223 protein-coding genes and 1 riboswitch (2 of these 224 running past the window's edge) are annotated in these 223,530 nt (G+C 61.4%); of the genes, 120 read left to right on the top strand and 103 right to left on the bottom strand.

The window, feature by feature from the left end:
* Positions 1-347 carry the 3' portion of an iron-responsive transcriptional regulator RirA gene (rirA, locus tag GVK95_RS03770; protein WP_159946676.1) on the top strand. 157 nt of this gene lie to the left of the window's left edge, so the window shows 347 of its 504 coding nt (coding positions 158-504); the start codon falls outside the window, past its left edge; the stop codon is at positions 345-347.
* An 85-nt stretch (positions 348-432) separates the two neighbouring features.
* Here rirA and GVK95_RS03775 read toward each other — a convergent pair whose 3' ends face one another.
* The gene (locus tag GVK95_RS03775) at positions 433-918 is read right to left on the bottom strand and encodes a hypothetical protein (RefSeq protein ID WP_159946678.1); all 486 of its coding nucleotides are present in this window, start codon (positions 916-918) and stop codon (positions 433-435) included.
* A 253-nt stretch (positions 919-1,171) separates the two neighbouring features.
* Between GVK95_RS03775 and GVK95_RS03780 the strand changes: the two genes are divergently transcribed.
* Positions 1,172-2,329, top strand: a complete 1,158-nt coding sequence (locus tag GVK95_RS03780; RefSeq protein ID WP_159946680.1) for a patatin-like phospholipase family protein — start codon at positions 1,172-1,174, stop codon at positions 2,327-2,329.
* Positions 2,330-2,428: 99 nt separating this feature from the next.
* Here the strand turns inward: GVK95_RS03780 and GVK95_RS03785 are convergent, their stop codons facing one another.
* A complete protein-coding gene (locus GVK95_RS03785) occupies positions 2,429-3,376 on the bottom strand; it encodes a hydrogen peroxide-inducible genes activator (RefSeq protein WP_159946682.1) in 948 nt (315 codons plus the stop codon).
* A gap of 98 nt (positions 3,377-3,474) precedes the next feature.
* Between GVK95_RS03785 and katG the strand changes: the two genes are divergently transcribed.
* The 3 genes from katG (at position 3,475) to GVK95_RS03800 (ending at position 6,542) form a co-directional block, all read left to right on the top strand.
* Positions 3,475-5,646: a catalase/peroxidase HPI gene (gene katG, locus GVK95_RS03790; RefSeq protein WP_159946684.1), complete on the top strand. Its 2,172-nt coding sequence runs from the start codon at positions 3,475-3,477 to the stop codon at positions 5,644-5,646.
* Between the two features lie 80 nt (positions 5,647-5,726).
* Positions 5,727-5,876, top strand: a complete 150-nt coding sequence (locus tag GVK95_RS03795; RefSeq protein ID WP_159946686.1) for a hypothetical protein — start codon at positions 5,727-5,729, stop codon at positions 5,874-5,876.
* Between the two features lie 39 nt (positions 5,877-5,915).
* Positions 5,916-6,542: a TetR/AcrR family transcriptional regulator gene (locus tag GVK95_RS03800; protein ID WP_244618632.1), complete on the top strand. Its 627-nt coding sequence runs from the start codon at positions 5,916-5,918 to the stop codon at positions 6,540-6,542.
* Positions 6,543-6,556: 14 nt separating this feature from the next.
* On the opposite strand, the gene GVK95_RS03805 is transcribed toward GVK95_RS03800, so the two are convergent.
* Complete coding sequence (locus GVK95_RS03805) at positions 6,557-7,510, bottom strand: LysR substrate-binding domain-containing protein (protein WP_159946690.1); 954 nt, start codon at positions 7,508-7,510, stop codon at positions 6,557-6,559.
* A gap of 198 nt (positions 7,511-7,708) precedes the next feature.
* On the opposite strand from GVK95_RS03805, the gene GVK95_RS03810 reads away from it, so the two are divergent.
* The gene (locus GVK95_RS03810; protein ID WP_159946692.1) at positions 7,709-8,008 is read left to right on the top strand and encodes a DUF1127 domain-containing protein; all 300 of its coding nucleotides are present in this window, start codon (positions 7,709-7,711) and stop codon (positions 8,006-8,008) included.
* Between the two features lie 145 nt (positions 8,009-8,153).
* On the opposite strand, the gene GVK95_RS03815 is transcribed toward GVK95_RS03810, so the two are convergent.
* From GVK95_RS03815 to GVK95_RS03850, 8 genes are all read right to left on the bottom strand, one after another.
* Positions 8,154-9,047 carry a DUF937 domain-containing protein gene (locus tag GVK95_RS03815; RefSeq protein WP_159946694.1) on the bottom strand — a complete coding sequence of 298 codons (894 nt, stop codon included), beginning with the start codon at positions 9,045-9,047 and terminating at the stop codon, positions 8,154-8,156.
* 135 nt (positions 9,048-9,182) lie between these two features.
* A complete protein-coding gene (locus tag GVK95_RS03820; RefSeq protein WP_159946696.1) occupies positions 9,183-10,556 on the bottom strand; it encodes a glutamate--cysteine ligase in 1,374 nt (457 codons plus the stop codon).
* A gap of 154 nt (positions 10,557-10,710) precedes the next feature.
* Positions 10,711-11,448 (bottom strand): 16S rRNA (uracil(1498)-N(3))-methyltransferase, encoded by a 738-nt coding sequence (locus tag GVK95_RS03825; RefSeq protein ID WP_159946698.1) that lies wholly within the window; start codon positions 11,446-11,448, stop codon positions 10,711-10,713.
* Between the two features lie 9 nt (positions 11,449-11,457).
* Positions 11,458-12,999 (bottom strand): inorganic phosphate transporter, encoded by a 1,542-nt coding sequence (locus GVK95_RS03830; protein WP_159946700.1) that lies wholly within the window; start codon positions 12,997-12,999, stop codon positions 11,458-11,460.
* A 165-nt stretch (positions 13,000-13,164) separates the two neighbouring features.
* Positions 13,165-13,674 (bottom strand): NUDIX hydrolase, encoded by a 510-nt coding sequence (locus GVK95_RS03835; RefSeq protein WP_200844195.1) that lies wholly within the window; start codon positions 13,672-13,674, stop codon positions 13,165-13,167.
* Between the two features lie 214 nt (positions 13,675-13,888).
* On the bottom strand, positions 13,889-14,629 hold the full coding sequence (locus tag GVK95_RS03840; RefSeq protein ID WP_244618633.1) for an HAD-IIB family hydrolase: 741 nt from the start codon (positions 14,627-14,629) through the stop codon (positions 13,889-13,891).
* Complete coding sequence (locus GVK95_RS03845) at positions 14,626-15,963, bottom strand: glycosyltransferase family 1 protein (RefSeq protein WP_159946706.1); 1,338 nt, start codon at positions 15,961-15,963, stop codon at positions 14,626-14,628. The genes GVK95_RS03840 and GVK95_RS03845 overlap by 4 nt, the downstream gene beginning before the upstream one ends.
* A 221-nt stretch (positions 15,964-16,184) precedes the next feature.
* Entirely contained in the window at positions 16,185-17,024 is an 840-nt protein-coding gene (locus GVK95_RS03850; protein ID WP_159946708.1) for a FadR/GntR family transcriptional regulator, read from the bottom strand.
* A 180-nt stretch (positions 17,025-17,204) separates the two neighbouring features.
* On the opposite strand from GVK95_RS03850, the gene GVK95_RS03855 reads away from it, so the two are divergent.
* The gene (locus GVK95_RS03855) at positions 17,205-18,476 is read left to right on the top strand and encodes a DUF3422 family protein (protein WP_159946710.1); all 1,272 of its coding nucleotides are present in this window, start codon (positions 17,205-17,207) and stop codon (positions 18,474-18,476) included.
* 24 nt (positions 18,477-18,500) lie between these two features.
* Here GVK95_RS03855 and GVK95_RS03860 read toward each other — a convergent pair whose 3' ends face one another.
* Positions 18,501-19,397, bottom strand: a complete 897-nt coding sequence (locus tag GVK95_RS03860) for a DMT family transporter (protein ID WP_159946712.1) — start codon at positions 19,395-19,397, stop codon at positions 18,501-18,503.
* 211 nt (positions 19,398-19,608) lie between these two features.
* On the opposite strand from GVK95_RS03860, the gene GVK95_RS03865 reads away from it, so the two are divergent.
* Positions 19,609-21,018 carry a DUF6880 family protein gene (locus GVK95_RS03865; protein WP_159946714.1) on the top strand — a complete coding sequence of 470 codons (1,410 nt, stop codon included), beginning with the start codon at positions 19,609-19,611 and terminating at the stop codon, positions 21,016-21,018.
* A gap of 42 nt (positions 21,019-21,060) precedes the next feature.
* On the opposite strand, the gene GVK95_RS03870 is transcribed toward GVK95_RS03865, so the two are convergent.
* Positions 21,061-21,957, bottom strand: a complete 897-nt coding sequence (locus tag GVK95_RS03870; RefSeq protein ID WP_159946716.1) for a LysR family transcriptional regulator — start codon at positions 21,955-21,957, stop codon at positions 21,061-21,063.
* Positions 21,958-22,109: 152 nt separating this feature from the next.
* Between GVK95_RS03870 and GVK95_RS03875 the strand changes: the two genes are divergently transcribed.
* The 5 genes from GVK95_RS03875 (at position 22,110) to GVK95_RS03895 (ending at position 27,329) form a co-directional block, all read left to right on the top strand.
* A complete protein-coding gene (locus GVK95_RS03875; RefSeq protein ID WP_159946718.1) occupies positions 22,110-23,543 on the top strand; it encodes an FAD-linked oxidase C-terminal domain-containing protein in 1,434 nt (477 codons plus the stop codon).
* A gap of 289 nt (positions 23,544-23,832) precedes the next feature.
* Complete coding sequence (gene glcE, locus GVK95_RS03880; protein WP_159946720.1) at positions 23,833-25,041, top strand: glycolate oxidase subunit GlcE; 1,209 nt, start codon at positions 23,833-23,835, stop codon at positions 25,039-25,041.
* Positions 25,038-25,418, top strand: coding sequence for a DUF4870 domain-containing protein (locus GVK95_RS03885; protein WP_159946722.1), 381 nt, complete (start codon positions 25,038-25,040; stop codon positions 25,416-25,418). The genes glcE and GVK95_RS03885 overlap by 4 nt, the downstream gene beginning before the upstream one ends.
* Positions 25,419-25,480: 62 nt before the next feature.
* On the top strand, positions 25,481-26,785 hold the full coding sequence (glcF, locus tag GVK95_RS03890) for a glycolate oxidase subunit GlcF (RefSeq protein WP_159946724.1): 1,305 nt from the start codon (positions 25,481-25,483) through the stop codon (positions 26,783-26,785).
* Positions 26,786-26,858: 73 nt separating this feature from the next.
* Positions 26,859-27,329, top strand: a complete 471-nt coding sequence (locus GVK95_RS03895) for a hypothetical protein (RefSeq protein WP_159946726.1) — start codon at positions 26,859-26,861, stop codon at positions 27,327-27,329.
* 51 nt (positions 27,330-27,380) lie between these two features.
* On the opposite strand, the gene GVK95_RS03900 is transcribed toward GVK95_RS03895, so the two are convergent.
* Entirely contained in the window at positions 27,381-28,064 is a 684-nt protein-coding gene (locus tag GVK95_RS03900) for a L,D-transpeptidase (protein ID WP_159946728.1), read from the bottom strand.
* 101 nt (positions 28,065-28,165) lie between these two features.
* Positions 28,166-28,978 carry a L,D-transpeptidase gene (locus GVK95_RS03905; protein WP_159946730.1) on the bottom strand — a complete coding sequence of 271 codons (813 nt, stop codon included), beginning with the start codon at positions 28,976-28,978 and terminating at the stop codon, positions 28,166-28,168.
* Between the two features lie 228 nt (positions 28,979-29,206).
* Here GVK95_RS03905 and GVK95_RS03910 point away from each other — a divergent pair, with 228 nt between their 5' ends.
* On the top strand, positions 29,207-29,842 hold the full coding sequence (locus tag GVK95_RS03910) for a DNA-3-methyladenine glycosylase I (protein WP_159946732.1): 636 nt from the start codon (positions 29,207-29,209) through the stop codon (positions 29,840-29,842).
* A gap of 3 nt (positions 29,843-29,845) precedes the next feature.
* Here the strand turns inward: GVK95_RS03910 and GVK95_RS03915 are convergent, their stop codons facing one another.
* From GVK95_RS03915 to GVK95_RS03945, 7 genes are all read right to left on the bottom strand, one after another.
* The gene (locus GVK95_RS03915; protein ID WP_159946734.1) at positions 29,846-30,511 is read right to left on the bottom strand and encodes a DNA-3-methyladenine glycosylase I; all 666 of its coding nucleotides are present in this window, start codon (positions 30,509-30,511) and stop codon (positions 29,846-29,848) included.
* A gap of 8 nt (positions 30,512-30,519) precedes the next feature.
* Positions 30,520-31,227, bottom strand: a complete 708-nt coding sequence (locus tag GVK95_RS03920; protein WP_159946736.1) for an HAD family hydrolase — start codon at positions 31,225-31,227, stop codon at positions 30,520-30,522.
* Between the two features lie 115 nt (positions 31,228-31,342).
* Positions 31,343-31,711, bottom strand: coding sequence for a DUF305 domain-containing protein (locus tag GVK95_RS03925; protein WP_159946738.1), 369 nt, complete (start codon positions 31,709-31,711; stop codon positions 31,343-31,345).
* A 70-nt stretch (positions 31,712-31,781) separates the two neighbouring features.
* On the bottom strand, positions 31,782-32,150 hold the full coding sequence (locus GVK95_RS03930; protein WP_159946740.1) for a hypothetical protein: 369 nt from the start codon (positions 32,148-32,150) through the stop codon (positions 31,782-31,784).
* A gap of 44 nt (positions 32,151-32,194) precedes the next feature.
* Positions 32,195-32,989 carry a hypothetical protein gene (locus GVK95_RS03935; RefSeq protein ID WP_159946742.1) on the bottom strand — a complete coding sequence of 265 codons (795 nt, stop codon included), beginning with the start codon at positions 32,987-32,989 and terminating at the stop codon, positions 32,195-32,197.
* Between the two features lie 3 nt (positions 32,990-32,992).
* Positions 32,993-33,262 carry a type II toxin-antitoxin system RelE/ParE family toxin gene (locus GVK95_RS03940; protein WP_159946744.1) on the bottom strand — a complete coding sequence of 90 codons (270 nt, stop codon included), beginning with the start codon at positions 33,260-33,262 and terminating at the stop codon, positions 32,993-32,995.
* Entirely contained in the window at positions 33,246-33,479 is a 234-nt protein-coding gene (locus tag GVK95_RS03945) for a DUF6290 family protein (RefSeq protein ID WP_159946746.1), read from the bottom strand. Before GVK95_RS03945 ends, GVK95_RS03940 begins: the two co-directional genes overlap by 17 nt.
* Before the next feature lie 131 nt (positions 33,480-33,610).
* Between GVK95_RS03945 and hisS the strand changes: the two genes are divergently transcribed.
* The 3 genes from hisS to hisG all read left to right on the top strand — a co-directional run bounded on the left by hisS (position 33,611) and on the right by hisG (position 37,258).
* Positions 33,611-35,176 (top strand): histidine--tRNA ligase, encoded by a 1,566-nt coding sequence (gene hisS, locus GVK95_RS03950; RefSeq protein WP_159946748.1) that lies wholly within the window; start codon positions 33,611-33,613, stop codon positions 35,174-35,176.
* 205 nt (positions 35,177-35,381) lie between these two features.
* Complete coding sequence (locus GVK95_RS03955; RefSeq protein ID WP_159946750.1) at positions 35,382-36,566, top strand: ATP phosphoribosyltransferase regulatory subunit; 1,185 nt, start codon at positions 35,382-35,384, stop codon at positions 36,564-36,566.
* Positions 36,563-37,258, top strand: a complete 696-nt coding sequence (hisG, locus tag GVK95_RS03960; protein ID WP_159946752.1) for an ATP phosphoribosyltransferase — start codon at positions 36,563-36,565, stop codon at positions 37,256-37,258. Before GVK95_RS03955 ends, hisG begins: the two co-directional genes overlap by 4 nt.
* Positions 37,259-37,561: 303 nt before the next feature.
* On the opposite strand, the gene GVK95_RS03965 is transcribed toward hisG, so the two are convergent.
* The 4 genes from GVK95_RS03965 to groES form a co-directional block, all read right to left on the bottom strand.
* Entirely contained in the window at positions 37,562-38,008 is a 447-nt protein-coding gene (locus GVK95_RS03965; protein ID WP_159946754.1) for a DoxX family protein, read from the bottom strand.
* A 250-nt stretch (positions 38,009-38,258) separates the two neighbouring features.
* Positions 38,259-38,693 carry a hypothetical protein gene (locus GVK95_RS03970; protein ID WP_159946756.1) on the bottom strand — a complete coding sequence of 145 codons (435 nt, stop codon included), beginning with the start codon at positions 38,691-38,693 and terminating at the stop codon, positions 38,259-38,261.
* Positions 38,694-39,585: 892 nt separating this feature from the next.
* Complete coding sequence (gene groL / locus GVK95_RS03975; RefSeq protein WP_159946758.1) at positions 39,586-41,226, bottom strand: chaperonin GroEL; 1,641 nt, start codon at positions 41,224-41,226, stop codon at positions 39,586-39,588.
* Positions 41,227-41,290: 64 nt separating this feature from the next.
* Positions 41,291-41,587, bottom strand: coding sequence for a co-chaperone GroES (groES, locus tag GVK95_RS03980; RefSeq protein WP_007597533.1), 297 nt, complete (start codon positions 41,585-41,587; stop codon positions 41,291-41,293).
* 395 nt (positions 41,588-41,982) lie between these two features.
* On the opposite strand from groES, the gene chrA reads away from it, so the two are divergent.
* The 3 genes from chrA to GVK95_RS03995 all read left to right on the top strand — a co-directional run bounded on the left by chrA (position 41,983) and on the right by GVK95_RS03995 (position 45,261).
* Positions 41,983-43,311: a chromate efflux transporter gene (gene chrA / locus GVK95_RS03985; RefSeq protein WP_159946760.1), complete on the top strand. Its 1,329-nt coding sequence runs from the start codon at positions 41,983-41,985 to the stop codon at positions 43,309-43,311.
* A 105-nt stretch (positions 43,312-43,416) separates the two neighbouring features.
* Positions 43,417-44,268 carry a TIGR01459 family HAD-type hydrolase gene (locus GVK95_RS03990; protein WP_159946762.1) on the top strand — a complete coding sequence of 284 codons (852 nt, stop codon included), beginning with the start codon at positions 43,417-43,419 and terminating at the stop codon, positions 44,266-44,268.
* Positions 44,269-44,280: 12 nt separating this feature from the next.
* Positions 44,281-45,261 (top strand): bifunctional riboflavin kinase/FAD synthetase, encoded by a 981-nt coding sequence (locus tag GVK95_RS03995; RefSeq protein WP_159946764.1) that lies wholly within the window; start codon positions 44,281-44,283, stop codon positions 45,259-45,261.
* Between the two features lie 3 nt (positions 45,262-45,264).
* On the opposite strand, the gene GVK95_RS04000 is transcribed toward GVK95_RS03995, so the two are convergent.
* Both GVK95_RS04000 and GVK95_RS04005 read right to left on the bottom strand, forming a co-directional pair.
* Positions 45,265-45,855, bottom strand: a complete 591-nt coding sequence (locus tag GVK95_RS04000) for an RES family NAD+ phosphorylase (RefSeq protein ID WP_159946766.1) — start codon at positions 45,853-45,855, stop codon at positions 45,265-45,267.
* Positions 45,856-45,857: 2 nt separating this feature from the next.
* Entirely contained in the window at positions 45,858-46,268 is a 411-nt protein-coding gene (locus tag GVK95_RS04005) for an antitoxin Xre/MbcA/ParS toxin-binding domain-containing protein (RefSeq protein WP_159946768.1), read from the bottom strand.
* Positions 46,269-46,576: 308 nt separating this feature from the next.
* Between GVK95_RS04005 and ileS the strand changes: the two genes are divergently transcribed.
* From ileS to GVK95_RS04020, 3 genes are all read left to right on the top strand, one after another.
* Positions 46,577-49,552 (top strand): isoleucine--tRNA ligase, encoded by a 2,976-nt coding sequence (gene ileS, locus GVK95_RS04010; RefSeq protein WP_159946770.1) that lies wholly within the window; start codon positions 46,577-46,579, stop codon positions 49,550-49,552.
* 137 nt (positions 49,553-49,689) lie between these two features.
* Positions 49,690-50,319 carry a hypothetical protein gene (locus GVK95_RS04015; RefSeq protein WP_159946772.1) on the top strand — a complete coding sequence of 210 codons (630 nt, stop codon included), beginning with the start codon at positions 49,690-49,692 and terminating at the stop codon, positions 50,317-50,319.
* Positions 50,320-50,403: 84 nt separating this feature from the next.
* Entirely contained in the window at positions 50,404-50,883 is a 480-nt protein-coding gene (locus GVK95_RS04020) for a GNAT family N-acetyltransferase (protein WP_159946774.1), read from the top strand.
* A gap of 6 nt (positions 50,884-50,889) precedes the next feature.
* On the opposite strand, the gene GVK95_RS04025 is transcribed toward GVK95_RS04020, so the two are convergent.
* Positions 50,890-51,345, bottom strand: a complete 456-nt coding sequence (locus tag GVK95_RS04025) for a nucleoside deaminase (protein WP_159946776.1) — start codon at positions 51,343-51,345, stop codon at positions 50,890-50,892.
* 69 nt (positions 51,346-51,414) lie between these two features.
* Here GVK95_RS04025 and GVK95_RS04030 point away from each other — a divergent pair, with 69 nt between their 5' ends.
* Genes GVK95_RS04030 through GVK95_RS04040 form a run of 3 tightly spaced genes read left to right on the top strand, consistent with a single transcriptional unit; the run spans position 51,415 to position 54,935 of the window.
* On the top strand, positions 51,415-53,466 hold the full coding sequence (locus tag GVK95_RS04030) for a pseudouridine synthase (RefSeq protein ID WP_159946778.1): 2,052 nt from the start codon (positions 51,415-51,417) through the stop codon (positions 53,464-53,466).
* Positions 53,467-53,472: 6 nt separating this feature from the next.
* Positions 53,473-54,033, top strand: coding sequence for a 16S rRNA (guanine(966)-N(2))-methyltransferase RsmD (gene rsmD, locus GVK95_RS04035; RefSeq protein WP_159946780.1), 561 nt, complete (start codon positions 53,473-53,475; stop codon positions 54,031-54,033).
* Positions 54,034-54,056: 23 nt separating this feature from the next.
* Positions 54,057-54,935 (top strand): patatin-like phospholipase family protein, encoded by an 879-nt coding sequence (locus GVK95_RS04040; protein ID WP_159946782.1) that lies wholly within the window; start codon positions 54,057-54,059, stop codon positions 54,933-54,935.
* Positions 54,936-54,970: 35 nt separating this feature from the next.
* On the opposite strand, the gene GVK95_RS04045 is transcribed toward GVK95_RS04040, so the two are convergent.
* Positions 54,971-56,800: a monovalent cation:proton antiporter-2 (CPA2) family protein gene (locus GVK95_RS04045; protein ID WP_159946784.1), complete on the bottom strand. Its 1,830-nt coding sequence runs from the start codon at positions 56,798-56,800 to the stop codon at positions 54,971-54,973.
* A gap of 87 nt (positions 56,801-56,887) precedes the next feature.
* Here GVK95_RS04045 and GVK95_RS04050 point away from each other — a divergent pair, with 87 nt between their 5' ends.
* From GVK95_RS04050 to lpxK, 6 genes are all read left to right on the top strand, one after another.
* Positions 56,888-58,234, top strand: a complete 1,347-nt coding sequence (locus tag GVK95_RS04050) for a TldD/PmbA family protein (protein ID WP_159946786.1) — start codon at positions 56,888-56,890, stop codon at positions 58,232-58,234.
* Positions 58,221-59,063 (top strand): 3'(2'),5'-bisphosphate nucleotidase CysQ, encoded by an 843-nt coding sequence (locus GVK95_RS04055; protein WP_159946788.1) that lies wholly within the window; start codon positions 58,221-58,223, stop codon positions 59,061-59,063. Before GVK95_RS04050 ends, GVK95_RS04055 begins: the two co-directional genes overlap by 14 nt.
* 63 nt (positions 59,064-59,126) lie before the next feature.
* Positions 59,127-59,360, top strand: a complete 234-nt coding sequence (locus tag GVK95_RS04060) for a DUF4170 domain-containing protein (RefSeq protein ID WP_159947462.1) — start codon at positions 59,127-59,129, stop codon at positions 59,358-59,360.
* Between the two features lie 165 nt (positions 59,361-59,525).
* On the top strand, positions 59,526-60,851 hold the full coding sequence (gene waaA, locus GVK95_RS04065; protein WP_159946790.1) for a lipid IV(A) 3-deoxy-D-manno-octulosonic acid transferase: 1,326 nt from the start codon (positions 59,526-59,528) through the stop codon (positions 60,849-60,851).
* A 28-nt stretch (positions 60,852-60,879) separates the two neighbouring features.
* Positions 60,880-61,587, top strand: a complete 708-nt coding sequence (locus GVK95_RS04070; protein WP_159946792.1) for an HAD family hydrolase — start codon at positions 60,880-60,882, stop codon at positions 61,585-61,587.
* A 129-nt stretch (positions 61,588-61,716) separates the two neighbouring features.
* Positions 61,717-62,751, top strand: coding sequence for a tetraacyldisaccharide 4'-kinase (gene lpxK, locus GVK95_RS04075; RefSeq protein WP_159946794.1), 1,035 nt, complete (start codon positions 61,717-61,719; stop codon positions 62,749-62,751).
* Between the two features lie 3 nt (positions 62,752-62,754).
* Here the strand turns inward: lpxK and GVK95_RS04080 are convergent, their stop codons facing one another.
* Both GVK95_RS04080 and mutL read right to left on the bottom strand, forming a co-directional pair.
* Entirely contained in the window at positions 62,755-62,985 is a 231-nt protein-coding gene (locus GVK95_RS04080; protein ID WP_159946796.1) for a DUF2093 domain-containing protein, read from the bottom strand.
* Positions 62,986-63,128: 143 nt separating this feature from the next.
* Entirely contained in the window at positions 63,129-64,964 is a 1,836-nt protein-coding gene (gene mutL, locus GVK95_RS04085; RefSeq protein WP_159947464.1) for a DNA mismatch repair endonuclease MutL, read from the bottom strand.
* Between the two features lie 285 nt (positions 64,965-65,249).
* Between mutL and GVK95_RS04090 the strand changes: the two genes are divergently transcribed.
* Entirely contained in the window at positions 65,250-66,935 is a 1,686-nt protein-coding gene (locus tag GVK95_RS04090; RefSeq protein ID WP_159946798.1) for a response regulator, read from the top strand.
* A 123-nt stretch (positions 66,936-67,058) separates the two neighbouring features.
* A complete protein-coding gene (locus tag GVK95_RS04095) occupies positions 67,059-68,420 on the top strand; it encodes an EAL domain-containing protein (protein ID WP_159946800.1) in 1,362 nt (453 codons plus the stop codon).
* A 17-nt stretch (positions 68,421-68,437) separates the two neighbouring features.
* Here GVK95_RS04095 and GVK95_RS04100 read toward each other — a convergent pair whose 3' ends face one another.
* Positions 68,438-69,340, bottom strand: a complete 903-nt coding sequence (locus GVK95_RS04100; protein ID WP_159946802.1) for a LysR substrate-binding domain-containing protein — start codon at positions 69,338-69,340, stop codon at positions 68,438-68,440.
* Between the two features lie 89 nt (positions 69,341-69,429).
* Between GVK95_RS04100 and GVK95_RS04105 the strand changes: the two genes are divergently transcribed.
* Positions 69,430-70,971 (top strand): trimethylamine methyltransferase family protein, encoded by a 1,542-nt coding sequence (locus GVK95_RS04105; RefSeq protein WP_159946804.1) that lies wholly within the window; start codon positions 69,430-69,432, stop codon positions 70,969-70,971.
* A gap of 32 nt (positions 70,972-71,003) precedes the next feature.
* A complete protein-coding gene (locus GVK95_RS04110) occupies positions 71,004-73,046 on the top strand; it encodes an NADH:flavin oxidoreductase (protein WP_159946806.1) in 2,043 nt (680 codons plus the stop codon).
* A 66-nt stretch (positions 73,047-73,112) separates the two neighbouring features.
* On the opposite strand, the gene GVK95_RS04115 is transcribed toward GVK95_RS04110, so the two are convergent.
* On the bottom strand, positions 73,113-73,730 hold the full coding sequence (locus GVK95_RS04115; RefSeq protein ID WP_159946808.1) for a PRC-barrel domain-containing protein: 618 nt from the start codon (positions 73,728-73,730) through the stop codon (positions 73,113-73,115).
* Positions 73,731-73,947: 217 nt separating this feature from the next.
* A complete protein-coding gene (locus GVK95_RS04120; RefSeq protein ID WP_159946810.1) occupies positions 73,948-74,838 on the bottom strand; it encodes an SMP-30/gluconolactonase/LRE family protein in 891 nt (296 codons plus the stop codon).
* Between the two features lie 375 nt (positions 74,839-75,213).
* Between GVK95_RS04120 and GVK95_RS04125 the strand changes: the two genes are divergently transcribed.
* The 10 genes from GVK95_RS04125 to GVK95_RS04170 all read left to right on the top strand — a co-directional run bounded on the left by GVK95_RS04125 (position 75,214) and on the right by GVK95_RS04170 (position 85,064).
* The gene (locus GVK95_RS04125; RefSeq protein ID WP_159946812.1) at positions 75,214-75,951 is read left to right on the top strand and encodes an autoinducer binding domain-containing protein; all 738 of its coding nucleotides are present in this window, start codon (positions 75,214-75,216) and stop codon (positions 75,949-75,951) included.
* A gap of 420 nt (positions 75,952-76,371) precedes the next feature.
* Positions 76,372-77,556 (top strand): iron-sulfur cluster carrier protein ApbC, encoded by a 1,185-nt coding sequence (gene apbC / locus GVK95_RS04130; protein ID WP_159946814.1) that lies wholly within the window; start codon positions 76,372-76,374, stop codon positions 77,554-77,556.
* 268 nt (positions 77,557-77,824) lie between these two features.
* Positions 77,825-78,766: a magnesium transporter CorA family protein gene (locus GVK95_RS04135; RefSeq protein ID WP_244618662.1), complete on the top strand. Its 942-nt coding sequence runs from the start codon at positions 77,825-77,827 to the stop codon at positions 78,764-78,766.
* A 15-nt stretch (positions 78,767-78,781) separates the two neighbouring features.
* Positions 78,782-80,683: a potassium transporter Kup gene (locus tag GVK95_RS04140; protein WP_159946816.1), complete on the top strand. Its 1,902-nt coding sequence runs from the start codon at positions 78,782-78,784 to the stop codon at positions 80,681-80,683.
* Positions 80,684-80,848: 165 nt separating this feature from the next.
* Complete coding sequence (locus GVK95_RS04145) at positions 80,849-82,030, top strand: cell wall hydrolase (RefSeq protein ID WP_159946817.1); 1,182 nt, start codon at positions 80,849-80,851, stop codon at positions 82,028-82,030.
* 401 nt (positions 82,031-82,431) lie between these two features.
* A complete protein-coding gene (locus tag GVK95_RS04150) occupies positions 82,432-82,794 on the top strand; it encodes an AtpZ/AtpI family protein (protein WP_159946818.1) in 363 nt (120 codons plus the stop codon).
* A 58-nt stretch (positions 82,795-82,852) separates the two neighbouring features.
* Positions 82,853-83,605: a F0F1 ATP synthase subunit A gene (locus GVK95_RS04155; RefSeq protein WP_159946819.1), complete on the top strand. Its 753-nt coding sequence runs from the start codon at positions 82,853-82,855 to the stop codon at positions 83,603-83,605.
* A gap of 68 nt (positions 83,606-83,673) precedes the next feature.
* Positions 83,674-83,901, top strand: a complete 228-nt coding sequence (locus GVK95_RS04160) for a F0F1 ATP synthase subunit C (protein ID WP_110789738.1) — start codon at positions 83,674-83,676, stop codon at positions 83,899-83,901.
* Between the two features lie 81 nt (positions 83,902-83,982).
* Positions 83,983-84,573 (top strand): F0F1 ATP synthase subunit B, encoded by a 591-nt coding sequence (locus GVK95_RS04165; protein ID WP_159946820.1) that lies wholly within the window; start codon positions 83,983-83,985, stop codon positions 84,571-84,573.
* A 5-nt stretch (positions 84,574-84,578) separates the two neighbouring features.
* Complete coding sequence (locus GVK95_RS04170) at positions 84,579-85,064, top strand: F0F1 ATP synthase subunit B (protein WP_159946821.1); 486 nt, start codon at positions 84,579-84,581, stop codon at positions 85,062-85,064.
* Positions 85,065-85,199: 135 nt separating this feature from the next.
* Here the strand turns inward: GVK95_RS04170 and GVK95_RS04175 are convergent, their stop codons facing one another.
* Positions 85,200-85,868, bottom strand: coding sequence for a ribonuclease HII (locus tag GVK95_RS04175; RefSeq protein WP_159946822.1), 669 nt, complete (start codon positions 85,866-85,868; stop codon positions 85,200-85,202).
* A 242-nt stretch (positions 85,869-86,110) separates the two neighbouring features.
* Entirely contained in the window at positions 86,111-87,268 is a 1,158-nt protein-coding gene (locus tag GVK95_RS04180; protein WP_159946823.1) for a PA0069 family radical SAM protein, read from the bottom strand.
* Positions 87,269-87,411: 143 nt separating this feature from the next.
* Here GVK95_RS04180 and GVK95_RS04185 point away from each other — a divergent pair, with 143 nt between their 5' ends.
* Entirely contained in the window at positions 87,412-87,933 is a 522-nt protein-coding gene (locus tag GVK95_RS04185) for a hypothetical protein (RefSeq protein WP_007597658.1), read from the top strand.
* Positions 87,934-87,949: 16 nt separating this feature from the next.
* On the opposite strand, the gene moaB is transcribed toward GVK95_RS04185, so the two are convergent.
* The 4 genes from moaB to GVK95_RS04205 form a co-directional block, all read right to left on the bottom strand.
* A complete protein-coding gene (gene moaB, locus GVK95_RS04190) occupies positions 87,950-88,495 on the bottom strand; it encodes a molybdenum cofactor biosynthesis protein B (protein WP_159946825.1) in 546 nt (181 codons plus the stop codon).
* A complete protein-coding gene (locus GVK95_RS04195; RefSeq protein ID WP_159946827.1) occupies positions 88,492-89,421 on the bottom strand; it encodes a 4-(cytidine 5'-diphospho)-2-C-methyl-D-erythritol kinase in 930 nt (309 codons plus the stop codon). Before GVK95_RS04195 ends, moaB begins: the two co-directional genes overlap by 4 nt.
* A gap of 4 nt (positions 89,422-89,425) precedes the next feature.
* Entirely contained in the window at positions 89,426-91,237 is a 1,812-nt protein-coding gene (locus GVK95_RS04200) for a tetratricopeptide repeat protein (protein WP_159946829.1), read from the bottom strand.
* A 135-nt stretch (positions 91,238-91,372) separates the two neighbouring features.
* A complete protein-coding gene (locus tag GVK95_RS04205) occupies positions 91,373-92,389 on the bottom strand; it encodes a polyprenyl synthetase family protein (RefSeq protein ID WP_159946831.1) in 1,017 nt (338 codons plus the stop codon).
* Between the two features lie 106 nt (positions 92,390-92,495).
* Here GVK95_RS04205 and GVK95_RS04210 point away from each other — a divergent pair, with 106 nt between their 5' ends.
* The 7 genes from GVK95_RS04210 to GVK95_RS04240 all read left to right on the top strand — a co-directional run bounded on the left by GVK95_RS04210 (position 92,496) and on the right by GVK95_RS04240 (position 97,759).
* Positions 92,496-92,726 carry a DUF2007 domain-containing protein gene (locus tag GVK95_RS04210; protein ID WP_159946833.1) on the top strand — a complete coding sequence of 77 codons (231 nt, stop codon included), beginning with the start codon at positions 92,496-92,498 and terminating at the stop codon, positions 92,724-92,726.
* Positions 92,727-92,732: 6 nt separating this feature from the next.
* Positions 92,733-93,518: a methyltransferase gene (locus tag GVK95_RS04215; RefSeq protein ID WP_159946835.1), complete on the top strand. Its 786-nt coding sequence runs from the start codon at positions 92,733-92,735 to the stop codon at positions 93,516-93,518.
* A 95-nt stretch (positions 93,519-93,613) separates the two neighbouring features.
* A complete protein-coding gene (locus tag GVK95_RS04220; RefSeq protein WP_159946837.1) occupies positions 93,614-94,477 on the top strand; it encodes a S49 family peptidase in 864 nt (287 codons plus the stop codon).
* A 41-nt stretch (positions 94,478-94,518) separates the two neighbouring features.
* The gene (locus tag GVK95_RS04225) at positions 94,519-94,710 is read left to right on the top strand and encodes a hypothetical protein (protein WP_159946839.1); all 192 of its coding nucleotides are present in this window, start codon (positions 94,519-94,521) and stop codon (positions 94,708-94,710) included.
* 53 nt (positions 94,711-94,763) lie between these two features.
* The gene (locus tag GVK95_RS04230; RefSeq protein WP_159946841.1) at positions 94,764-95,417 is read left to right on the top strand and encodes a class I SAM-dependent methyltransferase; all 654 of its coding nucleotides are present in this window, start codon (positions 94,764-94,766) and stop codon (positions 95,415-95,417) included.
* Positions 95,418-95,708: 291 nt separating this feature from the next.
* Entirely contained in the window at positions 95,709-96,692 is a 984-nt protein-coding gene (locus GVK95_RS04235) for a PAS domain-containing sensor histidine kinase (RefSeq protein WP_159946843.1), read from the top strand.
* Positions 96,693-96,802: 110 nt separating this feature from the next.
* The gene (locus GVK95_RS04240; protein ID WP_200844196.1) at positions 96,803-97,759 is read left to right on the top strand and encodes a glycine--tRNA ligase subunit alpha; all 957 of its coding nucleotides are present in this window, start codon (positions 96,803-96,805) and stop codon (positions 97,757-97,759) included.
* Between the two features lie 23 nt (positions 97,760-97,782).
* Here GVK95_RS04240 and GVK95_RS04245 read toward each other — a convergent pair whose 3' ends face one another.
* Positions 97,783-98,088, bottom strand: a complete 306-nt coding sequence (locus GVK95_RS04245; RefSeq protein ID WP_244618634.1) for an addiction module antidote protein — start codon at positions 98,086-98,088, stop codon at positions 97,783-97,785.
* Entirely contained in the window at positions 98,085-98,375 is a 291-nt protein-coding gene (locus GVK95_RS04250; protein ID WP_159946845.1) for a type II toxin-antitoxin system RelE/ParE family toxin, read from the bottom strand. The genes GVK95_RS04245 and GVK95_RS04250 overlap by 4 nt, the downstream gene beginning before the upstream one ends.
* A 125-nt stretch (positions 98,376-98,500) precedes the next feature.
* Here GVK95_RS04250 and GVK95_RS04255 point away from each other — a divergent pair, with 125 nt between their 5' ends.
* The 9 genes from GVK95_RS04255 to GVK95_RS04295 all read left to right on the top strand — a co-directional run bounded on the left by GVK95_RS04255 (position 98,501) and on the right by GVK95_RS04295 (position 106,495).
* Positions 98,501-99,052: a LemA family protein gene (locus GVK95_RS04255; protein ID WP_159946847.1), complete on the top strand. Its 552-nt coding sequence runs from the start codon at positions 98,501-98,503 to the stop codon at positions 99,050-99,052.
* A gap of 33 nt (positions 99,053-99,085) precedes the next feature.
* Positions 99,086-100,351, top strand: a complete 1,266-nt coding sequence (locus tag GVK95_RS04260; protein ID WP_159947470.1) for a 3-phosphoshikimate 1-carboxyvinyltransferase — start codon at positions 99,086-99,088, stop codon at positions 100,349-100,351.
* A gap of 5 nt (positions 100,352-100,356) precedes the next feature.
* Positions 100,357-102,285 (top strand): DUF2207 domain-containing protein, encoded by a 1,929-nt coding sequence (locus GVK95_RS04265; protein ID WP_159946849.1) that lies wholly within the window; start codon positions 100,357-100,359, stop codon positions 102,283-102,285.
* A gap of 222 nt (positions 102,286-102,507) precedes the next feature.
* Positions 102,508-104,661 carry a glycine--tRNA ligase subunit beta gene (glyS, locus tag GVK95_RS04270; RefSeq protein WP_159946851.1) on the top strand — a complete coding sequence of 718 codons (2,154 nt, stop codon included), beginning with the start codon at positions 102,508-102,510 and terminating at the stop codon, positions 104,659-104,661.
* A gap of 81 nt (positions 104,662-104,742) precedes the next feature.
* Positions 104,743-105,063: a type II toxin-antitoxin system RelE/ParE family toxin gene (locus tag GVK95_RS04275; protein WP_159946853.1), complete on the top strand. Its 321-nt coding sequence runs from the start codon at positions 104,743-104,745 to the stop codon at positions 105,061-105,063.
* A 1-nt stretch (position 105,064) separates the two neighbouring features.
* Positions 105,065-105,379 carry a transcriptional regulator gene (locus GVK95_RS04280; RefSeq protein WP_159946855.1) on the top strand — a complete coding sequence of 105 codons (315 nt, stop codon included), beginning with the start codon at positions 105,065-105,067 and terminating at the stop codon, positions 105,377-105,379.
* 78 nt (positions 105,380-105,457) lie between these two features.
* Complete coding sequence (locus tag GVK95_RS04285; RefSeq protein ID WP_159946857.1) at positions 105,458-105,700, top strand: type II toxin-antitoxin system ParD family antitoxin; 243 nt, start codon at positions 105,458-105,460, stop codon at positions 105,698-105,700.
* On the top strand, positions 105,697-105,993 hold the full coding sequence (locus tag GVK95_RS04290) for a type II toxin-antitoxin system RelE/ParE family toxin (RefSeq protein WP_159946859.1): 297 nt from the start codon (positions 105,697-105,699) through the stop codon (positions 105,991-105,993). Before GVK95_RS04285 ends, GVK95_RS04290 begins: the two co-directional genes overlap by 4 nt.
* Positions 105,986-106,495 (top strand): DUF523 domain-containing protein, encoded by a 510-nt coding sequence (locus tag GVK95_RS04295; protein ID WP_159946861.1) that lies wholly within the window; start codon positions 105,986-105,988, stop codon positions 106,493-106,495. Before GVK95_RS04290 ends, GVK95_RS04295 begins: the two co-directional genes overlap by 8 nt.
* A 56-nt stretch (positions 106,496-106,551) precedes the next feature.
* On the opposite strand, the gene GVK95_RS04300 is transcribed toward GVK95_RS04295, so the two are convergent.
* The 3 genes from GVK95_RS04300 to purD all read right to left on the bottom strand — a co-directional run bounded on the left by GVK95_RS04300 (position 106,552) and on the right by purD (position 110,552).
* Positions 106,552-108,378 (bottom strand): methyl-accepting chemotaxis protein, encoded by a 1,827-nt coding sequence (locus tag GVK95_RS04300; protein WP_159946863.1) that lies wholly within the window; start codon positions 108,376-108,378, stop codon positions 106,552-106,554.
* Positions 108,379-108,696: 318 nt separating this feature from the next.
* Complete coding sequence (locus GVK95_RS04305) at positions 108,697-109,155, bottom strand: plant virulence effector HPE1-like domain-containing protein (protein WP_159946865.1); 459 nt, start codon at positions 109,153-109,155, stop codon at positions 108,697-108,699.
* A gap of 125 nt (positions 109,156-109,280) precedes the next feature.
* Entirely contained in the window at positions 109,281-110,552 is a 1,272-nt protein-coding gene (purD, locus tag GVK95_RS04310) for a phosphoribosylamine--glycine ligase (RefSeq protein WP_159946867.1), read from the bottom strand.
* Between the two features lie 148 nt (positions 110,553-110,700).
* On the opposite strand from purD, the gene GVK95_RS04315 reads away from it, so the two are divergent.
* From GVK95_RS04315 to GVK95_RS04325, 3 genes are all read left to right on the top strand, one after another.
* A complete protein-coding gene (locus tag GVK95_RS04315; protein ID WP_159946869.1) occupies positions 110,701-110,895 on the top strand; it encodes a type II toxin-antitoxin system HicA family toxin in 195 nt (64 codons plus the stop codon).
* Positions 110,880-111,311 (top strand): type II toxin-antitoxin system HicB family antitoxin, encoded by a 432-nt coding sequence (locus tag GVK95_RS04320; protein WP_159946871.1) that lies wholly within the window; start codon positions 110,880-110,882, stop codon positions 111,309-111,311. The genes GVK95_RS04315 and GVK95_RS04320 overlap by 16 nt, the downstream gene beginning before the upstream one ends.
* A gap of 67 nt (positions 111,312-111,378) precedes the next feature.
* Positions 111,379-113,697, top strand: a complete 2,319-nt coding sequence (locus GVK95_RS04325) for a Tex family protein (protein ID WP_159946873.1) — start codon at positions 111,379-111,381, stop codon at positions 113,695-113,697.
* Positions 113,698-113,811: 114 nt separating this feature from the next.
* Here GVK95_RS04325 and GVK95_RS04330 read toward each other — a convergent pair whose 3' ends face one another.
* Complete coding sequence (locus tag GVK95_RS04330; RefSeq protein ID WP_159946875.1) at positions 113,812-114,141, bottom strand: TraR/DksA C4-type zinc finger protein; 330 nt, start codon at positions 114,139-114,141, stop codon at positions 113,812-113,814.
* A 46-nt stretch (positions 114,142-114,187) separates the two neighbouring features.
* Complete coding sequence (locus GVK95_RS04335) at positions 114,188-114,598, bottom strand: universal stress protein (protein ID WP_159946877.1); 411 nt, start codon at positions 114,596-114,598, stop codon at positions 114,188-114,190.
* A gap of 228 nt (positions 114,599-114,826) precedes the next feature.
* Between GVK95_RS04335 and GVK95_RS04340 the strand changes: the two genes are divergently transcribed.
* Together GVK95_RS04340 and GVK95_RS04345 are read left to right on the top strand one after the other, a co-directional pair.
* A complete protein-coding gene (locus GVK95_RS04340) occupies positions 114,827-115,702 on the top strand; it encodes a VOC family protein (RefSeq protein ID WP_159946879.1) in 876 nt (291 codons plus the stop codon).
* 70 nt (positions 115,703-115,772) lie between these two features.
* The gene (locus GVK95_RS04345) at positions 115,773-116,939 is read left to right on the top strand and encodes an AI-2E family transporter (RefSeq protein ID WP_159946881.1); all 1,167 of its coding nucleotides are present in this window, start codon (positions 115,773-115,775) and stop codon (positions 116,937-116,939) included.
* Positions 116,940-116,947: 8 nt separating this feature from the next.
* Here the strand turns inward: GVK95_RS04345 and GVK95_RS04350 are convergent, their stop codons facing one another.
* A complete protein-coding gene (locus tag GVK95_RS04350) occupies positions 116,948-118,873 on the bottom strand; it encodes an EAL domain-containing protein (protein ID WP_159946883.1) in 1,926 nt (641 codons plus the stop codon).
* 240 nt (positions 118,874-119,113) lie between these two features.
* On the opposite strand from GVK95_RS04350, the gene GVK95_RS04355 reads away from it, so the two are divergent.
* A complete protein-coding gene (locus tag GVK95_RS04355) occupies positions 119,114-119,956 on the top strand; it encodes a metallophosphoesterase (protein WP_159946885.1) in 843 nt (280 codons plus the stop codon).
* Here the strand turns inward: GVK95_RS04355 and GVK95_RS04360 are convergent.
* Entirely contained in the window at positions 119,953-120,657 is a 705-nt protein-coding gene (locus tag GVK95_RS04360) for a YafY family protein (protein ID WP_159946887.1), read from the bottom strand. The two genes, GVK95_RS04355 and GVK95_RS04360, sit on opposite strands and share 4 nt — an antisense overlap.
* Before the next feature lie 121 nt (positions 120,658-120,778).
* Between GVK95_RS04360 and GVK95_RS04365 the strand changes: the two genes are divergently transcribed.
* From GVK95_RS04365 to GVK95_RS04380, 4 genes are all read left to right on the top strand, one after another.
* Positions 120,779-121,408: a LysE family translocator gene (locus GVK95_RS04365; protein WP_159946889.1), complete on the top strand. Its 630-nt coding sequence runs from the start codon at positions 120,779-120,781 to the stop codon at positions 121,406-121,408.
* A gap of 185 nt (positions 121,409-121,593) precedes the next feature.
* Positions 121,594-122,037 (top strand): cytochrome c, encoded by a 444-nt coding sequence (locus tag GVK95_RS04370; protein WP_159946891.1) that lies wholly within the window; start codon positions 121,594-121,596, stop codon positions 122,035-122,037.
* 87 nt (positions 122,038-122,124) lie between these two features.
* Positions 122,125-123,042, top strand: coding sequence for a cytochrome c (locus tag GVK95_RS04375; protein WP_159946893.1), 918 nt, complete (start codon positions 122,125-122,127; stop codon positions 123,040-123,042).
* Positions 123,043-123,165: 123 nt separating this feature from the next.
* The gene (locus GVK95_RS04380) at positions 123,166-123,390 is read left to right on the top strand and encodes a hypothetical protein (RefSeq protein WP_159946895.1); all 225 of its coding nucleotides are present in this window, start codon (positions 123,166-123,168) and stop codon (positions 123,388-123,390) included.
* A 48-nt stretch (positions 123,391-123,438) separates the two neighbouring features.
* On the opposite strand, the gene GVK95_RS04385 is transcribed toward GVK95_RS04380, so the two are convergent.
* The 7 genes from GVK95_RS04385 to GVK95_RS04415 form a co-directional block, all read right to left on the bottom strand.
* Complete coding sequence (locus GVK95_RS04385; RefSeq protein ID WP_159946897.1) at positions 123,439-123,975, bottom strand: hypothetical protein; 537 nt, start codon at positions 123,973-123,975, stop codon at positions 123,439-123,441.
* 215 nt (positions 123,976-124,190) lie between these two features.
* Positions 124,191-124,751 (bottom strand): hypothetical protein, encoded by a 561-nt coding sequence (locus GVK95_RS04390; protein WP_159946899.1) that lies wholly within the window; start codon positions 124,749-124,751, stop codon positions 124,191-124,193.
* A gap of 230 nt (positions 124,752-124,981) precedes the next feature.
* On the bottom strand, positions 124,982-125,509 hold the full coding sequence (locus GVK95_RS04395; protein ID WP_159946901.1) for an Hsp20/alpha crystallin family protein: 528 nt from the start codon (positions 125,507-125,509) through the stop codon (positions 124,982-124,984).
* Positions 125,510-125,735: 226 nt separating this feature from the next.
* The gene (locus tag GVK95_RS04400) at positions 125,736-126,320 is read right to left on the bottom strand and encodes a type 1 glutamine amidotransferase family protein (protein WP_159946903.1); all 585 of its coding nucleotides are present in this window, start codon (positions 126,318-126,320) and stop codon (positions 125,736-125,738) included.
* A 33-nt stretch (positions 126,321-126,353) separates the two neighbouring features.
* Positions 126,354-126,842: a GNAT family N-acetyltransferase gene (locus GVK95_RS04405; protein WP_159946905.1), complete on the bottom strand. Its 489-nt coding sequence runs from the start codon at positions 126,840-126,842 to the stop codon at positions 126,354-126,356.
* A 211-nt stretch (positions 126,843-127,053) separates the two neighbouring features.
* On the bottom strand, positions 127,054-127,512 hold the full coding sequence (locus GVK95_RS04410) for a cupin domain-containing protein (RefSeq protein ID WP_159946907.1): 459 nt from the start codon (positions 127,510-127,512) through the stop codon (positions 127,054-127,056).
* Between the two features lie 21 nt (positions 127,513-127,533).
* Positions 127,534-127,947, bottom strand: coding sequence for a helix-turn-helix domain-containing protein (locus GVK95_RS04415; RefSeq protein WP_007604759.1), 414 nt, complete (start codon positions 127,945-127,947; stop codon positions 127,534-127,536).
* Between the two features lie 81 nt (positions 127,948-128,028).
* On the opposite strand from GVK95_RS04415, the gene GVK95_RS04420 reads away from it, so the two are divergent.
* Positions 128,029-128,760, top strand: coding sequence for a cation diffusion facilitator family transporter (locus tag GVK95_RS04420; protein WP_159946909.1), 732 nt, complete (start codon positions 128,029-128,031; stop codon positions 128,758-128,760).
* A 76-nt stretch (positions 128,761-128,836) separates the two neighbouring features.
* Here GVK95_RS04420 and GVK95_RS04425 read toward each other — a convergent pair whose 3' ends face one another.
* The 3 genes from GVK95_RS04425 to GVK95_RS04435 form a co-directional block, all read right to left on the bottom strand.
* On the bottom strand, positions 128,837-129,154 hold the full coding sequence (locus GVK95_RS04425; RefSeq protein WP_113140489.1) for a hypothetical protein: 318 nt from the start codon (positions 129,152-129,154) through the stop codon (positions 128,837-128,839).
* Between the two features lie 218 nt (positions 129,155-129,372).
* Entirely contained in the window at positions 129,373-131,481 is a 2,109-nt protein-coding gene (locus GVK95_RS04430) for a S9 family peptidase (RefSeq protein WP_159946911.1), read from the bottom strand.
* Positions 131,482-131,587: 106 nt separating this feature from the next.
* Positions 131,588-132,475 carry a branched-chain amino acid aminotransferase gene (locus GVK95_RS04435; protein ID WP_159946913.1) on the bottom strand — a complete coding sequence of 296 codons (888 nt, stop codon included), beginning with the start codon at positions 132,473-132,475 and terminating at the stop codon, positions 131,588-131,590.
* A gap of 327 nt (positions 132,476-132,802) precedes the next feature.
* Here GVK95_RS04435 and GVK95_RS04440 point away from each other — a divergent pair, with 327 nt between their 5' ends.
* Complete coding sequence (locus GVK95_RS04440; RefSeq protein ID WP_159946915.1) at positions 132,803-133,600, top strand: MipA/OmpV family protein; 798 nt, start codon at positions 132,803-132,805, stop codon at positions 133,598-133,600.
* Between the two features lie 98 nt (positions 133,601-133,698).
* Positions 133,699-134,652: a 4-hydroxybenzoate octaprenyltransferase gene (ubiA, locus tag GVK95_RS04445; RefSeq protein ID WP_159946917.1), complete on the top strand. Its 954-nt coding sequence runs from the start codon at positions 133,699-133,701 to the stop codon at positions 134,650-134,652.
* A gap of 147 nt (positions 134,653-134,799) precedes the next feature.
* On the opposite strand, the gene GVK95_RS04450 is transcribed toward ubiA, so the two are convergent.
* Positions 134,800-135,366 carry a DUF6101 family protein gene (locus tag GVK95_RS04450; protein WP_159946919.1) on the bottom strand — a complete coding sequence of 189 codons (567 nt, stop codon included), beginning with the start codon at positions 135,364-135,366 and terminating at the stop codon, positions 134,800-134,802.
* A gap of 395 nt (positions 135,367-135,761) precedes the next feature.
* On the opposite strand from GVK95_RS04450, the gene GVK95_RS04455 reads away from it, so the two are divergent.
* The 4 genes from GVK95_RS04455 to modC all read left to right on the top strand — a co-directional run bounded on the left by GVK95_RS04455 (position 135,762) and on the right by modC (position 140,743).
* The gene (locus tag GVK95_RS04455) at positions 135,762-137,948 is read left to right on the top strand and encodes a DUF1217 domain-containing protein (RefSeq protein ID WP_159946921.1); all 2,187 of its coding nucleotides are present in this window, start codon (positions 135,762-135,764) and stop codon (positions 137,946-137,948) included.
* 155 nt (positions 137,949-138,103) lie between these two features.
* Positions 138,104-138,892 (top strand): molybdate ABC transporter substrate-binding protein, encoded by a 789-nt coding sequence (gene modA / locus GVK95_RS04460; protein WP_159947472.1) that lies wholly within the window; start codon positions 138,104-138,106, stop codon positions 138,890-138,892.
* Between the two features lie 73 nt (positions 138,893-138,965).
* On the top strand, positions 138,966-139,658 hold the full coding sequence (gene modB, locus GVK95_RS04465) for a molybdate ABC transporter permease subunit (protein ID WP_159946923.1): 693 nt from the start codon (positions 138,966-138,968) through the stop codon (positions 139,656-139,658).
* Positions 139,658-140,743, top strand: coding sequence for a molybdenum ABC transporter ATP-binding protein (gene modC / locus GVK95_RS04470; protein ID WP_159946925.1), 1,086 nt, complete (start codon positions 139,658-139,660; stop codon positions 140,741-140,743). The genes modB and modC overlap by 1 nt, the downstream gene beginning before the upstream one ends.
* A 1-nt stretch (position 140,744) precedes the next feature.
* On the opposite strand, the gene GVK95_RS04475 is transcribed toward modC, so the two are convergent.
* The 3 genes from GVK95_RS04475 to GVK95_RS04485 are packed head-to-tail and all read right to left on the bottom strand — an operon-like array spanning position 140,745 to position 143,553.
* Entirely contained in the window at positions 140,745-141,131 is a 387-nt protein-coding gene (locus tag GVK95_RS04475) for a LysR family transcriptional regulator (protein WP_159946927.1), read from the bottom strand.
* A gap of 2 nt (positions 141,132-141,133) precedes the next feature.
* Entirely contained in the window at positions 141,134-142,561 is a 1,428-nt protein-coding gene (locus GVK95_RS04480) for an FAD-binding oxidoreductase (protein ID WP_159946929.1), read from the bottom strand.
* Positions 142,558-143,553, bottom strand: a complete 996-nt coding sequence (locus GVK95_RS04485; RefSeq protein ID WP_159946931.1) for an L-threonylcarbamoyladenylate synthase — start codon at positions 143,551-143,553, stop codon at positions 142,558-142,560. The genes GVK95_RS04480 and GVK95_RS04485 overlap by 4 nt, the downstream gene beginning before the upstream one ends.
* A gap of 222 nt (positions 143,554-143,775) precedes the next feature.
* On the opposite strand from GVK95_RS04485, the gene GVK95_RS04490 reads away from it, so the two are divergent.
* Positions 143,776-144,855, top strand: coding sequence for a GGDEF domain-containing protein (locus GVK95_RS04490; RefSeq protein WP_159946941.1), 1,080 nt, complete (start codon positions 143,776-143,778; stop codon positions 144,853-144,855).
* 19 nt (positions 144,856-144,874) lie between these two features.
* Here the strand turns inward: GVK95_RS04490 and GVK95_RS04495 are convergent, their stop codons facing one another.
* Complete coding sequence (locus GVK95_RS04495) at positions 144,875-145,480, bottom strand: DUF6656 family protein (RefSeq protein WP_159946943.1); 606 nt, start codon at positions 145,478-145,480, stop codon at positions 144,875-144,877.
* 359 nt (positions 145,481-145,839) lie between these two features.
* Positions 145,840-146,043: riboswitch (cobalamin riboswitch) on the top strand.
* A gap of 98 nt (positions 146,044-146,141) precedes the next feature.
* Between GVK95_RS04495 and GVK95_RS04500 the strand changes: the two genes are divergently transcribed.
* The 3 genes from GVK95_RS04500 to GVK95_RS04510 all read left to right on the top strand — a co-directional run bounded on the left by GVK95_RS04500 (position 146,142) and on the right by GVK95_RS04510 (position 149,205).
* A complete protein-coding gene (locus GVK95_RS04500) occupies positions 146,142-147,386 on the top strand; it encodes an aromatic ring-hydroxylating dioxygenase subunit alpha (RefSeq protein ID WP_159946945.1) in 1,245 nt (414 codons plus the stop codon).
* A 1-nt stretch (position 147,387) separates the two neighbouring features.
* Entirely contained in the window at positions 147,388-148,473 is a 1,086-nt protein-coding gene (locus tag GVK95_RS04505) for a hybrid-cluster NAD(P)-dependent oxidoreductase (RefSeq protein WP_159946947.1), read from the top strand.
* A gap of 291 nt (positions 148,474-148,764) precedes the next feature.
* Positions 148,765-149,205: a BA14K family protein gene (locus GVK95_RS04510; RefSeq protein ID WP_159946949.1), complete on the top strand. Its 441-nt coding sequence runs from the start codon at positions 148,765-148,767 to the stop codon at positions 149,203-149,205.
* 110 nt (positions 149,206-149,315) lie between these two features.
* On the opposite strand, the gene GVK95_RS04515 is transcribed toward GVK95_RS04510, so the two are convergent.
* A complete protein-coding gene (locus GVK95_RS04515) occupies positions 149,316-150,311 on the bottom strand; it encodes a CorA family divalent cation transporter (protein WP_159946951.1) in 996 nt (331 codons plus the stop codon).
* Positions 150,312-150,405: 94 nt separating this feature from the next.
* Positions 150,406-152,316 carry a PhoX family phosphatase gene (locus GVK95_RS04520; protein WP_159946953.1) on the bottom strand — a complete coding sequence of 637 codons (1,911 nt, stop codon included), beginning with the start codon at positions 152,314-152,316 and terminating at the stop codon, positions 150,406-150,408.
* Positions 152,317-152,651: 335 nt separating this feature from the next.
* On the opposite strand from GVK95_RS04520, the gene GVK95_RS04525 reads away from it, so the two are divergent.
* The 4 genes from GVK95_RS04525 (at position 152,652) to GVK95_RS04540 (ending at position 158,231) form a co-directional block, all read left to right on the top strand.
* Entirely contained in the window at positions 152,652-154,442 is a 1,791-nt protein-coding gene (locus GVK95_RS04525) for an acyl-CoA dehydrogenase (protein ID WP_159946955.1), read from the top strand.
* Positions 154,443-154,634: 192 nt separating this feature from the next.
* Complete coding sequence (locus GVK95_RS04530) at positions 154,635-155,393, top strand: crotonase/enoyl-CoA hydratase family protein (RefSeq protein WP_159946957.1); 759 nt, start codon at positions 154,635-154,637, stop codon at positions 155,391-155,393.
* Between the two features lie 229 nt (positions 155,394-155,622).
* Positions 155,623-157,716: a methyl-accepting chemotaxis protein gene (locus tag GVK95_RS04535; protein ID WP_159946959.1), complete on the top strand. Its 2,094-nt coding sequence runs from the start codon at positions 155,623-155,625 to the stop codon at positions 157,714-157,716.
* Between the two features lie 200 nt (positions 157,717-157,916).
* The gene (locus tag GVK95_RS04540) at positions 157,917-158,231 is read left to right on the top strand and encodes a hypothetical protein (RefSeq protein WP_159946961.1); all 315 of its coding nucleotides are present in this window, start codon (positions 157,917-157,919) and stop codon (positions 158,229-158,231) included.
* Positions 158,232-158,241: 10 nt separating this feature from the next.
* Here the strand turns inward: GVK95_RS04540 and GVK95_RS04545 are convergent, their stop codons facing one another.
* From GVK95_RS04545 to GVK95_RS04555, 3 genes are all read right to left on the bottom strand, one after another.
* On the bottom strand, positions 158,242-159,822 hold the full coding sequence (locus GVK95_RS04545; protein WP_159946963.1) for a heme peroxidase family protein: 1,581 nt from the start codon (positions 159,820-159,822) through the stop codon (positions 158,242-158,244).
* 174 nt (positions 159,823-159,996) lie between these two features.
* Positions 159,997-161,247, bottom strand: a complete 1,251-nt coding sequence (locus GVK95_RS04550; RefSeq protein ID WP_159946965.1) for a class I SAM-dependent RNA methyltransferase — start codon at positions 161,245-161,247, stop codon at positions 159,997-159,999.
* On the bottom strand, positions 161,244-162,083 hold the full coding sequence (locus GVK95_RS04555; RefSeq protein WP_159946967.1) for a TlyA family RNA methyltransferase: 840 nt from the start codon (positions 162,081-162,083) through the stop codon (positions 161,244-161,246). Before GVK95_RS04555 ends, GVK95_RS04550 begins: the two co-directional genes overlap by 4 nt.
* Before the next feature lie 557 nt (positions 162,084-162,640).
* On the opposite strand from GVK95_RS04555, the gene GVK95_RS04560 reads away from it, so the two are divergent.
* From GVK95_RS04560 to GVK95_RS04570, 3 genes are all read left to right on the top strand, one after another.
* Positions 162,641-164,560, top strand: coding sequence for a methyl-accepting chemotaxis protein (locus GVK95_RS04560; RefSeq protein ID WP_159946969.1), 1,920 nt, complete (start codon positions 162,641-162,643; stop codon positions 164,558-164,560).
* A gap of 400 nt (positions 164,561-164,960) precedes the next feature.
* Complete coding sequence (locus GVK95_RS04565) at positions 164,961-166,943, top strand: methyl-accepting chemotaxis protein (RefSeq protein WP_159946971.1); 1,983 nt, start codon at positions 164,961-164,963, stop codon at positions 166,941-166,943.
* Positions 166,944-167,114: 171 nt separating this feature from the next.
* Entirely contained in the window at positions 167,115-168,974 is a 1,860-nt protein-coding gene (locus GVK95_RS04570; protein ID WP_159946973.1) for a methyl-accepting chemotaxis protein, read from the top strand.
* A gap of 81 nt (positions 168,975-169,055) precedes the next feature.
* On the opposite strand, the gene GVK95_RS04575 is transcribed toward GVK95_RS04570, so the two are convergent.
* The 3 genes from GVK95_RS04575 to GVK95_RS04585 all read right to left on the bottom strand — a co-directional run bounded on the left by GVK95_RS04575 (position 169,056) and on the right by GVK95_RS04585 (position 170,454).
* Complete coding sequence (locus GVK95_RS04575; RefSeq protein ID WP_159946975.1) at positions 169,056-169,313, bottom strand: DUF2188 domain-containing protein; 258 nt, start codon at positions 169,311-169,313, stop codon at positions 169,056-169,058.
* Positions 169,314-169,356: 43 nt separating this feature from the next.
* Positions 169,357-169,698 carry a hypothetical protein gene (locus GVK95_RS04580; protein ID WP_159946977.1) on the bottom strand — a complete coding sequence of 114 codons (342 nt, stop codon included), beginning with the start codon at positions 169,696-169,698 and terminating at the stop codon, positions 169,357-169,359.
* 153 nt (positions 169,699-169,851) lie between these two features.
* Positions 169,852-170,454, bottom strand: a complete 603-nt coding sequence (locus GVK95_RS04585) for a superoxide dismutase (protein ID WP_159946979.1) — start codon at positions 170,452-170,454, stop codon at positions 169,852-169,854.
* Between the two features lie 194 nt (positions 170,455-170,648).
* Between GVK95_RS04585 and GVK95_RS04590 the strand changes: the two genes are divergently transcribed.
* Positions 170,649-170,966, top strand: coding sequence for a hypothetical protein (locus GVK95_RS04590; protein WP_159946981.1), 318 nt, complete (start codon positions 170,649-170,651; stop codon positions 170,964-170,966).
* A 12-nt stretch (positions 170,967-170,978) separates the two neighbouring features.
* Here GVK95_RS04590 and GVK95_RS04595 read toward each other — a convergent pair whose 3' ends face one another.
* From GVK95_RS04595 to GVK95_RS04610, 4 genes are all read right to left on the bottom strand, one after another.
* Positions 170,979-171,320, bottom strand: a complete 342-nt coding sequence (locus GVK95_RS04595; RefSeq protein WP_159946983.1) for a YkgJ family cysteine cluster protein — start codon at positions 171,318-171,320, stop codon at positions 170,979-170,981.
* Positions 171,321-171,330: 10 nt separating this feature from the next.
* The gene (locus GVK95_RS04600) at positions 171,331-172,503 is read right to left on the bottom strand and encodes an MFS transporter (protein WP_159946985.1); all 1,173 of its coding nucleotides are present in this window, start codon (positions 172,501-172,503) and stop codon (positions 171,331-171,333) included.
* Between the two features lie 114 nt (positions 172,504-172,617).
* The gene (gene dxs, locus GVK95_RS04605) at positions 172,618-174,537 is read right to left on the bottom strand and encodes a 1-deoxy-D-xylulose-5-phosphate synthase (protein ID WP_159946987.1); all 1,920 of its coding nucleotides are present in this window, start codon (positions 174,535-174,537) and stop codon (positions 172,618-172,620) included.
* A gap of 91 nt (positions 174,538-174,628) precedes the next feature.
* Positions 174,629-175,555 carry a pirin family protein gene (locus GVK95_RS04610; protein ID WP_159946989.1) on the bottom strand — a complete coding sequence of 309 codons (927 nt, stop codon included), beginning with the start codon at positions 175,553-175,555 and terminating at the stop codon, positions 174,629-174,631.
* 163 nt (positions 175,556-175,718) lie between these two features.
* On the opposite strand from GVK95_RS04610, the gene GVK95_RS04615 reads away from it, so the two are divergent.
* Positions 175,719-176,009 (top strand): DUF6516 family protein, encoded by a 291-nt coding sequence (locus GVK95_RS04615; RefSeq protein ID WP_159947474.1) that lies wholly within the window; start codon positions 175,719-175,721, stop codon positions 176,007-176,009.
* Positions 176,006-176,359, top strand: coding sequence for a hypothetical protein (locus tag GVK95_RS04620; RefSeq protein WP_159946991.1), 354 nt, complete (start codon positions 176,006-176,008; stop codon positions 176,357-176,359). Before GVK95_RS04615 ends, GVK95_RS04620 begins: the two co-directional genes overlap by 4 nt.
* 39 nt (positions 176,360-176,398) lie before the next feature.
* Here the strand turns inward: GVK95_RS04620 and GVK95_RS04625 are convergent, their stop codons facing one another.
* Together GVK95_RS04625 and GVK95_RS04630 are read right to left on the bottom strand one after the other, a co-directional pair.
* Positions 176,399-176,653 (bottom strand): exodeoxyribonuclease VII small subunit, encoded by a 255-nt coding sequence (locus tag GVK95_RS04625; protein WP_007605460.1) that lies wholly within the window; start codon positions 176,651-176,653, stop codon positions 176,399-176,401.
* Positions 176,654-176,655: 2 nt separating this feature from the next.
* Positions 176,656-177,591: a histone deacetylase family protein gene (locus GVK95_RS04630; protein ID WP_159946993.1), complete on the bottom strand. Its 936-nt coding sequence runs from the start codon at positions 177,589-177,591 to the stop codon at positions 176,656-176,658.
* A gap of 190 nt (positions 177,592-177,781) precedes the next feature.
* Between GVK95_RS04630 and GVK95_RS04635 the strand changes: the two genes are divergently transcribed.
* Positions 177,782-178,183, top strand: a complete 402-nt coding sequence (locus tag GVK95_RS04635) for a thioesterase family protein (protein WP_159946995.1) — start codon at positions 177,782-177,784, stop codon at positions 178,181-178,183.
* A gap of 4 nt (positions 178,184-178,187) precedes the next feature.
* Here GVK95_RS04635 and GVK95_RS04640 read toward each other — a convergent pair whose 3' ends face one another.
* The 5 genes from GVK95_RS04640 to GVK95_RS04660 all read right to left on the bottom strand — a co-directional run bounded on the left by GVK95_RS04640 (position 178,188) and on the right by GVK95_RS04660 (position 181,559).
* Positions 178,188-179,075: an aminoglycoside phosphotransferase family protein gene (locus tag GVK95_RS04640; protein ID WP_159946997.1), complete on the bottom strand. Its 888-nt coding sequence runs from the start codon at positions 179,073-179,075 to the stop codon at positions 178,188-178,190.
* Positions 179,076-179,126: 51 nt separating this feature from the next.
* Positions 179,127-179,690, bottom strand: coding sequence for a biotin transporter BioY (locus tag GVK95_RS04645; RefSeq protein ID WP_159946999.1), 564 nt, complete (start codon positions 179,688-179,690; stop codon positions 179,127-179,129).
* Between the two features lie 29 nt (positions 179,691-179,719).
* Positions 179,720-180,322 (bottom strand): energy-coupling factor transporter transmembrane protein EcfT, encoded by a 603-nt coding sequence (locus tag GVK95_RS04650; RefSeq protein ID WP_159947001.1) that lies wholly within the window; start codon positions 180,320-180,322, stop codon positions 179,720-179,722.
* The gene (locus GVK95_RS04655; protein ID WP_159947003.1) at positions 180,319-180,999 is read right to left on the bottom strand and encodes an ABC transporter ATP-binding protein; all 681 of its coding nucleotides are present in this window, start codon (positions 180,997-180,999) and stop codon (positions 180,319-180,321) included. Before GVK95_RS04655 ends, GVK95_RS04650 begins: the two co-directional genes overlap by 4 nt.
* 242 nt (positions 181,000-181,241) lie before the next feature.
* Positions 181,242-181,559 carry a hypothetical protein gene (locus GVK95_RS04660; protein WP_159947005.1) on the bottom strand — a complete coding sequence of 106 codons (318 nt, stop codon included), beginning with the start codon at positions 181,557-181,559 and terminating at the stop codon, positions 181,242-181,244.
* A gap of 212 nt (positions 181,560-181,771) precedes the next feature.
* On the opposite strand from GVK95_RS04660, the gene GVK95_RS04665 reads away from it, so the two are divergent.
* From GVK95_RS04665 to GVK95_RS04680, 4 genes are all read left to right on the top strand, one after another.
* Positions 181,772-182,959: a winged helix-turn-helix domain-containing protein gene (locus GVK95_RS04665; RefSeq protein ID WP_159947007.1), complete on the top strand. Its 1,188-nt coding sequence runs from the start codon at positions 181,772-181,774 to the stop codon at positions 182,957-182,959.
* A gap of 69 nt (positions 182,960-183,028) precedes the next feature.
* On the top strand, positions 183,029-183,457 hold the full coding sequence (locus GVK95_RS04670) for a GNAT family N-acetyltransferase (protein ID WP_159947009.1): 429 nt from the start codon (positions 183,029-183,031) through the stop codon (positions 183,455-183,457).
* A gap of 60 nt (positions 183,458-183,517) precedes the next feature.
* Positions 183,518-183,952 (top strand): antitoxin Xre-like helix-turn-helix domain-containing protein, encoded by a 435-nt coding sequence (locus GVK95_RS04675; RefSeq protein ID WP_159947011.1) that lies wholly within the window; start codon positions 183,518-183,520, stop codon positions 183,950-183,952.
* The gene (locus GVK95_RS04680; RefSeq protein WP_159947013.1) at positions 183,953-184,663 is read left to right on the top strand and encodes an RES family NAD+ phosphorylase; all 711 of its coding nucleotides are present in this window, start codon (positions 183,953-183,955) and stop codon (positions 184,661-184,663) included.
* A 37-nt stretch (positions 184,664-184,700) separates the two neighbouring features.
* Here the strand turns inward: GVK95_RS04680 and ribB are convergent, their stop codons facing one another.
* The 3 genes from ribB to GVK95_RS04695 all read right to left on the bottom strand — a co-directional run bounded on the left by ribB (position 184,701) and on the right by GVK95_RS04695 (position 190,221).
* The gene (gene ribB / locus GVK95_RS04685) at positions 184,701-185,801 is read right to left on the bottom strand and encodes a 3,4-dihydroxy-2-butanone-4-phosphate synthase (RefSeq protein ID WP_007605446.1); all 1,101 of its coding nucleotides are present in this window, start codon (positions 185,799-185,801) and stop codon (positions 184,701-184,703) included.
* Positions 185,802-185,810: 9 nt separating this feature from the next.
* Positions 185,811-186,905, bottom strand: a complete 1,095-nt coding sequence (gene aroC / locus GVK95_RS04690) for a chorismate synthase (protein ID WP_159947015.1) — start codon at positions 186,903-186,905, stop codon at positions 185,811-185,813.
* A 229-nt stretch (positions 186,906-187,134) separates the two neighbouring features.
* Complete coding sequence (locus GVK95_RS04695) at positions 187,135-190,221, bottom strand: GGDEF and EAL domain-containing protein (RefSeq protein ID WP_159947017.1); 3,087 nt, start codon at positions 190,219-190,221, stop codon at positions 187,135-187,137.
* Between the two features lie 312 nt (positions 190,222-190,533).
* Between GVK95_RS04695 and GVK95_RS04700 the strand changes: the two genes are divergently transcribed.
* On the top strand, positions 190,534-190,794 hold the full coding sequence (locus GVK95_RS04700; protein WP_007605441.1) for a DUF1344 domain-containing protein: 261 nt from the start codon (positions 190,534-190,536) through the stop codon (positions 190,792-190,794).
* 75 nt (positions 190,795-190,869) lie between these two features.
* On the opposite strand, the gene GVK95_RS04705 is transcribed toward GVK95_RS04700, so the two are convergent.
* The 4 genes from GVK95_RS04705 to GVK95_RS04720 form a co-directional block, all read right to left on the bottom strand.
* The gene (locus GVK95_RS04705; RefSeq protein WP_200844197.1) at positions 190,870-191,460 is read right to left on the bottom strand and encodes a histidine phosphatase family protein; all 591 of its coding nucleotides are present in this window, start codon (positions 191,458-191,460) and stop codon (positions 190,870-190,872) included.
* Positions 191,461-191,479: 19 nt separating this feature from the next.
* Positions 191,480-192,298: an enoyl-ACP reductase FabI gene (fabI, locus tag GVK95_RS04710; protein ID WP_159947019.1), complete on the bottom strand. Its 819-nt coding sequence runs from the start codon at positions 192,296-192,298 to the stop codon at positions 191,480-191,482.
* A 322-nt stretch (positions 192,299-192,620) separates the two neighbouring features.
* Positions 192,621-193,979, bottom strand: coding sequence for a DnaJ domain-containing protein (locus tag GVK95_RS04715; RefSeq protein WP_159947021.1), 1,359 nt, complete (start codon positions 193,977-193,979; stop codon positions 192,621-192,623).
* Between the two features lie 217 nt (positions 193,980-194,196).
* Positions 194,197-194,655: an RT0821/Lpp0805 family surface protein gene (locus GVK95_RS04720; protein WP_159947022.1), complete on the bottom strand. Its 459-nt coding sequence runs from the start codon at positions 194,653-194,655 to the stop codon at positions 194,197-194,199.
* Between the two features lie 65 nt (positions 194,656-194,720).
* Between GVK95_RS04720 and pdxH the strand changes: the two genes are divergently transcribed.
* The gene (pdxH, locus tag GVK95_RS04725) at positions 194,721-195,341 is read left to right on the top strand and encodes a pyridoxamine 5'-phosphate oxidase (protein WP_159947023.1); all 621 of its coding nucleotides are present in this window, start codon (positions 194,721-194,723) and stop codon (positions 195,339-195,341) included.
* Between the two features lie 27 nt (positions 195,342-195,368).
* Here pdxH and GVK95_RS04730 read toward each other — a convergent pair whose 3' ends face one another.
* Complete coding sequence (locus GVK95_RS04730; protein ID WP_159947024.1) at positions 195,369-196,427, bottom strand: polysaccharide deacetylase family protein; 1,059 nt, start codon at positions 196,425-196,427, stop codon at positions 195,369-195,371.
* Positions 196,428-196,753: 326 nt separating this feature from the next.
* On the opposite strand from GVK95_RS04730, the gene GVK95_RS04735 reads away from it, so the two are divergent.
* Positions 196,754-198,088 (top strand): serine hydrolase, encoded by a 1,335-nt coding sequence (locus tag GVK95_RS04735; RefSeq protein WP_159947025.1) that lies wholly within the window; start codon positions 196,754-196,756, stop codon positions 198,086-198,088.
* On the opposite strand, the gene GVK95_RS04740 is transcribed toward GVK95_RS04735, so the two are convergent.
* The 5 genes from GVK95_RS04740 to GVK95_RS04760 form a co-directional block, all read right to left on the bottom strand.
* Entirely contained in the window at positions 198,089-198,520 is a 432-nt protein-coding gene (locus tag GVK95_RS04740; protein ID WP_244618635.1) for a type II toxin-antitoxin system RelE/ParE family toxin, read from the bottom strand.
* Positions 198,441-198,692: a hypothetical protein gene (locus GVK95_RS04745; protein WP_159947026.1), complete on the bottom strand. Its 252-nt coding sequence runs from the start codon at positions 198,690-198,692 to the stop codon at positions 198,441-198,443. The genes GVK95_RS04740 and GVK95_RS04745 overlap by 80 nt, the downstream gene beginning before the upstream one ends.
* An 88-nt stretch (positions 198,693-198,780) precedes the next feature.
* Positions 198,781-199,449 carry an HAD family phosphatase gene (locus GVK95_RS04750; protein ID WP_159947027.1) on the bottom strand — a complete coding sequence of 223 codons (669 nt, stop codon included), beginning with the start codon at positions 199,447-199,449 and terminating at the stop codon, positions 198,781-198,783.
* A gap of 103 nt (positions 199,450-199,552) precedes the next feature.
* Positions 199,553-200,968 (bottom strand): metalloprotease TldD, encoded by a 1,416-nt coding sequence (tldD, locus tag GVK95_RS04755; protein WP_159947028.1) that lies wholly within the window; start codon positions 200,966-200,968, stop codon positions 199,553-199,555.
* Positions 200,969-201,092: 124 nt separating this feature from the next.
* Positions 201,093-201,557 (bottom strand): invasion associated locus B family protein, encoded by a 465-nt coding sequence (locus tag GVK95_RS04760; RefSeq protein WP_085995836.1) that lies wholly within the window; start codon positions 201,555-201,557, stop codon positions 201,093-201,095.
* A gap of 393 nt (positions 201,558-201,950) precedes the next feature.
* On the opposite strand from GVK95_RS04760, the gene coxB reads away from it, so the two are divergent.
* The 11 genes from coxB (at position 201,951) to GVK95_RS04815 (ending at position 211,884) form a co-directional block, all read left to right on the top strand.
* Positions 201,951-202,835: a cytochrome c oxidase subunit II gene (gene coxB, locus GVK95_RS04765; RefSeq protein ID WP_159947030.1), complete on the top strand. Its 885-nt coding sequence runs from the start codon at positions 201,951-201,953 to the stop codon at positions 202,833-202,835.
* A 15-nt stretch (positions 202,836-202,850) separates the two neighbouring features.
* The gene (gene ctaD, locus GVK95_RS04770; protein WP_159947032.1) at positions 202,851-204,530 is read left to right on the top strand and encodes a cytochrome c oxidase subunit I; all 1,680 of its coding nucleotides are present in this window, start codon (positions 202,851-202,853) and stop codon (positions 204,528-204,530) included.
* Between the two features lie 90 nt (positions 204,531-204,620).
* Complete coding sequence (locus GVK95_RS04775) at positions 204,621-205,577, top strand: heme o synthase (protein WP_159947034.1); 957 nt, start codon at positions 204,621-204,623, stop codon at positions 205,575-205,577.
* Complete coding sequence (locus GVK95_RS04780) at positions 205,577-205,714, top strand: hypothetical protein (RefSeq protein ID WP_159947036.1); 138 nt, start codon at positions 205,577-205,579, stop codon at positions 205,712-205,714. The genes GVK95_RS04775 and GVK95_RS04780 overlap by 1 nt, the downstream gene beginning before the upstream one ends.
* Positions 205,715-205,738: 24 nt before the next feature.
* Positions 205,739-206,335, top strand: a complete 597-nt coding sequence (locus tag GVK95_RS04785) for a cytochrome c oxidase assembly protein (RefSeq protein ID WP_244618665.1) — start codon at positions 205,739-205,741, stop codon at positions 206,333-206,335.
* Positions 206,336-206,392: 57 nt separating this feature from the next.
* Positions 206,393-207,271: a cytochrome c oxidase subunit 3 gene (locus tag GVK95_RS04790; protein WP_159947040.1), complete on the top strand. Its 879-nt coding sequence runs from the start codon at positions 206,393-206,395 to the stop codon at positions 207,269-207,271.
* A 153-nt stretch (positions 207,272-207,424) separates the two neighbouring features.
* A complete protein-coding gene (locus GVK95_RS04795; RefSeq protein WP_159947042.1) occupies positions 207,425-207,808 on the top strand; it encodes a DUF983 domain-containing protein in 384 nt (127 codons plus the stop codon).
* Positions 207,777-208,586, top strand: a complete 810-nt coding sequence (locus GVK95_RS04800; protein WP_200844198.1) for an SURF1 family protein — start codon at positions 207,777-207,779, stop codon at positions 208,584-208,586. The genes GVK95_RS04795 and GVK95_RS04800 overlap by 32 nt, the downstream gene beginning before the upstream one ends.
* Before the next feature lie 69 nt (positions 208,587-208,655).
* Positions 208,656-209,021, top strand: coding sequence for a DUF1304 domain-containing protein (locus tag GVK95_RS04805; protein WP_159947046.1), 366 nt, complete (start codon positions 208,656-208,658; stop codon positions 209,019-209,021).
* Positions 209,022-209,026: 5 nt separating this feature from the next.
* The gene (gene ispH / locus GVK95_RS04810; RefSeq protein WP_159947048.1) at positions 209,027-210,031 is read left to right on the top strand and encodes a 4-hydroxy-3-methylbut-2-enyl diphosphate reductase; all 1,005 of its coding nucleotides are present in this window, start codon (positions 209,027-209,029) and stop codon (positions 210,029-210,031) included.
* A gap of 326 nt (positions 210,032-210,357) precedes the next feature.
* A complete protein-coding gene (locus tag GVK95_RS04815) occupies positions 210,358-211,884 on the top strand; it encodes an ABC-F family ATP-binding cassette domain-containing protein (protein WP_159947050.1) in 1,527 nt (508 codons plus the stop codon).
* An 84-nt stretch (positions 211,885-211,968) separates the two neighbouring features.
* Here the strand turns inward: GVK95_RS04815 and GVK95_RS04820 are convergent, their stop codons facing one another.
* Positions 211,969-212,868, bottom strand: coding sequence for an SDR family oxidoreductase (locus GVK95_RS04820; protein ID WP_159947052.1), 900 nt, complete (start codon positions 212,866-212,868; stop codon positions 211,969-211,971).
* A 125-nt stretch (positions 212,869-212,993) separates the two neighbouring features.
* On the opposite strand from GVK95_RS04820, the gene GVK95_RS04825 reads away from it, so the two are divergent.
* The 4 genes from GVK95_RS04825 to GVK95_RS04840 all read left to right on the top strand — a co-directional run bounded on the left by GVK95_RS04825 (position 212,994) and on the right by GVK95_RS04840 (position 215,926).
* Complete coding sequence (locus GVK95_RS04825; protein ID WP_159947054.1) at positions 212,994-213,968, top strand: AraC family transcriptional regulator; 975 nt, start codon at positions 212,994-212,996, stop codon at positions 213,966-213,968.
* A gap of 119 nt (positions 213,969-214,087) precedes the next feature.
* On the top strand, positions 214,088-215,053 hold the full coding sequence (locus GVK95_RS04830) for a homoserine kinase (protein ID WP_159947056.1): 966 nt from the start codon (positions 214,088-214,090) through the stop codon (positions 215,051-215,053).
* Positions 215,050-215,517, top strand: a complete 468-nt coding sequence (gene rnhA / locus GVK95_RS04835) for a ribonuclease HI (RefSeq protein ID WP_159947058.1) — start codon at positions 215,050-215,052, stop codon at positions 215,515-215,517. The genes GVK95_RS04830 and rnhA overlap by 4 nt, the downstream gene beginning before the upstream one ends.
* Positions 215,518-215,617: 100 nt before the next feature.
* The gene (locus GVK95_RS04840) at positions 215,618-215,926 is read left to right on the top strand and encodes a Dabb family protein (protein ID WP_159947060.1); all 309 of its coding nucleotides are present in this window, start codon (positions 215,618-215,620) and stop codon (positions 215,924-215,926) included.
* Between the two features lie 36 nt (positions 215,927-215,962).
* Here the strand turns inward: GVK95_RS04840 and GVK95_RS04845 are convergent, their stop codons facing one another.
* Positions 215,963-216,556 carry a TetR/AcrR family transcriptional regulator gene (locus GVK95_RS04845; RefSeq protein ID WP_244618637.1) on the bottom strand — a complete coding sequence of 198 codons (594 nt, stop codon included), beginning with the start codon at positions 216,554-216,556 and terminating at the stop codon, positions 215,963-215,965.
* 183 nt (positions 216,557-216,739) lie between these two features.
* On the opposite strand from GVK95_RS04845, the gene GVK95_RS04850 reads away from it, so the two are divergent.
* The gene (locus GVK95_RS04850; RefSeq protein WP_159947064.1) at positions 216,740-217,348 is read left to right on the top strand and encodes a hypothetical protein; all 609 of its coding nucleotides are present in this window, start codon (positions 216,740-216,742) and stop codon (positions 217,346-217,348) included.
* A 70-nt stretch (positions 217,349-217,418) separates the two neighbouring features.
* Here GVK95_RS04850 and GVK95_RS04855 read toward each other — a convergent pair whose 3' ends face one another.
* Both GVK95_RS04855 and GVK95_RS04860 read right to left on the bottom strand, forming a co-directional pair.
* Complete coding sequence (locus GVK95_RS04855; RefSeq protein ID WP_159947066.1) at positions 217,419-217,904, bottom strand: peroxiredoxin; 486 nt, start codon at positions 217,902-217,904, stop codon at positions 217,419-217,421.
* A gap of 76 nt (positions 217,905-217,980) precedes the next feature.
* Positions 217,981-218,847, bottom strand: coding sequence for a protein-disulfide reductase DsbD domain-containing protein (locus GVK95_RS04860; protein WP_159947068.1), 867 nt, complete (start codon positions 218,845-218,847; stop codon positions 217,981-217,983).
* A 163-nt stretch (positions 218,848-219,010) separates the two neighbouring features.
* On the opposite strand from GVK95_RS04860, the gene GVK95_RS04865 reads away from it, so the two are divergent.
* Both GVK95_RS04865 and GVK95_RS04870 read left to right on the top strand, forming a co-directional pair.
* Positions 219,011-219,616 (top strand): YqgE/AlgH family protein, encoded by a 606-nt coding sequence (locus GVK95_RS04865; protein ID WP_159947070.1) that lies wholly within the window; start codon positions 219,011-219,013, stop codon positions 219,614-219,616.
* A 103-nt stretch (positions 219,617-219,719) separates the two neighbouring features.
* Positions 219,720-220,355: a LysE family translocator gene (locus GVK95_RS04870; RefSeq protein WP_159947072.1), complete on the top strand. Its 636-nt coding sequence runs from the start codon at positions 219,720-219,722 to the stop codon at positions 220,353-220,355.
* A gap of 26 nt (positions 220,356-220,381) precedes the next feature.
* On the opposite strand, the gene GVK95_RS04875 is transcribed toward GVK95_RS04870, so the two are convergent.
* Both GVK95_RS04875 and GVK95_RS04880 read right to left on the bottom strand, forming a co-directional pair.
* A complete protein-coding gene (locus GVK95_RS04875) occupies positions 220,382-223,300 on the bottom strand; it encodes an EAL domain-containing protein (RefSeq protein WP_200844199.1) in 2,919 nt (972 codons plus the stop codon).
* Positions 223,297-223,530 carry the end of a GNAT family protein gene (locus GVK95_RS04880; RefSeq protein ID WP_159947074.1) on the bottom strand. It continues 378 nt past the right edge of the window, so the window shows 234 of its 612 coding nt (coding positions 379-612); the start codon falls outside the window, past its right edge — the gene reads right to left on this strand; it ends in the stop codon at positions 223,297-223,299. The genes GVK95_RS04875 and GVK95_RS04880 overlap by 4 nt, the downstream gene beginning before the upstream one ends.

Below are 223,530 nucleotides of genomic sequence, written 5' to 3' on the forward strand. Positions count from 1 at the left end.
TTGTGGAAACTGTGCGCGGCCGCAACGGTGGCGTGCGCCTCGGTCGGGCTGCCGACAAGATCACCCTGTTCGACGTCGTGCGTGTCACCGAAGACAGCTTTGCGATGGCCGAATGCTTCGAAGACGATGGTGATGTGGATTGTCCGCTGATCGACAGCTGTGGCCTGAATTCGGCCCTGCGCAAGGCTCTGAATGCCTTCTTCGATGTGCTGTCACAATACACGATCGACGACCTCGTCAAGACGCGTCCGCAGATCAACTTCCTGCTCGGGCTGAATGAATTTTCGCCGAAGGGCATTGCGGCCACTGCCGCCGCAGCAGCAGCGCTGACTGCGCCTGCCGCCTGAAGATTGGCGCCTGACGATTGGCGACAACTTGCCATCCTGGTGAACAGACCTGATCCTGCAGACCCGCTGTCACCAGCGGGTCTTTTTATTCGGCCGCCTGGATCGTGATGATCCTGGCTTCGGTCTCGTTGCAGCCGTCATCGAGGCAGATGGCATTCATCCAGACTTCGCCATTTCCGAACATGACGCCGTCGCCGTTGACGAACAGGCTGCCGTAGTCCTGGTTGACGATGACCTCGGTGATCTCCGGGGTGAATATATCGTAGTAAAGCGGCTCGAGATCTTCCGCCTGACGAAGCGTCTTGCGTCGACCGTTGATCGTCACGGTGATCGGGTAATCGATGAAAGCCGAGACCGCGATCGAATCTTCATTGGCGATCCGCGCCTGCAGGTCGGCAATCGTGCTTTTGAAGAGATCGGCATTGCCGAGCAGATTTTCGATCTGCTGGTCCACCTCGGCTTCGTCTGCGAACGCCGGCGCAATCGACAGCGCTGTAGACATGACGAAGGCAAGCAGCGTCCGGGTTAGGATAGTCCGGGAACCAGTTCCCGATTGCAGTTGAAGGCGCATGTTATCCCCAGTGACACAGAAGTTGCGCGAGCTTAGGAGTTCGAGCGCAATTTAGCCAAGCCTTTGTTTGCAGTGTCGAACCTCTTTTGGGAAGGCTTCTCCCGGTTCTGCATCCCGGCGTGACGATCGTGTCCAGTTTCCTGCATTGTTTTGGTAAGTTCGAATTGGAAATGCTGCCTTGCGCGGATGGCACTGGTCTGCCCCCGGATGGTCCCTATATATGTTGCATTGCAACAACGTATATCGAGCTCCCATGTCCGAGACCGCCGGCAATACCGTTCGCAATTTCGACAGCAATCACATTTTCGTTTTTCAAGGCGGCGGGGCACTTGGCGCCTATCAGGCAGGCGCCTATGAGGCGCTCCACAAGCATGAGGTAGAGCCGGACTGGCTCGCCGGCATTTCCATTGGTGCCATCAATTCCGCCATCATCGCCGGCAGCCCGCGCGACAGGCGCATCGACAATCTTCGCGCCTTCTGGGACATGGTCTCCTCCAGCCCGGTTTTTGCCTTCGGCGACCAGGACAGCAGCCTGCGCCGGGTGAACAACGATATTGCCGCAATGACCGGCACCCTTTTCGGCATACCGGGTTTCTTTTCGCCGCGTCTCTACACCCCGTTTCAGCTTGCCGCCAATCCCGCAGCCCTGATCAGCTATTATGATACCGACCCGCTAATGAAGACGCTCGACAGTCTGATTGATTTTGATCTGCTGAACGATGGCTCGACCCGGCTGAGCCTGGGTGCCGTCGATGTCCAGTCAGGCAATTTTGCCTATTTCGACAACCGCAAGACCAAGCTCGACGCCCGCCATATCGCCGCATCGGGCGCGCTGCCGCCGGGATTTGCCCCGATCGAGATCGATGGGCACTTCTATTGGGACGGCGGCCTGGTGTCCAACACGCCGTTGCAGCATGTCCTGTCGGTCAACGAGGCGGATTGTGATCTCGAGATCTTTCAGGTCGACCTGTTCAGCGCCCGTGGCGCCATGCCGAGGGATCAGTTCGAAGTGGAAAGCCGGGTCAAGGAGATCCGCTATTCAAGCCGTACCCGCATGAACACCGACGACTTTGCCAGAAAGCAGATGGTCCGCCGTGCTGCCAAGCGGCTGCTGGAAAAACTCCCGCCGGAATTGCTCGATGACGAAGACGCAAAGATCCTGCGCTCCATCGGCCAGGAATACGATGTCACGATCGTGCATCTGATCCATCGCCGCGCCGCCTATGCCACCCACGCGATGGATGTCGAGTTCTCCCGCCGCTCGATCAACGAGCACTGGCAGGCGGGCTTCGACGATGTCACCTACACGCTCAACCATTCCAAGTGGCGCAACCGCGGCCGGCCGAAGGACGGCATCCAGATCTTCGACCTGGCGCGCGAACGTCACGGCAAGCGGGCGGTCGCGTCATAGAGCAATTCCTGCAAAAGTGGGAACCGGTTTTGCGTCCGCAATTGCGTAAAAACTAAAGAGACAGAGCAGTGAAGGCGACCCGTTTTCGCCGGTAACCCTCTAGGATGCAATTGGCCGCACCCGCGCGGTGCCGCCATCCCGCAACCCCTGTTTCGAAGGCTCCCGTCGGCTGGCGATGATGGCATGCGCCAGCGCCTCCATGTCGGCACGGCGCGGATTGGAGCGGCGCCAGACCAGTCCGATCTCGCGGGCCGGCTGCGGTTCGGCAAACGGCACGATCCGCAAATGGTTGCGACTGGTCTCGGTCTCGACGGCCATTTCAGGGATCAGCGTCATGCCCATGTCATGCGAGACCATCTGTAGCAGCGTCGCCATGGAGGTCGCGCCGAAATTGATCAGGCTGCGCCGGTTGGCCGCCTTGCACACGGCCAGCGCCTGGTCGCGCAGGCAATGGCCCTCTTCAAGCAGCAGCAAGCGTTCCGGGTCCACCTGCGTTTCGGTGAGCGGTGACAGCAATACGTCGCTGTCGTTTTCGGCCATCGCCATGAAGAAGCGATCGGTGAACAGGTGTATCTCGACAAAATTGTCGGCTTCAATCGGCAGCGCTGCGATCATCGCGTCGATCCGCCCTTCGGCAAGATCGGCCGACAGACGGTCAGTCACCGCCTCCTTGAGTTCCAGCTCGATCAGCGGATGCATGCGCCGCAGATAGGGCACCACCTGCGGCACCAGATAGGGCGCGACCGTCGGGATGATGCCGAGCCTCAGCAGGCCCTCGAGCGTGCCGCTGTTTTGCCGGGCTGCCTGTTCCAGTCGGTCTACCGAAGAAAGCACCGCTCTTGCATGCGCCAGAAGCTCGGCTCCTTTGGCTGTCAGAAGGGTCGATCCGCGCGTGCGCTCGATCAGCTTGACCCCAAGATGGCGCTCCAGTTCCATGATCTGTGTCGACAGCGCGGGCTGGCTGACATGGACCATTTCAGCGGCGCGGCCGAAATGCAGGGTGGTGGCGAGGGCCTCGAAATAGCGCAACTGACGAATGGTAATCATGATAGGATTATCTTATCGAAGATACCATCAAATACAATTGGGAATTATGGACCAATTGCGAGATTGTGCCCCACGACAAGCAATAACAGGAGGCCAATATGAACGAACATACAAAACCAACCGGCAAATGTCCGGTCATGCATGGCGGCAACACCGCCATGGGCAAGTCTGTGATGGAATGGTGGCCGAATGCGCTGAACCTCGACATCCTGCACCAGCACGACGCCAAGACCAACCCGCTGGGTCCGAGCTTCAACTATCGCGAAGAGCTGAAGAAGCTCGACGTTGAGGCGCTGAAGGCTGACCTGCGTGCGCTGATGCTCGACAGCCAGGAATGGTGGCCGGCGGACTGGGGTTCCTATGTCGGCATGATGGCGCGCGTCACCTGGCATGCTGCAGGCTCTTACCGCGTCACCGACGGCCGTGGCGGCGCCAACACCGGCAACCAGCGCTTTGCGCCGCTGAACTCCTGGCCGGACAACGTCAACACCGACAAGGGCCGCCGCCTGTTGTGGCCGATCAAGAAGAAGTACGGCAACAAGATCTCCTGGGCCGACCTGATCGCACTCGCCGGCACCATGGCCTATGACGTCGCCGGGCTGAAGACCTTCGGCTTCGCCTTCGGCCGCGAAGACATCTGGCATCCGGAAAAGGACACTTTCTGGGGCGACGAGAAGGAATGGCTCGCGCCGAGCGACGGCCGCTATGGCGATGTCACCAAGCCGGAAACGCTGGCCAATCCGCTGGCCGCCGTGCAGATGGGTCTGATCTACGTCAACCCGGAAGGCGTTAACGGCAAGTCCGACCCGCTGGCAACGGCTGCCCAGATGCGCGAAACCTTTGCCCGCATGGGCATGGATGACGAGGAAACCGTCGCGCTGACCGCCGGTGGCCACACGATCGGCAAATGCCACGGCAATGGCAGTGCGGCCAATCTCAGCGCAGATCCGGAAGCTGCAGGCCCTGAATCCCAGGGGCTCGGCTGGATGAACACCACCGGCCGTGGCATCGGCCGCGACACAGTCGTATCCGGCCTTGAAGGCGCCTGGACCAGCGAGCCGACCAAGTGGGACAACGGCTTCTTCAAGATGCTGTTCGGCCATGAATGGCATCTGGTCACCAGCCCCGCCGGCGCACACCAGTGGGAGCCGATCTCGATCGCCGAACAGGACCGCCCGGTTGACGTCGAGGATCCGTCGATCCGCAACAACCCGATGATGACCGATGCCGACATGGCGCTCCGGGTCGACCCGATCTACCGCGAGATCTCGCTGAAGTTCAAGGATGACCAGGACCACTTCTCGGACGTCTTCGCCCGCGCCTGGTTCAAGCTGACCCATCGCGACGTCGGCCCGAAGTCCCGCTATTTCGGCCCGGACGTTCCGGCCGAAGACCTGATCTGGCAGGATCCGATCCCGGCCGGCCGCACCGACTATGACGTCGTCGCGGTCAAGGCCAAGATCATCAACAGTGGTCTGTCCACTGGCGAGATGGTGGCGACCGCCTGGGATAGCGCCCGCACCTTCCGTGGCTCCGACAAGCGCGGCGGTGCCAATGGTGCCCGCATTCGCCTGGCCCCGCAGAAGGACTGGGAAGGCAATGAGCCTGTGCGCCTCGCCAAGGTTCTGGCGGCGCTCGAAGGCATTGCGGCCGAAACCGGCGCAAGCCTTGCCGACGTTATCGTTCTGGCCGGCAATGTCGGTGTCGAGCTGGCGGCAAAGGCTGCAGGCTTCGAGGTCAGCGTTCCCTTCGCACCGGGCCGTGGCGATGCGACCGCCGAGCAGACCGATGTGGATGGTTTCGCCGTACTCGAGCCGGTCGCCGATGGTTTCCGCAACTGGCAGAAGGCCGACTATGTCGTCAGCCCGGAAGAGCTGTTGCTTGACCGCGCCCAGCTGCTCGGGCTTACCGCTCCGGAACTGACCGTTCTCATCGGCGGCATGCGTGTCATCGGCACCAACTACGGCGGCACGGCACACGGCGTGTTCACCGACCGGGTTGGCGCTCTGACCACCGACTTCTTCGATACCCTGACGGACATGGCCTATACCTGGGTTCCGACCGGCAGCAACAGCTATGAGATCCGCGACCGCAAGACCGGAGCGACCAAGTACACGGCCACCCGCGCCGATCTCGTACTCGGTTCGAACTCGATCCTGCGCTCATACGCCGAAGTGTATGCCCAGGACGACAACAAGGAAAAGTTCGTGGCAGACTTCGTCGCGGCCTGGACCAAGGTAATGAACGCAGACCGCTTCGACCTGGTATGATTGTCCGCCCGGCGCTTGCCGCCTTCTTTCGAGAAGGCTCAGGCGCCGGGCGTACCCCAGGTTGTTAATTCGAGAATGTCATGATGGCCGAACACACTCGGCCAGACGATGTCAAAAAAGGTCAGTGCCCGCCAGCGCTGACCTTTTTTGTGTTTGCCTTTGCAATTGTCGATGTCGCATTGGTTGCGTTAACCTTTTGGGCAGGTGCGTTGCTTATTGGCTTACTATGAGTTTAAAGGGAGCCGGTGGGTACACCGGTTGGAATGTCGATGATCGACCACAATGAAAAATCGCGCATCCGTTTGCGCAAGAAGCCCCAGCAGGAACGCAGCATCCAGCGGCTGGAAGCCATCATGGCCGCAAGTATCCGCCTGTTGACGGAAAAGGGCATATCGGGCCTGACCATGAGCGAGATTGCTGTGCAGGCAGGCATACCCATCGGTTCGCTCTACCAGTTCTTCCCGGAAAAGGCGGCGATCATCCGGGCGCTGCATGATAATTTTAGCAAGTCGATCAGCGACACCACTACCACGGTGTTCCGTGGCGTGAAGACCCGCGAGGAGGCATGCGATCGTGCCGTCGTCGCGCTCGCAAAATTCCATGAGATGTTCACCAGGGAACCGGTCTACCTATCGATGTGGTCGGCCACATTGGCTGACCCTGATCTGAAGCAATTGGTCGCGTCCAACCATGATGTACTGATCACGGCCTTTCTTGCCGATCTCGGAGATCTGGTGCCAGCCGAGGATCAGGAGCGCATGCGCGCCAGCCTGAAGTTGCAGATCCTCTCCAGCGGAGAAGTCATTCGCTTCATTGCCGGACTGCCGGAAGAACAGGCGCAGCTTCATCTTGGCCAGTGGCAGAAATTCGTCAAGGCGACGCTTTTTGCCGTCTAACCACTGCTAAGCGCTTACCAGCCGGGAATCATGTTGCCGGCTCTCAGCCGCGGGTAAAAGCGTGAATAGGCCTTGGATTCTCCATCCAGGTCATCCTCCACTTGCGCCGGCGTGATGTTGTCGAGGCATGCCGTGATGTGGTCGGTGATGGCATTCAGCAGCGAGGTTGACAGGCCGGGGCGCTTCATCAGGCCGATCTGCACCGGTGGCAGCGGCGGGAAGCCGTCATTGGCCGTCAGCACTTTCATGCCTGTCCGCAATGCGGATTCCGGCAGGATCGACACGGCCATGCCGGCAAGCACGGCGGCTGCAACCACGGTCGACGACCAGCTTGTGAACAGGATCTGGTACTCGCGACCGTCCGCATCCAGCGCTGAACAGGCCAACTGCCGCCACTGGCAATCGCGACGTCCAACGGCGAGAGGCACAGGCGCGTCTTCCCGCAGCGGGTGATTGGCGGAGCCAACCCAGCACAGGGGTTCCGTGCGCACCACGTCCGACTGCCGCAGCAATGGATTATGTGTGACCAGCGCAATGTCGAGTTCGCCCTTGGCCATTTTCTCGGCGAGATCGACAGAAGGTTCGCAGACGATATAAAGCTCGACATTCGGATGCGTCTTGGCAAAGCGCCCGATGATCTCCGGCATGTAGCGGTCGGCATAGTCGTCCGGCGTGCCGATGCGCAGCGTGCCCTCAAGCCGGTTGTCGTCGAAGGCGGCAATCGCCTCGCTGTTCAGCCGGATGATCCGGCGCGCGTAGTTGAGCAGCTTGTCGCCATCGACCGACAGCCTGTTGCCGCGGCCATCCTTGATGAAAAGCTGCTTGCCGACACGCTCTTCCAGACGGCGCATCTGCATCGAGACGGCGGACTGGGTCTTGAACACGCGGCCGGCCGCTTTGGTGAAGCTGCCGGTATCGACAATGGCGATGAAGGTCTGAAGCTGATCGATATCGAGGGGTGCCGACATGACAAGAGCATCCATAAGTGTTGTTGATGCTTATCATTAGAAACATTCGTTGGACTGATCAATATCCTTTCGACATTCTCGGTCTTGCAAATCGCATTGACCGAAATCGGTCGCTCAGTTTCAACCCCCAACCTCATGACCTTTCCGCGCCTGCGGCAAGGACACTTTTCCTCGTGCCAAATCGGAAGGATGATTGCCATGCGCACGACTGATCGGATCCTCGACCTCGACCTTGCCACCCCACGGCCGACGCTTGCCGCGCGTCTTTCGACATGGCTGGCGAATGTGCGATCCCTTCGCTCTGCTCTGCGCAATCACCGTGCAGCGAACCGCCTGATTGAACTGGATGACAGGCTTCTGAATGACCTCGGCCTCAGCCGTGTCGACATCCACGAAGTCCTCAATCTGGTCAGCTACGCGGACGATCCTTCGCCGCATCTGAAGCGCGTTGCGCGTCGCCGGTCCGAGAATTCGTTGCGCGGGGTGCGCGCCGAGTGACATTTCCCATCCCCGCAGGGTGATAGCCAATAGCCCTGCATTTTGCCCGGTCCTGAACGAGTTCAGGCCGGGCTTTTTTTGTTCTGTGCGTTGGATCCGGGCGGCAAGTCTGCACGGCAAGTCTGCACGGCAAGCAGGCTAGAAATTACGTCTTTTTCTCCGGCGGTGCATCGGTCTCGCCCTTGCTGGCAGTCAGATAGCTGTCGAAGATCTGCTCCATGCTCTTCTGGTAGCTCTTCTGCACTTCAAGGCCGCTGTCGAACATCGAGTTCATCATGGCGGTGAAACCGGCCTGGTCGTCGCCTGCGGCGGGTTTGGAACCCTCCTTGGCCGGCTGGGCGGCAGTTTCCGCCGGCTTGCCACCGGCTGCAGCGCCGTAAGCTGTCGTCATGTCTTGAAAGGCCTTGGCGAACGGATTGTCGAAGAAGGGATTGCCGGCACCCGCCGCGGCTTCCGGCTTTTTCGCCCCGCCCATCATCTCCTGGAATGCCTTGGTGAACGGGTTGTCGAAGATATTGGCTGGCGGTTGCGGCTTTGGCTGCATGCCGGTGCTTTCCAGCCATTGCTGCATCATCTTGTTCATCGGCGAATTCGCAAAGGCGTCTACGCCGGGAAACTGGCCGGTGGTCTGCTTGAACAGGCCGCCCATGATGGTGTCGGCCATAGCCGGCATCATCTGCTTGAGCACGTCCTGGCCGATGCCGGTGAGTTGGGCCGCCTGCGCGGCAATCGCGCGCGACACCTCCTTCGAGCCGAACAGCTGCTGCAGCACCTGATTGCCGTCGGCGACACCCTGCGGCGTGAACGCCGAGCTCATGTCCTCGAAATACTTCGCGTAATTTCCAGACGTCATCGCCGAGATCAGGGTGGAGAAATCATAGGGATTGCTGGCGCTGCGCTTGAATCCCGATGCAAATGCAGGTGTGAGTGCCGCCATGGCTTTGGCGGCCTGCTCCTGGGCAAGACCGAACTGTCGGGCCATGGCATCCATCGCCGTCCCGTTCTGCGCCTGAAGCATCATGTCGAACAGTGGCAGCATGGACGTTTTCTCCCCGGATACGTGTAGTTGGCTCTTGGCACTATAACCGGAAAAAACACTGCGCAAACCGGTTTTTACCGGTTTCGCCAACGCAGTCATGACTTGCAGACAGGAGGGCCGTGGCGCGCCCTTCGATCAATACTGGTATTCTTCGAAAACCGGGTCGATCCGGCCGTTCCAGCGGCCGTTGTAGAGCGACAGCAAGTCGTCAGCCAGGGTCGTGCCCTTGGCGATCACTTCATCCAGCGGGCCGAGGAACACACTCTCGTCCTGGCCTTCGCCATTGAGACGCGCGCGCGACTTCAGGCCCTGCCGTGACAGTTCGACAACGTCACGCGCCACGTCCATCAGCGGCCTGCCTGCGACGGTTGCCTTCAGGCCCTGTGCCGGAACGGTGTCGCGCATCTGAACCACGTCCTCGACAGTCCAGCCGGCCGTCAGTTCGTCGGCTGCTGCAAGCGCTGCGTCATCATAGAGCAGGCCGACCCAGAAGGCCGGCAGCGCGCAGATCCGCCGCCATGGACCGCCGTCGGCGCCGCGCATTTCCAGGAAGCGCTTGAGGCGGACATCGGGGAACAGCGTCGAGAGGTGGTTGGTCCAGTCGCCGAGTGTCGGCTCCCATTCCGCGACTTCGCCCTTGAGCGCGCCATCCATGAACTGGCGGAAGGTGACGTGGGTGCAATCGTGATAGCGCCCGTCGCGCACGATGAAATACATCGGCGCTTCGATCGCCCAGCGCACATAGTCGCCGAAACAGAAATCCTTCGAGAAGGTGAAAGGCAGGACACCGGCGCGCTGGTTGTCGGTGTCGCGCCAGATATCGCCGCGCCACGAGACCAGTCCGTTCGGCTTGCTTTCGGTAAACGGCGAAGATGCAAACAGCGCCGTCGCCAGCGATTGCAGCTTCATCGATACGCGCATCTTCTGGCGCATGTCGGCTTCCGACGAAAAGTCGAGGTTCACCTGGATCGTGCAGGTCCGGTACATCATGTCGAGACCCTTGCTGCCGACCTTCGGCATGTAGCGGGTCATGATGTCGTAGCGCTGCTTCGGCATGCGCGGCGTTTCGGCCAGCGTCCATTTCGGGCTGCCGCCAAGGCCGAGGAAGCGGATTCCCATCGGCTCGGCGACATCGCGCAGCACGGCCAGATGATGGTTCGATTCCTTGCATGTCTGGTGCAGGGTTTCGACCGGCGCGCCGGAAAGCTCGAACTGGCCGCCGGGTTCGATCGAGATTGCGCCCATTCCGGACTGTTCGCCGAGACCGATGATGTTCTCGCCGTCCATGATCGGATCCCAGCCGAGCTTTGCCTGCATGCCCTTCAGCAGCGCGGAAATGCTGGCATCGCCGAAATAGGGAACCGGGCTGTTGTCAGCGCGGAAGAAAGCGAACTTTTCGTGCTCGGTGCCGATCCGGAACGCCTCTTTCGGCTTGCTGCCGTCAGCCATGTAAGCGGCCATGTCGTCAATGGAGCCCAGGGGCGTATCGTCGGTCGTGTCACGAGCCATGAAGGTAACCTTGTTGGGCTTTGTCGCAAGGGCGCTCAGGCCCACAGAGACAGGTGATTGGACCGGAAATTTGCTGCGTGCAAGTGAAAAACTCTCAAGGCCTGCTCAAAAAAGAGAAACGGCGTGCTCTTGAAATTGACGTTTGCGAGCCCGCCTACCGCCAGTCCCCGATCGCCGCCTGCACCACGGCCATGGCAGCGACCGCTGCCGTGTCGGCGCGCAGGATCCGCGGTCCCAGCGGAATGGCGGTGACAAAGGGCAGGGAGCGCAGCAACTGGCGTTCCTCGTCCGAAAACCCGCCCTCGGGTCCGACCAGCAGCGCCAGCGAACGCTCGGTGATGGCGGCAAGCGCTGGAAGCGGGTTTTGCGTGCTGGCATCCTCGTCGCAATAGATGATCCGTCGCTCGGACGGCCAGCGCTCGAGCATGTCTTTCAGCTTCACCGGTTGGCCGACGGTCGGAATGGCGAGGACGCCGCATTGCTCCGCCGCCTCGACGGCATTGGCCTGCAGCCGCTCGATATTGCCGATCTTGCCCTGCACATGCTGGGTGATCACCGGCTGCAGCATGCCGGCCCCCATCTCGACGGCCTTCTGGATCAGGTAATCCATCCGGCCGACCTTCAGCGGTGCAAACAGGAAGTGCAGGTCGCAATCGGCAGGCTGTGGCCGTGTCTCTTCGACGGGCGTCAGCAGGATGCGCTTGCGTGTTGGAAAACTGACCGTCGCACGCCATTCGCCATCGCGGCCATTGAAGACCAGTACATCCGTGCCTTCTTCGAAGCGCAGCACATTGGCCAAGTAGTTGAACTGCTCGGGCGTTGCCTCGAAGCCGGTTTCAGCCGCAAGTGACGCGGTGACATACAGTCTCTGCATCCGGTAGTTGGCGCGCATCAAAAACCCTCAGATTTGGCCGAAAATCAGCGAAATGGCGCCGTAGAGCAGTGCGGCCAGACCGGCTGAACACGGCACTGTCACGCTCCAGGCGGCGATCATGGTGATGAAATACGAACGGCGAACCAGACGGCGGCGACCGACTTCGTCCGGATCGCGTTCGGCAATCTGTTCATCCTCGGCTTCCCAATGGCCGAATTTCTCCCGCAGATATGCGATGCGGCGCTTCGAGTTGCGGATATACCATTCGCGGTACAGGCCGACGCCGAACACGGCACCGATGGCGATATGGGTCGAACTGACCGGCAAGCCGAGCGACGAGGCCAGAATGACGGTCACTGCTGCCGACAGCGCGACGCAATAGGCCCGCACCGGGTTGAGCTTGGTGATCTGCGTGCCGACGAGGCGGATCAGGCGCGGACCGTAGAGCAGCAGGCCGACGGCAATGCCGAAGGCGCCGATCAGCGTCACCCAGGTCGGCGTCCCCATGCGCGCCATGGCGGTATCTTCGCCGATCGCCTGGAAAATCGCCACCACCGGGCCGATGGCATTGGCAACGTCATTGGCGCCGTGGGCAAAGGAGAGTAGGGCGGCGGAAATCACCAGCGGCAGGCGAAACAGCTTGCGCAGCGACTGATTGCGGTTCTCAAGCCCTTCCGCCTGACGGCGGACCAGGGGAATGGCGACGAGCCAGCAGCCAAGACCGACGCAGAAGCCCGCGATCACCGAGTCAAAGCGCCGGAGTTCGAATACCTGGCCGATGCCCTTGACGGTCAGGTAGAGCGTGAACGCGCCGGCCATCAGGCCAACAAGGACCGGAACCCAGCGTTTGGCAGCGCCGATCTTGTCGATCCGGTAGAGGATGAATTCCTTGATGAAAGCGAGAAACAGGGCTGCCAGTCCGCCACCCAGGAGTGGCGATATGATCCAGCTTGCCGTGATGCCGGCGAGCGCCCCCCAGTTCACCGAGTTCATCCCGGCAGCTGCAATGCCGGCACCCATGACCGCGCCAACGATGGAATGTGTCGTCGAGACCGGTGCGTTCAGCCATGTGGACAGGTTGATCCACAGAGCTGCGGCCAGTAGCGCGACAAGCATGGCGGTTGCGAAGTCTTGTGGATTGCCGACGGCTTCAGGAGCCAGGATGCCACGGGAAATCGTCATCACCACCGTGTCGCCGGCAATCACGGCGCCGGCGATTTCGAAGACGGCAGCCATCGCGAGTGCTGCACCGATCGAGATCGCCCGTGCGCCCACCGCAGCGCCGACGTTGTTGGTCACGTCATTGGCGCCGATATTCATCGCCATGTAGCCGCCGAGAACGGCAGCGGCGACCATGATCACGGCTCCGGGACGATCGCTGACATAGATGCCGGCCAGGGCCATGACCAGAACCAGAAAGACCAGGCCAAGGCCGAAGGGTAGCACGCGCCGCGACAGATGCTGGACTGCCTCCTCGGCATAGGTGATCTTGTCGAGATCCTTGTCCAACGTCGGCTTGGACAGTTTGGACTGCGCTCTGGGTGGCGGTTTCAGGTCGGGTTTGGTCATGTGCTGCTTTCCTTCGGATGGAATGACCCGATGTCTTGCCATCCGAGGCATTGGGGTATGATGCGGGGCCGCGCGTCGTCTATCGACGACGCAGGCGCGCATGTGATCTCCTTGCGTAAGCGCAAAAAGCCGGAGGTTCAATAAGGCGGAGAATGTTGTTCTGGCCTATTCTGCGGCGTTGATCCGGCTGCGCGCCGCACCCCGGTTGATCATGTTCTGCTCAAACGTATGCAACAGGATCTTCAGTTCCGGTTCCTGCACGCGCGATGACGCTTCCTGGCAGTTCACCCATTCCATCCGGCGCATGCCCTTTTCCGGAAAATCCTCAAGCATGTCCTTGACCTGAAGTGCATGAACCTGGACCCGGCACAGGATCTTCAGCCCACCATCCATGCGCTTGTGGTAGGTATAGAAGCCGATCGGCTCCTTGCATGCCTTGCCCTTGACGCCAGCCTCCTCGTAGGCCTCGCGTTCGGCAACGGCATGGGCCTTCTTGCCTTCCATCGGCCAGCCCTTCGGGATCACCCAGCGGCCGGTGTCGCGGCTGGTCATCAGCAGAACTTCGAGATCACCGTTCTTCTTGCGCAGCCGATAGCATATCGCGGCGAACTGCTGCCTGAGCGGTCGGCGGAACATGAGCTTCAGATCGGATGCCATACGGCGCAAAATAGCCAAAAACCCTATACCTTAACTTTCTAATATGAATTAGACACGATAACGCGACAAGATGAAGACGTGGCAGCAAAAGCAACAGGTCAATACACAGATTCGTTCTGCTAACAGCTGCAGACCAGACGAGGTCACCGTCAAGCGACATGTCATGGCGCAATGGACTAAGTTTGGTTGTTTGCATGCAAGCCCAGCCAGACGTTGTCGCAGACCGGCGCGGTCAAAGCACCTGCCAATGGCGCAAGCCTTCGATCACGCCGGCGGCGCAGCGACCTTGTGTCAGGACGATATCCTGATTGGCCTTCGCGAGGCTTGCGAGTTCGCCAAGCGCATTACCCGGCATGATGCCGCGCACGGACGGCAACTCGAACATGGCGCGATCATTGCCAGTATCGCCGGCAACGACGACCTCGTCCAGTCCGATCGAGAGCCTTTGGCAAAGCCAGGTCAAAGCCTGCCCCTTGTCGGCCAAAGCAGGGATAATGTCGAGATCGCGGTTGCTTGAATAGACCACCCGCGCCGAATGACCTGCACTCAACAACAGTTGTTCCAGCTCCACCAGCATCTCGGTCGTCGCATCGTGCAGGAACCAGCTCGATTTCAGCCCATGCTGGAAACGCTCCGGCTGGCGGCTGATCGTATCGAGGCCTGAAAACAACGCTTCGATCTGCTCGGTATCGAAGTCGCGACCAAGGGCACCGGTATAGTGCGGCGCAAGCGTTTCGTCCTGTGCCGCATGCATCATGGTGCCGACGCCGCCGATGATGAAGTCTGCGGTTGGCAGCCCTTCTTCCGCGGTGAATTCGATGATGTCATCGACCAGGCGCCCGCTGTTATAGACGAGCAGCGGGCGGCTCTGTGGGTCGAGCGCGTCCCACAGCCTGGCAAATTCCAGCGTCGACCGGCAGTCGCCGGCAAGTGTCCCGTCAAGATCGGATGAAAAAAGCCGGATCGGTTTCAATCGCCGTCGTTCCATGGTTCAGCCCAGTCACTTTCTTCCAATGCTTGTGCCACGGGCCGACCCTCGACCAGCGCCACCAGCTGCTGGGCAATGCCCGTCCAGGTGAACAGGCTGCGTGCCTTGTGTGCGCCCATGCGCGACAGGCGGTCATAGAGTCGCGGATGCTTGAACGGCTTCATCATCGTGATGCCGAGATCCTCCTTATCGAAGGGATCGGCAAACAGCGCATGGCGTCCATAACTCACGGCGCGGAACAGCCCGCCATGCACGGTAATCACCGTCGGCGTTCCGCTCGCCATCGCCTCGATCGCGGTCATGCCGAACGGCTCGTAGCGGCTCGACAGCACGAACATGTCGGCCGCCCGGTAATAATCCGGCAGATCGTCGTCGGCGATGAAGCCGGAAAAGTCGACACGGTCTTCCAGTCCGTATTGCTTGACCTTGGCATGCAGCTCATCGAGGATCTTCTGTTCCTGCGGATCAAGGTTCTCGCCGCCGAGTGCCAGATAGAGCCGCGCATCGGGAATGCGGCTCGCCATGACGGAAAACCCGTCGATCAACAGGTCATAACCCTTGTTGGTCGCCAGCCGGCCTAGCGCCAGCACCACCGTGCCCTCGAAACCGAGCCGGTTGCGAACCATTTGCCGCGACGCGTTGGAGACCGGATAGAAGCGGTTGTCGTCATAGCCAGGCGGGATCATGTGCACCCGGTTGCGGGCCACGCCGTAGTCCTGCGTCAGCATGTCGAGCTGGATCGGCGTCGTCGCCACGACCAGCTGGCAGCTGCGATAGACGATCAATTCGTGCTGGATGCGTTCCTTGAAGTTGAATTCGGTCTCGAACTTGTCGGCCCGCTCCGGATAGTCGGTCTCCATCTGCCGCTTCTTCCACATGCCGAGCGAATGCGGCGTGTGAATGTGCGGAACGCCCAATGCCTCCGACAGGCGCTGGCCGGCAACGCCGGCGTCCCAGTAGTGGCTGTTGATGAACAGATAGGACAGCCCCTCGCGCTTGATGTAGCGTAGCGCCTTCTCGTTCCATTCGTTCAGATGGCGATGGAGATATTCCTTCGGAATGAAATCGCGGCCGCCGCAGGGGATGCGCACCACGCGCACATTATCGTCGACAACGTCGATTTCCGGCTGATCCTCGAAGCGGCGTGTGTAGATGTCCACCTGATGGCCGAGCTGCGCGAGCTTCTTGGCCAGTTCCAGAACATAGACCACCTGTCCGCCGGTATCGGCTGCGCCAAGGGGTGGGTGAGCGGCCACATAGCCATGGGTGGAAACCAGCGCGATACGCGGCGTCTCCTGCGGGTCGATATGTTTTGTCATGGTCCCCACTTGAAAATCTGTTCGTATGAAGCGGATAGACAACGCGCATCATACGCAAAAGTTCCAAGTTGTGAGATTAAAATTTCAGAAAATGGCGCTTGCGTCTGAATTTTATGGGTTAAGATGCTGAAATGAGCAACAAAAAACTCATGTCGGTTTGGCTGCTGACAGCGGCAAACCGGTTGCCCGCCAACTCATAGGCCTTGGCATCTGACGGAGGATCAATCGTTTTCCGGCTTGGGCAGAACACCGGTGCGCTGGCTGCGGCCGGACGTGGGCTGGCCCTCGCGGCGGATCATGCGCAGCTTCGAAACCCGGCTCCACTCGTCCGACCGTGCCGTCTCGGCTGCCGCCTGCATGACGAAGTCGATATGCGCCTGCGCCGCCTGCTTGGCCAGGGCTGCATCGCCGGCAAGAATGGCGTCATGGATGGCGATATGTTGCTCGAGAAGCCGTTCGCGGGCATTGGCCAGCGAGAAAACGGCCCGGCGGTTGAAGAGGATGCCTTCGGACAGCAGCCGGTAGCAGGCGCGCATCGTGTGCAGCAGGATGACGTTGTGCGCCGCTTCGCCAATCGCGTTGTGGAATTCGACATCGGCGGCAAGCTCACCTTCGGGTTGGCCGATCTGATGGGCCCGGCGCATGTCGTCGATGATCCGCGACAACAGCGCCTTGTCGGCCTCTGTCGCCCGTCTGGCGGCAAGCTCCGCCGTCAGCCCTTCCAGTTCACGCCGGTATTCCAGATAGTCGCGGGTCGCCCGCGCATGCCGCGAGATCAGGTCGGTGATCGGCTTGGAAAACACCTGGCCGATGATATCGGCAACGAAGGTGCCGCCACCGTGGTGACTGACCAGCAGGCCGCGCGCTTCCAGTTCTTTCAGCGCCTCGCGCAGGATCGGCCGGGAGACGTCGAGCGATTGCGCAAGGTCGCGCTCGCCGGGCAGCCTGTCGCCATCGCGCAGCACGCCGTCGAGGATCAACAATTCCAGCTGGTGCACCACTTCGTCGGCTGTGCGGCTATGGCTTACCCCGGCGAACAGCCCGTCATCCTTGTCGCTCATCCGCGTCTCCTTTTGCGCGTTTTATCAAGCGGCGGCGCAATTGGTCAAATTATCGATCCACTTTGTTCGTGGCGGAAACGCGACACTTGTCCATTGCTTGCGGGCGCTGTGACGATTGGGCCTTTGCCGGATGTCCCTCCCGCTGCTACGTCTTGGGATGACGCAAGGGGAGACGGATGAGTGGCGAAGGGTGATTTTGCATTTCCGCTGGCTCCGGACCGGGCCTTGGCGCTCGGCGAGATCCATGCGCGTCCCTATGCGCTGGTCAAATCCGGCCGGGTGATCTTCCAGCTCGCTTTCATGACGGATGGTGGCGCGCTCGTGCATCATGCCGCGATCGCCGAACTGTCACGCGGGCGCGGCATCGCGCCACCGGAACGCCAGGCCCGCCATCACCAGCTGGCCTGGGGGCAGGGCACGCTGCGCTGGGAGCGTCACACCGAATTTTCCACCTGGTTCTGGGATGGTCCGGTGCCGGAAAAATTCGGTGGCGACGTCTCGATCCATCCTTTCGGCGATGGCTTTACCGCGCCGGGTCCGCTGATTTCCGGCATAAGACTGGAACTGCGCCCGGACGGCCCGGAAATCGCCGAAGCCAAGGCGGCGTTCGATCCCGCCAGCCTCTGTTACAGCGAGCTGAAGAACGGCCAGGCGGCGGTGCTGACCGACTTTCGCCAGGACGGAAATGGTCTCACCCAGATCCTCGTCATCGATCGCGGTATGACCGAAGCCGGCCGCGGCGCGCTGGTGCAGCGCCTGCTCGACATCGAGACCTATCGCACGACGGCCATGCTCGGCCTGCCGCTTGCTCAGACGCTGTCGCCGGAAATCCGCCGCATCGAGGATGGCCTGACCGCCGTGACCCAGCGCATGAAAGCCCATGCACGCGAAGAATCCGACGAGATGCTGGCCGAGATCACCCGCCTTGCCGCCGAACTCGAGGCCAATGCCGCGCTCAGCCTCTATCGCTTCGGCGCCAGCCGCGCCTATGACGGCATCGTGCGCGAGCGCATCAAGACACTCGACGAGACGCCGGTGCCGGGTCACGAGACGCTTGGCTCCTTCCTGGAACGACGTCTGGCGCCCGCCATGCGCACCTGCCAGTCGATCGAGGAACGCCAGGCCAACCTGTCGCGCAAGCTGTCGCGGGCCACGGGACTGGTGCGATCCTGGATCGATGTCGAACTGGAGCGGCAGAATTCCGATCTGCTGACCACGATGAACCGCCGCGCAGAGATGCAATTGCGCCTGCAGCAGACGGTCGAAGGCCTCTCGGTTGCCGCCATTTCCTATTATGTCGTCGGCCTGATCGGCTATGCGGCAAAGGCCATCAGCCACGACATCCTGCCGGTCGATCCGGCGGTGATCACCGGCGTGTCCGTACCGTTTGCAGTCCTCGGTGTCTGGTGGGTGGTGCGGCGGATCAGGAAGAGCCACGAAGACGGGCATTGAAAGCCTGTCTCTGCGCCCAGCCCGTCAAAGGCTGATCAGCGCTGTTCCGATCACCGCCAGGGCTGCGCCGATCCAGGCCGTGGCGGCAGGAGGCTTTCCGGTGCGCACCCACAGCATCGGCAGGATGACGACCGGCGTCATCGACGACAGAGTCGAGACGATGCCGACATTGCCTTGTGCCAGCGCCGCCATCAGCAGCGACATGCCAAGCCCTGTGCCGAAAAACGAGGCCGCGACGCCAAGTCCGAGATGGCGCCAAGCGAAACTCTGCCGGTCCTTCAGGGCCGCGATTGGCAGCAGTGCAATGACGATGAAGAACAGGGCAGCGAGGCCGGAACGGATGGCCATCGCCGTGAACGGCTCGACGCCCGCCGCCATGGCCGGGCGGGCACACAGGCTGCCCAGTGCCTGGCCAAGCGCCGTGATGATTCCGAGCACCACGCCGCGCCATGGCACGTTTCCCCCGGGCTTCACGGGATGTTTTGCGTGGATCCCCGGCTTTCCCGGCAGTCCGACAGCGAGCACGATCCCGGCCAGCACCAGCGCCACCCCGCCACTCTGTCTGAGACTGATCGTTTCACCGAGCACAAGATAGCCGAGCAGAAGTGCAAAGGGCGAGGTCAGCGAAAACAGCAGGGCCGTTACCCGCGCGCCGGCGGCATAGATCGCCGCAAAATAGGTCGTGCTGGCGATCATGATGCCAAACAGGCTGGAGGCGGCGAGATAACCGACATGCCATGCCTCGACATGGCGCCAGCCGCCGAGAATAACCGATACCGTGCCGGTCATGATCACGGCCGCTGTCATCTGCCACAGTGCCAGGCGGAAAAGTCCGACCTTGCCGTTCAACTCGTTGATCAGCATGCCGCTCATGGCAATGCAGGTGGCAGCGCCAAGCGCGAGAAGTTCGGACAGGAACATGGGAAACCGACTGGCAAGGGTGTGTGCGTTGGCTGCTCTCTAGCAGGCGCCTCAGGGATTGGCCACCGGGCGGACCGATATTCGCCAAGCTTGAAACGGGCCAGATCGGCTGGTTTCGGTTCGATGGCATCGCGAAGACGAAAATTACTTGCCCGTCCTTGCCGGGCAGCCGATATAGGTGGCAACAGCAGGAATGATGTAAGCGGACTATATGGCAAGGCAGATACGCGCAAAACTCGACAAGAAGGGCCTGTCCGGCCTTGGTCTCGACAAGCTGGTCGAGATCCTGCTTGAGGAGGCGACGGCCAACAAGGCGCTGAAGGCGCGGCTGCTGACGGCACTGGCCGGCGAGACCGGCCCGCACGAAATGGCCCGCCTGCTCGACAAGCGCCTCGATGCTTATGATCAGGCGACGACTCGTATCAACAATGCCCGCGCCAAGGATATGGCGGTCGAATTCGCCGGTCTGTCGCGCAACATCCTCTCCGAGCTCGGCGCTGCCGACCCGGCCGGCGCTGCCGAGCGCATCCTGCGGTTTCTCGCGCTGCGCTTCCCGATCTCGGCGCGGCTAGTGTCGGACAATGCCCGGCTGTGGAAGGTGTTCGACGATACCGAGATCGCAGCCGCCGAATTGATCGCAACGATCGCGCCGGAAGAACAGGTGCTGCTGGTGCCGCAGATCGAAAAGCTGCGGCTGCGCGATCGCTACGGCGAACACACCGGCTTCCTCTCGACGCTCACCGGCGTTCTCGGCAAGCCGGCTGCCGACACCTGGAAGGCGCTGCTGAACGAAGTCCTGCCCAAGGAACCCCTGAAACTCGGGGCGCTGGATCTCCTGCAGGCGCTTGCCCTGCATCAGGGCGACCTCGACACATTGCTGAAGCTCGAAAACACCAAGCCGGAAAACCGTCGCGACACGCTGGCCATGGCCGCACTCCTGCATGCCGCCGGCCGTTTTCAGGACGCACTGGAATGGGTACAGCAACGCCCGAGCGGCCTGCGGCTTTTGCCGTTCAGGGGTGAGCTTGTCTCGGTCGGTCCGGAATACGGCGCCCGCGAACGCCGCTTGCTCGAGGCGGAAATCCTCGAACGGCTGAAGCGCCGCGAGGATGCCCAGGCTCTGCGTTGGCGCGAGTTTTCCGAGACCTTCGATCCAACTGTCCTCAAGCTTTATCTGTCCAAGCTCGATGATTTCGCCGAATTCGACGAGATCGATCGGGCCTTTGCCGTGGTCGAGAATGCCAGCGACATCTACGCCGCGCTGGAGTTCTTCGTCACCTGGCCCAAGCTCGATCGTGCGGCCGCCCATGTGTTGCGCCACGATGATCGCTGGGAAGGCCGCTATTTCGAGGATCTGGCGCCGGCGGCGGAAGCCTTGGCAGATCAGCAGCCGCTGGCGGCAACGGTCCTCTATCGCACGCTGATATCAGATATCCTGCGCCGCGGCATCGGTATCGCCTATCCGAATGCCGCCCGCTACCTTGTCGAGCTTGGCCGGATCGCGCCGCATCTGCCGGACGATGCAAGGCTCAAGGATCACGAGGATTTCGTCGACGACCTGCGCCGCAACCATCCGAAGAAACATGGCTTCTGGAGTGCGGTTCCGGGGATCTGGCCGTAGGCCGGACGGCTGTTGGTGTGTGCCTTCTTGGTAGGCGAATGCTTACCGATCCCAGTAGGGGTGCGGTCCGTAGAGCTCTGCCACGTAGTCGATGAACAGCCGCACCTTGGCCGGCAGGAACTGCCGGCTCGGATAGACCGCCGACAGCGCCACGTTGCGCGAGCTTTCATAAGTCGGCAGCACCTGCACCAGTTTTCCGGACTTGAGTTCCAGGCCTATATCCCAGGTCGAGCGCAGGGCGATGCCGAGCCCGGCGATCACCGCCTCGCGGATCACCTCGCTCGAATTGGTGGTCAGCATGCCTTCCGGGCGCAGCGTCACGGGGCCGGTCGGCCCCTCGAGCCGCCAGGCTTCGTGATTGTGCGCCGGCAGGCAGCGATGGCGTTTGAGATCTTCCAGCGCCGCCGGTTCGCCATGCGCGGCGAGATAGTCCGGCGAGGCGCAGAGAACACGGCGCACCGGCGCGAGCTTGCGTGCCACCAGCGAACTGTCGTTCAGCTCGGCAATGCGGATCGCCAGGTCGAATCCGCTGCCGACAATGTCGGTGAACTCGTCGGAGAGCACCAGATTGATTTCCAGATCGGGATGCGTCTGCATGAAGGGCTTCAGGTGCGGCGCGATATGCATGCGGCCGAACGACGTCGGCGCCGAGATCTTCAGCGTGCCATTGACCTCCGAGGAACGGCCGGAAGCAAAGGCCTCCGCCTCTTCCAGCCCGCCAAGGATCGTCAGGACCCGCTGGTGAAACCCCTGGCCCGCCTCCGTCAAGGAAATCTGCCGCGTCGTGCGCTGCAGGAGCCGGGTGCCGAGCTTGTCCTCCAGCCGCTTGATGCGTTTCGACACCACGGCGGGCGACAGGCCCAGATCGCGCGCGGCTGTGGACATGCTTCCCGCCGCAATCACGCGAACGAAGACTTCAAGGTCGCCAAGATTGGTCATGAATGAATGCTACTTTTTCCTGATTTGTCATAAGTGCATAGCATTTGCTGTATGGCATTCAAAGTGGTAAGAAATTTATACCAGTTGATCGGATTGACTGTGGTTGAGCATCCGGTCGTCCCCGTCTAGGGTGAGAGGAAGGGGGAGAACAGATGTCCGAAGCCATCGCCTTTTTGCCGCCGCAGGCCGCCATCCTGTCGCGTCGCGCCGAAATCCTCGCCGATCTCGCCGAGCTTGTGCCCGCCGGACGATTGGTGCATGAGCCCAACGCGCTTGTGCCCTTCGAGACCGATGGCTTCATCGCCTATCGCCGCCGACCTCTCGCGGTCGTCCTGCCGGAAACCACGGCCCAGGTCGCAGCCGTGATGAAATACTGTCATCGCTATACCATACCGGTCGTTCCGCGCGGCGCAGGCACTTCGCTGTCCGGCGGCGCGATCCCGCAGGAGGATGCGGTGGTGCTCGGCCTGTCGGCCATGAGCCGCATCCTCGACATCGACTTTGCCAACCGCACGGCGACCGTGCAGGCCGGCGTCACCAATCTCAACATTTCCGAAGCCGTCGGTGCCGATGGCTTCTTTTATGCGCCCGATCCGAGTTCGCAGCTTGCCTGCACCATCGGCGGCAATATCGCGATGAATTCCGGCGGCGCCCACTGTCTGAAATACGGCGTCACCACCAATAACCTGCTCGGCGTCAAACTGGTGCTGGTCGATGGCACGGTGATCGATCTCGGTGGCAAACATCTCGATGCAGAAGGTTATGACCTGCTCGGCCTCATCTGCGGCTCGGAGGGCCAGCTCGGCATTGTCACCGAAGCGACCGTGCGCCTGCTCGCCAAGCCCGAAGGCGCGCGCCCGGTGCTGTTCGGCTTCGACAGCGCGGAAGCTGCCGGCACCTGCGTCGCCGATGTCATCGGCGCCGGCATCGTGCCGGTCGCGATCGAATTCATGGACAAGCCGGCGATCGAGATCTGCGAGGCCTTTGCCAAGGCCGGTTATCCGCTCGATGTCGAAGCGCTGCTGATCGTCGAGGTCGAAGGTTCGGAAGCGGAGATGGATGCGATGCTGGCCTCCATCGTCGAGATCGCCAGGCGCCACGGCGTCAAGACGGTGCGTGAATGCCAATCCGCCACCGAAGCCGCGTTGATCTGGAAAGGCCGCAAATCCGCCTTCGGCGCCACCGGTCGCATCGCCGACTACATCTGCATGGACGGCACTGTGCCGCTCAGCCAGCTCGCCTATGTGCTGCGCAAGACCTCAGAGATCATCGCGCATTACGGCCTGCGCGTCGCCAATGTCTTTCATGCCGGTGACGGCAACATGCACCCGCTGATCCTCTACAATATCAACGACCCCGAGGATGCCGCCAAGGCCGAAGCCGCAGGCATGGAAATCCTGAAACTCTGCGTCGATGCCGGCGGCTGCTTGACCGGCGAACATGGTGTCGGCATCGAGAAGCGCGACCTGATGCGCCATCAGTTTGCCGAGGTTGATCTCGCCCAGCAGATGGCGGTGCGCGCCGCGTTTGACGCGGCCTGGATCCTCAATCCCTCCAAGGTCTTTCCGCTGGAGGGCAGGTCGTGATGGTGGCTTCGATGGTGCACCCCTCTCTGCCCTGCCGGGCATCTCCCCCACAAGGGGGGAGATCGATAGAACCGCCTCCCGGCACCCTGCGACCAGAAGATAATGTCGCCCCGTCAGTTGTACCTGCCGACAAAGCTGCTGTGTTCTCCTTCGGATCAGATTGGCGAAGGTTCCGCGTCTTGCCGATCTCCCTCCTTGTGGGGGAGATGCCCGGCAGGGCAGAGGGGGGTATTCACACCCGCGAGGCCCGAAAGCCAATCACACGTCGCTTTGCTCGAAAGCCCATGCCATGCTGACCCCGACAACCGAAACCGAAGCGGCCGACATTGTCCGCGACCATGCCGGACATGGTCAGCCACTGCGGATATCCGGTGGCGGCACCCGTGCCGGCTTCGGCAATCCGGTGACGGGCGCAGTATCCCTGAGCGCCACCAATCTTACCGGCATCACCGCCTACAACCCTGCGGAAATGGTGATTACCGCCCGTGCCGGCACGCCGGTCGCCGAGATCGAGGCAGCACTGGCGGAAAACGGCCAGGGCATGGCCTTCGAGCCGATTGACCATCGCGGTTTGATGGGGACCGCTGGTGAGCCGACGCTCGGCGGCCTGTTTGCCAGCAATGCCTCCGGCCCGCGCCGCTTCACTTTGGGTGCTGCCCGCGACCATCTGCTCGGCGTGCGTTTCGTCAATGGACGCGGCGAGGTCATCAAGGCAGGCGGCAAGGTAATGAAAAATGTCACCGGGCTCGATCTGGTCAAGCTTCTCGCCGGCTCCCATGGTACGTTGGGTTTTCTTACCGAAGTCACCTTCAAGGTGCTGCCGACACCGAAGACGGCTGTGACCATCGTTCTGTCCGGTCTCGAAGACGAGGCCGCTGTCCGGGCCATGGCGGCGGCCATGGCACTGCCGGTCGAAGTCTCGGGTGCCGCGCATCTTCCCGAAAGTGTGGCCGGCCGCTTCATCGGCGGCGTTCTGCCGGAAGGGGCTGCCACCGTGCTACGGCTGGAAGGGCTCGCCGCCTCCGTTGCCGTACGCGCCGAGACACTGCTGGCTGCCATGGCAGCCCATGGTCCGGTCTCGAGGCTGCCGGTCGAACAGACGACGACACTCTGGCACGAGATCCGCGATGTTGCTCCTTACGCCGATGGATCGCAGCGCCCGCTCTGGCGGGTGTCCATGCCGCCTTCGGAGGGCTGGAAACTGGTCGCCGGTCTTCGCCTGCGCGCCGGCATCGATGCCTTCTACGACTGGCAGGGTGGCCTGATCTGGATGCACATGGAGGCGGACCCGGAAGCCGAGATCCTGCGCCATGGTATCCGCACGCTCGGCGGCGGTCATGCGACGCTGATGCGGGCGCCGGATGCCGTTCGTGCCGTCACGCCGGCCTTCGAGCCGCAATCGCCGGCGGTCGCCTTGCTTTCACAGCGCATCAGGGCAAAATTCGATCCGCACGGGATCTTCAATCCCGGTTTGATGGCGCCAGGAGCTTCGCTATGACCGACCCGAATTCGCAAGTGCCGACCCCTTCATCGACAGAGAGCTGGTTCACGCCGGGCCGGCTGAACGCCCAACTGGTCTACGGCCTCTATCTCGTCAGCTTTGTCGTCGGCATCAGCGGCATCATCGGCCTGGTGATCGCCTATATGAACCGCGGCAAGGGGCCTGCCTGGGTCGACACGCATTATACCTGGGCTATCCGCACCTTCTGGATCGGTCTCCTTTATGCGCTGGTCTCTTCCATTCTGACGATCTTCTTCTTCGGCCTGATCCTGCTGTTTGCCACCGCGATCTGGATCGTCGTGCGCTGCGTCATCGGCCTGCAGAAGGTTTCGGCAAACCAGCCGATCGAACGACCCGACAGTTGGTGGGTCTAATCAGCAAGTAAGGAGAGCGGCGATCCGGGTTCACTCGGAGACCGCTCTTTCGGAGGATCGACGTGCAGACCAATTTCACCGCCGAGCAGCTTGCCGATCCGCATATTGCGGAGGCGGAATCGATCCTGCGCAAATGCGTGCATTGCGGTTTCTGCACGGCGACCTGTCCGACCTATGTCACGCTCGGCAACGAACTCGACAGCCCGCGCGGCCGCATCTACCTGATCAAGGACATGCTGGAAAACGGCCGCGCCGCCGACAAGGAGATCGTCACCCATATCGACCGCTGTCTGTCCTGCCTAGCCTGCACCACGACCTGTCCGTCGGGTGTCGACTACATGCACCTGGTCGACCATGCCCGCATCCATATCGAAAAGACCTACAGGCGACCGCTGGTGAATCGCCTGACGCGCGGTATCCTGGCCATGGTCCTGCCGTATCCGGGCCGCTTCCGACTGGCGCTGAAGCTCGCCGGTCTCGGCCGTCCCCTGGCTGGTCTGTTTGATCGCGTTCCGTCGCTGAAGCCGTTCGCCGCCATGCTGCGGCTTGCGCCTGCGTCCGTGCCGGCGCCATCGCCCTTGGCACAACCGGCAAGGCATCCGCCGTTGACCCATCGCCGTGGCCGCGTCGCCATCCTGACCGGCTGCGCCCAGCCAGTACTCGATCCCGGCATCAATGCAGCCGCCATCCGTCTTCTGACCCGGCTCGGCGTCGAAGTGGTTGTTCCGCAAGGGGAGGGCTGCTGCGGTGCGCTGGTGCATCACATGGGACGCGAAGAACAGGCGCTTGCCTCGGCCCGCCGCAATGTCGATGTCTGGTGTCGCGAGATCGAGGCCGGCGGGCTGGATGCCATCATCATCACCACATCCGGCTGTGGCACCACGATCAAGGATTATGGCCACATGCTGCGCCTCGATCCGGCCTATGCCGAAAAGGCGGCGAAGATTTCGGCCCTGGCGAAAGACGTCACAGAGTATCTTGCCAGCCTCGACCTGCCGGCTTGCGAACCGAAGGGCCTGACCGTTGCCTATCATTCGGCCTGCTCGCTGCAGCATGGCCAGAAGGTGACAATGGCGCCGAAGCAACTGCTGAAGGCGGCTGGCTTCACGGTAAAGGACCCGCCCGAAGGCCATCTTTGCTGCGGCTCGGCTGGCACCTACAACATCATGCAGCCCGATATTTCCGCCAGGCTGAAGGCCCGCAAGGTCAGGAACATTGAATCGACGAAGCCGGACCTGATCGCAGCCGGCAATATCGGTTGTATGACCCAGATCGGCTCGGCCACCGGCATTCCGATCGTGCACACGGTCGAACTGCTCGACTGGGCCTATGGTGGCGAAAAACCGAGCGCTCTCGACGTCCGTTAGCCGGCTCGGGCGTAAATTATTAAGTGCTTGCTGTTATGCTGAGCTTGGGACGGTGTAGTCCCAAGGAGGAAGCATGTTAAAATTGGTGGCCTCTCTCGCCTTGGCGGTCCTGGTCGCGGTTTCGGGTCCGGCATATGCCGCTGGGCGTATCTATTGCGCCACGTCGGACGCGGTGTTGAACATGTCGCTGGAAAGCGGCTTCAGCAAGAAAGATCCAAAGAAGCTGGTGCATTTTCGCGGCATTGCCGCGGTAAAGGGGCCGGACGCGCCGCCCGAGCTTGGCCGGTTCGAGATCAATTCCGACATGCTGCAGCAATATTGGATGGACGGAAAGGAAATGCGCTTCCAGATCCGCGCCTTCCTTCCGGCGAAAAAACCGACCGCCCAGATCGAGCTTTCTGTCCTGACCCAGCGTGGTTCGGATCAGGAGCAAAGCTTCAAAGGCAGCTATGCCCTGAAGGTTGCCCGGTTGACCGGAGACACAAAAGCCCCGCGCGAAACGATCGTTTCACACGAGGCTCCCATTTTCTGCACCATCAAGTGACGCTGCCGCTGCCGGCGTGATGTGTCGTCACCACGCTGGCTGCCTGCCAATTCAGCCGCCGAAAACGGTGCGCAGGAAATCGATGCCGCGGTCTTCGAAGCTGACATCACCCTGACGATTGCCGGGGCCGACGACGATGACCTTGGAACCGATCGAGGCACGTTCGTACAGGTGCTCGACATCCTTGTTCATCATGCGGATGCAGCCGGACGACATGTTGAGACCGATGGTCCAGGGCTGGTTGGTGCCGTGGATGCGGAAGATGGTGTCGCGACCGCCCTTGTAGAGATACATGGCGCGCGCGCCGAGCGGATTGTCCACGCCACCTTCCTGCACGATCGGCAGGATATGGCCCTTGGCCGCCTCGCGCTGGCGCATTTCGGCCGGCGGACGCCAGCTCGGCCATTCTTCCTTGCGGCCGATCTTCACCACGCCCGACCAGCCAAAACCTTCGCGGCCGACGCCCACGCCGTAGCGCAGTGCGCGGTTCTTGCCCTCGACGAGATAGAGGAACTTGTTGTTGGTATCGATGATGATCGTGCCCGGCTGTTCGTTGGTCTGCAGCCGCACGGCACGACGCTTGAATTTTTCCGGAACCTGCTTCGGCTGCGCCACCAGCGTCACGTCGCTGGTCGTCTCGATACGGTTCAGGCTGATTGCCTCGGCCGGCAAGGGCAGGGCGAATGCGACCGCAAGTAATGCGGCAGCGGCACGAAGTCGAATGCTGGTCTGCATGGATAGTCCCCCGAAAAACAATAGGAGGAGAGCCTAGCCGACTCCCCTCCCAAAGCAAGTGCTAACTGATCTGCTGGCTGCATCCCTGCCGCCTGTGTGTTTTACATCACGATAACCTTGGTGCCGACATTCACCCGTTCATAGAGATCGGTCACGTCTTCGTTTCGCATGCGGATGCAGCCGGAGGACACCCCGTTGCCGATCGTCCAGGGCGCATTGGTGCCGTGGATCCGGTAGAGGGTGGAGCCGAGATACATGGCGCGCGCACCAAGCGGATTTTCCGGCCCGCCTTCCATCGAGGCCGGCAGATAGTGGCCCTTGGCGGCTTCGCGCTTGATCATTTCCTGTGGCGGATGCCAGGACGGCCATTCGGCCTTGCGTGTCACCTTGTGCGTTCCAGCCCATTCGAAGCCCGGCTTGCCGACGCCGACGCCGTAGCGCTTGGCCTGGCCACCATCCATCACGAGGTAGAGGAAGCGGTTGTTGGTATCGATGACGATCGTGCCCGGCTTGTGCTCGGTCTCGTAGGCGACCATCTGCGGCAGGAAGATCGGGTCGATCTGGGTCTTGACCGGCTTGTTCGGGCGCATGGCCGCCTGCTGCACCACGGGCTGCCGCGAAACGGCGCCCGGCTGGTCGAACAGGGTGCGGCGCTGCTGGCGTAGCTGTCGCTGCTGCACTGGGCGCTGCTGCTGCAGGACCTGGCGTTGATAGACGGGTGTAGCCCGGCGCTGGGCCGGCGCGACCACCCGCTGCCGCTGCTGTGGCACGCCACCCAGCTGCATCACCCATGGGGCCGACAGGTCGGGACTGACGATGACCGGCGGACGGTTCTGGTAACGCTCGCTGGCGGCAACCGGGAATGCCAGCGGCAGGCTGGCAATGAGCGCCAGCAGGATCATTCTTTTCGACATCGGACAACTCGCTACATGGGACCGAAAACAACAGAAGGCGGCATCAGTGCATGCGCCTTGCTGACGCGGATCGTGCCAGCCCGAACCCCGCCAATTGGTAAACAGGCGTTCATGAAAATGCATTCGGCGGCGTAAACCTTTCGTCAGGGTTAGCGCCGCGTTTGGAAACTTCGTGAACAAATGGTAAACGCCGGAGACGACGCACCGGTGGCAAGGGAGAAGGCTGACATGACAACGGACGAGGCAGGATTGATCACCGGCGAGGACGGGCTCGCCCGCTGCTTCTGGCATGGCGGACTGGACGATTACCGCCGTTATCATGATGAGGAATGGGGCAATCCGGTCACCGACGATATCCGGCTGTTTGAAAAGATCTGCCTCGAAGGCTTCCAGTCGGGCCTGTCCTGGCTGACCATCCTGCGCAAGCGCGACAATTTCCGCGCAGCCTTCGCCGGTTTCGATTTCCACCAGGTCGCCCTGTTCGGCGACGACGATATTGCCCGGTGCCTGGCCGACGCCGGCATCATCCGCCATCGCGGCAAGATCGTCTCGACGATCAACAATGCCCGCCATGCGATCGACCTGAAGGCCGAGTTCGGCTCGCTGGCCCGCTATTTCTGGAGCTTCGAGCCGGATCAGTGCGAGCGTCCCGCCCGCATGGATTATGCGACGCTGAGGGCCAACCCGACCTCGCCGACCTCGATACGCTTGTCCAAGGATCTGAAGAAACGCGGCTGGAGTTTTGTCGGGCCGACCACCGTCTATGCCTTCATGCAGGCCATGGGTCTGGTCAATGATCATATCGAAGGCTGCTGCTGCCGGGAGACAATCGAGCAGAAGCGGCTGGTTTTCGTGCGTCCGTAACGGCTAGTCGATGCTCATCGCCAATACGCGGCTGATCTCCGTCAGGGAGCGGCCGGACTGTTCGCGCCAGCGGTTGAAGGCTGCCTGCACCGCGGCCCTGTCCTTGGCCGATGTCGGAGCCTTGGCAACCACGCCCTCGGCGATCAGCCGGTTGACGACGCTTCGCGACAGAATGAAACTGTCGATGCCGCAAAAGCGCAGGAAATACTGCCCGGTATTGCCGCCCAGTCGGGTGCCGCGTTTCTGCAGCAGGTCGAGAAGACCGATATAGTTGTCCGCCGGCCAGTCGGCAAAGAAGGCGCCGGCGCTGCCATGTTCGCGAGCGATCTCCGACAGGAAGGCGGCGTTCTGCTGCACGGCCCTGATCTTCGGCCCATGCCGGACGATCCGCGTATCGGAGACCAGCCGTTCGAAATCCTCGTCATGCAGCATGGCGCAGCTTCCGATGTCGAAACCGTCGAAGGCGGCCTCGAAGCCCGGCCACATGGCATCCACGACCTTCCAGTTGAAGCCGGACTGGAAGATGCAACGGGTCATCGTCGCCAGGAAGCGGTCGTCGGGCGTCGCGGCAATCTCGGCAAGCGGTTTTGGGTGCTGAAGCCCGTCCATCACCTCGGCCTCGCCCCGGCGATCGACGGCAAGCGACCAGATGTCCTCGAAAGTTCGCATCGGCGCTCCTACTGTCCCAGCGTTTCGATCAGAGACGGAACGTCGCCCAGATGCGCGATCTCGCGAAAACGCGGTGCCTCGGTCGGCCGGTCGACATGCTCGAGCACCCAGGTCAGTTCATGCGGCACGAACACGCCCCAGGCGCCAGCGGCAATCGCCGGCACGATGTCTGATTTAAGCGAGTTTCCAATCATCACCGACCGTTCCGGTCCCTCGCCATGTTTGCCAAAAATCCGTCGATAGGTGGTCGCCGACTTGTCGGAAACGATCTCGACGGCGTCGAAATAATCGCCGAGCCCCGACTGCGCCAGTTTGCGTTCCTGGTCGAAAAGGTCGCCCTTGGTGATCAGCACGAGGAAATAGTGGCCCGAAAGCGCCTCCAGTGCCGCGCGTGCATGCGGCAGGCATTCGACCGGGTGGCTGAGAAGTTCGCGGCCGATCGACAGGATTTCGCCGATCACCGTGCCCGGCACCCGGCCCTCGGTGATCTCCAGCGCGGTTTCCACCATCGACAGGGTAAAGCCCTTGATGCCGAAACCATAGTGGGAAAGGTTGCGTTTCTCGGCCTCCAGCAGCCGTTCCGAAACGCGGTCGCCTTCGGCAAACTCCGACAGAAGGCTCTGAAAATGCGCTTCCGTCAGCTTGTAGTATTGCTCGTTCTGCCAAAGCGTATCGTCGGCGTCGAAGCCGACGACGGTGATCGGACGAATGGACATCGCGCCCTCCGGGATGTGAATGCGCCAGAGATTAGCCTGCCACTTCGGCAAAGCAATGGCGCTTTGCCGCGCCATTGCGATTGTTCAAGGCTGTTTCACTCTTTCACGGCGTGGACTACTGGCCGTGCTTCGACAGCCAGTCCTTCATCATGGCAATCTCGCCTTCCTGCGCCTGGATCACCTCTTCGGCCAGCTTGCGGATGTCCGCATCCTTGCCGTATTCCAGGACGATCCGGGCCATGTCGATTGCGCCCTGGTGATGCGGGATCATGCCGCGGACGAAGTCGACATCGGCATCGCCGGTCAGCGGCGCTGCCATGTCGGCATGCATCTTGTCATTGGCCGCCTGGAAGGCCTTCGACGACGGGCCGTCATCGCCCATCGGCATCATATGGTCCTGATGCATCGTGTGGTCCTGGGCGATGGCAAACGTGGAAGTGAGAGCGAGCGTCAGTGACGCCGCAACGATGATTGTCTTCAGCATGGTTTTTCCCTTTTCTCAGACGGGATGATCGAATGGTGGTCTGGCGGTCAAGCCGCCACAACAGCATTGATCAGGCCCGGGGAGGGGGCACCTGGGGGGCAAGCACGAGTGAGAGAAGACGTGGCGAAAGCTGCGGCGCTTCTGCGGCCCGCGCCGACTTTCCGGCATCGGCAAAAGCGATTTGCGGCACCAGCGTCACGCAGGCGGCGCAATGTCCACCCGGCAGCATCTTTGCTCCACCGGCTTTGCCCACCGGCGTGGAGGCGGTGGCGGCATGTGGACAGTCCGGATCTGCCGTCATGGCCGACATTTCGTGTTGGCCGGGATTGTCCGCCATCCCGATCCCCATACCCATACCCATGGCAATCGCGCCGGAGATCGGCATCGCACCATAGGCCAGGGCTGCAATCAGCAGCATGAGACGGATGAACCTGTTCATGGCTGACAAGGTAAGCGCGATTGGGCCAAAAGCAAGGCACGCCTTCAGCGACATGTGCGCGCAATCACCCGGTGCACCACCTGATGGTCGGCGCTTTGCTCGCCGAACGGCACAACAGGCCAGTCCCATTCCGAGGCCAAGTCCAAGTGAGAGCCCCAGCGCGCATCGGGGGCGGGTACCTCGACACCATGCAGCAGATCCACGGTTTCCTGGCCCCGGCCGGCCCGGTCGATCACGCTGTAGGCGACATCCGTCAACAGGCATGTCGTTGCTGCGATATCGCGTAGACCGTGCAGATGCGCCGAGATCAGCGTCTTCAGCGCATCGCCCGGCATCGTCCCGGCCGAGATCGTCTCCAGCCGCTTCTTCGCGCCGATCCCGATCTGCGACAGCAGATTGGCCGAAACGACGAAATCGAGATAGGGCACCTGGCGCAGGAAGGAGAGCGGATCGGGTTTCTGCCCCATGGCCAAGGAATCGAAGCCGGAAAGATCACGCTCGATCAGCCGGATGTTTTTCAGGCCCTTCAGTGCAATCCAGGCTCTTGTGCTGGCCAGATGCACGAGATCGACCAGCACCACGGTGTCGAAGCGCTTCGCAAGCTCGACGATCGGCACGTCGCGCAACAGTCCTGACCCGAGCACCACGGCTGTCCGCTGCTGCCGCAATCCGTCGCATGCCGCGACGATAGCCGCCTTGCTGCGCGCCTCATGCTCCGCCCACTGTCGCGCGCAGCGATGAGCCCGCGACCAGAGATTGACGGACGAGCGCAGATAGGGCCGATGCGCCGGCATCGTCAGCGGCCAGCTTGCCGCATAGTTCAACGCTTCGAGGATCATGCTCTACCGGTAGATCTGGCTGCGATGGCCGATCTCGACGACGAGTACGACCAGTTTGTGATCCTGGATATCGCAGATGATCCGGTAGTCGCCAACCTTGTAACGCCAGAGATGTTCGAACCGGGAGCCTTGAAGCGCATCGCCGAGCTGGCGGGGATTGTCCAGGAACAGCACACGCTTCTCCAAATAGCTGAGAATGCGCGCGGCCTCTCTGGGGGCGAACTTTGCAAGTTGCTTGCGCGCCTTGTCGTCGATTTCAAGCGTCCAGACCAAGGGAGCTCACGACCTCTTCAAGAGTGTAGGTCTTGTCATCGCCACGCTCGCGAGCCTCCATGACGGCTTCTGCACGTTTCAGGAAGTATGTATCTTCGAGGCGCTGCTCCAGGGCCTCCAGAATGTAGGCGTTCAGGGACATGCCTGCTTCAGTCGCATATTCCAGTGCGAGCCGCTGCATTTCTGCAGGCATCTCCAATAGCACGCGTTCGCTCATGTGCCCGATCCTCGGTTTCGTGCCGCAATATACCATCGCGAACCACTCTTCGCCACCCTTCGCCCTTGCCGCCAAATGCTTGATCCTCTAAGACACCGGCACATTTTGAAACGAAAAATCCGGTTGTGATCATGAGCGAAAAGAACAAGAAGCCGCAGAAACTCAAGGCCCGCCTGCCGCGCGGCTTCGTTGATCGCGAGGCCGGCGACATCCGCGCCGCCAACCAGATGATGGAGACCATTCGCGAGGTCTATGAGCGCTACGGCTTCGACCCGATCGAGACGCCGCTGTTCGAATATACCGACGCGCTCGGCAAGTTCCTGCCCGACAGCGACCGCCCGAATGAGGGTGTCTTTTCGCTGCAGGACGACGACAAGCAGTGGATGTCGCTGCGCTACGACCTGACGGCGCCGATGGCGCGGCATGTGGCGGAAAACTTCAACGAGATCCAGCTGCCCTTCCGCACCTACCGCGCCGGTTATGTCTTCCGCAACGAGAAGCCGGGTCCGGGCCGTTTCCGCCAGTTCATGCAGTTCGATGCCGACACCGTCGGCGCGCCGGGCGTCCAGTCCGATGCCGAAATGTGCATGATGATGGCCGACACGCTGGAAGCACTGGGCATCAAGCGCGGCGACTATGTGATCCGGGTCAACAACCGCAAGGTTTTGGACGGTGTGATGGAGGCCATCGGCCTTGGCGGCGAGGAGAATGCGGGACGGCGTCTCGGCGTGCTGAGGGCCCTAGACAAATTCGACAAGTTCGGCCCTGAAGGCGTAAAGCTTTTGCTCGGCGAAGGTCGCAAGGACGAATCTGGCGATTTCACCAAGGGTGCCGGGCTTTCTGATGAGTTCGCTGATAAACTCGTAAGCCTGTTGATGAGCCAAATGGGCAGTCTGAGCCAGACATTCGCACTCATACGCGACAGCTTTGGCAGCAATTCTGCTCTGGACGCTGGTCTTGATGAACTGAGTGTTATGGCGAACCTGCTGGCTGCAGCCAATTATTCCACGGAGACTTCGCAATATCGGTCTGAAGCCACGGATGAGCAGATGCGGATCATCGTCGACCCCTCCGTCGTTCGCGGTCTCGAATATTACACCGGCCCCGTCTACGAAGCCGAACTGACCTTCGACGTCACCAACGAAAAGGGCGAAAAGGTCGTCTTCGGCTCGGTCGGCGGCGGCGGGCGTTATGATGGCCTCGTCTCGCGCTTCATGGGCCAGCCTGTCCCGGCCACCGGCTTCTCCATCGGCGTCTCGCGCCTGATGACGGCCTTGAAGAACCTCGGCAAGCTCGGCCAGGACGACGTTCTGGGTCCGGTCCTCGTCACCGTTATGGACGGCGATGTCGAAAGCATGGGCCGCTACCAGCGCTTTACGCAGGCTCTGCGGGCCGAGGGCATCCGCGCCGAAATGTACCAGGGCAACTGGAAGAAGTTCGGCAACCAGCTGAAATATGCCGACCGCCGTGGCGCCCCCATTGCCATCATCCAGGGCGGCGACGAGCGCGCTCAGGGCGTCGTGCAGATCAAGGACCTGATCGAGGGAAAACGCCTGTCCGGGGAAATCACCGACAATGCCGAATGGCGCGAAGCCCGCGTCGCGCAGGATGTGGTGCCGGAGGCCGAGCTGGTGGCCAAGGTCAAGGAGATCCTGGCCGCCCAGGCGGAAGATCGTCTCCGGGCGAAGGGTGTCTAATGTCTGAACGGGTGGCTTTTCCCCTCCCCAACCCTCCCCACAAGGGGGAGGGGGCAGGTCGGCGCATATCGCCCGAGGTGTGGTTTGCCTCATTGGTGCGTTTGGCTGTTGAGACCGGCGACAGCCCCGAGTCTTCTCCCCCCTTGTGGGGGAGATGGGCGGCAGCCCAGAGGGGGTCTTCTCCCACCACCGCAGGAGCCATGCCATGCCCCTGATCGACATGCCAGATTTCGCCGGCACGCTGCTGGACGAATTTACCGCCCGCGCCACCACCCGCGTCGATACGCCGGTGATCCAGCCGGCCGCACCGTTTCTCGATATGGCCGGCGAGGACCTGCGCCGGCGCATCTTCCTCACCGAGAACGAGCGCGGCGAGAGCCTGTGCCTGCGGCCGGAATTCACCATTCCCGTCTGCCTGCGCCATATCGAGACCGCGACCGGCACGCCGAAGCGTTACGCCTATCTCGGCGAGGTTTTCCGCCAGCGCCGGGAAGGCGCGCAGGAATTCTACCAGGCTGGCATCGAGGATCTTGGCAATACCGGCGTGGCCGCTGCCGATGCCCGTGCCGTTGCCGACAGCGTCCAGATCCTGACGCGCCTGCTGCCCGGCAAGCCACTATCGGTGATGCTCGGCGACCAGTCTGTGTTCGAGGCGGTGGTGAAGGCGCTCGGCCTGCCGGCAGGCTGGCAGAAACGGCTGATCCAGGCTTTCGGCAACCCGGCCCAGATCGACCAGTTGCTGCGCCGCCTGGCGACACCGTCGCCGGTGCCAGGCCTTGATCCGAAGGTATCCGACCTGCTGTCGCTCGGTGACGAGCAAGCCCTTGTTGCCCATATCGACGAGACCATGCAGGCGACCGGTTACCTGACCAATGCCAGCCGCACGCCTGTCGAGATTGCCCGCCGCTTGAAGGAAAAGCTGGCGCTGGCCGAAACAAGGCTGGACGGCGCGGCTCTGCTGCTGCTGCGCGAATTCCTCTCGCTGGAACTGCCGCTGTCGGAAGCGTCCGCAGCACTGGCCGGATTTGCCGATGCCGCCGGGCTGAAGCTCGGTGCCGCAGCCCAGCGCTTCGACGAACGGGTAGTCGCCCTTGCCGATACCGGCATCGACCTGTCCGCGATCACGTATCGCGCCGCCTTCGGCCGTCCGCTCGACTATTATACCGGGCTTGTCTTCGAAGTGGTGGCGGAAGATCGTCCGGCGGTGCTCGCCGGCGGTGGCCGTTTCGACCGGCTGCTGACGCTGCTCGGCGCCGAAACCCATATCCCGGCTGTCGGCTTCTCGCTGTGGCTGGACCGCATCGAAGCCGAGAGGGCCGACGCGGCGATCCGAAAAGTGGATGCCGGTTTTCGGGCGGAATCGTCGCGCCAGCAAGCGAGAAATCCATGACCATCACAATCGGACTTCCCTCCAAAGGGCGGATGAAGGAAGACTCGTCGGCCATCTTCGAACGCGCCGGCATGAAGATCGTCGCCGTCGGCAATGACCGCTCCTATCGCGGCCGTGTCGAAGGTTTTGACGATGTCGAGATCGCCTATCTGTCGGCATCGGAAATTTCCCGCGAGATTGGCAATGGCACGGTCGATTTCGGCGTCACTGGCGAAGATCTGATCCGCGAAGGGCTGGCGGAGGCCGACAGCCGCGTCGAGATCGCCGCCCGCCTCGGCTTCGGTCATGCCGACGTGATTGTCGCGGTGCCGGAAGTCTGGTTCGATGTCGATAGCATGGCCGACCTCGGCGATGTCGCTGCCGAATTCCGCGCCCGTCATGGCCGACGGCTGGCGATCGCCACCAAATACTGGCGCCTGACCCAGCAGCATTTCTCCCGCCAGCACGGCATCCAGCTCTACCGCATCGTCGAAAGCTTGGGGGCCACCGAAGGCGCGCCCGCCGCCGGCCAGGCCGATATCATCGTCGACATCACCTCGACCGGCTCGACACTGAAGGCCAATCACCTGAAGATCCTGTCGGATGGGGTCATCTTGAAATCGGAAGCCTGCCTCGTGCGGGCGCGCAAGCCCGAACACGAGGGCAACCCGACCGTCGCAAGGATTGTCGAGGCCGTGCGCGGGGTGGTGTAAGCCTGCCTTTCGGATGGCTGTTGTTCGGCTGATGTGGCACCCCCCTCTGTCCTGCCGTACATCTCCCCCACAAGGAGGGAGATCGGGTTGGGGCCGATGCCTTGCGTTCTCTCGCCGGGGCTCAGACCTTCTGTTTGCCAAATGGAAGCCGAAGCGCTGGCGTCTAGCCGATCTCCCCACTTGTGGGGGAGATGCCCAGCAGGGCAGAGGGAGGTATCCCGACGGGACACAACGAAAAATCATTAAACGAAAAAGCCCGCCGGAGCGATCCGGCGGGCTTTTCTGTAACCGACAAGGTCAGTCTCAGGCGGCGACGGCAACCGAACCGCGGCGCGCGTCGAGCGAATAGGCGCCGGCACCGATGATGGCGAGCAGGATGTAGCCGCCGGCCAGCGTGACGTTCTTCATCAGCATGATCTGGTTCAGCGTGTTGATCCAGCCAAGTGCGCCTTCCGGCCAGCCTTCGATGGCAACGGTGCCGCTGTGGAAGACGAGGCCAGTGAACACGCAAAACAGGGCGAGTGCCCAGGCGGTCAGCTTGGTCTGGAAGCCGACGAGGACGAACAGGCCGGCGACCAGTTCGAACAGGCCGGCGGCATAGGCGAGCAGGGTGGCAGCCGGCAGGCCGGCGCCGGTGATCATGCCGGCAGTGCCGGCCGGATCGGTCAGCTTGCCGAAGCCGGACAGAATGAAGATGAACGACAGAAGGATGCGGGCGACAAGAAGAAGGGCATTGTTGGTGCTGGACATGAGGAAACTCCTTTGGATGGATGGTGCTGAAACCCCAAGCCAGGTGGGCTTCAGAAAGCTGACCTCTAGATGCCTGTTTTTCTCGTCATGCGATAGGTTGACGACAATTGACTGATCGTTCACAAAAACGAAACGATGAGCTGCTGTGTCCGCCGTTAAAGCGCTATCCGCCTCCCGACCATATATCAGGTATGCGGCAGTTACCCTCCGGATGGCGGGCCCTGCTGATCAGGCCGGCAACCGATATGCTTCAGGCGCTGTTGGCCGCAGAAAGGCGGAAACGGGGAAAGATGAACAGGCCGACGATCGTGCCGCCGTCATTGCCGTCGAAGCCACCGGACTCGCCGATACAGAAGACCGGTTGACGCTGGGCGCTGCCGGACAGGATCGTGGTGGAATAGCAGAAGCGCGATGGCGCGGTTGCGGCCTGTTCGAACAGGCGCAGGATATGGCCACGGTCACTCTGGTCGTAGCAGCGCATCATGGTCAGAAGGCCACATTCTGCGCCCTCCAGCCCGTGCAACTGGGCGGCCTTTTCCCCGAGCTTCAGCAACCCATTGGTCAGGTCACCCGTCCAGTCTTCGGACACACCAAAGCGGGACGCGTGCTCGCCCAGGGGGCTTTCACCCTCAAGCAGGTTTGGCGCGAAATTTGCGGCGAGATCAGCGTTTGCAATCTTAAACAAGGTAGTCCCCAAGTCGAAAGCCGTATGGCCCTATAAGTCTCGGATCAAATGTCTGTTCCAGAGCCAAACTTCCCCGTAAGGCCCTTCCGGCGATATGGCCGGACCCGGCAAGCATGATGTTTGCCGATCTTCATTCCCCAGCGTCCAGGTCGAAATGCAGTTCACCTCGACCCATTTCGCTCCATGCAACTCGCCCGAAGGTTACAATCCTGATCCCCACCTGCATCATTCCGATTTCACATACGAATGATCCGGTGACGCGCGCCGCATGCTTGATTTCTTGCGATAACGCAAGAGTTGTAACTGAAACTGCGTCCGCTGAACCAAGGTGGACTTGTTTTTACCTGCCTCTTCCCCTGTCAGCCGCGACTGATCCTCGCACGTCTCGTTTTGGGACAGGAGGAATAGGCTGGTGGATATCATGTTTCACAACATATGAAAACGCCTCATGTTCTCCCCAAAGCAGAAATCGCTTCCCTTTATTGGTGGATCTTAAGGTATTAAATATTAGCGAAATAAAATATAATGGCCGCGGAAAATCGATGAAATAACTGTAGTTCGAAACCGAAAATGTAATCTTAGATTTAGTAAGCTATCTTTTATATTCGGATAAGCTTTGTCAATTCCAGCTCCGAAAAGTTGTGTGCTTATTTTGGGTTTGTTCACCGATCGTGCAAAACACGAGACAGCGCACCCGCGGAATTAAAGGGGAAACGGTTAACGGATCAAGGTCTGATCCGGCAAGATCCCTTTTTGGTTTTCCAAACGAGGTGGAATCGTCATCCCGGGGAATGTCGCAGTTATGCGACGCTGTGTAACGAAAAAGGGCGATCCGAAGACCGCCCTTTCCGTATTCTGAACCGGTTGGCCCAGATGTAAAGACCCGAAGGTCTTACATCATGTCCATGCCGCCCATGCCGCCCATGCCGCCCGGCATGCCGCCAGCCGATTCCTTCTTCGGAAGTTCGGCGATCATGGCTTCGGTGGTGATCAGCAGCGAGGCAACCGAAGCTGCGTTCTGCAGGGCAGTGCGGACAACCTTGACCGGATCGACGATACCCATGGCGATCATGTCGCCGAATTCGCCGGTCTGGGCATTGTAGCCGTAGTTGTCGTTGTCCTTGTCGAGGATCTTGCCGACGATGATCGAAGCTTCGTCACCGGCGTTGTCGGCGATCTGGCGAACCAGCGACTGCAGCGCCTTGCGGACGATGTTGATGCCGGCTTCCTGGTCGTCGTTTGCACCCTTGACGGTGATCTTGGTCGAGGAGCGCAGCAGAGCGGTACCACCGCCCGGAACGATGCCTTCCTGAACAGCAGCGCGGGTCGCGTTCAGAGCGTCGTCGATGCGGTCCTTGCGTTCCTTGACTTCGATTTCCGTCGAGCCGCCAACGCGGATCACGGCAACGCCGCCAGCGAGCTTGGCAAGACGTTCCTGAAGCTTTTCCTTGTCGTAATCCGACGTGGTTTCTTCGATCTGCGCCTTGATCTGGGCAACGCGGCCTTCGATGTCGGACTTCTGGCCAGCACCATCAACGATGGTGGTGTTTTCCTTGGTGATCGAGATCTTCTTGGCGCGGCCGAGCATGTCGAGGGTGACAGTTTCGAGCTTGATGCCGAGGTCTTCCGAGATGACAGTGCCGCCCGACAGGATGGCGATGTCTTCCAGCATGGCCTTGCGGCGATCGCCGAAGCCAGGAGCCTTGACGGCAGCGATCTTCAGGCCGCCACGCAGCTTGTTGACGACGAGCGTTGCAAGAGCTTCGCCTTCGACGTCTTCAGCGATGATGACGAGCGGCTTGCCGGTCTGAACGACGGCTTCGAGAACCGGCAGCATGGCCTGGAGGTTCGAGAGCTTCTTTTCGTGCAGGAGGATGTACGCGTCGTCGAGGTCGGCGATCATCTTTTCCGGGTTGGTCACGAAGTAAGGCGACAGGTAGCCGCGGTCGAACTGCATGCCTTCGACGACTTCGAGTTCGGTTTCAGCGGTCTTGGCTTCTTCGACGGTGATGACACCTTCGTTGCCGACCTTCTGCATGGCTTCAGCGATATCGCGGCCAACCTGGCTGTCGCCGTTTGCCGAGATCGTGCCGACCTGTGCGACTTCTTCAGACGTCGAGATCTTCTTGGCCTTGGCCTGGAGATCCTTGACGACTTCCGAAACAGCCAGATCGATACCGCGCTTCAGGTCCATCGGGTTCATGCCGGCAGCAACAGCCTTGTTGCCTTCGCGAACGATGGCCTGGGCGAGAACCGTAGCAGTGGTGGTGCCGTCACCGGCGATGTCGTTGGTCTTCGAAGCAACTTCGCGGACCATCTGGGCGCCCATGTTCTCGAACTTGTCTTCAAGTTCGATTTCCTTGGCAACCGATACGCCGTCCTTGGTGATGCGCGGTGCGCCGAAGGACTTGTCGATGATGACGTTACGGCCCTTCGGGCCGAGCGTTACCTTGACAGCGTCAGCGAGGATATCGACGCCGCGCAGCATCTTTTCGCGCGCAGTGCGGCCGAATTTAATTTCTTTAGCAGCCATTTTCAAAACTCCCGGGCATCAGCCCATTGGTGAATTGTCTAGAAGGGAAGGGTGAAACGGCTGATCAGCCGATAACGCCCATGATGTCGGCTTCCTTCATGATCAGAAGGTCTACGCCGTCGAGCTTGACTTCGGTGCCCGACCACTTGCCGAACAGAACGCGGTCACCAACCTTAACGTCGAGCGCGACCAGGTTGCCCTTGTCGTCGCGAACGCCGGAGCCGATAGCGATGATTTCGCCTTCAGCCGGCTTTTCCTTGGCAGTGTCAGGAATGATGATGCCGCCCTTGGTCTTTTCTTCAGATTCAACGCGCTTGACTACAACGCGGTCGTGAAGCGGACGGAAAGTTGTGCTTGCCATTGTCTAATCCCTCGATCAAATGACATTCGCGGATCGCAGAACGGATCCGCATCGATACTGTTAGCACTCGCTCTTGGTGAGTGCCAGCGAGGTTGAGATAAGGAGAGGCCCCTGTTGAGTCAAGCACGGGGCTGAAAAATATCGTCGCGACGGGCATGCTTTCGCTCGACTATCCTGCACGCAAATGCGGCGCCAGTGCGAACAGTGATCTGTTCGGATCAGCGTGAACTATCCAGCGTGAAACCTCGACGGCTGACTTGGCCTAAGTCTTGTAACAAAAGCATCAATGGCCTGGTGTATAGAAACATGCGATCTGGTGGCCGGCCAAACACTGCAGACATCCGGGTTGCGGGCGACGTCGGATATTCGGATATAAAGACAAAAGACAGCAGGACATGACCAGCGACCTCTCCGAAAATCCTGGTCCTCCGAGCTTTGCCGAGCTGACCACAGCCTTTGCCCGCATCGGCGTCCTCAGCTTTGGCGGTCCTGCCGCCCAGATTGCGCTGATGCACCGCATCTGTGTCGACGAGAAGCGCTGGATCGACGAGGACCGATATCTGCATGCCCTGAACTACTGCATGCTGCTGCCCGGACCGGAAGCCCAGCAGCTTGCCACCTATATCGGCTGGCTGCTGCATGGCGTGCGCGGCGGTATCGTTGCCGGCCTGCTCTTCGTCCTGCCGGGGCTGGCCGTCATCATGGGGCTCTCGACGCTCTATGCGCTCTATCAGGATGTCGACCTTGTCGCCGGCCTGTTTTTCGGGCTGAAGGCGGCAGTGCTCGCCGTCGTCATCGAAGCGGTGATCCGCATCGGCAAGCGGGCGCTGAAAACCAAGTTCCACCGGATCCTCGCAGCACTCGCCTTTCTGGCGCTGTTTGCCCTGTCTCTGCCGTTTCCGCTGGTCATTTTGCTGGCGGCGGTGGCGGGCCTGGTCCGCGCCCGTATCACGCCGGCAGAAGAGGTTCCGGCACCGGTGGATATCGCCGCCCGCCCGCCGGCGGTACGACAACTGCTGACGCTGCTGTTCTGGATCGCCGTCTGGCTGGCGCCCCTGCCGATCCTCTGGTTGCTGGCCGCGGATACGGCCCTTCCAGAGCTCTATGCCTTCTTTTCGAAGATGGCACTTGTCACCTTTGGCGGCGCCTATGCCGTGCTTGCCTATGTCGCCCAGGTGGCGGTCGAGCAGTATCAGTGGCTCAAACCCGGCGAAATGCTTGATGGTCTGGCCCTGGCCGAAACCACACCCGGGCCGCTGGTCCTGGTGCTTTCCTATGTCGGTTTCCTCGCCGGTTTCCGCCATGGCGGCGGGCTCGATCCGCTGCTGGCCGGCCTCCTCGGAGCCTTGCTGACCGCCTGGGCCACTTTCATTCCAAGCTTCATCTGGATCTTCGCCGGCGCGCCCTATATCGAGCGCCTGCGCGGCAATCGCCTGATGAATGCTGCCCTCTCGGCGATCACGGCTGCCGTCGTCGGCGTCATCCTCAATCTCGCCGTCTGGTTTGCCCTGCATGTCTTCTTCACCCGCATCGGCTCTTTCGACCTGCCACTGGTCCCGCATCTCGGCCTGTCGCTGCCCGTGCCGGACTGGACCTCGCTCGATCTTGCGGCTCTGGCCGTCGCCGTCATCGCGGCCGTGATGATCTTCCGCTTCCACCTGGGCATCGGGCGAACGCTGGTCGTTGCGGCGCTGCTCGGGCTGGCGCTGCGCATGCTCGCCTGAGCCACGGCTGACGCAGTCATTTTCGCAAGGAAACCGGCAAGGCTCTTGCCTTGCCGCCTTTCCTTTGCCATGTCAGCCCACACGATCTTGAAGTCAGGAATGAACATGGCACTCGGCATTTCCACCCTAGGCGACGTCACCGCGAACTATGATGTCATTCTCTGCGATGTCTGGGGCGTGCTGCACAATGGCATCGATGCCTTCCCGGCCGCCTCTGAGGCGCTGACGGCGGCCCGCAAGGCGGGCGTTACCGTGGTGTTGATCACCAATTCGCCGCGCCCGGCGCCGGGGGTCATCACGCAGTTGCGCGCCATCGGTGTCGCCGATGAAGCCTATGACCGGATCATCACGTCGGGCGATGTCACCCGCACACTGATTGCGGCCGGCCCGAAGAAGGTCTTCCTGCTCGGCCCCGAGCGCGACATGCCGCTGCTCGAAGGGCTGGATGTCGAAGCCGTGCCCGCCGATCAGGCCGATTGCATCGTCTGCACAGGTTTCTTCGACGACGAGACCGAGGTGCCGGAAGACTACACTGCAATGCTCACCGAATTTGTCGCCCGCAAGGTTCCGCTGATCTGCGCCAATCCCGATCTGGTCGTCGAGCGCGGCCACCGGCTGATCCCCTGCGCCGGAGCCGTGGCCGCCTATTACAACACGCTGGGCGGCGAGACGCGCATTGCCGGCAAGCCGCATGCGCCGATCTATGCGGCAACCCTTGCTGCGGCCGGTCAGGCGCGCGGCAGTGCGATCGACACGGCCCGGGTCCTGGCGATCGGCGACGGCATGCCGACCGATGTGCGCGGCGCCATCGATGCCGGCCTCGACCTTCTCTACATCTCCGGCGGCATCCATGCGGCGGAGTATTCGCCAACCGGCACGACGGACGAACCTGCGCTGCACGACTTCCTCGAGCGTGAAAACGCCGCGCCGAAATTCTGGATGCAGCGTCTGGCATAAGGCTGACAGGTCATGACCGTGTTCCACCGCAACGAGAAGAAAGACGCGCTGCCCTCGGCCCTTCGGGGCGGAGTCATCGCGATCGGCAATTTCGACGGCGTGCATCGCGGTCACCAGGCGGTGCTCAGCCGCGCACTGGAACGTGCTGAAGCGCTTGGCGTGCCGGCTCTTGTCCTGACATTCGAGCCGCATCCGCGTTCGGTCTTCAATCCACAAAAGCCGGTCTTTCGCCTGACGCCGCCGCCTCTGCGCGCCCGCATTCTCGAGGCCATGGGTTTCCAGTCGGTCATCGAATATCCGTTCGATGTCGACTTCTCCCAGCGCTCGGCCGAGGATTTCGTCCGCTCGATCCTGGTCGAATGGCTGGGCGCCCGCGAAGTCGTCACCGGCTTTGACTTCCATTTCGGCAAGGGCCGCGAGGGTGGGCCGGCCTTCCTGATGGAAGCCGGCACCCGTCATGGCTTTGGCGTCACACTCATCGATGCGTTCCGTGATGAGGGTGCCGACGTGGTCTCGTCCAGCCGAATCCGTAGCCTGCTCGCCGACGGCAATGTGTCCGAGGCTGCGGGCCTGCTCGGCTATCGTTTTACCGTCGAGGCCGAAGTGGTCAAGGGCAACCAGCTTGGCCGCACGCTCGGCTTTCCGACCGCCAACATGAAGCTGCCGCTGGAAGCGACGCTACGCGCCGGGATCTACGCCGTGCGCTTTCGCCGGCCCGATGGCGTGATCCGCGATGGCGTCGCAAGTTTCGGTTATCGCCCGACCGTCACCGACAACGGCGCCGCCTGGCTGGAAACCTTCGTCTTCGACTTTTCCGGCGATCTCTACGGCGAGACCTGTTCGGTCTCCTTCTTCGGCCACCTGCGCGACGAGTGGAAGTTCGACGGCCTCGATCCGCTGGTCGCCCAGATCAAAAAGGACGAGCAGGAGGCAAGAACACTGCTCGCCGGCGTAAGGCCGATCGGCGAACTGGATGCGAAGATCGCGTTTTGACGGTCAGCGAAGCAGGCGGCTGTCGAACGGATAGTCGTAAGTTCTAGCGATCTTTATCTGTGCCGCATCCGGGTGAAGCGGATTGATCAGATAGTTCCTGGCCGTTGGCATGACGGCCGATGGAACGCGGAGAACCGGAAATTCGCAGGCTTGCAGCAGGGATGAGCCGATCGCCTGGGACACGTCGAGATCGTCGACCGCATTGAGCAGGAACTGGACGAATATCTGCCTGTCGCTCATTTTCTTCACGACGGACCCAAGCCTTTTCCTGGTCCTCTCAATGCGCTCTGCAAGCGCGTTGTCGGTTGTTGCGAAAGTCCCATCGCTTTCTGAGGCAAACAAGGCATCCGTGGCCTTGCTGAAAACGTCGGCGTCGCCAAGGATGACCAGGTTGTCGGGGCAGGTGATGCGGAGCAGCTGGAAGCTGGGCGGTATTTTGGATTTGTCCATATGCACCAGCGTTTCCAGCAGTGCCGTGGATGGATGGTCGCAGCAGTAGACGACCGGAATGCCCCTGTAGTGCCAGCGACCCGAGACAACCAGGCCGCCACGGCCTGACAGATCTGTAAATTTCGAGATCCGCCACAGGTCCATGGCTAGAAAATGCCGTGCTCGATCCGCAAAAGCTCGTCTTCCACGAGCCGCGCGCCGGTTTCCGATTGAAGAAGACTGATCGGCACGACCCCGTTCAGGGCCAGACTGGGTTCCCGCAGCCAGCCGTCCGCGCGCTGCCATTCGTCGAACACCCGCTCGGCGATTTCGCAGATACGCAGAACTCGAAGCACGCTGTCACTCTCGCTGACGGTCAAGGGTTCCTTTCTGGCCACGCGCCGGGCGAGCGTACGCCTGGGTGCAACGATGCGGTAAATCTCGTCCATCGAAAAACCGTAGTGCTTGAGCTTCTCGATCGCCTTGGCATCAAACCGGTGGGCGAAGGCTGGCGATGCCTGTTCAAGCAGGCTCACGATGTCGTGCGGTTGCTCGGTACTTTGTCTCGCTGTCGTCATTGCCCGTTTCCTTGCCAATTGCCCTTAAATCATATGCGCAAATGGCAGGGCATTCAATTGCCGCTGCAGGGACTGCCGATAAACAGCACGTCTACCCCCTTTCAATTTGCCGCAAAAACACATAGACAAACGCCCGATGACCAGGGCACGGACGCTGATATCCCTCCGAATTATAGGCCCGGCCTTCCGCGCGCTTTGAGCTGCCGGAGGGTCCGGGTTTTCAGCGCTTGCACAGCGCTTCTCCGTCTCAAACGACTGTTCCCGATTTTTCAGCGCAGCCCTCCCGGCGCGCATTCAATGGCTAGATCATGACCGATACCCCTGAAAAGCTTGACTATTCCAAGACCCTCTATCTGCCTGAAACCGAATTCCCGATGCGCGCGGGCCTGCCGCAGAAGGAGCCGGAAATGGCCGCCAAATGGCGCCAGATGGATCTCTACAAGCAGTTGCGCGCCTCTGCCACCGGCCGCGAGAAATTCGTCCTGCATGACGGCCCTCCCTATGCCAATGGCAATATCCATATCGGCCACGCGCTGAACAAGGTGCTGAAGGATGTCATCACCCGCTCGTTCCAGATGCGCGGCTATGATGCCAATTACGTGCCCGGCTGGGATTGCCACGGCCTGCCGATCGAATGGAAGATCGAGGAAAAATACCGCGAAAAGGGCAAGGACAAGAACGAGGTCCCGGTCAACGAATTCCGTAAGGAATGCCGCGAATTCGCGCAAGGCTGGATCGACATCCAGTCGGAAGAATTCCGCCGCCTCGGCATCGAGGGCGATTTCGACCGTCCCTATACGACGATGAATTTCCACGCAGAGGCTCGCATCGCCGGTGAACTGCTGAAGATCGCGATGTCCGGCCAGCTTTACCGCGGATCGAAGCCGATCATGTGGTCGGTGGTCGAGCGCACGGCACTGGCGGAAGCCGAGGTGGAGTATCACGAGGTCGAGAGCGACACGATCTGGGTGAAGTTCCCGGTAATGGATGGTGCGTCTGTTGTGGATGTGCTGGTGACGCCAGGTGGTTTGGCGCCGGTCTCCGACATTCCAATGTCTCCGAATTCGTTGTCTCAGGAGCGGGCTTCTGTTGTCATCTGGACGACCACCCCTTGGACCATTCCCGGCAACCGCGCGATCTCTTTTTCGTCGAGAATCGAATATGGGCTGTACGAGGTGACCGAAGCCGCGAACGATTTTGGCCCGCAGCCGGGCGAACGGCTCGTCTTCGCCGACAAGCTGGCAGCCGAAGCCTTTGCCAAGGCCAAGCTTGCGTTCAAGCGTCTACGAACAGTTGCTGCCGATGAACTCAAGCAAACCACCTGCGCTCACCCGCTGGCTCATCTCGGCTATGACTTTGCCGTTCCCCTCCTCGACGGCGACCACGTCACCGACGATGCCGGTACCGGTTTCGTCCACACAGCGCCGTCGCACGGTCGCGAAGACTTCGAGGCCTGGACGGGTCACGCCAAGATGCTTGCCGACCGCGGCATCGATACGAAGATCCCGTTCCCGGTGGCCGACGACGGCTTCTACACCGACGAAGCTCCCGGTTTCGGCCCGTCTGCCGAAGGCGGCGCGGCGCGTGTCATGGATGACAACGGCAAGAAGGGCGATGCCAACAAGCGGGTCATGGATGCGCTGATTGCCGCCGGCAACCTGTTTGCCCGTGGCCGCATCAAGCATGAATATCCGCATTCCTGGCGTTCGAAGAAGCCGATCATCTTCCGCAACACGCCGCAGTGGTTCGTCTATATGGACAAGGAACTCGGCGACGGCACGACGCTGCGCTCGCGCGCTTTGTCGGCCATCGACGACACCCGCTTCGTGCCCGCTGCCGGCCAGAACCGGTTGCGCGCCATGATCGAAGGCCGCCCCGACTGGGTGCTGTCGCGTCAACGTGCCTGGGGTGTGCCGATCTGCGTCTTCGCCGATGCTGAAGGCAATGTGCTGAAAGACGAAGAGGTCAATGCCCGCATTCTCGAAGCCTTCGAGACGGAAGGCGCCGACGCCTGGTTCGCCGACGGTGCCAAGGAACGGTTCCTCGGCAATGCCCATGACGCCGACAAGTGGCAGATGGTCACCGACATCCTCGACGTCTGGTTCGACAGTGGCTCGACCCACACCTTTACGCTGGAAGACCGCCCCGACCTGAAATGGCCGGCCGACGTCTATCTCGAAGGCTCCGACCAGCATCGCGGCTGGTTCCATTCGTCGCTGCTCGAAAGCTGCGCGACGCGTGGCCGTGCGCCTTACAACGCCGTCGTCACCCATGGTTTCATCATGGATGAGAAGGGCGAGAAGATGTCGAAGTCGAAGGGCAATGTCACCGCCCCGCAAACGATCATGAAGGATGCCGGCGCCGATATCCTGCGCCTCTGGGTCATGTCGTCCGACTATGCCGAAGACCTGCGCGTCGGCAAGACGATCATCCAGACCAATATCGACGCCTATCGCAAGATCCGCAACACGATCCGCTGGATGCTCGGCACGCTTGCCCATGACAGGCAAGAGGAGATTTCCTACGCCGACCTGCCGGAACTCGAAAAGCTGATGCTGCATCGCCTGGCCGAACTCGACCAGCTGGTGCGCAAGGCCTATGACGAATTCGACTTCAAGCGCATCACCCGCGCCCTGACCGATTTCGCCAATGTCGAGCTGTCGGCCTTCTATTTCGACATCCGCAAGGACACGCTCTATTGCGACGCCCCGTCGAGCCTGAAGCGCCGCTCGTCCCTGTTCGTCATCCGCAAGCTGTTCGATAGCCTCGTGCTGTGGTTCGCGCCGATGATGCCGTTCACCACGGAAGAGGCCTGGCTGTCGCGCGATCCGAATGCCGTCTCAGTTCATCTGGAACAGTTCCCGGTGATCCCGGCCGAATGGTCGAACGAGGCCCTGGCTGAAAAGTGGAAGAAGGTCCGCACCGTCCGCCGTGCCGTCACCGGCGCGCTGGAAGTCGAGCGCAAGGAAAAGCGTATCGGCTCGTCGCTGGAGGCGGCCCCGGTCGTGTTTGTCGCCGATCCGGACCTGCTGGCAGCACTCGAAGGCCTCGACTTTGCCGAGATCTGCATCACGTCTGACATTGCCGTTGTCGCTGGCGAAGGCCCGCAAGACGCTTTCCGTCTGGACGATGGCACCAGGGTCTCGGTCGAGCCGAAGCTTGCCGAGGGCGTGAAATGCGCTCGCTCGTGGAAGATCACCAAGGATGTCGGCAGTGACGCCGACTATCCCGATGTCTCGGCCCGCGATGCCAAGGCCTTGCGCGAGCTGGCGGCAGCGCACTGACGAAATATTACCGGATGGTTTGCGCTTTGGCGGGTCATCCGGTAAAACTGCCTGAAAATGGCCGAAATTTACTGTCAGCGGACACGCTGGGAATTTCGACAAGACAGAACGAAATGCGGCGAGGCTGGTAGGCATTCATGAAATCGGCATATCTGTTCAGAGTTGGCTTTGGTGTAGCGGGCCTTCTCGGCGCGACGCTCGGCCTGACCGGCTGCCTCGGCAGCCCGACCTATGGCACGGACAAGACTGCCATCGAGCAGCTAGCCGATGACGTCGGCTCTGCCGTCTCGATTGGCGGCAAGGAACCCGCCAACAAGGGCACCAAGTACAATCCGCGCCCGGAACTGGTCATGCCGCCGTCTGTGGCCCAGGCCAACTTGGTCGCACCGCAGCAGTCGCTGGCCAGCAAGGACAATCCGGAATGGGTCGAAGCGCCCGAACAGACGCGTGAGCGCCTTGTCGCCGAGGCCGATGCCAATGCCGACAACCCGAATTACCGTTCGCCGCTGCTCGCCGGTTACGGCACGGCAGGCACGATGACCGAAACCCAGAAATGGCAGGCCTTCCGCGAAGCCCGCAAGCTGCAGAAGGGCGCCTATATCGACCAGCGCCGCCTGCTCTCGGATCCGCCGACGGAGTATCGCAAGACCGAGGAAACTGAACTGGCCGATCTCGGCGAGCCGGAATTGAAGAAGCAGAAGCGTCGCAAGAAGGAAGCCAAGGCCGCCCAGCAGAGCAATAGCTCCTGGTGGCAGCCCTTCCAATAAGTTTTGCAACAATGATTTCGATCAGGGCAGGGCGGCAACGCCCTGCCTTTTTCTTATGGCCCGCCTTTTTATATGGTTTGACCGATGACATTCACCATCCGCCCGGCAACGCCTGACGACGCTGCGACCATTCTCGGCTTCATCACCGAGCTTGCGGTCTACGAGAAGGCCGGCCACGAAGTGGCTGCGACCGAAGACAGCATCCGCCAGTCGATCTTCGGCGAGGGCTCGGTCACCGAAGCCGCCATTCTGGAAGCGGATGGCAAGCCGGCCGGCTTTGCCGTCTGGTTCTACAGCTACTCGACCTGGCTGGCGCGCAATGGCCTCTATCTCGAAGACCTCTATGTTTCGCCAGACCATCGCGGTGGCGGTGCCGGCAAGCTTTTGTTGCGCCATCTCGCCCGGATTGCGGTTGAAAAGGGCTGCGGCCGCTTCGAGTGGAGCGTGCTCGATTGGAACGAGCCTGCGATCCGCGTCTATGACGCGATCGGCGCCGAGCCGCAGACCGAGTGGATCCGCTACCGCCTGTCGGGTGAAGAGCTGAAGGCTTTTGCAGCAGGTTGAGCGGGGTTAGCTCTCCCGCCGTTCCTGGAAGAATGTCCTGAGCATATCGCCAGCTTCGGTTTCGCGAAAACCGGAATAGACCTCCGGCTGGTGGTGGCAGGTGGCTTGCGCATAAAACCGCACGCCATTGTCGACCGCGCCACCCTTCGGGTCGCCGGCCGCATAATAAAGCCGCCGGATGCGGGCAAAGGAGATGGCTGCCGCACACATCGTGCACGGCTCCAGCGTCACATAGAGATCGGCATCGACCAGGCGCTCGTCGCAGGCGATTGCTCCGGCCCGACGGATCGCCAGAATTTCGGCATGCGCGCTGACATCGTTCTGCGCCCGTGTCTCGTTGCCGGCCCGCCCGATGATGGCGCCGTCCCTGACCACCACGGCACCGATCGGCACCTCGCCACGCGCTCCGGCAGCACGCGCCTCGGCAAAAGCCGCCTCCATGAAGCCGTTTGTCTTAGTCATGCGTGAACTTTCCACTTAACCAGAGCCGCGCGACCTGATACGACAGCCCAAACCACAGGCAAATAGCAAATGACATTCAAAGACAAGTCCAAGCGACCGGCGGGCAAGCCCTCTGATCGCGGCGCAAAGCCGCTCTCTCGCAAGCCGGCCGCCAAAACCGAAATCAACCCCGCACGCGCAGCCCGGTCAGACTCACCGGCCGGCGACGACGGGATGAAGCCCGAGCGCATTTCCAAGCTGCTCGCGCGCGTTGGCGTGGCCTCGCGCCGCGACATCGAGCGCATGATCATGGAAGGCCGGGTCAAGCTCAACGGTACCGTGCTCGATACGCCGGTCGTCAACGTGACGCTATCCGACAAGATCGAGGTCGATGACCAGCCGATCCGCGGCATCGAGCGCACAAGGCTCTGGCTCTACCACAAGCCGGCCGGCCTGGTGACCACCAATTCCGATCCGGAAGGTCGCTCGACCGTGTTCGACAATCTGCCGGAAGAGCTTCCGCGCGTCATGTCGATCGGCCGTCTCGACATCAATACCGAAGGCCTGCTGCTGCTCACCAATGATGGTGGCCTGGCGCGTGTTCTGGAATTGCCGACCACCGGCTGGCTGCGTCGCTACCGCGTTCGCGCCTTTGGCGAGGTCGATCAGCCGGCACTCGACAAGCTCAAGGAAGGCATGGCCGTCGATGGCGTGCTCTATGGTGCGATCGACGCAACGCTCGACCGCAAGCAGGGCCACAACGTCTGGATCACCATGGGCCTTCGCGAAGGCAAGAACCGCGAAATCAAGAACGTGCTCGGCGCGCTCGGTCTCGAGGTCAACCGCCTGATCCGCATTTCCTACGGTCCGTTCCAGCTCGGCGACCTGCCGGAAGGCGATGTCCAGGAAGTCCGCGGCCGCATGCTGCGCGATCAGCTGGGCCCACGCCTGATCGAAGACGCCAAGGCGAATTTCGATGCCCCGATCTTCGCCCATGGCGGCGTTGTCGAAGACGAAGACGATGAAGTCGCGGCAAAGGCCAAGCCCGCCAAGGCGGAATGGGCGCGCGAAGAGCGTCGCGAGGAACGTCCCGCCAAGCCGCGCTTCAGCGAGAAGCCCGGCGACAAGCGCGAACGCGCGCTCGACCGCCTCGACACCCGTCGCGACGACAGCCGCACCAAGCCGGCCGGCAAGCGCGATGGCGAAAAGCGCGGCTTTGGCGCTCGTGACGAAGGCAGCCGTTTCGGCGACAAGCCGAAGCGTGCGCCGATGGCGCCGAAGAGCCGCACCGCCAACGTCTGGATGGCGCCTGGCGCCCGCCCGGTCGCCGAAAAGAAGGCGGCTGTCGAAGGCGAAGAGGCCAAGGCACCGCGCGCCCGCCGCGAAGGTGCGCCCGAAAGCAAGCGCTACGGCCGTGGCAAGGATGGCAAGCCGACCAAGGGTTCGACGCGCTTCAATCCGGACAGCAAGGGCCGCAACGATTTCGCCGATCGCGACACCGGTCCGCGCGTTGTGGTCAGCCGTGCCCGCGACGAAGAAGGCGACTGGATCCGCGCCGATGGTCCGGACACCAAGCCCGGTGCCCGTGATGGTGGCCGTGGTGGTGCCAGAGATGGAGGCCGCGACGGCGACAAGCGCGGTGGCTTCGGCGACCGCGGCCCGCGCCGCGAGACAACCGACCGCGGCCCGCGCCGTGATTTCGGTGACCGCCCCGATCGTGGCGACCGTCCGGCCCGCGCCGATCGCCCGCGTGGCGACAGTGCGCGCAGCGATGCGCCGCGCGGCGAACGTTTCGGCTCGGATCGCCCGCGTGGCGATCGCCCCAGCAATGATCGGCCCACCGGTGATCGTCCCCGTTCTGATCGTCCCCGCGACGATAGACCCCGTGATGACCGTCCGCGTGGCGACAAGCCTTTTGGTGCAAAACCCTTCGGTGACAAGCCGCGCGGCGCAAAGCCGTTTGGCGACAAGCCTGCGGGTAAGTCCTTCGGCGGCAAGCCCAGCGGAAAGCCCGCTGGCAAGTCGTTCGGTGGCAAGCCGGGCGGACGCCCGCCGAGCACGCGTGCCGATGGCGGCCCGCGCAGCTTCAGCGGCAAGCCTTCCGGCGCCGGCCGTGGCGGCCCGCCAAAGGGCAAGAGGTAAGCCGGCATGCGGGTTGTCGGTGGGGAATTCCGTGGCCGTGCTTTGGCCACGCCCAATTCCAATGATATCCGGCCGACCATCGACCGGACGCGCGAGAGCCTGTTCAACATTCTCGCTCATGCCCATCCGGGTCTCCTGGATGGCACACGCGTTCTAGACCTCTTTGCCGGCACGGGGGCTGTCGGCATCGAGGCCCTGTCGCGCGGTTGCAAATCGGCGCTGTTCGTCGAAAACAGTGTCGAAGGCCGCAGCCTGCTGTGGGAAAACATCGACGCGTTCGGCTTGCACGGCCGTGCGCGTATCCTGCGCCGTGATGCGACGGATCTTGGGCCTTCCAACAATATCGAGCCGTTCGATCTACTGTTTGCCGATCCGCCCTATGGCAAGGGCCTCGGCGAAAAGGCTATGCTCTCGGCCCACAGGGGCGGCTGGCTGGCGCCTGGCGCGCTGGTCATTCTCGAGGAACGTGGCGATGTCCAGGTCACGGTAGATCCGGTGTTTGCCTTCACCGAGGAACGCACCTTCGGTGACACGAAAATGTACTTCTTTTCCTATAGGCCTGCCTGATATCGTTCACGAGACAAGGTGCCATGGATAGCATTGTCGAGACCTCGCTTCCGTCCTCAGGCTCTCCTTCTCAACCGACCATAGGCCTGGCACTCGGCGCTGGCGGCGCCCGTGGCTTTGCCCATGTCCCGGTTCTGGAAGTTTTCGATGAGCTGGGCATAAAGCCGTCGATCATCGCCGGTTCCTCCATGGGAGCCCTGATCGGCGCGGCCTATGCCGCCGGCATGAGCGGCCGTGACATCCGCGACTATGCACTGCACTTGGCCGACAATCGTGCCCAGGTGCTGAACCGTCTCTGGGGCCTGCGCCCGGTCAGCATGCGCGACGCGTTCGGCGGCTTTCGCCTTGGCCAGTTCAATCTTCAGCGGGTGCTGCAAGCCTTCCTGCCACCGGAAATCCCGACGCATTTTACCGGCCTCGGCATTCCCCTGAAGGTGATGGCGACAGACTATTACGGCCAGTGCGAGCAGATCTGCGACCATGGCGACCTCTATGAAGCGCTTGCCGCCTCGGCGGCCATTCCGGCCCTGTTTGCGCCGGTCACCATCAAAGGCCGGCTGATGATCGACGGTGGCATCTTCAATCCGGTGCCTTACGACCTGCTGATCGGCGAGGCCGATATCATCATCGGCGTCGATGTCGTCGGCGCGCCGGAAGGCGACGGCTCCCTGATGCCCAATCGCATCGACAGCCTCTTCGGTGCCTCGCAGCTGATGATGCAGTCGAATGTCGCGCTGAAGATGAAGATCTGCCAGCCCGACATCTATCTGCGCCCGGAGGTCAATTCCTTCCGCGTGCTGGATTTTCTGAAAGCCCGCCAGATCTTCGAGGCCTCGGAAGGCCTGAAGGACGGTCTCAAGCGCGAGATTTCCGCCCGCATGGAAGACTTCGTCCGCCGCTGATCCCGGCGGACTGCTTCCATTTAAAGTGAACGGCTCTAGCTGTGCGGACCGGCCTCTTCGCCAACCATCGGCGCCACCGGGCGCTTCGGCTTGACCAGCGGTTCCGGCTTGACCGGCCGGTTGTGCAGCATGTCGCGTCCGGCCTGGATACCTTCCTGTGCCTGGATCCGCAGGCGTTCCTCGTCGCGGCGACGGATATCCTCGCCGATATCATAGGCTTCGTCTTCCGAAACGCCGAGACCTTCCAGTGTCCTGCGCCCGAACAGCAGGCCGGATTCCAGTGTTTCGCGGAGTTCGTAGTCGACGTCGCGAGCCCGCAGCGACAAGCTGTGAATGCGGTCATAGGAGCGCACATACAGCCGGACATCAGGATATTCGGTGCGGATCAGGTCGACGATCGCGTCGGTCACCTCTTTTTTCTGCGTGCAGACCGCGACGATCTTGGCCTTCTCGATGCCGGCGGCGCGCAGCACGTCGAGCCTTTTGCCATCGCCGAAATAGATCCGGAAACCGAATAGGGCTGCCTGGCGGACGCGATCGGCACTGTCGTCAATGATCGTCACGTCGCGGCCGCTGGCGAGCAGGATCTGCGCGGCGATCTGGCCGAAACGGGAGAAGCCGACCATCAGCACATCGGCGCCGGCGCCTTCGAAATCCTCTTCCATCTGTTCGCGCTCGCCGCTGTCGTCGGAGACGAGCCTCTTGGCCAGCAGGGTCGCCAAGGGGGTGAGCGCCATCGATAGCGTCACGATCGAGATCAGCAGCGAGGATGTCGCGCCCGACAGGATGCCGCTGGCGGCGGCCGTGGTGAACAGGACAAAGCCGAATTCGCCGCCCTGCGGCAGAAGCATGGCGATGCGGATGGCATCATTGTGCGGCGATCCGGCGATCCGGCAGATGCTGTAGAGCACCGCCGCCTTCACTGTCATCAGCACCGGCACGGCGAGCGTGATCAGCAGCAGGTTGTCGACGATCACCTGGATGTCCATCGACAGTCCGACGGCCATGAAGAACAGCGCCAGCAGCAAGCCGCGGAACGGCTCGATATCGGCTTCCAGCTCATGCCGATAGGAGGATTCGGCCAGCATCACGCCGGCAAGAAAGGCGCCCATGGCCATGGAGAGACCGCTGACCTGCATCAGATAGGCGGAGCCCAGAACGACGAACAGGGCAGCGGCGATCATCACCTCGCGCGCGCCCGTTCTTGCAATGACCTGGAACAGCGGCGTCAGAAGATAGCGTCCGGCCAAGATCATGGCGACAACCGCACCGACCGCCATGGCGATCTCGGTGAAGGCGGAGGAGCCCTGTTCGCCACCATTGCCGTCGAGGATCGAGATCATCGCCAGCAACGGCACGATGGCGAGATCCTGGAACAGCAGGATCGAAAACGATCGCTGTCCGTGGCGGCTGTTCAGCTCGCCATTGTCATTGAGGATCTGCAGGGCAAAAGCAGTCGACGACAGCGCCAGACCAAAGCCGGCGACAAAGGCAGCGCGCCAGTCGAGAAGACCGGAAAGCAGGATTGCCCCGGTCATGGCAAAACCGGTCAGGAGAACCTGTGCGGAGCCCAGCCCGAAAATGTCGCGGCGCATGTGCCAGAGCCGGCTGGGTTTGAGTTCGAGCCCGATGACAAACAAAAGCAGGACGACGCCAAGCTCCGCCACGGCGAGAATGTCGCCCGATCCGGCGATCATATGCAGCACCGGTCCGATCACCACGCCGGCGGCCAGATAGCCAAGAACCGTTCCCAGTCCGAGTTTTCGAAACAGCGGGGCGGCAACAACGGCGCCGCCAAGCAGCAGCAGGGGTTGGGTGAAAAGCGCTTCGGTTGCGGTGGACAAACGCGGTCTCCTTGGCACCATGCCGGGCTCGTGAACGGGAAAAACCCGAACCGCCCTTGATGCCCTCTGGAATGCACAATAAATGGAGCGGGAAGGAAAGGCCAAGCCATGCCCAATGAAATTGATTCCGTCAATCTTCTCCAACGCGCCGAACAGCTCGTCGATCTGGCCCGTAAGGCTGGAGCCGACCGCGCCGATGCGGTTGTCGTGCGATCCAGATCCAAGGGGGTCAGCGTCCGCATGGGCAGGGTCGAGTCGACCGAAGCCTCCGAGAGCGATGATTTCTCCCTGCGCGTTTTCATCGGCAATCAGGTCGCCAGCGTTTCGGCCAATCCCGGCTTCGACCTGACGGCACTGGCCGAACGCGCTGTCGCCATGGCCAGGGTTTCGCCCGAGGATCCCTATGCCGGGCTTGCCGATGAGCAGGATCTGGCCCGCACCATAGCCGATCTGGAGCTTTACGATCCGACCGAAGTCTCCAGCGACAGCCTGCGCGAAAGTGCGCTCGCCATGGAAGAGGTAGCCCGCAGCGTCAACGGCGTCAGCAATTCGCTCGGCGCCGGTGCCTCTGCCGGCATGGGTGGCCTGGTGCTGGTCACCTCGCATGGCTTCTCCGGCAGTTATGCCGCCTCGCGGTTTTCCCGTTCCGTCGGCGTCATTGCCGGCGAGGGCACCAAGATGGAGCGCGACCACGATTTCGACAGCCGCCTCTATTTTGCTGATCTCGATGACGCCGAAGTGATCGGCCGCCGCGCCGCCGAGCGGGCGATCAAGCGTCTGAACCCGCGCCAAGTCCCGACCGCCTCCAATCTGACCGTGATCTTCGATCCGCGTGTTGCCCGTGGTTTTGTCGGCACTATCGCCGGTGCCATCAATGGCGCATCCGTTGCCCGCAAGACCTCGTTCCTGCGCGACAAGATGGGCCAGCAGGTTCTGAAGGCCGGCCTGAATGTCACCGATGATCCGTTGAAGGTTCGCGGATCGTCGTCGCGCCCCTTCGACGGCGAAGGTGTCAGCGGTGAAAAATTGACGATGATCGAAGATGGCGTGCTGAAGCACTGGTTCCTGTCGTCGTCGGCGGCGCGCGAACTGGGCCTGCGGACCAATGGCCGTGGAGCCCGTGGCGGCACCGCGGTTTCGCCGTCCTCGACCAATCTGGCGCTGGAGCCGGGCGATATCTCGCCCGAGGAACTGATCCGCAATGTCGGCACCGGCCTCTATATCACCGACATGATCGGCCAGGGCGTCGATATGATCACCGGTGAATACAGCCGCGGTGCTTCCGGATTCTGGATCGAGAATGGCGAACTGACCTATCCAGTGTCCGAAGTCACCATCGCTTCGAATCTCAAGGACATGTTCATGCGCGTGACCCTTGCCGACGACATCGACCGCAAGTTCGGTGTCGCAGCTCCCACGCTTGCCATCGAGGGCATGACCCTTGCCGGGCTCTGACGACAGCGGAGCGCCAATTTCCACGGCTTTGGGCGTCTTCGACTGGCAGGCCGATCTGGAGCTGATTACCACAGCCGCCCGTGAGGCTGGTCGCGTGGCGCTGTCCTTCTTCGGCCAGTCTCCGGAAGTCTGGTGGAAGAACGAGGGCCAGTCGCCGGTCAGCGCTGCCGATTACGCCGCCAATCTTTCGCTCGAGACGGTGCTGCGCACGGCCCGCCCGAGCTATGGCTGGCTGTCGGAGGAGACCGATGATGATCCGTCGCGCCTTGGCTGCGACACGCTCTTTGTCATCGATCCGATCGATGGCACCCGCGCCTTCATCGCCGGCAAGAATACCTGGTGCGTCAGCGTGGCCGTCGTCCACAAGGGACGCCCCGTTGCCGGCATCTTGGTCGCACCGGCGCTGGATGAGGAATTTGCAGCCGTTCTCGGTGGCCAGGCCTTGCGAAACGGTACGCTGATCCGCGTCTCATCGGCTGCAAGCGGCGGGCCTTTGAAGGTCGCCTGCGCGCAGGACATGATTGCAGGCTTTCAACCGGCGATCCGGTCGCGCATCGAACGCGTCGAGCATGTGCCGTCGCTTGCCTATCGCCTGGCGCTGGTGGCCGATGGTCGGATCGACGCGACGCTGGTCAAGCGAAACTCGCATGACTGGGATCTGGCCGCTGCCGATCTGATCCTGTCGTGCGCCGACGGAAGCCTGACCGATCTGGCCGGCGAACCGCTCGTCTACAACAGGCCGGATGTCACCCAGCCTGTCCTTGTTGCCGCCGCCAACCAGGTCTTGCCGGAGCTTTTGGAAACCCTTACCCCAATTGCCCGGAGTTGACCTTTCAAATGAAATCGCGCAGATGAAATGTCTGCAGAAATTCTATGGGATGAAACCGTAACAATGACCGATTCCAGCGACAAGAAACAGCTTCTCCATCTCGTTTTTGGCGGTGAGTTGTCGAACCTCGAACAGGTTCAATTTCGGGATCTGAATGACCTCGATATCGTTGGCATCTTTCCGGATTACGCCAGCGCTCTGGTGGCATGGAAGTCCAAGGCACAGGCGACCGTCGACAACGCGCACATGCGCTATTTCATTGTCCACATGCACCGTCTTTTGAATCCGACCGAATAAGTGAATTTTAGTGCCGCGACCGTGCTCCCAGCCTTCGCCGCTATGATTGACCCGCATCGAGGGTCACGTTTTTAACTCAGTCTTTGTGCATGTGTTGCTTTTTGCATGGCCCACATTTTGAAAGGGCATATTGGCATTGTCGATGAAGATGAGCAGGTTTGGTCCATGGCGCTAAGCGACGGTTTGGCAAAGATCGCTGTCGCCTCCTACGGCTGGCTGGGGCTGGTTGCCTATCCGCTGTCGCGGCCTCTGCTTGCCTATCGTGCAGCCAAGGGCAAGGAAGACCGCGCCCGCCGCAACGAGCGTTTTGGTTACGCCAGTCTGGCTCGGCCCGTAGGTCCCATGGTCTGGATCCATGCCGCAAGCGTCGGTGAGACAGTGGCCGTCGTGCCGCTGATGCGCGAGCTTCGCCGTCGCGATGTGCATGTGTTGCTGACCACAGGCACGGTGACATCGGCGGAAGTGGCCCGCAATCGCCTGGGCGATACGGTGTTGCATCAATATGTGCCGCTCGATCTCCTGCCGGCCGTCCGCCGCTTTCTCGACTACTGGCAGCCGGACGTGGCCATCGGCGTCGAATCCGAAATCTGGCCGGCGACGCTGATGGAGCTGCACCGCCGCCAGATCCCGCAGATCCTCGTCAATGCCCGCATGTCGGACCGCTCGATCGACCGCTGGCTGCGCTACAAGTCGGTGGCCGAGGCCCTGTTCGGCAAGCTCGCACTGGTCATCGCGCAATCCGATGTCGATGCCGAGCGTTTCCGTGATCTCGGTGCCTGGCCGGTCGGCATTTCCGGCAATATCAAGGTCGACAGCGATGCGCCGCCCTGCGACGCCGCCGTGCTGGCTCGCTACATGCAGCAGATCGGCACCCGCAAGACCTGGGCTTCCATCTCGACATTCGAGGGCGAGGAAAAGATCGCCGCCATGGTGCATCGCGCCCTGAAAGCGCATACCGGCCTCCTGTCAATCATCGTGCCCCGCCATCCCGAACGCTCCGATGAAATCGAGGCGATGCTGGTGGAAAAAGGCCTGAAGGTCGCGCGCCGCACCCGCGGCGACGTGATCACGCCGGAGACCGATGTCTTTCTCGGCGATACGATCGGCGAAATGGGCCTCTATCTGCGCATGACCGATATCGCCTTCGTGGGCCGCTCCCTGTCTGCCGATGGTGGCCAGAACCCGCTGGAGCCGGCCATGCTCGGCTGCGCAATCCTGTCCGGTCCGCAGGTCAGCAATTTTCGCGAGAGCTATCAGCGACTGGTGCGCAACGGCTCCGCCCGCATCGTCCGCGACGCCGAGATGCTGGCCAAGGCCGTCCATTTTCTCATGACCAACGATCTCGCCCGCACCAAGATGATGGAAGCCGGTACCGAGAGCATGCAGGAAATGCGCGGCGCGCTGACCGCGACGCTGAAGGCGCTGGAGCCCTATATCAGCCCGCTTTCGGTCAAGGCCAAGCTTGAGCCGCGTGCGGCCAGCCAGAGCTGATTGACCACTTGCCTCAAGGGATGCCGAGATGAACACCAAGCCAGAGATTGCCGGTATCCTCTTCGACAAGGATGGCACGCTGCTCGATTTCGACGCGAGTTGGGGACCGGTCAATCGCATGGTCGCGCTGATGGCGGCCGATGGCGATCAGGCCTTGGCCGATCGGCTTCTGGCAGCCTGCGGCATGCATCCCGTTTCGGGCGACATCGTTCCCGACAGCCTGTTTGCCTCCGGCAATACCCACGAGATTGCCGAGGGTATGATCGCCGCCGGTTCGCCGCTGGCTCTGTCCGACCTCGTGCCGCGCATTGATGATTGCTTTGCCGAAGCGGCTAAGCTTTCGGTCCCGATCACCGAGCTTGAGCCGCTGTTTGCCCGCCTGCACGGACGTGGCCTGCGCCTTGGCATCGCGTCGAGCGACAATGAACGTTCCATCCGGGTCGCGGCAGACCGTTTCGGCATAACACAGTATGTCGATTTTGTCGCCGGCTACGACAGCGGCCATGGTGCCAAGCCGGAAGCCGGCATGGTGCTCGGCTTTTGCGCGGCAACCGGCCTTTCCCCCGCCCAGGTCGCCGTCGTCGGCGACAACAATCACGACCTGCACATGGGCCAGAATGCCGGCGCCGGGCTGAAGATCGGCGTGCTGTCCGGTACGGGATCGCGCGAGACGCTGACGCTTGCCTCCGACATGGTTCTTTCCGACATCACCGAACTCGAAGCGGTGCTCGGCTGACCCGTTTTGTTCCCATTTGATACACCGATGCTTGACCTTCTGACGCGCGCAAGGCTTCTTGTTGCTCGCTGGGATAGCGGGAGGAGCCGTTCATCCCGGCGGGCCAACCGTGTGGGGAGCAAGGGCAGGATGGTTTCGGAAGCACCGCCTTTCTGGTGGACAAGCATGGACTGGCGCGCGCGTTGCCTGCGGCCGGTCGGCTTCGTTTATGGCCGGATTGCAGCAAGCCTGATGAACCGCCGCCGTCGTCATGCCTTGGCCGTGCCGGTCATCTGCGTCGGCAATTTCACCGTCGGCGGCGCCGGCAAGACCCCGACCGCGATTGCCATCGCCCGTGCCGCCAAGGCAAAAGGGCTGAAGCCCGGTTTTCTCAGCCGTGGTTACGGCGGCTCGCTCGATGTGACCACGGTGGTCGATCCGCAGCATCATCGCTCGTCCGCCGTAGGTGATGAACCCCTGCTGCTCGCCCGGGAGGCGCTGACCGTGATTTCCCGGCGGCGCGTGGCGGGTGCCGAACGCCTGGTGGCGGAGGGCGTCGATCTGATCATCATGGATGACGGCTTCCAGAGTGCGCGGCTGAAGGTTGATTTTGCCCTTATTGTCATCGATACCGTCCGCGGCATCGGCAATGGCTGCACCGTTCCGGCCGGTCCCGTGCGCGCGCCCATTCGCACGCAGATGCGCCATCTCGACGCCATCCTCAAGGTCGGATCGGGCAGTGCCGCCGATGCGCTGGTGCGCCAGGCGTCGCGCGCCGGAAAGCCGGTTCTGGTCGCCCATGTGAAGCCGCGTGACGCACAGGACCTGAAAGGCAAGCCGGTGCTTGCCTATGCCGGCATTGCCGATCCGGGCAAGTTCTATCGCACGCTGGAGGACGTCGGCGCGGTGATCACCGATCGCCAGGGCTTCCCCGATCATCATCATCTCGCCGATGACGAAATCGCCGATCTTCTGGAGCGTGGAGAAAAGCAGGGCTTGCAACTCGTGACGACGGCCAAGGACCACGTGCGCCTCGCCGGTGGCCATGGTCAGGCAGCGCGGCTCGCCGAAAAATCGGTTGTGGTCGAAATCGACATGGCCTTTGACGATCCCAGGGCCCCTGATCAGATCATCGACAAGGCTATTGCCGCTTGCAGGGCTCGCAGGCTTGCTGCGAAAGCCTGAAGATCAGCGCGATTGATTGGGCAGCGCGCCAGCGCGTTTTTCGGCTTCCAGAGATGCTGCCGCATCCGCGTAAGCCTCCTGCCGCGCCACGCTCCAGTATTTCAACTCGTCGATCAGGATAGGCCGGCCGGTCATCGCGCAAACGACATGGCTGCCGGGTGTCAGAATCTGGAAGTCCGCGTCGAGATAGCGGATCTTGGCCTCGCGGTTGCCGCTGCCTTCGAAACGGTTCATCTGTTGTCTCCTGCGCCTGTCACGGTACTGCAATACAGCGCCCTCCGGGCGATTTCTAGAGCCGTCGGCGGAAAACAGCGCGCCTGCTTTTCCACGGCAAATACGGGAGCAGAGACGCGCCAACCACGCTGCGATGACCATCCTCAACTGCGGCCAAACAGGCGTTCGATATCCGACAGTTTGAGCTCGACATAGGTTGGCCGGCCGTGATTGCATTGACCGGAGCCGGGCGTCTGCTCCATCTGGCGCAGCAGCGCGTTCATTTCCTCGACGCGCAACTGCCGGCCGGAGCGCACCGAGCCATGGCAGGCCATGGTCGCAGCCACATGCTCGAGCCGGGCCGAGAGCCTGTCGGCCGTATCCCATTCGGCAATCTCGTCGGCCAGATCCTTGATCAGTCCGGTCACATCCATTTCGCCCAGCATTGCCGGCGTTTCGCGCACCGCAATGGCGCCCGGCCCGAAGCGCTCGACGGCAAGCCCCAATTGCTCCAGCGTTGGCGCATGCATCATCAGCCGGTCGCAGTCCTCCTCTGGCAGGTCGATGATCTCCGGGATCAGCAGGCCCTGCGAGGGAAGGCGGCGGCCGGTCAGCGCCTTGCGCATCTGCTCGAACACCAGACGCTCATGCGCGGCATGCTGGTCGACGATCACCAGTCCGTCGCCGGTCTGGGCCACGATGTAGTTGGCATGAACCTGCGCCCTCGCGGCGCCGAGCGGGAAGTTCGAAACGGGTTCGGCCGCGGCCGTGACCACCGATGCTTCGCTGCGGGCCGTTGGCTGGCTCAGGGCTTCGAATGCCGCCTGTCCCCCTTCGGCAAATGCAAAGCCTGAGCTGGCACCCGGCGACGGGTAGGCGGCAGTCATGGGAATTGTATCATTGCCGACCGGGCGATAGGGGGATGTCCCGGCAGACCAGTTTGCCGACGGCTGCGGGTTGAAGCCGGGGCGAAACGCCCGCAGCATGCCGCCGGCACCGGTGGTCGAGGACCGGTCACCTTCGCGCTGCAGCGCCTGACGCACAGCGCCGACGATCAGCCCGCGGACCAGACCCGGATCACGGAAGCGCACATCGGATTTGGCTGGATGCACGTTGACATCAACGAGGGCCGGGTCGAGCGCCAGCGACAACACGGCGACGGGGTAGCGCCCGTGCGGAATGGTTTCGGCATAGGCGCCGCGAATGGCCGACAGGATCTGCTTGTCCTGCACCGGACGACCGTTGACGAAGGCGTATTGATGCGCCGAGTTGCCGCGATTGAAGGTCGGAACGCCGGCAAATCCGGTCAGCTTGACGTCTTCGCGCTCGGCATCGAGCGCAATCGCATTGTCGCGGAAATCGGCACCGAGGATCTGGGCGATGCGGGCCAGGTGATCGTCGCCGGTGGATGGGAACTCCAGCGTCGAACGGTCGGTGCCCGAGAGCACAAAACGAATGCCGGGAAATGCGATCGCCATGCGCTTGACGATTTCGGTGATCGCGGCGGCCTCCGCCTTTTCCGTCTTCAGGAATTTCAGCCGGGCCGGGGTGGCAAAGAACAGGTCGCGGACCTCGACCGTCGTGCCGGGATTGGCGGCAGCTGGCCTGACCGAGCCGACCTTGCCGCCCTGCACCGAGATTTCAGCACCCGCAGGCGCACCGGCCGGCCGGCTGGTGATGGTTAGCTTGGCGACCGAGCCGATCGAGGGCAGGGCCTCGCCGCGAAAGCCGAGCGAGCGGATGTCGAACAGGGTCTGGCTGATCTTCGAGGTGCAGTGCCGGCGGATCGACAGCTCCAGATCCTCCGGCCCCATGCCGCAGCCATTGTCGACGATGCGCAGCAAGGTCTTGCCGCCACCGGCCGTCGCCACCTCGATCCGGGTCGCCCCCGCATCGATCGCGTTTTCGATCAGCTCCTTGGCAGCGCTGGCCGGTCGTTCGATGACCTCGCCAGCGGCAATCTGGTTGATCAGGGTTTCTGAGAGCTGTTTGATCATCATCATGCGGTCATTTTCCGGGATTCGGGCTGCCGGGGAAAGGCCTAAATACGGTGCCCTGATTTCGTTCGCATCATTAAGCGCGCCTTAACGGAAAGGCTCTAGTTTTCGAGACAACTTGAAATGTTTTCCACGGTGGGCTTGCGAGCCGATGGAGGAAGAGCGGATGGCCGGATCGCTCTTCATATACTCCCACCCGCCTCAAGTGATTGCCGGAATGTTCATTGCAAGCACGATTCCGATTCCAAACTTGTCGCGTTCAGTGATCAGGTTCTTTGAGGCAGCATTGTGAGCGAGTTTCCACCGGTCCCCGGCGACAACAGGGGACATAACGGAATAGCGGGCGAGACGTCAGACAGCTTTCTCCAGGCTGCGATGCTCGACGCCGTATCGGAAGCGCTGTCGGCTGCCTTTCTCGTTTACGATCGCAATGACCAACTGATCTTTGCCAGTCGCGCCGTGCGAAATTTTGTGCCGGCGCCGTCGAGTTTCTTTGCGCCCGGGACGCGCCTACGTGATTTCCTCGCCGCCGCCTATGACAACGGCTGGCGCGACCAGGGCGAAAATGCTGCCCAGAGTCGCGATGAATGGCTGAGCCGCCAGATTTCCGCCCATTGGAAAGAGCGCTCCGAACTGCAGCTTTGCAACGATGCCAGGCGCTGGACCCGCTATTCCAAGCGTCGCCTGCCATCCGGCTACGGCATCTGCGTCATTACCGATATCACCGAGCAGAAGAAGCGCGAAGACCAGTGGCGCGCTGACCTTGAACGGGTGCAACTGACCGAAGAAATTCTCGACAACCTGGCGCATCCGGTCTTCGTCCAGGATCGCAGTCTCCATCTCGTCGCGGTCAACAAGGTCTTCTGCGCGGCAATGGCTGTCGGAGCGGACAGTGCACTCGGCGGCAGCTTGGATGCCATTTTCGAGGCGGATCTTGCCACGGCGCTGACCAATGTCAGCCGGCATGTGCTGGACACGGGCATGAGCTCGTCGGTCACACTGAACATGCGCCTTTATGGCGATCCGTCCCGGCCGATACTGACCCATGTGCAGCGCGTCGGCAAACCCGGTCGCTATTTCGTCGTCGCAAGCCTCGGCGAGGTTGGCTCGATGGCCACGACCGTCGATATCGGCGTCGGCCAGACGGGTGGCGCTTTTACCAACCCGTCGCCGGTTCTGGATCCAAAGCCCGATCAGCGGCTTCGCGGCCGCAAGGCCCTGCTTGTCACCAGCGATCGGGATTTCGAGGCCGCAGCCCTCCACACGCTTGAGGTTCTCGGCCTCGACAGCTGTTGCGTGCGCAATGACGACGAACTGGATGCCTTCCTGAATGTCGCCCTCTCCGTCGGCGTTGCCATCGATCTTGCCATTGTCGACGTTCAGATGGATGTCCGATGCCTCGAGCTGATCCAGACCGGCGATGTCGATTATGTCACCATGGACGGCTATCAGCTGTCGACCGAACTGGCGTTCACGGTGCTCGATCGCCTGACGGCCCTGCAGGCGGCGCCGTCCCCGGTCGATGATTGGGAGATCAGCACCGAAGAGAGTGTCGAGCCGGCCAGGCCTCCAATATCGCCGTCGCTGGTTCTGGTGGCGGAAGACAATGAGATCAATCAGATTGTGTTCGCCCAGATCCTCGAAGGACTGGGATATGCCTATCGCATTGCCGCAACCGGCGAAGAAGTGGTGCGGCTTTGGCAGGAGCTCGCGCCGGCGATCATCCTGATGGATGTGACCCTGCCGGACATCAACGGGTTCGACGCCGCCCGCCGTATTCGGGAGCTGGAGCATGCCACCCTGATCACGACACCGATCATCGGTGTGCTGAGCCAGGCTTTCGAACGTGACCGTGAAGGCTGCTATTCGGCTGGTATGAATGACGTGATCCTGAAGCCCCTCAGCCCCGATATCATCGATGCGGCGCTGACACGTCTGGCACCAAGCATAGCGAAGGCAGCCTCTCTGGCTTGATCGCTGTCAACCCCCCAAATAAGGGGTCACCAAGCCCTGTCCGGCAAGCGATATCGATATGATAATTTTAATGTTTCCCGCTCATTCTCGCTGTCGTGGAAGGAACTGAATCAGGAATCGTGAATGGGCCCCGCTGGATCTGCCAACGAGCAGTTTAACCAGAACGAATTGCACGCAATGGCCTACACCGATCATCTGACCGGTCTGGGCAATCGCCACCGGCTGCGTGACAAGGCTCGTCAACTGGCCGCCGACCGGGCTGCTGATCCCGCGCCATTCACCGTCGGCATCGTCAATCTCGATGGTTTCAAGCCAATCAACGACCTATTCGGCCAGGCGGCCGGCGATGAAATCCTCTGCCAGGTCGCCCATCGCCTCAAGGCCTGCGCGCCCGACGGTGCCACTGTCACCCGCCACGACGGCGACGAGTTTGCCATCATCCTGCCCCTCGTCTTCGAACGCGCCGGCGCCGAACGGGCCGGCCAGATGATCAAGGACGTCCTGTCCGCTCCCTATGATCTCGGCGACCGCAACGTGCGCCTCTCCGCTTCGCTCGGCTTTGCGATCTATCCGTTTGCCGGCAATGACTTCGAGGAACTGATGAAGAGCGCCGAGACGGCGCTTTATCGCTCGAAACGCCGCGGCCGCGGCCAGATCACCGTCTATTCCCGCGAAATCGCCCAGGAAATGAAGCGCGCCACCCAGTTGGAGCAGGCCCTTCGCAACGCCATCATCAATGACACGGTCGATGTGCATTTCCAGCCGATCGTGCGCCTGCGCGACAACCGCGTCGTCGGCTTCGAAGCGCTCGCCCGCTGGATCGATCCCGATCTCGGTTTTGTCTCTCCCGCTGTATTCGTGCCGCTCGCCGAAGAGCGCGGTTTCATCGATACCCTGTCGGAAACGCTGCTGCGCAAGGCGGCCGAAGCAACGCTCGCCTGGCCGCGCGATCTGTTCCTGTCGTTTAACCTGTCTTCATGCCAGTTGATGGATCCGCGCACCTCATTCAGCACCTTGGCTATCCTCAACAGCGTCGGCTTCGACCCGCGGCGGCTGGAACTGGAAATCACTGAAACCGCCGTGATGACCTCGGCCGATACCGCGCGCCGCATCATCAAGGATCTGAAGGATGCCGGCATCCGCATCTCGCTGGATGACTTTGGCACAGGTCAGTCAAGCCTCGGCCGGTTGCGCGAATTCACCTTCGACAAGGTCAAGATCGACCGCGCCTTCGTCTCGGCGATCACCACCGACCGCACCTCCGAACACATCATCAAGGCGATCGTCACCATGTGCGAAGGCCTGGATCTCGAAGTGGTCGCCGAAGGCATCGAGACAGAGGCCGAAGCCGACAAGCTGCGTGCGCTTGGCTGCGGCATGGGCCAGGGCTACTTTTTCGGCAAGCCGGTCGATACTGCAGCAACCTTGCGTTATCTCAGCGAACATCACCACGAATTCGCCCTCGTCGAACGGGCTTCGGCCTAACCCACCTGCTGAATGCCTCAGGTCTGCGCCAGCAGCCAGTCGCGCACCCGGGTCGCTGCGCCATTCAACTCGCGGGACCGCGGCCAGACCACGTAGAAGGCGTTGCCCGTCAGCAGCGCGTGACCTCCGACCTCGACCAGTTGCCCCTGCTTGACCAGACGATCGACCAGATGCGTCCACCCGAGCGCAATGCCTTCGCCGGCAAGCACGGCCTGGACCACCAGGACATAGTCATTGATCGCCAGGCGCCGTCCCGTCGGCTTGTAGTCGATCCCGGCCGAGGCGAACCATTCGGGCCAGTTACACGCCTGCCGCACCGGCTCCTCCAGCCAGATCAGCCGATGCTGCGCCAGCGCAAGCGGCGTCTCCGGCCAGCCATGCGCCTCGACAAAAGCGGGGCTGGCCACCGCCGTCACCACTTCGGGCGCAAGTTGGGCTGCGTGATAATGCGGCCAGTCCTTCGGGTCGCCGCCGCGCACACCGAGCGGGATCGCTTCATCCTCCAGGTCGAGATCACGCACGCTGGTCTGGATGCGCAGATCGATATCCGCCAGGTCCGCGCGCAACGCCGTCAAACGCGGCAGCATCCACATCGAGGCAAAGGCCGTCGATGCGGCCAGCGTGACGTTGACTTCGCGACCCTTGCTGCGGATGTCTTCCGCCGCCCGGCCGATCCGCGACAGTCCGGCCGAGACGTCGGCATGGAAACGTTCACCAACCTCGGTCAGCTTGGCGGCTCGGTGCTGCCGCTCGAAAAGCTGGGCGCCGAGCTGCTGTTCCAGTCCGCGAATGGCATAGGATACGGCCACCTGCGACATGCCGAGCTCTTCCGCCGCGCGGGTGAAATTCTCATGCCGGCCGGCAACTTCGAAAATCACCAGTGCATTGGCCGAGGGGATCAGGCTGCGAAAACTTGTCATAAGGTCAGCTTATTGCATATCCAGACTTTTTCCAGCGTCACAGCCCGATTTCACAAGGCTAGCCTTCAGAAAAATCAGGGGAAAGCACAATGGATGGTGATCTGGTGGAAACTGGCCGGCCGCGCCGGACGCGACCGGGACGGCGCGAGGCGTCAGCCGCACCGCATTTGAAGGTGCCGTTCATCAGGCGCAATATCCCGACCTACGACATTTTGTCGGAAGAAAACCTCCAGCGGATCGAAAAGACGGCAGACCGGATCTTGGCCGAAATCGGCATCGAATTTCGTGACGATCCCCAAACGCTCGACCTGTGGCGCAGCGCTGGTGCCGAGATGGACGGGGTGCGCGTGCGCTTTCCGCCCGGCATGTTGCGCGAGATCGTCGCATCGGCGCCGCAGCGGTTCGTCCAGCATGCGCGCAACCCGGCCAACAATGTCGAGATCGGCGGCAGTGCCGTGGTGTTTTCGCCGGCCTATGGCTCGCCCTTTGTCATGGATCTCGACAAGGGCCGCCGCTACGGCACGATCGAGGATTTCCGCAATCTCATCATGCTTGCCCAGTCGAGCCCCTGGCTGCACCATTCCGGCGGCACGATCTGCGAGCCTGTCGATCTGCCGGTCAACAAGCGCCACCTGGAAATGGTCTACAGCCACATCAAGTACTCCGACCGCGCCTTCATGGGCTCGGTGACGGCCGAGGAGCGGGCCGAGGAATCGATCGAGATGGCCCGCATCCTGTTCGGCGCCGATTTTGTCAATGAGAACTGCGTCATCCTCGGCAATGTCAACGTCAACTCGCCACTCGTCTGGGACGGCACTATGACCAAGGCGCTGCGGGCCTATGCACGCGCCAACCAGGCAGCCGTCATTGTGCCGTTCATCCTCGGCGGCGCCATGGGTCCCGTCACCAATGCCGGCGCGATTGCCCAATCCTTTGCCGAGACACTTGCCGGCTGCGCGCTGACCCAGCTGGAGCGAAAAGGCGCGCCGGTGATCTTCGGCAACTTCCTCTCCTCGATGTCGCTGCGCTCGGGCTCGCCCACCTTCGGCACGCCGGAGCCGGCGATCGGCTCGATGGTGATCGGCCAGCTCGCCCGCAGGCTGAAACTGCCGCTGCGCTGTGCCGGCAACTTCTCCAATTCCAAATTGCCGGATGCTCAGGCTATGCAGGAAGGCGTCATGTCGATGTTGTCGGCCGTGCATTGCGGCGCCAATTTCATCCTGCATTCTGCCGGTTTCGTCGATGGCCTGCTTGCCATGTCCTATGAGAAGTTCATGATGGACAGCGATTTCTGCGGTGCCTTGCATTCCTATCTCGCGGGCGTCGTCGTCGATGACAACACCTTGGCGATGGATGCCTTCCTCGAAGTCGGTCCCGGCAGCCATTTCCTCGGCTCGGCCCATACGATGCGCAACTACCAGACGGCTTTCTGGGATAGTGCTGTCTCCGACAACGAACCGTTCGAGAAATGGTCGGAAGCCGGCTCGACCGACATGGCCACCCGCGCCAATCTGCGGTGGAAAAAGACGCTGGCCGACTACTCCGCGCCGCCTCTGGACATCGCCATCGACGACGCCTTGCGCGACTATATTGATCGCACCAACCGCGCGCGCCCTGACGCCTGGTACTGAGACGCCTGGTATTGAACTGGAACCGATCACGCATGACCGCAAGCAATGACCCGCTTCTCCAGCCCTATCGGTTGAAGCATCTCACGCTGAAGAACCGCATCATGTCGACCGCGCATGAGCCGGCCTATTCGGAAGCCGGCATGCCGACGGAGCGCTACAGGCTGTATCATGTGGAGAAGGCCAAGGGCGGCATCGCGCTGACCATGACGGCCGGATCGGCCAGCGTCAGTCGCGACAGCCCGCCCGCCTTCGGCAACCTGCTTGCCTACAGAGACGAGATCGTCCCGCATCTGAAGCGCCTGACCGACGACTGTCACGAGCACGGTTGCGCCGTGATGATCCAGCTTACCCATCTCGGCCGCCGCACCAACTGGAACAAGGGCGACTGGCTGCCGGTGCTGGCGCCCTCGGCGATCCGCGAACCCGCCCACCGGCATTTCCCCAAGGAAATCGAGGACTGGGACATCGAGCGCATTGTCGCCGATTATGCCAGTGCGGCCGAGCGCATGCAGGCCGCCGGTCTCGATGGCATCGAGTTCGAGGCCTATGGCCACCTGATGGACAGCTTCTGGTCGCCGGCGACCAACCGGCGCGACGACGCGTTCGGTGGCAGCCTCGAAAACCGCATGCGTTTCTCCGATATGGTGACCGAGGCGGTTCGCAAGGCTGTCGGCCCCGATTTCATTGTCGGAATCCGCATGGTCGCCGACGAGGACTGGGACAAGGGCCTGTCAAGGCAAGAGGGGATCGAGATCGCCCGTCGTTTTGCCGCTTCCGGCAAGGTCGATTTCCTCAACATCATCCGCGGCCATATCGAGCATGATGCCGCCCTCAACAACGTCATCCCGATCCAGGGCATGGCGGCTTCACCACATCTCGATTTTGCCGGTGAAGTCAGGGCGGCGACGAAGTTCCCGGTCTTCCATGCCGCCCGCATCGCCGATGTCGCAACGGCCCGCCATGCGATCGCCGAGGGCAAGCTCGACATGGTCGGCATGACCCGCGCCCACATCGCTGATCCGCATATCGTCAGAAAGATCGCCGAGGGCCGCGAGGCCGAGATCCGGCCTTGCGTCGGCGCCACCTACTGTCTCGATCGTATCTATGAGGGCGGCGAGGCGCTCTGTATTCACAATGCGGCGACCAGCCGCGAGGCCCTGATCCCGCATGAGCTTGCAAAGGCCGTCATGCCTCGCAAGGCTGTCGTCATCGGCGCCGGACCGGCGGGTCTGGAGGCGGCCCGCGTGCTCGCCGAGCGCGGCCATGCCGTCGAGGTGCTGGAGGCGATGGGCGAGGCCGGCGGTCAGGTCAATCTTCTGGTGCGAAACCCGCGCCGCAAGGAAATGGTCGGCATTGTCGACTGGCGCCTGGCAGAACTTGAGCGGCTCGGCGTGCCGATCCACTACAACACCTATGCCTCGGCAGAGGACGTGCTGGAACGCAACCCTGATCTCGTCGTGGTCGCGACCGGTGGCATCGGCCAGTCGCCGGAGCTTGAGGCCGGCGATGATCTCGTGGTGTCGAGCTGGGATATTCTCGCCGGGACGACCAGGCCCGAGGCCTCGGTCCTGCTGTTCGACGACAATGGCGGCCATCCGGGCATGAGCGCTGCGGAGGTGATCGCCAATGCCGGTGCCGAGCTGGAACTGGTGTCGCCGGAGCGCTTCTTTGCTCCCGAAATGGGCGGCATGAACCATGTGCCCTATGCCAAGGTCTTCGCCGAGAAGAATGTGCGCGTGACGATCAACACGCGCCTGCTCGCGGTCCGTCGCGACGGAAACGGACTCGTCGCCACGCTGGGGTCGGATTTTTCCGACGCCCGCACCGAACGCCGCGTGGCCCAGGTCGTCGTCGAGCATGGAACGATGGCCAATGCCGATCTCTATCTCGAGCTGAAGCCGCTGTCGCGCAACAGGGGCGCGGTCGATTATGGCGCACTTGTCGCACGTCGTGCGCCGCTGCCGCAACTCGATCAAGCGGCGACGTTCGATGTCATCCGCATCGGCGACGCGATCGAGAGCCGCAACATTCACGCTGCGGTCTATGATGCCTTGCGCTACTGCAGCCTTCTATAGGCGCAAGGAAAAGGCGGCGCTGGAAGCGCCGCCCATTGAAACGTCAACACGTCTCTCGTTCCGGAATTAGTTCTTCGTCGACGAGGTAGTTGTGTTGTCTGCCGGCATGGTTGCCGGAGCAGTTGCGCTCGCATCTGCGGCCTGGTCGTCAAGCGTCTTGAATTCAGGCGCATTGCGCAGGCTGTCTGCGGTCTCTGTGGTGGTCAGGCGCACTTCGCCTTCGGCACCGTTTTCACCTGCTTCGCGAGTCAGCGTGATCTTGCCGAACGGAACGGCGACGTTCTTTTCGCCGATGCCGAGGAAGCCGCCGACGCCGACAACGGCTGCGACGATGCCGCCATCCTTTTCGACCAGAAGGTCGTTGATGTCACCGATGCTCTGGTTGTCGCCGGTGTAGATCGCCTGACCCATGAAGTCGTTGGCGCTCATCTGCGATTCGCTCTGGGCGGTCAGATAGCTGTCGCTTGCGGCAGCGCCTGTGGTGGTCTGGGCGGTCGTGCCCATCGTGCCTGTCGCATCCGTGCCGGTGGTCGCATCAGGAGCCACTGGGGTGGCGGCCGGCGCGCCTGTCGTGCTTTCGGTGCCGGCTGCAGGCGCAGTTGCGTCCTGTGCAACGGCGAAAGGTGCGATGGCTGTGGAACCCAGCAGCATGGCTGCGGCGAATGTTTTAAAGGACTTGTTCATGATGGACTACCTTTCCTCTGAGATCGTCTTTCGACTGACGCCACCGGCCCTTGTCGGGTCACTCATGCAGCGTCGGTTCGAGAGGAAAATGTCTGGCAGGTCCGATCGTTCCGATTTTTTCTCGGTTTATTTTTCACCGGTTAGGGGAACATTTGCGCGGTTATTTGGTTTGCGGGGCCCCACAAGAGGCCGCCGCAAACCATTGTAACGATTGAATTCAGAGCTTGAAGCGTGGTTCTGCACGCCCCTGCACGGCAATGCCGAGCTCGAAGGTTGCGCCCGCAAGCGGGTCGGTTTTCAACGCCTCGGCCGATAGGCCTTCGAAGCATGACGTGACCGCCAGACGGTCGAGCTTCGGGCCGAAAAACGCCGGGCAGGTAACGCGGCGCGCCGGCATTTCATAACGCGCGATCTGGCGACCATCCGGCGCATAGCGGTCGACGGCGCCGCCGTCCCAGTTCGCGTTCCAGATCGTCCCTTCGGCATCCACCACCGATCCGTCGATGACGCCCGTCGTGCGTGCCGACTGATCGACCAGCACGCTTGGCTCGCCGATGGGCAGGCCCGTCGCCGGATCGACGCTGACGCGCATCAGATGGTTGACCTTGGAATCGTTGAAATAGCCGATCGTCCCGTCCGGCGAGAAGCAGATCGAGTTCGGAATGCTGACGGCGTTGAAGAGCTTGGTCACTGTCGTGCCGGCCACGTGATAGATGGCACCGGCGCCGGTCTCGGCCGTTCGGCTCATCGTGCCGATCCACAGCGCGCCGCTGGGATGCATGCGTCCGTCATTGGAGCGGTTCTGCGCCTTGCCGGGTTCGATTTCGACATAAGGACGCAGCGCGCCCGACACTGCGTCACGCAGGAAAAGCCCCTTGTCGGACGCGAGCAGGTGCTGTTTGTCATCGATCACGGCAAACACGCTGCCGAGGAACGGCAGGTCGTGTTTGGTCAAGGTTCCAGAGGCGATATGGAGCTGGCAAAGGGTCTTGCCGAGAATGTCGAACCACCAGAGGCAATCGGTAAGCGCATCATAGCTTGGGCCTTCGCCCAATTCCAGCCGCTCTTCCGTGAGAACTTTACCTGTGAATGGTACTGTTGAAATCACTCTACTCTCCTGCATTGGTCGCAGCGACCTTTGCCGCTGCACCCCTTTGTTTGACAGGGGTTTACGGTAAAATAAAGAGGTTGCTGGACGCAGAGTGGTTTACAAGTCTATTGTGTGACAACTTGGGGAACGGATTCGTTGGTGCTGGATATCAGACCCGACATGAGGTCGCGTTCTCGATAAATCCCGCGATCGCGTACCAGACAAAAAGCCTGACAACATGGTTTCGTGTGGCGCTGTTTGGGATTCGGAGTTGATGACATTTTGCTGTGCCAATGTCTGGAAGACAGACTGGTGCTGCCATGGATTGGGAATACCGCCTTGGAAAATGTGGATCGTCATGATGGCCGAACATATCGTGCAGAAAATGATGCCATGACCACGAACGATACCCCCGACTCCAGCCGCATCGAGGCGCTGGTGATCGAGGTGAAAAGCTTCAAGACGCAGTTCGACGTGTTTCGCTTCATGAAGCGGGCAACCGAGCAATACGGTTCGCGCGCATTCATGGTTCTGAACATGCCGGGCGCAACGTCGCTGGATCTGTCCAGCAGTTCGATCATCACCAACTGGCCGGCCGACCTGCTGACCGAATTCGACCAGGGTGCCCTTTTGTCCGGAAGCCCGGTGCTGGCCGTGCTACGCCGCGCCTCCATTCCCTTCGCCTACGATATCGATGAGGTCGCAGCGCAGCGCGATCCACGCAGTGCCGAACTTTCAAAAACGCTGTTTCATCGCTTCCGCATGAACCGCGGCGCCTATTTCCCGGTGCACGATGCGACAGGTGCGCGCGGTGCCGTATCGTTCAGCGGCGAGCGCAAGCCGTTCACTGTGCGTGAGATGATGGAGCTGAGCTATCTGTCCGCCCACGTCTTCAACCGGCTGGCTGAAATCCGTGACATGGACAGCCGCAACAGCGACATGCTGACCGAGCGCGAACTGGATTGCCTCAACTGGACCGCTGCCGGCAAGACCAGCGTCGAGATCGCCGAAATCCTGACATTGTCCGAGCACACCATCAATCACTACCTGAACCGCGCCACCAAGAAGCTCGACGCCGTCAACCGCACGCAGGCAGTCGCCAAGGCGCTTCGCCTCGGCTTGATTAAATAAGTCTGACCTCTGTTGCTTTTTTGTGCGGCAAGCACCTCAAGCGCCCAGATTGGTGGCAGGCGGAGACCTGGTTAAGCTTTTCTGCCGCAAAATCCGTCCGGAAATGCCGGTTCTTCTGCAGTTCCCGGTCTGGCACGCTTCCTGCATCCTGAATGTCAGTCCAGAGGGGACGCTGCATGGCACCCAGCCAAGGGTGCTGCAAGGACAAGCCGCCGCGGTGAACATCGGTTCCTGCTGGCGGCTTTCCTGTTTTCTGGCCTGCTTGCCTTTTCCCCGTGCTTTATCCACTCCATGCCGCCATGGGGCGTTTTGTCTCCGCATTTGCGGTTGGCGAAGCCGCTCGCCTCCATTATCTACGCTGTCAAGACTCTCTACGCTTTGACGCCAGAGCCTAGATAATCAGCCAGGAAAGAGGATGTCATGACCGAGTTGACCCGCGAGCAGGTTCTGGACGCACTGGGGCGCGTGCGGGGTCCCGATCTCGATCGCAGCATCGTCGAGCTGAAGATGGTTTCGGATGTCTTCATCTCCGACGGCAAGGTCTACTTCTCGATCACCGTGCCGGCCGAACAGGCCGAGGCGCTGGAGCCTTTGCGCCAGGCAGCAGAACGCACGGTCAAGGCCATTCCGGGCGTCAAGTCGGTTCTGGCCAGCCTGACGGCGGAGCGCAAGCAGGGTTCGGCGCCATCGCCCCGTCCGCAGCCGCCAGCCGCCGCTGCCGCCGGGCATGATCATGGACATAGCCATGGGCACGCGCATGGTCACAGCCACGCCCAGCCGCAGCCGCAGCCGCAGCGCACCAAGGCCGGCGTGCCGGGCATCGATGCGATCATTGCCGTTGCTTCCGGCAAGGGCGGCGTCGGCAAGTCGACCACCGCCGTCAATCTGGCGCTGGGTCTCAAGGCCAACGGATTGCGTGTCGGCATTCTCGACGCCGACGTCTACGGCCCTTCCATGCCGCGTCTTCTCGGCATTACCGGTCGTCCGCAGCAGATCGAAAACCGCATCATCGTGCCGATGGAGAATTACGGTATCAAGGTCATGTCGATGGGTTTCCTCGTCGACGAAGGCACCGCGATGATCTGGCGCGGGCCGATGGTGCAATCGGCACTGATGCAGATGTTGCGGGAAGTCGCCTGGGGTGACCTTGATGTTCTGGTCGTCGACATGCCGCCGGGCACGGGCGATGCCCAGTTGACCATGGCCCAGCAGGTGCCGCTTTCCGGTGCCGTCATCGTCTCGACACCGCAGGACCTCGCCCTGATCGATGCCCGCAAGGGGCTGAACATGTTCAACAAGGTCGAGGTGCCGGTGCTCGGTATCGTTGAGAACATGAGCTATTTCATCGCGCCCGACACCGGCAATCGCTATGATATCTTCGGACATGGCGGAGCCCGTGCCGAGGCCGAGAAGATCGGCGTGCCCTTCCTCGGCGAAGTGCCGCTGACGATTGCGATCCGCGAAACCTCGGATGCCGGAACACCGGTGGTCGTTTCCGATCCGGACGGACCGCAGGCCGCCGTCTATCGCCAGATCGCCGAAAAGGTCTGGAACGAGGTCAAGGCCCACTCGGGTCGGACAGCGCCGGCCATCGTTTTCGAATAGCCGCGCCGGTCAGGGCAGTCAGCGCTTGCGGTTGGTTCTGCAGGTGCCTCGTTTTCGCTGGATTGCGAGCAGGTTCCGGGCACCTGTTTGTTGCGGTTAGGGTGCTTCGGGAATAGGAGCAGTGTTTCCCGCACAATACTGCAGTGCAAAATTCGACTTGCCTTTTTCTAGCCATTTGTGTTTGGGTCCGGGCAATTTGCCGCTCGGCGGCAGCCATGAAGGTAACCTTGTCTTGATCCGGGCCTATAGAACTGACGGCAGCGCAGAGGTGATCGGTCCGGATGACGCCACAGGTGATTTCGATGCGTCGATCATCTGGCTGGATCTGATAAGCCCGACGAAGGAAGAAGAGCAGCAGGTCGAGAACCGGCTCGGAATTCCCCTGCCGACCCCTGAGGAACTGAAGGATATCGAACCTTCAAGCCGCCTCTATGTCGAGAACGGCGGGGTCTACATGACCGCCTCGCTGATCTACAAGGTCGAGACCGATCTGCCGCGGCTGACCGATGTGGCGTTCATCCTGCATGGCAAGCGCCTGATCACGATCCGCTATGCCGAGCCGAAATCCTTCGCGCTGTTCAGCGCCAGTCTTCTGCGCGCCAGCGAACAGTGCGCGACCGGGACCATTCTGCTTGGGCGTCTGCTCGAAACGGTGGTGGACCGGACGGCCGAAGTCCTGGAAATTCTGGCGACCCGCCTGGATGCGCTGTCGATTTCCGTCTTTGTCGATCGCAAGGCGGCCAAGCGCCGTCCGCCACGCTTTCTGGAAGACAAGCTGCTCGATATCGCCAGTCATCACCAATTGGTCAGCAAGACACGCGACAGTCTGATTTCCCTGTCCCGCCTGGTCACCTTCCTGCAGTCTCAGCAGGTGGTGCGGCGCGAGGAGGAGGCGGTTGAGCTCTGTCTGGTCGTGGCGCGCGACGTCCAGTCGCTCGCCGAGCACGCCGCTTTTGTCAGCAACAACATCACCTTCATGCTCGATGCTTCGCTCGGCCTGATCAATGTCGAACAGAATGCGATCATCAAGATCTTCTCGATTGCCTCGGTGGTCTTCCTGCCGCCGACCTTGGTCGCCTCGATATACGGCATGAATTTTCATTTCATGCCGGAACTGGACTGGAACCACGGCTATGCATTGGCGCTTGTCGGCATGCTGATCTCCGCCGTCATTCCGTTTCTTTTCTTCCGCTGGAAAGGCTGGCTCTGAAGAGCCTGACATCTTATGGAACATGACAAGACCCATTCTTCGGAAGGTCAAAAGGGCGCGCGAGGGATGTTTTTCCTCGCGCTCGGTTCGGTCGGCGTCGTCTATGGCGATATCGGCACGAGCCCCCTCTATGCCTTTCGGGAAGCACTGAAGCCGATCAGCGAAGGCGGCGTCACCCGTCTGGAAATCATCGGTCTGATCTCGCTGATGATCTGGGCCCTGACCATCATCGTCACCATAAAATACGTGCTGTTCCTGCTGCGCGCCGACAACGACGGCGAGGGCGGCACCTTGTCGCTGCTCGCATTGCTGTCAAAGACCGCCAATGGTCACGGCCCGATCCTGATGGTGCTCGGCCTGATAGGCGCGGCGCTTTTCCTCGGCGATTCCATGATTACCCCGGCACTTTCCGTCCTGTCGGCGGTCGAAGGGCTCAAACTCGTGGCGCCGGACCTGTCCGAATACATCGTGCCGATTTCGGTGGCGATCCTGATCGGCGTCTTTGCCGTGCAGTCGCATGGCACGGCAGCCGTTGCCCGTTTCTTCGGTCCGATCACCGCATTGTGGTTCCTGGTCATGGCCGCCGGCGGCGTCAACCACATCTTCGATGACCTCGGTATTCTTGCCGCGTTCAATCCCTGGCATGCCGTCAGCTTCATGCTGCGCGAAGGCTTCCTCGGCATTGTCGTGCTCGGCGCCGTCTTCCTCACCGTCACCGGTGCGGAAGCGCTGTATGCCGACCTCGGCCATTTTGGCCGCAAGCCCATTCAGTGGGCCTGGTTCGTGCTCGTCTTCCCGTCGCTGGTCCTGAACTATCTCGGGCAGGGCGCGCTGGTGCTGCACAATCCCGACGCCATGGCCAACCCGTTCTATCTGATGTTTCCGCAATGGGCGCTGTTGCCGGTTGTCATTCTGGCGACATTCGCCACCATCATTGCCAGCCAGGCCGTGATCACCGGTGCCTTTTCGCTGGTGCGCCAGGCGATCCATCTGGGCTTCCTGCCGCGCATGCAGATCCTGTTCACCTCGGAAACACATACCGGCCAGATCTACCTGCCGTCGGTCAACGCGCTGCTGCTGGTCGGCGTTCTGGCGCTGGTGCTGTTGTTTGAAAGCTCCGAAGCGCTGGCCACCGCCTATGGCATCTCGGTCACCGGTGCCATGGTCGTCACCACGATCATGGCCTTCGAATTTGTCCGCAAGCGCTGGAACTGGAGCCTGACGACGGCAGTCGCCGCGCTCTTGCCGCTTCTTGCGCTGGAAATGGTCTTTCTCGGCGCAAATCTCCTGAAGATCCATGACGGCGGCTATATCCCGGTTCTCTTTGCCGGCGTCTTCACCATCATCATGTGGACTTGGCGCCGCGGCAACGGCATCCTGTTTGCCAAGACCCGCCACACCGACGTGCCCTTGGCGCCGTTCATCGCCTCCATCGAGCGCAAGAGCGATCATGCACCGGCGAATGTTCCGGGCACCGCGATCTTCCTGACCAGCGATGCCGAAACCGCGCCGGCCGCACTTTTGCACAATCTCAAGCACAACCATGTTTTGCACGAGCGCAACATCATCCTGACGATCAAGACGATCGGCAGGCCGCGCGCGACCGCCGATGAGCGGTTTGTCATCGAGCAATTGTCGGAACGTTTTTCCCGCGTCGAAATCCGTTTCGGCTTCATGGAAAACCAGAATGTCTCGAAGGCGCTGGCCAATCTGCGCCGCTGCGGCTTGAAGTTCGACATCATGTCGACCTCCTTCTATCTCGGCCGGCGCAAGCTGGTGCCGGATGCAAAGTCCGGCATGCCTTACTGGCAGGACCGGCTGTATATCTCGCTTGCCAATGCCGCAGCCGACCCGTCGGACTATTTCCGCCTGCCGGCCAACCGCGTGGTCGAACTCGGCTCACACGTCATCATCTGACGCATTTTCCAGATGACGCATTCAAAGGCCACCGGATGATCCGGTGGCTTTTTCGCGTTCATGCGGGCGAGGTTTTCTCCCCATCAGAGGCGGCGTTAACCATGCATCAAGGTTAATGAGAGATGTTTTTCTAATGTATCTCGCGTCCTTGTGCTGGAGTTTGGTTTGCGTTCCTCATTTCGCCCTTCCAAGAAGGTCTTCTCCCGGCTGGAGACCTGGACCTCGCCTCTGCTCTTCGGCCTTGTCTCCTGGCTCGCCTTCCCGACACTTGCCGCCCAGGCGGATATGGCCGGCCTTCTGGCCGGTAGCGATCGCGGCGCCAGCAACTGGCGCATGGTGCTGACCTCATCGCCGGCAGGCTCCATCCACCAGGCCGAACTGGCATTTTCTGCCGATGAAACGTCGTCGGCCCTGTCCAGTGACACCGGCCTTGTGCTGCCGGACGGCCGCCGCATCGCCTTTGACGGCGGCAAGCAGGCCGCAGATCCGCTGCCGGACGAAATGCGCGTTACCCGCGATTTGAAGAAGGGCAGGGTGATTGCCGTCGAGCAGATGCTGCCACCGCGCGCCTTTTCGGCCGGATCGATATTGAAGCGCACCAGCTCGCTGCTCGACCCGAGGAACCGGGCGACCGAACGCACCGCCTTTGCCCGGGAAAAAACCGCGTCCAAGCCGGTCGAACTGGCGAGCTTCTATTTCAAGCGCAAGGAGCAGCCGGTCGATCCGGCGTTGCCCGCCATGCTGGCGGGTCTGGTGACCAACCGCAATCCGGATGTCCTGGCGACCGCCTATGCGGCGCCGGCGCTCGACTATGCGAGTGTTTCGCCGTTTGATGCGATCCTGACGGAAAAGCAGTCGGCGCGTGGTCGCTTCATGCCCGAGATCGGTCCACAGGATCACGCATGGGCCGCAACCGCATTGCCGGCTGGCGTGTTTTCCGACAAGGAACAGAAATGCCTCGCCGAAGGCATCTACTTCGAAGCCCGGGGCGAATCGGTGAAGGGCCAGGCGGCCGTCGCCCAGGTCATCCTCAACCGTGTCCGCAATCCGCACTATCCGGCAACGATCTGCGGTGTCGTCTATCAGAACGAGGATTGGCGCAATCGCTGCCAGTTTTCCTTTGCCTGCGACCGTATCCCCGACCGCGTGAATTCGCCCGCCCATTGGCGCACAGCCAGGGAAATCGCCATGGCGGTCACCGCCGGCAAGATCTGGTTCAAGGAGGTCGGATCGGCCACCCATTACCATGCCACCTATGTGAAGCCGGATTGGGGCCCGACGATGAAGCGGGTAGACACGATCGGCAAGCATATCTTCTACCGCACCTATGGCGGTGGCTGGAGCTGAGGCGTCCAGGATATCAGCACCGGCGGCTGCTGGACTGAGATTGCGGCGGAGATTCGCGCACTCTGGCGCGGACCGCAGGCGATTTCGTTTTTCGCTGACTTGCTTGTGCCGCAATGTGGCGCGCCACGGCACTGATTATGGCAGATTCTCGCCTCACATCGCGACCAAGTGACACGATTTGCAGGCTGTCATCGGAGTTGATTCCGCAATATCTGATTAAGTTGTTGAATTATCTAGCTTAATTTGTCGTGAACTTGACCCTCATATGCCTTGACTATGCAGGTCCTCAAAATTATGGTGCGGCCGACTTCAAAGCGGGCCTGAAGGGTTTGTCTCCGGCCGTTTCTGCATTCATTTCGGCCACAAACGGCCCTTGGAAGACGGAGCGGGCGTAGAGGATCATGACGGATAACCGGGAAGAAAGTCTGGACGAACGTCGTCGACGACTGGCTGCGGCACTCGCTGTGCGGGACACCAAGGGCAAGGACGAGGAACGCGACGAGATCCGCGCCGAGGAAACCCGCAAGGGTTACGGAATGGCGATGAAGATCTCGAGCGAATTCATCTCGGCCGTCATCGTTGGTGCTTTGTTGGGCTATCTTTTCGACCACTTTGTGGGCACGACACCTTGGGGCATGATTGTGCTGCTGCTCCTTGGTTTCTGTGCTGGCGTGTTGAATGTCATGCGGACCGTGGGAGTGGTGGCCTCGCCCCATCCCGGCGATCGCAAGATGGATTTGAAAAACAAGGGCGAAGACCGCTAGTCGGTTCAAGCCGGACGAAAGTGCCCGCCTTCCGGCGGCAAAAGCGAAAGAGCAGAACGTGTCGAACGATCCTACTCATCAGTTCCTGGTTCAGAAGATTGTGCCGATCGAAATTGGCGGAATTGATTTTTCGTTCACCAACGCCTCGCTGTTCATGGTCGCAACTGTCGCGACCGCTGCCGGCTTCCTGTATTTCTCCACGGCCAATCGCGGCCTGATCCCGACGCGCGTGCAGTCGGTGGCCGAGATGTCCTATGAATTCATCGCCTCGATGCTGCGCGAAGGCGCCGGCAGCCATGGCATGAAATTCTTCCCCATGGTCTTCTCGCTGTTCATGTTCGTCCTGACGGCGAACCTGCTCGGCATGGTGCCATATTTCTTCACCATCACCAGCCAGATCATCGTGACATTCGCGCTCGCGCTCTTCGTCATCGGCACGGTCGTGGTCTATGGTTTCTATAAGCACGGTCTTCACTTCCTAAAGGTCTTCGTGCCGAGCGGTGTCCCCGGCGCACTTCTGCCGCTGGTCGTGGCGATCGAAGTGATTTCGTTCCTGTCGCGCCCGATCTCGCTCTCCGTGCGTCTCTTCGCCAATATGCTGGCCGGACACATCACGCTCAAGGTTTTCGCAGGCTTCGTCACTTCGCTGAGCGCCCTTGGCGCGCTCGGCATCGGTGGCGCTATCCTGCCCCTCCTCATGACCGTCGCCCTGACGGGTCTCGAGTTCCTCGTCGCCTTCCTCCAGGCTTATGTTTTTGCGGTGCTGACTTGCATGTACCTCAACGACGCAATACACCCCGGCGGGCACTAAGGATCAACGACATCGGCGCTCTCGCGCCAGTCAACAGCCGCAAACAACCATCTCGAAGGAGTTCATTCATGGAAGCGGAAGCAGCAAAGTACATCGGCGCAGGTCTGGCTTGCTTTGGCATGGCCGGCACGGCTCTCGGCCTCGGCAACATCTTCGGCAGCTACCTGTCGGGCGCCCTGCGCAACCCGTCTGCCGCTGACAGCCAGTTCGGCCGTCTGGTATTCGGCTTCGCCGTCACGGAAGCTCTGGGCATCTTCTCGCTGCTCGTTGCTCTCCTTCTCCTGTTCGTCGTCTGATAGCGACTACAGTCTGGGATCACGGCGCGCCCGCGCGGCAGCCGTGATCTCGTGCATTTGAGCCTACACCTGGAGGTGAGCATGTTTGTGACCCCCGCCTTTGCTGAGGAAATCCCGGCAGAAGGCCAGCTTCACACCGAAACCGGCGTTGCGCATGACGAAGGTCACGGCAAGGCAATATTCGGACCGTTCGATACCAGCACTTTTGCCTCACAGCTGTTGTGGCTGGTGATCACGTTCGGCATCTTCTACATGCTCATGCAGAAGGTCATCGTGCCGCGCGTTGGCGGTATCCTGGAAAACCGTCACGACCGCATTGCGCAGGATCTCGACGAGGCAGCCCGCCTCAAGTCGGAGGCCGACGCTGCGATTGAAACTTACGAACGCGAGCTGAGCGCGGCCAAGGCGAAAGCCGGCCAGATTGCCTCGGCTGCGCGCGACGAAGCCAAGGTCAAGGCCGACGCGGAACGCGCCGCCATCGAAGCGGATCTGTCCGCCAAGATTGCCGCTGCCGAAGTCCGCATTGGCGAGATCAAGGCCAAGGCATTTGCCGAAGTCGACACGATTGCCATCGACACGGTTGGCTCGATCGTCGAACAGTTGATCGGCGCCAAGGCGACCGCCGCTGACATCAAGGCCGCCGTTTCCGGCGCCGCCAAGCAGGGAGCGTGATCGCCATGCATCTCGACGCAACATTTTTTGCCCTGGTTGGTCTGGTTCTCTTCTTCGTCCTGCTCGCCTACCTGAAGGTTCCGGGCATGATGGCCAAGGGGCTCGACGAGCGCGCTGACAAGATCCGCGACGAACTGGCGGAAGCCAAGCGCCTGCGCGAAGAGGCCCAGCATCTGCTGGCCGAATACCAGCGCAAGCGCAAGGAAGCGGAAGCAGAGGCAGCCGGCATCCTTGCCGCGGCCGAACGCGAAGCCGCTGCCCTGACCGCTGAAGCCCGGCAGAAGACCGAGGAATTCATTGCACGCCGCAATGCGCTCTCGGAGCAGAAGATCAAGCAGGCCGAAACCGAAGCGGTAAATGCCGTGCGCGTGGCAGCCGTCGATCTGGCCATTGCTGCGGCTGAAAAGGTTCTGGCCAAGAAAACCGATGGCGCCGTTCAGGACAACCTGTTCAAGAACGCAGTCGGCGAGGTCAAGTCCCGCCTGAACTGATCACAGGATCAGCATAGAATTGAAAAAGCCGGGCTTGTCCCGGCTTTTTTGTTGCCTACACTATGAAGCGCTGCCGCGGCCGAGACGGAGCCAGACTGGCTCAGCAAGGCGATTGGGACACGCTCGAGCGTCGCGTCATTCGGTGGTGACATCGACTTGCCGCAGCGGCCGAAAGCTCATCCGGTGCAGCGGGCAGGGGCCATGGATGACGATCGCCCCCCGATGCATCGCCGTGCCATAACCGGCGTGCTGTGCGAAGCCGTAGTGAGGATAAACCAGTCCGGCCCGCGCCATCATCCGATCCCGCATGACCTTGGCAAGGATCGATGCGGCAGCAATCGAGACGGATCGGGCGTCGCCCTTGACCACTGCCGTGCCCGAGCAGGAAAGTCCGTCCGGCACATCCTTGCCATCGACCAGCACATGCATGGCGCTCAATTCGAGCCCGGCAACGGCACGCCGCATCGCGTCAAGGCTTGCCTTGCGAATATCCCGCGCATCGATATGGCGGGGCGAAGACGAGGCAATCGCGACGGTGGCCGTTGCCAGGATCTCGTCGTAAAGCCGCTCGCGCTGGGCCGCCGACAGCTTCTTCGAATCGTTCAGTCCCTCGGGGATACGCTTCGGGTCGAGGATGACCGCAGCCGCCACCACAGGCCCTGCCAGCGGCCCGCGGCCGGCTTCGTCGGTTCCGGCAACAGGCCAGAGCCCGCGCCGCCTCGTGCGGCTCTCGATCGAGAAATCAGGCGCCAGCGGCAGATCGGGAAACAGGCTGGGAGAATCGGGTGGCGTGCGCGTTTTCATGCGGCAGAAATCGCACGCGCACCCGATCTCCTGCAAGCCCCTGGTCCCTTCCTCTCGTTGGACGCGAGAGGCCGGGGCGGCTGACCAGGGACACATCCGGCGCGAGGCGGCGGATAACCGCGCCGGAAGACGAAACCCGGGATGAACCGGGAAGCGTGACGTCGAGGCGGTGCCAGCCGCCCGGACATCACGATAGGGAGCTTGCGCCTTGGTGTGGCGCCAGTTTCACAACAGTGCCAGTTTCACAGCAGCGACAACTGCACGCCATGGCTGTTGGGCGACAGGAACAGGTCTTCGCGCAGATGCAGGCTGCGGCGGGTCAGGCCCAGACGCTTCGTTGCCATTTCGAAGCGGCGGCTGATCTGCCAGGCATACGGGCCGGCGCCCTTCATGCGCTTGCCGAATTCGGCATCGTAATCCTTGCCGTCGCGCATCGAGCGCACCAGCGACATCACATGCCGGTAGCGGTCCGGATAATGCTGCAGCAGCCAGTCGCGAAACAGCGGGCTGACCTCGAGCGGCAGGCGCAGCAACACATAGCTGGCCTCCGTCGCACCGGCCGCCTTGCCGCTGTCGAGAATTCGTTCGATCTCATGGTCGTTCAGCGCCGGAATGACTGGCCCTAGCATCACGGCAACCGGGATGCCGGCTTCCGACAGGCCCTTGATCGTCTCCAGCCGTCGCGCTGGCGTGGCCGCGCGCGGCTCCATCAGCCGGGCAAGCTTGCGGTCTAGCGTCGTTACCGAAATGCCGACCTTGGCAAGGCCGCGCTCCGCCATCGACTTCAGGATATCGACGTCGCGCATGACCAGCGCCGACTTTGTGACGATAACCACCGGATGGTTGGCCTTGTCGAGCACTTCGAGGATCTGGCGCATGATCCGCCATTCCCGCTCGATCGGCTGATAGGGGTCGGTATTGGTGCCGATGGCGATCGGCCGCGGCTTGTAGCCCGGCTTCGACAATTCTCGTTCCAGAAGCTTCGGTGCATCCGGCTTGGCAAACAGCCTGGCCTCGAAGTCGAGACCGGCCGAAAGACCCATATAGCTGTGCGTCGGACGGGCGAAACAATAGATGCAGCCATGCTCGCAGCCGCGATAGGGATTGATCGAACGGTCGAAGGGAATGTCCGGTGATTCGTTGCGGGTGATGATGGTCCGCGGCTTCTCGACCTGCACCTCGGTCTTGAACGGTGGCATGTCCTCGAGGCTCTGCCAGCCGTCGTCGAAAGCAACACGTTCGGTCGGCTCGAAGCGTCCGCCCGGATTGAGCGTTGCCCCGCGACCACGGCGCCGGTCGATCTCGATCCGCAGCCCGGAAGAGGTCATCACCGCATCGGCAATATCTGCCGTATTGCCAGGCTGAAAGGCAGCCTGGCCCACAAGAGACAGCTCGTTCATGTTTAGCTCCTTGCGAGGTCAATCAGTCTCGCCGAATGACTATATTCCTACCATCAACAATGAGAACAATGCAAGAACAAAATAGAAAATCGGCCAATCGCAAAGCAGTGGCAAATCTTTGTGCAATGCGATAGAGATAGGCAATGTTGACAGTGATCATGGAATGCCGCGATCAGGAGCCAGAGCTCGCGCAGACGCTGTCGGTTCTGGTAGCCGGCGCCGTGGAAGGGCTTGTGAGCGATGTGATCGTCCTGGACCATGGCTCCAAGGACGGCTCGTCCTTCGTGGCGGATGCCGCAGGCTGCCGCTTTTATCAGCAATGGGACATGAAGGAATTGCTCGGTTCCGTGCGCGGCGAGTGGCTGCTTCTCGTCGAACCCGGAGCCCGATTGACACAAGGCTGGATCGACGAGGTCGCCGAATATGTCGCGCTCAACAAGGTCCCGGCTCGTTTTTCGGAATCACGCGCCTACCGGCTGCCGTTCTATCGCCGTTTGACCCGGTCCCGCCCGCCACTGGAAAATGGCCTGCTGCTGCCCAAGCGCCACGCACAGTCACTGGTCCGCTCGGGCATGGATCTCCAGCATCTGGCCCATGGCCAAAAGCCGCGCCGGCTGGCTTCCGAGATCATCCCGTCCTGGGTTGCCCGCGAAGCGCGGCGGTGACAGCCGTCGGGCCAGATTACTTGGCGCGCGTCAGGTGTTCGTCGAGCCGTGGCATGATCTCGACGAAATTGCACGGCATGTGCCGGTAGTCGAGTTGCAGCTTCAATATACCATCCCAGGCATCCTTGCAGGCGCCGGGCGATCCTGGCAGCACGAAGATGAACGTCGCATTGGCGACGCCGCCGGTCGCCCGCGACTGGATGGTCGAGGTGCCGATCTTGTCATAGGAAATCCGGTGAAACACCTCGGAAAAGCCGTCCATGCGCTTTTCGAACAGCGGTTCCAGCGCTTCCGGCGTAACGTCGCGTCCGGTAAAGCCCGTGCCACCGGTGGTGATCACCACATCGATGGCGTCGTCGCTTGTCCAGGTCTGAACCTGATCGAAGATCGCCGCCTTGTCGTCCTGGACGATGGCGCGCGCGACGAGCCTGTGACCGGCCTCCGCGATCCGGGCGACCAGCGTGTCGCCGGAGCGGTCGTCGTCCAGACGCCGTGTGTCCGATACGGTGAGCACGGCAATGCCTACCGGAATGAAGGGACGGCTTTCGTCGATCCGGCTCATGCTCCGTCTCCTTGCTCGCGCTCATGGGCGACCGTGCGGGTCAGAAGCACATACCACTGTGGCCGATAGGCCGATAGCGCCAGTGCCGCCTTAAGTGCCGCCGCCTCGCTGTCGTAGAGACCGAAGCAGGTGGCGCCTGATCCGGACATGCCAGCAAAGACCGCGAGGCTCTCGCGCAACAGACCACAGGCTTCCGCGATTTCGGGCACAAGCGCTTCGGCCGGTGGCTGCAGGTCGTTGCGAAGCTGCGCGAAGGCCGCGCGCCATGCTTCTGCATCGGGTTCCGCGGGCAGGTCCGCCATCGGCGCATTGTCGCGTCGTTCAAGCCTGCGAAAGATCTCCGGTGTCGAGACCGGCATCAGCGGATTGAGCAGCACCATCGGAAAGGCGGGGAGGGCGAGCGGCGTAATTGCCTCGCCAATGCCCTGTGCCCTCAGCGGAGCCGAGCGAAGGCACATCGGCACATCGGCACCAAGCGACAGCGCAAGGTCTGCCAGCGCGTCTGCGGGCAGGTCCGCCTGCCACAGCCGCATCAGCCCGCGCAGGGTCGCCGCCGCATCGGCCGAGCCGCCACCGATACCGGCCGCAACCGGCAGGTTCTTTTCCAGCGTGATGGAGACCGGCGACCAGGACTGCCCATGCTGATCAAGAACGGCGCGCAAACGGTCGCGTGCCTGGAGAACGAGATTGTCCTCGGGCTTTGCCGGGCCAAGCGAGAGGCTGCGGGCAAAGGGCCCGGCCAATGTCAGGCTGTCGGCCTCCGCCGGCCGGAAGGTCAACTCGTCACCGTCTTCGGCAAAGGTCACCATGCTGTCGAGCAGATGATAACCATCCGCCCGGCGCCCGGTTACATGCAGCGCGAGATTGACCTTGGCGCGCGCGGTCTCCTCGACCGGGGCTCTCGCCGGATCGTCGAGACCGTTCATCGGATCAGGTCTTCTTGTCGTCTTTCTTCGGCGCGTCGACCGGCTTTTGATCGATCTTGGCGGCATCGGCTTCGACGGGCGGCATGCCCTTGTCGATCTTCGCCTGGATCTTCGGCACTTCTGCCTCTTCCGGCTCGGAGGCCAGTGCGCGTTTCCACTGATAGGTGGCCTCGAGCTTGCGGCCAACGCGCCAGTAGGCGTCGCCCAGATGGTCGTTGATCGTCGCGTCGCCGGCGCGCAGTTCCGCTGCCCGCTCCAGTTCGGCCACCGATTCGTCGAAACGTCCGAGGCGATAGTAAGCCCAGCCGAGCGAATCGACGATATAGCCGTCATCCGGCCGCAGATCGACGGCCTTCTTGATCATCTCCAGGCCTTCCTGGAGATTGCGGTTCATGTCGACCCAGGAGTAGCCGAGGTAGTTGAGAACCTGCGGCTGTTCCGGGTTCAGCTCCAGCGCCTTGCGGAAGTCCGGCTCGGCTCTGTCCCACCTCTTCAGCCGTTCATTGGCGATGCCGCGCTGAAAGAAGATCGACCAGTGGCTCTTGACCGGCGATTGGCCGATAACCTCGACAGCCGTATCGTAATTGGCGGCCATCGCCGCATAGTCCTTGGCCTCGGACAGCACGCTGCCATAGGCGAGATAACTGCGCACATCCTTCGGATCGGAGGCAATCAGCCCCTGCAGATGCTTGCGCGCGTCGTCAACCTTGCCGGTTTCCGCCAGCGTCAGGCCGAGCTGCAGTTCGGAGATCCGCCGCATCGGCGAGGTTTCCGGCACCTGGCGGTAGAATTCGATCGCCTTTTCCGGCTGCTCTGCATTTTCCGCAATGCCGCCGAGCAGGACCAATGTATCGGCCGCTTCCTTGTCCAGCGCGTGTGACAGCTGCAGATAGAGCATCACCGTGTCTTCGGCGCCTTCGCGGTTGAGCGCGCCACCGATGGAAAACAGCACGCCGGCTGCGCCCTGGGCTGCAGTCTCGACCATAGGCTTCGGCTTGCCGCCGGCTTCGATCTCGTCGCGCAATGCCTTGAACGGTGCGTAATTGTTGATCAGTTCGTCACCGGCCGCCAGTGCATCCAGTGCCTTCTGCCTGTTGCCGGCATTGGCTTCGAGCGTCGCCAGTGCAATCACTGCCCGGGCAAAGGTATCCGGCGCGGTCGCGCCGCCGCTGCGGTCGATCAGCGTGTCGGTCAGTGCCTTGCGGGCCGCATCGTCATCGCCGGTCAGGGCGGCGATCACGCCCACATTGTAGTTGCGGAAGATCGCATACCAACTTGGCCCTTTCAGACCCTTGACCAGATCGAGCGCTTCCTTGCCCTTGCCTTCGCCGACCTTGGTCCAGGCCACCAGCAATTCGTTCATCAGCCGGTCGAGGTCGTTCGGACCTTCGTATTTGAAGCTCTTCAGTGCGTCGTCATAGCGTCCATCGCGGATCGCCTGGAATCCGAGCGCAACGGAGGTCACCCGCTCGACGGCGGGATCGTTTTCCAGTTCCTTGGCGAGCTTGGCGCCTTCGTCGAAATCGCCGTTCATGATCAGGGCGATCATCAGCCGCTGCTGGATATCCAGCTCATTCGGCGAAAGCTCGAGTGCCTTCTTGTAGAGCAGGATGGCATTGGCGTAGTCGCGGTCGGCTTCTGCCGTGCGGGCAGCCAGAAAGGCGCCGGCAAAGCTGTCCACGCTTTCAAGGTCGAAACTCTCTGTTTCTGCCGGTTTTTCCGGCGACGCCGCGAAAGCAATCGGGGCTTGGAAGACGCTGAGAAGCAGCGCCAGTGCAGTGCCGGCGAGAAAACGAGTGGCGGGACTTTGCCGCATGAACGAGCCTTTCAAGAACCGATAAAGTGCGCAGGTCATTCTTATATGGGAACGACGCGCGATGATTCACCCATAGAATGGCTTTTTTGAAGCGGACCCGCAAGGCAATCGGCCCATACGTCACAATTGCCCGGGTCAGTTCACCCGGGCGATGCAGAAGTCGATCACGTCGTTGAGCGCGTCTTTCCACGGCGTTTCCGGCAAGGGTGCCAGCGCATCGCGGGCGATCGTACCGTAATGCTGCGCCCGCTGGATCGTTTCGCTGAGTGCACCATAGCGGCTGATCAGCCCCAGGGCCTTTTCGAGCCGGGCGTCGTCGTTCTGGCCGCCTTCGATCGATTCCCGCCAGAAGTCGCGTTCGGTGGATGTACCGCGGCGGTAGGACAGGATCACCGGCAGGGTAATCTTGCCTTCGCGGAAATCGTCGCCGACATTCTTGCCGAGATCGGCAGCCTTGCCGCCGTAGTCCAGCGCGTCGTCGACCAGCTGGAAGGCGAGGCCGAGATTCATGCCGTAGGATTTCAGCGCATTGCGCGTCGCCTTGTCAGTCTGGGCGACGATCGGTCCGACTTCGGCAGCCGCTGCAAACAGCGCGGCCGTCTTGGCCCGGATCACCGACAGATAGTCGTCTTCGGTGGTCTCCATGTTCTTGGCGACGGACAGCTGCAGCACTTCGCCTTCGGCGATCACCGAGGCCGCCGTCGACAGCACGTCGAGCGCATCGAGCGAGCCGACATCGACCATCATCCGGAAAGCCTGGCCGAGCAGGAAGTCGCCGACCAGAACGCTGGCCTGGTTGCCCCAGATGGTGCGCGCCGTCGATTTGCCACGCCGGAGATCGCTTTCGTCGACCACGTCGTCATGCAAAAGCGTTGCCGTGTGCATGAATTCGACCGCGGTCGCCAGCTTGATGTGATGCTCGCCCTCGTAGCCGAACATCGAGGCGGTCGCCAAAGTCAGCATCGGCCGCAGCCGCTTGCCGCCCGATGAAATCAGGTGGTTGGCGACTTCCGGGATCATCTGAACGTCCGAGCCCGCCTTCGACAGGATCAGCTGGTTCACCCGTTCCATGCCGCTTTTGGTCAGGTCCACCAAGGGCTTGATGGAAGCCTGTTTGTTTTTGTTTTCCTCAAGCGGTATGACTACGCCCAACGCACCGGACTCCTGTTCAATTCTGTCTCGACAATAAAAAGCCGCGGCACCCTCGGCAAGGGGCGAATTGTCCCGGAACGGTAAAGAAGAAGGTTTTCTGGATAAAATGCACGAGATCATCCGTTCGAACGACATTGTCCTTCTCTCCTTTGCCGAAAGCCTGATGCGCGATGCCGGGATCTCCGTGATGATAGCCGACCAGCAGATGAGCATTCTTGAAGGATCGCTGGGCATGCTGCAGCGCAGGCTGCTGGTCGATTCAGACGAGGTCGATCAGGCACGGCGGATCCTGACGGATGCGGGCCTTGCGGCCGAGCTGAGAGACAACGAGGCCTGAAGCCCGATGTTGCTCCAGCCGACCACCGAAACAATCGACGCCTTTCACCGCGGCCGCTTCCATCTGGTCCAGCCGCGCGGCCGGGGCCACAGGGCTGGTATGGATGCGATGCTGCTTGCATCGCTGGTGTTGCAGGACGGTCCATGTCGTGTGGCGGACCTGGGGGCGGGGGCGGGTGCTGCCGGATTTGCCGTGGCCTCGCGCCTGCCGGGTGCCGCAGTGGTGCTCGTTGAACGCTCGGCGGACATGGCGGAATTTGCCCGCAAGAGCCTCGCACTGGTTGAAAACGCACAATTCGCCAGCCGTATATCGGTTCTCGAAACGGACGTCACGTTGACCGGTCGTGCCCGGTTTGCCGCCGGCCTTGGTGATAACAGTTTCCATCATGTGATCATGAACCCGCCGTTCAACGATGCCAGCGACCGTCGGGCGCCGGATGCCTTGAAAGCCGAAGCACATGCGATGACCGAAAATCTGTTCGAAAGCTGGATCCGAACCGCTGGCGCCATCGCCATGTCCGGTGGACAATTGTCGCTGATCGCGAGGCCGCAATCGATCGCCGAGATCATTTCCGCCTGCGACCGCCGCTTCGGCGGCGTCGAGATAACCGCCATCCATCCGCGGCCGGGCGAAAACGCGACGCGCATTCTGGTGACCGCGATCAAGGGGTCGCGGGCGCGTCTGCAATTGCGCGCGCCGCTTTTGATGCATGACCGCGAAGACAGCCATGCCTTCGCGCCTCTCGTCGATGACCTGAACAACGGCCGCGTCGGCTACGTCCGCCTGCGTTGATCGTGCGTCGCCCGAATTTTGCATGCAGCCATTGCGTTTGGGGGCCGGCGTCTTACATCTCGACAAGGTTTTGACAGGTAGGAGATAGTGCGTCCATGGCAGATTTTTTGAAGCGGCTGGTGCCGAAACGCTTCCGCAAGCAGGGGACCGTCATCCCTGTCGTGCGTCTGCATGGTGCAATCATGAGCGGTGGCTCAAAGTTCCGGCCCGCGCTTAATCTTGCCAGTGTCGCGCCGCAGCTGGAAAAGGCCTTCGCCATGAAGGACAGTCCGGCCGTCGCTCTGTCGATCAATTCTCCCGGCGGTTCGCCGGTCCAGTCGCGCATGATCTTTGACCGTATCCGCGCCCTTGCCGAAGAGAAGAACAAGCGCGTCCTCGTTTTCGTCGAGGATGTGGCTGCGTCGGGCGGTTATATGCTCGCGATTGCCGGCGACGAGATCATTGTCGACGCGACCTCGATTGTCGGCTCCATCGGCGTGGTCTCCGGCGGCTTCGGTTTCCCGGAGCTTTTGAAGAAGATTGGCGTCGAGCGCCGCGTCTATACCGCTGGCGAAAACAAGGCGATCCTCGATCCCTTCCAGCCGGAAAAAGAAGGCGACATCGAATATCTCAAGACCCTGCAGCTGGAGATCCACGAGATCTTTATCGACATGGTCAAGGCTCGGCGCGGCGTGCTTCTGGCCGACGATCCGACCTTGTTCTCCGGCCTGTTCTGGACAGGCCGTCGCGGCGTCGAACTTGGCCTTGTCGACCGGCTCGGCAATATGCGCCAGGAAATCAAGACGCGGTATGGCAAGGATGCCAGGCTGGAACTGATCAGCGGTTCCAAGAGCCTGTTCGGCAAGCGCGTGACGGGCGTTGATGCCTTCGGTTCCATCGACCAGATTGCTGCTCAGGCCGTGTCGGGACTTGCCGACACACTTGAGGAAAAGGCATTGTGGTCGCGCTACGGTCTTTGACCTCGGCACGACAACAATAAGATGCGACGGGGCGAGGGGATATGGCGCAACTGATATTTTTCGGCCTGCTGTTCGGCGGCGGCTGGCTGCTCTACCGGAAATTTGTCAGCGATGCGGAAAGGCTGGCAAAGAAGTCTCGTGCAGCCGAGAAGGAGCGCGAGACCGGCGCCATCGGCACGCTGATCCAGGACAAGGAAACCGGCGAATACCGGGTGAGGCGCGAAGACGAATAGTCTTGGCCTGCGAGAGGGGTGCCTGCGTTTGGCCGAAGTCTTGAGGATTACCGATGGCAGATGAAGCGCAGCCTGATGATGCAACCGTGCTTCAAGCACGCGATCATTGGAACAATGTCTATCGTCACAAGGCCGAAAACGAAGTCAGCTGGTATGAGGAGCGTCCCGATCTGTCCGTGTCGCTGTTGCGCTCGGCCGGCATCGGTCTGGAAGCGGCCGTCGTTGATGTCGGTGGTGGAGCCTCGGCACTGGTGGATGCCCTGATCGGCGCCGGACAGGCCCATGTCACGGTAGTTGACCTGTCCGCTGCCGCTCTCGATCGCGCCCGACAACGCCTGTCAGGTGCGAGCGGGATCGACTGGGTCGTCGCCGACGCGCGCGCCTGGAGACCTGAGCGGCATTTCGACGCTTGGCACGACAGGGCCGCATTCCATTTCCTGACCGAAACCGGCGACCAGAGCGCCTATGTCGCCGTTTTGAAATCAGCGCTGCTGCCCGGAGGCGTGGCGGTTATCGGCACGTTTGCGCCGGACGGACCGGAAAAATGCAGCGGTCTCCCGGTTGTCCGTCACGACGGCAAAAGCCTGCAACGGTTGCTCGGTCCCGATTTTGATCTGCTCGGCAGTATCAGCCATGAGCATCATACGCCGTGGGGATCGGTGCAAAAATTCCAGTTCAGCACATTCCGCCGGCGCGGCACGCTTTGATTCCACGCGTTTCGCTCCGGCCCGACGTCTTGAGTTGCCGCGTGTTTCGCCCTATTTTGCCAATCAATTGATCAATATGCCGGGCGGAGAAGCAAAGGCTCTTCTGCCGGCTGGTGACGATGGCCTCGAAGGGGTAGCACTATTCGCACGCAGGAATTCCTCAAGACCGGCGGAGAGGCTGCAAATGAAATTTGCAGTTTTGATTGGGCCTCGACCGAGTTGGGGCCGATCGATCATTGGCCGCAGTCGCTGAAAACCACGCTCCGACTTGTTCTCTCTTCTGGTCAACCCATGTGTTTCTGGTGGGGTGACGACCTGCTGCAGTTTCACAACGATGCCTATATGCCGATGCTGGGCAAGCGCCAGCCTGCGATTGGCAAGCCGTTCAAGGAGCTTTGGGCCGATGTCTGGGAGGACGTGCTTCCTTTCGTCCGCAGTGCTCTTGCCGGCAAGGGCACCTGGATCGAAAACCTGCCGCTTATCATGACCCGCAACGGTTACGAGGAGCAGACCTATTTTACCTTTTCCTACAGTCCGCTCCATGACGATGCCGGTGATATCCGCGGCATCTTGAATGTCGTCACGGAAACGACAGGGGCAATGAGGGATCGCGAGGCCCTCGAACAGGCTTATGCCGGTGCAACGAGCCATATCCTTGAGCGCGAACAGCATGAGCAGGAACTCAAGCTTCTCAATCGCGAACTCGCCCACCGGATGAAAAACACCCTGGCGATGGTCCAGTCGATCATCAGTCAGACCCTGCGCGGCGCCTCGTCCCTGTCGGACGCGGCCTCGACGATATCCGCCCGCATTCAGGCGCTGGCCAAGGCACAGGATCTGCTCACCGGCATGAGCGTGACGGCAGCCGAGGTGTCGGCGATCGCCAATGCCGCCGTCGCTCCCCACAGCGACAGCGAGACGCGCTTCCAGATGCAGGGTCCGAACGTTTTTCTGTCGGCGCAACAGGCGCTTGGCCTGTCGTTGGCCATTCATGAGCTGGCGACCAATGCGACCAAATACGGTGCCCTGTCCTCGCCGGGCGGGCGTGTCGAAGTCAGTTGGGCCCGGCAGGGGGAGGAGGGCTTCTTCTTTGACTGGCGCGAAAGCGGTGGTCCGCCGGTCAGGGAACCGAGCCGTCGCGGCTTCGGCTCGAGGCTGACGGAGCGCGTTGTCTCGGACCTGTTCAAGGGCGAGGCAAAGATCCACTTCCTGCCGGACGGCGTGATCTTCTCGCTCAGCGGCCGGTTGAACCAGGCCGCCGATCTGGATCGCTAGGCCGCAATCGCGCGCGGGCGCCGGCAATCCTCTCCACATGCTTGACCCGTCAGCTCCATCGTGGCACCAGACGGGCCACGCATTTTTAGCCAAGTTCTGGACGATATCCCATGACCACGTCTCTTGCCCCGCATATGGACCCGAAGCGTTCCTTCCAGGCGCTGATCCTGACTTTGCATGCCTATTGGGCCGACAAGGGCTGCGCCGTGCTGCAGCCCTACGACATGGAAGTGGGCGCGGGCACGTTCCATCCGGCAACGACGCTGCGTGCGCTGGGCCCAAAGCCCTGGAAGGCTGCCTATGTCCAGCCCTCGCGTCGTCCTTCGGATGGTCGCTACGGCGAAAACCCCAACCGCATGCAGCATTACTACCAGTATCAGGTCATCCTGAAGCCCAATCCGTCCAACCTGCAGGAGCTGTATCTTGGCTCTCTCAAGGCCATCGGCCTCGACCCGCTGCTGCATGACGTGCGCTTCGTCGAGGACGACTGGGAAAGCCCGACGCTTGGCGCCTGGGGTCTCGGCTGGGAATGCTGGTGCGATGGCATGGAAGTTTCGCAGTTCACCTATTTTCAGGCCGTCTGCGGCATCGACGTCTCGCCGGTCGCCGGCGAACTGACCTATGGCCTCGAGCGCCTCGCCATGTATGTTCAGGGCGTCGACAACGTCTACGACCTGAACTTCAATGGCCGCGAAGGCGAAGAGAAGATCTCCTACGGCGACGTCTTCCTGCAGGCCGAGCAGGAATATTCCCGCCACAACTTCGAATTCGCCAATACCGAGATGCTGCATCGCCACTTCATAGATGCCGAGACCGAATGCAAGGCGCTTCTCGCCGCCGGCGCTCCGTCGGACAACGACAACCAGCGCCTGCACAAATGCGTCTTCCCGGCATACGATCAGTGCATCAAGGCAAGTCATGTCTTCAACCTGCTAGATGCCCGCGGCGTGATCTCGGTCACCGAGCGCCAGAGCTATATCCTGCGCGTGCGCACGCTCGCCAAGGCCTGCGGCGAGGCGTTTCTGCTGACCGATGCCGGCGGTGTGAATTTCGGCAAGGTGGCCTGATACAAGGCTATGTGACGCTGCCCTCAGGCGGCGTCGTTGCGCTCGAGAGACAGTCGGAAACCCAGGGCGTTGACCACTTTTTGCACCGTCTGGTATCGCAGCTTCGATCCGGATTTCAGCCCTTTGTAAAGGCTTTCCCGACCAAGGCCTGAAAGCTCGGCTATCTGCGACATGCCCCTGGCCTTGGCGACATGCCCCAAGGCTGTAATAAAAACGTCGGGATTTTCGTCTTCGATCGCCAGTTCCAGATATTCAAGCATCGCCTCGGGGTCGTCGAGGTAATCAGCGATCTCAAATTTTCTGGTTACGGTCATGTTCGCTTCTTTCATAGGCTACCAGCCATCGCGATGGCCTTCTTGATGTCCCGTTTCTGCGAAGACTTGTCGCCGCCGATCAGAAGCAGGTAAACGGTAACGCCACGACGGGTATAATAGACCCGGTACCCTGGCCCGTGGTGGATGCGCATTTCGAAGACGTCTGCGCCCACCGGTGCACAGTCGCCGAAATTACCCTGTTCTGCCGATGTCAGCCGGGCAAGAATTCGAAGCTTGCCTGTCCGGTCCTTGAGTGACCGTAGCCATTCGTCGAAGGATTCCGTTTTTTCAAGCGTGTCCATCAGAATTGTATCCAATCGGATACGGTTTTTCAACAGAGTTGCGCCACTCCATTTTCGTCTGCTCCGCTCTTCAATAAAGCGTCGTTTGCTTTAAGGTAACCGTCAACAACTGGGGGTCTATGTATATGTTCACGACGCTTGCCATTATTGCCGCCATCGCCGCCTTCGTCGTCTTGATCTATAACGGCCTGGTGAAAGCCCGCCAGATGGCCGAAGAGGCCTGGTCGGGCATCGATGTCCAGCTCAAGCGCCGTGCCGACCTGATCCCCAACCTGATCGAGACGGTCAAGGGTTATGCCGGCCATGAAAAGGGCACGCTGGAAAGCGTCATCGAATTGCGCAACAAGGCCCAGGCCGTGCCCGCCGGCGATGTTGCAGGTCGTGCCGCCGCAGAAAGCCTTCTTGGTGCTGCCCTCGGCAAGATCGTCGCCCTTGCCGAAGCCTATCCGGACCTGAAGGCCAACGAGAACTTCGTCGAACTGCAGAAGTCGCTGGAAACCATCGAAGGCGAAATCCAGATGTCGCGGCGTTATTACAACGGCGCCGCCCGCGACCTGAACGTCAAGGTCGAGACCTTCCCCAACAATCTCGTTGCCGGCCAGTTCGGCTTTTCCAAGAAGCCGTATTTCGAGATTGCCAACGAGGCCGACCGTGCGGTACCGACGGTCAAGTTCTGACGTCTGCCCGCAGACGCACCCATCGAGACCGAGATCATGAAGACTGACAGACTGACCATCCTTCCGCCTGCCCATGCCTTGACCGGCCGGGTGAGCCCTCCGGGCTCGAAGTCGATCACCAACCGCGCTCTGCTTCTGGCAGGTCTTGCCAAAGGCACGAGCCGGCTCACCGGCGCGCTGAAAAGCGATGACACCCGCTATATGGCGGAAGCCCTGCGTGCCATGGGCGTCACCGTCGACGAGCCGGATGCGACAACCTTCGTCGTCACCAGTTCCGGTGAGTTGAAGGCGCCGGCCGAACCGCTCTTCCTCGGCAATGCCGGCACCGCCACGCGCTTCCTGACGGCAGCGCTTGCGCTCGGCAAGGGCCGTTATGTCGTTGATGGCGACGAGCACATGCGCAAGCGGCCGATCAAGCCGCTGGTCGAGGCGCTGCAGTCGCTCGGCGTCGCGATTGCAGCCCCGTCCGGCTGCCCGCCGGTCGCGATCGATGCCAACGGATCGTTCAGGAAGAACCGTGTCACCATCGATGCCGGTCTCTCCAGCCAGTATGTATCGGCCCTGCAGATGGCAGCGGCCTGCGGCTCCGAACCTTTCACCATCGAGCTGGCCGGTGCCGATATCGGCGCCCGCGGTTATATCGACCTGACGTTGTCGGCCATGCGCGCCTTCGGTGCGAGAGTCGAACAGCCGACGCCGTCATCCTGGGTTATCCAGCCGACCGGCTACACCGCGACCGATTTCCACATCGAGCCGGATGCGTCGGCTGCCACTTACCTTTGGGGCGCCGAAGTCCTGACCGGCGGCAAGATCGATATCGGCACGCCGTCCGATGCCTTCACTCAGCCCGATGCCAAGGCCTATGACGTTATTGCCGCTTTCCCAAACATGCCTTCTGTCATCGATGGCAGCCAGATGCAGGACGCGATCCCGACGATTGCCGTGCTCGCTGCCTTCAACAATCACCCGGTGCGCTTCGTTGGCATAGCCAATCTGCGCGTCAAGGAATGCGACCGCATCCGCGCGCTGTCGACCGGGCTGAACAACATCCGGGAAGGCCTGGCAACCGAGGAGGGCGACGATCTGATCGTGGCTGCCGATCCGTCGCTGTCCGGTCAGTCGCTGCCGGCTGACATAGACACCTTCGCCGATCATCGCATCGCCATGAGCTTTGCGCTGGCCGGCCTGAAGATCCGCGATATCACCATTCTCGACCCCGATTGCGTCGGCAAGACCTATCCCGACTACTGGAACGAACTCGCCTCGCTTGGTGTCGAACAGGCCAGAACCAACGGATAATCACAATGCTCCTTCGCCTCTGCGCTGCCCTGCTTCTCACTCTCTGGACGGCATGCGGCGCATGGGCCGAGGAGGTCATCCGCAGCTATCATGCCGATATCACCGTGTCGGAGGATGCCAGCCTTGAGGTGATGGAAACCATTACGGTCAATGCCGAGGGCATCGACATCAGGCGCGGCATTTTCCGCGATTTCCCGCTCTACTACACCAATGAGCGCGGCAAGCGCCGCGAGGTCGCGTTCGACCTGATCTCGGTCGAGCGCGACGGCGAGCCGGAACCGTATCACACCGAATCCGTCGATGGCGGCATCCGCATTTATGCCGGATCGGCCGACGTAACGCTCGAGCCCGGCGAGCATACCTATGTCATTACCTACACCACTGCCCGGCAGATCCGCTATTTCGACGACCACGACGAACTCTACTGGAACGTCACCGGCAATGGCTGGATGTTCCCGATCGAGGAGGCAAGCGCCAGCGTCACTCTGCCGGGCGATATAGAGCCGACCAGAACGGCCGTGTACACCGGCGTCAGCGGCTCGACCGACACAAATGCCCGCGTGATCCCCGGCAGCGGCGGTCTGGAATTCGAAACCACGGCGCCGCTTGGTCCGCAGGAGGGCATGACCATCGTGCTTGCCATGCCGAAGGGCACGGTGGCGGCCCCCGAGCCGGAGACGGGCTTCTGGTGGTATCTGCGCGACAATTTCGCCGACATCTTTTCCATCGGCGGCCTTATCCTCGTCCTGGGCTACTACCTGCGATCCTGGCTGGCCGTTGGCCGCGATCCGGCCAAGGGCATCGTGGTGCCGCGCTGGGATGCGCCCGACGGCATCTCGCCGGCGCTGGTCAACTATGTCGACAACAAGGGTTTTTCCAACGGCGGCTGGACCGCCCTGTCGGCATCCGCGCTCGATCTCGCCGTCAAGGGCTACATCAGCCTGGATGACCTGGAGAATTCCATCACGCTGACCCGCACGGCAAAACCGGCCAAGGACAAGCTGCCTTCCGGACAGGAAAGCCTGCTCGCAGCCGTCGGCTCGAAGGGTGATACGCTGACCATCGACAAGGCCAATGGCAAACGTGTCCAGCAGGTCGGCAACAGCTTTCGTACGGCGATCGAGAAGGAACATCGCGGCAAATATTACCGCGGCAATACCGGCTATATCGCCGGCGGCATCGCCCTCAGCGTTGTCATCCTCGCCCTGCTGCTGATATTCGGCGACCTGCAGGAAGACACGGTGGCGCTGATGATCGTACCCACCTTCTTCGCGGTGTTCTTCGGCATTTTCTCGGTCGGCATCGGCAAGGGGCTGCGGCGCGGGGCGCCTCTGCTCACCCGGATCGTTTCAATCGTCATCGCCGCCTTCGTCGGCTTTGTCGGCCTGTCGATCTTCGGCACGATCGTGATGTCGATCCTGTTCGACCTGTCGCACAGCGGCCAGTTGCATGTGATCATCGCCATCGGCGGCATCATTCTCGCCAATTTCCTCTTCTTCTTCCTGATGGATGCGCCAACCCCGCTCGGCCGCAAGCTGATGGACGGCATCGAGGGCCTGCGCATCTACATGACGCTGGCCGAGAAGGACCGGATGAACATGGCCGGCGCCCCGACCATGTCGCCTTCGCATTTCGAAACGCTGTTGCCTTATGCCGTGGCGCTCGGGGTTGAAAAACCCTGGTCGTCAACCTTCGAGACCTGGCTGGCCGCAGCCCGCGCCGATGCCGATCCCTATCAGCCGATGTGGTATCACGGCCGCAATCGCGGCACGTTCGGCGACCGCATCGGCGGTTTCTCCTCCTCGATGGCAACCACCATCGCCTCGACCATTCCAGCCCCGCCACCCAGTTCCTCGTCCTCATCGACCTCCGGCTTTTCCTCCGGTGGATCCTCCGGCGGTGGTGGTGGCGGCGGTGGCGGCGGAGGGTGGTAGAAAATATCATGTCCGCTGAAGAGGGTCGCCAGACAGCCTTGCTCTGGTGAACCGCCGCGCTCTACGACATGAAATCGCGCGTTCGTGGGCCATTCACATTCAATGTCGCGAATTTCGAGATTGTGCGAACGGACCAAATTTTGCTAGCAGGGGCTACGTTTTGTCAGCCCACCCCGGACCTACCGTCCGCCCCTTCCGAAAGGCAGGGAGAGGAAAGAGAACATGCCCGATCTTCTGCTCGAACTCCGCTCCGAGGAAATTCCCGCCCGCATGCAGCGCAAGGCCGCTGGCGATCTGAAGAAGGCGGTCACCGATGCGCTGGTCGATGCCGGTCTGACCTATGACGGTGCGCGCGAATACTGGACGCCGCGTCGCCTGACGCTCGACATCCGCGGCCTGACCGCCCGTTCCGCCGATATCCGCGAAGAGAAGAAGGGCCCGAGCGTCTCGGCACCGCAAGGCGCCATCGACGGCTTCCTGCGCGGCGCGGGTCTTTCCTCTATCGATCAGGCCGTGGTCAAGACCGGTCCGAAGAAGGGCGACTTCTATGTCGCCTATATCGACAAGCCGGGCCGCGCCGCCGAAGAGATCATCGCCGCCGTCATGCCGGGCATCATCCGCGCCTTTTCCTGGCCGACCTCGATGCGCTCCGGCTATGCCTCAATGCCCAAGGGCTCGACCTATGGCGGCGTCGAAGGCAAGGGCATGGAAAGCCTGCGCTGGGTGCGCCCGCTGCAGTCGATCGTCTGCACCTTCGGCCCCGAGCATGACGAAGTGCAGGTCATCCCCTTTGAGATCGACGGCATCGTGGCGTCCAATATCACCTATGGCCACCGCTTCCATGCACCGGACGCCATCACTGTCCGTCGCTTCGACGACTATGTCACCAGCCTCGAGCGCGCCAAGGTCATCCTCGATGCCGACCGCCGCAAGGACATGATCCTGCACGACGCCCGCGACATCGCCTTTGCCAATGGTCTCGATCTGGTCGAGGACGACGGCCTGCTGGAAGAGGTCTCCGGCCTGGTCGAATGGCCGCAGGTCCTGCTCGGCACGTTCGAAGAGGACTACCTGTCGATCCCGGCCGAGATCATCCGCCTGACGATCAAGACCAACCAGAAATGTTTCGTCGTGCGCCCGCAAGGCGAGGCCGACAAACTCTCCAACCATTTCATCCTGATCTCCAACATCCAGGCCACCGATGGTGGCAAGGAGATCGTTCACGGCAATGGCAAGGTCGTGCGCGCCCGCCTGTCCGACGCGCTGCATTTCTGGAAGCGCGACCAGGGCGATCTGCCGGATCTCGATACGCTGAAGGCCTCAGCTGCCAAATTCGACCTGGATCTCACCAAGCCGCTCGACCAGCGCATGGCCAAGCTCGACGCACTCAACGTCACCTTCCACGCCAAGCTCGGAACGCAAGGGGAGCGCGTGGCGCGGATCCGCGAACTGGCGAAGGTGCTGGCTCCGCTCGTCGGCGCCGACGCGGCCCTCGTCGACCGCGCCGTGGTGCTCGCGAAAGCCGACCTGCGCACCGAAGCCGTCGGCGAATTCCCCGAACTCCAGGGCGTTATGGGTCGCAAATACGCGCTCCTCCAGGGTGAGGATGCCTCGGTTGCGGCCGCGATCGAGGATCATTGGAAGCCGAATGGCCCGTCTGATCGCCTGCCGGAAGACAAGGTTGGGTTGACGGTTGCCCTCGCCGACAAGCTCGATACGCTGGTCGGTTTCTGGGCCATCGACGAAAAGCCGACTGGTTCGAAGGACCCCTACGCCCTGCGCCGTGCGGCGCTGGGTGTTGTGCGGATGATTTTGGAGAAGGGGATCAGGTTGCCGCTCGCAAAAGTCGCGAAGGATGCCGACCTCCTCTCCTTCTTCCACGACCGCCTCAAAGTCTACCTGCGCGACCAGGGCGCCCGCCACGACATCATCGATGCCGTGCTGACGCCGGATGCCGACGATCTGCTGATGGTCGCCCGCAAGGCCGAAGCCTTGACCGCCTTCATCACCTCGGAAGACGGCCTCAACCTGCTTGCCGGCACCAAGCGCGCCACGCAACTGCTTGCCGCCGAAGAAAAGAAGGGCACGGTCGTCGCCGACAGCGTCTCGGCTGATCTGCTGAAGCTCGATGCCGAAAAGGCGCTCTTTACCGCCGTCTCCGAGGCGACCAAGGCTGCGGTCGAGGCGGTCTCGAAGGAAGACTTCCGTGCCGCGATGCAGGCGCTCTCGACGCTGCGCGCCCCGGTCGATACGTTCTTCGAGGACGTGCTGGTCAATGACGAGGATGCCGCCATCCGCGCCAATCGCCTGGCCCTCCTGAAGGCGATCCGCGAGGCGACGGGTACCGTCGCCGACTTCTCGAAGATCACCGGTTGATCCCAAAGCCCCGCTCCGGCGGGGCTTCCTCGTTCTCTGAAATTGGCTTGCAAATGGTATCGTATGCGGTACCATGATTGCGTGGAAATTCTTGAATTCCAGGACGAGGATGGCCGAAGTCCGTTCGCCGCGTGGTTTGGCGAATTGGATGCGCTTGCTGCCGCCAAGGTCTCGACCGGTTTGACGCGGATTGCGCTTGGAAATCTGTCCAATGTCAAAAGCGTTGGTGAAGGCGTTCTGGAATACAAGATCGATTTTGGTCCGGGCTATCGGGTTTATTTTGGAAGGCAGGGTGATCGTTGGATCATTCTCTTGGCTGGCGGCACGAAGAAGCGCCAGAACGCGGATATTCGCATGGCGCAAAGACGCTGGGCGGAATACCGCAAGCGCAAGGCAGGTTGACATGGCACTCACGCGTAACTTCAAGCACACCATTCGCGAGCGCGCCCAAACGGATCCCGCATTTCGCGCGGCCCTGTTGAGCGAGGCGATCGAATTGCTTTTGTCCGGCGAGGTCGAGACTGGGCGCATGGTGCTACGCGATTTCATCAACGCCACGGTCGGCTTCGAGACATTGAGTGCAAAGACGGGAATGCCGGCCAAGAGCCTGATGCGAATGTTCGGTCCGAATGGCAATCCGCGTGCCGACAATCTTTTCGCTGTCATCCGCATGTTGCAGGATGAAACGAGGCTCCAGATCGCGGTGAATGCGGCGTGATTTCACGCAATCGTTTGATGCGTCGATATCCCTTGTAGTATGATCGGCAATGCCGGTCCTTGGCGCACAGGAGCATGGATGAACAAGTCGGTTCAGATCATATTGGGCGAGCCCCTGGAAAGCTTCGTCGATGCCCAGGTGGAGAGCGGCCAGTTCGGCTCCGCGCAGGAGGTTGTCGAGGCAGGGCTGCGGCTGTTGAAGCAGGAGCAGGACAAGCTCGAATGGCTGAGACAGGCCTTGATCGAGGGCGAAGAAAGCGGCCCCGGGCGCTATGTCGATAAAGACGAGTTTCTCGCACGCATGCGTGAGCGTACACTGTGAGCTCATACAGGCTCCGCCCTTCGGCAGAGGCTGATCTCGAAGAGATCTGGGACTACACCGTCGAAACCTGGTCCGTGATGCAAGCCGAGCACTATGTCTCGGACATCTTTGCGTCGATCAACCATCTGGTCGCCAATCCGCATCTTGGTCGGCCGGTCGCTGGATTACATTCAGATTATCGTAAATATAAAGCCGGGCACCACCTGATATTTTACATTGCCGAGGTCGATGCAATTGATGTCCTTCGCATAGTTCATGAAAAACGCGATATTGTCCGGCGCCTGAATGAGTGAACCACGATCCAAGATCTTCATCAGTGCCTGCCTGCTCGGCCGCCCGGTGCGCTACGATGGCAAGGGCAAGCGGCTCGATCACCCGGCCATCGCCCGCTGGCAGGCCGAGGGCCGGCTTGTCGGCTTCTGTCCCGAACAGGCTGGCGGCATGCCGACACCGCGCCCGCCGGCCGAGATCGAAGATGGCATGAGCGGTGCCGATGTGACGGCCGGACGCGCGCGGGTCGTCGAAATCACCGGTGGCGATGTCACATTGCAATTCCTCGAAGGAGGCCGCAAGGCCGTCGAGTTCGCACGAGCGCAGGGCTGCGCCTACGCGCTGCTGATCGATGGCAGCCCGTCCTGTGGCTCCGGTTTCATCTATGACGGCTCTTTCGCCGGCAGGCGCCATGTCGGCAACGGTGTCACGGCAGCGCTGATGCAGGACGCCGGTATTGCGGTCTTTTCGGACCGGGAGATCGAGGCCCTGGTTGCCCGCCTCGACACGGAGACCGCCGCATAAACAAAAACCGCCGGGTTGCGCCGGCGGTTTTCTCAGTTGATCGAAGTGCGCTTGGCTCAGCTCGCCATGCGCATTGGCTGGTGGCCTTGGGCTGCCTTGGCGCCCGAGGTGCGGAAGCCGCGGATCAGGTCCAGAAGATCGCCGGTATCGTTGGCGAGAACATCGGCCGATGCGGTTGTCTCTTCGGCCATCGCGGCGTTCTGCTGGGTGGCGGTGTCGAGCTGGTTCACCGACGACGAGATCGAGCGCAGGGTTGTGTCCTGCTCCTGGGCGCTGTGCGAGATCTTCGAGACGATATCATTGGCGCTGGCGATCTGGTCGGAAATGCGCTTCAGGGCCTCTCCGGTCTGGCCGACGAGCTGCACACCCTGTTCGACCTGGGCAGACGATCGGGCGATCTGGTCCTTGATCTCCTTGGCGGCTGCCGCCGAACGCTGGGCCAGTTCGCGCACTTCCTGGGCGACGACGGCAAAGCCCTTGCCGCTTTCGCCGGCGCGTGCCGCCTCGACGCCCGCATTCAGCGCCAGAAGGTTGGTCTGGAAGGCGATCTCGTCGATCACGCCGATGATCTTGGTGATCTCCTCGGACGACTTTTCGATGCCGCTCATCGCCTCGATGGCGCGTGATACGATCGCGTCGCTCTGGCGGGCCTCGGTCGAGACGCTGCCGACGCGGCTGGCCGCTTCGCGGGCGCCGTCGGCTGTCTGGCGAACGGCAACGGTCAGCTCGTCGAGCGCCGCCGATGTCTCTTCCAGATTGGCCGCCTGGCGCTCTGTCCGGGTGGCGAGTTCGCCGGATGCCCGGCGGATCTCTTCCTTGCTGACGGCGATATCGTTACCCTTCAGGTTGACGCGCGCCATGGCTTCCTCGAGACGGCCAAGCGCTTCGTTGAAGTTTTCCCGCAGGGTCGCATATTTCGGGCCGAGATCGTTGCAGCGAACAGTAAGGTCACCTTCGGCAAGCTTGCCGAGGGATGCGCCGATGGTGCTGACCACATGCGCCTGCTGTTGCGCTTCCGCCACCTGCATGTCAGCGTTGTGCTGGCGCTCGCCGTCCATTTCGCGCTGCTGTTCTTCCTGGCGTTTGGCCAGCGCATGGCGTTCGCGGATCTTTTCCTGAAGTGCCTTTGTGGCATTGGCCATCATACCGACTTCATTGCCCATGTCCGTATGCGGAATGGTGATGGTAACGTTTTCTTCGGCCACGGCTTCAAGCGCTTCATGGATCGCATTGAGTGGCTTGGTGATGCCGCGCACCACCACGAATGCCGCGCCGAGTGCCAGCACGAGGATCCCGAGCGAGATGCCGATGGTCTGCATGACGTTTGCACGCACTTCGGCTTTCAGGTCGTCGGTATAGAGGCCGGTGGCAACGACAATCTTCCAGGGCTGGAAGGTCATGCCGTAGACGGCTTTTGGATAGCTGTAATCGTTCGGGTCATGGCCGGGCTTCGGACCGATGAACTCGACATAGCCGCCACCATTCTGTCCAAGTCTGACCAGCTCGTCGCGATAGGCGTAGCCGGTCGGATCGCCCTTGCCCTTGCTGCTCTGACCGACCGTTTTGGATGTCGGGTGGAAGACGAGAACAACGTCATAGTCGTAGCCGAAGAAATAGCCATCCGGTTCAAACTTCAGTTTGTTCAAAGTCGCGAAAGCCTGCGCCTTGGCGTCATCCAGAGCGAGTTCGCCTGACTGTACCCGGTCGTCATAAGTCTTCATGACGGAAATCGCCGTCTCGACCTGCGTCCGCAGCAATTCATAGCGCTGGTGATAGATGGCGTCTGAGGACGCCTTGACCTGGAAAAACGTGGCGATGGCAAAGGCGGCCATCAGGCCGCCGACAAGCAGCATCAGCTGCATGGAAATCTTGAGGCGGTTCATAAACCCTCGCAGGATCGGAATTGAGAGCTTTTGTCCGCCGTGCCCGCTCAAGGTCGATGATGACGGAGGCCGCTTTGTCTCGCTGCCGATGCTGCATTGCATCGAAGGTAAAACTACGTTTCAAACATTAATAAACTAATAGGTACCGATGCGTGCAGGCGCATGTGTGCAAGCATTTTGCGTGAAGTCTCTGAGACTGAGGGGGTGAATGGCAAAACGCAAACGCTCCGGGCATGCCGGAGCGTTTGTCCGCATTCGCGCGGCAGCCCGCTCAGCCTGGATCGTGCGGCTGAATTTGGGCAGGGAATGGCGAGGGGATTATTTCAGGCGCAGGTCGAAACCGGCCGTATCGAGATCGAGTTTGCCATTTGCCGGCGGCGCCACATTGACGGCTGCGGTGGTGGCCTCATGGTCGATCTGGCCAGCAGTCGGCTGATTGCCGGCAATGACCGTCGAGCCATTGGTCGACCAGCCTTCCGCCGAGCTCATGATCACGACCGGCGAGCCGCCGAGCCAGCTCTCGACCCGCTTCATCTTCTTCTCGCCGCCGATATCAAGGATTTCTGCTGTTTGCGAGCCGCTTGGCACGGTCGGCACCTGATAGGCGTATTTGTCTTTCTTGACCTGCGGTGGCGGGCAGTTCGGGCACGCGATCGCGGTGATGCTGTGCGCCTGGGTCGGCGTGCCACTGACAACCTCGATCGACGAGGCAAAAACGGGGCTCGTGCCAGCAAGCATCATGCCAAGCGTCATGGTGGTCAAAAGAAACTTGCGCATCTCGTATTCCTCGGATTGTTCACGAGGACCCTAGCGCCGCTTTCTTTCGATCCGGTCAGGGGGAATGGTAAAATTTGAACGAATGTACAATTTTCCAGCGGACCACTCTGGGTGTCACGTTTCGTTCAGGCTTTCTCGCGCGCAATTGCCTGCCAGCCGATATCCCGGCGGCTGAAACCATTGTCCCAGGAGACCGCATCGACCAGTGCATAGGCCGCAGCCTGCGCCTCGGCCACAGTCTTGCCCGTTGCCGTCGCGTTCAGCACCCGGCCACCCGTCGCAACAAGCTTTCCGTCTTGCACGGCAGTACCGGCGTGAAAGACCTTTGCACCTTTGGAAGCATCGGGAATGGAGGTGATCTGTGTATTCTTGGCATAGCTGCCGGGATAGCCCTTGGAGGCCAGCACGACAGTCAGCGCCGGATCATCGCTCCATTCGGCCGAAACCTGGTCCAGCGTGCCGGTGGCCGAGGCATACAGGATCGGCAGCAGGTCGCTCTTCAGCCGCATCATCAGCACCTGACATTCCGGGTCACCGAAGCGCACATTGTATTCGATCAGTTCCGGGCCTTTCGCCGTGATCATCAGGCCGGCGAAAAACACGCCTGAAAACGGCATGCCCGATTCAGCCATGCCGCGCATCGTCGGCTCGATGATCTCTTTCATCGTCCGCTCGACCATCTCGGGTGTCATGACAGGGGCTGGCGAATAGGCGCCCATGCCGCCGGTGTTCGGCCCGGTATCGCCGTCGCCGACGCGCTTGTGGTCCTGGGCAGTTGCCAGCGGAAGCAGGGTCTTGCCGTCCGACAGGCAGAAGAAGCTGGCTTCCTCGCCGTCCAGAAACGCCTCGACCACCACTTCGGCGCCGGCAGCGCCGAACGCGCCTTCAAAGCAGTCGTCGATCGCAGCCAGCGCCTCTTCGACGGTCATGGCGACAGTCACGCCCTTGCCGGCAGCCAGGCCATCGGCCTTGATGACGATCGGCGCACCCTGCTCACGCACATAGGCCTTGGCCTTCGGTGCATTGTTGAACCGCTGATAGGCGCCGGTCGGAATGTTGAACTTTGCACAAATGTCCTTGGTGAAACCCTTGGAGCCTTCGAGCTGGGCCGCCGCCGCCGACGGTCCGAAGACGGCGATGCCTTCGGCGCGCAACGTGTCAGCCAGGCCGGCAACCAGCGGCGCTTCGGGCCCGACGACGACGAAGTCGATCAGGTTTTCCTTGCAGAACCGGATGACCGCGTCATGATTCTCGACATTGACCAAAACCAGCTCGGCATGTTCGGCAATGCCCGGATTGCCGGGAGCGGCATAGAGTTTGGAGAGCAAGGGAGACTGGGCGATTTTCCAGGCCAGCGCATGTTCGCGTCCGCCCGAACCGATCAACAGAACCTTCATTGCCCGACCTCCGATTGCCTTGGATAGGCGGCGGTTAAGGGGGAAGGGGGCAAAGGTCAAGCATTCAGGCCGGATCGGCTTGGACAAATGCAGGATTCGTTGACTGCATCTATGATTATACGTATAAATACATACACGAGAGGCGCCGATGAACAGTTTTGATGTGCAGGCGCGCCTGAAGGCCGATGGCTGGCTTGAGGTCGCTCAGAAAGGCAGTCACCGGCACTTCAAGCACCCGCTCAACCCAGGGCGGGTGACGGTTCCGCATCCGAAACGGGATATTCCTGTCGGCACCCTGCGCTCCATCTGGCGGCAGGCAGGCTGGGAATGGCCACCGAAATGATCGAGGTACAACGTAAAATGCAGATTGTCGCATTGATCCATCGCGAGGACGCGAGCTATGGCATCGCCTTCCCAGATCTTCCCGGCTGTATCTCGGCAGCTGGGTCGTTGGAGGAATTGTTGCTTGACGGCAAGGAGGCGCTCGATCTCCATATCGAGGCTATGCTGCTGGATGGTGAGGAATTGCCGGAGTTCCGCCCCCTAGACGCATTGCGTGCCGATCCGCAATTGTCCGGGGACTTTGCCGACGCGGAACTGGTCACGCTTCTATCTGTGGATATTCCCGGCCGTGCGGTGAAGGTGACCATCACCATGGAGGAACACCTGCTACACCGGCTGAATAAGGCGGCGGAGCGTCAGGGCTATACGCGTTCAGGCTTCATTGCCGAGGCGGTAAGGCGTAAGCTCGCAGGTTGATGAGGCTTGCTTTGCCGCATTCCGCGGTTATGGTCCGCGCCCACGAAAGATCAGGACGGATATCACCATGGCCGACGACATCAAATCCATTGCCGCCCTCATCGCAACCGAGATCAATGCCCGGCCCGATCAGGTGGTGTCGGCGGTCGGTCTGCTCGATGAAGGCGCGACGGTTCCGTTCATCGCCCGCTACCGCAAGGAAGTCACCGGCGGTCTGGACGATACGCAGCTGCGCAATCTCGCCGAACGGCTGATCTATCTGCGCGAGCTGACCGCCCGTCGCAAGGCGATCGTCGAGAGCATCTCCTCACAGGACAAGATGACCGACGAGCTGGCGCGCAAGATTGCCATGGTCACCACCAAGGCAGAGCTTGAAGATATCTATCTGCCCTACAAGCCCAAGCGCCGCACCCGCGCCGAGATCGCCCGCGAAAAGGGCCTGCAGCCGCTGGCCGATGCGATCTGGGCCGATCGCTCAGCCGACCCGCAGGTGCTGGCCGCAGCCTATATCACCGCAGATGTTCTCGACGTGAAGGCAGCGCTCGAGGGCGCCCGCGACATTGTCGCCGAGCTGATCTCGGAAAATGCCGATTTGCTCGGCCGGCTGCGCAATGACATGAAGGCGCGTGCGATCCTCTATTCCAAGGTGGTCGAGGGCAAGGAAGCCGCCGGCGAGAAGTTCGCCGACTATTTCGCCCATTTCGAACGCTGGGCAACGGTGCCCGGCCACCGTGCGCTTGCCATGCTGCGCGGCTGGAACGAGGAATTCCTGACACTCGCCATCGAGGTCGATCGCGACGATCCATCGCCGGTCAAGCCGTCGCAGCGCACGATCGCCGCCGCCTATGAGATTGCCGCCAAGGGCCCGGGCGACAAGTGGCTGATGGACGTTGCCGGCTGGACCTGGCGGGTCAAGCTTTCGGTGTCGCTGTCGCTCGACCTGATGCGTGATCTGCGTGAACGCGCAGAAGAAGAGGCGATCCATGTCTTTGCCCGCAATCTGAAAGACCTGCTGCTCGCAGCCCCTGCCGGTTCGCGCCCGACCATGGGCCTTGATCCGGGCATCCGCACCGGCGTCAAGGTCGCCATCGTCGACGGCACCGGCAAGGTGCTCGACACCACCACGGTCTATCCGTTCCCGCCGCGCAACGACATCCGCGGCGCGCAGGTCGAACTCGCCGCCCTGATCCGCAAACACGACATCGAGCTGATCGCCATCGGCAACGGCACCGGCAGCCGCGAGACGGAAAAGCTGGTCGCCGACATGCTGGCCCAGTTCCCGGCGACCGCACCGAAGCCGACCAAGGTCATCGTCTCGGAAGCAGGCGCCTCGGTCTATTCCGCGTCGGAGACGGCCGCTAAGGAATTCCCCAATCTCGACGTCTCGCTGCGCGGGGCCGTCTCGATCGCGCGCCGCCTGCAGGACCCGCTCGCCGAACTGGTGAAGATCGAGCCGAAGTCGATCGGCGTCGGCCAGTACCAGCACGATGTCGACCAGGGCCGCCTCGGCCGCTCGCTCGATGCCGTCGTGGAAGACGCGGTGAACGCGGTTGGCGTCGATCTCAATACGGCGTCCGCCCCGCTGCTTGCCCGTGTCTCGGGTCTTGGCGGTTCGATTGCCGAAGCGATCGTCAGCCACCGCGACCAGACCGGCCCGTTCGCCAGCCGCAAGGACCTGCTGAAGGTCGCCCGTCTCGGCGCCCGCACCTTCGAACAATGCGCCGGCTTCCTGCGCATCACCAATGGCAAGGAGCCGCTCGACGCCTCGTCGGTTCACCCGGAAGCTTATGGCGTGGCGAAGAAGATCGTCGCCGCTTGCGGTCGCGACCTGCGCACGCTGATGGGCGATACAGCGACCCTGAAGGCGCTCGATCCGAAGCGCTTCATCGACGAACAGTTCGGCCTGCCGACCGTCAAGGACATCCTCGCCGAACTGGAAAAGCCCGGTCGCGACCCGCGCCCGAGCTTCAAGACCGCTACCTTTGCCGATGGAGTCGAGGAGATCTCCGACCTGAAGGTCGGCATGCTGCTCGAAGGCACGGTGACCAATGTCGCCGCCTTCGGCGCCTTCGTCGATATCGGCGTGCATCAGGACGGCCTCGTCCATGTGTCCCAGCTTGCCGACCGTTTCGTCAAGGACCCGCATGAAGTCGTCAAGGCTGGCGATGTCGTCAAGGTGCGCGTCGTCGAGTTCGACGTAAAGCGCAAGCGCATCGCGCTTACCATGCGCAAGGATGGCGGCGAGGCTCCGGCACCGTCTCCGCGCGGCGATACACGTGGCAACGCCAATGCCATGCGCCACGCCAACGCCAAGCCACCGAAACCGGAAACGCCGTCCGTCGGCGGGTTCGGCGCGGCGCTGGCCGAGGCCATGCGCAAGAAATAATCCTCGACCACAAGCAAAGAGGCACAACGAAAAAGGCCGGAGCGTGTCGCTCCGGCCTCTCACTCGCCCTCAACTGTCTGAAAGCTTCAATCCAGCCAGCAAACGCTCCAGCTATCAGCGGCCCTGTCGCCCGGCAGCACACTCCTGGCAAAACGGCGTATGCGGGACCGCGGCAAGCCGCGCTGCCGAAATCGGTTGTCCGCAGGTCACGCAGGTGCCGTAGGTTCCGCCATCGATCCGGTCTAGCGCAGCGTCGATGGCGCGAAGCTCCGTTTCCCCGACCTGGCCGAATTCCTCCAGCACTTCGTCATTTTCGGTTTCGGTTGCCCGCTCCTCGCTGTCTGCGCTGCGCTGCTGGCCAAGGTCGTCATCGATCCTGGTCAGCCGCGCCTCGATCTCCGCCTTCCGCTTGGTCAGGATGCGTTCGTAGCCTGCGATATCCATGGGCGTCCTCCGAACTTTCTTGTTGTTGTTGTTTTGTGGCTGTGTGTCAGCGGTCGACCAGGACCGAGACCTTCGAGTGGCGCACAACCCTGTCTGCGGTCGCGCCGATGAAGTAGTTCGAATAGTCAGGTACATGCGAGGCGACGATGATCAGGTCTGCCGCGTGATCTTCTGCCGCCGCAAGGATCTCGCGGGCCGGGGCACCGGAGCGGATCTCGATCCGTGCCGCGATCGCGGTCTTTTCCTTCAGGCTGACCAGTTGCGCTTTCGCCTCCCGGATCGCGCCTTCGATCAGATCGACCGGAACATCGATCGCCAGATAGCCGGGCAGATCTTCGACAATGGTCAGAAGCACGATCTCGCCGCCGGCATCCAGAAGCGATGCCGCCTTGCGCAGGACCTTCTCTCCCTTGTCGAGCGCTGCAGGATCTACCGGTACAATAATCTTCTTATACATCATGGTCTCCTTTATCGCGATGCCTTTCAATGGCATTTCCGCTCGGTGGACTGACAATGGTCTCATGACCTGCGGGCCGCATTGATCAGGATCAAGTTTTGCCACGGCGCCATCGTCAACAATTGTCGAACGATAAGTCGAAGATCCGTCGTCTATCGTGAACGATAGAGAGGGAGCATATAGGTCTCATCATATCGCAACGAGCCGACCGAAACAGGAGCCATGACCATGACCGATGTCGCTGCAGCCAGGGACGACAGTTTCGCCCTCACTCGTCCGGTCCATGTCGGACGCACCCATCTGGTGGTGACCGATCTGGCGACGGTCAGTGATTTCTATCAGACAATCCTGGGCCTTTCAGTGATCGAAAAGAGTGCCTCCGGTGTCGTGCTGGGTGTTGCCGGAAAGCCGCTGCTGACGTTGACCACGCGCGGCGACGTGGCGCGTGCGCCGCGCAATGCCGCTGGCCTTTTTCATACAGCCTTCCTGATGCCCAGCCGTCAGGAACTCGCCCATTGGCTCGCCCATTCCGCCCACCGCCATATCCGGCTTGACGGTGCCAGCGACCATCTGGTCAGCGAAGCGATCTATCTGTCCGACCCGGAAGGCAATGGCATCGAGATCTACGCCGACCGCAAGCCTGATGAATGGACCTATCATGCCGATGGCACGGTCGAGATGGCAACGGAACGGCTGGACCTCCAGGCATTGTATGACAGTGCGCCGAAGACGGAGTGGGGCGGCATGGCGCCGGATGCGGCCATCGGCCATATGCATCTGCAGGTCGGCAATGTCCCGGAAGCCGATCGCTTCTATGAAGGTGTTCTCGGCCTGAAGAAGATGGCGAGTTATCCCGGTGCCAGCTTCTTTGCATCCGGCGCCTATCACCACCACATTGCCGCCAATGTCTGGAACAGCCGCAACGCCGGCGCGCGCTCTGATGCCATGACCGGATTGTCGGATTATTCTCTGAGCTTCCAGACTAAGGCGGACCTAGACAAGGTGCTGGCGAACCTCGAAGGCCTGGAGATACCGGTTGCCCGCACAGCTGAAGGCTACAGCCTGAAAGACCCTTGGGGCATCGGCATCACGCTCGCCGCCTGACTTTGTTCCATAGCCATGGAACCCTGCGCTGCCTCGCGCGTTTGCAGGCAGCGCAAGGGGATTTACGACGATGGAATCGACACCGGCTGGAGAAAATTCGGCAAGCGACGAGCGTGCCGTGTCGCGTATGTCGCCGATGGAAAAGGCCGCCTATCGGACCATGCAGCAGCGGCGCTACACGCCGCACCGGGTCAAGGTGCGCAAGACCGGTCTCGATTTTGCGCTCGCCTGGTCGGTTATTGGTATTTTCACCGTCATGGGCGTCGCCGCAATCTATCTGGCCTCGGCAGTTCTGATGCCGTTGACGCTGGCAATCGTGGTCGGCCTCATTCTGGGGCTTGCGGCAGACAAGCTGGGCAATCTCGGCATTCCGCCAATGATGACCGCATTCATCCTGTCGAGCCTGTTTGCCGGTCTGCTGCTGTTTGTCGGCAGCGCCCTTGCCGCGCCGCTCAGCGATCTGGCTAGCCGTGGCCCTGCCATGATCGAGCAGGCGGTCGACCAGTTGATGCCGCGGCTCGAGCGGATCTCCTGGCTCAAGCGTCCGATCGAGGCGATGACCAGCGGTCCGGTCTCGCCGGAAGCCATGCTGGAAAACAGCGGTGCGGTTCTGTCGACGGTGGCCGTCGGCATCACGCCTGCCCTGGTGCAGACATTGATCTTCTTCGGTGGTCTGATGCTGTTTCTCGGCAGCCGCCTGTCGCTGCGCAAGGCGCTGATCATCGGCTTCAAGGACAGGGCGCGCCGGTTGGCTGCGATCCGGACCTTGAACTCGATCGAGCGGGCTCTGGGTTTCTATTTCGCCACTGCCATCGTCCTTTATGCCGCCTCGGCCGTGGTTGCTGCCGCTGCTGCCATGGTCGGCGGGCTTGGCAATGCCGTGCTGTGGGGCCTGTTTGCCTTTCTCGCCAGTTTCGTCCCATTTCTCGGCATCACGCTGATCACCCTGTCCATGGCGGTCGCCGGTCTGCTGGTCCAGGACAGCATTCTGATCGGTCTCCTGCCGGCGATCGTCTATTTCACAGTGCATGGCATCATTGAAAACCTGGTCACGCCCGCCGTCATGGGGCGCCGCCTGGAAATCAATTCCTTCATGGTCTTTGTCGCGATCGTTTTCTGGACATGGATGTGGGGTGCCATCGGCGCCATGCTCGCCGTGCCGCTCTCGCTGATCGTGATCACGATTGCTAACGAACTGCTGCCGCAGACCAAGCTTCAGCCCAAACTGCCAGGCTGAGCCGCTTGCTATGACGCCAGCCGGTGCGATTCCGCCTGGAGATAGTTCATCGCATCGAGGCCAGCCATCGGACGGCCGAAATAATAGCCCTGCACCTGGTGGATGCCGGCTGCCCGAACGGCTTCCAGGTCGGAATCGGATTCGACACCCTCGGCCAGGCATTCGATGCCCAGGCTTGAGGACAGGTCGGCAATGGCGCGCAGGATGTTGCCACCCACGCCATCGTCTTCCCGCATGCGAAGCACGAAATCCCTGTCGGTCTTCAGCTTGTGCAGGGGGAAACGATTGATATAGCCGAAATTCGAATAACCCGAGCCGAAGTCGTCGAGCGCAATCAGGCATCCCATGCCGGCCAGCAATTCGAGACTGTCGCGGGCGCGGTCGAAATCCGACATGACCGCGGTCTCGGTGATTTCGAAGATCACCCGGTTGGGTTCGATATCGCTGTCGCGCACGATATGGACGACATTGTTGATCGATCGAGGCGAAACGAGATCGATTGCAGACAGGTTGAAGGACAGTTTGACACTGTGCGGCCATGTCGCCGCTGCGGATAGTGCCTTGTGCAGCAGTATGGAGGTCATGCGTTCGATCAGTCCGGAACGCTCGGCAGCTGGGATGAACGTCGACGGTGAAACTGGCCCCAGTGTCGGGCTGTTCCAGCGCGCCAGGGCCTCGAAGCCGATCGTCCTGCCGGTATTGATGTCGATCTGCGGCTGGTAGACGAGCGACATCTCCTTGTTCATGTCGCAGTTGCGCAGCGTCTGGTCGATGCGCCCGACATCCTTCATTTCGGCCTCGTGGCTGGCCGAAAACATCACCACGTCGCCGCGTGTCGCCCGCTTTGCGCTGTAGAGGGCATGGTCGGCGCGCTCGTACAACTGGTTGACCGTGCTTCCATGGGTCGGACAATGGGCAAAGCCTGCCGATGCGGAAATGGAAATGCTCAGGCTGTCGAGAACAAACGGATCCCGCATGCGGTGGCACAGGCGTTCGCCCAGCGCCTGGACCTCGCTCTGGTCCAAGACGTCCGGCACGATCAGCGCAAATTCATCACCGCCCAGGCGGGCGATGAAGCAGTCATTGGACAAGGCCGCGCGCAATCTTTCGGCAACCTCGGTCAGCAGCCTGTCGCCGGTGACATGACCATAGAGATCGTTGACCGGCTTGAAGCCGTCCAGATCGATGATGCCCATGTAGAAGCCGGAGGTTGTCACGGTTGCCTTTGTCAGGGCGCGGTCAAGCTGGATGAAGAAGCTGCGTCGGCTCGGCAGCCCGGTCAGCGTATCGAAATCGGCGAGAACTTCCGCCTTGCGACGCAGGTCGTCGGCCATCGTCCGCGCCGCGACCGCCTTCAGGATGGCGGTGCGCATCAGCCATGCCATGCCGAGTGCGGCAAAGGTGCCGGCAAGGCCGATAAACGCATATTGCAGAAAGACGTCCGGCCCGGCTTTGTGGGCGAGCCATAGCATTGTCGCCAGAGACAGGGCTGAGCCGACAACGATCACCCGTGCGCTGACGGCTGATGTCGAAATGACCAGGACCAGCAGGACGAAGTAGACGAGCTTGTGCTCCTCGAAATGGATCGAAAGATACGTCAGGATGTTCACATACATCGCCAGATGCATGCTGAGGCCGATCAGTTCCAGTTTCGCGTGGCTGACATCGCCCTTTAGGCTGCGCAGAAGAAACAGCGCCAGCAAGACGGTTGCCAGCGACATGCCCGTCAGAATGATCTGTTCGGTGCCGGTCTCGGCAAAGAAATGCGCGATGGTAATCAGCGTGTAATAGACGATGGCCGGCAGGAGAAAGCCGCGAATGATCGGCGCGAAGGCTTCGGCAACGCCGCGCTGGAAGCGCTGGTGCGCGTCCTGTGTTGCGTGCTGTTCATCCGGCGGAGCCGTGAGCGGCGATGCGGTCAATGATTGATCCATGAAGAAAGCAGTCCAGTTGCAATAGGCGCACGCAGCAGAATCTTCTTGAACGTGCTCTCATGGCAAACCAGATCACAACCGGATCCATTCAACACAAAGGAATATCAGGGAAGTCTTTAGGAATAGAAAACAATTGCTCGGACGCTGGGCCAAAGTTTAAACATGGGTTCCAGATGTCATCTCAGTGTCACGGCGACTGTGTAGAGCGCGGTTACTGAAACGCATGTGTTGAAATCGTATATGTCGCAAGAATGTCCTGTTTTGCGCCTCGGCGTCATTGCCGATCCGCAGTATGCCGTGCTGCCTCCGCATCCACAGTTGAACCGTCACTACGCCAACAGCCTGGCGAAACTCTCCCAGGCGGTCGATCGCTTCAACACGATGACATTGGATGCCGTCGTTGTTCTGGGTGATCTGATCGATCGCGGTTTCGAGAATTTCGCCCCGGTTCTGGCCGAACTGGCCCGCTTGCGCCATCCGCGCATCCTGCTGCCGGGCAATCACGATTTTGCTGTGGAGCCCGCGCGGTTGGCCGAGATCCATCAGGTTCTGGCCATGCCGGCGCCCTATCATGACCTGGTGATCAATGGTGTCCGCCTGATCGTCACCGATGGCAACGAGATCTCGCTTTTTGCTCCGCCCGAAGGCGATCCGCGCCGCATCGAAGCGCAGTCGCGTCTTGCCGCTCTGAAGGCGGCCGGTGCCGTCAATGCGATGGACTGGAACGGCGGCATGAGCGAACGCCAGATGGCCTGGCTGGCAAGCCGGCTGCAAGACGCCGAAGCAGCGGGCGAAAAGGTCATCGTGCTCGGCCACTACCCGATCTATCCATTCTCGGATCACAGCCTCTGGCAGGCCGAAGACATGGCGCGCATGCTGGCGGCATCGCCGGCCTCTATCGCCTATCTTTGCGGCCATGATCACTCCGGCAATTACGGCCTGCTCGGGGCGACGCATTTCGTCAATTTCTGCGGCATGGTCGACACGGAGTTCGACAATGCCTTCGCCGTGCTCGATCTTTATCCCGACCGTATCGAGATCGAGGGCTTTGGCCGTGAACAGAGCCGCAGGCTTCCCCTTTAAACCGGTGCCGCCTTTGCGGTGGCATTGGCCCAGCCGCTCGTCCACACCGCACGCAAACGGTCGCCTTCGCCCTTGAAGAAGCGTTCCTGCGTCACGCATTGCGCGATGCGTTCGCTGCGGAAATTGCGGATCGCCTGCCGCAACTCGCACCAGGCGACCAGATTGACTGATTCCGCATAGTAGATCAGCGCCAGCGGCTTGATCATCCGGCGGCTGGCCTCGCCTCGATCGTCGCGATAGTCGATCCGCAGCACCTGTTCGTTGCGTATCGCTGTTCGCACCTGTTCCAGCTCGAAATCTTTAGGCATCTGCGGCGGCGAGCCCCAGGCATACAGCGTGGCGGATTGCAGGCTTCGCCGCAGGGGGTCCGGCACGGCGCCGGCGATCTTCCGGTTCACCGATTCCGCCGAGCGCCTGAGCGAAGTGTCGCCGCTGCGCTCGAGCATCTGCAGCCCGAGCATGATCGCTTCCGTTTCCTCCACTGTGAACATCAGCGGTGGAAGGTCGAAGCCGGGCCGCAGGATATAGCCCAGTCCACGTTCCCCCTCGATCGGCACGCGCATCGCCTGCAGCGCGGCGATGTCGCGGTAGATCGACCGCACGGTGACTTCCAGCTGGTCGGCGATGATCTGCGCCGTCACCGCTGCGCGGGAAAGCTTGAGGATCTGGATGATCTCGAACAGCCGCGATGCCTTGCGCATTTAACCCTCTGTGTCTCTCCTGACACAATGCTGTCAGGAGCTCCTCTGTATGCAGAGCATAACAAGCTGATTATCTGAGATAAAAAACTTATACGCTGATTTTCGTACCGAGGATACTGACATGAGTTATGCCGAAAATCTCTGGCTTTTTCTTCTGCTGCTGACGGGCATAGTCATCGTGCCCGGAATGGACATGATCTATGTACTGGCAAGCGCTCTTTCCGGCGGCAAGCGCGCCGGGCTGGCCGCAACCGGCGGGATGATGGCCGGCGGGGCAATCCACACCGTCTTTGGTACTCTGGGCACCGGCGCGCTGGTGGCGCTGGTCCCCCAGCTTTTTACCCCGCTGCTGATCGTAGGTGCCGGTTACATGATCTGGATAGGCCTATCGCTGGTCCGCAGTTCCATCACCGTCGGCGCTGTCGAGACCGGTGCTACAAGGCGTCTTTCATCGACATTCGGTCAGGCCCTTGTCACCTGTCTGCTCAATCCCAAGGCCTATCTCTTCGTGGTTGCCGTCTATCCGCAATTCCTCAGGCCGCAATATGGATCGCTGCTGATGCAGGGCGCGGTGATGGGACTGATGACCATGGCTGTGCAGGGCCTGGTCTACGGCAGCGTTGCTCTCGCAGGCCATGGCGCCCGCCATACACTGGTGGAAAATCCCGGTTTGACCAAGGCCATTGGCCGCAGCGCCGGCCTGTTGCTGATTGCCGCCGCCATCTTCACCCTGGCACATGAACTATGGTAGCGCGTACTTGCCCGGCATGTATTGGATTGGCTGTTCGGCATGCTAATCTGTCATCAATATCAGATGATTGACGCTCTGTTGCGTTATCACCGCTTTGTGACTTCATTCCCTCGATCCAAACCTGCAAACATTCCCATGCTCGAAGCCAACGTCGGTCCGCCGGCAAACTCCGTGGGAGAATGGGAATGAAGTTGAGACTCGTTTTGACGGCCGCAGCGGCGATCTGTCTTGGCGTGACGGTGGCCATCGCGGCGGGTGAGCCGCAGGTCGTCCGTCAGGAGATGATGAAGAAGACCGGCGGCGCCATGGGTGCCCTGGCGGCGATTGCCAAGGGTGAGAAGCCTTTCGATGCCGAGGTCGTAAAGGCCTCGCTGACCACCATGGTCGAGGTCGGAAAGACATTCCCCGACCAGTTCCCGGCCGGCTCCGAGACCGGTCTGGAAACGGAAGCCAGCCCGAAGATCTGGGAAAACATGGAAGACTTCAAGACGAAGTCGATGGCTTTGGCGACTGCCGCGGAAGCGCAACTCGCCGCTCTGCCGGTCGATCAGGCTGGCGTCGGTGCCGTGATGAAGGCCGTCGGCGGAGCCTGCGGCACCTGTCACGAGACCTACCGCTTGAAGAAATAAGCATCTGGCGCGCCCGGTGGGTCACCTGCCGGGCGACTTTCCGTTTTGGCTCGGCTGCGGGCCGCCTGTTTCTTGCGGAGGCGCTGGATGGTTTCGAAATGGCTCAAGGGTCTGGTGGGCCTGCCGGTGATGGGTGCTCTGGGTGTGGGCGGATTTCTCGTCGTCACCGCGCCGGCGCGGCAGGATGCGTCCGTCTGGGCCGGGCTCGGCGAGCCTGATCTGACGCATGGCCGCGAGGTGTTCTTTGCCGGAGGCTGCACAAGTTGTCATACGCCTGCCGGAAGCGCCGGCGATGCGCGTCTGATCCTGTCGGGCGGCGCGCCGATCCACAGCCCGTTCGGCACCTTCCATGCGCCCAACATCTCCAGCAGCCAGACGGCCGGCATCGGCGGCTGGACACTTGCCGAATTCGGCGATGCCATGACCCGTGGCGTTGGACGCCGGGGCGAACATTTGTATCCATCCTTCCCCTACGGCTCCTATGCGCGCATGTCGGCGAAGGACGTCAACGACCTGTTCGGCTTCATCAAGACGCTGCCGGCGAGCGAGGCCGTGGCCCCGGCGCATGAGTTGCCGTTCCCCTTCAATATCCGCCTGTCCCTGGGCGGCTGGAAATTTCTCTATTTTACCGACGAGCCGCGCGTTGCGTTGACCGACGCCAGCGACATGGTCAGGCGGGGCCAGTATCTGGTCGAAGGCCCCGGCCATTGCGGCGAATGCCACACCCCGCGCGATATGCTCGGTGGTTTCAGGAGCGGCCAGTGGTTGGCCGGCGGTCCCAATCCGGAAGGCGAGGGCACCATCCCCAACATCACGCCCGGCTCGAAGAGCATCGGTTCCTGGAGCGAGGCGGATATCGCAAGCTATCTCGAAACCGGCTTCACCCCGGAATTCGACAGCGTCGGCGGCACGATGGTCGAGGTACAGAAGAACATGGCCGAACTGCCCGCCAGCGATAGAGAGGCGATTGCCGCCTATCTCAAGGCCATCCCCGCCGTGCAATAGTGGCGGGCGGTATCGGGCGCCACGCACCTTTCCGCGCTCCGCAGCGAATTGAAATCGTCGCCTCAAGCATCGCGCAAGCCTGCGCCGTCATCATGCACTCCTCGAAATGACTTCGGAGGAACCATGAGCATCGAACGTCGGCGGATGGAATCGGCAATCCGCTCGCTGCTCGACAACTATCCCGATCCCGCCCTGCATCACTGGGTGGACGAGACGGTGCGTGCCTTTGAAAGACGTCTTTCGGCGATTGTCGATCCGCGCGAGCGCGATCATGCCCAGCAGGCGGCGCTTATCCTGATCAAGACCACCCTGCAAAAATGGTCGGAAAAGCCGCCCGTGCGCCATTGAGGCTGGCGGTCCGCTAGCGGCTTTCCCGACCGCATGTGTGATCAGGCCTTATCCGGCTGCGCTGCGGGAATCCCGCTTTGCCTGTGCCACCGCGGCCGCCGACCGTAGCCGCCCACGCTCTGCCGGGCGGACAAGGCTCTTGTAGCGTTTGGATTCGATCGCCCGCATGCCGGCATGCGCATGGCGCGAATTGTAGCTCTCGTCGCGCTCGACCTTGGCGCTCTGCTTCAGGGCCAGGGCAGCGCGCATGTTTTCGACCAGTTGCACCTGGCCCTGCATCTTCTGCCGGCGCGCATGTTCGCCATTCAGACGGCGCATGCTCATGGCCAGGATTTCGAGCTTGCCTCTTGTGCCGACATCCTTCCTGACCGGCTCCGCGCCTTTTGCCGCAGCCTTTCCGCGCAATTCGCGGGTCTGCCGATGCGCCTCGGTCTGGGCACGGTTGCGTCTATCGCGAACCTGTTTGAGCAGTTTGGTCAGATCGGCATCGTTCAACTGTTGAACCGCCGGGTGGTGGGACTGCTGAACCAGATGCCATTCCTCCTCGGTCAGCAACCGCTCTTCCTGTTTGCGCGAAATCGCCATGTACGCCTCCTCCGTTTTGTTGTCGTGTCGTTGATCCAGATGTTTGAAATGGGGGACAGGTCGGCGTTCGACCGATGACGCATCACAAGGCCTCGGTTGAGCGCCGTCACGCATGCTGCACGGCTTTGAGCCCTGCAGGTCAAACATACGCTTGCCCGACGCCCTCGACAAGAATGCCGCGTGACTGACCAATGTGCCGAAACGTCGCGAAAGGGTCAGGCGTCTGTGGCAGGCTGGTCCGGCACCGGCGGATAAAAGCGCAGCGCCACCCGCGCCTGAGACAGGCGGCGGTGGAGCCTTGCCTGTTCCCGCAGCGGCCAGGATTCGTAAAGCAGGATGTTCAGCGGATGCCAGAGGGCAACCCATCCGACGATAATGGCGCCTTCTTCGAGGAAATGCGAGATCCGCCCATAGGATGTCAGCGCAGAGACGGCCTGACCGAAGACGAGACACAGGGCAAGCACGGCGAGCCCGAGCAACAGAGCCCGTCGCCCGGTGCGCAGAAGCTCGCGCAACTGGTGTTCGACGACCCCGTGACTGTAGAGGAAATAGTTTGAAATCGCCCGATCAAGGCCTTGGACCTCAGCCTTTGACGCGGATTCTTCGGGCAGATGAACCGTGATCCGGATCGGCTGCGTCTTCGGCATCAGGCTTGCGTGCCGGGTGATGTACTCGATGGCATCCTGCGACAGTTCCCGGTCCCTGAACGGATAGGGATCGAGCGTTTCGAAGATCTGGGAAACGTGATCAAGGCGCATTTCCACGGCATCATCCATTGCGGCCCTCTCCCTGTTTTCTCGTTCGAGAGGCTAACGCGAAGACGGCCGGATAGACCATCAATTTCTTGCTGAGCCGATGCCGGTGCCCTGCCGCCGCGGTCACGCTGCTCTTGCCCTGCCGCTGGTGCCCTGCCGCCTGTTATCGATCAAAGGCGCTCATCCGTCCGCTGCATGGGCACGTCGGCGTGCCCATGCCCAATCCATTGCCATTGCCATTGCCAGCCTGTTCAGGCGGCCTTGATCTCGATCTTCTTTTCACTGCTGACCGCCTCGGCCGTCTTCGGCAGCGTCACGCGCAGCAGGCCCTTGGCAAAAGTCGCTTCGATCTTGTTCCGGTCTATGCCGTCGGGCAGTGCAAAGCTCCGCTGGAACGAACCGTAGCGTCGCTCGGACAGGTGATAGTCTTTTTTGTCTTCTTTCTTCTCTTCCGATTTCTCGCCCCGGATCGTCAGGACGCCGTTGGCGACCTTCACTTCGACGCTCTTGTCGTCCATGCCGGGCAGCTCGGCCGTCACTTCGTAGAAGCCATCCTTTTCGACCATGTCGACGGCCGGCGCGACCTGCCATGGGAAGGCAGACGGATCAAGGCTGCGCAACGCCCGCGGGGCGGGCGCCCGCAACGAAAACGGATGGAAGTCGGTGAACAGCCGGTCGATCTCCTGGCGCAGCGTTTCGAGCGCCGCCCAGGGCCGATCGGTGGCCGGTGTCTGTGGATTTTCAGTGGTGATCGGAAGCTTCTTGACTGCATTATTCATGGTCATCACTCCTCAATGATCTTGATGCCCGCAACCGTGGTTGCGCGACATCTGCCTCTCATTTTGCAATCCGATATTAGCCAAATCAGCAGCGCAGGTCATTGATCACGATCAAGCGGCGGAGCATTTGGCCTTTGCGCCATTGCGTGGCCAGTGCGCGCAACGCGCCGCCGCGCTTGCAAGCGGACTATCTTCGAAAGGTCAGTTTCAGAGAAATGCTTCGACGTCAGCCGACGGCGCCATGCGGCAGATGTTCATTGGCGAACACCGCGATTTCGTCTTCCGCTTCGCTGCTCCACAGACCCAGTGCCTTGAGGATCTCCATGGTGAAGGTGATCGGAGAATTGCCGGGTGCGGTGATCACCTTGTCGTCCGACACGGCCTGTGGCTGGTCGCGGTAGAGTGCGGCGCCCTGATAGGCCGGATATTTCTGGTGCGAGGCAAGGCGGTTGCCGGTATGGGCCACGTTGTTCAGGATGCCGGTCGCCGCCAGCGCGCTTGCCGCCGCGCAGATCCCGCCGAGCACTTTGCCGGCGCCGTGAAATTCGCGGGCCTTTGCGCTGAAGTCCGGCGCGGTACCTTTTTCCCAGCTCAGGCCGCCTGGAATGATCAGCGCATCGAAGGTTTCTGCGTCTATGGCATCATAGCCGAGATCGGGCGTGACTTTCAGTCCGCCCATCGACGTGAGCGGCCGGCCATCGGGCGAAGCGGTCCTGATCTCGACGCCGAGATAGGAGCGCGCCACCGCCATCAGCAGGGCGCATTCCCAGTCGGCGAAGTCTTCGGTCAGGGCTATCGCGATACGGGTCATCGGCATGTCTCCCTGCGGCTTGGCATCCACCTGTTACGACAGGCGTTGAATGTAGCGCATGCCGGTCACCGGGCGCGGTACGAAATCCATATGCTCGTAGAACCGATGCGCCGCCACATTGCCGGTCGCTGCGCCAACCGAAAGGTAGTCGCAGCCGGACTGTACGGCGATATCGCGGGCGCGGGCAACCAGGTGCTGGCCGATGCCGTTGCCGCGCTGGCCATCACGGACGAACAGATGATGCAGATCCATGCCGCGCTTGCCTTCGTCAGCCCTGTAGAGCGGTACGAGAATGGCGTAGCCGATCAGGCCTTCGCCGCCATCGGCAACCAAGGCGGTGATCCAGGGCAGGGCGCCGAACAGGTCGCGCTCCAGCACGTCCGCGGTCATCGCGGAGGCATCGCCGTGGTGGGCGGCAAGGGCGGTAATCATGTCATTGAGCTGCGGCAGATCCTGGCGCCGGGCATGGCGGATCACCACGACGGGCGGGCGCGGCAGTGTTGTTTCAGTATCTTCGGTCATGTTTCGCTTCCCTTTTTTGATGTGCCGTCAGGGGAAGCTGCGTTTTTTAAACAACAAGGCCGCCTGACGGCGGCCTGTTGACAAAGTGATCTGTCGAGCCGCCGGTTACCGGTAGGCCCAAAAATACGTGCAGGAGATGGTTGCGCGTGCGTCGATCATAAAAATTGAAATGCGCCGATTTCAATCGGTTGTCAATGGCGATCCCTGTGGATCACCTCTTCAACACGTTCCCCGCTTTGTCGGTCAGCCGCTTGTCGAATTTCACCTTGGTTAGCAGCATGTCCTTCCGGGTATAGTGCACCACGTCATCCGGCGAGCGGGTGCCGACGACGAGGTAGCTGGCGTCTGCCTCAGAACGGTTCTCCAGACAATGGCCGACGGCGGTGCCGGCCTTGAAGGTCGCCGCATCGCCCGCCTGCATTTCGGTCGCGTCATCACCTTCGATCAGCGTTACCCGGCCGGAGACCACGAAGATGAATTCGTCTTCGCGCTCGTGCCAGTGTTGGTGCGACGAGCGCGAACCCGGCGGCAGGGTCTCCAGAAAGGCGCCGAATTGCGTCAGGCTGCCGGCATCGCTGAGAAGGCGTGCCGAATAGGGGCCAAGCTCGGCGTTGATGCCCTCGGCCTTGCCTTCTTCAAGCGCTGCGTCCTGTTGTTTGATCACCGGCATTCAGTCTCCCTCCCATTTACCTCAATGTTCGTGTTCGCAAAGTCCGTGGTCGGACAGCGCCCGGATGACATAACAATCGCCAACGGTATGGCCCTCGCAATGAGAGACGATACGGGTCAGTTCGTCTTCGAGCTTGCGCAGCTTGGCGATCTTGTCGCGCACGTCGGCCAGTTGTTCGCGGGCGATCTGGTCGGCCGTACCGCAAGGCTCTTCCGGATGGCGGCTCAGCGTCAGAAGCTCGCGGATAGCCTCGATCGGGAAGCCGAGATCACGCGCATGACGGATAAAGGCCAGCCGGTCCAGTTCGGCTTTTTCATAGCGTCGCTGGTTGCCCTCGGTGCGGTCGGGCGCAGAGATCAAGCCCATCTGCTCATAGTAGCGGATGGTCGGCACCTTGACGCCCGTGCGGCGGGACAGATCACCAATCGAATACATCGGTAAAAAACCTCTTGAACCTCTAGTCGCTATAGATCCTAGAAAGGATGCAGGACGAGATCAAGCAGGAAAGGAAATCGCATGAGCGCCTCTTGCGGCCATAGCCACGGCCCCTTCGACGGCATGTCGGACACCTACAAGCGCAGGCTCTGGCTGGTGATTGCCATCAATGCCGGAATGTTCTTCATTGAGATGACCGCCGGCCAACTGGCTCGCTCCCAGGCGCTGCAGGCCGATGCGCTGGATTTTTTTGCGGACGCCGTCACCTACGGCATTTCGCTCGCCGTCATCGGCGCCTCCATTCGTGTCCGCACGTCGGCTGCCGCCGCCAAGGGCGTGAGCCTGTTTCTGATGGGCCTCTGGGTCTTCGGTTCCACGCTTTACCGCGTCTTCTACATGAACTTGCCGGAAGCGCCGATCATGGGCGTGATCGGCTTCCTGGCGCTGATTGCCAATGTCGCCAGTGTTCTGCTGCTGATGAGCTACAAGGATGGCGATGCCAATGTGCGCTCCGTCTGGCTATGCTCGCGCAATGATGCGATCGGCAATGTCATCGTCATGATCGCGGCCATCGGGGTCTGGGGCACCGCTACCGCCTGGCCGGACCTGATCGTCGCGGCCATCATGGCCGGCCTCTTCCTGACGTCTTCGGTCCAGATCCTGCGGCAGTCATGGACGGAGTGGCATGGCGGGCACGCTGACGGCCACGATCATGCAAGCGATGGCGTTGTCCCGGCTGTGGTGCACGCCACCGCCTGCTGCGCTGATCACGCACATCATCATCACGAGGCTGGCCACAAGCACAGTCACTGACTGTCTTGTCTGCAATTGCGCATAAAAAAACCGGCCGGGTTTCCCTGGCCGGTTGAGGAGAGCCCGCTCTGCATACTCAGAATTCGGCGTAGTCCGGCAGATCGTATTCGCGGTAGGCCGCTTCGACCTGCTGCGAGACCGAGTTGGCAACGCGCTCGTCGCTGTTGGCCGTCGCGGACTCGGCCGTCAGCGAAGCCTTGCGTCCGCCTTCGACGGTCCAGAGCGCCGAAGCAAGCTGGTTCGACAGCAGTGTGCTGGAAAACGTGTTGGGGCTGCCGGTGCGGGCCTTCGAGGTCGTGCTGGTGTCCGGCGCAGCATCATCGGCATCGGCCGTGCTGGGCACGTAGCGATTTTGATAGGAATAGTTGCTGCTAAGACCGCTATCGATCCTCATGGCGGACGCCTCGGTTGAAAGAATTAACCATTTGTTAACCTTTGAACCTTGCGCGAGGCTTGCGTGTTGCGGCGCAAGAGCGAGATTTGGCCTTGCGCCAAGCCCGCACTCGGACTACGCGGCGGCCGAATCATGGATGTGTGGGTTTCATTTTTTAGGAAGTGCGCAAGCAATCACGAAAAGACACCCGTGAAAGCTTGCACGTCCCCAGGGTCGGATCACATCTTCCCCGCCACCTTGATCGCGAACGCGTATTCGAAGGCGATCTCTTCCAACCGCTGGAAGCGGCCGGACTTGCCGCCATGACCGGCTGCCATATTGGTTTTCAGCAGGAAAGGTCCTGCATCCGGCGCATGCTCGCGTAGCTTGGCGATCCACTTGGTCGGTTCCCAATAGGTCACGCGCGGGTCGGTGAGGCCAGACAGCGCCAGGATCGGCGGATAGGCCTTGGCCGCGACATTGTCATAGGGCGAATAGGCGGCGATCCAGTTATACTCCTCTTCGGACTCGATCGGATTGCCCCATTCCGGCCATTCCGGCGGCGTCAGCGGCAGCGTGTCGTCGAGCATGGTGTTGAGCACGTCGACAAACGGCACGGCAGCGATGATGCCGGCGAATTTCTCCGGTGCCATATTGGCGATCGCGCCCATCAGCATGCCGCCGGCAGATCCGCCTTCGGCAATGATGTTTGCGTAAGACGTGTATTTTTCTGCAACGAGATGATCGGCGGCGGCAATGAAGTCCTTGAAGGTATTGGCCTTCTTTTCCATCTTGCCGTCTTCATACCAGGAAAATCCCTTGTCCTTGCCGCCCCGGATATGGGCGATGGCATAGACGAAGCCACGATCGGCGAGCGACAGGCAATTGGTGTTGAAGCCGGCCGGGATGGTGATGCCATAGGCACCGTAGCCGTAAAGCAGGCAAGGGGCAGAGCCATCGAGCTTCGTATCGCGGCGATAGAGCAGGGTGACCGGTACGTCGACGCCGTCATGCGCCTTGGCAAAGACGCGGCGCGTGACATAGTCATCCGGATTATGGCCGGAGGGGACTTCCTGTGTCTTGAGCAGCGTGCGCGCGCGTGTCGCCATATTGTAGTCGAACAACTGGCCTGGCGTGGTCATCGACGAATAAGAGAACCGGATGACGTCGGTGTCGTATTCCGCCGACCCGGAAAGGCCGAGCGAATAGGCCTCCTCGGCAAACGCGATCGAATGTTCCTCGCCCGACATGCGGTCGCGGATCATGATCACCGGCAGGCCGTCGCGGCGCTCGAGCCAGACGAGGTGCCGTGCAAAGGCCATGTGGTTGAGGATCAGCCGGCCGGGTTCATGCGCCACGACCTCTTTCCAGTTTTCCTTGCCGGGTGCCGACACCGGCGCCTCGACGATCTTGAAGTCCTTGGCGTCGCCGGCATTGGTCAGGATGTAGAAGACGTCGCCGCCTTCGGTCATCGCATATTCGATGCCTTCCTCACGCTCGGCCACCAGCTGCGGCTCGGCCGTCAGGTCCTTGGTCGAGAGCAGGCGGTATTCCGAAGTCTCGTGGTCATGGATGTCGATATAGATGAAGTCGTCGAGCAGCGATCCGCCGACGCCCATGAAGAAGCCAGGATCCTTCTCTTCATAGACCAGCCGGTCGGAAGATTGCTGCTCGCCCACAATGTGATGGAAGACCTTGGACGGACGATGGTTTTCGTCCTGCAGCGTATAGAAGAAGCTCTTGCCGTCGGGTGCCCAGACGCCGCCGCCGGCAGTGTTTTCCAGCACGTCGCCAAGGTCCTGCTTGGTGGCCAGATCGCGGATGCGCAGGGTGAAATATTCCGAACCCTTGTCGTCATAGCCCCAGATGCCGAAGGCATGGTCGGTCGTGTGGTCGATGCCCGACAGGCGGAAATAATCCTTGCCTTGCGCCTCCTTGTCGCCGTCGAGCAGAAGATCGCGCAGCGCCTCGTCCTTCGGATCGCCATTACGCGGAATGCGGAAATAGCGCGGCTGCTCGCCGCCGGTGACGAAGGCCGAGCCATAGGCAAACGGGCCGTCCTTCATCGGGATCGAAGAATCGTCCTCCTTGATCCGGCCCTTCATCTCGTCGAACAGCGTCTTCTGTAGCGCCTTGGTGTCGGCCATCGCCGCGTCCATGTGGGTATTTTCCGCCTCCAGATAGCCGCGGATCTCGGGGTCGAGGATCGAGGTGTCCTTGAACATCTGCTGCCAGTTGTCGGCCCGCAGCCACGCATAGTCGTCGGTGCGGGTGATCCCGTGGCGGGTATCGCTGACCGGTTTTTTGGCAACGGTCGGCGGTGTCGGCAGGTTGTTGAAGATGGACAAGGTGGTTTCCTTCCAGAAAACGGAACACGCGGTTGAGCGAGAGATAGAGAGGCAGGCGGCCGCGATCAAGGCGCGGCCCAGCCTTGGCGTACTCAGCCTGGCGTGCTCAGCCGTCCGTGCTGTGCGACGACTTTGCCCAGTCCATGTAGAGATCGAGCGCCTTGCGGGTCACAGGTCCCTCCTGCAGTTGCAGGTCATCGAGCCGTGTCACCGGCACCACCTTGGAGTAATTGCCGGTCTGGAAAATCTCGTCGGCATTCATGAAGTCCTCGACCGACAGCGTCGCCTCGCGGACCTCGAAGCCTGCATGGCGCAACAGGCCAATGATCCGGGCGCGGGTGATGCCGGCCAGGAAGGTGCGGTTCGCCGCCGGCGTATAGACGATGCCGTCCTTGACCATGAAGACGTTGGAAGAGGCTGTTTCAACCACATTGCCGTTCATGTCGCGCACCAGCGCATTGTCGAAGCCTCTGCTGCGCGCATCGATGATCATCCGGCCGGAATTGGGGTAGAGGCTGCCGGTCTTGGCATCGGTCATCGCGCATTCCGGCGTCGGCCGACGAAAGGGCGACAGCGTCAGCGACGACGGCTTGGCGGTGTGCATCGGGGCCTCGAACAGGCAGAGCGCAAAGCGTGTCGATTCCGGGTCGGCGGCGACGACCGAACCGGCCTGGCCATGTTCGGCCCAGTACATCGGCTTGATGTAGATGGCCGTCCGGCCGTCGAACTTGGCGATACCTTCCCAGGCCAGCCGTTCGATCTCGCTGGCGTCGACAGTCGCCTTCATGCCCATGTTTTCCGCCGATCGATTGACCCGCTGGCAATGCAGGTCGAGATCCGGCGCAATGCCGTCGAACCAGCGGGCGCCGTCGAATACCGTCGAGCCCAGCCACATGGCATGCGATGTCGGTCCGATCAGCGGCGGATTGCCGGAAAGCCAGTCGCCGTCGACATAGGTGAATGTGGGCGTGCGGGCAGAGGAATCGACAGCCATCAGAGGTCTCCTGTTCTTGTTGGAAGCGAGGAAAGTCTCCCTGCCGGCTCAGGTCAAGGAGAAAGTGTCCTGCTGCTCCGTAAAGGCGCGGTGCTGGGAGAAAACCACGAAAGATCCTCGGAATTTGACGAAAAATCAGAAGCTTGGCTGATCGGTCGATCAAAACAAGTGATAGGTCTCCATCGTCACCGATCGTCTGTCAGCCGATCGCTCCACAGCCAAGTCGCTCGCCTTGGTTAAAGATCCCGTAACGCATTGCTGCAATATTGAAGCAGTTCGTCTCCGCTGCTGCGGAGGTTTGTATTGCGTCAAAGTCTGGGGTCCATCATGCGAAATGCCGCCCGTGCCATCGTCCTGTCTTCGTGCGCCCTGGCTTTTGCCGGTCAGGCGAAAGCCGAAGGCTTCTGGTCCGGCAACTGGTACCTGACGCTCGGCGGCTCCGGCATTTCCGCGCCGAAATTTGAAGGTGCGAAGGACAACAAGCTGTTCTTTTCGCCGATCATTTCGCTCGGCCGCGGCAACCAGCCGCGCTTCAGCTCGCGCAATGATAGCGCATCTTTCGCCATTTATGACACGGACGTCCTGCGTGCGGGTGTCGCCGGCAAGTTCATCCCCGGCCGCGATGCGGGCGATGCCGACGAGTTGATCGGTCTCTCCGATATCAAGTGGGGCGGTGAACTCGGCGGCTTTGCCGATGTCTATGTCACAGACTACCTGCGCGCCCGCGCCGAATTGCGCCAGGGCATTCGCAGCCATGACGGCCTCGTTGCCGACCTCGCGCTCGATGCCTTCACCGATATCGCCCCGGATCTGCGCATTTCCGGCGGTCCGCGCGCCACCTATGCGACCAGCGGCTATACCAAGGCCTATTATGGCGTCGATGCCGGTGAATCGGCAGCGTCCGGCCTCAGCGAATATCATCCGGATGGCGGCTTCACTTCGGTTGGCGCCGGTGCCGCCATCACCTGGGACGCCACCGAAAAATTGCAGATGAGCGCCTTCACCGAATACAAGCGCCTGACCGGTCCTGCCGCCGACAGCAGCCTTGTCGAGGAGCGAGGCAGCAAGAACCAGCTGACATTCGGCGTATCGGCCAGCTACAAGTTCGGTTTCAGCCTCGATTGAGACGCCGGCACCTTTGCCCGGCACTGTGCTGATTTTTCGCGGTTGCTGACCGGCAATCGCGGTTTTCTTGGCCGCCGCCATGCTCTATCACTGGCGTCATGAACAGTTCAGCCGACCACTCCGATCGCGTTATCGACGCCCCTTCCGACAACTGGGTCTACCGCGCGTTGCCGCGCTGGCTCTGGCCCTTCGCCCAGCTCGCCCGCTGGGATCGGCCGATCGGCTGGCAATTGCTGATGTGGCCGTGTTTCTGGTCCTCGGCGCTGGCGGCCAACGTCCTGGCCGCCGAAGACCGGCTGAACCCGACGCTGTTTGTCTTTCATCTCGCCCTGTTCTTTGTCGGATCGGTTGCCATGCGCGGTGCCGGCTGCACCTATAACGACCTGGTCGACCATGAGATTGATGACAAGGTTGCGCGCACCCGCTCGCGTCCCTTGCCGTCCGGCCGTGTGTCGCGCCGGGATGCCAAGATCTTCATGGGGCTTCAGGCGCTGGTCGGGCTGGCGGTTCTGCTCTGCTTCAACACGTTCTCGATTGTCCTCGGTATCGCATCGCTAGCGATCGTGGCGATCTATCCGTTTGCCAAGCGCTTCACCGACTGGCCGCAATTCTTTCTCGGCCTCGCCTTTTCCTGGGGCGGCCTGATGGGCTGGGCCGGCCTGCATGGTAATCTGTCGCTCGCTGCTGTCCTGCTTTATGTCGGCGCCGTCGCCTGGACCATCGGTTATGACACGATCTACGCCCATCAGGACAAGGAGGATGACGCACTCGTCGGCGTGCGCTCGACGGCGCGCCTGTTCGGCGACGACACGAAACTCTGGCTCGCCGGCCTTTATGGCCTGACGCTCCTGCTGCTTCTCGTCTCCTTTGTCATGGCGGGCGCAGGCTTCCCGGCCATTCTCGGTCTCATGATCGCCGGTGGACTGTTCGCATGGCAGATCAAGGTCCTCGACATCAATGACGGCGCCCAATGCCTGGCGCTGTTCAAGTCGAACAATCGCGTCGGAGCGATCATCTTCCTCGGCCTGCTTCTGGCTCTGCCTTTCGCCTGAGCGATAGCCTCTTTTGACGTCCGGGTTTCATGCCCGGATCAAGCGTCGAACTGGCTTGGATCGGCACGTTCTGTTGCAAGTACCTTGAAAACAAACAGGCCCGGAAGTCGCCTTCCGGGCCCTGTAATGTTCCGTCTTGGGACGAAATCAGCTGCGGGCGATGATTTCCTTGCCGGAAATCTTCATGGTTACGCCAAGCGAACCGGTCGTGCGGCGCACCAGGAAGCGCGGGCGGCGCTCGGCGAAATAGGAATGGCGGCGGCGTGGCTGCGTATCACGGGTGCGCACCTCGCCGATATGTTCTTCCAGCGGACGGGCAATGCCGTCGGCCTCGACCATTAGCATCGGGATCCGGAAGGCGTCTGCCCAGCCGCGCCAGTCGGCAGCAATATCGCAAAGGTCGTGGGCCACGAGCAGCGGGATGCACAGATCCGGATCGTCGTGATGCAGTTCGAGTGTCACTGTGACTTCGCCGTCGCCATGGTCGATCGCCCGGGCCGCAACGCCTTTGAAGGCACGGGCCGGCAGGGCGAAGGAGAGGGGAAGGCCGCTGCCAGGAAGGATTTTGCGCAGCACGGCGCCGCGTTCGTCGATGGTGATTGTCACATCGCCTAAGGAGCCGTGCAATGCGTAGGAGACCTGCTGTGGGAACCGCGAGGGATCCAGTCGCAGAGTGGCTCCTGCCCAATCGGGCTTCATAACGGTGTTCGTCATCTTCATGCTACCCTTGTTTTACCCGAGAGCGCGTCATGTGCTCGTCTGTTTGGGACTTCTCGTCCTCTGTAGGGGCAACATAGCCAGCGGCTGTTCGAGACAGCTTAAAAATCGCGGTAAAAAAAACCTTGCAGTCTCAAATGGTTAGTTTTGTCGTACTGCGCAGGGTTGCTGAAATATGAAAATCGGGGCCGATCTATTCCAGATCGATACAGATGTCGGAATGCCGGGATGTGGGCCGGGATGTTGGAAGGCCGAGCCAGTATGCCGCCTGTTTCATGCGGCCGTCTCGAAAAGCGCATTCGCAGCGTTTCTTCACAAAGATATAAAGCTCCGAGCAAGGATTAAGGCGCATGATGCGATTCGCATAATTCGATTTTTCTGCCGAGGACGCGATGGTTTCCACATATCTGAGCTACGATCTTGCGACGCGAGATATGAAGTCGAGCCTGAACCGCGTCGCCTCTGACAGCCAGGTTGCGCGCGAAACCGCGTATTTCGAAGAGAATATCGGCAACGTCACGTCAGTGGATGAATTCCTCGACGACTACCGCCTCTATTCCTTTGCAATGAAGGCCCATGGTCTCGAGGAGATGACCTATGCCAAGGCCTATATGAAAAAGGTCCTGGAAAGCGATCTCAGCGAAAGCTCCAGCTTCGCCAACGTCCTGTCCGATGATCGATATCGCAATTTCGCCGCCGCTTTCCAGTTCACCGGCCAGACCAAGGATTCCCAGACGTCGGCGCAGGAAACCAAGCTGCTTGCGCTTCTGGATGAGCAGCTCGTTGCCGAAAACGACGCGATCGAGACCGAAACCTACTATTACGAGTCGGCGATCGACACCGTCACCTCGGCCGACAGCCTGGTCAAGAACACCCGCCTGTTCAATTATGTTCTCGATGCCTATGGCATCGACGGCACCTATTACACCAAGGAACATTTCACCAAGATCCTGACCAGCGATCTCAGTGACAGCACAAGCTACGTGAACCAGTTGGTGGAAAACGACGCGTCGAATTCGGCGGCCTTCCTCAAAATGGCCCAGGCGTTCAGCTTCAACACCGATGGCTCCCTTTCCGGAACGACGGCCCAGAGCGCCGAACAGAAGGAAGGTACTGTCGCTCTCTATATCGAGGAAGAGCAGACCTACGCCTCCGAATACTATCTGCAGCGCGAAAAAGCCTATTATACCGCGCAGATCGCCAATGTGACCACGGTCGAGGACATCACCGGCGACGAGCGGCTGTTCAACTATGTCAAGACCGCCCTGGAGCTTGACGGAACGGTGACCGCTTCGGTGTTCAAGTCGATCGTCACCAGTGACGTCAGTGCCTCGAGCAACTACGCCATCACCAATGGCGGCAGCGCATGGGTCGCGGTTGCGCAAAAGTTCAATTTCGGCACGGACGGCAACGTCCAGACGGGCTATTCGGCGCAGGGCAGCGCCCAGCTTGCATCGACGCATACCGGCTTTGCCGAATTTTACGATGACGAAAGCGAAGAGATGAAGACGTCGACCATCGACTACTTCACCGAAAAAATGGCCGAGATCACCAGTGTCGACGATCTCCTGGACAACAGTTCGCTTCGCCTGATGTTGCAGCGGGCTTTCGGATTTGAAGGAGACGAATTCAGCAATTCCGAGCTGCGCAGGGTCCTGACCAGCGACATCACTGATCCGAACAGCTACGCCAACAAGTCGAAGGATTCTCGCCTGATCGAAATGGCGACCTTGTTCAACTTCGACAGCGAAGGTGAAGCCAAGGCGCCGTTGCAGGCGCAAAACCAGGCGACTGCGACCAATATCGCCAAGGACTACATCGTCAAGCAGATCCTCTACCTGGAGGGTGACGAGCAGACGACGGCAAAGGAAGCGGCCACCAAGGAATCTGAATATTATCAGGAGCAGATCGCCAGCATCCGCACCGCTGACGAACTTCTGGCTGATCGGCGTGTCGTCGATGTCGTGCTCGGCGCATTCGGCTTCGACGGCGACGAGGTGACGGACGACTTCCTCAAGCAGTTGTTTGCGTCGGATCTCGAGGATCCGAAGAGCTTCGCGAACCAGCAGACCGATACCAAATGGGCGGAACTGCTCGCGTCCTTCAACTTCGACAGCGAGGGCAATCTGACCGATGACACCGTCGGTACGGTACAGCAGCGCGGCGAAACGCTCGAAACCATCAATCTCTACCTGCGCCAGACGTTTGAAGAGAGCGAAGGCGAAAGCAATCAGGGTGTTCGCCTTGCTCTTTATTTCGAGCGCACGGCACCGACATTGACCGATGCCTATGACCTGATCGCCGATGAGGCGCTGCTGGAAGTCTTCCGCACCACGTTCGGCTATTCGGAAGAATTCTCCAACATGGACGTCGACATGCAGGCGAAGATCGTCGAGGACAATATCACGCTCTCGGATTTCCAGGATCCGGCGAAGATGGAGCGCTTCCTGCAGCGTTACACGGCCATGTATGACACCGAGAACGCCAGTTACGACACGTCCGCACTGTCCATTCTCCAGGGCAGCGGCGGCGGGATCTCCGCCGATCTCCTGACCACGCTTGCCGGCTTGAAATATTAGTTCTGATTCCCTTCGGCAGCGCTGCTGGTGCTGTCGCATTTGATCTCGATTTAAAACCTGCCGCGACTTGCCGGCAGGTTTTTTTTGAACTATCGATGTATCCATTGGGATATATCGATGCGGAGGCTCGCGTGGTGAGCAAGTTTTGGAAACGAATGGCGGCTGGCAGCCGTATAGCCGTTGCCGTTGCAGCAATTTGGGCCGCCCCCTCGACTGCCCCCTCGGCCGCTTTCGCCGCTGAACCGGTGACGGTATTCGCAGCCGCAAGTCTCAAGGAAAGCGTGGAGAAAGTCGCGATCGACTGGAAGGCGGAAACCGGCAACGAAGTGCGCCTGTCCTTTGCCGGAAGCTCGGCTCTTGCCAAGCAGATCGAAGAAGGTGCCCCGGCCGACGTTTTCATTTCCGCTGACCTGAAATGGATGGATCACCTCGACAAGGCCGGCAAGATCAAATCCGACACCCGGGTCAACCTGCTCGGCAACCGCATCGTGCTTGTCGCGCCGAAGGGCTCGTCGCTGAAAGCCAGTATCACGACCGGCTTTCCGCTCGCCGAACTTCTCGGCGATGGCCGTCTGTCCATGGCCAATGTCGATGCCGTGCCGGCCGGAACCTATGGCAAGGCAGCCCTGGAAAATCTCGGTGTCTGGGATACCGTGAAGGACAAGGTTGCCCAGGCCGAGAACGTGCGTGCGGCCCTGCTTCTTGTGGCGCGCGGCGAAGCGCCTCTCGGCATTGTCTATGAGACCGATGCCAGGGTTGATCCTTCGGTGACGATCCTCGATCATTTCCCGGAAGACAGCCACAAGCCCATCGTCTATCCGGCCGCTCTGACCGCAGACAACGCAAACGCGAACGCCGCCGCCTTCCTCGCTTACTTGCAGGGTGCCAGAGCGCATGCCATCTTCACCGAAGCTGGCTTCACGGTCCTCGCCAAAACGAACTGACCCGAACAACCTGATCCAACCAAACGACCCACAGCAATTGACCAGGCCTTGAGACTGCAACCAGGATGACCGCGTGACGCTGACAGCTGAGGAATGGACCGCTATGCTGCTCAGCCTGAAGGTCGCGGCCGTTGCCGTGGTCTTTTCGCTGCCCGTGGGCATCGCCGTTGCCTGGCTGTTGTCGCGCCGTGAGTTCTGGGGCAAGACCCTGCTCAATGGCCTGGTCCATCTGCCGCTGATCATGCCGCCGGTGGTGACCGGCTATCTGCTGCTCATCACCTTCGGGCGCAAGGGTAGTGTCGGCGTCTTCCTCGAAAGCTGGTTCGGCCTCGTCTTTTCCTTCCGCTGGACAGGGGCTGCCCTTGCCGCAGCCGTGATGGGCTTTCCGCTTCTTGTGCGTTCCATTCGCCTGTCCATGGATGCCGTGGATCGCCGGCTGGAAGCCGCAGCCTCCACCCTTGGAGCGCCGCCGGCCTATGTTTTCCTGACCGTAACCCTGCCGCTGGTCCTTCCGGGCATTGCTGCCGGTGCCATCCTCGCTTTCGCCAAGGCGATGGGCGAATTTGGTGCGACGATCACCTTTGTCTCCAATATTCCCGGCGAAACCCAGACGCTTGCGAGTGCCATCTACACCTATACTCAGGTGCCGGGCGGTGATGTTGCCGCCATGCGGCTGACCCTGATCTCGATTGCGATTTCCTTCGCTGCGCTGATTGCTTCCGAAGTTCTCGCCCGCCGGCTGGCCGCACGCATGGGAGAGGGCTGATGCTGGACATCGCCATACGCCATGAGCAGGGAGGCTTTACGCTGGACGCGGATCTTCAGATCGGTGAAGGCCTGACGGCGCTGTTCGGCCCTTCCGGTTCCGGCAAGACGACGCTGATCAATCTGGTTGCCGGCCTTGTCCGGCCAGAGCAGGGACAGATCCGGCTTTCGGGCGAAACCTGGAGCGACAGCGATCATGGTATCTTCCTGCCGCCGCATCGCCGGCGCATCGGCTATGTCTTCCAGGAGCCGCGCCTCTTTCCGCATCTGACGGTGCGCCAGAACCTTGCTTATGGCGAACGCCTCTTGCCGCGCACCGAACGCCGCGAAAACCTGTCGCGCGTCGCCGATCTTCTGGGTCTTTCCGCTTTGCTGGATCGCCGCCCGCAACATCTGTCGGGCGGAGAAAAGCAGCGCGTGGCGTTGGGCCGTGCGCTGATGGCAAGTCCGCGGCTGCTGCTGATGGACGAGCCGTTGTCGGCCCTCGACAGCGAACTGAAGCTACAGATCCTGCCGGATATCGAGCGCATCCGCGACGAGGTCGGCATTCCGATCCTTTATGTCAGCCATTCGGTCGAGGAAGTGGCGCGCCTCGCCACCCGCGTCGTTGTCCTTGAACGCGGCAAGACCATTGCCATCGGTGCGCCGGATGCGCTTCTGTCCACTGTGCCGCGCGGTGCCGGTGCCCTGCCGGCCGGCAACTTCATCTCCGCGATCATCACCGCCCATCATGAGGCCGACGGGCTGACAGAGGCGCTGTCCGGTGCAGGCCCCCTGTTTATCCGGGCGGTCGAATTGCCTCTCGGCACCGAAATCCGCGTCTTTGTCCCGGTCGCCGATATCATGCTGGCCACCGCCGAGGTGAACGGTCTCTCGGCCCTCAATCGCCTGGCCGGCCGGATCACCGATATCCAGCGGGAAAATGGCTCAGCCGTCGCGGTCGTAGTCGATTGCAGCGGCGAGCGCGTGGCCGTCGAGGTCACCCGTCGTTCGGCAACCCAGCTTGGGCTCGCCATCGGCAAGCCGGTCCATCTGCTGTTCAAGACGGTGTCGATTGCACCGGAAGGCCTGTTTCGACGCGCCTGACCTATTCGCGCTCCGGCTTTTCCGGCTTGCCCGTTTCAAATTCGCGGTTCATCGCCTGATCGAGCCAGTCAAGCTCCGCCGCCAAAGCCTTCCGGCTCTCGCTATCCATCCGTCGGCAGCAGGCGAGCAGTCTCTCCCCAAACGGCGTCAGTCCGGCACCGCCACCGCTCTTGCCGCCATGGCGGGTGAAGATCGACGGTTCGGTGAACATGCGGTTGATCTCGTCGGCAAGCAGCCATGCCCGGCGGTAGGACATGCCGATCGCAGCCCCCGCCGCCCGGATCGATCCATGCTCGACGATCAGCGCCAGAAGCTCCGCCTTGCCCGGACCGAGACGCGCTCCGTTGGCAAGGTCGATCCTGAACGTCAGGCGCGTCTCCTTGGCCATGGTCAGTCGATCACTTTGCCGGGGTTCATGATCCCCTTCGGATCGAAAGCCTGCTTGATCCGCCGCATCAGCTCGGTCTCGATCGCCGGCCGGCTGGCGGCAAGCTCGTCGCGCTTCAACTGGCCGACACCATGTTCGGCGGAAATCGAGCCGTTATGCGCATGCACGATCCCGTGCACCACGGCATTCATCTCGCGCCAACGGCCGATGAATTGGGCCTTGTCGGCACCCACCGGCTGGCTGATATTGTAGTGGATATTGCCGTCACCGAGATGACCGAAAGCGCAGATGCGGGCGTCTGGCATCACCCGGCGCACGGCCTCGTCGGCTTCGCTCAGAAAGGCTGGAATGCGCGACACAGGCACTGACACGTCATGCTTTATCGAGCCGCCTTCCGGCCGCTGTGCCTCCGACATGCTCTCGCGCAGATGCCAGAATGCTTCTTGCTGGCCAAGCGAACTGGCAATCGCCGCGTCCGCGATCAGGCCGGCCTCGAAGGCGTCTTCCAGCAGCGCCTGGATCATCGCATCGGCCGTCTCGGCGGAATCGGAGGTGGAAATATCGATCAGCACATACCAGGCATGGGCCGAGGGCAGGGGATCGCGCACGCCGGGGATGTGCTTCGTGGTGAACTCGATGCCGAGGCGCGGCATCAGTTCGAACCCGGTCAGCGCCGTGCCGCAATGCTGCGATGCCTTCTCGAACAGCGCCAGCGCCTGTGCAGGGCTATCGAGACCGGCAAAGGCCACCTGCTTGCCGCGCGGGCGCGGATACATTTTCAACACCGCGCCTGTGATGATGCCGAGCGTGCCTTCCGCGCCGATGAACAGGTCGCGCAGGTCATAGCCGCTATTGTCCTTTTTCAGCCGGCGCAGCCCGTCCCAGATCTCGCCGGTCGGCAGGACCACTTCGAGCCCGAGGCAGAGTTGGCGCATATTGCCATAGGCGAGCACGGCCGTGCCGCCGGCATTGGTCGACAGATTGCCACCGATCCGGCAGGACCCTTCAGAACCGAGCGACAGCGGAAACAGCCGGTCATGCGCTTCCGCCGCTTTCTGGACATTTGCCAGAACGCAGCCGCCATCGACGATGATCACATCGGCAAGCGCATCGACTTCGCGGATACGGTTCATCCGCTCCAGTGAAAGCAGAACATCGTCGCTGCCCTCGCGCGGCACCTGTCCACCGACAAGGCCGGTGCCGCCGCTGACCGGCACGATCGGCGTTCCGGTTTCGCTGGCGAGTTTCAGGATTGCCGAAACCTCTGCCGTGCATGCCGGCTTCAGCACCAGTGGCGACGAGCCATGATAAAGTCCGCGATTTTCGGTGAGGTAAGGCTTGATATCGTCCTGCAGGACCAGCGCATGGGCTTCTCCGACGATATCGATGAAGGCGCGCAGCGTCTCGGCTCGCGTCAATGTCATGCTCATGCACTGTTTCCTTCCGCATCGCGCGGGGCAGCAGCCCGCACCAGCCGGTCGTTGATCGCTTCGCCGAGCCCGTGATCCGGAATGGTGACGACGGCGATGCCTTGCGCCCCGCTTGCATCGGCTCGTTTCAGGTAGTCGAACAGATTGGCCGCTGCCTCCGCCAGATCGCCGGCGGGGCTGAGGTTCAGAACCATCACGGCGTCGGCCTCTCCGCTGATCGGCGTAGCGCCGAATGCGACAAGCGCTTCCTCTTTTGCCACGGAAGTGACATTCAGCCGTACGGTGGCATTGGGCGCATAGTGCGAGGCAAGCATGCCGGGGGCCTCGATGATCGCTGTGCCGGCCACCTTCGGGCGCTCGACCGCCATGCCGGCAAAGGCCTCGATGGCTTCGACGGACACGCCGCCGGGTCGCAACAGGCGTATCTGCCCGTCCTCGATCTTGAGAATGGTCGATTCGACCCCGACCTCGCAGGCGCCGCCGTCGATCACCAGATCGATCTTGCCGCCGAGATCGTCATCGACATGGGCGGCCGTGGTCGGGCTGATTTTGCCGGAAGAATTGGCGCTTGGTGCGGCAAGCGGCCGACCGAAATGCCGGATCAGGTCGCCGGTGAAGCCGACAGGCACGCGGATGCCGACACTGTCGAGCCCGGCTGTCGCCAGCGGATGGATGTCGCTTTCCGGCTTGAGCGGCAGGACCAGCGTCAGGGGCCCCGGCCAGAAATGTTCGGCCAGCCGGCGCGAAAGCGGATCGAAATCTGCATGCTGTTCCGCCATTTCAAGGTTGGCCATGTGACAGATCAGCGGATTGAAGCGCGGCCGGCCCTTGGTCTGGTAGATGCTGGTAATCGCTGCCGGATTGGTTGCGTCGGCAGCAAGGCCATAGACGGTCTCGGTCGGGATCGCCACCGGACGGCCGAGCGCAAGAATGACCGATGCGGCGTTGATCGCCTCATCCATGCCGCTGCCGATTGCGATGATCCGGGCCATGTCCCTGCCTTGTTAGCTTTGTTCCCTGTGTCCTTAGCGTGTTCCAACATGCACGATCAAATGCCTTTTTTGATGAGCACGAGCATACATTGTTCCACAGTAAATTTTGAGGGGATCTGGCAATACTAAAATTTTATATATCGATGTAACCGAAAGAAAGAGTTCTTCTGCCTATAGTCACGGCTAACGAGACAAAAGCCGACTCAAGCCGGGAAGCCAAAGATGCAGCAAGTCAAGAATCCTGCCTCCAGCATTGCGCTTCGCGTGGCAACTGCCATGCATCAGATGGGCATTGACGGGCTTCCGCGCAACTATGAGCTGGTCTACGAGGCCTATGCTGGTAGTAATCCCGAACTGGTCAGGGAATTCATTGCGCTCGGTAAGCTGAAGAGCCAGGAGGCACTGGACGAGCTTGGCCGCAAATATTTGCCCCATCACCATGAAGATGGTCTCCTGAGCCGCCAGAGTGGCCAGGTGCGCGCTGAAATGAGCAATTTCATCAATCTGCTCAATGAGGAAAAGATCTCCCTGACCGACTACGGCCGCGTCATCGGCAATGCCTCGAAAACGATCCTCACGGAAGCCGATCTCGAAGGGACGCCGCTCGGCCAGTCGATCAAGGCACTGAAGGCGGCAACCGAAAGACGCGCGCACCAGAACAGCAATGTCGTTCGCGCCGTGGTCGACAAGACCGCATCGCTGGCCGATATGCAGCGCGAGGCCGATGAAGCCGAAGCGGCAAAGTTTGTCGATCCGCTCACTCGCCTTGCCAGTCGCCGTGCCTTCAACAAGGCCGTGGCGAAGATCTATGCCAACCCGGAAATGCCGGTTCTGTGCGGCGTCGCTGTCGGTGAGATCGACGATTTCGCCCGGATCCAGGAGCAGATGGGACCGGCTGTTGCCGAACGCTTCCTGATGCAGGTTGCCAAGGTGCTGGAAGCCGTGTCCGGCGGCGGCGACCTTGCCTGCCGCTTCGATGCCGGCCGCTTCGGCCTGTTGCTCTACACGTCTGACGAGGATGAAGTCGGCCGCGTCATCGAACTGGTGCGCGCCAAGTTGAAGGCCACGGCCTTTGTCGGCTCCTCCACCGGCCGCGCTCCGGGCCAGATGGCCATGTCCTTCGGCGTGTGTTTCTCCGAACAGGCTCCGAACGCCTTCGACTTTACCAATTTTGCCGAAAAGGCGCTGTCGACATCCAAGGCCAACGGTGGTGATACCGTCACGATCTACGGCGCCAATGACTATACGTCCAAGGACTGGCTGATCTACAAGAACAAGCCGGTTGGTGGCTTCGGCGCCTGACGGCGAAAGACGCCGAGCCCTACAGCTTCGCGATAATCTTGCGTATTTCCGTATCGCGGGCGCCGAGCATCAGCACGTTGCGCAAGGCTTCCCTTGGGTCATGGGTGCGAAACAGCAGCCCGTTATCACGGATCGACCTGTCGACAACCATGGCCTTCTGCTCGGTCTCCGGCTTGATCGCGACAGCGAAATACATCCGCGTGTAGCTCTGCCGGATCTGTTCGAAGAACTGCTCGCTGCCGCCGATTTCGGCAAAGAAGTTGGCGATGTAGAAAGCCCATTTCACGTCGGCATATTGGGCGAAATTGGTGCGCGCCGCCGTGACATGGCAGTAGCCGAGATGCGGACTGTCATCGAGCGTCTTGTGAAAGATCATCTTCGGAAACTGGATCGAGCGATGGAAGCCGTTGATCCGGCTATGGGTGGTTTCGGCCGCCGTTTCCAGTCGCCGCCCGGTGCGCACGGCAACCTCGGCATAGGTGAGGTAGCGCTTCTCCTCCGCAAACCAGTCGTCGCGATGGCGCGAGATGCGTCCGGTGCGCAGGAATTCCGTATGCGCGGCCTTGGTTGCGGTCGCACTTTTGTCCGGGACTTTCGGGGCCGCGTAATATCGAAGTTTTTGCATGTCGAGGCTCTGACGGTTACTGGCTTGGTACGCCGATCTTACAGCGACATGGTTAATCATGATTTCCAAGGCACTGTGCTCCCTTGAGGTTTCGCGAGGCTTACCGCAGCGCACATTGAATTGACTGAATTCGTTCCGCTCTGATGATGTTCTCCGAGTGCGACAGGCATTGGCAGCCGATCGCTTTGGTTTGTCATTTTGCGCCATTGCAACAGTTTCGGACGCCACTGATTTTCCCTATCTCCAAGAAAATACACATCATTTTTGAGGAGGCGCTTTTTGCGCCTTTGCATGGACATGTCGCAAACATTTCCGGCCGTGTCGTTTCGCAATGCAGTACCGGACTGCCGCCTGTGTTTAGATATCGGCAAGCTCGAGGTGCCGCCCTGCTAGGGAGGGTGGAAAATCGGGAAGCCGGTCAAAATCCGGCGCTGCCCCCGCAACGGTGGTGGAGATAGACGTAACGGCAAAAGGCCACTGGGAAGGTCCTGGGAAGGCGCCGAACGTGTCTGGCAACGGACGTCTCCAGAGCCCGGAAACCAGCCTTGAAGCAATGATATTTGAGGTCGCGGTGGGCGACCGGAGATAGCCGTGATCGCCCTTTTCGGGTCGATTGGTGCTGCGCTCCTGTTCCATCGCCGGTGAAACGAACGAGGACGACATGGATCTGCACAGCACGGTATTGCGGCAGTTGAAGAACCGCCGGGAAGGCTTCAGCCTGGAGCAGCCTTTCTACATCGATCAGGATTATTTCAAGCTCGACATGGAGCAGATCTGGTATCGCGACTGGCTGTTCATCGGCCATGACTGCGAAATCCCGCGCGCCGGCAACTATTTCACCGCCCAGGTCGGCGATTATCCGATCGTCATGGTCCGCGGCAAGGATCAGGTGATCCGCGCTTTCCACAATACCTGTCGCCACCGCGGTCACCGCGTCTGCACCTCGGATCGCGGCGCGTCCGCGAAGCTGGTCTGTCCCTACCACAACTGGACCTACGATCTCGACGGCTCGCTGGTCTTCGCCCGTCAGATGGGTGAAACCTTCGACAAGAGCGAGTTTGGCCTGAAGCCGGTTCATTGCGAAAGCGTCGCTGGCTACATCTTCATCTGCCTTGCGAACGAACCCGCCGATTTCGCGCCGGTCAGGGCATCGATCGAACCCTACATGAAGCCGCATCGGCTTTCGGAGGCCAAGGTCGCCCATCGCAGCACGATCATCGAGAAGGGCAACTGGAAGCTCGTCTGGGAAAACAACCGCGAGTGCTACCACTGCGCCAGCAACCATCCTGAACTCTGCCGCACCTATCCGGAAGCCCCGACGGCAACCGGCGTGCAGGGCGCCGGCGACGACCCGGTCATCGCCGAACACTGGCAGCGTTGCGAGGCGGCCGGCCTGCCGAGCACCTTCAATATCGATCCGTCCGGCCAGTTCCGCACCGCCCGCATGCCGCTGATCCAGGAGGCCGAAAGCTACACCATGTCCGGCAAGCGTGCGGTCAAGCGTCCGCTGTCCGACGACGTCTCGACCTCGCATATCGGCACCATGCTGCTGTTCCACTATCCCTCGACCTGGAACCACATTCTCGTCGACCACGCGATCTCCTTCCGGGTCACGCCGCTGTCGGCCGAGGAAACCGCAGTCACCACCACCTGGCTGGTGCACAAGGATGCGGTCGAAGGCGTCGATTACGACCTCGAGGAACTGACCCATGTCTGGGAAATGACCAACGACCAGGACCGCTCGATCGTCGAGGAAAATGCCTTCGGCATACGCTCCCCGGCCTATGAGCCCGGTCCCTATTCGGTCGAGCACGAAGGTGGCGTCATGCAGTTCGTCGACTGGTACACGACCTTCATGATCAACCGTCTGCAGGGCGAAAAAGCCCGCCTCTCAGTTGTGGCCTGATATGAACATGATGCTCGCTCCCTATCGCCACGTCGATGAAATGCGTCCCTGGTCCGACAGGGAGCATCTGCTGGAATGCGTCGCCGTCACGCCGGAAGCCCCCGACGTGATGACCTTCACCTTCCGGCCGAACAAACCGGGCCTGTGGTTCCGCTACCAGCCCGGCCAGTTCGTCACGCTGGAAATCCCGGTCTCGCCGGAACCGGTGATGCGCACCTATACCCTGTCTTCCAGCCCGTCGCGGCCCTATACGATCGCGATCACGGTCAAGGCGCAGAAGGACAGTATCGGCACCCGCTGGATGTTCGACAACCTGAAGCCCGGCATGGCGCTGAAGGCGATCGGCCCGCTCGGCGATTTCTCCTATGCCCGCCATCCGGGCAGGAAATACCTGTTCATCTCGGCCGGTTCCGGCATCACCCCGATGATGTCGATGAGCCGTGACATGGGCGACCGCTCGCCCGACAGCGACATCGCATTTCTCCATTGTGCCCGCTCGCCCGACGACATCATCTTCCGCTGGGAGCTTGAAGCAAAGGCGCGCGACATGCCGCATTTCACCCTCGGCTTCATCATCGAGCAACTCGGCCGCGGCCAGCTCTGGTCGGGCCTGAAGGGCCGCATCGACAAGGCGAAGATCGCGCTTCTGGCCTCGGATTTCCTCGAGCGCACAGTCTTCTGCTGCGGACCGGAGCCGTTTATGGCCACCGTCCGCGAGGCGCTGTCCGGCGCTGGCTTCGACATGAGCCAGTATCATGAGGAAACCTTCCAGCCGGCCAAGCCGCAACTACCTATCGTCGTTGCCGATCATTCGGATGGCGAGCAGCCGACGAAAGTCACCTTTGCCATGTCCGGCAAGGACGGGCTCTGCGCGCCCGGCCATACCGTACTTCAGGCTGCCCGCTCGTCTGGCGTGCGCATCGGTGCCGCCTGCGAATCCGGTCTCTGCGGCACCTGCAAGGTGTTGAAGATTTCCGGCGAGGTCGAGATGGAGCACAATGGCGGCATCCTCGACGAGGAAATCGACGAGGGCTATATCCTGGCCTGCTGTTCGCGGCCAAAGGGCGAAATCGAAATCGAGGCGTGAATTCGACCAGGCGATGAACGTCATCAGGGCGTGCCAAGCGATTGGCGCGCCCTGTCCGTTTTGTCCTTGCATCGCAAGGCGATGGAACAAACGGCACGGTCATCCGTTGGCAGGCAATCGCGGTCGTTGGTCGCGGCCAACTGGACCGCGCAAACATATCAAGTTTTAGAATAAAACCAATGTTAATGCTGGGTTCAGGATGACACCGGTAATTTTCATTTCAGGATCAGCGTTCGCAAGGCATGGGCCGGGACATAAAGCTGGTCGCGGAAAACGCAGGGAGAAAGTCGCATGAAGACTGCATTCAAACGTATGGCGGGTCTCGTACTGGCTGCCGCTGTCGGCTTTACCGGCATCGTGCCGGCACAGGCCATGAGCCTGCCGCGTGCGCCGGTCGAGGCAAGCTCTGACGTCGCAGAGGTTCAGTATCGTCGCCGTGAGTATCGCCGTCACTACAATAACGGTCATCACTATCACAACGGCCACCGTGGCTACTCGCACCGTCGCCCCGGCTATCGCTATCACAACGGCGCCTGGTTCCCGCTCGCTGCCTTCGCAGCCGGTGCAATCATCGGCGGCGCTGTTGCCTCCCAGCCACGTCCGAGCGCAGGTGGCATCAACCCGAGCCATTACCAGTGGTGCGCCAACCGCTACCGCTCTTACGACAGCCGCAGCAACACGTTCCAGCCCTATGGTGGGCCCCGTCAGCAGTGCCTGTCGCCTTACTATTGAGCCAATACCTCTCTGATCGGCGTGCCCGAACAGCTCGCCCCGTCAGCGCTTCAATACCCGGCCTTGCGCCGGGTATTGTCGTTTTGGGCAACAGCCGTGGATGCGATTGACTAGAGAATGCCAGTCCGCCTCAGCAGATACCAGGCAGCGGCGATCGATATGACGATGAAGCCGATCGCAAAGATGGTGCCATCAGCCTCTGCCGCGAACGGCAGGTTCGACGTGTTCATGCCGAAAAAGCCGGTCACCAGCGATGGTGGCAAAAGGAAAGCCGTCATCAGCGAGAGAATGTAGAGGTGCCGATTGGTTTCCGACGATAGTTTCGAATCGATTTCCTCATGCAGCAGCCGGGCGCGTTCCTGCAGCGCATGAACGTCATGATCGACGGATTCGAGCCGCGCCGTCAGCCGCTGTGCCGCTTCGTCGAAGCCGAAGGGCATATCCTCGTCGTCGCTGGCCGCCGCGCGGCGCATCAGCGACAGCATGGTGCGCAGATGCCGGTAGAGCCGGACAACCACCCGCCGGACCGGTGCCAGCCTGCGCCGCTCGTCGCGCAGCTCGCTGTCGTATACAAAGTCCTCGATCGCGTTCAGTTCCTCGGTCAGTTCGATGACCACCGAGATGATGCCGCGCTGGAACTCGGCCACCAGCGTCTCGAACAGATGCATCGGGCTGCGATATTTCGTAGAATTCTTTTCCACGGCGGCCCGCACCCGGTCGATCGAGCGGATTGGTTGCAGCCTGGTGGTGATGATGAATCGTTCGCCCAGGGCAAAGTGCAGCCAGCCGAGATCGCGTGTCTCCTTGTCGAACTCCCGCTGAAAATCGACAAGCGTGCCGAACACCATCTGATCGTCCACCGTCAGGGCGGCGTGCGTATCATGCGTGGTCAGCACGGAGCGCGCCTGCTCCGTCAGCCATTCGAAACCATCCAGCAAGGCGCCGACGCGGGCATCGGCAATGTTCAGGTGCAACCAGATAAATCCCGGTCCCTCAGCCAGCATCGCGGGCTTGACGTCGGCCGACAGCCGTGTCGCCTGACCCGAGACCGGATCGATCCGGTAGCCCCAGACGAGACCGGGCAGGGCGTGGATTGCATTGAGCATGGGCGGCTGTCCTTAGAGGGGCTGTATGCGCGCGGAAAACGAAAAAAGCGCGCCGGTTGAACCGGCGCGCTCCATGATGGTTTATGTCGGGGGCTTAGCCAATCCTGGCATTGTCCTCGCGCTTGACGGCAACGATCGTCGAACGCGGCAGCTTGCCTTCGCCATCCGGGAAAGGCGCGCCCGGATGCTGGATGCCGACGAACATCGTCCGCTTGTCGCCTGTCCAGGTCATGCCGGTCACTTCGCCGCCCTTCGGGCCGGTGAGGAAGCGCTCGATGCGGCCGGTTGCCGGATCGCCGGCAAGCATCTGGTTGTTGCCCTGGCCGACGAAATCGCCCTCGTTCGAATCCTCGCCATCCGTCTGGATCCACAGCAGACCGGTCGAATCGAACATCATGCCGTCCGGCGAGTTGAACATGTTGCCGGAATTGATGTTCGACGAGCCGGCGTAGAGGCCGTCCTTGTGCACGTCCGGATTGCCGGCCATGACGAACAGGTCCCACTTGAACTTGCCATCGGCATGGTCGTCGTTCTCCGGGTACCAGCGCACGATCTGGCCGAACTCGTTGCTTTCGCGCGGATTGACGGCACTGATTTCCATCACGTCGCCGCCAGCATTGGTGCGCATCTTGCCGTCCTTCAGGACGCCGCGGTGGCTGTTGTTGGTCAGGGCGCAATAGGCTTCGATCGCAACCGGGTTGACCGCGACCCATTCCGGGCGGTCCATCGTGGTCGCGCCAACCTTTGAAGCGGCCTGGCGGGTGAAGACATGGATCTCGTCCATCTTCATGCCGGTGGCGTCCGGCGTCAGCGCCAGCCATTCGCCGGTGCCTTCGTCGGAGAACTTGGCGACATAGAGCGTGCCTTCGTCGAGCAGCTTGGAGGTGTCGCCACCCGGAACATAGATGCCGTTCGAGACATATTTGTAGAGGAACTCGCCACGCTCGTCGTCGCCCATATAGACGACGACGCGACCGTCGCGGGCAATCACTACGGCAGCGTTTTCATGCTTGATGCGGCCAAGTGCGGTGCGCTTGATCGGGGTCGAGGAGGCATCAGACGGATCGATCTCGACGACATAACCGGTGCGATGCGGTTCGTTCGGGTTTTTCGACACGTCGAAACGCTCGTCGAACTGCTCGTAGCCATAGCGGGTCTCGGCGACGATGCCGTAGCGCTTGAAGTCATCCGGCATCTTGAAGTTCGCGTCGGTTGAGCCGAAATAGCCGTTGAAGTTCTCTTCGCAGGTCAGATAGGTGCCCCACGGCGTTTTGCCGGCGCCGCAATTGTTGAAGGTCCCGAGACAGTCGACGCCATCGGGATCGGCAGCCGTCTTGACGAGATCCGAACCGGCGGCCGGGCCCGAGAGCTTCATCGGCGTGTTGTGATGGATGCGGCGGTTGAACGGGCTGTCGATGACAATTTCCCAGCCGTCGGCGCCTTCAGCCACTTCCATGACGGTCACACCCTGCATGTTCTGCAGGATCTTCACGTCGTCGAGGCTCTTCGGCATGCCCTTTTCATTATTGGGCAGGTTGGTCTCGTTGTTCACGTATTCGTGGTTGACGGCGATCACCTGGTGGGTGCCGATCAGGAAGCTCTCCATGCCATCGGTGTTCTCGCCGAAGACCTTGTCGGAGGCTTCAAGCGAAACTCCGTTGACCGGGTCGATGTCGGCGACGTTGGAGAACAGCGGCTGGCCCCACTTGGCGAGCGGCCTCCAGTTATAGCCTTCCGGCACATGGACAGTGGTGTCCGTCTGGGCGGCAATCGGCTTGAACGGGAAGCGCGAGGCTGCATCCTGCGCCTGTGCGGATGTCGAATTCATCAGGTTGCCGACCGAACCCATGGCAATGGCAGCCGAACCCATGGCCAGAACACCGAGAAAACCGCGGCGGGAGACGGCCCGTTCGACGACGCGATCGAAATCGGTAACGGCAGGCGGCGGGTTCTGCAACTCATCCCATTCGTCCCAGGACAGGTGGTTGGTGTTCGTATCGGTCATGTTGGCCTCCAGGGTTGGATTGGAATGGTTCCAGCCTTTGGGTTAGTCAGTGGCGATGACAGGCATGTGACGAATATGTGGTGCCTCGATACATCGCCTATGCCTGAAACACAGGTTGCGCAGCGCTTGTATCATGGTTTGCAGGGCCACCGAGGTCAGGGTAGGGGGCCAGATCACGGGCCGTTCGCGCTGCCTGCGTGCAGGTTCTGCCGGTGCATCCATCGCAAATAGTTTGACGTTTACGTAAAAATCAATTAGCCAAAGTGGGAAGCTTCGCACATCCTGGGTGGGGGATGATCGCGGGCAGTTGCACATGAAATATGGAGGAGAAAGCCATGTACAAGGCGCCCGTGGAGGAGATTGCGTTCACCTTGAAGCATGTGGCCGGTCTGGCCAAGGCGATCGATGACGGAAAGCTCGGCGACCTGAGCGATGACCTCGTCGATGCCATTCTGTCCGAGGCCGGGCGCTTTGCCAGTGACGAAGTGGCGCCACTCGCCGAAATCGGCGACAGGCAGGGTGCCCGCATGATCGACGGCAAGGTCATTGTTCCCGACGGCTGGGCCGACCTCTATCGCCACTGGGCTGAAGGCGGCTGGAACTCGCTGACCGCATCGGAGGAATTCGGCGGGCAGGCGCTTCCCCATATGCTGAACGTTGCAGCGCTGGAAATGTGGAATTCGGGCTCCATGGCCTTTGCGCTTGGCCCGACGCTGACCATGGGTGCTGTCGATGCCGTCACGGTCCACGGCGCCGACAGCCTCAAGCAGACCTATCTTCCGAAAATGGTCTCCGGCGAATGGACCGGCACGATGAACCTGACCGAGCCCCATGCCGGCTCGGACCTCGGCGTGATGAAGTCCCGCGCCGAGCGCCGCAACGACGGCACCTACCGGATCTTCGGCCAGAAGATCTTCATCACCTGGGGCGAACACGAGATCACCGAGAACATCATCCATCTGGTTCTCGCCCGACTGCCGGATGCCCCCGCCGGCACGCGCGGCATCTCGCTCTTTCTCGTGCCGAAATATCTCGTCAATGACGACGGCTCGCTCGGGGCTCGCAATGATCTTCACTGCCATTCGCTCGAGCACAAGCTCGGCATCCACGGCTCGCCGACCTGCACGATGATTTATGGTGACGGCAAGTTCGGCGACGAGCCGGGCGCCATCGGCTATCTGATCGGTGAGGAGAACAAGGGCCTGAACTGCATGTTCACGATGATGAACAATGCCCGTCTCGCTGTCGGCATGCAGGGCGTGGCGATCTGCGAGGCCGCGACCCAGAAGGCCGTGCAATATGCCAAGGACCGCACGCAGGGCAAAGCCCCCGGCTGGACGGGGTCGGGCCAGGCGGGAGGCATGTCGCCGATCATCGAGCATCCCGATGTCGCCCGCATGCTGGTGACGATGAAGGCGCTGACGCAAGGCGCGCGCGCCATTTGTTATGTCTGCGCCCACGCCACCGACATGAGCCATCATGAGGCGGGTGACACGGCTCGCCATTGGGCCGAGCGTGCAGCACTTCTCACTCCGATCGCCAAGTCCTTCGCCACCGATGCCGGCGTCGAGGTTGCCTCGCTCGGCATCCAGACCCATGGCGGCATGGGCTTCATCGAGGAAACCGGTGCTGCCCGCTTCTGGCGCGACAGCCGCATTGCCCCGATCTATGAAGGCACCAACGGCATCCAGGCAGCCGACCTCGTCACCCGCAAGCTGCCTCTGTCGAATGGCGCGCAGGTGCGCGGCTTCATTGGCGAACTGAAGGAGATCGTCTCCGTTGTTCGCGCTTCCAATCTCGACGGTTTCGGCGAAACAGCAGACCGGCTGGACGCAAGCCTCGCCGATCTCGATGAGGCAACGGAATGGCTGCTGGCCGAACTTGCAGCCGGCAATGCTTCGGCAGCGCTCGCCGGTGCCACGCCGTACCAGCGCCTCTTCGGCCTGGTGCTGACCGGCGTCTATCTTGCCAAGGGCGCGCTGGCCGAAGAGGAGCACGGCCGTGACAACCGCCTGGCGCTCTGCCGTTTCGCCGCTGAAAACATCATCGCAGAAACCGCAGCGCTGAAGGACCGCGTCATCAATGGTGCCGCGAGCCTCGAAGCGGCGCGGGCTCTATTCGCGTAGTCTTTGGCGTCGCGCGAAACGCGGCCCCTCATCCGCCTGCCGGCACCTTCTCCCCGCAAGCGGGGAGAAGAGCGAAGGCCGCAGCGCCTCCGGTCCCCCTCGCCCCGTTCACGGGGAGAGGGAGCGCCGAGCGAAGCGGAGGCGGGGTGAGGGGCTTTTCGCAGCGACGGATCTAATTGAAGAGGGACAAGCATGACCGACCACATCCAGATCACCCGCCCGGAGGCCTATCCCGGCGTGCTCGTCCTGCGTTTCAACCGCCCGGACAAGAAGAATGCCATCACGCAGGCCATGTACGAGAAGCTGGCCGCCGGCCTGCTGGAAGGCGAGGCAGACGAAGACATCCGCGCGATCGTCTTCCTCGGCACCGAGGGCTGTTTCTCCGCCGGCAACGACATGGCCGATTTCCTCGGCTTCGCCATGGCCGGCGCCGTCGGTGAACCCGCCGCCTTCGGCCTGCTCAAGGCGCTGACCGAAGTCACCAAGCCGCTGGTTTCCGGCGTCGATGGCCTCGCCATCGGCATCGGCACGACGCTCCACATGCATTGCGACATGACGGTGGCGTCCGACCGCAGCCTGTTCAAGACCCCTTTCGTCGATCTGGCGCTCGTGCCGGAAGCGGCCTCCAGCCTGATCGCGCCGCGCATCATGGGGCACCAGCGCGCCTTCGCCATGCTCGCCGCAAGCGAAGGGTTTTCAGCCGAGCAGGCACGCGAGGCCGGCCTGATCTGGAAGGTGGTGGCACCCGCAGACGTCGAAGCCGAAACGCTGAAGATCGCCGCATCGCTGGCCTCCAAGCCGCCGGCCGCAATGAAGATCGCCCGTGCTTTGGTCAAGGGCAGCCCGGACGATGTGCGGGCGCGCATGCAGGAAGAGCTGGTGCATTTTGTCGCCCAGCTGAAGAGCGTGGAAGCCCGCGCCGCCTTCGAGGCGTTCATGAAAGGGCGGTAGGCTCGGGTCGCGTTGAACAAAAAATGACGTTCGTCATTTTATTTGTCAGCGTGAGCTTTTGCTTAAATTCCTCTTAATTCTCTCGACCTATTCATGGGTGAATGGCGATCTAACAGAATCGCAGCATCGACATGAAGTCGCATGCTTGTCACACCATGACCCAATGGCAGTGTCCGGCCAGGCTGCGTTTGCGCGCCGAAATGTCGGATGAGAATTTCAGGAATTCCCCGTGAACGCCCGTTCAAATCTGATGACCAAAATCCTGCTGGTCGCGTCCCTTGTGGTCGTTGCCGCTCTGACCGGCTTCTCGGTCTATATCGACAGTCTCCAGCGTCGGGCTGCCACCGATGCTGTCGAAAGCGAAATCAACTCCTCCGGCCTTCAGGCCTCGCAGAGCATCTCCAACTGGCTGGGCGCCCGCGTCATGCTGACCGAGCTGGCCGGCAATGCTGCAGCCAAGGCCAGTGACGCTGCCGGCATCACGGCTGCCTTCGACAATCCCGTGCTGATCCGCGAGTTCATGTCGACCTATGTCGGCGACGAGCAGGGCGTGTTCACCAGCGTGCCGAACCAGCCGCTGCCGGAAGGTTATGATCCGCGCAAGCGCCCGTGGTACCAGGATGCCGTCAAGGCCGACAAGATGGTCCTGACCGACCCTTATGCCGATGCCTCGACCGGTAACCTGATCATCAGCGCTGCCATGCCGGTCAAGCGCGACGGCAAGCTCTTCGGCGTCGCCGCCAGCGACTTCTCGCTGACATCCCTGGTCGAGATGGTCAAATCCGTCGACATGGGGGGCAAGGGCGCAGCGTTTCTCGTCAAGGCTGACGGCACCATCCTGGTCCATGCCGACAATACGCTGGTGACCAAGAAGCTGGCCGATGCCTTCCCGGCCAACACGCCGGTGATCGGCAGCGCCATCAGCGAAAGCACGTTTGCCGACAAGTCCGTCCTGGTCAGCTTCCTGCCGATCAAGGGGCTGCCGATGGGCGACTGGTATCTCGGCGTCACCGTCGACAGCGATCTGGCCTATGCCAGCATCGGACAGTTCCGGGTGGCCGCCACCATTGCCACGATCATCGGCGTCATCGCCATGACGGCGGTACTGGCCGCGCTGCTGTCGCGCCTCGTCGTGCGCCCGGTCGTCGATATGACCGGAGTCATGGGCAAGCTCGCCGGTGGCGATGTCTCGGCCGATATTCCAGGCACCGACCGCGTCGACGAAATCGGTCAGATGGCAGCAGCCGTCGCCGTCTTCCGCGACAATATCATCGAGCGCGGACGCCTGGCCCGCGAGGCGGATGAAACTCGCACGATGACCGAACAGGAGCGCCGCGAGCGCGAATCCCTCAAGGCCCGCGAGGCCGAGCAGGTATCCTTCGCCGTGCAGGCTCTGGCCGATGGACTCGGCCGCCTTGCCAATGGCGATCTTGTCCACCGGATCGAGACACCGTTTGCCGGCGATCTCGATCGCCTGCGCGCCGACTTCAACAACTCGGTCACCAAGCTGCATGATGCGCTGGCCATGGTTGGCCGCAATGCGCGCGCCATCGACAGCGGCGCGACCGAAATTCGGTCGTCGGCCGACAATCTCGCCCGCCGTACCGAACAGCAGGCGGCCTCCGTCGAAGAAACTGCAGCCGCCCTCGAAGAAATCACCACCACGGTCAAGGACAGCGCCCATCGTGCCGAGGAAGTCGGCCAACTGGTCACCCGTGCCCGTGGTGGTGCGGAAAAGTCCGGCGAGATCGTCCAGCGCGCGGTTGGTGCCATGCAGGGGATCGAGAAGTCGTCCGACGAGATCTCCAACATCATCGGGGTGATTGACGAAATTGCCTTCCAGACCAATCTCCTGGCGCTGAACGCCGGTGTCGAGGCGGCCCGTGCCGGGGAAGCGGGCAAGGGTTTTGCCGTCGTCGCCCAGGAAGTGCGCGAACTCGCCCAGCGCTCGGCCAATGCCGCCAAGGAGATCAAGACGCTGATCAGCGCATCGGGAGACCAGGTGCGGGCAGGCGTTGAACTGGTCAACCTCACCGGCCAGGCGCTGGAGGTGATCGTCCGCGAGGTTCAGGAGATCAACGGCCATGTCAACGCGATCGTCACCGCGTCGCGCGAACAGTCGACCGGCCTGTCCGAGATCAACACCGCCGTCAATACAATGGACCAGGGCACCCAGCAGAACGCCGCCATGGTCGAGGAACAGACGGCGGCAAGCCATGGCCTTGCGACCGAAGCCGCAGCCCTGACCGGCCTGCTGGCTCAGTTCCGCATCGATGAGCGGGCAAACGCGCAGGAGACGCGCACGCGTCGCTACGCGGCCTGATCTCCGTCGTCATCACAAAACGCAGAAACGGCACCCATCGCGGTGCCGTTTTTGTTTCGCCTCCCGTTCATTCCTGGTGTTCATTCCTCGTGTTCGCTCATTGGTTCAGTTTCTGTTCACCGGTTCTGCGGATAGTGGTCGCACAAACATTCGTCTCATGCGTTTATCGAGACGAAGCGTGAAAACTGTTCGAGGTCGCCATGGTGCGTGTGTTCCGTCTTGCCCTTTGCCTGGCCTGCCTGGGCCTTTCATCCGTCGTCGGTCCCGCTCAAGCGGCCAGCCGGACCCAGACCGATCTGCAACTGGTGAATGACAACGGGGATGTCATCATCCAGAGCCAGTCCCGGCGCCAGAGGCAGCCGGGTGTGCGGCCGCAGCGCTACTACTGCGTCATTCCGCCTTCGGGCACCCGCAATGGCGGGGCCGAGGCATCGTGCCCGGCCAGTCCCGGCCGCGTCGGCGGCAGTTGCCGCTGCGCCAACGCGACCGGTTCCGGCATCCTCCAGACCTACTGACCGCTGACGTTTAGCCGATCGGGTCGATGTCCCCGACGAAGCGGATGAGGTCGGCCATGGTGAAGTGGCCGGGCGCAGCACCCGGCAGTTCCGGCTTCCAGTTCGACTGCCGCCAGAGGAAGGAGTCGTGATCGCCGTGGACGAGACCGATGAAGGTCTCCGCGACGAGCGTCGATCCCATCGGACCAAGCCTTAGACCCTTGTGATAGTGCTCGGCCTCCTTGAGCACGTAATACCAGAGCGGCGTCTTCTTGTGAAAACCGTGCTTCGCCGCCACCACCCCATCCGGGCCTGTAGCGATTTCCACAGGTTTCATCGGCACGATCCCCATCGCCCGACAGACGTCCTGCCCCGACGGAAGGCCAATCTGCACGCCGCGTTTCAGGTTGCGGAAGGGCAGGACGAAGTCGCGCGCTGCGGTCTTGTCCGTCTCGGGCCGCAAGCCCGGCAGCGTATGCAGTTCGGGCACGATGAAGGGATCGAGGCGCCGGGCGTGATTGAGGGTGAAGTTGGGCTCCGGCGGCGTGCCGAGGTCAAAGAAGCGCCGCCAGTCGATGATCCAGTTGGACGGCAGGTCGCGCAAGGGGCCGGGACCGCCACCGGTGTTGACCGCCCCTTTGTCCACCAGCTCGCCGACGATCTGGCCAGACTTGCCGGTAAAGTTGAACAGCAGCTTCAGCGTCCCGTCGGTGAAGGCATCGGGGCCGGGGTTGAACACCCGATTGTGGCTGTAGCTCTGCCGCACCATCGAGTGGCCGAGGCGGTAGGCGGCAGCAGCAAATTCCGCCGGCATGAACGGCCGGCTGCGAAAGCGGTAGAAACGGCGGCCGTCGTGCTTGATGCGGCGCACCAGCCCCGGTTCGGTCAACCGCTCGACGAAGTCGAAGAGCACGATCCACTGGTAGTGCCAGGTGACGATGCGCCGCGCCTCGTGAAAAAGCGCCATGCCCTTGAGCGCCGGCTGGCTCGCCTGCAGGCCCTCGACCACCTTGTTGTGGAACTTCAACATCAGCAGGTGAAACTGGGCGATCAGCAGGTTTTCGTCATTGCGTTCGTCGAAGATCAGCGCATGGCCGACCTGGTTGCGTGGCAGGTCATTGGGAAACGCCGCGATGGGGTTGCCGGCCTTGTCCTGTGACGCGGAGGCCTTGCCGATCAGGAATTTCTCGATGACGCGATGCGTCGCCGGATCGCGGTCGTAGAGATAGGGATGGATGCCCGGCCCGTCGCCATAGAGCGAATCGAGATCCAGCGCCGGCGTGCGGAAATTGCTGGTGGCCAAAGGATCGGCCTCCTGCTGCTCGAGCGGCGTCGTGTCGAGCGTGATGTCATGGTCGACAAACTGGCCGAGATAGGTAAAGCCGGCGGGAACGTTGGGGTTGTCGCCAACGGGATCGGTATTGCCGTCCGCCCCGACCGCATCCTTCATCGCGACGGCAAGTTCAAACAGGTCGTCTTCGTCCGCATCAAGCGCTGTGAGCGTTGGAAAGATGCGGCCAAATTTTCCAGGGTCTGCATTGCCGGCAAGGGCCTGCAAGGCGGCACGGTTCATCCCACGGACACCGTGTCCGTGCATCGCAACTTCCGACATGGGATTCCTCCATTCAACCACTTCGGTTGGCAAACATGCATTGGAGCTAATACGATGACACAGGATCGCGATGCGTGCAACGCCAAAGATATATAATCTTTGGTTGCATTTTAACTAATTCTTAAAAGCCGTGTCCGAATTGCACCGCAACTACCGACCGGTGATCGTTGCAGTTCAGCCCTTGGAAAGCGTCACCACCGCTTCCACATGCGGCGACCAGAGGAACTGATCGATCGGGGTCACCTGGTCGATCCTGTAGCCGCCGGCAATCAGGATCGACAGGTCGCGGGCCAAAGTCAGCGGATTGCAGCTGATCGCCACGATTTTCTTCACCTGCGAACGCGCAAGCTCGGCGCATTGCGCTTCGGCGCCGGCGCGCGGCGGATCGAACACCACGGCGTCGAAATGCTTGAATTCCGAGGTCATCAGTGGTCGGCGGAACAGGTCGCGCCGTTCGACGCTGAAGGTTTTCAGCCCTTGCGTCATCCGTGCACCCTGATCCAGCGCCTTGATCGCCTTCTCGTCGCCCTCCACGGCATGCACCTGCGCCTTGCGGCCAATGCGCAGCCCGAATGTGCCGATACCGGCAAACAGGTCGGCGACGCGCTTGGCCTTGCCGATATGGGCAATGGCGATCTCCGCCATCTTCTCTTCCGCTTCCAGCGTCGCCTGGGTAAAGCCGCCCGGCGGCAGCGAGACGCGCGCGCCCCCGAAGTCCAGCATCGGCTTGTGCGGCTCGATGACGATCTCGCCATTGGCCGAAACGCGCGCGATGTCGCGCAGCCTGATCACCGCATCGCTGACGGCACGCCGTTCGCGATCGCCCAGACCGCCGCGCAGGCCGTCGAGCGAGATGTCGAGACCGGTCAGCGTTTCCGTCACCGTCATGCGAAACGCGTCTGACCCGGCAGCCTTGGCGATGATCTTCAGAGCGTCGAGCCGGGAGATGATCCCGTTCGACGCGATGGGACATTCCTCGATCGGCACGACATGATGGGTCTCGGCCTGGTTGATGCCGATGACCAGATCCTTCTCGCGCCGACGCACGGTAAACACGATCCGGCGGCGCTGGTGGGCATGCGCCTCGACCATGTCTGCAACCGGCGCCTCGATATCCTTGGATTTCAGCGCCGCGATCAGGACCTGTCGCTTGAAGGCGTTGTAGGCGGGTTTCGCCAGATGCTGCATCGAACAGCCGCCACAGGTGCCGCCAACGCCGTCGGGGCCGAAATGTTTGCACACTGGCTCGATCCGGTCTGGCGAGGTCGTGGCAAAGGACATGATCGTGCCTTCGCTTTTCACCCGCGCAATCGACACGGTTTCACCGGGCAGCGCAAACGGCACGAAGATCGGCCCGTTTTCGCCATGCGCGACGCCGTCACCTTTGGCGCCGAGGCTGGAGATGGTCACGGACTCGGCGCTCATTCGGCGTCCTCGCCCATGTTGACATCAGCCGCGTCACCGGTGTCTTCATCAGTCTCTTCGTCAATGTCATCATCGCCATCCTCGTCCGGCTTGACGCCGGCGAGCAGGAATTCCTCATTGCCGTCGCCGCCGGCGATCGGCGAGGCGATCAGGCCAAGGCTGGTCCAGCCCATGTCCTCCGTCAGCCAGCGTTCGAGTTCGGCGGCCACCAGCGGTGCGGTTTCCGGCGCCTTCAACAGGCCGGCCTTGCTGATCGCCTCGCGCCCGGCTTCGAACTGCGGCTTGACCAGCAGCAGGCAATGGGCGCCCGGTTCGGCAAATTCGAGCGCCGGCACCAGCGCCAGCTTGAGCGAGATGAACGAGACATCCGAGACGATGAAATCGATCTCCCGGTTGTCGATATCCTCCGGCTCCATGTAGCGGGCGTTCAGGCCCTCGATATTGGTGACGCGCGGATCCGACGCCAGGCGCGGATGGAACTGGTCGTGGCCGACATCCACGGAGGTTACATGGGCGGCCCCGCGCTTCAGCAGCACTTCGGTGAAGCCGCCCGTCGAGGCGCCGACATCGAGGCAGTCGCAGCCTTCGGGCGACAGGCCGAAATGATCGAGACCGGCCACCAGTTTCAGCGCCGCGCGCGAGACATAGTCCTGCGCCGGATCGTCGATGGTGAATTCATGGGTGGCGGCAAACACCAGGCTCGGCTTGCTCACCACCTTGCCGTCGACCTTGACGGTTCCACGCTGGATGGCGTCGCGGGCGCGCGAGCGGCTGGCGAAAAGGTCGAGGGCGACCAGCAACTGGTCGAGGCGTTGGGGCTCGGGAAGATCTGTCATGCTCCGTCAATGATCCGACAGGGCCTTCGGCGCAAGTCTTTTGTGCCATTGCGGCCTGCTGGTGCGTCGCATTTCTGCCCTTGCCGGTGCTGGACACTTGTCGGCCGTGTCAATTTCTGGTTAATTAGCAATTAATTAATAAAAGGACTCTAATGTAGGTTTGGGCTTGCACAACCGGATCTCCTCCATCCGCTGCAGCCCTGAATTACCATGCAGCCTGCGGAACCTCCTCCTCCCGGACCGCAGACGAGCAGAAGCCCTCCGGTTTCGGGCCCGGAGGGCTTCGGCGTTTTAGGGCTTGTTTTGCAGCTTCGCTTCCTGCTGTCGTCGCCCCTTTGATGGCCTTCCTCATCCTGTTGTAGTTAACAATAGCTTACGGATGGCTATGCGATTTTTCGCAGCCCGATCTTAGTATTTTAGAGAAAATTAAATATAGGCCGTCTAAAGTGCTCCATGGCTCGCGATGACCACGGGCTTCACCGTCACAGCCCTCATGATGAAACAATGTGAACGCGAAACCTGCCGTCGCCACACGACATATTGAGGGAAGGCAAGACATGTCCCGCCTGAGCATCAAGGCTTCTTTGATTGCGATCTTCACGCTGATCGCCCTTGTTTCATCCGTTTTCGCCTGGCTGTCGGTCAGTGCCCTGAACACGGTTAATACATCTTCGGAAAACATAGCACGCAACTGGCTGCCGAGCGTCAAGACCGTCAAGGAGATCCAGGCCGAGGTCTTCAGACTTCGCATTGCCTATCTCAACCATATCACGTCGTTGACGCCCGAGGCGATCGCTGCCGCAGACAAGGCGGTGCAGTCCCAGTCGGCCACTGTCACCGAAGCCATCAAGCGTTATGAGCCGCTGATCTCTTCGGACGTGGAACGCCAGAAACTCGCGGCCATCAGGGATGGCGTGACGGCCTATGAGAAGCGCGGCGCGGACATGCTTGTCCTGTCGCGGGCCAACAACAATGCCGAGGCGGGCGAGGTTCTCAACGAGATGCGGGCGCTGATGGAGCCGGTCTCCAAGACGGTCGACGAACTCGTCGAGATCAACGTTCAGGGGGCGGACGACTCGGTCCGCGCCGGTGACGCCGCCTTCAATGCCGCCCTAATCCAGACCTATACGGCCATCGGCGTTCTTGCGATCCTGCTGATCACCGCCACCTTCTATGCTCTGGCCGGCGTCGCCAGGCCGATCGAGCGGATCACCGACGCGATGCGGAAGCTGGCCGGCGGCAATGTCGATGATACCATTCCTTTTTCCGGGCGTGCGGATGAGATCGGCGCCATGGCCGGCGCCGTCGAGGTCTTCCGGCAGGCGGCGATCGAGAACAATCGCCTGACGGAGGAAGCCGAATTCCAGCGCAAGAGCGCCGAGGAACAGCGCGTCATTCTGCAGAAGCAGGCCGAGGAAGATGCGCGGCGCAAGCTCCTTCAGGCCACGAGCGCGCTCGCCATTGGTCTGAAGAAGCTGGCTTCCGGTGATCTGACCTACAAGATAACCGAGACCGTGTCGGAGGATTTCGAAGGCCTGCGCGACGATTTCAATGCCTCGGTCACGCAGCTTGCGCAGACGATGAGCGCGGTTGCCGAAACGACCGGCAACATCGACAACGGCACGCGTGAGATCGCTTCGGGTGCAAACGACCTGTCGAAGCGCACGGAACAGCAGGCGGCGGCGCTGGAAGAGACAGCCGCAGCCCTAGACCAGATCACCGTCAACGTGTCGAATTCGTCCAAGCGCACGCAGGAGGCCCGCTCGGTCGCTATCCTGGCCAATGAAAACACGACGAAGTCTGTGGAAGTGGTGTCCAGTGCCGTCGACGCCATGCAGCGCATTGAGCAGGCGTCCGGTCAGATCGCCAACATTATCGGCGTCATCGACGAGATCGCCTTCCAGACCAACTTGCTGGCGCTGAACGCCGGCGTCGAGGCAGCCCGTGCCGGTGAAGCCGGCAAGGGTTTTGCCGTCGTGGCGCAGGAAGTCCGTGAACTTGCCCAGCGCTCGGCCAACGCCGCCAAGGAGATCAAGGGTCTGATCCAGAACTCCTCGGTTGAAGTCGATAGCGGCGTGAAGCTGGTGCGCGACACTGGCGTCGCCCTCAAGGCGATCGGCGATTACGTTTCGCAGATCAACCAGCTGATGGACGCCATTGCCACCTCGGCCCGCGAACAGTCGACAGGCCTGGCCGAGGTCAATACCGCCGTCAACCAGATGGACCAGACCACACAGCAGAACGCCGCGATGGTCGAGGAATCGACAGCCGCTTCCGCCACGCTGGCCCAGGAAGCCGGGCGTCTGCGCAGTCTTGTCGGCCAGTTCAAGCTGCCGGGCCAGGGCTCGGCCGCACCGGCCATCGCCGATCGCGGCTATTCCAGCACATCCGCTACCCGTGCACCGGCCGCCCCGGTCCGGCGCGCACCGGCAGTACAGGGCAACCTGGCCGTCAAGGAAGAGTGGAGCGAGTTCTGATTGCTCTGACGACGGAACCACACAGCTGACAACGCTCCCCGGTCTTGAACTGACCGGGGGGCGTTTGGCGTTTCTGCAGGTGGTGATCAGCATGACACCGGATGCCGAAAGCCGGCCTGACGACACCGCAGATGCAGGCGGCGGATGTCGCCGCGACCTTGCAGCGGGGCATTTTTTCGATTGTCCCCAGCCTGCCTTGACAGTCGTCAAACCTGAGCGACGACGGTAACGCCTTGTAAAGTCGTTTGAGCAAATATCCGCCCGATCGAAGAGAACCGGCGGCCTCCTACGCGCGTCATGACGTTTACGCGTGCCCGGATCGGATCATGGACCCGCATTTTTCGCCGCACGTTTGGTGCTGCCCATGCCCGCATTCCGCGCGGGCCGGAAGGTTTCCGTTATGTCATTTAAAGACCTGTCTTTGAGCAAGAAACTGATTTTGACCTTCTGCGCCATCATGGCCGGTTGCTTTATTGCCTCGCTGGTTGTCCTGCTGCAGGCCTACGGCGCCAAGTTTGCCTCGCGCGATCAGGATCGCTCGCAGCGGATCGTCAATCTTGTCGATGCCGCCATGAATGCGATGCTCGAACAGGCAGTCAACCAGCGCGGCTTTCTTCTGGTCCGCAGTGACAGCACCCTCAATGCGGTCTTGGCCGAACGTCAGGCGCTGAATAAAGCGATCGACGAAGCCAGCACGGTGGCTGCCGGCGAAACCGATATTATCCGCTCGCTTGATGCGATGCGCGCGTCGGCCGACAGTTATGCCGGCGAAGTTGCTGATCCGCAGATCCTCGCCGCCAAGAGCGACGCACCGCTTGTCGAAATCCTTGCTATCGGACACAAGCAGGCCGGCGGTCAGCTCGACCAGTTCCGCAAGGCCGCTGCCGACATCAAGACGCAGCTTGCCGCCCGCACCGCTCAAAACCGCGAAGCGCTGGAATCCGCCCACCTTCAGCTCGAACTTGCGCTTTTCCTCGGGTCTGCGGTCGCCGGCGTCTTTGCCATCGGCCTGATCTATCTTCTCGCCCGCTCGATCGTCACGCCGATCACCGGCATGACCGAAGCCATGACCAGCCTTGCCGCAGGCAACCATGCCATCGACGTTCCGGCCGTCGACCGTGGCGACGAAGTCGGCAAGATGGCCAAGGCGGTTCTGGTCTTCAAGGACGCGGCGATCGAAAGCGCGCGCATGGCCGAGGAGCGCCAGTCGATGCGTCAGCAGGTCGAGGCAGAGCGGCAGAAGTCCGAGGCGGAAAAGGCCCGCGAGGCTGACGAAGTCGGCTTTGCCATGAGCCAGCTCGCTGAAGGTTTGACAGCACTTGCCAATGGCGATGTCGTGTTCCGCCTCGACAAACCGTTCGCCGCGCGCCTCGACAGCCTGCGTGGTAATTTCAACGACTCGCTGGACAAGCTTCAGGCCGCGCTACACTCGGTCGGTGCCAATGCCCAGGCGATCAACGCCGGTGCCGCCGAGATCCGAGCTTCGGCCGATGATCTCTCCAGACGCACCGAGCAGCAGGCCGCCTCCGTCGAGGAAACGGCTGCCGCCCTCGAGCAGGTGACGACCACCGTCAAGGATACCGCCAGACGCGCCGAAAATGTCGGTGAACTGGTCGCGCGCACCCGCACCGGCGCCGAGCGTTCCGGCGATGTGGTTCGCAATGCGGTCCGGGCGATGACCGAGATCGAGAAATCGTCCGGCGCGATCGGCAACATCATCGGCGTCATCGAGGATATCGCCTTCCAGACCAATCTGCTGGCACTGAATGCCGGCGTCGAGGCGGCCCGCGCCGGTGAAGCCGGCAAGGGATTTGCCGTCGTTGCCCAGGAAGTGCGTGAACTGGCCCAGCGCTCGGCCAATGCGGCCAAGGAGATCAAGGGACTGATTTCCAACTCCACCACCCATGTCGGTAACGGTGTGTCGCTGGTGGGTGAAACCGGCATGGAACTGGAAAAGATCGTCTCGGCCGTGCAGGAAATCAGCCAGCACGTTACCGCGATTGTCACCGCAGCCCGCGAACAATCGACCGGCCTGCAGGAGATCAACACCGCGGTCAACGCGATGGATCAGGGGACCCAGCAGAACGCTGCCATGGTCGAGCAGCAGACGGCAGCCTCGCATTCGCTGGCCGCGGAAGCAGCCTCGCTCAACACGTTGCTCGCCCAGTTCCGTCTTGGGCAGGGCCAGGCACCCTCGGCCCGCGCGCCCGTCGCCGCTTTCCGCCCCATCGCACCGGTCTCGCGCAGCAACACGCCGAAGGTTGCATCTGCTACCCACGCGGCTGCACCTTCGCCGGCGCGAGCGCTTGCCGGCAAGCTCGGTCGCGCCTTCGGTGGTGCCGCAGCCCCGGCAAAATCGGAACAGGAGTGGTCGGAGTTCTGATCTGCAACCGGGCGTGGGGCACACAGGTGTGTCCAACGCCCGGTCGTGGAACGCCAAGCATTGTTTAACAATATCTCTCTTTTTGATGGTCAGATCTCGCATTTTTGAACGGAAAATTAACGGCAGATGCCGATTTTGTTACCGTTTACATCGCCGCCGGGAGAGCGGCTCTTGCACGGGATCATTATGTTCAATTCATTGAAGAAACTGCCGCTCTCGCTCCAGATGGCCCTGGGCATCGGCATCGCCGTCGCGGCCATCCAAGCCGGAACCGCCGCCTACGAGATATCGTCAGAGCGCCTGACGCTCACCGACAAGGCCGCCAAGCGCGGTGACGCTGCCTTGGACATGCTCGAATCTGTCCACACCCAGGCCATGCTGAACCGCAAGGAAGTTGGGGAAGACGACCCCGCCATCGAGACACTCGATGGTACCATGGAGCAGTTTTCCAATTCCGGGGGTAGCGTCAAGCTGTGGCTGGTCATGGCGCCGAAGGTCATCGATTTCCAGAAGTCGCAAGGCGAGACCGAATTTGAGGGTCCGCATGACAGCGTCGACCAGCAGGCCATCGCGACCCTCCAGCGTCTGAACAGTCTGGAAGGCGAACGCTTTCGCATGACCCGCCCGGTCATTCTCGGGCAGGGTAGCGCGACCGACGAAAAATGTGCCTCCTGTCATACCGCGAAGATGAATATCCGACCGGGTGAAGTCATGGGTGTCTACAGCGCCGAGGTCGATCTTGCCCCCGAGCTGGCCACCTGGCGCACCAATGCCTGGAAGCGGCTCGGCATGGCTGCTGGCGCGCTGGTGCTGATGATCGGTCTCATGGTCCTGATGCTGCGCATCACGGCAATCAATCCGCTGCGCAAGCTCGCCCGGGCAACGCAGGGGCTGGCCAACGGCAACCTCGAAGTCGATGTCGGCAACGACGATCGGCGTGACGATCTGGGCATCATGGCGCGCGCGCTAGAGATCTTCCGGGACAACCTGCGCCGCACGCGTCAGCTCGAAACTGAAACGCAGCAGGCCCGGCGCGAGGCCGAGGAGCACCGTCTGGAGGTCGAACGCCGAGCGGAAGAAGAGGGTGCCGAAAAATTGCGTTTCGCGACCGCCGGTCTGGCAAGTGGTTTGCGCCGGCTTGCGGCAGGCGATCTCGCCTTTCAGATAGAGGTTCCCTTTGCCGAAAATTTCGAGACACTCCGTCACGATTTCAATGCGTCCATCCGTGAACTGGCCAACACAATGTCCGCGATCCAGAAAGCTGCCGGCACGATTGACGAAGGCAGCGCGAACATTGCCGATGGTGCAAGCGAACTGGCCCGCCGTACGGAGAGTCAGGCAGCCTCTCTGGAGCAGACCTCCGCCTCGCTCAAGGAGATCAACGACACCGTCCACGCCTCAAACCAGCGGGTTACAGACGCGCGCGATGTCGCCAAGAGGGCGAACCAGAGTGCGCTCACGTCCGGCAAGGTGGTGACGGAAGCCGAGCAGGCCATGCGGCGGATCGAGGAAAGCGCCCAGCAGATCTCCAACATCATCGGCGTCATCGACGAGATCGCATTCCAGACGAACCTGCTGGCGCTAAATGCCGGCGTCGAGGCGGCCCGTGCGGGAGAGGCAGGCAAGGGCTTTGCCGTGGTGGCCCAGGAAGTGCGCGAACTTGCCCAGCGTTCCGCAAATGCCGCCAAGGAAATCAAGGCGCTGATCCAGAACTCCACCTTGCAAGTCGAAAACGGTGTGAAGCTGGTGCATGGCACGGGCGAAACACTGGTCGAGATCGGTGGTCTCATCCAGACCATCAACGACCATATGGATGCCATCGCCAAGTTTTCGCACGATCAGTCGAACGGCTTGCGTGACATTGCCGGCGCAGTCGATACCCTGGATGTCGTCACGCAGCAAAATGCCAAAGTCTCAGACCAGCAGAGCCTAGAGGCGAGCCGGCTCGCACAGGAATCGGCCGACTTGCGGGTGATGATCGAGCGGTTCAGGCTGGTAACGGATCGCGCCGGCGCACGGCGCGCCGCCTGACCGCAGGCGATAGACACCCGAGAAACGAAGAAAGCCCGTGGCGTGCCACGGGCTTTCTCACTTGAGCCTGCCAGGCAGGCTTTATCGGACGTCGTCAATATCATCGACGACATCAGTCACAGGGCGGTCTGCACCGTCGGCATGCTCGTGATGCCAGTTGCCGTCCTCGTCCTGCCAGCTGATCTCGGCATCACCATCGGCAAGCTGCTGCGCACCGGCTGCGTGCCGTGCGGCACGAACAGCGTCTTCATGCGTGGCAAAAGCCTCGGAATAGACCGCGCCCAGTCGATAGGCGAACCCTTCGTCATGGGCGACGACGTGATAGGTAACTTTGGCCATCGCGGACCTCCTCGGTGCCATGAGCCTTTAGTGACATGAGCCCTTAGTGCCAGGACCAGCGGCTGTCGCGCGGCGGAGGAGAGGACGTTGCCACAAGGTAGCCGATCAGGCCGCCGATGACGCCGATGGTCAGCAATGCCGTCGAAGTGGCGGTCGGGTGGCGACGCACCACGCCTGCAACGCTGTCGGCACCTTCACGGGCGTAATCGGCCATCACGCCGGCGGTACGGGTCGCGCTCTGCGCAGCACCCTGGACAACGTCGCTTGCCTTGTGGCGCAGGTCGATGCTTTTCCGGCTGGCCTGCTGTGCAATGACATCCTGCAGTTCACTCATCTGATCGCGCAATTCGCGCAGTTCTGCCTGAAGAGCTGAATTCGTGGCCACGGTAGATCCTTTCACGGTTGTTTCGGATTTCGAAGAGGAAACGCCAGTACCGTGCAATTGTTCCATCGACCGCGGCCGTCCATCGCCGGCAGGCACGCAAAAGCCCGACACGTTTCCGTGCCGGGCTCATCTGCATGACCGATATCTGCCGAATTACTTCGAGGCAGACTCGTACATTTCCAGGACGTAATCCCAGTTGATCAGGCTGTCGACGAAGGCTTCGAGATACTTCGGACGGGCATTGCGGTAGTCGATGTAGTAGGAGTGTTCCCAGACATCGACGCCGAGGATCGGCGAAGCGCCGTGAACCAGCGGGTTTTCGCCGTTCGGCGTCTTGGAGATTTCCAGCTTGCCGTCCTTGACCGAGAGCCAGGCCCAGCCGGAGCCGAACTGTGTCGTGCCAGCGGCAATGAAATCGGCCTTGAACTTGTCATAGCCGCCGAGGTCGCTATCGATTGCAGCCTGCAGCTTGCCCGGCAGGCTCTTGCCGCCGCCATCCTTCTTCATCCAGTTCCAGAAGTGGATGTGGTTGTAGTGCTGGCCGGCATTGTTGAACAGGCCGGCATTCTTGCCATAGGACTGCTTGACGACTTCTTCCAGCGACAGGCCTTCCAGGCCCGAATCCTTCAAGAGGTTGTTGCCGTTGGTGACATAGGCCATGTGGTGCTTGTCGTGGTGAAACTCGAGGGTTTCAGCCGACATGAACGGGCCGAGCGAGTCGTAGGCATAGGGAAGGGCGGGCAATTCGAAGGCCATGGTGGTATCTCCTCTTGGCAAAAGATTGCGTTTTGGCAGGTGACGGGAACATAGGTGCGGAACAGGGGTGAGGCAACCGCAGATCCGTTAAAATCAGTACGCGAAGGGAAAGATTTGTCTCTTCGCTGCCATCTTTTGCGGCAATGGTTTAGCCGGAATCACGCCGCTCGAATTTTCTTCCGAAGGGATATGGCATGTCACGCTTCACGCTTGTTTTCGCAATGGCTTTTGCAACGTCCACTGCGGCTTATGCGTCGTCCGATACCGCCTGGGCGGACTTCGCCAAAGATGTCTCCGCCAAATGCCTGAAGGCGGCCGAAGGCAGTCTCGAAAAGCCGAAGATTGTTGTCGATCCGTTTGGCACCGAGAGCTATGGAGTGGCGATCCTGAACGGCAAGGCCGCCGGTGCGGATGCTACGGTCAGCTATCTCTGCGTCTACGACAAGCAGGACAAGACGGCCCAGATCGGCAGTGAAATCCCGGCGGAAAAGCTCGGCGTCACGATCCCGTGAGAAGCCTGAAGCCTATTTGAAATAGACGTCGGGTTCCGGCAGCCCGTTCAGGCTGAAGCCGAATTCGGCGCGGGCGATCTTGCATTCCTCGTCGCCCGGCATGCAGGTCCGACAGACATGCGGCCGCACCGCATAGACGGAACAGCCGACATGTTTGCCGACTTCGCCGGTGAGCGCGCAGCAGCGGCCGTTCTCGAATTTCATCCCGCTTTCGTCCTTGGCGATCATCGCCTCGGGAATGGCGGCAAGCTCCTCGTCGCTTTCCAGCGAAAAGCGCGGCCAGTCCGCCGAGTAGGCGCAGCAGGCGCCGCAGCTCTGACAGTCGAAGATCTCCGGGGGCGAGGTTTCAAGCATCAGCCTCGCCTCAGTTCCGCTGCCGGATGCGCAGCAGGTTGACCGCAAAAACGAAGGTGAAGACCAGCATCAAAAGGCCGGTGAAGATCGGTCCCGCATCGACCGAGACAAGATCCATCGTGGCACCCGTGGCGCCGGAACCGAAGGCGCTGCCGATCGCGTAGGACAGGGCAAAGACGGCGCTGCCCGACACCAGCAAGCCACCGCGAAAGCGTTCGCCCAGAAGCGTCAGGCTGGCGGTATAGAGCGAGAAGCTTGCTGCGCCGAGAATGGAGACCGCAATGAGCAATCCGATCTGCGATGTCATCAGCGGCAGGGCCAGAAAGGCGAGTGCGGCAAGCAGCGAACCGGAAACCGCCACCACCGGCCGCGACACCCGGTCGAGCAGCCAGCCGACGAACGGCTGCGCAATCGCTGTCGGCAGGGCGACCATGGTGACGACGAAGGCGGCGAAATTGGTCGAATAGCCACGCTCGACGAAATAGAGCGGGATCATCGAGATCGCGGCGATGTCCGAAAAGCCGAAGGCGAGTACCATCAGCGTCAGGATCGGGGCAAGCTTGACGAAGGTCATGAGCCCGCCGGCTTCAGACGCCTCCGGCTTTGTCTTGGCATACCGTCCGAGCATGACGGAGGCGAAGGCGACCAGCGCGACATAGGCGGCGGTCAGCGCGAACGCGAAGCCGCCTTCGATGCCGATCAGCGGAATGGCCAGCGGCCCGGCGGCAAAGCCGGCACACATGCCGGCGCTATAGGCCCCCGACACCCGCCCGCGTATCCGGTCTGGACAGGCGGTATTCAGCCACGCTTCGCTGACCGTGTAGATGATGCTGGTGCAGAAGCCGAGCAGGAAGCGCGCGGCAAACCACACCCACAGCTGGTCGAAGACGGAAAAGGTCGCAAGCGCGACCGACACGCCGCAGAGCGAGGCGATGATCAGCCTATCGCCGCGCATCCTGCGCGTCAGCGGGCCGATCATCAGTGTCGAGGACGCAAGCCCGAGCGCAAACACCGAGGCATTCAGTCCGGACATCGTCGAGGACACGCCGCGGCTTTCGAGGATCAGGGCAATCAACGGATAGGTCAGGCCCTGGCCGACGGCAAAGGCAGTAACCCCCAGGATGACGACGCCAATCGCCGCCCAATCGGGTGCGAAGTCCTCCGCTGTCGTCAATGTGTGCATGGTGACCTCCGGGGCGCCCTTGAGCGCCGGCTCATCCTCGCCTCAATATCCGGGCGGGCAGGGGAAGTCCAGCAGGAGAGGGGTATCCGCCAAGTTCCAGCGAACGGGGCTACATCATCCCGCGGCATTGACCCCGGCTCGGGTTTCGCCGAGTGCTGCAAACACGGTCTTGAGAATGCCGGCGGCATCGAGGCCGGCCTTGGCATACATCACCTCCGGCTTGGCCTGATCCATCCAGTAGTCCGGCAGGACCAGCGAACGCATCTTCAGGCCGCCGTCGAGCAGGCCTTCATTGACCAGTAGATGCACGACCTGACTACCGAAGCCGCCGACGGCGCCTTCCTCGACAGTCACCAGCACAGCATGTTCGCGGGCGAGGCGACGGATCAGGTCGACATCGAGCGGCTTGGCAAAGCGCGCATCCGCCACGGTCGTCGACAGTCCGGCCGCGTCGAGATCTTCGGCAGCCAGCAGGCAGTCGGCCAGACGCGTGCCGAAGGACAGAAGCGCCACCTTGGTGCCTTCCTTGACGATCCGGCCGCGGCCGATCTCGAGGATTTCGCCGCGTTCCGGCAGGGCAACGCCCACACCTTCGCCACGCGGATAGCGGAACGAGATCGGACCATCGTCATAGGCCGCGGCCGTGCGCACCATGTGCTTCAGCTCCGCCTCGTCGGCGGCTGCCATCACCACAAAGCCGGGCAGGGATGCGAGGAAACCGGTGTCGAAGGAACCGGCATGTGTCGGTCCATCGGCGCCGACAAAGCCGGCGCGATCGATCGGGAAGCGGACCGGCAGACCCTGGATCGCCACGTCATGCACGACCTGGTCGTAGCCGCGCTGCAGGAAGGTGGAATAAAGCGCGCAGAACGGCTTGAAACCTTCCGACGCCAGACCGGCGGCAAAGGTCACGGCATGCTGCTCGGCAATGCCGACATCGAAGGTGCGCTTGGGAAAGAGTTCCTGCAGCTTGTCGAGGCCTGTGCCGGACGGCATGGCGGCGGTGATGCCGACGATTTTTTCGTCAAGCGTGGCTTCCTGCACCAGCGCATCGCCGAATACGGCGGTGTAGCTCGGCGCATTCGGCTTGGCCTTCGCCTGCGTCCCGGTGATCACGTCGAACTTGTTGACGCCGTGATACTTGTCGGCGGCCGCTTCCGCCGGCGCATAACCCTTGCCCTTCTGCGTCACCACATGGATCAGCACCGGACCCTTGCCATTGTCGCGCACATTGCGCAGCACGGGCAAAAGATGCTCGAAGGAATGGCCGTCGATCGGGCCGATATGGTAGAATCCCATCTCCTCGAACATCGTTCCGCCGGTCACATAGCCGCGCGCATGTTCGACGGCACGGGTAATCGCCCGGTCGATATTCTTGCCGAGATAGGCCGTCAGCTTCTTGCCGATATCGCGGATGCCCATATAGGTCCGGCCGGAGGCGAGACGCGCCAGATAGGCACTCATCGCGCCGGTCGGCGGCGCGATCGACATGTCGTTGTCATTGAGGATGACGATCAGCCGGGCGTCGAGCGCACCGGCATTGTTCAGCGCCTCATAGGCCATGCCGGCCGACATCGCACCATCGCCGATCACTGCGATCACTTTGCGATCGGAGTTCGAGAGTTCGGCCGCAACCGCCATGCCGAGACCGGCAGAGATCGACGTCGACGAATGGGCCGCACCAAAGGGGTCGTATTCGCTCTCGGCGCGCTTGGTGAAGCCGGAAAGGCCATCTTCCTGACGCAGCGTCCGGATCCGATCACGGCGCCCGGTGAGGATCTTGTGTGGATAGCATTGGTGGCCGACATCGAAGATCAGCCGGTCGTCCGGCGTGTTGAACACCTTGTGGATGGCGATGGTCAGTTCGACCACGCCAAGTCCCGCACCCAGGTGGCCTCCGGTCTTGGAGACGGCATCGATCATCTCGTCGCGCAGCTCGCGGGCGAACTGCGGCAGATCACGATCTTCGATGGTCCGCAAGTCGGCAGGCAGCTTGACCTTGTCGAGAAGGGGTGTGTCGGGCAGGGATGTCACGGGCTCATGCCTCTTCTAGTCGTCGTTGGGTGCGCGATACCATCCTCGCAGGATCAGGGCAAATCGACGGCACCAACCAGTTATATAGACATCAACGACCGTCCGGCAAAGGCACAAACTCCTCTTCGTCGCCCGGAACGATGTCGAAGCGCCCGGTTCTCCACTCTTCCTTGGCCTGTTCTATGCGTTCCTTCGAGGAGGAGACGAAGTTCCACCAGATGAATTTCTTCGAATCCATCGCAGCACCACCGAACAGCATGACATGGCAGCCCTGGGCGCCACCGACCAGCGTGATGGGGTCGCCAGCCCGGAAAACCAGCAATTGATCGGCGGCAAACCGGTCGCCGGCGATCTCGATCTCGCCCTCCAGCACGTAGAGCGCCCGCTCTTCCTGCGTCGCATCGAAAGGGAAACGGGCATGTGGCTGCAGGGTCAGGTCCACATAAAGCGTCTCGGAAAACGATGCGACCGGCGACGTTATGCCGCCCATCGATCCGATCACCACCCGACCGGCTGCGCCCCCGGCGTTAAAAAGTGGCAACTCGGTCTTGGCCGTATGGGCAAACGCCGGATCGATTTCCTCCATCCGCTCCGGCAGCGCCAGCCATGTCTGCAGGCCGGAAATCGACAAAGGGTGGCCGCGCAGGTTTTCCGGCGTGCGCTCCGAATGCACGATGCCGCGCCCGGCCGTCATCAGGTTGATGTCACCCGGCGCGATCACCAGTTCGGTGCCGAGGCTGTCGCGATGCTTGATCTCGCCGTCGAACAGATAGGTGACGGTCGACAGCCCGATATGGGGGTGCGGCCTGACATCCATCGCATCGCCGGCCTTGAGCACCGCCGGGCCCATGCGGTCGAAGAAGATGAACGGCCCGACCAGCCGCCGCTTCGCCGATGGCAGCGCCCGGCGCACCGAAAAGTTGCCGATATCGCTGGAGCGCGGGATGATCAGATGCTCGATGGCATCGCAGGCGAACGTATCGCCGGGAACGGGGTCATTGCCGGGAAAGAAGGACATGGGCGCAAGTCTCCGGTTTATCGTGGCGCCACTGTAATCCGGGATTGCCGCCGCGCACAGTGCGCTGCGCGGATGGAAGCTGTGACGCAGCGTCCAATTTTTGGGGAACTTGCGGTGTCTACGATTGATTGACGCCTATGGCGTTGAATGTCATATTGACGATATGAAGGCCGAGCTGCTCTTTCGTGAACGTATCATCTACAACGATGGAGCCATTCTCGAGATGACCGTCTGGCAGGTTCCCATGCCTGTCCCACCGTCGCGGCATTTCCTGAAATACTCGCTGTTCTATGGTCGGCCCGGCGAGCGCATCGTCTTGTACGATAACGAGCGCGGTAAAGGTGACCATAGACATTATGGACCACGTGAGGAGGCATACCGATTTGTCTCCGTGGAGCGATTGCTCACAGACTTCAGAAGCGATGTCGAATTGGCCAGAGGTGAAACAATATGAGCAAGGATATCAATATCCACGTCGGCGGCTCCTTCGACCAGGCTGCTAGTCGTTTTATCGACGCATGGCATCGCGCCGAGGCGGGAGATCCGGTTTCGGAAGAGCACCTGACATTTGTCGACTGGGAGGCCTTTACCCGTACCATGACGGGCAAGCGCCTTGAGTTGTTGCGGTATCTTCACCGCCATCCCCAGGATAGCGTTGCGGCCTTGGCCCGTAGCCTCAAGCGCGATTACCGCCGGGTGCATGAGGACGTCGAGATTCTGACCGCGGCCGGTCTGATCAATCGTGATGGGCTGACGCTGACTGCGGGATACGATGAAATCCGCACAGTGATCAACATAAGTTAGGCAACGGTTGTCCGCTTCAGCAGGAGCCGTGAGATAAGCTCACTGCCCGTCGAGCGGCTCGACGCCGGCCGGCTTGCCGGCGCGGTCGAGGCGGATTTTCTCGATCCGGTTTTCGGCCGCCGAGAGAAGCGTCTCGCAATGTTTCTTCAGCAGCTCGCCACGCTCGTAGATGGCGATGGATTCGTCCAGCGCCACGTCGCCGCGCTCCAGCCGCGCCACGATGCTTTCGAGTTCGGCCACGGCCTTTTCGAAGGAATAGCCGGTCAGGTCGGCGGGGGCGGCGGTGTCGGACATACTCAACCCTTCATCAGTCTAGCGATATGCAGGCCGGCCGATTCGGCCAGACCCTCGAGATCATAGCCGCCTTCAAGCAGGCTGACGACCCGGTTCTTGGCAAAGCGATCGGCAACTTCGAGCAGGCGCCCGGTCGCCCAGTCGAAATCCTCGCCGACCAGGTTGATCTGCGCTAAGGGATCGCGGTGATGCGCGTCGAAGCCGGCCGAGATCAGGATCAGGTCCGGTGAAAAATCATGCAGTGCCGTCAGCACGCGCGACTTGAACGCCTCGCGAAAGTGGTCGGAGCCAACATTCGGCGAAAGCGGTGCGTTGACGATATTGTTCTTCGTGCCCGTCTCGTCCTTGGCGCCGGTGCCGGGATAAAGCGGCATCTGGTGCGTCGAGCAGAACAGCACGGACGGATCGTCCCAGAAAATGTCCTGCGTGCCATTGCCGTGATGCACGTCCCAGTCGACGATCGCGACACGCTCGACGCCATAGACCTTCTGCGCATGACGGGCGGCGATCGCCACCGTGTTGAACAGGCAAAAGCCCATGGCCTTCGACTTCTCGGCATGATGGCCAGGTGGCCGTCCGGCGACAAAGGCATTGTCGGCCTTGCCGGTCATCACGTCGTCGACGGCCGATAGTGCGCCGCCGATTGCCGTCAGAGCAACTTGCAGGCTTTTCGGCGAGGCATAGGTGTCGGCCTCGATCTGGTTGATCTCGCCGTCTTCCTCCGGGATCTGGCGCATCACTGCAAACAGATGCTCCTCCGGATGCGCCAGCGTCACCGCATCTTCGTTGGCCTGCTTCGCCTCGATCCGCACCAGACGCTCGAAATTCGGATGCTCCAGCGCGATGTTCAACGAGCGCAGCCGGTCGGCCCGCTCCGGGTGGCCGGGTGGCGTATTGTGCTCGAGAAACAGCGGATTCTCATAGAGATGTGTGGTCATGGCATTTTTCCTCGATCGCGCCTGTACATAACGCGCCCGTGGGTCATCTTCCACCACAGACCGGCGTTTTTACAGTATTCGGCATCCGCTTCGCGGTTTACCCTGTTTCGCGACGCTTGGCGGTCGGCCTTGTTATCTTTTAGCCAATGCCGTTAAATGCGCCAAAGCCATGGAAAGACAGGCCTTCTTCATGAATGAGATCGAACGGGTCGAGGTGAGCCAACTCACAATCCCCTATCGCGACATTGGCATGTCCGGCGAGATGCAGGCGGCCGCCTATGTGACCCATGCCGAGGCCGCGCTGACGCATTTCTGGCGCTATCGCCCGCCACTGGAAGACGAGCCGAACTATACTGTGTCCAAGCTCGAACTGCGGCTTTTCTTTCCCCTGCGCTTCGAAGACAAGGTCACGCTCACCGTCAAGATCGACAAGATCGGCGGCAAGTCGCTCGGCTTCGAGGTCCTGTTCGACAAGGACGGCCAGACGGCAGCCGAGGTCGACGTGATCTGGACGGCGCGGGATCCCGAGACCACTGAGCCGGTGGCGCTTCCTGAAGACACGCGCGACTGGCTGTATCGCTATCTGAGGTAGTTTTTCAGAGCGTTTTGCGCAGGATGACGGCGAGAACTCGACGCTGCTCGTCCAGTGCGGGCGATCCGCTACGGCGCATGTCAACCGTTGTGATCAATGCCTTCCACAGAGCCCAGCCTCTTGCACGCTGCCATGTCGCCGCATCAAGTGGCAAAGCGGTGCGAAATCGCGCTCTCGCTTCGCCATCGAGGAAGGTCCAGGTAATGACCAGATCGCAGGCTGGATCACCGATGGCGGCCGTACCGAAGTCGATCACGGCGGCAAGCTGCCCGCCTGCCACCAGCAGATTGCCCGGCGCGATGTCGCCGTGAACCCAGACCGGTGGCCGCTCCCAATGGCTGGAAAGTGCCTCATTCCAGATCGCGGTCGCGACATTGCCATCAATCTCGTCGCCAAGTTCGGCGATCGCCGCAACGGTCTCGGCGCTGTAGATGCCCAGGTCGCCGCCGCGGTGGAAATTGTGCTGACCGGCCGGCGGGCCGCCCGCCGTCTCGGCCCGATGCAGGGATTGGATGAAGCCGGCAAGCCGGTCGGCAAATCCGAACATGTCCGAGACCGCTGCCGTCGTGGCCGGCTCGCCTGTGATCCAGCCATAAATGCCAAAGGGAAAGGCATAGTGTGGCGACGCTTCTCCCATTGCCAGCGGGGTCGGGATCGGCAGGGAAAGCTGCGGCGCCAGCATGGGAAGGATCCGTTGTTCCTTCGTCACCTGCGCCGCATAGCTCCCGGCGCTGGGCAACCGCACCGACATCGTTTCGCCGAGCCGGAAGGTCTGGTTGTCCCAGCCGCCGGGCACCACCTTTCGAACCGGTAGTCCCGCCCATTGTGGAAACTGGTCAGCGATCAGTGCGCGAACCAGGGTCTCGCTGATGTCCAGCCTGTCACTCAACACCCGCGCTCCAACTGTGCCAATGCCGTTGGGCTGGCATTCTGATCAATCTGCTCACGCGCTCCGGTGCAGGATCGGATAACCGACCATTACGGCGCGGCCGGCAAGGCCGGCGACGACGGCCTTGAGCAGGTCGCCCGGGATGAAGGCCATCGAGCCGTACAATGCCTTTTCCAGCCCGAGGCCGGCGCCGAAGGCGAGATAGCCGATGCCGAACAGATAGAGGACCAAAACCCCGCCGATGGCGGCCGCTGCGATGAAGCCGAGCGTCTGCTTGGTCGCCGCGAACGTGTAGCCGGCAAAACCTTCAGCGATCCGGCCGGTGACATAGGCGGCCGGCAGCCAGCCGAGCAGGAAGCCGACGGTCGGGCCGGCGAAGACACCGAGACCACCGCGTCCGCCGGACAGCACCGGCAGGCCGATTGCGACAAGCAGGATAACCAGTGCCACCGCAAGCACACCGCGCCTTGCACCGAGAACCACGCCGGCCAGCATGACGCCGAGCGACTGTGCGGTGATCGGCACCGGAATGAAACCGAGCGTGATCGGCGGCACGGCGCCAAGTGCCACGATGATGGCGGCAAACAAGGCGATAAGTACGAGGTCGCGTGTCTTCATGAGATCCCCCTGATAAACATGATCCAGCTTCACTGCCCGCGAATGCCGCGCGCGTCAATGGCGGCGGCGATGCTGTCCGCATCCTTCAGCGTCGCGATGATCAGCGGCGCGATGACCGTGCCGGCCTTCGGCGTCAACCCGCGGGCGCGGTGTGCCTCGCGGATCGCATCATAGCGCGTGATGATTTCCGGAACAAAGCGCACGACCAGCCCGACTGCAAGGCCGATATCGGCGGCCTTCAGCAGCCCCAGCCGCTCCAGCGGCATCGCCGCCCGGGTGATCACCGCGATGAAGTCCGAAATGCTCGTCGTCGCCGTGACGCTTGCGGCCAGCAGCATCAGCGCCGTCAGGCGAAGGCCGGTCACGCTCGCCTCCTCGACGCCGTTGAACAGAAGATGTAGGCCGACGACGGCGAGAATGGTGGCAAGGATCGGGACCAGCGGGCGGATCGCGACCCGCAGCGGCTGGCCGAGCCCCAGATAGATCGTACCGGTCGCCAGCGTGGCAAACGTCAGCAGCGGGATCGAGCGCGTCAGGAAGAGGAGGACGGCGAAGACCGTCAGGCCCGCGAGCTTGGCACCCGCTGGCAGGCGGTGCATCACTGTGCGGCCGTCGTGATAGAGGCTCCTCATGCGCCTGCAATCTCCACGTAGCGCGCAACGGCCTCGTGACCCTGCCCATCAAAGGCGAGTGCCCCTTCGTGGAAGACGAGCACGCGCGGATAGTCGCGGATCAGCTCGAGGTCGTGGGTGATGACGATCGCCTGCTGGGCCAGCCCCTCGATCGCTGCTTTGACCATCGCCCGGTTCTTCAGGTCGAGCTGGTTGGTCGGCTCGTCGAACAGGATCAGTTCCGGCGCGGTGACCACGACTGCGGCCAGTGCTGCCAGTTGCAGTTCACCGCCCGACAGTTCATGCGGTCTTCGGCTGGCCAAATGGGTGATCCCGAAACGGTCCAGCACGCGGTCGACCGCGGCCTCAAGCGCTGGCCCCTTCAGACCCCGGCTTTTCGGCCCCATGGCGATGTCGTCGCGGATGATCGGCAGGATGATCTGGTTGGCCGGGTTCTGAAAGATGAAGCCGGCCTTCGCCATTACCTCCCGCTCGTCCTTCACCGTATCCAGACCGTCCAGCGTGACGGTCCCGGATGTCGGCTTGGCAAGGCCGTTGATCAGCCGGGCGAAACTGGTCTTGCCCGAGCCGTTGAGGCCGATCACGCCGATCCGCGGCTCGGACAACACAAGCGTAAGCGGCTTCAGCGCTGAATGTTCGCCGTGGCGGAGTTCGGTCTGGTCGAAACGGATATGCAAGGCGGACGTCTCCTGAAGTGTGCCGGTTCTATAGACCCTCGGTGCGATGAGGGGAATGGCTCGCTTAGGCGCCACCGATGGCCGCTTCGTTGACAAAACCGCTTCTCCGCTCCATATTTACGTAGAAGTTTCGAGGTGGGAACGGCCTACCCACGCACCCGCAAGGGTCAGTAGCCGCAAGGCGAAGAGATCCGGGATTTGGCACCCCGGCGGAAATGAAAACCCCGCTCGCGCGGGGTTTTTCATTTGGTGCGGATCAGATGTCCCTTTCGCAATCGGTTGGCAAGTTTGTCGCGGTCTATCGGATAGGTGGACTTTACCATGTAGATGCCCTGTCCCGTGGGCTTGATCAGCACGGCCACCAGAACGATGAGTCCAGCCTGGTTGATCTCCCTGACGAGTTCGAAACCGTCGCCGGCATGCTTCGGCGATTGGCCCACATGGGTTGGATCCGTGACGGCCTGTGAGAGATACGGCACGCATGACATAAAGCTGTCCGGGTGTGATCTGAATGCGTGTTTTTGGGCTGGGATAGAGAAGGTAACGAAGCCTTTGGTCAAGTGGAGGCCAAAGCTTCTCAATTGGTGGACCGGAAGCTCCCCCAGGATCAAAGGTCGGAAACGGGGCCAGTCTCTGGGATCGCTCAACCTGCGTTCCTTCGTGTCGTCCGTCGAGTGTCTTAATCCTCCGGTTGTATCGCTTCGCAGTGCGAGTTGAAAATAGGGGAAATTCGTCGATTGAACAAACCACGAACATCCGCTAGCCTATTCCCATGGCGATTCAAATCTCAAATCCGCAGGCGCGACGTATCTTCCTCGAGCGGCAGGGGCTGTCGCGTCCGCCGCACAAGGCGCTGGGGCGCGATGGCCTCTACGCATTGATCCATGACCTGGGTTTCGTCCAGGTCGACAGCATTCAGGTCGTCGAGCGGGCCCATCACCAGATCCTGTTTTCCCGCAGCCAGACCTACCGGCGCGAGGACCTGTCGCATCTGCTGGAAAAGGACCGCTCCCTGTTCGAGCACTGGACGCATGACGCCTCGATCATCCCGTCTGCCTTCTTTCCCTACTGGAAACACCGCTTCCGCCGCCGCGAGGCGAAGATCCTGGAAAACTGGCGCAAATGGCAGGGTGAGGGCTTCGACCAGGCCTTCGAGGAGACCTACGAGAGGATCCGGTCCGGTGGACCGATCCTGTCGCGCGACGTCAAGGCCGAAGACCATAAATCCGGCGGCTGGTGGAACTGGCATCCCAACAAGACGGCGCTGGAATTCCTCTGGCACACCGGCAAGCTGTCGATCGCCAGGCGGGAAAACTTCCAGAAAGTTTATGACCTGTCCGAGCGGGTGATCCCGGGCGAGCACCATGCCAGTGAAGTCGATCACGACAGCTTCGTCGACTGGGCCTGCCGGTCAGCCCTGACCCGCCTCGGCTTTGCCACGTCGGGTGAGATCGCCGCCTTCTTCGACATTATCACGCCGGATGAGGCCAAGGCCTGGATATCAGCCCATCGTGAGGAACTGGATGAGGTGCTCATCGAGACGATGGAGGGCAAGCCGCGTCTGTCCTTCGCCTTCATCGAGGGGCTTTCCACCCTGCTGGATGCACCGGAGCCGCCGGCCCGCATCCGCGTGCTCAGCCCCTTCGATCCGCTGATCCGCGACCGCAATCGCACCGAACGCCTGTTCGGCTTCTTCTACCGTATCGAGGTGTTTGTGCCCGAGCCCAAGCGCCAGTACGGCTACTATGTCTTCCCGCTGCTGGAGGGAGACCGCCTGATCGGCCGCATCGACATGAAGGCCGACCGCAAGGCGGGTGTGCTCGACGTCAAGCGCCTGTGGCTGGAACCGGGTGTGAAGCCTTCTGCCGGCCGACTTGAGAAACTACAAGCGGAACTGGGACGCCTTGCGCGCTTCTCTGGCGTCGAGCAGGTCAGCCTGCGCGATGGCTGGCTCGGCTAGCGCCGGCGCTCTCGACCACCGGTCGTGCCCACCAATTGCTCCCCACCGCAAGCAGGAAAATGTATCGCAATGTCTGCCACGTCTGACGCCTATCGCATCGAACCCGTCACGCCCACTGTAAAAGACTATCTCCGCCTGCGACAGCAAGCAGGCCTCAGCCCGTTTTCCGAGGAAGCAGCAAACCGCGGATTGGCCGGCTCGATCTTCGCCGTCTCACTGATGCAGGGCGAAGAGATCGTCGGCATGGGCCGCATCATCGGCGATGGCGGCTGCTTCTATCAGGTCACCGATATCGCGGTCCTCCCCGACCATCAGGGCAAGGGGCTCGGCAAGCGCATCATGGCAGCCCTCACCGATTACATGAAGGCAAATTTGCCGGCCACCGCCTATGTCAGCTTGATCGCCGATGTTCCGGCGAACAAACTCTACGAACAGTTCGGCTTTGCCGAGACCGCACCACGTTCCGTCGGTATGGCCATGACGATCGGTTCGCGGTAATCCTTGTAAAATCCATCAAGTGACGTATATATTACCTGTCATTTGACGGAGGATGCTCTGATGCTGGAAATGTTCGACCGGACGCAGGCAAAGACAGCAGCAAGGCCGCAGGGCTTTGCAACCGAGGCCGATCGCGACCGCCTGTCGAAGACGGCCCTGAAGGCCTACCGACGCATCGTCGCTCATTGGGATCTGACCAGCCAGCAGGCGGCAGCTCTTCTCGGTGTCTCCGTCAGCACCTGGGAGCGGTTGAAGCCTGAAACCGCGGAAAAGACGCTCAGCCAGGACCAGATGACCCGCATTTCCGCCCTGACAGGTCTCTACAAGGGCCTGCACCTGCTGTTTGCCGACAACATGGCCGACCGCTGGCTGTCGCTGGAGAATACGGGCCCGCTGTTTGACCGCCGCTCGCCTATCGCCGCCATGATCGAGGGTGGCATACCCCATATGCTCGACGTTCGCCGCTATGTCGACGCCGTGCGCGGAGGCCTTTGATTGACGCTCGACGGCGTGCCGATCGTCACGATCGCCTATCCGAAGACGGTGCGGCTGGTGTCGACCGCGCGCCTGCGCCAGGCCGTGCTTGTGTCGCTGGTTGATACTGCCGATGAACTGGCCGAACTGGCCGAGATCGAGGCCGCCACCAGCAACAGGATCGTGGCGGAGACGCGCGGCATATCGGGGCTGGCATCCAATGAACTGGTCTATGACGTGCCGCATGCACATTTCATCAATGCCTGCTTTGCCTATGCCAAGCCGCGCGAGCCCAACCGCTTCAACGGAGGCGACCGTGGTGCCTGGTATTCGGCGCTGGCCGTCGAAACCTGCCTGGCCGAAATCATCTTTCACATGACGGATTTCCTCGCCAGGGCCGGGGATTTTAACGCCGTGGTCGAATATGCCGAGATGTTCTGCAGCCTGTCGGGTGATTTCCTCGATATGCGCGCGGAGACAGAACATGGCGCACTCGATCCGGACAAGGCGCGTGGCTATCCCCTCGGCAATGCGCTCGCCGAAGATGCGCGCAGGGCAGGGGCCAACGGCATCGTCTATCCTTCAGTCCGACACCCGGGCGGCACCTGTTTTGCGGTCCTGCGCCCGGCGGCGGTACAGTCCGTCCGCCAGGGCGATGTCTACCGGCTGGTCTGGTCCGGCAAGCCGGCTCCGGCCACCGAAGGCCCGATCGCCTCTCCACCCTCCCCTTGAGGGGAGGGTCGGCCACAGGTCCGCGGTAGGTGATGCCTCAGACGATCTCGGTCGCCGAGATTTTGATGCCGAAGCCTTCGAGGCCGACATAGTGGCGCTCGCGTGAGGACATCAGCCTGATCGAGGTGACGCCGAGATCTTTCAGGATCTGCGCGCCGAGTCCGATTTCCAGCCATTCACTCTCGCGCACCTGGGCTTCGCTATGGGCTTCCCGGTCGAGCTTGCCGGTGCGTGCGGTGGTCGAGACACCGACGCCGACCGAGCCCTCGCGCAGATAGACGATGACGCCGCGGCCCTTCTCGGCGATCTTCTTCATGACGCCGTCAATCTGCCGGTTGTTGCCGAAAACGTCGGCGCCGACATGCTCGAGATGCAGGCGCACCGGAATGTCTTCGCCATCGCGGATGTCGCCGAACACCACGGCCAGATGCTGCATCGGATCCCAGGGCAGCGAGTAGCTGTGGCCCTTGGCCGTGCCATAGGGTGTCTGGATATCGAAGCTCGAATGCAGCTGGATCAGCGTTTCCTTGCGCTGGCGATAGGCGATCAGGTCGGCAACCGACACTTGCTTCAGACCATGTTCCTCGGCAAAGGACGCAACCTGCGGACCGCGCATGACCGTGCCGTTGTCATTGACCAGTTCGGAAATCACACCGATCAGCGGCAGGTTCGCCAGCTTGCACAGATCGACCGCGGCTTCCGTATGGCCGGAACGCATCAGCACGCCGCCTTCGCGCGCGACCAGCGGGAAGATATGGCCGGGCCGGACGAAATCGGTAGCGCCGACATTCGGGTTGGCGAGATTGCGCACGGTAAGTGTCCGATCATCGGCCGAAATTCCGGTCGAGGTACCGTGCTTGAAGTCGACGGAGACGGTGAACGCCGTGGTATGGGCGCTGTCATTGTCGGCGACCATGGCCGAAAGGTTCAGCCGTTTGGCCTCCTCTTTCGGCATCGGTGCACAGACGATGCCCGAGGTATGGCGTACGATGAAAGCCATCTTTTCCGGCGTGCAATGCACGGCCGCGACGATCAGATCGCCTTCGTTCTCGCGGCCGTCATCGTCCATGACGACGACGATCTCGCCGGCTTCGAAGGCACGGATGGCGTCAACGACACGCTTCTGGTCATAGCTCATGGCAGAACCTCACTTCAGGCGGCCGGTCTGGCCGCGATCCCTCAGAATATGGTCGAGAATGGTGCAGGCGAGCATCGCCTCACCGACAGGCACGGCACGGATCCCGACACAGGGGTCGTGGCGGCCCTTGGTCCGCACATCCACCTCATTGCCGTCGGAATCGATCGAGCGACGTTCGGTCAGGATCGACGAGGTCGGCTTGATGGCAAAGCGCGCGACCAGCGGCTCGCCCGTGGCGATCCCGCCGAGCACGCCGCCGGCATGGTTGGAGAGAAACACCGGCTTGCCGTCCGGCCCGATCCGCATCTCGTCGGCGTTTTCCTCGCCGGTGATTTCAGCGGCCCCGAAGCCATTGCCGATCTCCACGCCCTTGACGGCGTTGATCGACATCAGATTGGCGGCGATATCCTGGTCGATCTTGCCATAGACCGGTGCGCCGATCCCGGCCGGTACGCCTTCGGCGATCACTTCGACGACCGCGCCGACGGAGGAGCCTGACTTGCGGATTTCGTCGAGATAGCTTTCCCAGACGGGAACGATCGCGGCATCAGGGCAGAAGAACGGGTTCTGGTCGACCTGGGCCCAGTCCCAGTTGTCGCGGTTGACCTTGTGGCGGCCGATCTGCACCAGCGCGCCGCGGATCGTCACATTCGGCATGGCAAGCCGCGCCAGAGCGCCGGCAGCCACGCGCGCCGCCGTCTCGCGGGCAGACGAGCGCCCGCCACCGCGATAGTCGCGGATGCCGTATTTCAGGTCATAGGTGAAGTCGGCATGGCCCGGACGATAACGCTTGGCGATATCGCCATAATCCTTCGAGCGCTGGTCGGTGTTTTCGATAAAGAGCGACACCGGCGTGCCGGTGGTGATCATCGAACCGTCTTCCTGCGGCATTACGCCGGACAGAACCTTGACGATGTCGTCCTCGCGCCGCTGGGTGACGAAACGCGACTGGCCGGGTTTGCGCTTGTCCATGAAGATCTGCAGGTCTTCCTGCCGGAAGCGGATACCCGGAGGGCAGCCGTCGATGACGGCGCCAAGCGCCGGTCCGTGGCTTTCGCCCCAGGTGGTGACGCGGAAGAGGTGACCGAAGGTGTTATGCGACATGAGTGACGAACCGCTCCATTCTGGCCGGCGAGGCATGCTCGCCGGCTGGGGCCTTGGATGGCGTCACTCATAGAGCAAATTCAGGAAAGGTGTGAAGCGCTTTTCCTCTCCGGATGGGCCAAAAAGCGGACGGACGTTTCTTTGTTTCACCCAAACAGGCTCAAACAGATTGCCCACGCAAGCCGCGCGGCAATCAGGTGTTCGGCCTGTGTGGATGCGGCAACTGCCGTCAGGAAGCCTGCCTTTGTGGTAAGCGGGTGACAAAGCGGCTGAAATCCTCGAAGGACAGCGGCTTGGCAAACGCATAGCCCTGCAGATAGTCGCAGCCGAGCTGGCGTAGAAGCGCGGCATGCTCGTGGGTTTCCACCCCTTCGGCTACCGTCTCGATACCGAGCGAGCCGGCGATCTCGACGATCGAGCGCACCAGGCTGCGTTCCTGCGGCTGGGTGGTGATCGGCATGACCAGCTGGCGGTCGATCTTCAGCCGCTTCGGCTTCAGCTTCAGAAGGCTGACGATCGAGGTATGGCCGGTGCCGAAATCATCGATCTCGATATCGATGCCGAGCGCCTTGATACGGTCGATATTGCTGGTCGCGATCGTGTCGCTGTCATCGAGGAAGATGGATTCGACCAGCTCGAAACAGATCGAGCCCTCCGGCACGTTCAAGCCTTCCAGCTGTTCGATCAGGTTTTCGTCATGCAGGCGCTTGGATGAGACATTCACGGATATGCGCGGCACCGGCACACCGAGTGCCGTCCAGCGCATCTGGTCCTTCAGGGCGGTCTGCAACACCAGTTGGTCGATGCGGGCCATGACGTTGAGGTCTTCGGCAACTTTCAGGAATGCGCCGGAAGCAAGCACGCCGCGATCGGGATGGCGCCAGCGGACGAGAGCCTCGGCGCCGCAGAGCTGCATGCTGTTGGCTTCGAACTGCGGCTGGTACCAGACGATGAATTCGTCGCGATCAAGCCCGGCCAGCATGTCGTCGGCCATGCGCTTCTTGGCGATGATGTTCGCCTGCAGGTCGGGCGTGAAGAATTCGTAGCAGTTGCGCCCCTTTTCCTTGGCCTGGTAGAGCGCGATATCCGCGTTGATGAGGGCCTTGCGTGCATCGGGGATAAGACCGATCGCCTGGGCGATGCCGATGGACACGCCGCAGCGGCAGTCGAAGCCTTCGAAATCCACCGGCTGCCGCATCTCCTCGATGATCCGGGTCGAAAGCTCGGCCAGTTCGTCCATCGAAGCGTCCCGTCGGATCAGGATGACGAATTCGTCACCGCCGATGCGCGCCACCAACTCGCCGCGCGGCACATGCCGCATCAGCACGCGCGACGCATGCACCAGCATCGCATCGCCGGCCGCATGGCCGAGCGTATCGTTGATTTCCTTGAAGCGGTCGAGGTCGAGATGCAGGATGGCGAACTTGTGCCGTTGCGTTTCGCCCTTGCGTGTCAGAGCGTCCAGCTCCAGATCGAGCTTGCGGCGGTTGGCGAGCGCTGTCAGCGGATCATGCAGCGCATTGAACTCGATGCGGTTCTTGGCCAGTTCCAGCTCGATATTGCGCATGTCGGCTTCGGCCTTGGCCGAGCGCAACTGTTCGGCCAGCAACGCGTCTGCCGTCACGTCGAAAGCGATACCGAACAGCTTCTTCTTGCCGTCGCGGTTCATATAGAGCTGGCCGACCGAGCGAATGAAGCGGGTTTCGCCATTCGGCAGCAGAACGCGCTGAATGGTGTTGAGTGTCTGGTCGTTGGTCGTCGCCCGTTTGGTGTTCAGCAGAATGTCGCGTCGCTCTTCGGCATGCAGACAGGACATCCACTGGTGTTCGGTCACCGGCTGGTCGCTATAGGCAAGACCGTAGAGCTGATGCATGCGCTCGTCCCACATGGCATTGCGGGTGACCGGGTCGCCTTCCCATATCCCGCAATTGTAGGATGCAAGCGCAAGGTCGAGCCTTTGCGACAGCATGGCCAGATCGTGTTCGCGGCTGGACAGTTCGTCGAGCGCCAGTTCCAGCTCGGCATTCTTGATGTCGCTGGTTTCCTTGGCCTGGCTCAGCGACTGCGTCACCAGCGTATCGGTTGTCACGTCGCAGACGATGCCCGTCAGGCGCTTGATGCCGCGCTCGTTGATCGAGCAGGCTCCAGCCGAGCGCAGGTAGCGATAGGTCCCGTCGGAGAGCTCGATCCGGTAGGTGACGTCCCAGGCGGTTTCGGTGCCGGCGATCACGCAGTCGAAGAACTGTTGCTCGACCTTCTGCACATCATCCGGATGGATGGTGGCATACCAGTCGGCCAGGCGATCCTCCTGGTCCGTCAGGCTGACGGGAAGGCAATGCAAACCGGCAGAGCGTTCGTCCCAGTGCAATTCATGGGTGTCTTGATCGATATCCCAGATGCCGATATTCGACGTTTCCATGGCCAGCTGGAAGCGGTGCGACAGGTCGATCAGTCGTTCCTCACGACCCTGCAATCGGCTGATGTTGCGATTGCGTTCGCGCAGCAGGAACAGGGCGAGCAGCACCGGCACCATCATCGCGGCAACCGTCGCAAGCACGATCATTCTGATGGGCATGATGCGGTTCATTGCCACATCCCAGCCCTCTACCGGCGCGCCATAAAGCACGAAGGAGAGATCGTGGTGGCTGAATTCCTGGGCGATCGGCTGCTCGTCGTGGATGCTTGCGGTGCCGAACAGTATTCGGCCTTGCGGGCCGGCAGTTGCAATCGCCATATGCAGCTGGTCAAACTTGTGGTCGAATTCGCCTTGGGAAGAGGAACTGCCGGCGCCGGAAAGACCCGAAAGCCCGGCAGCATCAAAGATCTTGGTGATGTCCAACGAAACGATCATCAATTTCCATGCCTTCGTTGCTTCCCAACTCGGCGGCGGCACCGGAATGCTCAGTTCCACCGTGTTGTTCTCGAGCGACAGCTTCGGCTGGAATGCCATCCGGTGGATATCATGCAGCGGCACGAAGGCGACCGTGGTGATGTGCGGGTCGCGTGCGACGATCTTGTTGATCGTCCGGTTGAGCTCTGTCGGCGACAGCATCGGATCGTCCGCGATATCATCGGCAATCGCCATCGCATTGGCGACATCCATGTTCAGCCGGTTGCGAATTGACACTTGCGCATGCTCCAGGGCATCCGCGACTTCATGTTCGACGCGTTGCTGTTCGTACTGCGCGGAACTACGGTCGATCAACACGCCGGCGCCGATGATCACTGTGCTGATCACGCCACCCAGGGCGAGCCATAGAACGCCTTTGCTCCACCCTTCGCCGTCGTGGCGCTGTCCTGCATCGAAGATACGCAACTGTAAAATTCCTGTCACTCCAAGTTACGGGAAGTCTATAGGTGGGGGGTTAATTTAGCCTTGCCCCAACAAAACAGCGGCGCATCTAACCCATGGTTCCGTTTGACCATTTTTGACTTCCACCGTGTCTCGCGTGAAAACTTGTGCGAGATTGCCGACGATCCTGGAATAACAAACTGGGGAGGGTTGATCCTTGCCCTCGTTACGGTCCACAATCTTTGCGAAAAGGACACATCTGCGGGCGAATTTTGCCACATTCAGGAGGCTATTTTGCATCATATATTTTTAGTCGTTTGGTCGAGGGTGGTCCGTATGCGCATCGTCATTTCTGTCTTGCTTGCTACAGCAAGCTTTTTGTCTCCTCTCTCTGCCTTTGCCGGCAGTGATGACGTCGAGGCAACCATCGAGGCGGTCAATGTCGACAGCATGAGCCTGGTGCTCGACGACGGCAAGACCTACACCGTGCCGGCAGAGTTCAACTTCGACGGTCTGGAAAGTGGACAGAAGGTCATCGTGTTTTACACGGAAGTCGACGGCAAGCGCGTCGTGGACGATCTCGAAGTCATCCAGTAAAGCGACTGGTCATTGCGCGACGGCGGAGACCCCGGACCGGTTTCCGCCGTTTTCTATTTGAACAATCCTGGTATTTTACATCCAGCCGATCATGCCGGCATCGCGATCGATCTTCAGAATACGATCCTGCGGAATATTGATGTCGCAGGCCTCATCCTCGTCCATGCCGCCGATCAGGCGAAAGCAACTGCGGATGACGCCGCCATGGCTGACGCAGATCGTCTGCCGTTCGACGGAGTTCAGCCATGCACCGATTCGCCAGGACAGGATCTCGTAGCTTTCGGCATCCTGGCCGGGTGGAATGAACCCCCATTTGCGCTGCGCCCGCATCTCCACTCGCTCCGGTGAAGTCTTCGCCAGTTCGGCGAGCGTAAAGCCTTCCCAGTCGCCGAAGGACAATTCCTTCAGCCTGTCGTCCAGTCGGTAGGCGAGGGGATCCAGACCCATTTCGGCGCGAAGGCGCTCCATGGTTTCGCGCGTGCGCCTGAGCGGCGAGGCGACGAAGTCGTACTGGGCGACGCTGTCGCCCAGGACATGCGCCAGCGTTTCGCCATTGCGCATCGCTTGGCCGCGGCCGGTTGCATTGAGGTCTATGTCTTTTTGACCCTGCATCCGGCCTTCGGCATTCCAGTCGGTCTGACCGTGTCGGATCATATAGATGAGCACGGTGTCAGACCCCTGAGTTTTAGTCCTTGGCGACCGAAATGTCCGGTGCGTCGACGGCCTTCATGCCGACAGTGTGGTAACCACAGTCGACGTGATGCACTTCGCCCGAAACGCCGGTCGACAGGTCCGACAGAAGATACATGCCGGATGTACCGACTTCGTCGGTTGTGACATTGCGCTTCAGCGGCGAGTTATACTCGTTCCACTTGAGGATATAGCGGAAGTCGCCGATGCCGGAGGCGGCCAGCGTCTTGATCGGGCCAGCCGAGATCGCATTGACGCGAATTCCGCGGCCACCCATGTCGACGGCGAGGTAGCGCACGGAAGCTTCGAGAGCTGCCTTGGCAACGCCCATGACGTTGTAATGCGGCATGACCTTTTCAGCACCATAATAGGTGAGCGTCAGCAGCGAACCGCCGTCATTCATGATCTTTTCGGCGCGCGCAGCAACGGCGGTGAACGAATAGACCGAGATATCCATCGTCCTGGCGAAATTTTCGCGGCTCGTCTCGATGTAACGGCCGGTCAGTTCGTCCTTGTCGGAGAATGCGATGGCGTGCACGACGAAATCGATCTTGCCCCACTTGGCTTCGAGATTGTTGAAGACGGCGTCGATGCTGTCGAGATTGGTAACGTCGCAGTCGCCGGCCAGAAAGGCGTCGAGTTCCTGCGCCAAGGGTTCGACGCGCTTCTTCAGCGCATCACCCTGCCAGGTAAAGGCGATCTCAGCGCCCTGGTCGTGACAGGCTTTGGCAATGCCCCATGCGATGGAGCGATTGTTTGCAACGCCCATGATGACGCCGCGCTTGCCTGCCATAAGGCCGGAACCTTGAGCCATGATGTGATCCCCTGATACTTTCGATGAACTGCCTATGGCATAGGCCGTTCCGGCGTACAAGATTGAACCGGATCATCAACTGTTAGGCAGCGTAACAAAGGGTGTGTTCATCAAAAAACTGCCATAACACAGCGTGAAAGCTGCATTTATGGCCAATAGGCGTGGTGATTTTTCTGTGTGTCGTGCGCGTGGCCGGACGATTCTCGGCCCTGGAATTTCACAAAAAGGGGCCGCGATCGTCGACGCATTCATGGGTTGCGCCGGCTGGCCAAACGATGATCGCGGACCATATCCCGGCGCGCGCGGCAACCGCTCGGAGGGGTTACAGATAGAGCCCTTCGCGCATCAGCCGCATCAGGTCGGTAACCTTCTCGTCCGGCTTTTCCCACAGCATGACACGCAACTCGACCAGTAGCGCACCGCGTCCGCCGGCTCCGTCCGGCAAGCCGAGTGCATCGATGCGGATCACCTGATCCGAATTCGACCAGGCAGGAACGGTGACCTTCACCATCGCATCTGGGCCTTCCGGGCCTTCGACCTCGACATCGCAGCCGAGCACGGCATTTTCCAGGGTGATCGGCAGGACGGTGCGAATGTCATAGGCGTCGACCAGGAATTTCTCCGTCCGCATCACCTTGATGGTGACCGCGACATCGCCGCGCTGCATGCCCTGGAATTTCAGGCCCTGCGCCTTCAGTCGAACCACATGGCCGTCGGTCACGCCGTCCAGCGGTACACGCACTTCACGGCCGTCATTGAGTGTGATCGGCACCGATTTCTGTTCCAGCAGGTCGCTGATCGCGACAACGGCTTCGGAGAAGACATCCGGCGCTTTTTCCGGCGGTGGTGGTGGAACGCCGCGGATGCGGCGCACCAGCGAGCTGATCAATTCGATTGGTGCCAGAAGCGGTGAGCTTGGGGCACGCAGCGGCGAGCCTTCGTTGAGCTCGGCCGCTTCCGCGTCGCGCTTCAGGCTTTCAGCGGCAGCGGCAGATTCGGGACTTTCGCCAAATATTCGGCTGACCAGATCTTCCGGGCCTTCCGCCTTGCTGGATTGCGCGCTGGCGGCATCGGCTTTCTTGTCCTGTTGGCCGGCACCCCCGGAAGACTGGGTCTGCTGGGACGGTTTGGCATTTTGGCTCTGGGCCGTGTCTGCCTGTTCGGCCTGCGCCTTTGCGTTTACCTGTGCCTGAGCTTGAGCTTGTGCCTGTGCTTTGGCCTGAGCCTGGGCGGATTGCGCTTGCGCCGTCTGGGCCTGCGCCTGTGCTTTCTGGGCATGTGCCTGCGCAGCCTTGGCGGCCTGAGCTGCCTGCGCTGCTGCCGTGTCGGCCTTTGCCTTCACGGCTTCGGCCTGGGCAAGTTCGGCCAGGATGCGCTCGGCATTGGCCTTGGCCTGTTTTGCTTTTTCGGCAGCTTCGCGCGCTGACTGGCGCTGCTGCATGATTGTCTGCTCGCGTTCCATCGCCTCGACCTTCACGCGTTGCTGGTCATACCGGTTGCGTTTTGCTGGATCTTTCAGGACTTCGTAGGCACGGCCGATTTCGGCAAAACGGTTATTGGCGTGCGGATCGTCGCGATTCTGATCGGGATGCACGCTTTTCGCCTTGGAGCGCCAAGCCGCCTTGATCTCGTCTGCGCCCGCATCGCGCTTAACGCCGAGGACTGAATAAAAATCTCGCATCAACGCCACCAAAATCAGTCGACCAGTTGCGCGTCCGGATCATGGAGCCGTCACTGGCGAATACTCAAAGCCGTCCCGCGAAATTGTCATGCGGTCTCGGCGTTACAATGTCTGGTGAGGTTTGCACGCAAGGAGCTAATTGAATCTTACGCGTCACGCGGTGCCAAGTGCTGTTTCTTCTCGTTTGCTTAAGCAAACGTTTCAAATACGAATGAAGTCAGGACTGACGGTCGAAACTCAACAGCTGCCAGTTGCCGGAGCCGGATGTGCAGGTCTTGCCGGAGAAATAGGCGATGCCTTCATAGGAATGGCGGGTCGTCGAAAAGTTGCGGCAGATAACGCCCTGGCCCTTTTCTTCCTGGATCGCTGTGACGACACCGGCGCTGCCGGTCGTCGCATTGGCCCAGGGCAGGGGCTTGCCTTCGGTCTTCGACAGGTCTGCCGACGACACGGCACTCTGCACGGTCAGTTCGTCTAATCCGTTTCCGGAGGTGCGGCCCTTGGAGATTGTGTTGGTCGAGATCGAACTGTCGACCGTGTCGGAACCGAAGAGGTCCATGCTGCCGCCGAAGCATCCGCTGAGCGGAAGTGTCGCAGCAAGAGCGAGAAGGATCTTGCGTCTGCTCATGCACCTACCCTTTGTACGCTCGACCGACTTTGCTATGTCTACTTCCAAATGGGGTCCCGTCCAATACCGCGTTCTGGACACCTATCATGAAGGTCAGGAGCATTTGAGGCAATATGTCGGATATCGGGTTAACAAGTGGTGACTTTACCGAAGAGAGTGAACCCTTCGCGCTGTTCGGCGCGTGGTTGCAGGATGCGCAGGCGTCAGAGCTCAACGATCCCAACGCGGTAGCGCTGGCGACCGTGGATGCGGATGGCCTTCCGAATGTCAGGATGGTTCTGCTCAAGGGTTTTGATAGCCGCGGTTTTGTATTCTACACCAATTTCGAGAGCCAGAAAGGACAGGAAATTCTCGGCCAGAACAAGGCGGCAATGTGTTTTCATTGGAAATCCTTGCGTCGGCAGGTGCGTCTTCGCGGTGCGGTCGAGATCGTCTCCGATGCAGAGGCCGATGAATATTACGCGTCACGCCCGCTCGGCAGCCGCATCGGCGCCTGGGCTTCGAAGCAGTCGCGCCCGCTGGAAGGCCGTTTTGCGCTGGAAAAATCGGTGGCAGAATACACCGCCCGCTACGCGCTTGGAAACGTGCCGCGCCCGCCGCATTGGTCGGGTTTCCGCATCGTGCCGCAATCGATCGAATTCTGGCACGACCGCAAGTTCCGCCTGCATGATCGCATCGAGTTCCGTCGCGAGACATCCACCGGTGCCTGGTCAAAGGTTCGCATGTATCCGTGATCGTGCGGGCATGGCAGCGGTCCCGGCCTAGCAGCCGCCATAGGCGAGTTTGGTCGGAATGCCTGAAACCAGTGCAGTGACATAGCGGGGCTTCTGGTAGAAGCCGTTGAGCGACAGGCGCGGCAGGCTCTGCGGCGCCGACATGGCATCGCAGCAAAGCGTTCCCGGTCGTGTTGTCACCGACAATTTGAAGCCGGCCCAGTCGGCAAGGGCTGCCGTTTTCGGCGTGGCGCTGCGTGTGTCGCCATAGGGATAGGCAAATGTCGTCGGTCGGGAGCCGGAAAGCGTTGCCACATAGTCGGCGCTCTGGTTGAGCTCGTCGAGCACGACTTCGTCAGTCAGAAAACCCAGGCCGCGATGGCTGACCGTATGGGCACCGAGAGAGACCAGTGGATGTCCTGTCACCAGGGCACGCAGTTCGTCCGCATTCATCACCGTATCCGCGACGATCGCATGCGGGTCTATTCCAGCACTCTGCGCCGTGGCGTTCAGTCTTTCGATAGCGCTTGTCTCATCGCCGACGAAGATCTGTTTGCACACATGGTCGAAAGCACCAAGCTTTCCCGAAAGCGTGCGCGTGTCGAAGGCGATCGCACCACCGTCGAAATCGAGGGTAACGTGGTCCTTGGCGCCGATCAGCGCGGCGGCCGTCTCCCACCACATGGTATGGCTGCGCTCGGACAGGCCCTTGCAGACGAAGATCGTGCAGGGCACGCCATGGCGCTCGAAGATCGGCACGGCATGTTCGGCATTGTTGCGGAAGCCGTCATCCAGGGTAAAGACGACAAATGGCGCCACAGGATCGTCTTCCGCCATCAGCGCGGGCACATCGGCCAGTCGCGCAAAGCGGAATCCGGCAGTTTTCAGTTGCAGGATTGTTTCCTCCAGGAACTCAGGCGTGATTTCCAGGTGGCGATTGGGCGCAAACGCAGCGGGCCTGAAGGGCTGGACATGGTGCAGCGTCAGGATAATGCCGCGTCCACGGGCCGAGGCCATGATGCCAAGCTTCGACAGGCCGTGAGCAACCTCCAGCCCGCCAGTGATCGCCAGCCGTCGCAACAGCCGTTTGAAATCCGCCTTCGTCATGATACCCGCGCGGGATTTCTATGCCCCGCTCTCCTCAAAGCGGCAGACTATGCGGACACAGGTTAAGCTTCGCTCAATGATGCAGTGAAACATGTAGCAATTGGGAAGACGCGGCCGATATCGCAGCAGGGCATCATCTTGCCCTGTGACATTAACATGACGGTAACCATAAAAGTTGCAACTCTTGGGGACGATTGGTTACACATGATCCCGCCTGGCTGATTGTCGCCCCATTCTTGCCTTAAGCGCACTCCCGCATCCGGTGCGTAGCGGGAATCAGTTTTGCCGGAACAGTCATCCAGATCCAGGCGGCTATTGGAGTTTTCATGAGCAAGTTAATGATCGTACTGTCGTTTTGCGTGGCGGTCTTTTCACTTTCGACGACGGCTCATGCAGGCAGTGCCCAGTTTTTGCTCGATGCACGCACCGGCGAAGTTCTCGCGTCGGAAAACCCCGATACCCTCAACCACCCCGCCTCGCTGACCAAGATGATGACCATCTATATGGCGCTCGACGCGATCCGCGCCGGCAAGCTCTCCTGGGACAGCCCGGTTCCGTTTTCGAAATATGCAGCCGCCCGTCCGCCGACCAAGCTGCGCGTCAAGGCCGGTGACAAGATCACCGTCAGGGAAGCCGTTCTGTCGCTGATCATCGTATCTGCCAATGATTCCGCTGCCGCACTTGGCGAGAAGCTGGGCGGTTCCGAGGAAGCTTTCGCTGGCATGATGACCCGTAAGGCCCGTGCGCTCGGCATGATGAACACCACCTTCTTCAATGCATCCGGCCTGCCGCACGACCAGCAGTTCACCACGGCGCGCGACATGTCGACGCTCGGCATTGCCCTGATGCGTGACTTCCCGGAAGGCTACAAGCTGTTTGCCACCAAGAGCTTCGCCTTCCGTGGCCGCACGATCAACGGCCACAACAATCTGATGTATCGCTACAAGGGCATGGACGGCATCAAGACCGGTTATACCAATGCCTCCGGCTACAATCTGGTCAGCGCCGTCGAGGACGATGGCCGCCGCGTCATCGGCGTCGTCATGGGTGGCCGCTCCGCTGCTAGCCGCGACAAGATCATGGAAAAGCTGATCACCGCCAATATCCGCAAGGCATCGACCGGCAGCAAGCTGCTGGTCAGCCGCTCGACCGGTGTGCAGATGGATATCGCGCGCCTGGATGGCGCCGTGCCGGTACCGGCCCCGCGGGCTTCGGCAGTCGCCGCCCTTGAAAGCATGGTCGGCACATCAGTTGCATCCGCCTCGACCGCAACAGCCTATGCCGGCGGCAAGGTCGCCGATGCCGATCAGCCGCTTGCCGCAGCCGTACCGCGCGCCACCATCGGCGCTGACGTAGCGGCAATCCAGGCTTCGTCCCAGGCCAGAACACAGTCGACGAGCGCCAAGGATCGCAAGTGGCAGATCCAGATTGCCGCCGCGACCAGCGCCCAGGCCGCCATGGACATGCTCTCGGACGCCCGCTCAAAGATCGGCCAGCCGCTTCAGGGCCTCGATACCTATACCGAAATGGTGACGCGCAACGGCACGACATTCTACCGCGCCCGTTTCACCGGCTTCGTCACCAAGGACGAAGCCCGCACGGCTTGCGACATGCTGGTGCAGAACCGCTACGATTGCGTGCTCATGCCCGCTCGCGGGTGATCAGTGGCGCTCTCGCAACGCGATCTGCAGGTCCTTTGCAAGTCGGTCGGGGATGTCCATCTGCACATGCAATAGACTCATGACGCCGAGGCGGCCACTCGGAAGCTGTCTGAAAAAAATGTAGTGCCGTTCGAAGCGGCTGACATAGACGGTTTCCCGAATTCCGGCTTTCTCGGTCAATCGTCCCGGCACACGGCGCCACAAAGCTTTGTTGTCGCACAGCAGCGACAGGTGGTCATGAAGCTTGCGGATATAGCGTTCGGCCTGAAATTCTCCCCATCGAAGCTTGGTGTCGCTGAAGATTGCATCCTGTTCCTTATCCGCAACGGAATAGAACAGATATCCTCCCATATCAGGATCTGGAATTTCGACGGATAACGTCTTCAGCCGAAACGGTAATATAGCTTTCTTCGGTGGCAGAAGCGGCTGCACCGAGAGTGTCGGCCAGATAGGCGGTGGACAAGTCGTCTGCCTTCATCTCACGTCTGATCAGGTCTTCGACATAGTCTTCGGGCTTGGTAAAAGGGCTACTTTCGCCGGTTCGCGTCAAAAGGTAAGCTTCGAGGGTCTCGTCAAGAGTGATACGCAGGCTTTTGCTGGACATAAGATCGCTCCAGAGACGCTTTGCTCAGAATTCATCCAATGGCAAGTGTCGCAGATTTTGCTTGTCGTGCAAACTGCATTTCGATTTTTCAGGCGTCTGCTTTGACCTCCAGCAACCCCATGCAGTCCAGCAAACTCTCCGCCACATGCGCGCACAGACCGAAGATCTCGTCCGTCGGAGCCAATAGGTCCGGCACCATCACCGCCATCATGCCGGCGGACGATGCCGAGCGGATGCCGTTGTGCGAATCCTCCAGCGCCAGGCAATCGGTAGCCGCCACGCCAAGCCTGTCCGCCGCCGCCAGATAGGGATCCGGCGCCGGTTTCCCGCGCGTGTAGTCGCCCTGCGCCACCACCGTATCGAAGCGGCGGATCAGGTCGAATCCGGCCAGGTGGTGCTCGACCTGATGATGCGCAGAGGATGTGGCGATGGCACGCGGCAGACCGAGCCGATCGAGCAGGTCCAGCAGTTCGACGACGCCGGGCTTCAGGCGCAGGTCCTGCTCCATCAGATGGTTGAAGTGCGAAAGCCAGATATGGCGGAAACTCTCGGCATCGAAATCGGCACCGTAATGGGCGATGAGCAGTTGTGCGTTGCCGGACCAGGGTTGCCCGAGCATGCCGTCGTAAAGTGACGTGGTCATTGGCAGGCCACGTTCCGCCCCGGCAGCCATCAGCGAATTGCGATAATGGATCTCGCTGTCGATCAGTAGCCCATCCATGTCGAAGATCACGGCTTTTGGCGGACGTGGCAGCATGATGTGCAGATCGCTTTCGGCAGACGGGAGATGGGAGGCGGGAGGGAAGTGGCGGGGGGCGAAGGAAAGATGCCGCCGAGGCCTGCACTTCGGCGGCGTAGGGTCAGGTCTTGGTGCCGCCGACGGTGATCTGGTCCATCCGCAGATGAGGCTGGCCAACGCCGACCGGCACCCATTGTCCGGCCTTGCCGCAATTGCCGATGCCGGTATCGAGCTTGGTGTCATTGCCGATCATCGAGATCCGCTTCATTGCGTCCGGACCATTGCCGATCAGCATCGCGCCCTTGACCGGCGCACCGATTCGGCCGTTCTCGATCAGATAGGCCTCGGTGCAGCCGAAGACAAACTTGCCCGACGTGATGTCGACCTGGCCGCCACCGAAGGACACGGCATAGATGCCCTTCTTCACCGAGGCGATGATTTCTTCCGGGCTTTTGTCGCCGGACAGCATGAAAGTGTTGGTCATGCGCGGCATCGGCTGGTGGGCATAGCCTTGGCGACGGCCGTTGCCGGTCGCCTTCATGCCCATCAGCCGGGCATTCTGCCGGTCTTGCATATAGCCGACCAGCCGCCCGTCCTCGATGAGCACATTGTAGGCTGACGGCGTACCTTCGTCGTCCACCGTGATCGAGCCACGGCGATTGTCGATCGTGCCGTCATCGACGACGGTGACGCCCGGTGCGGCGACCATCTCGCCCAGAAGTCCGGCAAAGGCCGAAGTCTTCTTGCGGTTGAAGTCGCCTTCCAGGCCGTGGCCGACGGCCTCGTGCAGCATGACGCCCGGCCAGCCATTGCCAAGCACGATGTCCATCGTGCCGGCCGGCGCTTCCTGCGCCTCGAGATTGACCAACGCCTGGCGCAGCGCCTCGTCGGCACCGGTGTGCCAGCTTTCCGCGCTGAGGAATTCGTCAAAACCCATGCGGCCGCCGACGCCGAACGAGCCGCTTTCCTGGCGCTCGCCCTGGCCGGCGATGACGGAGATGTTGATCCGGGTCATCGGCCTGATGTCGCGCACCCGGTGGCCATCGGCGCGCAGGATCTCCACCACCTGCCAGCTGGCGGCGATCGAGGCGGTCACCTGGCGCACTTTGCTGTCCTTGTCGCGCAGATAGGCGTCGATTTCCGCGAGAAGTTTGACCTTCTCCTCGAAGGTCGGCGAGCCGATCGGATTGTCCTCGCCATAGAGCTTGGCATTGGTTCGCTGCGGTGCTGCCGCATAGGAGCCGGAGTGGCCATGCGTGACGGCGCCGACTGCATCGGCTGCACGCGAAAGGGCGGACAGTGAAAGTTCGCCGGCATGGGCATAACCGACCGCTTCACCGGCGACCGCGCGCAGGCCAAATCCCTGGTCGGTGTTGAACGAGCCGCCCTTCAGGCGGCCATTGTCGAAGGTCAGCGATTCCGCCTGGGCGTGCTCGATATAGAGTTCGCCGTCATCCGCTCCCGAAAGTGCGTCTGCGACGCGCTTCGTCAAGGTTGCCTCGTCGCAGTCGAAGAGGGAGAGAAGGTCCTGGGTCATGCTGGTCTCCTTGGCCGTGCCCCCTGCATGTAGGCGCACAGACGAAAAGGGGCAAGCCTGCTCGGCCTGCCCGCACCATTCCTATCTTCACGAAATGCGGAGCAGCGGCTCCACTCTTTATATATCAAGGCAGCTTGTCATAGCCTTCGCCGAAGCCGGCGAGCTCGATCGGAATGCCGACGCGGTCCTGATCGGCGGATTCGCGCAGCGCGAAAACCGCAGCCTTGCCGGCCCGCAGAATCTTCATCAGCTCCTCGTCTATCTCGACCTCGACATAACAGCCCTCGGAGAAACAGCGGGTGAAATAGGCGCGGCCGATATTGTTGCCGTCGACGAACAGCTCCATGCCGTCCTTGAGCAGCACGCCGAGCGGCGCCAGGATACGAAGGATCCTGGCCTTGCGGTCGGCGGTCTTCAGCACCACGACGGACAGGCCGACTTCCGGCCGGTCGTCTGCAATGACGTTCTGCATCAGCGCGCATTGCTCGACCGTCGCACCGGCCGGCTTGTCGCAGATTACCGACCACGCGCCGTGGTTCGAGCGGATCGTGCCGGGCGGTTGTTGTGGCTGTTGGCCCTGGGCCGGCATGGAAAGCGCGCCAACGAACAGGGCGCCTGCGGTCAAGCCGGACCAAAGCAGTCTTGGGAGACCCATGGATACCTCTGGAAAACGAATCATCCCGCACATTCTTGTCGTGGGGGTGGGGAAATGAAAGCCCCGCCGTCTGTTTTAAGGGGGAGTGCGGCATAATTGGGACCGCAATTCACCTTCCGGCAGCAAGATTGGCGCCTTCGCCAACCTCAACGGGCGAAAGCCATGCAATTGAGACCATTGTCAATTGATGAAGCGCAAAATGCCGCACGGGCTTTGCCAGAGGCGTATTGCGAATGCGGCCAATCTATGATTTGAAACGACGACACTAGCATGATTTTTGCGCTATGGTTTGATGTGGATCAAGCGCTTGTGGGAGACCTAACCGTGATGAAGAGAACCTATGCAGCATTGGCCGCGCTGGCCTGTCTGCTTTTCGCTTCTGTAAGCTTCGCCGACCAGCCCAGGCCTTGGCAGATGACGCTACAGGAAGCGGCAACGCCGATCATGTCGCAGATCAGATGGTTTGAGCAATACACCCTCTGGTTCATCGTGCCGGTCACGATTTTCGTTCTGCTTCTTCTCATTGTGGTGGCCGTCAAGTTCAACGCCCGCGCCAACCCGGTGCCGTCGAAGACCAGCCACAACACTGCGATCGAGATCGTCTGGACGGTTGCGCCGGTTCTTATTCTCTTCGCGATCGCCATTCCCTCCTTCAACCTGCTGACCTACCAGCTGAAGATGCCGGAAAATCCCGATCTGACGATCAAGGCGACCGCCACCCAGTGGCTGTGGAGCTATGAATATCAGGGCGAACAGGCTGTTGCCTTCGACAGCTATCTGCTCAAGGATACCGACCGCGCGGCCGCCGGCAAGGAAGACATTGCCCGCTATCCGCGCCTGCTCGCTGTCGACAATGAAGTTGTCGTTCCGATCAACAAGGTCGTCCGCATGCTGGTCACCGCAGCGCCGACCGACGTTATCCACGCTTTCGCCATGCCGGCATTCGGCATCAAGATCGACGCGATCCCCGGTCGTCTGAATGAGACCTGGTTCAAGGCAGAGCGCGAAGGTCTCTACTATGGCCAGTGTTCGGAGTTGTGCGGCAAGGACCATGCGTTCATGCCGATCGCCATCCGCGTGGTCTCGGAAGAGAAATATGCTGCCTGGGCTCAGGCGGCAACGGGCGACCTCGCTGGCGCAAACAAGGCGCTCATGGCAGCTGTTGACGGTGCTCCGGCTGCCGTCCAGACCGCCGCAAACGTTTCGAACTAATAAGGAGTGCGGACAATGGCTGGACCTGTTGCCCACGACGATCACGCCCATGGCGCGCATCACGATCATCACCATGACCACAAGCCGAGCTTCTTTACTCGCTGGTTTCTGTCGACCAACCACAAGGACATCGGCACGCTCTATCTGATCTTCGCGATCATCGCCGGCATCATCGGCGGCGCGCTGTCGGTTGCCATGCGCATGGAGCTGCAGGAGCCTGGCATCCAGATCTTCCACGGTCTGGCCTCCATGGTCTACGGCTTCGAGGGCGATGCTGCCATCGACGGCGGCAAGCACATGTTCAACGTCTTCACGACGGCGCATGCGCTCGTCATGATCTTCTTCATGGTCATGCCGGCCCTGATCGGCGGCTTTGCCAACTGGATGATCCCGATCATGATCGGCGCGCCGGACATGGCGTTCCCGCGTCTGAACAATATCTCCTTCTGGCTGATCGTTCCGGCCTTCCTGCTGCTGATCCTGTCGATGTTCGTCGAAGGCCCGGCAGGCGCTTATGGCGTTGGTGGTGGCTGGACGCTCTATCCGCCGCTCGCGACCTCGGGCCAGCCCGGTCCGGCGGTTGACCTTGCGATCTTCGCGCTCCACGTTTCCGGTGCCTCGTCGATCCTCGGTGCGATCAACTTCATCACCACGATCCTCAACATGCGCGCTCCGGGCATGACGATCCACAAGATGCCGCTGTTTGCCTGGGCCGTTCTGGTCACGGCATTCCTGCTGCTTCTGTCGCTCCCGGTTCTCGCCGGCGGCATCACCATGCTGCTCACCGACCGCAACTTCGGCACGACCTTCTTCGCGCCGGAAGGCGGCGGCGATCCGATCCTCTACCAGCACCTGTTCTGGTTCTTCGGTCACCCGGAAGTGTACATCCTGATCCTGCCCGGTTTCGGCATCGTCAGCCACATCGTCTCGACCTTCTCCAAGAAGCCGGTCTTCGGTTATCTCGGCATGGCCTATGCCATGGTCGGCATCGGTGCAGTCGGCTTCGTCGTCTGGGCGCACCACATGTACACCGTCGGCCTGTCGCTGCAGGCGCAGCGCTACTTCCTCTTCGCAACCATGGTCATCGCGGTGCCGACCGGCATCAAGATCTTCTCGTGGATCGCGACGATGTGGGGCGGCTCGCTGACCTTCCGCACCCCGATGGTCTGGGCAATCGGCTTCATCTTCCTGTTCACCGTCGGCGGTGTGACGGGCGTGCAGCTCGCCAATGCCGGCCTCGACCGTTCGCTGCATGACACCTATTACGTCGTGGCCCACTTCCACTACGTTCTGTCGCTCGGCGCCGTCTTCGCCATCTTCGCCGGCTGGTACTACTGGTTCCCGAAGATGTCCGGCTACATGTACAACGAGTTCGTCGGCAAGCTGCACTTCTGGGTCATGTTCATCGGTGTCAACATGGTGTTTTTCCCGCAGCACTTCCTCGGTCTCGCCGGCATGCCGCGCCGTTACATCGACTATCCGGATGCCTTTGCCGGCTGGAACTATGTCTCGTCGATCGGCTCCTACATCTCGGCCTTCGCGGTCCTGATCTTCCTCTATGGCGTCTTCGAAGCCTTCGCCAAGAAGCGCCTCGCCGGCGACAACCCTTGGGGTGAAGGTGCGACCACGCTGGAATGGCAGCTGTCTTCGCCGCCGCCGTTCCACCAGTGGGAACAGCTGCCGCGCATCAAGTAAGCGCCGGTTCAGCCGATACACAAAAACCGGGCGCCGCGATCTTAAAAGACCGCGGCGCCCGTCAAGACCTTGGAAGGCGAGTTTAAGAATATGACAGTCATCGACAATCGCGATCTTTTCGGCATGGAAGGCGAAGTCCGCCTGTCCGAAGCCGGCCCGCGCGATTATTTCGAACTGCTGAAGCCGCGCGTCATGTCGCTTGTGGTTTTCACCGCCTTTGCCGGCCTGGTTCTCGCGCCGGGTTCGATCAATCCATTTCTCGGCGCCATCGCCATCCTGTGTATCGCTGTCGGTGCCGGTGCCTCCGGCGCGCTCAACATGTGGTATGACGCCGATATCGATGCTGTCATGACCCGCACGGCGACCCGTCCGATTCCCGCCGGCCGTATCCAGCCGACCGAGGCTCTGGCCTTCGGCCTCGTGCTCTCGGTGTTCTCGGTCGTCATTCTCGGCCTTGCGGTCAACTGGTTCTCGGCCGGGATCCTGGCATTCACCATCTTCTTCTACGCGGTCGTCTACACGATGTGGCTGAAGCGCTCGACGCCGCAGAACATCGTCATCGGCGGTGCTGCCGGCGCGTTCCCGCCGATGGTCGGCTGGGCCTGTGTCACTGGTGGCGTCTCGCTCGACAGCGTCGTTCTGTTCATGATTATCTTCCTCTGGACGCCGGCCCATTTCTGGGCGCTGGCGCTGTTCAAGATGAAGGATTACGGCGCGGTCGGCGTGCCGATGATGCCGAATGTTGCCGGCATCCCGTCGACCAAGCGCCAGATCGCGGCCTATGCAGTCCTGACCGCAGTGACCGGCGTCATCCCGACCGTGACCGGGCTTGCCTCGATCGGCTACGGCCTGTTTGCCGGCGGTCTCGGCATCGTCTTCGTCCTCTGTTCCATCGCCGTCTGGCGCATGCCCGACGGCGACGAAAAGATGGTCCCGGCCAAGAAGCTCTTCGCCTATTCGATCTTTTACCTTTTCGCGATCTTCTCGGCCCTTCTGGTCGACCACTACATCGCGTCGTTTGCCCAGTTCTTCGGAGGTGCTGCCTGATGGAAACCGTCAAGCTGAATGAGGCCCAGAAGAAATCGCGTCGCGGCCGCAATGTTGCGCTTGGCGTGCTGCTGGCCGGTCTCGTTGTGATCTTCTACGTCGTCACGATCGTCAAGATCGGCAGCGTCGGGCACTAAGGAACAACGGACGTGAGCGAACTCATCCAGAAAGACAAGACCGCCAAGCGTCGCGACCTTCGGGTTGCCACCGCCTGTTTCGTCTTTGTCGGCGCGATGGTCGGCGCGGCCTATGCCTCGGTGCCGCTCTATCAGCTGTTTTGCCAGGTGACCGGTTACGGCGGCACGACCAAGCGGGTCGAGCAAGCCTCCGACGTCATTCTCGATCGCAAGATCAATGTTACCTTCGACGCCAATGTTTCGAACGGTCTGAACTGGGATTTCCGCCCGGTCGACAAACAGATCAGCCCGCGCATCGGCGAGACTGTCGAAATCCGCTACGTCGCGACGAATCATTCGTCGCGTCCGGTCACCGGCGAGGCGATCTTCAACGTCACGCCGGGCGAAGCCGGCGCCTACTTCAACAAGGTCCAGTGCTTCTGTTTCACCGAGACCACGTTGCAGCCGGGCGAGACCATGGAAATGCCGGTCGTCTTTTTTGTCGATCCCGCGATTGTTGACGCGGAAGAGACAAAGGGCCTCGGAACGATTACCCTGTCCTACACCTTCTATCCGCGCGAAGATCAGAAGCCGGTGGCCGCTCTGTCGGCCGGGGAAGAAGTCGGACAGCCGAAACTGTGAGAGAGGGGTCCGGTTCGCCGGGTCTCGTTATGAAATTGACATTCGGGGATTGCTGAGATGGCCGAAGCGCACACCAAGAACCACGACTACCACATCATCGATCCGAGCCCCTGGCCGCTGCTGGCATCGATCGGTGCATTCATCATCACCTTTGGCGGCGTAGCCTATATGCGCTTCCTGTCGGGTGGCTCGTTCAAGCTGTTCGGCCTGGAATTGGCGAGCCCGTGGCTGTTCTTCATCGGCCTGGCGATCATCCTGTTCACCATGTTCGCCTGGTGGGCCGACACGATCAAGGAAGCCCATGCCGGTCACCATACCCGCGTGGTCTCGCTGCATCTGCGCTACGGCATGATCATGTTCATCGCGTCGGAAGTGATGTTCTTCGTTGCCTGGTTCTGGGCCTTCTTCGATGCCAGCCTTTTCCCGCACGAAGCGATCCAGGCAAGCCGCGTCGAATTCACCGGTGGGCAGTGGCCACCTGTTGGCATCGAGGTTGTCGATCCCTGGCATCTGCCGCTCTACAACACCATCATCCTGCTGCTGTCGGGCACCTGTGTCACCTGGGCGCATCACGCCCTGCTGCACAACGACCGCAAGGGCGTGATCACCGGCCTGACCCTGACGGTCCTGCTCGGGATCCTGTTCTCCTTCGTGCAGTTCTATGAGTACATGCACTCGCCGTTCGACTTCAAGAATTCGATCTATGGCGCGACCTTCTTCATGGCGACCGGTTTCCACGGCTTCCACGTTCTGATCGGCACGATCTTCCTGATTGTCTGCCTGTTCCGGGCGCTGGCCGGCCACTTCACGCCGCAGCAGCATTTCGGCTTCGAAGCTGCCGCTTGGTACTGGCACTTCGTTGACGTGGTATGGCTCTTCCTCTTCTTCACCATCTACATCTGGGGTGGTTGGGGCGCGCCGGTGGCGCACGGCTGACGGCCGGAGTTTCGAAAGATCAAGGGCGGCCCCAGTGCCGCCCTTTTTGTTGCCGCTGTTCCTGGTGCCTGCGACGATCCGGCCGATAGAGTAGAGCAACGCATTGGTCTAATGCTTGGCAAAAGCCAGATGCACGCCCTATGGGAGAACACCATGACCGAAGATACAGCCCAGTTTCCGCCCGTCGATCCGGTCAAGGCGGCACTGTCCGCCTCCTGCCCACGCTGCGGCAATGGCCGCCTGTTCGATGGCCTGACCAAGCCGAAGGCCCAATGTACAAGCTGCGGGCTCGACTATTCCTTCATCGATGCCGGCGATGGCCCGGCGATCTTCGTCATCCTGCTCGTCGACTTCCTCGTCGTCGGTCTGGCGATCTGGGTGGAGATCAACTACCAGCCTTCGATCTGGCTGCATCTGCTCGTCTTTGCGCCGCTCGCCGTCGCCCTCTCGCTCTGGCTGATGCGCACCCTGAAGGCCTGGATGATCGCCATGCAATACAAGCACAATGCGTCGGAAGGGGCGATCGACCGTGGCTGACGATACGCCAGCGCCAGCCCAATCAACGAAGCCTGTACCCATGCGCCGCTGGCGCTTCTGGGTTGGCCTTGTGCTGGTGCCTGTGGCGCTGGCGATCCTCGTGTCGCTCGGCACCTGGCAGGTCAAGCGTCTCTACTGGAAGGAAGCCCTGATCGCCTCGATCGAGGAACGTCGTCAGGCACCACCAATGGACATGCCCGCCATCGAAGCCTTGGCTGCTGCGGGCGACGATGTCGACTACCGCGCAGCCGTGGCTGAGGGCCGTTTCCTGCATGACAAGGAGCGCCATTTCCTCGCCACCTTCCAGGGCCAGTCGGGTTTCTATCTCTACACGCCGCTGCAACTGAAGGATGGACGCTATCTCTTCGTCAATCGCGGCTTCGTGCCTTACGACCGCAAGCAGGCATCCAGCCGTCCGCAAAGCCTCATCGAAGGGCCAGTGAAGGTCACCGGCCTTGCCCGCGCGCGCTTGGGCGAAAAGCCGTCCTCCATGGTTCCCGACAATGACGAAGGCCGCAATATCTTCTTCTGGAAGGACCTGACCCGCATGGCGGCAACGACTGGCCTGCCGGATGACAAGGTGCTGCCGTTTTTCCTCGACGCAGATGCGACCCCTGTGCCGGGCGGTCTGCCCATGGGCGGCGTGACCCAGATCGACCTGCCCAACAGTCATCTGCAATATGCCGTGACCTGGTATGGCCTTGCCGTCGCCTTGCTCGCCGTGTCGATTGCCGGCCTGTTCGGCCGAAGGAAGCCGCCGGGCGCATCCCACTCGTGACAAGCGTCAAATTCCGTTAGAACAGATGCCAGGCCGGATTCGCACCGGCGCATGGGGGATACTGACGCAATGGGTTTTCTGGCTTCGACACTGGTGGCGCTCGTCGCACTCGAGCATGTCTACATCCTGATCCTCGAAATGTTTCTCTGGACCACGCCCTATGGCCGCAAGGCCTTCGGCATGAAACCGGAACAGGCGGAAGCGACCAAGGTCATGGCGGCCAACCAGGGTCTCTACAACGGCTTCCTGGCGGTTGGCCTGATCTGGGGCCTGCTGCATCCGGATCTGTCCGTCGGTTACCAGATACAGCTGTTTTTCCTTGGCTGTGTGCTGGTCGCTGGCCTATATGGGGGAATGACGGCCTCGCGGAAGATCTTTGTCATCCAGGCATTGCCCGCGGCCATCGCCATTCTTGCTGTCCTGATCGCTGGCTGACCTTGATGAATATGCATATCGACCGACCACCTTTGACGATCCGGCTTTGCGGCCCGCGCGGCTTCTGCGCCGGCGTCGACCGCGCCATCCAGATCGTCGTTCTGGCCCTGAAGCGCTACGGGGCGCCGGTCTATGTGCGCCACGAGATCGTCCACAATCGCTATGTCGTCGAGGGTCTGGAGGCCAAGGGCGCGATCTTTGTCGAGGAACTCGACGAGATCCCGGTCGAACATCGCCAGCAGCCGGTGGTCTTCTCGGCCCATGGCGTGCCGAAATCGGTGCCGGAAGATGCCCAGAGCCGCAACCTCTTCTATCTCGACGCCACATGCCCGCTTGTGTCGAAAGTCCACAAGCAGGCCATGCGCCATGAGCGTCTGGGTCGCCACGTCATCCTGATCGGCCATGCCGGCCATCCCGAAGTGGTCGGCACCATGGGGCAATTGCCGGAAGGAACGGTTTCGCTGATCGAAACCGTCGCGGATGCCGAGGCCTACCAGCCGATCGATGCCGACAATCTTGGCTTCGTCACCCAGACGACGCTGTCGGTCGACGATACTGCCGGCGTCATCGCCAAGTTGCACGAACGCTTCCCCAACCTGACCGCGCCGTCTGCCGACAGCATCTGCTACGCGACGACCAATCGTCAGGAGGCGGTCAAGCAGGCAGCCCCTGGCTGCGACCTGTTCATCGTCGTCGGCGCGCCGAATTCGTCCAACTCCAAGCGCCTTGTCGAGGTGGCGCTGAGGGCAGGGGCCACCCGCTCCCTGCTCGTCCAGCGCGCCGCCGAAATCGACTGGGACGATGTCGGCACGATCGGAACGCTTGGCATTTCCGCTGGCGCGTCGGCGCCTGAAGTCATCGTCGACGAGATCATCGAGGCCTTTCGCACCCGCTTCGACGCCAAGGTCGAACTGGCGATCACCACGGAAGAAAACGAACACTTCCTGGTCAATCGCGAGCTGCGCGACGTCGAACTGACCCGCGACGACATGGCCTGGGTCAACGGCTGAGGCACTACACTGAGGTTGGCGTCTTGCCTTCCGCCCCGATCATCATGTAGATTTGCCGCTGCGCTTAAAGAAAGGAGGGATCCCGTGCATTATCATTATTTCCGGTTCAACCGGCAACGTGGTCCCGTCCAGGCCCTGCAAATGCGTTTGCAGGGCTGATCAGAGGCCGTTTCTCAGCGACACCTTCTCCTGGTCTGCCCTTCGTGGCCCGCAGCGCCAAGCCATTTCGGCTTGCGCCCTGCATTGTTTTTCCGACCGCAGCGGCATCCCCTGAACACGGCAAAAGGCCTGTCCGGACCGTCGCGCGGCAAGACCAGAGAACGACCATGTCCCTGATCAATATCCGCAACCTCGGCATCACCCTGTCGAGCCCGCTGTTTTCCAATCTCAACCTTGTCGTCAATGCCGGCGATCGCATCGGCCTTGCCGCCGCCAATGGCCGTGGCAAGTCGACCCTGTTTCGCTGCATCGCCGGTACGCTCGATGCAAGCGAAGGCGAGATCACCAAGGCGCGTGGCCTGACCATCGGCTATGTCGAGCAGAATGTGCCGTCGCATCTTCTGGATCTCACTTTCTATGACGCTGTGCTGGATGCGCTTTCGCCCGAACAGGCCGAAAGCGAGAGCTGGCGCGTCGATGTGGTTCTCGGTGAGCTGGACGTGCCGATGGAATTCCACCAGCGGCCGCTGAAGGCGCTCAGCGGCGGCTGGCAGCGCATGGCGCTGATCGCCCGCGTCTGGGTCACCGAGCCTGACGTGCTTCTGATGGACGAACCGACCAACCATCTCGACCTTGGCAAGATCGCCGCCCTCGAGGCGTGGCTGAACGCGCTTCCCCGCGATGTGCCGGTGATCCTCGCCAGCCACGACCGCGCCTTTCTCGATGCGGTGACCAACCGCACGCTCTTCCTGAGGGCGGACCAGTCGCAGGTCTTCGCGCTGCCCTATTCGCGGGCGCGCCTGGCGCTGGAAGAGGCGGATGCGGCCGATGCAAGACGCTACGAGCGGGACATGAAGACCGCCGATCAGTTGCGCAAGCAGGCAGCCAAGCTCAACAATATCGGCATCAATTCCGGCAGTGACCTGCTGGTGGTCAAAACCAAGCAGTTGAGGGAGCGGGCCGAAAGGCTGGAGGATGCGGCCAAACCGGCCCACCTCGAACGATCCGCCGGTGCCATCAGGCTCTCCAATCGCGGCACCCACGCCAAGGTGCTGGTGACGCTCGACGACGCCGAGGTGCTAACCCCCGATGGCACCCCGTTGTTTCGCACGGCTAAGCAGTTCATCTGCCAGGGAGACCGGATCGTCCTGCTCGGCGCCAATGGCGTCGGCAAGACCCGCCTGATCGCCATGCTGCGCAAGGCCATCGACAATCCAGAGATCACCCTGGGCGGCATCAAGGCGACGCCGTCGCTGGTGCTGGGTTATGGCGACCAGGCGCTGGCCGATCTGCGCGACGCCGACACGCCGATGCAGGCGATCATCCATCGCTTCGATATCGGCGACCAGCGGGCGCGGGCCCTGCTGGCTGGCGCCGGCGTGAATATCGACATGCAGGCCCGCCCGATCGGCCGGCTGTCCGGCGGCCAGAAGGCACGGCTCGGCATGCTGGTGCTCAGGCTCACCGAGCCGAATTTCTACCTGCTCGACGAGCCCACCAACCATCTCGACATCGAGGGGCAGGAGGCGCTGGAAAGCGAACTGATGCAGCATCAGGCCAGCTGCCTGCTGGTTTCGCACGACCGCAGTTTCGTCCGCGCCATCGGCAATCGCTTCTGGCAGATCGAACGAAAGCGACTGGTCGAGGTGGAGGGACCGGAAGACTTCTTTGCCGCGGCGGCGCAGGCTAGGTAGCCGACGGGATCGCAACGCTCTGCGCCGCGGCAATGTGCGGCGCAGAGCGTTGCGGTCATGGGCCGTCTAGGGACGGTGGAGGGATCAAACCGGGAAATAGGCCTCCCGATCGATATCGGCAATCAGCGTAGTTTCGGTCGGCCTCCAGCCGAGAACCTCCCGCGTCCAGACGCTGGAGGCCGGGCTGTCAATCCCGGCAAAATGCGCGAACCAGCCAAAATGTTCGCCAGCCTCCTCGCGGCTCTTTGCAACCACGGGAACACCGAGCCTCTTGCCGATGACCTCGGCGATCTGCCGGAACGGCACGCCTTCTTCGGCCACCGCATGATAACGCGCGCCGGCATCCCCCTTTTCCAGCGCCAGGCGATAAACCTTGGCCGCATCGAACCGATGCACCGCCGGCCAGAGGTTCGATCCGTCCTCGATATAGGCCGAGACGCCCGTCCGCCGGGCGATGCCGATCAGAAGCGGCACGAAGCCGTGGTCACCATCGCCATGCACAGAGGGGGGCAGGCGGATGACCGAGACGGATCCGCCGCGTGCCGACAATGTTTCCGCCGCCCGTTCCGACGCCCGCGGCGTGGCCGTGGAGATCTGCACGTCCTCTTCCGTCGCCGTGCGTCCGGGCGAAAGCACACCCGTTCCCGAGGTCACGATCAACAGGCGCCTGCTACCGGAATGTGTCTGGCCAAGTCCTTCGCCAAGGACTTGGATTGCGCGCGCATCAACCTCGCAATTCTCCTTGAAACGGGAGAAATCATGATTGAAGCCGGTATGGATGACGGCATCTGCCATCTCGGCGCCGCTCCGAAGGCTGTCGTTATCCTCCAGGTCGCCGCGATGGACCGTCACGCCTGCCGTTGTGAGCGTTGATGCCGCCTTATCCGAGCGGGCAAGGCCGATGACAGCGTGGCCGCCCAACTGCAATTCCCTGACGACGGCCGAACCGACAAACCCCGTGGCACCGGTTACAAATACTCGCATCTCGTTCTCCTTGCTGCCAGTGGATCGCCACCTCCAAGGCGGCGTGGATCTTAGGCTAGAAGAAGCCGGAAATACGGTCTATGCTGGAAAATCCGCATTATCTTTTCAATCGTCCAGGAATGACCATGGATCCGCTATCGAACGTGCTGTCGCTGCTCAAGCCGCAGAACCACCTGTCCGCTGGCATGGAAGCCGGGGGCGACTGGTCGGTGCAGTTCCCCGATCAACAGAAGGGCATCAAATGCGGTGCCATGGTGTCGGGAGAATGCTGGCTTTCAGTGGATGGCGTCGCCGACGCAGTGCGCCTGGTGCCTGGCGACTGTTTCCTGCTTCCGAGCGGCCGCCCTTTTCGGCTGGCCTCGGATCTTGACCTGCCTTCGGTTCCGGCAGCAGACATTTTTTATGCTGAACGTCGCGGCGGTGTTGCAAGGGTCAATGACAGCATGGGTGCTGGCGATGTCTCGCTGGTCAGCTGTCGCTTTGGCCTCGCCAGCAATCACGCCGACATGCTTCTACGCGTCCTACCGCCGATCGTCGTCATCCGCGACGGGCCGGGGCAGGCGGCCCTGCGCTGGTCGGTCGAGTGCATGATGCAGGAATTGCGCGAGCCGCAACCGGGCGGGTTCCTGATGCTGCAGCATCTCTCGCACATGATCCTGGTCCAGGCGCTACGCCTGCATCTGACCGAAGGAGCCAAGGGTGGCATCGGGTGGCTGTCTGCCCTAGCCGACCGCCAGATGTGCCTGGCAATCAGTGCCATACACGACGAACCCGGCCGGCGCTGGAGCTTGCAATCGCTCGCAGCCGAGGCAGGCATGTCGCGATCGGCCTTTGCCGAGCGCTTCCGCCAGTCGGTCGGCATCGCGCCGATGGACTATCTCGGCCGCTGGCGCATGATGCTGGCCTGCGACCGCCTGGAAAAGTCCAGTGACCCGATCGCGCGGATCGCACCGGCGCTCGGATATGAATCGGAGGCGGCCTTCAGCACGGCTTTCAAACGCATCATCGGCTGCTCGCCTCGGCAATATGTGCGCAAGGCAGGGAACGCGACACAACGGCCAGCTGCCGATGCACAGGCATCCGTTCCGGTGGCGGCCTGACGAGCAGCTCCGCCCTCTCTTTCCCCTTTTCCTGTGCCCGATGTCGCTTCAGGACTGGCACTTGCCATCCCCGCGCGCTATGCGTTCAGCTTCATTTCATGCAGCACGGGAAAATCGCTGTGGCAGTCTATACCGACATTTCCGAAGGCGATCTGACTGCCTTTCTTGAGCAATATGATGCGGGCGAGTTGACCTCCTACAAGGGCATTGCCGAAGGCGTGGAAAACACCAATTTCCTGCTGCATACGACCAAAGATCCGCTGATCCTGACGCTCTACGAAAAGCGTGTCGAGAAGAACGACCTGCCTTTCTTCCTCGGCCTGATGCACCATCTTTCCGAGCGTGGACTTTCGTGTCCGCTGCCTTTACCGCGCAAGGATGGCCAGCTTCTCGGCGAGCTTTCCGGCCGTCCGGCGGCGCTGATCTCCTTCCTCGAAGGCATGTGGCTGAGAAAGCCGGAGGCTCAACATTGCCGCGAGGTCGGCAAGGCGCTGGCCATGATGCATGTGGCCGGCGAAGGCTTCGAGATCGCGCGCCCGAATGCGCTGTCGCTCAACGGCTGGCAGACGCTCTGGACCAGATCGAAGGACCGCGCCGACGAGGTCGAGACAGGACTGGAAGAAGAGGTCGGTGCCGAGCTGGCTTATCTTGCCGCCCACTGGCCGAAGGATCTGCCGTCCGGCGTCATCCATGCCGATCTCTTTCCCGACAATGTCTTCTTCCTTGGTGACAGTCTCTCGGGCCTGATCGACTTCTATTTCGCCTGCAACGACTTCCTGGTCTACGACCTGTCGATCTGCCTGAATGCCTGGTGCTTCGAGAAGGATGGCGCCTTTAACATCACCAAGGGCAAGGCGATGATCGAGGGCTATCAGTCGGTGCGCCCGCTGTCGCATGACGAGATCATCGCCCTGCCGATCCTGTCGCGCGGCTCGGCGCTGCGCTTCTTCCTCACCCGTCTCTACGACTGGCTGACCACGCCGGAAGGCGCGCTGGTGGTGAAGAAGGATCCGCTCGAATATCTGAAGAAACTGCGCTTCCACCGGGCGGTGGACAGTGCTGCCGAATACGGACTGCTGTCATGAAACATGTCGAGATCTATACCGATGGTGCCTGCTCGGGAAATCCCGGCCCCGGCGGCTGGGGCGCCGTCTTGCGCTACGGCGAGACCGAGAAGGAACTGTTCGGCGGCGAGGCCGACACGACAAACAACCGCATGGAGTTGATGGCGGCGATTTCGGCGCTGAACGCGCTGAAAACGCCCTGCGAGATCGATCTGCACACCGACAGCAAATATGTCATGGACGGCATTTCGAAATGGATCTTCGGCTGGAAGAAGAACGGCTGGAAGACTGCCGACAAGAAGCCGGTGAAGAATGGCGAACTCTGGCAGCAGCTTGATGTCGCCAACCAGGCCCACAAGGTCAAGTGGCACTGGGTCAAGGGCCATGCCGGCCACCCGGAAAACGAACGCGCCGACGAGCTTGCCCGCCGCGGCATGGAGCCGTTCAAGACCTCGACCTTCGGCAAGTCGCTGCTGGTGAAGTGAGTGCAACTCTTCCGTTGTGCAGGGAAATGCAGCACTCGGTGACCTTGCCCTTTCGTCCATTCTCCCTATGCTCCGACAAAACATGTGAAGGGAGACATCCATGATCCAGCACTGCGTATTCCTGCGCTTCAAGGCCGCCGTTCAAGAGGCCGAGAAGAAAGCGATCTATGCGGCGATCGCCGAGCTGAAGGATGTCGTGCCGGGCATGCTGGACGTCAAGGCCGGGCCGAATGCTTCGCCGGAAGGCCTGAGCAGCGGCTACAATGACGGCTTCATCGTCACCTTCGAGGATGCGATGGTGCGTGATTATTACCTCAAACACCCCGCCCATGTCGCGGTCGGCGAGCGCATCGTGCATGCGACCGACGGTGGCCTTGCCGGCATCCTCGTCTTCGACCTGGAAACCTGAAGCCTTACGTTGCAGGCAGAGCAGGGGCGCAAAGCCTCAGTTCTGCGCAGGCGCAGCCGACAGCAGCGTCATGAAGAGGTCCAGCGCCCGATGCATGGCAGCATCAGGCGGCCCCTCCACCTGCCACTCCTTGAAATGGCCGTCGATCCACATGCGCACCACGCCATAGATGAAGGCGCGCGATGACAGGATCAGATCGTCAGGTGCCACGCCGGCCCGCAGATCGCCCCGCGCCTGCGCTTCGGCGATAAGCGTAACCATCAACTGGCGAATCTCATCATTTTGCCGCACCAGCCGTTCGGAACCATGAAAGTCTATCAGCGAGCGTGAGTTGACGATCTGAAAATGGGTGGGATTGGCGATCGCCCATTCCAGATAGCCAAGTCCAATAGCCCGCAATCTTGCCAGGGGCAGGTTACTTTCAATCTTTTCAAGGGCCGATTGCACGGCGTCCGTCAGTCTGGAAATTGCCTGCTCGGCGACGGCGGTCAGCAGCGCAGTCTTGTTGCTGAAATGGCGGAACGGTGCGCCCGGCGAAACGCCCGCCTTCTTCGCGACCTCCCGCACCGACAATTGTTCGATGCCCTTCTCCTCGATCAGTTCGATGGCAGCAGCAATGAGCGAATCCACTAGGTTGCCATGGTGGTAGGGCTTTCGCATCGGAGCATTGTGAGGAGCGGGCTTGGATGAATCGTTCGACATGAAACAAGCATAGCAGGTGATCACGATTATGTAATCGTCGATTACATTCATTGCGTCTGAATGCTTATGATGTAATCAATGATTACATAGTAGGTGATGAGGAGCTTGGTGATGAAAAGTGCGCTTGAAGGATGGAAACTGACCCTGTTGCTGGTGGGGGCATTGCTGATCATGACTGCGGTTGCGCTGGCTCTCGCGGCCAACCCGGTGGAGGCTTCGCGTCTTGTGATCCGCTCGACGGCGCGCTGTTCGGTGGCCCTGTTTCTTGCGGCCTTCACGGCCTCATCGCTGGTCCGTTTGGTGCCCATTCGCATCACGCACTGGCTGTCGCGCAACCGCCGTTATCTCGGCCTCGCCTTCGCCGCCTCTCACACGATTCACCTGATGGCTATCATTTCACTGGCCACACAGGATCAAGTACTGTTCTGGCAGTTGACCAACTACGGCACGCTGGTGAGCGGTGGTCTGGCCTATGTCTTTATCTTTGCCATGGCGGCGACATCCTTCGACCGCACGGCGGCAATGCTCGGTTCGCGCCTATGGTGCCTGCTTCATGGCGCCGGTGCCTGGTATATCTGGACGTCCTTTGTCGTCACCTTCGGCAAGCGTTTTGTGATGGATACCGCCTACCTTCCGGCCATGGTGTTGATCTTCCTAGCACTTGCGATCAAGCTGTTTGCCCGGTTGCGCGGTTCGCGGACTAAATCCGCGCCAGCCTGAGCGTGGTGGCAAACAAAAATATGCCGCGGCGGATCGCTCCGTCGCGGCTCAATATGCGGACGCACAGATATCAGAGCTGTTTGATCATCGCCGCCGCCGCCGAGACGGTTGCCTGGCCGGGGTTTTCCTCGACATTCAGGCTCTTGAGCACGCCATCCTCGACCAGCATCGAGTAACGCTTGGAGCGCACGCCGAGCGCGCCGGCCGACAGATCCGCGTCAAGGCCGAGCGCCTTGGTAAAGGAAGCGTCCCAGTCGGCGAGGAAGTGGATCTTGCCAAGGCCGCCGGTATGCTGCGCCCAGGCACCCATCACATGCCAGTCATTGACGGAAATCACGGCGATATCATCGACGCCGCGGGCAAGGATCTGGTCGCGGTTTTCCAGGTAGCCGGGCAGGTGGTTGAGCGTGCAGGTCGGCGTGAAAGCACCCGGAACGGCAAACACAACGACCTTCTTGCCGGCAAACAGCTGTTCGGTGGTGGTTTCCACCGGGCCATCGGCCGTCTTTTCCTTGAAGGTGGCCGTGGGCAGCTTGTCGCCAATTGCAATCGTCATGAAATTCTCCTCGCTTTAAGGTGCGCGCACCGGCGTCAGGCTCGGTGCATCGTCGTGGTGGAAATATAGAAGCGGGTCAATCAAAGGCAAGCGTGGTTTCCATCGCCCTCCCAGCCGCTAGCACCAGAATGCCCCAGTGCTTGCCGGTCAGCGTGTAGGTCTTCGGCAGCTTGCCGATCGGCACCGACACCTGGACCTTGCCGTCCTCGAGGATTTCGGCCTTGCCATCGAGAAACACGTGGCCGCTCGGGCCGCTGACGAATACCTGGGGCGCCTGCGTTCCGGCCGGCAGGCGCAGCGTCAGGTCGAGCTGCTTGAGGTCGCTCCGCATCGCATAGTGGGTCACGGCAAAATCATCGGACGGCGCTTCCGGCAGGCGCTGCCTCGCCGCCGAGATCATTGCGACTTCCTCAGCCACGGCCGCGTCGCCGCTGCTCAGCGCGACGGTCAGGTCCGCCTGGAACGGGATGCAGATATTCTTGCACACGCCGATGAAAGCGTTGACAGTCAGTGTGTCGGCGCCGGCGCCCACACCGGCAATCACCAGCGGCAATGTCACAGCATGATCGTAGCCGACATCGCGCATGCCGCTGTTGTCGAGCACTTTCGGCACGGGAAAGCCGATGCTTTCGATCGCGGCTGTACTTCCCGGTGGAAGCGTCAGTGCCGGCGGAATGCCGACATCGCCGGGTTCCTTCCAATAGGTGATCCAGCCGGGATTGGGCTCGATCACCAGGGCACCCTCGCGCCGGCCATCGGGATCGGCGGGCAGCAGGACGAGGCGCATGCGTCCACCCTCATTGACTGCCCAGTCACTGCTCACAGCGTGAGCATCGCCGACGGGTAGCGCCAGGGTTGCAAGTGCAAGTCCGAGTCCAAGTCCGAGCCCAAGTGTGAGCCGGAGAAAGGGCAGGTTCAAGCTGTGGCGGGTCTCGTGCATCATGGCCATCGGCTCTAGAGGATCGCCCGGCGGCTTGCCAGTCACGGTTATGAAATTGTCATCATTTTCGGTTGATCGCAAAGCCCTTCTGCCCCATCTTGAAGGGGAGGGCCTTTTAATCCACGCATCCGGTCCATTGCCCATGGGCAAGTTGAGGGAGGCAGGCATGGCTTTGTCATCGATCAAGGGAGAACGGGAACGCGGCTTTCTCGACGGCCAGTTCCTGATTGCGATGCCCGGAATGCCGGACGGCAATTTTGCCCGTTCGGTCGTTTATATCTGCGCGCATTCCTCGGCCGGAGCCATGGGCTTCATCATCAACCGCGCGCAGGCCGTGACCTTTGCCGATATCCTGCTGCATCTCGAACTGATCGATCGCAACGATGCGATCATGCTGCCCGATCATGCCCGGCATTTCCCCATCCAGTGCGGCGGCCCGGTCGAGCAGAGCCGTGGCTTCGTGCTGCATTCCGACGACTATCTGTCCGACAGCAGCATTCCGGTCAGCGACGATATTTCCCTGACGGCCACGCTCGATATCGTCCGCGCCATCTCCGACGGCCGCGGCCCGCGCCACGCCACCATGCTGCTCGGTTATGCCGGCTGGGGCGCCGGCCAGCTTGAACTCGAGATCGGCAACAATGGCTGGCTCAACTGCCCCGCCAGCGAGGAGCTGATCTTCGACCGCTCACTCGACAACAAATACGAGCGGGCGCTGTCCCTGATGGGCATCAACCCGGCCATGCTGTCGATGGATGCGGGACACGCGTGAAGGTTGTCGCAATGGTCTGCCTGATTGGTGCTTGCACCGATCAGACCGGCAGGCCACAATCGCGAAGTCCGGCCAAAGGGCCGGATCCAGCCGGAATTGCCCCATGCCCTCGATCGATATCCTGCTTGCCTTCATGCTGACCACCGCGGTCTTCGCCTTCATCCCGGGGCCGGCCATGCTTTACGTCGCCGCGCGCACGCTGGCTGCGGATCGGCGCGCCGGGCTTATGGCGACGCTGGGCATCCATATCGGTTGTTACGTGCATGTGATCGCCGCCGCCGCCGGCCTGTCGATCCTGTTTCATCTGGTGCCGACGCTGTATCTCGCGGTCAAGCTCGCCGGTGCGGCCTATCTGATTTTTCTCGGCATCCGCATGTTCCGCGCCAGCCGTCAGGCCGCCGGCGGAACCACTCCCGCGTTCGAGAAGAAATCGGCCGCGCAGGCCTTTGCCGAAAGCATTCTGGTCGAGGTCCTCAATCCCAAGACGGCGATCTTCTTCCTTGCCTTCCTGCCGCAATTCGTCGATGCGGCGGCAGGCTTCCCCGTCTGGCTGCAGTTCCTCATCCTCGGAACAGTGGTCAATCTGATGTTCTCGTTTGCCGACGTGGTCTGCGTGCTTGCCGCCGGCCTCGTGACAAAGCGGCTGGCGCGGATTTCGTCGCTTCAGCGCAATCTGCAAAGAGCAGGTGGCGCGGTGCTGGTCGGCCTCGGCCTGCACGTCGCCTTCCAGCGCAGCTGATCATCGAGAGACGAGAAAGCCGGCCCTTACGCCCGCTTCATCAGCGGAAAGCGTTCCTTCAACAGCCGCAGCACTGATTCCGAGCCGAGCGGCGGCCCGAACAGGAAGCTCTGGCCGAAATCGCAGCCCATCTTGGCAAGCTCGGCTGCATCCTGGTCGGTCTCGATGCCTTCCGCCACAACCTGCATCTCCAGCCCGCGCGCCATGGCAACGACGGATTTGAGCAGGATAGAACGTTTTTCCGACTGGTCGCAGACCAGCGCCTTGTCGAGTTTGATCGTATCGAACGGAAAACGCGTCAGGTAGGCGAGCGAGGAATAGCCGGTGCCGAAATCGTCGAGGGCCAGGCTGATCCCGGTCTCCTTCAGCTTCTCCAGCATCAGGCGGGCCTGTTCCGGATTTTCCATGACGACGGATTCGGTCAGTTCCAGCTTGATCCGCTTCGGGTCGCACTGGGTCTTGGCGAGCATCGCGCGCACATCGTTGTAGATCTCGCTCGAGATCAACTGCGCCGAGGACAGGTTGACCGACAGGAAGATCGGCAATTCGCCGGTCTGTCGCTCCCAGTCCATCAGATCGGTCGTCGACCGTTCCAGCGCGAACATGCCGAGCGGTTCGATCAGGTCCGACATTTCTGCGATCGGGATGAATTCCGACGGCGAAATGCTGCCGCGCTTGGGGTGGTCCCAGCGCATCAGGGCTTCGAAACCGGCGATCTCGCCATTGGCCAGCTTGACGATCGGCTGATAGGCCATCGTCAGTTCCTTGCGCTCGATGGCGCGGCGAAGATCGGTTTCCAGCTGCAGCCGGTCGGTGCTGACGCTGCGGAAGGCAGGACGGAACGGCTCGACCTTGTTGCCGCCACCGCGCTTGGCCCGGTACATCGCAAGCTCCGCATCCGACAGCAGGCTCGCTGCACTTTCCTGCTGGTCGACCCAGGACACCAGGCCGATCGAGGCGGTCAGCACGATTTCGCGATTGGCGAAATTGAGTGGCACCATGATCGCCTTGGAAACAGCGTCGGCAAAATCGGCAACCTTGGCCGGATCGCGTTCGGAGACCAGGATCAGGCCGAATTCGTCACCGGAAAGCCTGGCCAATGTATCCTGCGGCTTCAACAGGCGGCGCAGGCGCCGCGTGATCGCGATCAGGATATTGTCGCCGGCGGCGATGCCGAGGCTGTCGTTGACCTGCTTGTAGCGGTCGATATCGATGGCGAGAACCGTCGGCCGCACCGTTTCCGATGTGCCTGCCAGCGACAGCACGCTCTGCAACCGGTCGAGGAAGACCTCCCGGTTGGGAAGCCCGGTCAGGTTGTCATGCATCGCATCGGTGAGCAGGCGGTCGATCGAGTTCTTCTGTTCGGTCACGTCGATGATCGTGCCGACGCAGCGGATCACTTCGCCATTCGAGCCGAGCACCGGCCGGGCGCGGATCTTCAGCCAGTGGAAATGACCATCTTCGGCACGGATGCGGAATTCGTGGCTCAGACGGCCCTTGCGGTGTTCGAGCAGCACGTCGAGCGTGGCGCGGAAACGGTCTCGGTCGTCGGGATGCAGGCGCGGCAGCCAGTTGCGCGCCGGTCCATGCATCGTGCCGGGCGAAAGCCCGAGCCGCACCGAGACATCCGGGCTGGTGACGACGCGGTCGCGCGCCACGTCCCAGTCCCATACGGTATCGCCGGACCCGGTCAACGCCAGAGACTGCCGCTCGAGGTCTGAAAACAGACCCTGCTGATAGGCGCCGCCGGCAAAGGCATGCTGCATGACGGTGAAGCCGATCAGCAGAACGATCAGGACGAGGCCGCCGCCCAGCGCCGGCTGGATGATGTCGTTGTCGAGCCGGCCGGTCACGGTCAGCCAGCCGCCGAACAGCCAGACCATGATCAGCGCCCAGGTCGGCACCAGCAGGATGGCCCGGTCATAGCGGTTGATGCCGAGATAGATGATCAGGCCGATCCCGGCCGTCGCGGTCAGCGCGAAGGAGAGACGCGCTATGCCGGACGCGATCGACGGGTCGTAGATCGCGACACCGAAAAGCAGGGCAAGACCGAGGATCCAGGCAAACGTCGCATAGCCGAGATGGACATGCCAGCGATTGAGATTGAGATAGGTGAAGAGGAAGATCACGAGCGAGGATGCGAGCGCTACTTCCGCACTGGCCCGCCATATGCGCGTGTCGCCGGAGGTGATGCTGATCAGCTTTTCGAGAAAGCCGAAATCGACGCATATGTAAGCGAGCACGGCCCATGCCAGCGCCGCCGCCGCCGGCAGCATCGAGGTGCCCTTGACGACGAAGAGGATGGTCAGGAACACCGCGAGCAGGCCGGCAATGCCGAGCACGATGCCGCGGTAGAGTGTGAACGCGTTGACCGTGTCCTTGTAGGCGTCCGGTTCCCACAGATAGATCTGCGGCAGGTTCGGTGTCGCCAGTTCGGCGACGAAGGTAATCACGGCGCCCGGATTGAGCGTGATGCGGAAGACGTCGGCATCGGGGCTGGCGACGCGGTCGAGCGCAAAGCCTTCCGACGGCGTGATCGCCATGATGCGCTGAGAGCCGAGATCCGGCCAGAATATCCGCGAGCCGGCCAGGCGGAAATGCGGCGCGACGATGACGCGCTCCAGCTGTTCCTCCGAGACATTGGCAAGCGCAAACACCGCCCAGTCGCCCTGATGTTCGGGGGTGCTGGAGCGTACCTCGATGCGCCGGCGGATACCGTCGGTGCCGGCAGCCGTCGAAACCTGGAAGGCCTCGCCCTGGTTGGTGTAGATTTCCGTTGTTGCGGTCAGGTCGAGCGCGTTGTCGTCGCGGGCGATCTTCACCGGCTCGACGGCATGGGCCAGGGGGGCAAATAGCGATGCAAACAGGGATGCAAGCAACAAAGTGACGACGAACGGCAATTGCGAACGGCCGGCCTTCGGGGTGTTATTCCAGAAACGCGTCATGAAGCTGCTTTGCCGTTCCGTGTCTTCTGGTCTCTTATTTTGGAAAACAGCATGTGATCGCGCCACTGTCCGTTGATTTTCAGATATTCGCGCAAGAGACCTTCTCGCTCAAATCCCGATTTTTCGAGTAGCCGTATGCTGCTGACATTGTCCGGAATACAGGCTGCTTCAATTCGGTGCAACTCAAGTGGCCCGAAGATGTAGGGAATAGCCAATTGAAGTGCGGCAAA

Origin of the sequence: Rhizobium sp. 18065 (assembly GCF_902706095.1) — a bacterium.
GTDB lineage: Bacteria > Pseudomonadota > Alphaproteobacteria > Rhizobiales > Rhizobiaceae > Allorhizobium.

What these genes read in the sequence shown, in the direction of transcription:
- GVK95_RS03775 (WP_159946678.1), bottom strand. Translation starts at nt 918, where the DNA reads ATGCGCCTTCAACTGCAATCGGGAACTGGTTCCCGGACTATCCTAACC.
- GVK95_RS03780 (WP_159946680.1), top strand. Translation starts at nt 1,172, where the DNA reads ATGTCCGAGACCGCCGGCAATACCGTTCGCAATTTCGACAGCAATCAC.
- GVK95_RS03785 (WP_159946682.1), bottom strand. Translation starts at nt 3,376, where the DNA reads ATGATTACCATTCGTCAGTTGCGCTATTTCGAGGCCCTCGCCACCACC.
- katG (WP_159946684.1), top strand. Translation starts at nt 3,475, where the DNA reads ATGAACGAACATACAAAACCAACCGGCAAATGTCCGGTCATGCATGGC.
- GVK95_RS03795 (WP_159946686.1), top strand. Translation starts at nt 5,727, where the DNA reads ATGATGGCCGAACACACTCGGCCAGACGATGTCAAAAAAGGTCAGTGC.
- GVK95_RS03800 (WP_244618632.1), top strand. Translation starts at nt 5,916, where the DNA reads ATGATCGACCACAATGAAAAATCGCGCATCCGTTTGCGCAAGAAGCCC.
- GVK95_RS03805 (WP_159946690.1), bottom strand. Translation starts at nt 7,510, where the DNA reads ATGTCGGCACCCCTCGATATCGATCAGCTTCAGACCTTCATCGCCATT.
- GVK95_RS03810 (WP_159946692.1), top strand. Translation starts at nt 7,709, where the DNA reads ATGCGCACGACTGATCGGATCCTCGACCTCGACCTTGCCACCCCACGG.
- GVK95_RS03815 (WP_159946694.1), bottom strand. Translation starts at nt 9,047, where the DNA reads ATGCTGCCACTGTTCGACATGATGCTTCAGGCGCAGAACGGGACGGCG.
- GVK95_RS03820 (WP_159946696.1), bottom strand. Translation starts at nt 10,556, where the DNA reads ATGGCTCGTGACACGACCGACGATACGCCCCTGGGCTCCATTGACGAC.
- GVK95_RS03825 (WP_159946698.1), bottom strand. Translation starts at nt 11,448, where the DNA reads ATGCGCGCCAACTACCGGATGCAGAGACTGTATGTCACCGCGTCACTT.
- GVK95_RS03830 (WP_159946700.1), bottom strand. Translation starts at nt 12,999, where the DNA reads ATGACCAAACCCGACCTGAAACCGCCACCCAGAGCGCAGTCCAAACTG.
- GVK95_RS03845 (WP_159946706.1), bottom strand. Translation starts at nt 15,963, where the DNA reads ATGACAAAACATATCGACCCGCAGGAGACGCCGCGTATCGCGCTGGTT.
- GVK95_RS03850 (WP_159946708.1), bottom strand. Translation starts at nt 17,024, where the DNA reads ATGAGCGACAAGGATGACGGGCTGTTCGCCGGGGTAAGCCATAGCCGC.
- GVK95_RS03860 (WP_159946712.1), bottom strand. Translation starts at nt 19,397, where the DNA reads ATGTTCCTGTCCGAACTTCTCGCGCTTGGCGCTGCCACCTGCATTGCC.
- GVK95_RS03865 (WP_159946714.1), top strand. Translation starts at nt 19,609, where the DNA reads ATGGCAAGGCAGATACGCGCAAAACTCGACAAGAAGGGCCTGTCCGGC.
- GVK95_RS03870 (WP_159946716.1), bottom strand. Translation starts at nt 21,957, where the DNA reads ATGACCAATCTTGGCGACCTTGAAGTCTTCGTTCGCGTGATTGCGGCG.
- GVK95_RS03875 (WP_159946718.1), top strand. Translation starts at nt 22,110, where the DNA reads ATGTCCGAAGCCATCGCCTTTTTGCCGCCGCAGGCCGCCATCCTGTCG.
- glcE (WP_159946720.1), top strand. Translation starts at nt 23,833, where the DNA reads ATGCTGACCCCGACAACCGAAACCGAAGCGGCCGACATTGTCCGCGAC.
- GVK95_RS03885 (WP_159946722.1), top strand. Translation starts at nt 25,038, where the DNA reads ATGACCGACCCGAATTCGCAAGTGCCGACCCCTTCATCGACAGAGAGC.
- GVK95_RS03895 (WP_159946726.1), top strand. Translation starts at nt 26,859, where the DNA reads ATGTTAAAATTGGTGGCCTCTCTCGCCTTGGCGGTCCTGGTCGCGGTT.
- GVK95_RS03900 (WP_159946728.1), bottom strand. Translation starts at nt 28,064, where the DNA reads ATGCAGACCAGCATTCGACTTCGTGCCGCTGCCGCATTACTTGCGGTC.
- GVK95_RS03905 (WP_159946730.1), bottom strand. Translation starts at nt 28,978, where the DNA reads ATGTCGAAAAGAATGATCCTGCTGGCGCTCATTGCCAGCCTGCCGCTG.
- GVK95_RS03910 (WP_159946732.1), top strand. Translation starts at nt 29,207, where the DNA reads ATGACAACGGACGAGGCAGGATTGATCACCGGCGAGGACGGGCTCGCC.
- GVK95_RS03915 (WP_159946734.1), bottom strand. Translation starts at nt 30,511, where the DNA reads ATGCGAACTTTCGAGGACATCTGGTCGCTTGCCGTCGATCGCCGGGGC.
- GVK95_RS03920 (WP_159946736.1), bottom strand. Translation starts at nt 31,227, where the DNA reads ATGTCCATTCGTCCGATCACCGTCGTCGGCTTCGACGCCGACGATACG.
- GVK95_RS03925 (WP_159946738.1), bottom strand. Translation starts at nt 31,711, where the DNA reads ATGCTGAAGACAATCATCGTTGCGGCGTCACTGACGCTCGCTCTCACT.
- GVK95_RS03930 (WP_159946740.1), bottom strand. Translation starts at nt 32,150, where the DNA reads ATGAACAGGTTCATCCGTCTCATGCTGCTGATTGCAGCCCTGGCCTAT.
- GVK95_RS03935 (WP_159946742.1), bottom strand. Translation starts at nt 32,989, where the DNA reads ATGATCCTCGAAGCGTTGAACTATGCGGCAAGCTGGCCGCTGACGATG.
- GVK95_RS03945 (WP_159946746.1), bottom strand. Translation starts at nt 33,479, where the DNA reads ATGAGCGAACGCGTGCTATTGGAGATGCCTGCAGAAATGCAGCGGCTC.
- hisS (WP_159946748.1), top strand. Translation starts at nt 33,611, where the DNA reads ATGAGCGAAAAGAACAAGAAGCCGCAGAAACTCAAGGCCCGCCTGCCG.
- GVK95_RS03955 (WP_159946750.1), top strand. Translation starts at nt 35,382, where the DNA reads ATGCCCCTGATCGACATGCCAGATTTCGCCGGCACGCTGCTGGACGAA.
- hisG (WP_159946752.1), top strand. Translation starts at nt 36,563, where the DNA reads ATGACCATCACAATCGGACTTCCCTCCAAAGGGCGGATGAAGGAAGAC.
- GVK95_RS03965 (WP_159946754.1), bottom strand. Translation starts at nt 38,008, where the DNA reads ATGTCCAGCACCAACAATGCCCTTCTTCTTGTCGCCCGCATCCTTCTG.
- groL (WP_159946758.1), bottom strand. Translation starts at nt 41,226, where the DNA reads ATGGCTGCTAAAGAAATTAAATTCGGCCGCACTGCGCGCGAAAAGATG.
- groES (WP_007597533.1), bottom strand. Translation starts at nt 41,587, where the DNA reads ATGGCAAGCACAACTTTCCGTCCGCTTCACGACCGCGTTGTAGTCAAG.
- chrA (WP_159946760.1), top strand. Translation starts at nt 41,983, where the DNA reads ATGACCAGCGACCTCTCCGAAAATCCTGGTCCTCCGAGCTTTGCCGAG.
- GVK95_RS03990 (WP_159946762.1), top strand. Translation starts at nt 43,417, where the DNA reads ATGGCACTCGGCATTTCCACCCTAGGCGACGTCACCGCGAACTATGAT.
- GVK95_RS03995 (WP_159946764.1), top strand. Translation starts at nt 44,281, where the DNA reads ATGACCGTGTTCCACCGCAACGAGAAGAAAGACGCGCTGCCCTCGGCC.
- GVK95_RS04000 (WP_159946766.1), bottom strand. Translation starts at nt 45,855, where the DNA reads ATGGACCTGTGGCGGATCTCGAAATTTACAGATCTGTCAGGCCGTGGC.
- GVK95_RS04005 (WP_159946768.1), bottom strand. Translation starts at nt 46,268, where the DNA reads ATGACGACAGCGAGACAAAGTACCGAGCAACCGCACGACATCGTGAGC.
- ileS (WP_159946770.1), top strand. Translation starts at nt 46,577, where the DNA reads ATGACCGATACCCCTGAAAAGCTTGACTATTCCAAGACCCTCTATCTG.
- GVK95_RS04015 (WP_159946772.1), top strand. Translation starts at nt 49,690, where the DNA reads ATGAAATCGGCATATCTGTTCAGAGTTGGCTTTGGTGTAGCGGGCCTT.
- GVK95_RS04020 (WP_159946774.1), top strand. Translation starts at nt 50,404, where the DNA reads ATGACATTCACCATCCGCCCGGCAACGCCTGACGACGCTGCGACCATT.
- GVK95_RS04025 (WP_159946776.1), bottom strand. Translation starts at nt 51,345, where the DNA reads ATGACTAAGACAAACGGCTTCATGGAGGCGGCTTTTGCCGAGGCGCGT.
- GVK95_RS04030 (WP_159946778.1), top strand. Translation starts at nt 51,415, where the DNA reads ATGACATTCAAAGACAAGTCCAAGCGACCGGCGGGCAAGCCCTCTGAT.
- rsmD (WP_159946780.1), top strand. Translation starts at nt 53,473, where the DNA reads ATGCGGGTTGTCGGTGGGGAATTCCGTGGCCGTGCTTTGGCCACGCCC.
- GVK95_RS04040 (WP_159946782.1), top strand. Translation starts at nt 54,057, where the DNA reads ATGGATAGCATTGTCGAGACCTCGCTTCCGTCCTCAGGCTCTCCTTCT.
- GVK95_RS04045 (WP_159946784.1), bottom strand. Translation starts at nt 56,800, where the DNA reads ATGGTGCCAAGGAGACCGCGTTTGTCCACCGCAACCGAAGCGCTTTTC.
- GVK95_RS04050 (WP_159946786.1), top strand. Translation starts at nt 56,888, where the DNA reads ATGCCCAATGAAATTGATTCCGTCAATCTTCTCCAACGCGCCGAACAG.
- GVK95_RS04060 (WP_159947462.1), top strand. Translation starts at nt 59,127, where the DNA reads ATGACCGATTCCAGCGACAAGAAACAGCTTCTCCATCTCGTTTTTGGC.
- waaA (WP_159946790.1), top strand. Translation starts at nt 59,526, where the DNA reads ATGGCGCTAAGCGACGGTTTGGCAAAGATCGCTGTCGCCTCCTACGGC.
- GVK95_RS04070 (WP_159946792.1), top strand. Translation starts at nt 60,880, where the DNA reads ATGAACACCAAGCCAGAGATTGCCGGTATCCTCTTCGACAAGGATGGC.
- lpxK (WP_159946794.1), top strand. Translation starts at nt 61,717, where the DNA reads ATGGTTTCGGAAGCACCGCCTTTCTGGTGGACAAGCATGGACTGGCGC.
- GVK95_RS04080 (WP_159946796.1), bottom strand. Translation starts at nt 62,985, where the DNA reads ATGAACCGTTTCGAAGGCAGCGGCAACCGCGAGGCCAAGATCCGCTAT.
- mutL (WP_159947464.1), bottom strand. Translation starts at nt 64,964, where the DNA reads ATGATGATCAAACAGCTCTCAGAAACCCTGATCAACCAGATTGCCGCT.
- GVK95_RS04095 (WP_159946800.1), top strand. Translation starts at nt 67,059, where the DNA reads ATGGGCCCCGCTGGATCTGCCAACGAGCAGTTTAACCAGAACGAATTG.
- GVK95_RS04100 (WP_159946802.1), bottom strand. Translation starts at nt 69,340, where the DNA reads ATGACAAGTTTTCGCAGCCTGATCCCCTCGGCCAATGCACTGGTGATT.
- GVK95_RS04105 (WP_159946804.1), top strand. Translation starts at nt 69,430, where the DNA reads ATGGATGGTGATCTGGTGGAAACTGGCCGGCCGCGCCGGACGCGACCG.
- GVK95_RS04110 (WP_159946806.1), top strand. Translation starts at nt 71,004, where the DNA reads ATGACCGCAAGCAATGACCCGCTTCTCCAGCCCTATCGGTTGAAGCAT.
- GVK95_RS04115 (WP_159946808.1), bottom strand. Translation starts at nt 73,730, where the DNA reads ATGAACAAGTCCTTTAAAACATTCGCCGCAGCCATGCTGCTGGGTTCC.
- GVK95_RS04125 (WP_159946812.1), top strand. Translation starts at nt 75,214, where the DNA reads ATGACCACGAACGATACCCCCGACTCCAGCCGCATCGAGGCGCTGGTG.
- apbC (WP_159946814.1), top strand. Translation starts at nt 76,372, where the DNA reads ATGACCGAGTTGACCCGCGAGCAGGTTCTGGACGCACTGGGGCGCGTG.
- GVK95_RS04140 (WP_159946816.1), top strand. Translation starts at nt 78,782, where the DNA reads ATGGAACATGACAAGACCCATTCTTCGGAAGGTCAAAAGGGCGCGCGA.
- GVK95_RS04150 (WP_159946818.1), top strand. Translation starts at nt 82,432, where the DNA reads ATGACGGATAACCGGGAAGAAAGTCTGGACGAACGTCGTCGACGACTG.
- GVK95_RS04160 (WP_110789738.1), top strand. Translation starts at nt 83,674, where the DNA reads ATGGAAGCGGAAGCAGCAAAGTACATCGGCGCAGGTCTGGCTTGCTTT.
- GVK95_RS04165 (WP_159946820.1), top strand. Translation starts at nt 83,983, where the DNA reads ATGTTTGTGACCCCCGCCTTTGCTGAGGAAATCCCGGCAGAAGGCCAG.
- GVK95_RS04170 (WP_159946821.1), top strand. Translation starts at nt 84,579, where the DNA reads ATGCATCTCGACGCAACATTTTTTGCCCTGGTTGGTCTGGTTCTCTTC.
- GVK95_RS04175 (WP_159946822.1), bottom strand. Translation starts at nt 85,868, where the DNA reads ATGAAAACGCGCACGCCACCCGATTCTCCCAGCCTGTTTCCCGATCTG.
- GVK95_RS04180 (WP_159946823.1), bottom strand. Translation starts at nt 87,268, where the DNA reads ATGAACGAGCTGTCTCTTGTGGGCCAGGCTGCCTTTCAGCCTGGCAAT.
- GVK95_RS04185 (WP_007597658.1), top strand. Translation starts at nt 87,412, where the DNA reads ATGTTGACAGTGATCATGGAATGCCGCGATCAGGAGCCAGAGCTCGCG.
- moaB (WP_159946825.1), bottom strand. Translation starts at nt 88,495, where the DNA reads ATGAGCCGGATCGACGAAAGCCGTCCCTTCATTCCGGTAGGCATTGCC.
- GVK95_RS04195 (WP_159946827.1), bottom strand. Translation starts at nt 89,421, where the DNA reads ATGAACGGTCTCGACGATCCGGCGAGAGCCCCGGTCGAGGAGACCGCG.
- GVK95_RS04200 (WP_159946829.1), bottom strand. Translation starts at nt 91,237, where the DNA reads ATGCGGCAAAGTCCCGCCACTCGTTTTCTCGCCGGCACTGCACTGGCG.
- GVK95_RS04210 (WP_159946833.1), top strand. Translation starts at nt 92,496, where the DNA reads ATGCACGAGATCATCCGTTCGAACGACATTGTCCTTCTCTCCTTTGCC.
- GVK95_RS04215 (WP_159946835.1), top strand. Translation starts at nt 92,733, where the DNA reads ATGTTGCTCCAGCCGACCACCGAAACAATCGACGCCTTTCACCGCGGC.
- GVK95_RS04220 (WP_159946837.1), top strand. Translation starts at nt 93,614, where the DNA reads ATGGCAGATTTTTTGAAGCGGCTGGTGCCGAAACGCTTCCGCAAGCAG.
- GVK95_RS04225 (WP_159946839.1), top strand. Translation starts at nt 94,519, where the DNA reads ATGGCGCAACTGATATTTTTCGGCCTGCTGTTCGGCGGCGGCTGGCTG.
- GVK95_RS04230 (WP_159946841.1), top strand. Translation starts at nt 94,764, where the DNA reads ATGGCAGATGAAGCGCAGCCTGATGATGCAACCGTGCTTCAAGCACGC.
- GVK95_RS04235 (WP_159946843.1), top strand. Translation starts at nt 95,709, where the DNA reads ATGTGTTTCTGGTGGGGTGACGACCTGCTGCAGTTTCACAACGATGCC.
- GVK95_RS04240 (WP_200844196.1), top strand. Translation starts at nt 96,803, where the DNA reads ATGACCACGTCTCTTGCCCCGCATATGGACCCGAAGCGTTCCTTCCAG.
- GVK95_RS04245 (WP_244618634.1), bottom strand. Translation starts at nt 98,088, where the DNA reads ATGAAAGAAGCGAACATGACCGTAACCAGAAAATTTGAGATCGCTGAT.
- GVK95_RS04250 (WP_159946845.1), bottom strand. Translation starts at nt 98,375, where the DNA reads ATGGACACGCTTGAAAAAACGGAATCCTTCGACGAATGGCTACGGTCA.
- GVK95_RS04255 (WP_159946847.1), top strand. Translation starts at nt 98,501, where the DNA reads ATGTTCACGACGCTTGCCATTATTGCCGCCATCGCCGCCTTCGTCGTC.
- GVK95_RS04265 (WP_159946849.1), top strand. Translation starts at nt 100,357, where the DNA reads ATGCTCCTTCGCCTCTGCGCTGCCCTGCTTCTCACTCTCTGGACGGCA.
- glyS (WP_159946851.1), top strand. Translation starts at nt 102,508, where the DNA reads ATGCCCGATCTTCTGCTCGAACTCCGCTCCGAGGAAATTCCCGCCCGC.
- GVK95_RS04280 (WP_159946855.1), top strand. Translation starts at nt 105,065, where the DNA reads ATGGCACTCACGCGTAACTTCAAGCACACCATTCGCGAGCGCGCCCAA.
- GVK95_RS04285 (WP_159946857.1), top strand. Translation starts at nt 105,458, where the DNA reads ATGAACAAGTCGGTTCAGATCATATTGGGCGAGCCCCTGGAAAGCTTC.
- GVK95_RS04295 (WP_159946861.1), top strand. Translation starts at nt 105,986, where the DNA reads ATGAGTGAACCACGATCCAAGATCTTCATCAGTGCCTGCCTGCTCGGC.
- GVK95_RS04300 (WP_159946863.1), bottom strand. Translation starts at nt 108,378, where the DNA reads ATGAACCGCCTCAAGATTTCCATGCAGCTGATGCTGCTTGTCGGCGGC.
- GVK95_RS04305 (WP_159946865.1), bottom strand. Translation starts at nt 109,155, where the DNA reads ATGCGCAAGTTTCTTTTGACCACCATGACGCTTGGCATGATGCTTGCT.
- purD (WP_159946867.1), bottom strand. Translation starts at nt 110,552, where the DNA reads ATGAAGGTTCTGTTGATCGGTTCGGGCGGACGCGAACATGCGCTGGCC.
- GVK95_RS04315 (WP_159946869.1), top strand. Translation starts at nt 110,701, where the DNA reads ATGAACAGTTTTGATGTGCAGGCGCGCCTGAAGGCCGATGGCTGGCTT.
- GVK95_RS04320 (WP_159946871.1), top strand. Translation starts at nt 110,880, where the DNA reads ATGGCCACCGAAATGATCGAGGTACAACGTAAAATGCAGATTGTCGCA.
- GVK95_RS04325 (WP_159946873.1), top strand. Translation starts at nt 111,379, where the DNA reads ATGGCCGACGACATCAAATCCATTGCCGCCCTCATCGCAACCGAGATC.
- GVK95_RS04330 (WP_159946875.1), bottom strand. Translation starts at nt 114,141, where the DNA reads ATGGATATCGCAGGCTACGAACGCATCCTGACCAAGCGGAAGGCGGAG.
- GVK95_RS04335 (WP_159946877.1), bottom strand. Translation starts at nt 114,598, where the DNA reads ATGTATAAGAAGATTATTGTACCGGTAGATCCTGCAGCGCTCGACAAG.
- GVK95_RS04340 (WP_159946879.1), top strand. Translation starts at nt 114,827, where the DNA reads ATGACCGATGTCGCTGCAGCCAGGGACGACAGTTTCGCCCTCACTCGT.
- GVK95_RS04345 (WP_159946881.1), top strand. Translation starts at nt 115,773, where the DNA reads ATGGAATCGACACCGGCTGGAGAAAATTCGGCAAGCGACGAGCGTGCC.
- GVK95_RS04350 (WP_159946883.1), bottom strand. Translation starts at nt 118,873, where the DNA reads ATGGATCAATCATTGACCGCATCGCCGCTCACGGCTCCGCCGGATGAA.
- GVK95_RS04355 (WP_159946885.1), top strand. Translation starts at nt 119,114, where the DNA reads ATGTCGCAAGAATGTCCTGTTTTGCGCCTCGGCGTCATTGCCGATCCG.
- GVK95_RS04360 (WP_159946887.1), bottom strand. Translation starts at nt 120,657, where the DNA reads ATGCGCAAGGCATCGCGGCTGTTCGAGATCATCCAGATCCTCAAGCTT.
- GVK95_RS04365 (WP_159946889.1), top strand. Translation starts at nt 120,779, where the DNA reads ATGAGTTATGCCGAAAATCTCTGGCTTTTTCTTCTGCTGCTGACGGGC.
- GVK95_RS04370 (WP_159946891.1), top strand. Translation starts at nt 121,594, where the DNA reads ATGAAGTTGAGACTCGTTTTGACGGCCGCAGCGGCGATCTGTCTTGGC.
- GVK95_RS04375 (WP_159946893.1), top strand. Translation starts at nt 122,125, where the DNA reads ATGGTTTCGAAATGGCTCAAGGGTCTGGTGGGCCTGCCGGTGATGGGT.
- GVK95_RS04380 (WP_159946895.1), top strand. Translation starts at nt 123,166, where the DNA reads ATGAGCATCGAACGTCGGCGGATGGAATCGGCAATCCGCTCGCTGCTC.
- GVK95_RS04385 (WP_159946897.1), bottom strand. Translation starts at nt 123,975, where the DNA reads ATGGCGATTTCGCGCAAACAGGAAGAGCGGTTGCTGACCGAGGAGGAA.
- GVK95_RS04390 (WP_159946899.1), bottom strand. Translation starts at nt 124,751, where the DNA reads ATGGATGATGCCGTGGAAATGCGCCTTGATCACGTTTCCCAGATCTTC.
- GVK95_RS04395 (WP_159946901.1), bottom strand. Translation starts at nt 125,509, where the DNA reads ATGAATAATGCAGTCAAGAAGCTTCCGATCACCACTGAAAATCCACAG.
- GVK95_RS04400 (WP_159946903.1), bottom strand. Translation starts at nt 126,320, where the DNA reads ATGACCCGTATCGCGATAGCCCTGACCGAAGACTTCGCCGACTGGGAA.
- GVK95_RS04405 (WP_159946905.1), bottom strand. Translation starts at nt 126,842, where the DNA reads ATGACCGAAGATACTGAAACAACACTGCCGCGCCCGCCCGTCGTGGTG.
- GVK95_RS04410 (WP_159946907.1), bottom strand. Translation starts at nt 127,512, where the DNA reads ATGCCGGTGATCAAACAACAGGACGCAGCGCTTGAAGAAGGCAAGGCC.
- GVK95_RS04415 (WP_007604759.1), bottom strand. Translation starts at nt 127,947, where the DNA reads ATGTATTCGATTGGTGATCTGTCCCGCCGCACGGGCGTCAAGGTGCCG.
- GVK95_RS04420 (WP_159946909.1), top strand. Translation starts at nt 128,029, where the DNA reads ATGAGCGCCTCTTGCGGCCATAGCCACGGCCCCTTCGACGGCATGTCG.
- GVK95_RS04425 (WP_113140489.1), bottom strand. Translation starts at nt 129,154, where the DNA reads ATGAGGATCGATAGCGGTCTTAGCAGCAACTATTCCTATCAAAATCGC.
- GVK95_RS04435 (WP_159946913.1), bottom strand. Translation starts at nt 132,475, where the DNA reads ATGGCTGTCGATTCCTCTGCCCGCACGCCCACATTCACCTATGTCGAC.
- GVK95_RS04440 (WP_159946915.1), top strand. Translation starts at nt 132,803, where the DNA reads ATGCGAAATGCCGCCCGTGCCATCGTCCTGTCTTCGTGCGCCCTGGCT.
- ubiA (WP_159946917.1), top strand. Translation starts at nt 133,699, where the DNA reads ATGAACAGTTCAGCCGACCACTCCGATCGCGTTATCGACGCCCCTTCC.
- GVK95_RS04450 (WP_159946919.1), bottom strand. Translation starts at nt 135,366, where the DNA reads ATGACGAACACCGTTATGAAGCCCGATTGGGCAGGAGCCACTCTGCGA.
- GVK95_RS04455 (WP_159946921.1), top strand. Translation starts at nt 135,762, where the DNA reads ATGGTTTCCACATATCTGAGCTACGATCTTGCGACGCGAGATATGAAG.
- modA (WP_159947472.1), top strand. Translation starts at nt 138,104, where the DNA reads ATGGCGGCTGGCAGCCGTATAGCCGTTGCCGTTGCAGCAATTTGGGCC.
- modC (WP_159946925.1), top strand. Translation starts at nt 139,658, where the DNA reads ATGCTGGACATCGCCATACGCCATGAGCAGGGAGGCTTTACGCTGGAC.
- GVK95_RS04475 (WP_159946927.1), bottom strand. Translation starts at nt 141,131, where the DNA reads ATGGCCAAGGAGACGCGCCTGACGTTCAGGATCGACCTTGCCAACGGA.
- GVK95_RS04480 (WP_159946929.1), bottom strand. Translation starts at nt 142,561, where the DNA reads ATGAGCATGACATTGACGCGAGCCGAGACGCTGCGCGCCTTCATCGAT.
- GVK95_RS04485 (WP_159946931.1), bottom strand. Translation starts at nt 143,553, where the DNA reads ATGGCCCGGATCATCGCAATCGGCAGCGGCATGGATGAGGCGATCAAC.
- GVK95_RS04490 (WP_159946941.1), top strand. Translation starts at nt 143,776, where the DNA reads ATGCAGCAAGTCAAGAATCCTGCCTCCAGCATTGCGCTTCGCGTGGCA.
- GVK95_RS04495 (WP_159946943.1), bottom strand. Translation starts at nt 145,480, where the DNA reads ATGCAAAAACTTCGATATTACGCGGCCCCGAAAGTCCCGGACAAAAGT.
- GVK95_RS04500 (WP_159946945.1), top strand. Translation starts at nt 146,142, where the DNA reads ATGGATCTGCACAGCACGGTATTGCGGCAGTTGAAGAACCGCCGGGAA.
- GVK95_RS04505 (WP_159946947.1), top strand. Translation starts at nt 147,388, where the DNA reads ATGAACATGATGCTCGCTCCCTATCGCCACGTCGATGAAATGCGTCCC.
- GVK95_RS04510 (WP_159946949.1), top strand. Translation starts at nt 148,765, where the DNA reads ATGAAGACTGCATTCAAACGTATGGCGGGTCTCGTACTGGCTGCCGCT.
- GVK95_RS04515 (WP_159946951.1), bottom strand. Translation starts at nt 150,311, where the DNA reads ATGCTCAATGCAATCCACGCCCTGCCCGGTCTCGTCTGGGGCTACCGG.
- GVK95_RS04520 (WP_159946953.1), bottom strand. Translation starts at nt 152,316, where the DNA reads ATGACCGATACGAACACCAACCACCTGTCCTGGGACGAATGGGATGAG.
- GVK95_RS04525 (WP_159946955.1), top strand. Translation starts at nt 152,652, where the DNA reads ATGTACAAGGCGCCCGTGGAGGAGATTGCGTTCACCTTGAAGCATGTG.
- GVK95_RS04530 (WP_159946957.1), top strand. Translation starts at nt 154,635, where the DNA reads ATGACCGACCACATCCAGATCACCCGCCCGGAGGCCTATCCCGGCGTG.
- GVK95_RS04540 (WP_159946961.1), top strand. Translation starts at nt 157,917, where the DNA reads ATGGTGCGTGTGTTCCGTCTTGCCCTTTGCCTGGCCTGCCTGGGCCTT.
- GVK95_RS04545 (WP_159946963.1), bottom strand. Translation starts at nt 159,822, where the DNA reads ATGTCGGAAGTTGCGATGCACGGACACGGTGTCCGTGGGATGAACCGT.
- GVK95_RS04550 (WP_159946965.1), bottom strand. Translation starts at nt 161,247, where the DNA reads ATGAGCGCCGAGTCCGTGACCATCTCCAGCCTCGGCGCCAAAGGTGAC.
- GVK95_RS04555 (WP_159946967.1), bottom strand. Translation starts at nt 162,083, where the DNA reads ATGACAGATCTTCCCGAGCCCCAACGCCTCGACCAGTTGCTGGTCGCC.
- GVK95_RS04560 (WP_159946969.1), top strand. Translation starts at nt 162,641, where the DNA reads ATGTCCCGCCTGAGCATCAAGGCTTCTTTGATTGCGATCTTCACGCTG.
- GVK95_RS04565 (WP_159946971.1), top strand. Translation starts at nt 164,961, where the DNA reads ATGTCATTTAAAGACCTGTCTTTGAGCAAGAAACTGATTTTGACCTTC.
- GVK95_RS04575 (WP_159946975.1), bottom strand. Translation starts at nt 169,313, where the DNA reads ATGGCCAAAGTTACCTATCACGTCGTCGCCCATGACGAAGGGTTCGCC.
- GVK95_RS04585 (WP_159946979.1), bottom strand. Translation starts at nt 170,454, where the DNA reads ATGGCCTTCGAATTGCCCGCCCTTCCCTATGCCTACGACTCGCTCGGC.
- GVK95_RS04590 (WP_159946981.1), top strand. Translation starts at nt 170,649, where the DNA reads ATGTCACGCTTCACGCTTGTTTTCGCAATGGCTTTTGCAACGTCCACT.
- GVK95_RS04595 (WP_159946983.1), bottom strand. Translation starts at nt 171,320, where the DNA reads ATGCTTGAAACCTCGCCCCCGGAGATCTTCGACTGTCAGAGCTGCGGC.
- GVK95_RS04600 (WP_159946985.1), bottom strand. Translation starts at nt 172,503, where the DNA reads ATGCACACATTGACGACAGCGGAGGACTTCGCACCCGATTGGGCGGCG.
- GVK95_RS04610 (WP_159946989.1), bottom strand. Translation starts at nt 175,555, where the DNA reads ATGTCCTTCTTTCCCGGCAATGACCCCGTTCCCGGCGATACGTTCGCC.
- GVK95_RS04615 (WP_159947474.1), top strand. Translation starts at nt 175,719, where the DNA reads ATGAAGGCCGAGCTGCTCTTTCGTGAACGTATCATCTACAACGATGGA.
- GVK95_RS04620 (WP_159946991.1), top strand. Translation starts at nt 176,006, where the DNA reads ATGAGCAAGGATATCAATATCCACGTCGGCGGCTCCTTCGACCAGGCT.
- GVK95_RS04625 (WP_007605460.1), bottom strand. Translation starts at nt 176,653, where the DNA reads ATGTCCGACACCGCCGCCCCCGCCGACCTGACCGGCTATTCCTTCGAA.
- GVK95_RS04630 (WP_159946993.1), bottom strand. Translation starts at nt 177,591, where the DNA reads ATGACCACACATCTCTATGAGAATCCGCTGTTTCTCGAGCACAATACG.
- GVK95_RS04635 (WP_159946995.1), top strand. Translation starts at nt 177,782, where the DNA reads ATGAATGAGATCGAACGGGTCGAGGTGAGCCAACTCACAATCCCCTAT.
- GVK95_RS04645 (WP_159946999.1), bottom strand. Translation starts at nt 179,690, where the DNA reads ATGAAGACACGCGACCTCGTACTTATCGCCTTGTTTGCCGCCATCATC.
- GVK95_RS04650 (WP_159947001.1), bottom strand. Translation starts at nt 180,322, where the DNA reads ATGAGGAGCCTCTATCACGACGGCCGCACAGTGATGCACCGCCTGCCA.
- GVK95_RS04665 (WP_159947007.1), top strand. Translation starts at nt 181,772, where the DNA reads ATGGCGATTCAAATCTCAAATCCGCAGGCGCGACGTATCTTCCTCGAG.
- GVK95_RS04670 (WP_159947009.1), top strand. Translation starts at nt 183,029, where the DNA reads ATGTCTGCCACGTCTGACGCCTATCGCATCGAACCCGTCACGCCCACT.
- GVK95_RS04675 (WP_159947011.1), top strand. Translation starts at nt 183,518, where the DNA reads ATGCTGGAAATGTTCGACCGGACGCAGGCAAAGACAGCAGCAAGGCCG.
- ribB (WP_007605446.1), bottom strand. Translation starts at nt 185,801, where the DNA reads ATGAGCTATGACCAGAAGCGTGTCGTTGACGCCATCCGTGCCTTCGAA.
- aroC (WP_159947015.1), bottom strand. Translation starts at nt 186,905, where the DNA reads ATGTCGCATAACACCTTCGGTCACCTCTTCCGCGTCACCACCTGGGGC.
- GVK95_RS04700 (WP_007605441.1), top strand. Translation starts at nt 190,534, where the DNA reads ATGCGCATCGTCATTTCTGTCTTGCTTGCTACAGCAAGCTTTTTGTCT.
- fabI (WP_159947019.1), bottom strand. Translation starts at nt 192,298, where the DNA reads ATGGCTCAAGGTTCCGGCCTTATGGCAGGCAAGCGCGGCGTCATCATG.
- GVK95_RS04715 (WP_159947021.1), bottom strand. Translation starts at nt 193,979, where the DNA reads ATGCGAGATTTTTATTCAGTCCTCGGCGTTAAGCGCGATGCGGGCGCA.
- pdxH (WP_159947023.1), top strand. Translation starts at nt 194,721, where the DNA reads ATGTCGGATATCGGGTTAACAAGTGGTGACTTTACCGAAGAGAGTGAA.
- GVK95_RS04730 (WP_159947024.1), bottom strand. Translation starts at nt 196,427, where the DNA reads ATGACGAAGGCGGATTTCAAACGGCTGTTGCGACGGCTGGCGATCACT.
- GVK95_RS04735 (WP_159947025.1), top strand. Translation starts at nt 196,754, where the DNA reads ATGAGCAAGTTAATGATCGTACTGTCGTTTTGCGTGGCGGTCTTTTCA.
- GVK95_RS04745 (WP_159947026.1), bottom strand. Translation starts at nt 198,692, where the DNA reads ATGTCCAGCAAAAGCCTGCGTATCACTCTTGACGAGACCCTCGAAGCT.
- GVK95_RS04750 (WP_159947027.1), bottom strand. Translation starts at nt 199,449, where the DNA reads ATGCTGCCACGTCCGCCAAAAGCCGTGATCTTCGACATGGATGGGCTA.
- tldD (WP_159947028.1), bottom strand. Translation starts at nt 200,968, where the DNA reads ATGACCCAGGACCTTCTCTCCCTCTTCGACTGCGACGAGGCAACCTTG.
- GVK95_RS04760 (WP_085995836.1), bottom strand. Translation starts at nt 201,557, where the DNA reads ATGCCGGCCCAGGGCCAACAGCCACAACAACCGCCCGGCACGATCCGC.
- coxB (WP_159947030.1), top strand. Translation starts at nt 201,951, where the DNA reads ATGAAGAGAACCTATGCAGCATTGGCCGCGCTGGCCTGTCTGCTTTTC.
- ctaD (WP_159947032.1), top strand. Translation starts at nt 202,851, where the DNA reads ATGGCTGGACCTGTTGCCCACGACGATCACGCCCATGGCGCGCATCAC.
- GVK95_RS04775 (WP_159947034.1), top strand. Translation starts at nt 204,621, where the DNA reads ATGACAGTCATCGACAATCGCGATCTTTTCGGCATGGAAGGCGAAGTC.
- GVK95_RS04780 (WP_159947036.1), top strand. Translation starts at nt 205,577, where the DNA reads ATGGAAACCGTCAAGCTGAATGAGGCCCAGAAGAAATCGCGTCGCGGC.
- GVK95_RS04790 (WP_159947040.1), top strand. Translation starts at nt 206,393, where the DNA reads ATGGCCGAAGCGCACACCAAGAACCACGACTACCACATCATCGATCCG.
- GVK95_RS04795 (WP_159947042.1), top strand. Translation starts at nt 207,425, where the DNA reads ATGACCGAAGATACAGCCCAGTTTCCGCCCGTCGATCCGGTCAAGGCG.
- GVK95_RS04800 (WP_200844198.1), top strand. Translation starts at nt 207,777, where the DNA reads ATGCGTCGGAAGGGGCGATCGACCGTGGCTGACGATACGCCAGCGCCA.
- GVK95_RS04805 (WP_159947046.1), top strand. Translation starts at nt 208,656, where the DNA reads ATGGGTTTTCTGGCTTCGACACTGGTGGCGCTCGTCGCACTCGAGCAT.
- ispH (WP_159947048.1), top strand. Translation starts at nt 209,027, where the DNA reads ATGAATATGCATATCGACCGACCACCTTTGACGATCCGGCTTTGCGGC.
- GVK95_RS04815 (WP_159947050.1), top strand. Translation starts at nt 210,358, where the DNA reads ATGTCCCTGATCAATATCCGCAACCTCGGCATCACCCTGTCGAGCCCG.
- GVK95_RS04820 (WP_159947052.1), bottom strand. Translation starts at nt 212,868, where the DNA reads ATGCGAGTATTTGTAACCGGTGCCACGGGGTTTGTCGGTTCGGCCGTC.
- GVK95_RS04825 (WP_159947054.1), top strand. Translation starts at nt 212,994, where the DNA reads ATGGATCCGCTATCGAACGTGCTGTCGCTGCTCAAGCCGCAGAACCAC.
- rnhA (WP_159947058.1), top strand. Translation starts at nt 215,050, where the DNA reads ATGAAACATGTCGAGATCTATACCGATGGTGCCTGCTCGGGAAATCCC.
- GVK95_RS04840 (WP_159947060.1), top strand. Translation starts at nt 215,618, where the DNA reads ATGATCCAGCACTGCGTATTCCTGCGCTTCAAGGCCGCCGTTCAAGAG.
- GVK95_RS04850 (WP_159947064.1), top strand. Translation starts at nt 216,740, where the DNA reads ATGAAAAGTGCGCTTGAAGGATGGAAACTGACCCTGTTGCTGGTGGGG.
- GVK95_RS04855 (WP_159947066.1), bottom strand. Translation starts at nt 217,904, where the DNA reads ATGACGATTGCAATTGGCGACAAGCTGCCCACGGCCACCTTCAAGGAA.
- GVK95_RS04860 (WP_159947068.1), bottom strand. Translation starts at nt 218,847, where the DNA reads ATGATGCACGAGACCCGCCACAGCTTGAACCTGCCCTTTCTCCGGCTC.
- GVK95_RS04865 (WP_159947070.1), top strand. Translation starts at nt 219,011, where the DNA reads ATGGCTTTGTCATCGATCAAGGGAGAACGGGAACGCGGCTTTCTCGAC.
- GVK95_RS04870 (WP_159947072.1), top strand. Translation starts at nt 219,720, where the DNA reads ATGCCCTCGATCGATATCCTGCTTGCCTTCATGCTGACCACCGCGGTC.
- GVK95_RS04875 (WP_200844199.1), bottom strand. Translation starts at nt 223,300, where the DNA reads ATGACGCGTTTCTGGAATAACACCCCGAAGGCCGGCCGTTCGCAATTG.